This window comes from Pseudomonas mendocina, assembly GCF_900636545.1.
GTDB lineage: Bacteria > Pseudomonadota > Gammaproteobacteria > Pseudomonadales > Pseudomonadaceae > Aquipseudomonas > Aquipseudomonas mendocina.
Genome location: NZ_LR134290.1, coordinates 1,828,385 through 2,059,070, shown reverse-complemented (window position 1 = coordinate 2,059,070; position 230,686 = coordinate 1,828,385). Strand labels below are relative to the sequence as shown.

The window sequence follows — 230,686 nt, the reverse complement described above, 5'->3', positions numbered from 1 at the left end:
GGTCGACGGCGTTGCGCACCAAGTGCACCAGCGGGTCTGCCAGAGCCTCGACAAGGTTCTTGTCGAGGTCGGTTTCCTCGCCTACCAGCTCGAGGTTGATTTCCTTCTTCAGGTTGCGCGCCAGGTCACGTACCAGACGCGGGAAGCGGCCGAAGACCTTCTTGATCGGCTGCATGCGGGTCTTCATCACCGAGGTCTGCAGGTCAGCCGTTACCACGTCGAGGTTCGACACCGCCTTGGACATGGCCTCGTCGCCGCTGTTGAGCCCAAGGCGAACCAGACGGTTACGCACCAGCACCAGCTCACCGACCATGTTCATGATCTCGTCGAGCCGTGCGGTGTCGACCCGTACGGTGGTTTCCGCTTCGCTGGCAGGAGCCTTCTCAGCCGCAGCAGGGGCTGGCGCCGGCGCCGCGGCACGCGGTGCGGCAGGTTCAGCCTTGGCCGCAGCAGGCTTGGCTGCTGGTGCAGCGGCCTTGGGCGCGGCGGTCGGTTTCTCAGCAACTACAGGGGCCGGCTCGCTTGGCGGCACGAACTTGCCCTTGCCGTGCAACTGATCGAGCAAAGACTCGAACTCGTCGTCGGTAATATCGTCACTTGCCGGTGCAGGCGCTGCAGCAACAGCGGCTACAGGCGGCGCAGTTTCGGCTGCGCCGGAGAACTGGCCCTTGCCATGCAACTGATCGAGCAGCGCTTCGAATTCATCGTCGGTTATGTCGTCACCTGCCGCTGCGGCAGCCGGCGCAGAGGCCACGGCACTGGTAACAGCAGGCGTTTCGACCGTGCCGGAGAACTGCCCTTTGCCGTGCAACTGGTCGAGCAACGACTCGAATTCGTCATCGGTGATTTCGTCACTGGCAGCGCTCTCTGCACTCGGAGCGCCCGCTGGCGCATCACCCAGCGCATCGAGCAGCTGCTCGAATTCGCTGTCGGTGATGTCTCCGGAAGCAACGGACGGAGCGACCGCCTGGGGTTCTGGCTCCGGCTCGGGTTCTGGCTCCGCCTGCTGCACTGGCGCAGGGGCCGCCTCGCCACCGCCCGGCTCTGCCAGACGCGACAGGGCTGCCAGAAGCTCAGGCGACGCGGGCGTCGGCTCACGCCGCTCACGCACTTCGCCGAACATGCCATTGACTGCATCAAGAGCCTCGAGCACCACATCCATCAGCTCCGAATCGACGCGACGCTCACCCTTGCGCAGGATGTCGAAGACGTTTTCGGCGATATGGCAGCACTCCACCAGCTCGTTGAGCTGGAGGAAGCCCGCTCCGCCCTTGACGGTATGGAAACCGCGAAAGATGGCGTTGAGCAGGTTCATGTCATCCGGTCGGCTTTCCAGCTCGACTAACTGTTCGGACAACTGTTCGAGAATCTCGCCGGCCTCTACCAGGAAATCCTGGAGGATCTCTTCATCGGCGCCGAAGCTCATATTGTGTGCTCCTTAGAACCCTAGACTGGACAGCAGGTCGTCGACATCGTCCTGGCTGGAGGCAACGTCATCACGCTTATCGGCATGAATCTGCGGACCTTCACCCCGCGATGGTTCTTTTAATTTTTCCTGTTCGGCGCGCAGCACGTCGTGGTCGTGCTGAATGCCGGCAAAACGGTCGACCTGGCTGGCCATGAGCATCAGCTTGAGCAGGTTGCTTTCCACTTCGGTCACCAGTTGGGTGACACGCTTGATCACCTGGCCGGTGAGGTCCTGGTAGTCCTGCGCCAGCAGAATGTCGTTGAGATGACCGGAGAGCTTGGCGCCATCTCGCTCGCTACGGGCGAGGAACAGCTCGACACGCTTGGCCAGCTCACGAAAGCCATCGGCACCTATTTCGCGGCGCATGAAACGACCCCACTCGACGCTCAGGCTTTGCGCTTCATCGCTCAGGTCGTTGACCAGCGGCGCGCTCTGCTCGACCAGATCCATGGTCCGGTTGGCAGCCTTTTCGGTCATGGTTACGACGTAGTTCAGGCGTTCGGTAGCGTCGGCGATCTGCGACAGTTCCTGCGCATGGGGCATGCGCGGATCGAGCTGAAAGTTGACGATAGCGTTATGCAACTCACGGGTCAGCTTGCCGACTTCGTGATATAGCCCGCGGTCGCGGACCTTGTTGAGCTCGTTGATCAGTTGCACCGCGGCGCCGAAGTTACCTCGTTCGAGGCTATCGACCAGATCGCGGGCATTGTTTTTCAGGGTCGACTCAAGGTCACCCAGCGTGGAGTCATCGTGTTCCATAGCACCCTCGCGGCTGGCATCAGCCGTTGACCCGCTCGAAGATCTTCTCGATCTTTTCCTTCAGCACCTGGGCGGTGAAGGGTTTGACCACGTAGCCATTAACGCCGGCCTGGGCCGCCTCGATGATCTGATCGCGCTTGGCTTCGGCGGTCACCATCAGCACGGGCAGGTGCTTGAGACGCTCATCGGCGCGCACGGCACGCAGCAGGTCGATGCCGGTCATGCCGGGCATGTTCCAGTCGGTCACCAGAAAATCGAAGCTGCCGCTTTGCAGCATCGGCAGAGCCGAGGTGCCATCGTCGGCTTCTGCGGTGTTGGTGAAACCCAAGTCCCGCAAGAGGTTCTTGATGATCCGTCGCATCGTCGAAAAATCGTCAACGATGAGGATTTTCATGTTCTTGTCCAAGTCGACCTCCGTACAGTCCCAAACGTATTGCGCTTGCAACTACGTCCTTTAATCGTGAAACCGTTTCTGCCTGCGAGTACGCCGTCTTCAGCCAGCGCGCCATTCACTCAGCCGCGAGCGCAAACGCGCCGCGCACTGGCTGTGCAACTGGCTCACGCGCGACTCGCTAACCCCCAGCACTTCACCGATTTCCTTCAAGTTCAGTTCTTCATCGTAATACAGCGCCAGCACTAGACGTTCACGCTCCGGCAAGCCGGCGATGGCATCGGCCAAAGCCGCCTGGAAGCGTTCGTCTTCGAGGTCCCGCGAAGGTTCGAGGTGGGTGTGCCCGGCGTCTTCGTGCAGCCCGCCGTGCTCGCCGTCCTGCAAGAGGTCGTCGAAACTGAACAACCGGCTACCCAAAGTGTCGCCAAGAATGCCGTAGTAATCTTCCAGACTCAATTGGAGTTCGGCCGCAACCTCATGATCTTTAGCGTCGCGCCCGGTTCTCGCTTCAACGGTGCGAATCGCATCGCTCACCATGCGGCTGTTGCGATGCACCGAACGCGGCGCCCAATCGCCCTTGCGCACCTCATCGAGCATGGAGCCGCGAATGCGGATACCTGCGAATGTTTCGAAACTGGCACCTTTGCCGGAGTCGTATTTGCGTGAGGCTTCGAGCAGGCCGATCATGCCGGCCTGGATGAGATCATCGACCTGCACACTGGCTGGCAGACGCGCCAGCAGGTGGTAGGCGATACGCTTGACCAGCGGTGCATAACGCTCGATCAGCTGGTGCTGGGAGTCCTGCGCCTGAGCCTTGTTGTACATACGAAGTCCAGAGGCTGCTGTCATACGGCCGAGTCTGCAGTCGGTTGCTGCACCAGACGCTCGACGAAAAACTCCAGATGGCCACGGGGATTGGCCGGCAGCGGCCAGGTGTCAACCTTCTGAGCTATCGCCTTGAACGCCAGGGCGCACTTGGAGCGAGGGAAGGCTTCATAGACTGCGCGCTGTTTCTGCACGGCTTTACGCACACACTCATCGTAGGGCACGGCGCCGACGTACTGCAGGGCGACATCGAGGAAGCGATCCGTCACCTTGGTCAGCTTAGCAAAGAGATTGCGCCCTTCCTGCGGGCTGTGCGCCATGTTGGCCAGAACGCGGAAGCGGCTGATGCCGTGATCACGATTGAGCAGCTTGATCAGCGCGTAGGCGTCGGTGATCGACGTGGGCTCGTCGCAGACCACCACGAGGATCTCCTGCGCCGCGCGCACGAAACTGACCACTGCATCACCGATCCCCGCGGCCGTATCGATCACCAGCACATCAAGGTTCTCACTGATATCGCTGAACGCCTGGATCAGGCCTGCATGCTGCATCGGCGTAAGGCTAACCATGCTCTGCGTACCGGACGCTGCTGGCACGATACGAACGCCACCTGGCCCCTGCAGCAGCACATCGCGCAGGTCGCATTCGCCCGCAATGACATCGGCCAGCGTGCGCTTGGGCGTCAAACCCAGCAGCACGTCGACATTGGCCAGGCCTAGGTCGGCATCCATCAGCATTACCCGACGACCGAGATCGGCCAGGGCCATGGACAGATTCACCGACACATTGGTCTTGCCGACGCCACCTTTGCCGCCGGTCACCGCGATCACCTGTACGGGATGCATACCCATGTTCTCTTTACACCTTGTCTAACTTCGACTTGGCCCTCAGGCCGTTCACTCTCGCGCCACCTGCGCGAGAGGGTGCAACATTCTCGCCGTTTCAGCCGGCTCGCTGCGCCGGCTTGTGGTAAAGGCCGGCGAACATCTGCGCCATGGCATCTTCACTCGGTTCCTCGGCGGCCTGCAGCCCTACTGCACGACTGACCAGTTGATGGCTGCGCGGCACTTGCAGATCATCAGGGATCCGCGGCCCGTCTGTGACATAGGCTACCGGCAGTTGCTGGCCTATAGCCAGACCTAAAACCTCGCCCAGGCTCGCCGCCTCATCCAGTTTCGTCAGTATGCAGCCTGCGAGGCCACAACGCTTATAACTATGGTAGGCCGCCTTGAGCACTTGGCTCTGACTTGTTGCCGCCAGTACCAGATAATTCTTCGCCTTGATGCGTGCCGAGGCCAGGCTTTCCAGCTGCAGGCGCAGCGCCGGATCGTTACCCGGCAAGCCGGCAGTATCGACCAGCACCACGCGCTTCTTGGCCAGTGGGGCCAAAGCCTGCAGCAGAGACTGACCGGGGTCGATCTGGGTCACCGAAACGCCAAGGATACGCCCGAGCGTCTTGAGCTGCTCCTGCGCACCGATACGAAAGCTGTCCATGCTCACCAGAGCGACCTGTTGCGCGCCGTACTTAAGCACGTAGCGGGCGGCCAGCTTGGCCAGAGTAGTAGTCTTGCCCATGCCGGCAGGACCGACCAGCGCGATCACTCCGCCCTCTTCCAGCGGCTCGACCTTGGGCGTTTTGATCGCATGAGCCAGGTGCGCCAGCAGCATGCGCCAGGCCTGACGAGGCTCGGCCACGCCCGCGACCTTGCCCAGCAGCGCTTGGGTCAATTCGGCGGACAGCCCCATGCGCTGTAGGCGACGCCACAGATTGGCTTGTTGCGGGCGGCGGTTCTGCAGTTGCCCCCAGGCGATGGAGCCCAGTTGCACTTCGATCAGCTCACGCAGGCCGTTGAGCTCGAAGCGCATGGCATCCAGCGCACGTGGATCGACCGCCGGCGTAGCAGGCGCTGCGGCCTCGACCGGGCGCTGCGGCTTGACCGGAGTCGCCGGCAGCTCCGGTGCCAACAAGGATTCATTGGCGAACAGTTGACGGTCCTTACCGGCATCCTGCTCGGCACGGGTGGTCAGCTCGGCCTGGGCGCTGGCGATGCGCGCCTGGGTCTTGCGCAATTCGGCTTCCAGTGCCGGGTTCGGGCGTACCGGCGTCGGCGCCTGGTAATCCAGCGCAGCAGTCAGCTCGACGCCACCGGCAACGCGGCGATTGCCGATGATCGAGGCATCAGCGCCCAATTCGTCACGCACCAGTTTCATGGCGGTCCGCATATCGGCGGCGAAGAAGCGTTTGACCTGCATGACCCTTTACCTCAGTTCTGGCCAACCGTAGCGACTATGGTGACCTGCTTGTTGTCCGGAATTTCCTGGTACGCCAGCACGTGCATGCTAGGTACCGCCAGCCGCGCGAAGCGCGACAGCATCGCCCGGACCGGTCCGGCTACCAGCAGAATCACCGGCTTGCCGAGCATTTCCTGGCGCTGCGCCGCTTCCACCAGGGAACGCTGCAGCTTCTCGGCCATGCCAGGTTCGAGGAGGATGCCATCCTCGCTACCCTGACCGGCCTTCTGCAGACTGTTCAGCAATATCTGTTCCAACCTTGGTTCAAGGGTGATCACAGGCAGCTCCGGCTCTAGTCCCACAATGCTTTGCACGATGGCGCGGGCCAGCGACACGCGAACGGCCGCCACCATGGCGGCGGGATCTTGACTCTTTGGTGCGACATTGGCGATCGCCTCGGCGATGGTACGGATGTCGCGTACCGGCACCTGTTCCTGCAACAGCGCCTGCAACACCTTGAGCAGCGTCGACAGCGACACCAGTCCGGGCACCAGTTCTTCGGCCAGCTTGGGCGAACTCTTGGCCAGCAGTTGCATCAGCTGCTGCACCTCCTCATGTCCGAGCAGCTCGTGAGCGTGCTTGTGCAGGATCTGATTCAGGTGAGTAGCGACCACGGTGCTGGCATCGACCACGGTGTAACCGAGCGATTGCGCCTGGTCACGCTGACTGGGATCGATCCACACCGCCTCCAGACCGAACGCCGGATCTTTGGCGGCGATGCCATTGAGCGGGCCGAACACCTGGCCGGGATTGATCGCCAGCTCGCGATCCGGGTAGACCTCGGCCTCGGCCACACTGACGCCCATCAGCGTCAGGCGATAGGCATTGGGCGCAAGATCAAGGTTGTCGCGGATATGCACCGACGGCATGAGAAAGCCCATCTCCTGCGACAGCTTCTTGCGTACACCCTTGATCCGCGCCAGCAACTGGCCACCCTGGTTACGATCGACCAACGGGATCAGCCGATAGCCCACCTCCAAACCGACCATATCCACCGGTGTCACATCATCCCAACCCAGCTCCTTGACCTCCTGCGCCTTCTGCGCCGGGATCAGCTCCTGTTGGCGCTGGACCTCCTTGACCTCCTCTTCCTTGATCTTGCGTTGACGGTGGGCGATCCAATAGGCGCCGCCAGCAGCGATCAGGCCCAGGCTGATGAAGGAGAAATGCGGCATGCCCGGCACCAGGCCCATGGCGATCATGATCGCCGCAGCCACGGCCAATGCCCGCGGCGAGGCGAACATCTGCCGATTGACCTGGGCGCCCATGTCTTCGGAGATGGAAACCCGGGTAACCATCACCGCAGCGGCGGTCGACAGCAGCAGGGAAGGAATCTGCGCCACCAGGCCGTCACCGATGGTCAGCAGGGTATAGACCTTACCGGCGTCAGCGAAAGCCAGGCTGTGCTGCAGCACGCCAATGGCGATACCGCCGATGAGGTTGATGAACAGAATCAGCAGGCCGGCGATGGCATCGCCACGGACGAACTTGCTGGCACCGTCCATCGAGCCATAGAAATCCGCCTCCTGCGCCACTTCCGAACGACGCTTCTTGGCTTCGACCTGATCGATCAGACCGGCGTTGAGGTCGGCGTCGATGGCCATCTGCTTGCCAGGCATGGCATCAAGGGTGAAGCGCGCGCTCACCTCGGAGATACGCCCGGCGCCCTTGGTGACCACGACGAAGTTGATGATCATCAAAATGGCGAACACCACGATACCGACCACGTAGTTGCCGCCGATCACCACTTCACCGAAGGCCTGGATCACTTGGCCGGCCGCACCGTGCCCCTCGTGACCGTTGAGCAGCACAACACGGGTCGAGGCCACGTTCAGCGCCAGACGCAATAGCGTCGCAGCCAGCAGGATGGTGGGGAATACCGCAAAGTCCAATGGACGCAGCGCATAGATACTGACCAGCAGCACGACGATCGACAGGGCGATGCTGAAGGTGAACAGCACATCGAGCAGGAACGCCGGGATCGGCAGCATGACCATGCCGAGCATGACCAGCAGCAGCAAGGGAATACCCAGATTGCCGTGGCGCAGGCCCGCCAGATTGCTGCGGACATCACCGATTAACTGTGCGCGATCTACTGCCACGTCCCTACCCCAAGCCGTTCAATCTTTTGACGCGAAAGTGCGTCCTGAAGGGGTAATGGCAAGAAGCGTTCCAGAAATGACGGAGCAGCGCTTAGAACGCTCAAGAGTCGCGGCGCAGATCCGCAGGAATGGGCAAATCCGGTAGAGGTCCCGGTCGCTTGCCCTTGCCGGCCTTGTACTGGCGCAGCTGATAGACGTAGGCCAGGACCTGGGCCACCGCCAGGTAAAGGCCCGCGGGAATTTCCTGATCGAGCTCGGTGGAGTAATACACGGCCCGCGCCAGCGCCGGAGACTCAAGCACCATCACCTGATGCTCCTGGGCGATCTCGCGGATCTTCAACGCCAGGAAGTCACCGCCCTTGGCCAGCAGCATCGGCGCGCCTCCCTTCTCCGGGTCATACTTGAGCGCCACAGCGAAGTGCGTCGGGTTGGTGATCACCACGTCGGCCTGTGGCACCGCCTGCATCATCCGGCGCTCGGCCATTTCGCGCTGCAGCTGACGAATACGCCCCTTGACCTCGGGCTTGCCCTCGGTGTCCTTGTACTCGTCGCGCACTTCCTGCTTGGTCATCATCAGCTTCTGCTTGTGACTCCACAGCTGGAACGGTACATCCACGGCGGCGATCAGGATCAGGCCGCAGGACAACCAAAACGCGCTCCAGCCAACCACCTTGAGACTGTGCAGGATGGCCGGCTCGATAGGCTCGTTGGCAATCGCCAGCAGATCATCCTGATCCACCGAAAGTACCACCAGCGCCACGGCGAGGATGACCAGGAACTTGGCCAGCGCCTTGATCAGCTCGACCAGAGCCTGAACCGAAAACATCCGTTTGAGACCCGCCAACGGATTCATCCGGCTGGCCTTCGGTTGCAACGCCTCGGCAGAAAACAGCCAGCCGCCCAATGCAATCGGCCCAGCAACGGAAGCGATCAGCAAGGCAAGCAAAAATGGCTGCACCGCCAATAACGCCTCCTTGCCAGAGGCAAGCAGGTACAGCGCCATGCTGCGCTCACTCATCAACACCTCACGCGGCAGGCTGAAGTTGCCGCGCATGATGTCCATCAGCACATTGCCCATGTAGGCGCCGAAGATGATCAGGGCCACGGTGCCGGTGAGGGTCACCGCCAGGGTGTTGAGTTCCTTGGAGCGAGCGATCTGACCTTTCTTGCGCGACTCTTCAAGTCGCTTGCCTGTGGGTTCCTCGCTCTTGTCAGCGCCGCTCTCGCTCTCAGCCATGCTCGCCCCTCATCGCGTCAACGCGAACTCGCCCAACTGCTGCAGGGCTTCGCTGGCCAGCGCCTGAAACAGGCTGCCGAAATCGGAGAGCCCCACCCAGAAGATCACCAGGCCCATGGCCAGGGTCAGGGGGAAGCCGATGGAAAAGATGTTCAGTTGCGGCGCGGCGCGGGTCATCACACCGAACGCCAGGTTGATCACCAGCAGCGCCGTGACCATGGGCAATGTGAGCAACAGTCCGGCGCCGATCACCCAGCTCAACTTGCCAGCCAATGTCCAGTAGTGGTTGACCATCATCCCCTGCCCCGGCGGCAGACTGATGAAGCTTTCGGCGAGGATTTCCAGCACCACCAGATGGCCGTTGATCGCCAGGAACAGCAGCGTCACCAGCATCAGCATGAACTGGCCGAGTACCGGTACCGACACGCCATTGGTCGGGTCGACCATGGAGGCGAACCCCAGGCCCATCTGCATGGCGATGATCTGCCCCGCTACGGCAAACAGGTGAAAGAACAACTGCAGGATAAAACCGAACATGGCGCCGATCAGCACTTGCTCGAGAATCATCAGCAGGCTGCGCAGACTCAACGCATCGACCTGCGGCATCGGCGGCAGCGTCGGTACCAGCACGACACTGATGGCCAGCGCCAGGTAGAGGCGCACGCGGGTTGGCACCAGCTGGGTGCCGATGATCGGCATCACCATCAGCATCGCGGCGATACGAAACAACGGCAGCAGGAACTGGCCGACCCAGCCGCTGATCTGCTCGTTGCTCAACTCCAACATCGCGCCCTGCCCCTCAACCTATGAGGTACGGAATGTTCTGCATCAGCGTCTGGGTGTACTCCATCAACTGACTCACCAGCCAGGGGCCGGCCCAGATCAGGGTGATCAACATCACCATCAGACGCGGCAGAAAGCTCAAGGTCTGTTCGTTGATCTGCGTAGCCGCCTGGAACATGGCCACGATCAGACCGACCACCAGGCTTGGCACGACTGCCAGACCGACGATCAGCACGATCAGCCAGAGCGCTTCGCGAAACAGGTCAACCGCCACCTCGGGAGTCATCAAAAGCCTCGCTATAACGTGCCGAAACTGGCGGCCAGGGTGCCCATGATCAGCGCCCAGCCATCAACCAGGACGAACAGCATGATCTTGAACGGCAGGGAGATGATCAGTGGCGACAGCATCATCATGCCCATCGCCATGAGGATACTGGCGACCACCATATCGATGATCAAAAACGGTATGAAGATCATGAAGCCGATCTGGAAGGCAGTCTTCAACTCGGAGGTAACGAAAGCCGGCACCAGAATGGTCAGCGGCACGTCCTCGACCCCTGCAAGGTCGGTGCGCTTGGACAGGCGCACGAACAGGGCGAGGTCGCTCTCACGGGTCTGCGCCAACATGAAGTCGCGGATCGGCCCCTCTGCCCGGGTGAGCGCCTCCTGAGCGATGATTTCCTCGTTGAGGTAGGGCTGCAGGGCATCGGTGTTAATCCGATCGAAAACCGGCGCCATGATGAACATCGTCAAAAACAGCGCCAGACCGACGAGGATCTGGTTGGAGGGCGTCTGCTGCAGGCCCAGGGCCTGACGCAGGATGGAAAAGACAATGATGATCCGGGTGAAGCTGGTCATCAGCATGACGAACGCCGGAATGAAACTCAGCGCGGTCATGATCAGCAGAATCTGCAAACTGACCGAGTATTCCTGCTGGCCTTCTGCGTCCGTCGACAGGGTGATGGCCGGAATCGACAGCGGGCTGTTGCCCTGCTGAATCAGCGAGCTGGCGCCGGGCGGATCTTCGGCAAACGCCAGTGAAGCGGCCAGGCTCAGCACCAGCACCAGCAACAAGCGCAGCATCAGGATTTGTCCTTCTGATCCTTGCCCAGCAACTCCATCAGGCGCTGGGCGAATTCCGGTGTAGCCGGCTCGGCATCGGCCAGATGCACGGGCTCCTTGAGTACATGCAGAGGCGCGATACGCCCGGCGGACAGGCCCAGCAAAATCTGCTCGTTGCCTACCTGCACCAGCACCAAGCGATCACGCGGCCCCAGTGGCTGGGTGGCCAGCAGCTTGATCACTTGCCCGCCACGAGGTGCCAACTGCTGCACGCGGCGCAGCAGCCAGGCCAGGACGAAGATCAGGCCGATGACCAGCAACAACCCAAGCAGCAACTGGCCCAGCTGGCCGGCGACATCACTACCGGCCATGGGCGTGGCAGCCTTGCCCGCAGGCTCGGCGGCCAACGCGAGCGCCGGCAGAGCAAGCAACAACGCTAAGAGTCGGGCCATGATCAGCGCAGCTTCTTGATACGTTCGCTGGGGCTGATCACGTCCGTCAGGCGGATGCCGAACTTCTCGTTGACCACCACCACTTCGCCATGAGCGATCAGCGTACCGTTGACCAGCACATCGAGAGGCTCACCAGCCAGGCGATCCAACTCGATCACCGACCCCTGATTGAGCTGCAGCAGGTTACGGATGGTGATGTCGGTATTGCCCACCTCCATCGAGATGGACACCGGAATATCCAGAATCACGTCCAGATTCGGCCCATCCAGGTTGGCCGGCAGGTTGATGGGTGGCGGCGCGCTACCGAACTCCTCCATCGGCGCACGCGGGGCTGCCGGTTGTGCAGCGGCCTGCCCGGCCAGCATCGCATCGATATCGTCCTGCCCCGCATCACCGGCTTCTGCCAGCGCGGCAGCCCACTCATCGGCCAGCGCCTGTTCCTCTGGGGAGGTATTTTCTTCGTCTGCCATCGTCTTTCCTCGCCTGGCTTCAGCTATTCGTTTGCATCGGGTCTGCCGACCCTAGGGGGTTAGTTCCAGCGCCTCAGCGCTGACGTTCGATTGGTTCCAGCACCTGCAGGGCCAGGTTGCCCTTGTGGGCACCCAGCTTGACCTTGAAGGTGGGCACGCCATTGGCTCGCATGACTACGTTCTCCGGCAGCTCCACCGGAATCACGTCGCCCGGCTGCATGTGCAGGATGTCGCGCAGTTTCAACTGACGGCGCGCCACCGTGGCGGCCAGCGGCACGCTGACATCGAGGATGTCTTCGCGCAGGGCCTTGATCCAGCGCTCATCCTGATCGTCGACATCGGATTGGAAGCCGGCATCGAGCATCTCGCGGATCGGCTCGATCATCGAATACGGCATGGTGATGTGCAGGTCGCCGCCACCGCCGTCCAGCTCGATATGGAAGGTGGACACGACCACCACCTCGCTCGGGCTGACGATATTGGCCAGCGCCGGGTTGACCTCGGAGTTGACGTACTCGAAGTTGATGTCCATCACCGCGTGCCAGGCTTCGCGCAGGTCGACGAAGGCCTGGTCGAGCACCATGCGCACCACGCGCAGCTCGGTGGGAGTGAACTCGCGGCCCTCGATCTTGGCGTGACGGCCGTCACCGCCAAAGAAATTGTCGACCAGCTTGAATACCAGCTTGGCATCAAGGATGAACAGGCCAGTGCCGCGCAACGGCTTCATCTTCACCAGATTGAGGCTGGTCGGCACGTACAACGAATGCACGTATTCGCCGAATTTCATCACCTGCACGCCACCGACGGCAACATCGGCCGAGCGGCGCAGCAGGTTGAACATGCTGATGCGCGTGTAACGAGCGAAACGCTCGTTGATCATCTCCAGGGTGGGCATGCGCCCACGGACGATACGATCCTGACTGGTCAGGTCATATTGTTTGACGCTACCCGGTTCCGCGGCGTCCTCGGTTTCTACCAGGCCGTCATCGACACCATGCAGCAGCGCATCGATCTCGTCCTGGGAAAGCAGGTCTTGCACGGCCATCTTCGGCTCCCGCTACTGCAACACGAAATTGGTGAACAGCACCTGCTCGACCACAGTGCTGCCGGTTTCCTTCTGCGCCAGTTCCTGCACGCTGGCCAGCGCCTGCTGCAGGAGCATCTCCTTGCCCAGCGGCGTTTGCAGCGCGGCGAAATCCTGACCGGAAAGCAACATCACCAGACGATTGCGCAGCACCGGCATATGCACCTTGAGCTTCTCCATCCCCGCGGCATCGCGGCTCATCAGGGCCATGCTCACCTGCAGGTAGCGGGTACGGTTCTGGTAATTGAAGTTGACCACGAAGGCCGGCATCAAATCCTGGTAAATGGCCGGCTGACGAACAGGAGCGGCAGCGGCAGCCTCTTCTGGCTTGGCCTCCTCGTGCTTGTCGCCCTTGCTCAGAATGAACCAGGTACCTCCAATGGAAAGGCCGACGGCCAGGAGCAGACCCACCACGATCAGCATGATGAGTTTGAGTTTGCTCTTGCCGGCGGGTTGTCCATCGGCAGCCGGTGCCGCTTCTTTCTTAGCCATGCCAATAATCCGTCAGTGCCTAGGTTCTTTCCGCATTCAAGGGGTTAAGAGCAAGTGTTATGCCAGCATATGAGCAAGCTTGTCTAACTCTGGGCTGCGGATTTAACAGCGCCAGCTGCTTGCTGTCACCCAAAATGCATTCGCCCGAGCACCTTTCGGCAACTCGGGCGAATGCAAGTCTAGCGGAGGAATACCGATCACCGGGCATTACCTAGTACGATGCAACGCTGTCCGTTACTTCAGCGCACCTCCAGGTAAACTCGGCAAGGCATCTTTCAGGCGTAGTAGTCGACCAGTCCACGACCGGAAGTCAAGCGCTCGCTACGCACCTCCTGATGAACGCCTGGTTGCAGCTCCTCCCCTGCGAGCAGGCCATCACGCGAACCTGAACCGCCGCGACTACCCTCGCCTTGCCCCTGCCCCTGCCAACCGCGGCTGAGGGACTGATCGGAAACGTTGGCATCGGCCAGGTTCATGCCTTGCTGGGCAAACAGTTCACGAAGCCGGTGCATCTGCCCCTCCAGCGCCTCACGCACGCCCGCGTTGGGGCTGGCGAAAGTCACCTGGGCCTGATCCTGAGACAGGTTCACACGCACCTCGAGGCGCCCCAGCTCAGCCGGATCGAGCTGAATTTCCGCCGACTTGAGGTTCTGACTGGACAGCCACATGACGCGGTCGACCACCGCCTCGCTCCAGCCGCCCTGCTGCATCGTTACCGGTTGTCCCGGTACCAATGGCGGGCGTTGAGCGGCACCGGCCTGATGATTGAGTGCCTGGGTCAGCGCGCTGAGCTTGCTGACAAATTGATCCGGCCGATTGGGTTGAACACTGTCCTTGAGGCTCTCCAGAGCATCCTTGGCCAGGTTTTCCAGTGGCAGGTCGAGCGTCGACTCTTCGCTGCTTTCGAGGGACTCCTCGCCCTTGCCCATCGCTGCCATGGCGGCGGCGAAATCGGTACTGGTGGCGACCTTGGTACTTTTGGTCGCAGCATCCTGCGGGGCCTGGCCCTTGCCTGCCTCTTCCGCTGGCTGCTTCAGCAACGCCAGCGAGTCGAGTGCGTCGTCCTCCAGCACCGGCTCGGCCTGCTCAGTGGCACCAGTGGTAGCACCGGTAATCACCAGGGCCGGCACATCCGAAGACTCCTCGACGACCGGAGCCTCCGCCACCTGGGCCTGAATACCGCCCAACGCCATCGCCAGGAGCGGATCGAGCTCTTCTTCGGTGCCCTCCTGGGTCGGCAAGGAATTGCCGGAGGCGGCAACCGCAGACTGCTCGGCGGCAGTCGAAGCGGTACCGGGCTCCCCAGCGGTAGGCGCAGAACCCTGCTCCTGGCTGGATTTATCGGCACTGCCTGCGCGCTCACCAGGCTTAGCCTGGCGCTCCTTGGCATACACCTCGGCAAAGCTGGAAGCACCGTTTTTGCTGGGCTCCGGCGCTTTGGCCGGCTGCTTCGCTTTGCTCTTCACCTCAGGCGTAGCCTGCAGGCGAATATCGGGCAACGCGGACATGGACGCTCTCCGTCTGATGGGTCGTGACGAGATCAGAGCAAAGGGCGGGCCAACTTCTGAAAAGCGGTCAGACGCGATAGCGTTGACGCTCGGACTTGAACAGGATGCGTACGATGGCGAACTCGCGCTCGATCTGCTCGATCAACGCCGGAGCCAGCCCCAGCGCCTCACGCCGACCGGCATCCTCGAGTTCCTTGCACAGGCTGGCCAACAGTACCGCGCCCATGTTGCTGCAACTGCCCTTGAAGCTATGCGCTGCCAATCGCAGCCCCTGCGCATCGCCCTCGGCCTGCGCCTGATGCAACAGACGCAAACGTTCCTCGGAATCGGCAACGAAGGTATCGAGCAGAATCGGGTACTCGTCTTCCATGACGTCCTGCAGCGCCGCCAGAACGGCATCGTCGAGATGGATATCGGACACCGGGTCACTCCCTGAACATCAAGGCCCGGATTATGCCTCAGCAGACCAACAAAACTCCACGCTGACGCCCCGTCCGTCGGGGCCGCAGCCAAAGCCGTCACTCAGCTCACGGACCAGCGCCAGGCCGCGCCCGCAGAGCGCATCATCCCGCATCGCCATGAGCCTGGCTGGATCGAAACCAGGCCCGCTGTCCTCTATCCCGACGATAAGGCGGCCGCCATTTCCCTCCGGGAGCATCTGCAGGTGAAAGCGCACATAGCCATCACGCAATGACGCAAGACGCAGACGCCGCTCCCGGTAGTACTCGGCAAAACCACTGGCATCCTGCTTGAGCGAGGAATCGAGGCCCATCACGCCATGTTCCAGCGCATTGGAATAAAGCTCGGCTAGTACCGTATACAGCTCACCGCCACGCGGACGCAGCGCCTGCACGTCCAGCAGCAACTGCAACAGGAATGGCAGCGGATTGAAATGACGCAGGCTCTGCGCACGAAACTCGAAACTGGCCGACCAGTCCATCACGCTGCTCTGGCCACTGTCGGCAAAAGCCAGCGGCCGGGGGCGCTCATCGTCTTCGGCGAGTCCGACCTGGACCATGCTGACATCGTCCTGTTGCTCACCACGGAACGCCACCAGTGCCTGCTGGATTTCCTCGAACAAGGCCTGAGGCTGTCGATTGGCCTCCAGCAACCGGAGCAGACGTTCCTCGCCAAACAGCTGACCATGCTGGTCGCTGGCCTCGAGCACCCCGTCGCTAAGCAGAAAGATGCGATCCCCCGGAGCCAGCGGATAGACCTCGCAACGATCACTGAACGCTGCAGGCTCCAGAATCCCCAGCGGCAGATGGCGGGATACCAGAGGCTGACGTGGGCGGCCATCGGCATGCAGCAGGTAACCATCCGGCAGCCCGCCATTCCACACCTCGAGCAACCCTCGCTTGCTGCTGATGTTGAGCAAGGTGGCGCAGCAGAAAACGCCAACCGGCAGGATGCGCTTTAGCTTGGCGTTGATCTCACGAAGGATCTCGGACAGCGCGTGCCCCTTGGCTGTCATGCCGTAGAACACTTCGGCCAGCGGCATGGCGCCAATCGCCGCAGGCAAGCCATGGCCGGTGAAGTCGCCAAGCATCACGTGCATGCCGCCAGAGGGCTTGTAGGCTGCCAGCAGCAGGTCGCCGTTGAACAGCGCATAGGGGGACTGCATGTAGCGGATATTCGGGGCGTCCAGGCACCCCGAATGCGCCACCTTGTCGAACACCGCCTTGGCCACGCGTTGCTCACGCAGCAGGTGCTCATTGTGGCGGGCGATCAGGTCACGCTGTTGCAATACCGTGTCATGCAGACGACGCAGTCGATCCATCGCGCCGATCTTGGCTTCGAGTATCACTCGGTTATAGGGCTTGGCGAGAAAGTCGTCGCCACCAGCCTCCAGACACTGCACCAGCGCCTCGCCCTCGGTCAGCGAGGTGAGGAAGATGATCGGCACCAGCGCTTCGCCGGCCTGCTCCTTGATCCGGCGCGCCGCTTCGAAGCCATCCATCACTGGCATCAGCGCATCCATCAGCACCAGGTGCGGGCGCTCCTGCTCGAATAGCGCGACCGCCTCCAGGCCGTTGCTGGCCGTGAGCACACGATGTCCCTGGCGACTGACGATAGTGGACAACAGCATGCGATCAGCAGCGTTGTCCTCGGCAATCAGGATCGCGAGACGATCAGGCATCAGCTGATCTGAAACAGCTGCTCGAAGTTGGAAATGGCGAGGATCTTACGCACGTCACTGCTGCAGTTGAGCAGACGAATCTGCGCCGAATCGCCGCCTGCGTGATCACGCAAAAGCAGCAGCATGCCCAGCGCCGAACTATCGAGGTAACTGGTGTCACGCAGGTCGACCTGATAGCGCTTGGGCGTCACGTTGACGCGCTCGTAGGCGTCACGAAATTCCTGGTGGGAGGCGAAGTCGAAGCGTCCTCTAATCACGATGGTCAGCTCTTGCCCGTCCGCCGACGGCTGCGAGGTGATGGCCATGTCTACTCCTTTGTCGAGACTTTGCCGGATAGGGCGTTCACGATTGAAGGTGTAGCATCTGCCAGGCAACGAAACAACTTCTATTCAGGGTTCGCCCCGGTCGACCAGCCGCTGCGCCAGCTCATCGAGCAGTTTCTGCTCGCGCTTGTCTTCAGCCAGACGGGCTTCGTCGATGTAACGCTGCACCAGCTTGCGCAGCCCTTCGAGACGGGCATAGCGTTGCTGCCATACTGCACGCACCTTTTCCAGGTTGGCGCGGTGCCACTCCAGACTTTGCTGCTGCTGGCCAACCGCAGTTTCTAGCTGCGACAGAAAGCGCTGGTAATTCATTAGCCACTGGCCGGAAACGCCCTTGCTGCCCTCGCTGATCCACTGCTGTTGGTAGTCGCCACGAAAACGCTCCAGCTCGCCCAGCTTGGCCTCGGCCTGGCCGACCAGCCCCTGGCAATGCCCAAGCTGGCGAGCTGCCTCGCGCTCGGCTTTTTCTGCCATCTCGACAACCGGCTGCAGGCGCTTGGCACGACTGAGGCTCATTGCGTCACAGCCTCGATTGCCGCGAAAAGATAACTAACCAGCCTCATCATTGCCCCAGAACGGCAGCGAGTTGCTCCCGGCTCTGCGGCATGCCGACGCTTTCGTCCAAACCCTGACGCAGGTACTGAGCCATGATCGGCTGACGTGCGATGGCCAGGTCGGTGTCCGCATCGCCGCCTGGAACATAGGCGCCGACGCTGATCAGATCGCGACTCTGCTGGTAGCGCGACCAAAGCTGCTTGAAACGCTGCGCCTGCTTGAGTTGCTCCGGCGGCACCACCTGCGGCATGACCCGACTGATCGAGGACTCGATATCGACCGCCGGATAGTGCCCCTCCTCAGCCAGACGGCGGGACAGGACGAAGTGGCCATCGAGCACGCCGCGCGCGGCGTCGGCAATGGGGTCTTGCTGATCATCGCCCTCGCTCAGTACGGTATAGAACGCGGTGATCGAACCACCGCCGGCCTCGGCATTACCGGCACGTTCGACCAACTTGGGCAATTTGGCGAACACCGAGGGAGGATAGCCCTTGGTGGCTGGTGGTTCACCGATGGCCAGGGCGATTTCACGCTGTGCCTGGGCGTAACGCGTCAGCGAATCCATCAGCAACAGAACATTCTTGCCCTTGTCGCGGAAATATTCGGCGATGCGCGTGCAGTACTGCGCAGCGCGCAGTCGCATCAAAGGTGCGTCGTCGGCCGGCGAGGCCACAACGACGGAGCGCTTGAGTCCCTCTTCACCGAGGATCTCGTCAATGAACTCCTTGACCTCCCGCCCACGCTCACCGATCAGGCCGACGACGATGATCTCGGCCTCGGTAAAACGCGTCATCATGCCCAGCAACACCGACTTGCCGACACCGGTACCGGCGAACAGGCCCAGGCGCTGGCCACGCCCAACGGTGAGCAGACCGTTGATCGAGCGAATGCCGACGTCCAGTGGCTGGCTGATGGGATCGCGATTGAGGGGGTTGATGCTCGGGCCATCCATCGGCACCCAATCCTCGGCTTTCATCCCGCCCTTGCCATCCAGCGCGCGGCCGGCACCATCGAGCACACGGCCAAGCATGGTCATGCCCATGGGCAGACGACCGGCATCAGGCAGCGGTACCACGCGCGCGCCGGGTGCAATGCCGGCGAGACTGCCCACCGGCATGAGATAGATCTTGCCCGCGGAAAACCCCATCACCTCGGCCTCGACCTGGACCGGGTGGTAGCTGTCGTCGTTGATCACCAGACAGCGACTGCCAACAGCAGCACGCAGACCTTCGGCCTCCAGGGTAAGGCCGACCATGCGCAGCAGACGCCCTTCGAGTATGGGCTGGCTGGGCAGGCTGATCGCATCGCTGTAGCCCTCCAGACGCCGGGCGAAGCTCACGCGGTCAAGACGCATCGTCGCTATCCAGATCCAGGTTGATATCCGCATCCGGCGGCTGGGTGCTCTGCGCGCGCTGTTGCTCGAACAGTTGCTTGAGGGCCTGCGCCATGCGCGTCTCGACGCTGGCGTCGATCTGACTGTGCTCCGACTCGATGCGGCAACCGCCAGGCAACAGGCTGTCGTCTTCAAGAATGCGCCAGCTCTCTTCATGGCGCTCGCGCAGCGCCTTGATCGTCTCGAAGTCCTGCGGATTGACCTGGATGCGTACGTTGTCCGCACCCATCGGCAACAGCTTGAGTGCCTCGCGCAGAACCTGGCGTATCTGGTTGGAGTCGGTGCTCAGCTCGCGCTGAATCACTTCGCGCACCATATGGCTGACCAGGCGCACCATGGCCACTTCCATCTGCTGGTCCTGCTCGGCAATCGGCTCGAGCAGTTGGCTCATGAGTTTTTCCAGGCTACCAATCTTCAGCGCCAAGGCGGCATCAGCTTCCTGCTTGGCCTTGATCTGGCCGGCATGAAAACCATCCTTCTCGCCGGTGGCGAAGCCTTCGTTGTAGGCATCCTGGCGGATGGCTTCGAGCTCATCGAGCGTCAGCGGTTTGACATCCTCGATAGCGACCTCTTCTACCTGCCCGGTATCCTGAGCTTCGGCTTCAACGGGAGAAGGTGCAAGTTCGTCAGCGGTGACGCCTGTGTCGGCCGATTCTTCACCCGGCGCGTCGAAGCTGGGCAACGCCCAGCGGTCGACGGCCCCCAGATCCTTGGCACGAATCAGCTCGCTCTCAGGCTCCTTGGCTGCCATGGTTTAAACCATCTCCTCGCCACCCTTGCCGCCAAGTACGATCTCTCCGGCCTCGGCCATGCGGCGGGCAATGGTGAGAATTTCCTTCTGCGCGGTTTCGACGTCGCTGACGCGCACCGGCCCCTTGGCTTCCAGATCATCGCGCAACAGCTCGGCAGCGCGTTTGGACATGTTCTTGAACACCTTGTCCTTGATCGCATCGTCGGCGCCCTTGAGCGCCAGCACCAGCACTTCGGACGAGACTTCGCGCATCAGCGCCTGGATACCGCGGTCGTCGACATCGGCCAGGTTGTCGAAGACGAACATGAGGTCCTCGATCTGCGTCGACAGGTCTTCGTCCACCTCGCGGATCGAGTCCATCAGCTGACCTTCCACCGAACTGTCGAGGAAGTTCATGATGTCCGCCGCACGCTTGACGCCGCCCATGGTGGCACGTGTGGTGTTGGCGCTGCCGGAGAACTGCTTCTCGAGAATCTGATTGAGTTCCTTGAGCGCGGACGGCTGCACGGTGTTGAGCGAAGACACGCGCAGAATGATGTCCAGACGCACCTTGTGGTCAAAATGGCTGAGCACCTCACCGGCCTGATCGGGGTCGAGGTAAGCGACGACGATGGCCTGGATCTGCGGGTGCTCGTAGCGAATCACGTCGGCAACGGCGCGCGGCTCCATCCACTTCAGGCTATCCAGGCCGCTGGTACTGCCGCCCAGGAGAATGCGATCGATAAGGTTGCCGGCCTTGTCCTCACCCAGTGCTGCGGTGAGCATCTTGCGGATGTAGCCATCGGAACCGACGCCCAGGCTGGTTTGGTCGCCGACGATCTCGACGAACTCGCTCATCACCTGCTCGACCTGCTCGCGATGGATGTTGCGCATCCCGGCCATGGCGACACCAACGCGCTGCACTTCCTTGGGCCCGAGATGGCGCAGCACCTGCGCGGCATCGGTCTCGCCCAGCGAAAGTAGCAGGATCGCGGCCTTGTCGACCTTGGTCAGCTTGGTAGCGGTACGATTATCACTCATCGGAGTTGATCCACTCTTTGACGACCTGGGCTACACGGCCAGGATCTTCCGCCACCAGACTCTTGATGGCGTTCAGTTGCGCATCATACCCCTCACTGGGGCTAGGCAGCATTATGCTCTGCGGCCCACCAAGGCTGACGCGATCATCGGACAGCTCACCATCCAGGCCGGCCATCTCACCAAGTTCGACATCGCCGGAACCAGCCAGGTCCTTGCCCCTGCCGCCACCAGTGATGTTGTTGAGCACCGGACGCAGCACACCGAACACCAACACCAGAATGAACAATACGCCGAGCACCTGTTTGACGATGTCCCAGAACCAGGGCTGGGTGTAGAACGGAATATCGGGAATCTCCTCGCCCAGCGATGCTGTGAAGGCAGTGTTGATCACGCTGACGCTGTCACCGCGACTGGCATCGAAGCCCACCGAGTCCTGAACCAGGCGAGTGAAACGTGCCAGGTCATCGGCCGTCCACGGCACTCGGCTGGTCTCACCGGTAGCCGGGTCGACCCGGACTTGATCGTCCACCACCACGGCGACCGACAAACGACGCAAGCGCCCTTGCTGCTGGCGGGTGTAACTGATGGAGCGATCCAGCTCGAAGTTGCGGGTTGACTGCTCACGCTTGTCCGCCGGATACGGCGCCAGCATCGGCTGGCCGGTAGCCGGGTCCATGATCTGCTGGCCGTTGGCATCGACCAGCGGTTGACCTGCTGCCACCGGGCCTGCCGGAGCAGCAGCGCCTGCAGCCTGTTGCGGAGCGGCAGCCGGGCCAGGCGGTTGGTTGGACAGAGCCCCCGGCACACCCTGCGGCGGTAGGCTGCTCTGGCGCTGCTCGTTGACCTGCTGTTCGCTACGCAGTGCCGGCTGGTCCGGGTTGAACATTTCGGAGGTGGACTCTACCGAGCTGAAATCCACGTCAGCCGAAACTTCGGCCTTGTAGCGCCCGGTACCCAGCACTGGCTGCAGGATATTGTGTACACGCTGGGTGAACAGCCCCTCCATGCGCCGGGTGTAGTCGAACTGCTTGCCAGCCATGGTCAGCTCGGAAAGCTCCTGCTGATCGGAGAGCAAATTGCCCTTCTGATCGACGACGGTGACCTGCCCCTTGTCCAACTCGGGCACGCTGGTCGCCACCAGATTGACGATTGCCATCACCTGGCTCGGCTCCAACGCACGTCCCGGATAGAGCTCCACCAGGACCGAAGCGGACGGCTTACGCTCGTCACGCACGAAGACTGATGCCTTTGGCATGGCTAGGTGGACACGCGCAGCCTTGACGTTATTGAGGCTGGCGACCGTGCGCGCCAATTCACCTTCGAGGCCACGGCGATAACGGGTCGCCTCCATGAACTGGCTGGTGCCAAGCCCCTGTTCGCGATCGAGGATTTCGAAGCCGACACTGGTGTCGGTCGGCGCCACACCAGCGGCGGCAAGACGCATGCGTGCACGCGCCAGATCGTCTGCCTTGACCAGCAGCGCACCGGAGTTGGGTTCGATGGTGTAGTCGATACCGGAAGCTGTCAGGGTCTCGACCACCTGGGTAGCATCCATACCGTTGAGGCTGCCGTAGAGCGGACGGTAATCCGGCTGCTGCGACCAGAGCACCACGGCAAAACCGATGGCCACGCTGGCAGCCAGACCGACCAGCAGGCCGAGCTGACGCAGCACCGACATTTCGGCGAGATTCTCCAGGAAGCTAAGGCCCAGCAGGGGCTTCTTCGGCTCACCTGCTTCGGCCTTGGCCGGTACGTTTGCTACTGCTGCTTCAGCCATGAATCAACCCTCAGACCGGCATCTGCATGATGTCTTGATAAGCCTGGACCAGCTTGTTGCGCACCTGGGTCATGGCTTGAAAGGATACGCTGGCTTTCTGCGAGGCGATCATCACGTCGGTCAGATCGACCCCGCTCTGGCCCATCTCGAAGGCAGTGGCGAGCTTGTTGGAGGCCTGCTGGGTCTCGTTGACCTTGTTCACCGCCTGGCCGAGCATTTCCGAGAAGCTCGGCGCACCCTGCACTGGCTCGCTCGCAGCAGGCTTCTGACGCGCCATGGCCTCAGCCTGCATGGAACGCATTTCCAGCATCAAGCGATTGAATTCGACACCCTGGCTCATCACATCCTCCACTGCCCGCTTTTTGACACTAGCGGCGCTATATGGGGGTATTAGCAACAAGGGTGCCAAAAGAGCGGCCAGCGATGGCAAGGCTAAGACGGCAGAGGGAAGCACCCTGGAATCGGGCCAATGAAGGGTAAAAGCGAAGAGGCAAACCAGACGCTAAAGAAAACGCCTGGTTCCCCCTTGAAGACAGGATTTGGACGAGGCCAGTTTAACTGGCGTACAGATAAGCCTCGACATCCATACCGGCATCGCGCATCTGAGCCAGCTTGTAGCGCAGCGTACGGGGGCTGATGCCCAGTCTCTCGGCCGCCTCCTTGCGACGGCCGCGCTCAGCGCGCAAGGTATCGATGATCACTTGGAACTCGCGACGGCGAAGATCCTCACCCAGGGCGCTGGAATCCGCCGCACCGGTCGCTTCCCCCGGCTGCGGCAAAAGTGGCGCGACGCTCGGCACGACCGCCAGACGCGGCGCGGCAATCTGTACCGTTTGGCCGATCGGCGCGTGCAGGCAGAGATCCTGCGCCTGGATCACCCCGCCCTGCTGCAGGATCAATGCGCGCTGGATGGCATTATCCAACTCGCGCACGTTACCCGGCCACTGATGCTGCACCAGGCTTTGCGCAGCAGACTCGGACAGACGCACCGGTGCCTGATTCATTTTTTTGACGTGTTTGGCCAGCAGCCGCTCAGCTAGCGGCAGGATATCGGCAGGTCGTTCACGCAGCGGTCGCCAGGCCAGCGGGAAAACCGACAGGCGATAGTAGAGATCTTCACGAAACCGTCCCGCTGCGACTTCGCTGGCAAGGTCACGGTTGCTGGTGGCCAGCACGCGAATATCCAGATTGATCGGCTTGCGCGCTCCGACCCGCTCCACCTCACGCTCCTGCAGCACACGCAGCAACTTGGCCTGCAAACCCAGCGGCATTTCGGAAATTTCGTCGAGTAAAATGGTGCCGCCATCGGCTAACTCGAACTTGCCCGGCTGTGCGTTGACCGCCCCCGTAAACGCCCCCTTCTCATGACCGAACAACGTGGCCTCGAGCATGTTGTCGGGAATTGCCGCGCAGTTGATGGCGATGAATGGCCCAGCTGCACGTGGCGACTGCTGATGGATATAGCGTGCCAATACCTCCTTGCCGGTACCGGACTCACCGGTAATCATCACCGTCGAATCACTCTGCGCCACGCGGGATGCCAGCTCCAGCAGCTGCACGCTGGCGGGCTCGAGCGCGACCGGCCCATCACGATCACCCGCCGTCAATTTTCCGAGCGCATGCATGGCAACGAGTTCCAGCAGCGTGCGTGGTTCGAACGGCTTGACGAGATAATCGGCCGCCCCCTGGCGAATGGCATCCACCGCGCGCTCCACGGCACCGAAGGCCGTCATCAGCAACACCGGCAATTGCGGATAGCGACCGCGAATCTGCGCCAGCAGTTGGTGCCCATCCATACCCGGCATATTGACATCGCTGACCACCAGCCCGAACGGCTCCTCGGTCAAGGCGACCAGAGCCGCCTCGGCACAATCGACCGCACGATAATCATGCCCGCCCAGGCACAGGGTATCGGCCAGGGCTTCGCGCAGGGCGCGATCGTCTTCAACCAACAGGACTTTGGCAGCCATGGATTACTCCCGATTCGAGTGAGGCGCTGCATCAAGCAGCGGCAAAGAAACAATGGCGCAGGTGCCACGACCTGCACGTGATTGCAGCAGCAACTGGCCCTGATGAGCACGCGCCACCGCCTTGACCACCGCGAGGCCGAGGCCGGTGCCAGTGGTCTTGGTGGTAAAGAAGGGTTCGCCCAGACGCGCCAGGGTTTCCTGGCTCATACCCGGTCCGTTATCGCTGACGCATAGGCGTAACTGGCCATCGCGGCGATACAGATGAATCTTCAGACGGGCATCGCGACCAGCAGCCTGGATCGCATTATCGATCAGGTTGAGCACGGTGCCGACCAGCGTGTCGCGATTGCACAGCAGTTCGCCATCGCGGACATCGCACTGCCAGCGCACGGCCATATCGCCCACATGCGCGTCAGCGGCCGCGCGCAGCGCATCGAACAAGATCGATGGCGACAGGCGATCCGGCAGCGGCAGTTCGCCACGAGCGAAGATCAGCATGTCCCGAACCTGGTTCTCCAATTCGTGCAGGCGCTCCTTCAAGCGCCCGGCGAAGCGTTGCTGCTGTTCGGCGGGTAGCACCTGCTCATTCAGATGACTGGCATAAAGCAGCGCGGCGGAGAGCGGCGTGCGGATCTGATGCGCAAGCGAAGCCACCATACGCCCCAGTGCCGAAAGACGCTCATGCCGCGATAGCTGATCCTGCAGGCGACGGGTTTCCGTCAGGTCAGTCAGGAGCACAAGCTGCCCGGGCTCCCCATGCAGGGAACGGGTGGCAATGGATAGGCGACGACCGTCACGCATGGAGATCTCGTGGCCATCGTCTTCGCGCGGAGCGAAGTTGCGGGCAATCACCTGGCGCCAGAGCATGCCCACCAGCGGCTGGCCAAGCAATGCGCGCGCCACGGGATTCGCTTCACGCACGACACCCTGTCCGTCGATGACGATCACCCCACCAGGCAGCAGGTCGAGCAGGCTCTGCAGACGATGCGCCAGGCGTTCCTTCTCTGCCAGCTCCTGCATACGCTGAGCGCTGACGAGAGCCAGTTGCCCCTTCAGCTCGTTGACTCGTGCTTCGAGCAGGCTGTAGGACTCGCTGAGCTGGTTGGACATCTGGTTGAACAGGGCAAAGGCCTGCTCCAGTCCCGCACGACTGGCTTGCTCAAGTGGCGCTGGGACGCTTGGCTCGGCTGACTCGGTAGGACGACGATTGGCTTCCATCTGCTTCTCTCGTACGGCGCACCGTCAGAAGACGGTCGGATACAAGAGCCTTAGCAATCCCCGTGCCTACTTTTTTGTTCTTATTTTTCAATAGCTTGAAAAAACGAAGCCGGAGCTTGCGTCAAAGCTCCGTTCTTTACGACATTAGCCTGTGAGGCTGACGAATCAATCCTCGTCCTGGCCATCCTCTTCGCGGCGACTCATCCCGTATTTGCGCATCTTCTCCACCAACGTGGTTCGACGAATACGAAGACGCTCGGCAGCACGAGCCACCACGCCGCCGGCATCATCCAGCGCCTGCTGAATAAGGCCCTGCTCCAGATTACCAAGGTAGTCCTTCAGATCCAGACCTTCGGGCGGCAGCATGGCCGGCGTATCGAGGCCCGGAAGGCCGGCCATGATCGCCGCGCGTTCTTCCATCTCGTCACGCAGGCTGGCGGCGAGCTGCTCGTCTTCGTCATCGACATGGCGGAATTTCTTTGGCAGCTCGCCGACACCGATCACGCCGTAGGGATGCATGATCGCCATGCGCTCTACCAGGTTAGCCAGCTCACGTACGTTGCCCGCCCAGTCATGACGGCACAGTGACATGATCGCTGCGGAGTTGAAACGGATGGAACCTCGCTTCTCATGCTCCATGCGCGAAATCAGCTCATTCATCAGCAACGGGATATCTTCGATACGCTCGCGCAGCGGCGCCATCTCGATGGGGAAGACATTGAGGCGATAGTACAGATCCTCGCGGAAACTGCCGTCCTCGATCATCCGCTCCAGGTTCTTGTGCGTCGCAGCGATGATGCGTACATCAGCGGTCTGCGTCTTGTTGCTACCGACGCGCTCGAAGGTGCGCTCCTGCAACACACGCAGCAGCTTGACCTGCATCGGCAATGGCATGTCGCCAATCTCGTCGAGGAACAGCGTGCCGCCATTGGCAAGCTCGAAGCGCCCCGCCCGGCTGGTGATGGCACCGGTGAAAGCACCTTTTTCATGCCCAAACAGCTCGCTTTCCAACAGCTCGGCCGGGATGGCACCACAGTTGACCGGCACGAACGGCGCCTCACGACGCTTGGAGTGATAGTGCAGGTTACGCGCCACCACTTCCTTGCCGGTTCCGGACTCACCGAGGATCAACACGCTGGCCTCAGTATCGGCGACCTGCTGCATCATCTGCCGCACCTGTTGAATGGCACGACTGGTACCCACCAGACTGCGGAACAGATTGGGCTCGCGCTGTCGCCCACGATCACGGGCCTGATCGTACATTTCACGATAGACCTGGGCGCGATGAAGAGAGTCGAGCAGCTTGTTGTAGCTGAGCGGGGTCTCCAGACTGGCCAGTACGCGCCGGCGCAAATCCTCCGGCCACTCGGCGAAGCTGAATTCGCCGACCGTCAACAGCGGCAGAAACTCATCCCAGCCAGCGATCTGCTTGGTCAACTCAAGCGCACCACCCTTGGCCTCGACATCGCCAAGCAAAACGCTGAGGACCTCCCGACTGGAACCTAGATTGGCCACGGCACTACGCCAGTTCTGGCTGGTGCAGGCCAAATGCTCCTCCCCGAGAAAACTCAGAATGATCGCCAACTCGTGGCGGCGCGTAGCATTGTCATCGATCAACAGGATTTTGGTTTCACGCCACATCTTGTGCTTGTCTGACCAGAGAAGTGAGGGGGATTGCACGCCAGATCTTCGGCGCACACCGGCAACTTGCCACTAGTAAAGTCAAAAAATTGAAGCCAGTCAATTTTATGGCGTAATTTTTTAGCCAATCGGCGCCAGCATCCAAGCAGTCGCTCGCATAGCTGGGGAATTGCCACAGATAAAAAAGGATAAAAGGAGAAAGCACAGCGAGAGGAAACCGAGGCTAACTAGCTGGTTAGCCTCGGTAGATACAGAGAACTAGCCGAAAAGCTGATAGACCTTAGCGCCCTGGTGGGACTGGTTGAGCTGCACCAGCTCACTGGCCAGACGCTGCTGCTCAGCCTGACAAACGGTGACTAACTCACGGTAGAGTGAGAGGAGGTTTTCCAGGCCGCTGCGCAGGTCTTCTTCGTCACCGCTATCGACCATTGCCGCTTCGACTGCCATGCGGCACTGCAGGTCGAGTTCGCCAATCGCGGTCCAGTCCTGCTTTGCCAAAGCATCACGCAGGGCAGAACCGGTCGCTTGCAAACGCTGGACAGATGAACTCATTTGCTTCTCCTCCGATGCTCGCTCACTACTGAGCGATGGCATCCCAACCCTGCTTGACGTTGCGCAGCAAAACCGACACCTCTTCCAGAAGCTCCGGCTCGTTGCTGACATTGGCTTCAGTCAAACGGGCAATCATGTATTCGTACAAGCTATCGAGATTGCCGGCCAGTTCGCCACCTTGCTGGTGATCGAGACTCTCGCGCAGTCCCGCGACGATGGCAATACTCTTGCCGATCAGCTCGCCTTTCAACGCAGTCTGTCCACGCTCCATCGCACCACGTGCCTGGGCGATGCGAGACAGTCCACCCTCCATCAACATCTGAATCAGACGATGAGGGCTGGCCTCTGCAGCCTGCGCTTGGTTGTTGACGGTCTGATACTGCTTGAGGGCCGCCATTGCGTTCATAGTCGCTCTCGCTCTACAGGTGGGCTGATACTCTGGGTATCGGCTCCAGCGCTTAAAGCTTTAGCGTTTTTTGTGGCTCAAGACGGCCTAGGAATCCGGCTTCGTAAGATCAATCAGACAGCAGGCGCTGGCTCAACCTCAGGACCTATAGCATCCCAGGCGCTCTTGATATCGCCCAGCAGCGCCTGGACCTCTTCCAGAGTGCGCGGTGTATCGTCCAGGGCCACGCCCGCCAGGCGACGGGTCATATAGTCGTAGAGCGCATCAAGGTTCTCGGCGATTTCGCCACCCAGCTCCTTGTCCAGAGCGGCCTGCAATACGCCCAGGATGGTGATCGTACTGCCCACTGCCATACCACGAATCTCGGTGTCGCCCTCAGCCTGCGCGTGCTTGGCAAGCATTACACGCTGAAGTGCCCCTTCAAGCAGCAACTGCACGGTGCGATAGGGAGAAACCTCTTGGCTGGTCTTGACCTGCTTGTAGGCATCGATAGGGTTCTTGCCCATTGCTTAATCCTTTTTCACGAAACCGGGGAGGTTGGCCAGCATACCGCTCAAGCTATCGCTGGTACGGGAGAGCTGCGCCACCAGGGAGTCCATTGCGTTGTACTGGGCATAAAGACGTGTTTGCAGACTTTCGACGCGCTTGTCCAAGCTCTCCCGCTGCTTGTCAATGTTCTTCAGTGTGCCTCGCAAGGCACTATCGCGCTGTTTCAGCACACCGTCGGTAGCCACATAATCGGAAACGAAACCCGAAAGACGCCCCATCAAGCCATCGCTGCCGGTGAGGTAGGCACCGACCTGCTCAAAATTGCTATCCAGCGCCTTGGTCAGCGTGGCGTCATCGAGAGCCAGCTTGCCATCTTTACCAGTAGTGATACCTAGATCAGCCAACGCACGTACGCCAGTCTCACCACCTCCGGTCATCTTAACGATTTCATTGCGCAGCCCCGCCAGTACGCTGCGTACCGTAGAGTCGCCAACCAGCGGGCCAGCCACGGGCTTGGAGCCTTCCACTTCCACGACGGCCGTCAGTTGGGCCGAGGACGTGATCAGGGCGTTATAGGCATCGACGAATTTCTGCAGGTTGCTCTTCACACTAGACCTGTCGACGCCGACAGTCAGGTTGACGGTCTTGCCATCCGTCAGATCAGCGGCGCTCTGTACGGCGACCAAATCGAGCGTAACGCCCTCGAGCGCATCCTCGATCTTGTTACTGCTACGCACCAGCTGCAAACCATCGATGGTCAGTTTCGCAGACTTGGCCTGGCTAATTACTCCCCCCGCGCCACTGTCCGAGCTTGGCTTGAGGAAAGCGCCAGCATTGTCAGGATCAGCCTCTGGCGTGAACGCCTGAGTCGTCAGGGCATTGCCGCCGGTCGTTTCACCATCTTCGGTAACCGCTACCTTGATGTCATTGCCTTCGCCAGTCTTGGTCGAACTCAATACTAGGCGGGAACCAGAATCATCGGTAATGATGGTTGCGCTTATACCACTGCTTTTGCCGGCTTCGTTTATCGCGTCACGCATACCGGCAAGCGTGTTGTTGGCCGCGGTGACATCGACACTGATGCTGGTGTTGCCAGCGGAAATTTCCAGCGTACCGCTGTTGAAAGTAGCCGGAGCATCACCTACACGCGAGACGGACTGCAGGGCTACCTTACTGCTGGCTGCCAGCTGCTGGACCTGAATGCTGTAGGTGCCGGCAGGGGCCGTGGTGGCCGCGGTAGCCTTGAGCACGCTGCTGTTGGAAGTACTGGCAGTGCGAGACTCGAAAAGCGCAGGTTTGTTGAGCGCATCGAGAGCGGTCTTGAACGAGTTCATCGCCCCGGTGAGCGTACCGATCGCCGAAATACGAGTGGTAGTCTGCTTTTCCAGGCGATCGAGCTGATTGGTCTTGGGCGCTCGCTCAGCATTGACCAACGCTGTAACGATCTCGTCGATCTTGATGCCCGAACCGATTCCCGTGATACCCGCCATGATCTCGTACCTCGTCAAAAATTCGACTGCGCCCTGTAGATAGTGGGTTTACAGTCAAAACTCGTGCCAAGACAGTAGAACTATGCCTCGGCCTTGAACAGCAGGCTGCGCACCTCCGACAGATTCTCTGCCAGCTTGAGCGCCTCCTCCGATGGAATCTGTCGGATCACGTCGCCCGACCCAGCATCCGTCACCTTGACCACAACGCGCCCAGAGCCGTCATCCACCGCAAAGTTGATACTGCGACGCACAGACTGGACGAATTCCTGGATGGTGGCTACTGCATCCTCGACCTGTTCCCGACTCACATCCTGAGTCGGAGCGACTGGGCGAGCAGTGGACTGCTCATCGGCCGACTGGGCCGAGGCGATCTGCGTCAGGCTCTGCTTCTGACGCGAATCCACAGCTGTGGAGACACCGCCATCACGAACCAGTGGGGGGTTAACAGGGGACTTTATCGAACCGACGTCCATAAATTACTCCTCAGAATGAGGTAACGGGGAGAAGAGCCAGGCCCTTCCCCCCGTAGTCTAGCGCCTTCGAGCTTAGCCCAGCAGACTGAGGACAGCCTGCGGCAGCTGGTTGGCCTGGGCCAGGATCGCGGTACCGGCCTGCTGCAGGATCTGATTCTTGGTCAGTTCCGAGGTTTCGGCAGCGAAGTCAGTGTCACGAATCCGGCTACGAGCAGCAGAAGAGTTCTCAGCGATGTTCTGCAGGTTCGAGATGGTGTTCTCGAAACGGTTCTGCACGGCACCGAGCTGAGCACGCTGGCTGTCGATGTTGGAGATCGCGCCGTTGATGATACCCAGTGCATCCTGAGCCCCCGTCGCCGTGCTGATGTCGATGGTGTTCACCGCATCCAGCTCACTGAAGCCATCGGAACCCAGACCGCCAGTCATCCCGGTAACCTGGAAGGCATCGGCTGCTTCGAGTTGTACCTGACCGTCAGCGCGAGCACCACCGCCTTCGGCAATAGTGGCGGCAGTACCGACATCATCTGCACCGTCAAAGCTCTTAGCCTGCAAAGACGCGCCACCCGAACCAGCGTAGTTAGTGATCTGGATCGCATCACCGCGCGAGCTGACCAGCTCGATGGTGTCACCCTTGGAGACTGCCGAGATACCGGTTTTGCCGGTTTCACGGTTGATCGCATCCGCCAGCGACTTCAGATCGGTAGTGTCGGTGACAACAGCCGAGACGGTTGCAGCATCAGAGTCCTTGGACTTGCTGGTAACACCGGACAGGTTGAACGACACCGTACCCGAGGCAGTGATGCCACCGAGCGTCGCCACAGTACGGGAGTTGGCTGTTACACCAGTCTCGTCGCTCTTGGCGTTTACTGCACGAGCCACTTCACTGGCAGATCCACTAGCCGCACCGGAGATGGCAACATCGCCGTCGGACAGCTTGGAGTTGATGTTGAAGGAAGTGCTGCTGTAAGCACTGCCCGAGGTGGCGCTGAAAGCTGCACCGGAAGCGATGGCCTGAGCGGCCCCACCGGAAGTGGTGACGCGGTTGATACCGATACGATCAGTGGCAGCGGAGCCGATGGAAACGCTGATGGTTTCGTAGGCGTTGGAGCCGACCTGGAAGCTCTGCGAACCGAAGCTGCCGTCAAGAATCTTGCGACCGCCAAAGCTGGTGGTATCAGAGATACGGTTCAGTTCTTGTTGCAGCTGAGCGACTTCCCCCTGAAGGGCGGAACGCTCGATGGCACCGTTGGAACCGTTGGCCGATTGCAGGGCCAGGTCACGCATACGCTGCAGAATGCCGGTGGACTGCTGCAGGGCACCTTCAGCGGTTTGCGCCAAGGAGATACCGTCGTTGGCGTTACGGGTCGCTACGCCCAGGCCAGTGATCTGGCTGGTCAGGCGGTTGGCGATCTGCAGGCCTGCAGCGTCGTCTTTGGCGCTGTTGATACGGTAGCCAGTGGACAGGCGCTGGAGGGAAGTATCCAGGCCTTTGGACGAGGTGTTCAGGTTACGCTGAGTGTTGAGGGACGCAACGTTAGTGTTGACTGTAAGGGCCATGGTATTGCCTCCAGATGACCTTAGAACCGTTTGTCTGAGCTTGCGAGCTCGGGCCTGCATGCTCAGACGCCCAGAGAGTTCGCATTCGATCTCTTTATCGGCGCTTGCCTAAGGAGCTTTAGAGACAATTTTCAGCTTTTTTTTATTCTTTACAGTCAACCACTTAACCAGTCACTCACGCTTTATGGACGCCTTTGACTGAAATCCGTCGAGCACTATTGCAGCACTCGACGGTTTTTGCGGCACATTCAGTCAGGCATCCAGGCCTTGCGCCAGCGTTCCAGGTTCTCACCGTCCAGCATCCAGTCGCGATAAACCGCTTCGCGCAGGCGATCACCCGCCTGAGCAGTGGCATCCAGATCGCTGATATGCATGCGGATGGCGTCGACCCAATCGCGGAAGCGATTTTTCACCCGCGTCACAGGAAGATCTCCGCGATAACACACCAAGTCACTGCAGATCACCGGAAAGCCGCAGGCGCCATACTCCAGCAGGCGCAAGTTGCTCTTGCACTCGTTGAACAGATTGGCCTCCACCGGCGCCAGCGCCAGATCGAGATCCAGATTCGCGAGCGCAACCGGGTAAGACTCGATATCGACACCGCCGTGAAATTCATTAATGAAGGGCCGGATAGCATCCGGACACATGCCCATAAATACCCACTCGACCTCTCCCGCCAACTCGCGGACGACATCGACGATCAGATCCAGATCGCCGGTATGGCTGACCCCACCAGCCCAGCCGACCCGAGGCTTACGCCCTCGCCGACGCTGGCTTTGCAGCCCCTTCCACCATTTCACTGGCAGACGGTTCTCGATTACACGGATATCACCATGCAAACCGGCGAACGCCTCTGCCAATGGCTGAGTGGAGACTACGAAGCGGTCGACAAACTCCAGACCGCGACGCAGAGACTTGAGGATATCGCGGGGCATCTGATCCCGATGCACGCTTTTCAGCGGCAGATTGGGTAAATAGTCGTCCAGCTCGTAGACCTTGAACGCCCGCGAGAAACGCTTGATACGGCGCATGGCCTCCAGGCGATCATCGCCAATCTGGCGCTGCAACACGACCACGTCCGGGTCGTAGCGCTCCAGGTCTGTTACCTGCAACAACCCCATGGACAGAGTGCCATCGGCCAACCCCTGAGACTTCAGCGCCGTTAGCGGCTGGATGACGCGGTAATGACCACATCCCCAGGGGTCGGCCGGGTGGGCCAATACCACCGGTAAAGGACGCCAACTCAGAGGACGCCAGGTCAGGGACACATCGCTTTCCAGATCGAAGCCCCGCCCGCTCAATGCCAGATTACGGTTGTATGCACGATCGTTTGCCAGCTGCGGCAGGTAACGCTCGTAGAGCTGATCTTCTGCCGCGGTACTGGCCCGTACCTGCTCCGCCTCATGCAGGATGATCGCGTTTGCCGCCCAGACCGTCAGATACCCGGCATCGCGCACGCGCAAGCAGAGATCCACATCGCGGAAGGCATTCAGCCCGGCATCCATCCCACCAACCTGGCGGAACACTTCGGCACGCACCATCAGGCATTGCTCACCGACGGCGCTGTAGTTCTGATCCACCTGCAGACGTTGCATATAGCCCGCCGCATCCAACGCCTCACCGGCGAAGGCGGCCGTCGCCGGGCCGTTGACACCCAGCAGCAGCCCAGCCTGGGCGATACGTCCGTCCGGCGTCAGCAGCTTGCCGCCGACCACACCGACCTCCGGCCTCTGAGCGTGGTTGAGCAACTCATCCAGCCAGTCAGCATTGACGATGGCCGCTTCGCCAGAAAGCAGCAGCAGGTATTCGCCACGTGCCTGCTCGGCAGCGCGATTCTGCGCGAGCCCAGCTTCTGAGGGAAACACGCGAACCTTGTCGTCACCGAGTAACGCCACCTCACGCAACCAAGCGCTGACGTCAGCCCGCGTGCCGCTATCGGCCAGCAACAGCTCGTAATGACCGTAGGCCGTCTTTTCCAGCAAGCTGTCGGTACAGCGCTGCAAAGCGGCCAACGGCACATCCGTGGCGAGAATGATCGACACCAGGGGAGCAGCGCCATGGCCGTAGTGCACCCGATAACGTCCCGGCAAGCCGGGCAGCACCTGAGCCTGATAGCCTCGATTACCCAGGTGACGCTCGATCACCCGGCGCTCGTCAGGATTGTCACGCAGCGTAGGCGCTTCGGTGATCAACAGCGGCTCATCGATATGACCCAGGCCAGCCAGACCTTCCTGTTCGATGAAGCGGGTCAGCAGTTCGAACTCAAAAGCATCGGGGAACGCCGAGTCGAAGCCACCGACAGCGAGGAACAGATCGCGGCGATACAACCAATGACGCGCCATCACCATCGGGAAGCTGAGCAGCAGATCCAGGTTGAAGCCCGGCAGGAAGGCCCCGCCCAAGCTGCCGTCCGGCAGGCGTTGAAGTTGATCGCCATACACCGCGCGGCATTCGGGGTTACCAGCCAGTTCGAGCCCGGCGACCATCAGACCGCTCTGGGTAAACTCATCGCCGGCACGCGCCAACATGAACCACTGGCAATCGCAGGCCTCGACCGCGCGGTTGATCTGCGCAACCAGAGGCTCGTCGGCCATTTTCAGGAAATGCAGCTTGTCCGCCGCCGAGGTGGCGGGCGCGTCGGCCGGGGTGATCACCAGAATACGCAGCGTCGCATAGAGGCAGCGCTCGCCGAGCAGGCTCTTGAGCGTGGCCATCAGCGCCTCGGACTGCCCCTCGGTATCGACTACCACCACACCAATCAGCGGCCCGCCCTGGTGCCCCTGCAGATAGTCGAAGATCAGGCGGTTTTCAGCTGCGGTCGGCAAGCGTTTGGCCAGCCACTGCGCAAGCCCATCCTTGGGTCGTTCCCCCAGGCTTTCGAGCATCTGCTGACGACCACGCTGCAGCCCCTCGCTGGCGGAACCGCCGTAGCGCTCGTAGAGCTCGCGGTACAGCGCCGGGAAGTTCTTGCGCTCACGACCGAGCATGTGGTCGCCGCCGGCGCCCGGGGCACGGGTGTGGACTTCGCTGGTCACCGTCGGTACGTGCACGAACGGGTAGCGCGTGGCCATACGCAGGAGCATGTCCCAGTCTTCGAAGGCCGCCAGCCCGGTGTCGAACTCACCGACAGTGGCCAGCATCTGGCGCGGATGTGCCCAGGTGTTGACCGGGATGTAGTTCTGCACGAACAGGCGATCGCGGTCGAACACCTCGTGCTTGAACGGCTGGTCACGACCAAGCTCGATACGCTGGCCATCCTCCAGCTTTTCATTGACGTACTCGACGCCGGTATAAATGACGCTATCTGGATGCTGCTCGAAGGCCTCGGCCAGCACGGCAAGGTGGTTGGGCAGATAGATGTCGTCATCGTCGAGGTAGACGATGTAGCGCCCACGCGCCAGCTTGAGGCCGGCGTTACGCGCGGCTGACAAGCCCTGGTTGCGGCCCTGGCGGATATAGGTGATGGGAAACGCGTAATCGGCCAGCAGGTGTTCAACCGGCTCGCCGTTATCGTTGATCAGAATGACTTCGAAATCGCGCAAGGTCTGGTTGCCGACGCTGGCCAGAGCATCCTTCAACAAATCGGCGCGGTTGTAGGTGGTGAGGATGATGGAGAACAGGCACGTCGCAACCTCATCATGGCTGTTCTGCTCCAGCAGCGCACGACGGACGGCATCGATGCGCACCTGCAACGGCGCCCGAACCTCGGCCGGATAGGCCTCGAAACGCTGGCGGTAGAGCTGCCAGATCGGTTGCGCAGCGCCTCGCATGCGCACACGGGTCGGCGCGTCATCCAGGCACATCTCGAGAATCTCGGTGTGCTCGCGCAGCGGACGGTCACTGCCATAGAAACTCTTGGAGATCTGTCCGCCGTGCACCCGATAGCCGACGCTGGGTTGGCGCAGGAATACGAAATCGGGCGCCACACGGGCCAGGCGAATCCATAGTTCCCAATCGCCAGCGAGCATGTCGTGGCGGTGGATGCCGCCTTCCGGCAGTGCGACGAGATGCAGTGCACTACGGCGCAACATGGCGGCGGAAGGCGTGATGTAGTTGTCGAAACACAGCAGGTCGATTACTTCGTCGCGCCCACCGCAATACGATGCGCGCCGGTGCCCTGGGTGATCCGCGTACTGCTGGCGTACCCCCTGCTCGTCGATCCAGTAGCACTGGGTATAGCCCAGCGCAGCCTGCGGACTGGCATCCATGGCCTCGACCAACGAGGCCAGGTGGCCCGGGTAGAGCACGTCATCGGAACCCAGTACCACCACGTAACGACCGCGCCCGGCCGCCACGCACTTGTTGTAGTTGCCGGTCATGCCCAGGTTCTGGGGGTTGACCTCGAAATGCAGGCGCGGCTCGCCGGCATAGCGTTTCAGAACCTCCAGGCTGTCGTCTTTCGAGCAGTCGTCGTAGACCACCACCTCGAGCCGTACACCCTCCTGAGCCAGGATCGAATCGAGGGTCTGAGCCAGGAATGCGGCATTGTTGTAGGACATCACCGCAACGGTGACATCTACGCCCTCCTCCTGTGGCTCGACAGAAAGCGGCTCGGGCAGCGTTCTGCGGCGCCGCCCGGCGAGCTCGCTCTGCAAAGTCGCGACGCCCAGCGGCTGCTCAGGCAGCGCCTGGCTGGCGCGCTGTGCATCCTGGGCCAGCCATTGGAGCAGGGCCTCGATGGGAATTTCTACGTTCCAGTGGTAGACAACGCTGTGGGTGCCAGGCAAGCCCTTGACCGGGTGATAGACCAAACGCACGCCCACCGCAGCAGCCAGGGCATGGAAGAACCAGTACCACATCTGCGGATTATCCTGGATCAGCATCACCAGGGTGCCGCCACGGGGCATCCACAGAAGATTGGCGGCAGCCGCGCCAGAACCGAGGATCGCCAGTTCGCAACCGGCTAGCGCACGCACCTGCGAGGCAAAGTCGCGCACCTCCGGCTGAAAGGCCTGAAAGCCATCGCGACTGAGCTCGCGGATCAGCTCCTGCTGGTTGACGATAGTACGGCCATTGCCGCCCGGCGGCCGAATCAGGTAGGCCTTGTCCTGGCCCTCGACCGCAGCGCAGCGGGCCTTGACCTGGCTGGCCATCCAGGCAATGGCCGGCGGATAGAGATGGTATTCGTCACCGCGATAGACGTAGCCGGCACGCGGCTCCCAGATATCGGCGGTGTCGGAGAAATGGTGCAGCACAGCCACCTGGCAAGCACTTCCCGGCGGCACGCAAAGCGTACGCTCACGCGGCCAGAACAAAGCCAGGGCATCCATGATAGAAGCCGGCAAGCCAGCCTCGACCAGCACCACGGTATCGTGTGGCAGGTCGGCCTGCTCGATCCAGTAGAAGCGCCCGAGCTTCTCGCTCAACCAGTGCGCATAGTTGCCGTTTTCCCAGCCGAAGAAGCTGATGGCATTGGCCACCTGCAACGACTCGCCCTTGCCGGCGAAAAACGCGCACGTGCCGTTGTCATCGACGCGCAACCCGTGTTTTTCATACCAGGCGTTATTCACTCGCCCAAGGTTGTCGTAAACGCCGTCGCAGACATACTCACCATTGGCGATATCGCCAATACCGGCCATGCCGGCGACCAGGCGCACATCGTGAAAGCGTCCGCGGTACTGAACCAACATGCGCTGCCGGGCCTGCCGCACGCTTTCCGGCAGAGAGAATCCCACCATCTCCAGCGGTGCCGGCGACCAGCTCTCGGCGGCAGCCAGCTCGGTCAGATCGACACAGCCCTTGGCGCTTCGGGCGGAAACGACCCTGGCGCTGACCACTGCGTCTGGCAGATGACTTCCCTGGGGCATGCAGAAAACTCCGATTGAAAAAAGTGAAAACAGCCAGCCGGGTTATGGCGGCCACAGGCCGCAATGGCGGATTACTTGCCGTTGGCAGCCAGGGAGAACTGGTCGTAGTCGCGGTAGTAATCGTCTTCGCTGTAGTGCTCGGACGCCAGCACCATGCACACCGAGCCGCTGGAGAAGTTGTCGATCTCGCGCCAGATCATCGGCGGAATATAAAGACCGTAATAGGAACGGTTGAGGTGGTACTTGAACTTGGTTCGCCCATCATCCAGCAGGATGTCGAAACTGCCCGACATGGCGATCAACAGCTGGTGCAGCCCCTTGTGAGCATGGCCGCCGCGGTGAGAGCCGCCGGGAACGTCATAGAGGTAGTAGACACGCTGGATATCGAAGGGAATGTGTCGCCCTCCCTCGATGAAAGTGAGGTTGCCACGCCGATCCTCGACGATTGGCAGATCGATGATCTTGCAGTGCTGAAGAGACATAGAACGCTCCAAATACGCTGGTGTAACCCATTCCCGTCTGCCTCCCGATCACCTTCCAGGTGACCGAGCCCATGCAGTCGCTGCGTCAAGAAAACATGATAGACAGGGTCGTTATGCTCCAAAGCAAAACTCGAACCACCTTCCCTATCAGACGCGGAAAGCGTTGCACGCTTCAATGGTCTGCTCGACCCATTCATTTGCCATTCCCGGGTATAGCGGCAAGCTGAGCACCTCGCCAGCCAGGCGTTGCGAGAGCGGCAGGTGCCGGTCGGCAAACTCGGGGTAAGCGGCCTGGCGATGGATGGGAATCGGGTAGTGGATCAGGCTCGGTACGCCGTGACGCTCGAGATGCGCCTGCAAGGCCTCTCGTGCCTCGCAGCGTATGACGAACTGGTGCCAGACGTGGCTTCCGGACACGTGCGGAGCCTGGGGCAGTTGCAGATGCGGGTTGTCTATGCCGGCCAGATAACGCGCCGCCAGGTCGCGTCGGGCCAGGGCATCATCAACCAGACGCGCCAGCTTTACCCGCAAAAGCGCAGCCTGCAACTCGTCAAGGCGCGAATTGATGCCCTGCAACTCGTGCACGTACTTGCGGCTGGAGCCGTAGTTACGCAGCTTGCGCACCTGCTCGGCCAGATCATCGTCGTTGGTGGTCAGAGCACCGGCATCGCCAAGTGCGCCAAGGTTCTTTACCGGAAAAAAGCTGAAGCCTGCCGCATCGCCGAGGGCACCCGCAGCGTGCCCGCGGGCATCCACTGCGCCATGTGCCTGAGCCGCATCCTCGATCAGCAACAGCCCGTGCTGATCGGCGAGTGTGCGCAGACGCCGCATGTCAGCCAGACGCCCGTACAGGTGCACGGCGATGATTGCCCGTGTGCGCGGGCTGATTGCGGTCTCGACGGCAGCCGGATCGATGTTGAACGTGTCCGCCTCGGGCTCGACCAAGACCGGCGTCAGCCCAGCCTCACTGACGGCCAGCGCGGTGGCGACAAAGCTGTTGTCGGGCAGGATCACCTCGTCACCCTCGGCCAGACGCCCCAACTGCCGATAGCCACGCAAAATCAGGGTCAGTGCATCCAGGCCGTTGCCCACGCCGATGGCATGCGCCACTCCACAGGCAGCCGCGTACTCGGCCTCGAACGCGGCGACTTCGGTACCCAGTACATACCAGCCGGAACGCAGCACCCGCTGAAACGCCTCGGTCAGTGCTGCTTCATCGCGCCGGTTGATCCCGGCCAGATCGAGAAAAGGAAACATGTCACTCATCCAGGTAACGCACGATACGTGCAGGGTTGCCAACGACCAGCGCGCGGGCAGGAACATCGCGGGTCACCACCGCGCCGGCGCCGACCATGGCACCGGCGCCGATGGTCAGGCCTGGCAGGATGACCGCCGCGGCACCAATGGAGGCGCCACGTTCGATCACGGTCTGCGGGAAGCTGTCGGGATATCGCTTGGAACGCGGCAATCGATCATTGGTGAAGGTGGCGTTGGGACCGATGAAAACATCGTCGGCGATACGCAGGCCGTCCCACAGGTATACGCCGCATTTCACCGTAACCCGATCACCGAGCACCACGTCGTTCTCGATGAAGCAGTGGGCGTTGATGTTGCAGTCGCGACCGATGCGCGCCTGCGCGAGGATCACCACGAACTGCCAGACCGAGGTGCCCTCACCAATCGAGTGGCTTTTGACGTCCGCGGACGGATGGATCGATGCCATGTATGGACTGCCCTTGAGAGAAGTTTCGAGCGTAGCAAGCCTAGCCTGAAGCGTCACGGAAGAAGCGCCTCAACCGCCGGTTAATTTCCAGTAACATGGCGCATCGGTAATCGCCAGGACGGGACGGCATGGCCAGCGAACTCGAACGCTTCGGTTTTCTGATTCACAACCCTGAGATGTTCAATCACTACCACGCGGTCTGGCAGCACCTGCCGACAGGCAGCGTGGAGATCGCCGTTACCGGCAAGACGCAGCAGGACATCGACGCCGTGGTCGCCGGCTGCCAGCGGCATCAGTTGCCATGGCGCGACGCACGCGAAATGCTCGCCCGCAAGGAGCGCTACACCACCCTGGTGTCGAACTTCCCCCAGCATTACCTGCGTGGCGCAGACTCGCCCTACCTGCCCAAGTCCATCGGCCGCTACAACCTGCGGTTCATGTACGCCAACGGCAAGGCTGGCTGGAACTTCCAGTCCTGGAACCAGGTGTACGACAGCATCCTCTGCTTCGGCCCTTATCAGGCTGAGCACCTGGAATTCTGCCAGGACACGCTGAAGATCCAGATGGGCTACCCCCGCTTCGACCGTTTCTTCAACCAGCCGCTGGATCGCACAGCGCGCCTGACCGAGCTGAAACTCGCCCCCAATCGGCAGACCGTGGTGTGGCTGCCGACCTGGAGCACGCTCAGCTCGATCGACCTGTTCGCTGCCGCCGTCGCACGTTTGCAGGCGCGCTACAACGTCATCGTCAAACCCCACCCGATCACCATCACCGACGAGCCGGCGCGCATGCGCGAGCTGGAGCGTTTCACCTGCGTGATCCGCGAACATATCGACAACGTCGTGCTGTTCCAGCTCGCCGACTTCCTGCTGTGCGACTACGGTGGCTCCGCCTTCGGCGGCATCTACACCGATCGCAATGTGCTGCTGCTCGACCTGCCCAAGGCCGAAGCCGATCCGCTGATGGGCGAGGACTCCTCGGACATCTGGCTGCGCAAGTACCTGCCTCACCTTGGTAACCAGCACAGCGGTCGCCTCGAAGAGTTGTTGGAGGATGCCAGCCTGTGGGAGGCCCAGCGACCGATCCGCAAGACCCTCAGCCATTACTACTTCGCGCCGTTCTACGGTTACGCTGGTCAGGTAGCCGCCGTGGCGATCGCCAACAGTGCCCGCTCCCTGGCAGGGAGAGGCTGATGGTCATCTGGTTGATCGGCCTGTCCGGCTCGGGCAAGACAACACTCGGTCGCGAAATCACCCGCCAGTGGAAGCAGCAGGCAGCCAATACCCTGCTGGTGGATGGCGACGAGGTTCGGCGCATCTTCCGCCAGGATACCCAGGCCGCGGACTACAGCCTGGCAGGGCGGCGTCTCAACGCCGAGCGCATCTTCGAGCTGTGCGCCTGGCTCGATGCGCAGGAGATCAACGTGGTATGCAGCATCCTGTCGATCTTCCCCGATCTGCGCGCGCTCAACCGCACACGCTTTCGCCACTACTACGAGGTCTACCTCAACCCGCCGATGCAGACGCTGGTCGAGCGCGACACCAAGGGGCTCTACCGCCAGGCGCTGGCCGGCGAGATGAGCGACATGGTGGGCGTGGACATACCCTTCCCGCCACCCAGCGCAGCGGATCTGGAAATCGACACCAGCCAACCGACCGACATAGCCGAATTGGCCCGTGACATCCTGCAACGAGCACAGGGGTCGATGGCATGAGCGACATCGACTACCCCTACAGCCAGGGTGATCGGCTCGAGGAGCGCAACACCTACTTCTACAGTCAGTACCACGGCACGGCCTTCTTCCCGGCGTGGCGTGCGAGCCGTCAGACGGCGCTGGCGCAACTGCCTCCAGCGCAGGCCGTGCCGTTACCCGTAGCCGCCGAACACCACGAACACCCTGCGAATACAGCTGCACTGCTGGCCGACCTGTTGCACGCGGCCGCGGATGCACCGGGCAAGCGGCGCCTGGCCGAACGTTTGCTGCAACGCTTCGAGGTCAGCAAGCGCCTGCACCGCCGCTATGACGTGAACTTCAAGGCGGTCGCCGATAACGGCTACGATGACCTGAATATCTACCTGCAATTCGCCGTGCTGTGCCTACATCAAGCCGAGCAGCCTGGCGCCCTGCCCTTTCTCAATGGCCTGCTCAAGGTCATCGACAGCCTGATCTCGATTCTCCCGCGCCTGAGCCCGCCCCAGGGCGCTCAGCTCGCCTGGCTGATCGCGGCCGAACAGGATTGGGTCGCTCGCATTGCATCACAGGCCAACGTGGAGCTCGCCCCATGACCCACCTCGACGACGTTCTGCTGATCGCAGCGCACAGTGCGCGCAGCCAGGCTTACGTGCAGACCCTGGCTGCCCATGGCCTGATGCCCTCCCACGCCTTGCTGCTCGGCGAGGCGCCGCAATCCCCCACGACGCCGAGCGAGCCGGCCCGAGAGCTGATGGGGGTTCTGCTGCCGGATCTGGGCATCCCCCTCAGCCGCACCCTGGCCGACTGCGATGTACCCATCACCTGCCTGGCGACACGCGACATAAACGATCAGCAGGTCATCAATGCCGTGCGTGAGCGGGCACCGCGTCTGGTGATCTTCTCCGGGTATGGCGGGCAGATCGTCAAGCCGCCCCTGATCGAACTGGGCATCCCGCTGCTGCATGTACACAGCGGCTGGCTGCCCGACTACCGTGGCAGTACGACCGTCTACTACAGCTTGCTGGAAGAAGGCGTCTGCGCCGCCAGCGCCATTCTGCTCGACACTCAAATCGACACCGGCCCGGTACTGGCCCGCAAACGCTACCCGGCACCTCCACTGGGCACCGACATCGACCGCCGCTACGACACGGCGATCCGCGCCGACCTGCTGCTGGAGGTGCTGCGCCGCTATCAGGCCAGCGGCGAACTGGACGTGGTGTTGCAACAGGACGCCGAACAGGGCAACACCTACTACGTCATTCACCCGGTGCTCAAGCACCTGGCGCTACTCAGCCTGCCCGGCGCGACAGACTGAACACGCAGTCGTTCAGGCGTGTAGCGCCTCTGGGGTGAACAGCCGGTGATAGAGCGCCAGGTCATCGGCAGCGTCCACCTCTCCCCAAGGGCCTTGTACCGGCGACACGGCGATTGGCAGACCGGCCTGCAGCAGCAAGCGCAGCAGGCTGGTCATGTCCAGACGGTCTATCGCCTCGTCGCCTCGCTGCAGCAACAACTCGCGCACCTGCCCCCAGCCGGACGGGGTGAACTTGAGCAGGCCCATGTACTGCCCCTCGATCTCGGCGACGCTCTGACAACGCTCGCCAATGGTGGCCAGATTGCCGCTGGCATCTAGGCGGAAGCTCTCGGCATCGGCCAGCGGGTCGGCAAAACGTTGTGACCACAGCGCATGCCAGTGCGGATCGTAGGCAATCGCCAGGTCGGCCTTGACCCGGCTCAGGGTCGCCACGGTGGCGGCACTGTAGAAGATATCGCTGTAGCTGACGATGCAAGCCTCCGCCGCCAGCCAGGCATCTGCGGCCAGCAGGGTGCGCACCATGTTGCTCTGTTGCCAGCGGGGGTTTTCGAAGTAGGTCAGCGGCTCGTCAAAGCACTCGCCGCGATACCCCCGCACCAGGGCCAGGCGCTCGATACCGGCGCCCCGTAGCGCCTGCAGTTGCCAGTCCAGCAGGCGACGCCCGTGCAGACGAGCGAAGCACTTGGGCTGCTCGGCGGTCAGCTCGCCCATGCGGCTGCCGCGCCCGGCAGCGAGGATGATGGCACGTGTCATGGAAGCTCATTCCTTGTTCAAACAGCGATTCAGGAGCAGGCCGTCCAACTCGGCGAAAGGCGCTTCCCGCTCGGGGTGCCACATCACGCCCAGCAGCGGCAGCTGCGGGTGAAAGAAGGCCTCGATCACGCCATCTTCACTGCGTGCCAGGACTTCCAGGGGCGCAGCCAGCGAACGGCAACCCCATTGGTGGTAGCTGTTGACCTCGGTCTCACGCCCGTCGATCAGCAGACGGTGGCGTGTACCAACATGCCCGGCCACCCGCTCCAGGCGATTGCCGAAGGCATCGAGCAGCAGTTGCGCGCCACGGCACAGGGCAAACAGCGGCACCTGCTCGGCCATGGCCCGCGCCAGCAGCGCGCGTTCGACAGCGTCACGCTCCGGGGCATCGCCACCGTACTCAGCCAGGTCATTGCCGCCGCTGAGCACCACAGCGGTGGGGTTTACTTGCGCCCACAGGGCGTCCAGGCGCTCGGCCCGATTGGGCACCGGCACCGGCAAAAGCCCGTGGCTCGCCAGCCAGTCCGCCAGGCGCTGATCCAGCGCATCGCGGCGCTCGCCGCGGTCAGCCAGCACATCAACGCGCTGGCTGACCAGCACCACCCTCACCGCAACACCTCGACGCGTCGGTTGGCGCAGTCGATGTTGAGCATCTGTGCGGCAGCCCACTTGCGATAAAGCACCTCTCCTGCACCGATCACGGCAGGCAGGCCGAGTTCGTTGGCGCGGATCGCCATGTGCGAGTTGGTACCGCCATAGGCGGTGATGAAGCCAGCGATGCGGTGCGAGAAGATCCAGTCGAACCCGGGGTCGGCGCTGGGAATCATGACGATGGCCCCGTGCAACTGGTCGCGCTGGTGGTAGTCCATCACCGAACCCGTCACCTGGCGCTGGGTGATGAAGTTCGGCTCGGCCTGCGGCAGGTGAAAACAGAAGGCGTCTTCGGCACGAGTGATCAGCGGCGGCAAGACGATCTGACAGGTTTCGCCGTAGCGCCGGCGCCCTTCCTCGATGCTGGCAGCGATCAGCTCCCTGGGGTCGGCGCTGGCGGCATGCAGCTCCTTGATCACCTGAATGTTGGCGTAGGACATGTCCTCGGCGCTGAAGCCCAGGTCATGGCCCAGTTCACGGAACAGCGACAGCGCATCGGACAGGTTGCGCGTGAACACGAACTTGGCGTATTCGCGCAATTCGATGCCGGCCTGGAGGAAATCGAACAACCCCACCACGTCATGGGACAACCCGTGCTCACTGAGCAGGCGGCTGATCTCGCGCATCTGCGCCAGCGACAGGGCGAAACGGCCACTGTCGTGGCGAGCCTCGACCGCCAGGTTGTGCCAGTCGAAATACAGATCGGGCGCCTCGTCGTAGCGCGGCGAAAGGATGTCGTAAGTGCCCGGCCGCAGGTGGCCGTAGCGCGCCAGGAAGGTGGTGCGATCCAGTTGCGCAAGATCCTGAGTCATCTGCCCACTGACTGTGGATAGACCGTTGAGAAACGCGTCGTACTCGCTCTGGTCGAGCACGCCCACGGTGACCAACGAACGCAGCAGTTGTACGGCGATGAAGCCAGCCCGCGCCAGCCCGGCAAACGGCAGCGTACCGTAGCGACGGCAGTCTTCCAGCAGCCAGTAGATGCGCGTCACCGGATCGGTATCGGCACCGAGGATCTCGTCGCGTCTGGCCAGCAGCACGTCGAGCTTCTGCCGATCGGTGCGCCACAGGCCGGTTTCGTTGTGGACGATACGGTTGGTCAGCTCGCGCAGGCTGTCGGCCAGGCGTCGGCACTCGGCCTCAGTGAACCCCGCATCCTGCAGGGCCTGCAGGCGTTGCGGCAGATCCAGCGTGTAGCAGGAGAAAACGATCTCGAACTCGACTTTGTCATGCAGATTGGGCGCGGACAACAGGCGCTCGATGTAGTAGTTGACCAGCTTGTCAGCCAGGGCTCCGTCGATGTCGCGCGGGATGAAGGAGTTGAAGCTGACGCGCACGTCGATGTAGGGCAGCCCGTGAAAATGCAGCATCAGCGGGAAGCTGCGCAGGTTGCGGTAGCCGTAGTTGTTGCGTTGGTAGGCCCAGATCATGTCGGTCACCAACTCACGGTACAGCGACAGAGCCAGTGGCCGTGGTCGCACACCGATGATCTCGGCCGGATTCCAGTCCGGCATCACCCCGAACACGGTGCGCTCGCCATGCAGGAAGGGCTGCGGGCGAATGCCCTGGGCGATGCGGTCGTGAATCAGGCGAACCAGCTTGCCATGCGCCTGGGCATCGACCGGTTCGGCGCCGAGCACCAGCGGTCGCACCTGCAGCAGGTACAGTCGCGCCTGCGCGTCCATGGCGAATTCGATATCGATGGCCTGGCGCCCGAACAACGCCTGCAACTCGCGCAGCAGCGCTACCACGGGAGCCAGCGAGGGTGGCAGCTCACAGGCGGCATGATGGGCATAGAAAGTACGCAGTTCGTTGGAGCGCCCGGAGGTCACGGCATCGGTGCGCCCACTGCTCTCGTCGTAGTTGATCACGAAGTACGGCGCCAGCGTGGCCGGATCGAGGCCAAAACCGACCCCGGCCATGCGCACATCACCGACCATGGGCTGGACGAAGACCTGATCGTGCGCACTGGCGCCCTGCCCGCCCATAGACTCGAGCACCTGCCCGATAGCGGCCGACAAGCCGTCGGGGGCGACGTTGAGGCAGGAATCGAACGCCCCGGCAGCCGACGACTGTTCGCCATCCTCACGGCTACTGCTGCTGCGCACGGCCATGCTGGCCCAGCCCTTGGCGCGTACCTCGACCAGACAGGCTTCAGCGCTCTCGCGCCACTGCGCGACGCTGAAGATCACTTGCGGCAATACGCAGGCACTGTGCAGACGACCGTCGAGCAGCGCGAGCGAACCCGCCTTGGTGGAAAAAGCCAGAATCTGTTCGATCATGCCGCTGCCATATCCCTGATGAGTAGAACGTACCTTGCCGCCACTGCGAGCAGCCAGGCGACTGCGGCTCAACGCAACTGATTGAACAGATTCAACCCTGCGATCTTCACGTAGCTCTGCTGCGCCGCTTCGAGAATGATGGTCTGGAACGACAGGCGCGACAATGCCTCGGCGTAATCCAGCTCGCGCAACTCGGCCTGCACGGACTTGTTAACCAGGGTGACATCCTCATTATCAATCTGAGTGGTATCGATCAGATTGCGCCGAGCTCCGATCTCGGTGCGGACCTCATCGACGTTAGCCACCCCGTTGTCGAAATTCTTCAGGGCGATGGCCACCTCATCGCGAATAGCCAGGTTACCGGCTGGTGAGGTAGGCGAGGATTCCAGCGTTTGGCGCAGGCGAGCGATGCTGTCGAGAATACTGCGCTGTTCTTGGAACTGCGGTTGCACGCCGAACTCGTCGCCCCCGGCAGCAGCGGCCGGGCCGGACATAGTGAACTGCGCGCCATAGACGTCGAAGGTTGCAGGATAGGGGGCCGTCACCGTGCCCGTCGTGAGCACGGTACTGTTCGGCCCCATAGGCTGAGCGTAAACCTCATAGTCGTTAGCGTTGGTGAAACGCACCACGACGCCTGACGTGGGGAACTGGCCATCGAAAACGCCCTGATTGACGATGGCTCCCCCCGATATAACGGCGGCCGAGGTGTTGGTGGACGAGCGAGTCACGGCAAATTCCGTGGGCGCCGATTGCAAGGTGAAACTGTGGGTGCCGACACCAGGCGTGCCGGCCGTAGCCGGTGGCTGGATATCTGCCAGGAGGTTATCCAGGTCCTGCGGGTTATCCCCTTCCTTGAGCACCACGTCGAGCTGGAAGCGCAAACCGCGGAAGTTGATGGTATTGCCGCTACTGGTCAGCGGGTCGATCTTGCCGCCCCCCGGAATCTCCGAGGTCACGTCGGCACCGGAAGCATCATAGATACGAAATTCGCTGCCACTGACAAAGGCGAGCGAGTATGGCTCGCCATTGCGGAAGTCGGCGCTGAACGCACGGCCATCTTCAACCACGCCAGGGGACATGAACACCCGCTGCTCATCGGCAGGCACTGGTGCGATGGTAGTACTCGGCAGCGGCGGCGAAGGCAGCGCCGGATTGTTGACACCGCTGTCGCTGACCGTGCGGTTGGCGTTGGTCACGTTCTCGAACAGACGCTTGCCGTTGTCGTTGATCGCCACATTGGTGGAACTGGCGACCTGCAGGCTGCGTTGACCTTCGTCGCCCATGTAGGAGTAGGTGCCATCGGGGTTGCGTACGAAGGGTGCAGTCTTGCCCAGGTTACCGCTGAACAGGTACTCGCCACGGGCGTTCTGGCTGTTCATAAGGTTGAGCAGTTCGGCCTCACGCTCCTCCAGTTCCTTGGCGATTGATTTCCGGTCGTCGGCCGACAATGCCCCGCCACCCGCACGCACAGCCAGCTCGCGAACGCGCTGCATAACGGTATTGATCGAGTTGAGGGTGGTCTCTTCCTGGACCAGGCTGTTGTCTGCAGCGACCAGGTTGTTCTTGTACTGGGTGAGCATGGCCTGCTGCTGTTCTAGCTGCAGCAGACGAACCGAAGCGACCGGGTCGTCAGCGGGTGTGAGGATGCGGTTGCCGCTGCTGATCTGCTCCTGGGTGCGGATCAGGTTGGAATAGTTGCGCCCCAGGCCGGAGACGCCGTTATTGAAGGCCTGGATGGAGGAAATGCGCATGACCATGTGGCGTGCCTCTTGCCGAGCCTGCTTTCACAGGCTACCTCTTCCCGGGGGAAGGGCAACTATCAGAATGAATTGATCAGAGTATCGAACAGGTTGCGCGCAACTTGAATGATCTGTGCCGATGCCTGGTAGTACTGCTCGAACTGAATCAGCTTGGCAGCCTCTTCATCGAGGTTTACCCCGGAAACAGAATCACGGTTGTCGGTGGCCTGCTTGAGAATCGCGCCAGTCGCCTCACCATCGACCCTTGCCTGGCTGGTCAGGGTGCCAACTCGCTCGACCAAATCTCCATAGGCATCGGAGAAGCTCGCTCCGGTAGTATCGGGCGCTGCCGGGTTAATGCCGATCACCGATTTCTTCTGCAAATCGACCAGATTCAGCGCATTGCGGTTATCCGAAACGCCGTTGGTGTTGAACGACACCGAAAAATTGTCGCCCTGCGAGGGGCGCCCGCCGATACTTACTTCGTAGGCAAATGCGCTGGGTACGTTCGGCGGATTAGCCGGCACGTTGATGGTGATCTTGTTGCTCTGCCCCGGCGTAATGCTGCCGCTGTTGATCACGTTGCCGTTGATGTCCAGTACTTCATAAGACTGGGTAGCACCACCGGCAGCGCCCATGACAATGCGCATCGGTGGGGCATTGCGCAGGCTGGTCTCCATGTCGGCCTGGGCTGCCGGATCGTAGATGTCGATCTCGGTACTGAGCCTGGGCTGGCTCACGGTACCGGTGCCGGTATTGCCCGGGCTCGACTCGGTCTTCAGCGGAGCAGCGAAGGCCAGTTCTTCCGGATTTTTCATATCGGCACGGGTGTCGCGCGCCGCATTGCGGGTCGGCATCACGGTGAAGCGGTCGCCGGCAGCGAAGGTGCCCTGCGCCACGCTCAGGGAAAATCCGTCGACTTCCGGCGCGGGCACCGTGTTGATATCGAAGGTCGCCGGGCTGGCCGGGAACATCGCGCCATCGGAAGAGCGGCGCACCACATATTCAGTAGCGCTGGTGAACTCGACTTCATAATCGCTGGTGGTCAGACGCGTGGTGTCGGTGATGCTGACGTTGAGGTTTGCCATCGGATCGCTGTTGCCGATGCGCGCGAGGCTACGCTGAGCCAGCAACAAGGGGTCGTTGATCGGACGGAACAGCTCCTTGCCGAACTCACCATTGAGATCGAGCCCTTGCCCCAGCTGGCGATTCATCTGGTCGGCGATGGACAAGGACAGTCGACCGATGGAATTCATCGATGTATCCAGCACGTCCTGCCGATAGCGCAACAGGCCGCCCATTTCTCCGCCAGTGATCAGCGAACTGACATTCTGCTTCGAGTTGCCGCTTACAAACTGGATCTCGCTGCGCAGCGGGTCAGACAGCCCCGGTGTCACCTCCAGACGCGCCGCATTCTTTCCCACCACCAGGGGCTGGCCAGAACCGATAAAGAGGTTATAGGAGTTGTCGTCCTGCGGCACCACGGTGACGCCGACGAACTCGGAGAGCTTACGCACCGCCTCTTCACGAGCATCGAGCAGGTCGTTGGGGGCCTGGCCATTGGAGGACGCTACGGCGATCGCATCGTTGTAGCCAGCAATGGACGTAGCCAGTTGGTTCACCTGATCGGTCACCGCCGAGAGCTGCTTGTTGATGAACGCGTTTTGCTCGTACAGGCGGTCGTAGATGTTGTTGAAACGCTTGGCCAGGCCTTCCGCTTCGGACAGCACCAGTTGCCGGGCTGGCACGTTGGCTGGGTCTTCCGCTGCGGTCTGCAGCGCTGCGAACAGCTTCTGCATAGCAGGAGTAACCCCCGTATTACTACCGGCCAGCAACGAATCGAGCTGGTTGATCTGACTCAGGTACGCCTTGGTATCGCTGTTGAGTGCAGTGCTGCTGCGCACCTGGGTATTGAGGAAGTCGTTATAGATGCGCCTTACGTCGGTCAGGGTGGTACCCGAACCGATGTAACCGGCCCCGCTGAACTGCGGCGTGCGAGTGGCCTGGATCGTCTCCTGACGGGAGAAGCCAGGTGTATTGACGTTGACGATATTGTGACCGGTAACGGCCAGCGAGGTCTTATTCGCCGCCAGGCCCGAGAGGCCTATGTTCAATAGGTCAGCCATGGTTCAACCTCAAGTCCTTGTGGTGGCGCTATCGGCAGCGGCGATGGCCTGATAGGTCTGCATCTTGCGGGCGATCTGCGAAATCTTGCGTGCATAGTTCGGGTCGGTGGCGTAGCCGGCCTGCTGCAGTTCCTTGACGAATCGCTCCGGGTTCTCGGTGACGTTCAGCGCCTTCTCATAGCGGCCGTTGTTCTGCAGGAAGCTGACGTAATCGTCGAAGCTCTGCGCATAAGAGTCGTAGGCACGGAAGTTGGCCGCTTCCCTTACGGCCTTGCCACCCTTGTATTCAGTCGTGAGCACGCGGGCAGACTCGCCGTCCCAGCTGTTGTGGGATTTGATACCGAACAGGTTGTGACTGCTCTGGCCATCGCCAGTACGAATGATCGACTTGCCCCAGCCAGTTTCCAGCGCGGCCTGGGCCACCAGATAACGCGGATCGACACCGATCTTCTCGGCAGCCGCTTCCGCCATAGGCAACATGGTGGCAACGAACTCCTGCGGCGAACTGAAGGCGGCCTTGCCAGGTGCCAGTGGCGGCTGGGCGATACGACGCCCGGTCAATGCATCGCTGTTGCCAAGACTAAGCCCCTGGCCCTTGGAGGCAGTACTTGCGATCTGTGCAGGAATCCAGTCATTGCCCGCCAAAGCCTTGCCCTCGCCCTCTCCGGTCGACGGCACGATGCCCGCCAGCAGACGATCAGCCAGCTTGCCAGGCACAGCCAGGCGGCGGCGGTTGAGCAGCGCCACGTCGTCACGGAAGCCTTCGCTGCTGGCCACCTTATCGGCTTTGGTTTCGCTCGACGCAGCAACCGGTTTCTCGATTTGCGCAAAGGGATTGGGCCGGCTCGACGGCTGCTTGATCTTCGACATCTGCCGCACCAGTACGTCAGCCAGACCGATACCGCGCCCTTCCTTGGAGAGCGTCACTGCCAACTGCTGGTCATGCATGTCCTGATAGGTCTTGCTCTCGTTGCTGTTCATGAAGTTGCCCTCGCCGAACGCAGCGTTGGCCGAACGCATGGCCTTGAGCATCTCGTTCATGAACAGCGACTCGAACTCCTGAGCGACCTTGCGGATGTTCTGCTCGGTGTCGCCGCCGACCTTGAACTGGTTGAGGCGGTTCAAGTCGGTAAAAGCACCACTGTCGATCGGGCTTTTGCCGTTGCCGAGCAGACCGGCTGAGAGTCGAGAATCCATGCTGGCGATCCTCCTCAGATCACGATCAGGTCAGCCTGTAAGGCGCCGGCTTGCTTGAGCGCCTCCAGGATGGCCATCAGGTCGGAAGGTGCCGCACCCACCTGGTTAACTGCACGGACGATCTCGTCGAGGCTGGTGCCAGGGCCAAACTTGAACATTGGCTTGGCCTCTTGCTCGGCGCCCACTCGAGAACGTGGCACCACGGCAGTCTGCCCACCGGACAATGCTTCGGGCTGGCTCACGATAGGGTCTTCGGTGATCGTCACGGTCAGGCTGCCGTGGGTAACGGCGGCCGGTTGCACCTTGACGTCCTGGCCGATGACGATGGTGCCAGTGCGCGAATTGATGATCACCTTGGCCACTGCCTTGCCGGCCTCGACCTGCAGGTTCTCCAGAATCGACAGGTAGTCGACTCGTTGGTTGGGATCGAGCGGTGCGCTGACGCGGATCGACCCTCCATCGATGGCCTGAGCCACACCGGGGCCAAGCAGATCGTTGATCTGGTCGACGATGTTCTTCGCCGTGGTGAAGTCGGGACGATTGAGATTCAGGGTCAGGTAGTTGCCCTGATCGAAACCGCTCGGCACCGGACGTTCCACAGTGGCACCACCGGGGATACGGCCGGCAGACGGTACGTTGACGGTGATGCGCGAGCCGTCGGCGCCACTGGCATCGAAGCCACCCACCACCAGGTTGCCCTGGGCGATGGCGTAAACGTTGCCATCGATGCCCTTCAGCGGGGTCATCAACAGGCTGCCACCGCGAAGGCTCTTGGCGTTACCGATGGACGAAATCGTGATATCGATGGTCTGCCCCGGCTTGGCGAAAGCCGGCAGGTCGGCATGCACCGAAACCGCAGCGACGTTCTTCAACTGCACGTTGCCGCCTGGCGGGACCTTGATGCCGAACTGCGCCAACATATTGTTGAAGGTTTGCACGGTGAAAGGCGTCTGGGTGGTCTGGTCACCACTGCCATTGAGGCCGACCACCAGACCGTAACCGATCAACTGGTTGCTGCGCACGCCCTGGATCGAGGCCAGATCCTTAAGGCGCTCGGCCTGCGTCGGCAAGCTCAACAGCATGCAGGCGAGCATAGTGGCCAACAGCAGCCAATCGTTGGCGCCGCGATGACGATAGCCGCGATGGGCGACAGCGAACTGACGGCGGCACGCACCGGCACGCGCGGACTCGAGACCCTGAGCTCGAGTTCCGGCGGAAGCCGACGTCACTGCGAACGCCTTGCGTGCAGCCCCGTTTGCCGTGGCTCGCGCGCACCATTGAGAGAGACGACCGTGCAGCGCGGACGAAGAATGAGTCAGCCAGGATTTCATCTCTAACACCCCGATCAGAACGGCCACAGCGGGCTGACGAAGAAGCGACTCAACCAACCGGGCTGACTCGCATCAGCGAAGGCGCCGGTCCCCGAATACGTGATGCGCGCATCGGCAATACGAGTGGAGGCCACGGTATTGTCGGTAGCGATATCGTCAGCACGTACCAAGCCCGAGATACGAACAAGTTCATCGCCGGTATTGAGCGTCATCCACTTCTCACCGCGAACAGCGAGAATACCGTTGGGCAGCACCTCAGCGACGGTGACGGTGATCGAACCCGAAAGACTGTTGCTTTGCCCGGTCTGGCCGGAACCACTGGCCTCACGCTGGCCATCAAACTGCGCACCTAGGCTCATGTTGCCACCCGTAAGCGGGTTGGTAGCCGAAGGCGTGGAGCCGAACAAAGAGGTCACTCCCAGATTGGCACTGCTGTCTTTCTTAATATTGCTGTTGGCGTTCTTGCTGGCTTGAGTACGCTCGTTGAGGGTGATGGTGATGACGTCACCGATGCGGAATGCCTTGCGATCGTCATACAGGCCATTTTCAAACCCTGCCTGATAGATAGAGCCGTTGTTCTGCGCCGCCGGCAGCGGTGTGCGCGGCAATACGGGGGCGTAATAGGGATCATCCGGCTTGGCTGTCGGCGCCACACAGCCGCTGCTGAGCAGCACGCCAGCCAACAGGGGGGAAAAGATCATATGCCGGTTCATAACCACTACCTCGCGGCGTTCACAACAAAGTCAAAAGGATCAGAGGTTCTGCGTCACGAAGGAAAGCATCTGATCGGCGGTGGAAATCACCTTGGAGTTCATTTCATAGGCGCGCTGGGTGGTGATCATGTTGACCAGCTCTTCCACCACGCTGACGTTAGAGTTCTCCAGGGTGTTCTGCAGCGTGGTGCCCAAACCATTGAGGCCCGGGTTGCCGACCTGTGGAGCACCGCTTGAGCCGGTCTCGAGGAACAGGTTGTTGCCGATCGCCTCAAGGCCTGCCGGGTTGACGAAGTCAGCCAGCTGGATGTTGCCAATCACCTGCGCCTGCGCGTTACCTGCGGTTGTCACCGATACGGTCCCGTCTTCACCAACGGTGAAGGTGCGTACTTCTGCCGGGAGAACGATGGCCGGCTCCAGAGCGAACCCCTGGGAGGTGACGATCTGGCCGTCGGAATTCAGATGGAAGCTACCGTCACGGGTATAGGAAACGGTGCCATCGGGCTGGAGGATCTGGAAGAAACCACGGCCATTGACGGCAAGGTCGAGCGGCTGCTCAGTAGTCTGCAAACTGCCGGCGGTGAAGATTTTCTGCGTTCCCACAACACGGACACCGGTCCCCAACTGCAGGCCGGAAGGCAGCTCACTGTCCTGGCTAGTCTGACCACCCGGCTGACGGCGGATTTGGTAAAGCAAATCCTCGAACTCGGCGCGATCACGCTTGAAGCCCGTGGTCGCGACGTTGGCCAGGTTGTTGGAAATGGTGGTCAGGTTCATGTCCTGGGCGGACAAACCGGTCTTGCTGACCCACAGTGCCGGAAGCATATCGTTTCTCCTCGAGCGCCGTTTTTACGACGCTGCGTGCTGGTAATTAGCTAATCTGCAAAACCCGCGCCATCGCTGACGAGTTGTCTTCGGCGGTACGCATCATCTTTACCGACAGCTCGAACTGACGGGACAGGGAAAGGATTGCGGTCATCTCCTCGACGGCATTGACGTTGCTCGCCTCGAGAAAGCCGGAAGTCACCTGAACCGTAGCGTCGGCCTCGACCTCGGGCTGCCCCTTGACCCGGATCAGGCCATCGGTACCCTTCTCCATGCTTTTCGGATCAGGGTTGACCAGTTTGATGCGGTCTACTTCGGCCAGCACATTGGGATTTTCACCAAGGGCACGAATACTGATGGTGCCGTCCTGGCCGATTTCCACCTTCTGCTCTGGCGGCACGGCAATTGGCCCGGCATTGCCCATCACCGGCAAACCGTTGCCGGTGCGCAACATACCCAGCGCGTCGATATTCAGGCTGGCAGTACGCACATAGGCTTCGCTGCCATCAGGCGCCTGCACCGCAATCCAGCCCTTACCACCAACGGCGACATCAAGGTCGCGGCCGGTTTCCTGCAGTGAACCGGGGCGAAAGTCTGTGGCTGGCCGCTCGCTCATGGCGAACACTCGCGCCGGATAGCTTTCACCGAACAGAGGCATGGAGCGCGCCTGCTCGAAATCGCGACGAAACCCCGAGGTGGAAACGTTCGCCAGGTTGTTGGCGTGGGCGCGCAGACCCATTGTGTTGTTCTGCGCTCCGGTCATGGAGACGTACAGCATCTTGTCCATGGTAACTCTCCGAGTGGGCGACGTGCCCTTGGCTCTTTGCAAGCAAAAAAGCAAGCGCTGTGCCAACTTCGAAAAATAACCTCAAAACACTGATTTAAAAGGAATTTAAAAGAGAAAGATGCAAATGGAGACAGGCCGGCGGCGAGGTTTTGCCGGCCCTGGAACGGCAAAGCGGCAAGCCTGGCTTGCCGCTTTATCTCACCTTGGAATCATCAACGAAGGTTGATGATGGTCTGAGTGATTGCACTCTCGGTTTCGATGGTCTTGGCGTTGGCCTGGTAGTTACGCTGAGCCACGATCAGATTAACCAGTTGATCGGACAGCTCAACGTTTGAGTCTTCCAGCGCGCCGGCCTGCAGAGCACCCAAGGTGCTGCTGCGCGGCGTACCGATCACCGGCTCGCCTGATTCGAACGACTGCACCCAAGCGGTCTTGCCCACGGGGCTCAAACCCTGCACATTGGCGAAGTTGGCCAGTAGAACCTGCCCCTGTACCTTGGACTGACCATTGGTGTAACGGGCGAAGATAATGCCGGTATCGTCGACCTCGATCCCGGCAAGCTGACCTGTGGTGTAACCGTCCTGACTGACCGCATTGACACCGAAGGACGCGGCGTACTGCGTCGAGCCACGCATGTCGAAGGTGAAAGCCTCGCTATCGGCCCCATTGGCCACCATGGTTCCCGGGTTGACCGGGTCCTTCTCGGCCGGCACCCAGTCGGCCTCAGCCAGGGCAAAAATGCCATTGGGCGTACCGGTTGGAATGGCAGGAGCATCCAGAGCCGGGTTGGGCGGCGTACTGGCTAGAGGGGTCAGCGCCGGATCTGCCAGCTGGCCAGCTGCATCGTAGTTCACTGCATAGCTGAAGGGCTGAGTGCTGCTCGGGTCCCGCGGATTGACGCCGTCGATCAGTACATGCATGACCCAGCCATTGTTGGCCGGCGCTTCATTCTTGACGAAGTACTGGCTCATAACGTGGGCATTGCCTTGCGAGTCATAGATATTGGTCGATGTGGACCAGTTGAAAGACTTCGAATCGCTCGGATCGAAGGTTGGCGCCGCCATGGTTCCGGCATTGGCTGGACGCACAGCATTTGAGTTCAGGTTGATCCGCTGAGTGACAGTAGTGGTGGCCTTGGGCTCCTGCTGACCAGCACTGACGCGCAGATCGGACTGCACCGGCAAGATGTTGCCGCTATCGTCAGCGGCGTAACCCTGAAGGCGATAGCCGAAGTTATTGACGATGTAGCCATCACGGTCAGTACCGAAGTAACCGGAACGTGTATAGCTCATCTCACCATTGTTGCTGGTCATGAAGAAGCCGTTTCCGTTGATCGCCATGTCCAGCGCATTCTGCGTGTAATTGATATTGCCCTGATTGAACAACTGGGCGACATCAGCCAGCAGCACACCACTGCCCTGCGGGTTCTTGCCGGTTCCGAGCATCGATGAAGCGTAAAGATCGGCGAATTCGGCGCGCGACTGCTTGAAGCCCGCTGTGCCGGCATTGGCGATGTTGTTGCCAGTGACATTGAGGTCGCTGGTCGCAGCACGCAGACCACTGAGACCGATATTGAACGACATGGAAGACTCCTTTGCCGGAACGACCGGCGTCAATAATTACTGGCCGATGACCTGCACTTGTGAAAGCGGAACACTGCCCAGACCGGCAAGGTTGAGCATCAGCTCATTGCCGCCCAGGGTAACGCTGTCGACGTTGGCCGGAAGCAAGGTGTAGAGCCCCTTGGTTTCGCTGCCGTAGGTCGCCTGCGCTTCGAATTTGTAGGTACCTGGCGGTGCAACGTTTCCACTGGAGTCCTTGCCATCCCAAATGAAGCTGACATTGCCGGCAGCTTGCTCCCCCAGGTTGATACGATTAACCAGCGACCCAGAGTTGTCGTAGACATTGACGTAAACGTTGCTACTGCTCACAGGCAGTACAGTGCTGGCCTTGAGGCTTTCGCTGGTATCAACCACCGCTTTTTCGCTCGGGACGATCACCTTGCGCCCGACCAGTGACGACGCCTGCAAGGCCTGCGACGATTGGAAGCTGGACAGCATGGAGCCCATGCTGGTGTTTAGCTTCTCGATACCTTCGACCTGGCTGAACTGGGCCAACTGGGCGATGAACTCACCGTTGCCCTGCGGCTCCAGCGGATTCTGGTTGTTCAACTGTGCCACCAGCAGGTTAAGGAACTCGTTCTTGCCAAGATCCTTGTTCTGCTTAGTGTCTTGCTTGATCTGGTATTGATCCAATACCGAACTAGTGCCGCTTACTGTGCTCATCCCTAGTCTCCTCGATACCTTACTGACCCAGGGTCAGCACACGCTGCAGCATCTGTTTGGCGGTGTTCATCATTTCCACGTTGGTCTGGAAGGCACGACTGGCAGAGATCATGTCGGCCATTTCCTCGACCACGTTGACATTCGGGTAGTAGACGTAACCGTCGGCGTTGGCCATCGGATGATCCGGCTCGTAACGCGGCATCAGGCTGCTCTGATCCTCGATCACGCCCAGCACCTGAACGCCACGACCGGCCTCGTCCTGCTCGGCGAACAGCGAACCACGATCACCGCCCTGCGCCTGCTGGAACACGGTGGCAAAGACCGGGTGGCGCGCACGGTAAGTCTGATCCAGGCTCGAGGACACAGTCTCGGCGTTGGCGATGTTGCTGGAGATGGTGTTCAGGCGAGTGCTCTGGGCACTCATCCCGGTTCCGGCGATATTGAAGACACTGGCAAGGGACATGGTCGCGCTCCTTATTCGCCGCGCAGGGCGCTAGTCAGCCCTTTGAATTTGCTATTGAGGAAGGTGAAGCTGGCCTGAAACTGCACAGCGTTCTCGGCGTAGCTCGCCTGTTCGATCTGCAGGTCGACGGTGTTCTGATCGAGCGAGGCATGAAACGGCGTGCGATAAGGCAGCTCGGCTTCACCGCTATTCAGGCCCTCTGCTGGGATATGCCGACTGTCGGTACGGTTCAGGGCGACACCGCCGCGCTGCATGCGACTATTCTGCTCGGCCAGCACGCTGGCGAAGTCCAGGTCGCGCGCCTTGTAGTTCGGCGTATCGGCGTTGGCGATGTTATTGGACAGCACCTCTGCGCGCTGGGCGCGGAAACCTAGGGCCTGTTCATGGATGCCGAGTGCTTTGCCGAAGTTGATGCTCATATTCTGAACCTTTGCCGCTGAGGCGATGTGGTCACTGTTGCGAGCTATTCAGCAAAGGCTGTGCCAATTTATTTATCCCAATAAAATCAAAGCATTAAGAGCATGCAAAGCGATAAAAAGCGGCAAAGCGGCAAGGCCTTTCCGCCTACGGGCAAGTAAACGGCAAAGCCAATCGGACAGATTGCCGCCCCGCCGAACCGCAGGGTGCCGGCCTGTAAGCAACACGCCAAACGGCTGGTGTACACGCGCGCCTACCGTTTTCAGACCTCAGAAACGCAAACGGGAGGCCATATGGCCTCCCGTTGCTGATTGCGAACGCGCCTAGCACTACTTCGCCTTGTAGATGATCCCAGGGCTGCACTGCACCATCTGGTATTTGTCCGGCAGGCCGTTGAGGGCCTCAGAGGCGCCAAGGAACAGGTAGCCGCCCGGTTTCAGGGTGGCATGGATACGCGTAAGAATGTCCTTCTTCACCTCAGCCGAAAAATAGATGAGGACATTTCGGCAGAACACGATGTCGAACTTGCCCAACGCAGCATAGCTGTCCAGCAAATTGAGCGGGCGAAACTCAACACGACTCTTGACCGGCGCCTTGACCTGCCAGCGTCCCGGCCCCTTGGGGTCGAAATAACGCTGCAGGCGCTCCTGAGAAAGGCCGCGCCCCATGGCAAGGCTGTCGTACTCGCCGGACTTGCAGTTGGCCAGCATCGAAGGCGAAAGATCGGTGGCAACGATCTGCACGCCAGCCTTGAGCTGACCGAGATTACTGCGCTCGAACTCATCGATGGACATCGACAGCGAGTACGGCTCCTGGCCGGAAGAGCAGGCCGCGGACCATATACGCAGGCGCTGGGCCGGATAGGCCTTGATCAGCTCAGGCAGCACACGATTCTTGAGCACCTCGAAGGGGTAGGTGTCGCGAAACCACAAGGTCTCGTTGGTGGTCATGGCATCTACCACCTGCTCGCGCAGCCCCCCACGCGGCTGGCTTTGCATGCGCTGCACCAGCTCGCCCAGGGTTTTGATGCCGTTCTGTTCCATCAGCTTGTTCAGACGGCTGGAAACCAGGTACTGCTTGTTGCTGCCAAGCAGAATACCGCAGGCCTTTTCCAGGAAAGTCCGGAACTGCTCAAAATCCAAATTACCTGAAGACACTAGTGCCGCCTCACCTACCATTACATTCGCTGAAGGTTGCCCCTTCAGCCCCCATCCGATACACGAATGCGATCGACAACACGCGCCGCCAGATCATCCGGCTTGAATTTGGCCAGGAAGTCGTCAGCCCCGACCTTCTTCACCATCGCCTGGTTGAATACACCAGAAAGTGAAGTATGCAGGAGGATATGCAGCTTCTGCATGCGCGGATCGCTACGAATCTCAGTCGTCAGTGTATATCCGTCCATCTCGGGCATCTCGATATCGGAAATCAGCATCAACAGTTCCTTGTCGGGGAAGCGCCCCTCGTCTGCCATTTTCTTCAGATAATTGAGTGCCTCACGGCCATCATTCAGCGCGGTCACCTCGACTCCTACGGTTTGCAGGCAGCGCGAAACCTGCTTACGCGCCACCGAAGAGTCATCGACGATCAACACATGCTTGGTCACCGCCTGACTCTGCACCTGATCATCGATGACGCCGGCAGAGATCACTTCGGAGGTCGGCGCAACCTCGGCAAGAATCTTCTCGACATCGATGATCTCGACCAGTTGCTGATCGAGCCGCGTAACAGCGGTCAGGTAGTGATCGCGCCCGGTGCCCTTGGGTGGCGGATGGATCTCTTCCCAGTTCATGTTGACGATACGTTCCACCGAGCGCACCAGAAACCCCTGAACCTTGGTGTTGTACTCGGTAATGATGACGAAGCTGGTCTTGAGGTCTTCCAGCGGTGCCCGTCCGGTGGCGATGGAAAGGTCAAGAATGGGGATGGTGCCGCCACGAATGTTGGCCACCCCCCGCACCACCCGGCTGGATTTGGGCATGATGGTGAGATTGGGGCACTGCAGCACCTCCTTCACCTTGAATACGTTGATGCCGTAAAGCTGTGGGCCTTCCAGGCGGAACAACAACAACTCCAAACGGTTCTGCCCTACCAGCTGCGTGCGCTGGTTAACCGAATCCATCAACCCGGCCATGCCCGGACTCCTTATCGTATTGGTAACGCCTGCCTCTAGCAGCCTAGCAGCCTAGCAGGCGGCACGGGGCTTGCTTTACATCATTCATGAAGCCTAGAACGTCATCATTCCGTCAGCTACTGGCAAAGTGCCTCGCCCCTTTGTCCGTTTTACTCGCTTTGCCGACACTCGGCTACAGCGCTACTGCGGCTGCGACTTTCACCAGTACCGATCAACTTATCGGCGCTACCGAGTCCTTTCTTGAGCAGGCCACCACTGAATATCTACAGCGTAGCGAAATTCAGGGCCGCCATGAGGTTCGCGTCAATCGTCTCGACCCACGGTTACGTCTGCCCCTGTGTGACCAACCGCTGACCACCACCCTGGAAAGCCCGGCGCAGCCACTGGGACGTGTGACCACGCGCGTGCGCTGCGACGGCAGCGCACCTTGGACGGTCTTCGTGCCGGCTGAAATACGCTTGTATCGCCCAGTCGTCGTATTGACCCGCCCTCTCAAGCGTATGAGCGTCGTCAAGGCTTCGGATCTGAGCATGATGGAACGGGACGTCGGGCCACTGGGTCAAAACTTCCTGACAGACACGACGCAAGCAATCGGCAAAAAATTGACGCGACAGCTAGGTGGAGATCAGGTTCTGGCTCCCAGCCATCTGCAGATCGCGGAAGTTATACGCCGTGGCGATCAGGTCGTCATCAGCGCGCGGGGCACCACAGTGAACGTACGAATGCCGGGCGAAGCCCTGACGGATGGCGCTCCGGGTGAACAGATCAATGTTCGCAACTTGCGTTCGCAACGAGTGGTCAGGGCCCGCGTTGTCGGTCCTGGCCAAGTGGAAGTAGCCATGTAGGCATGTTTCTTGTAGCGCAAAGGCCTGGCGATTTTCTACACTGTTGAGCGACGCAGTGAAATTAGTCCTAAAGTTTTCCGGGCAGCGGCCGAAAAGCATGGCAAGCGTCCACCATATCGTCCGAGGTTCTGCATCATGGTCATCGACTTCAACCGGCTGAACAATGCCAACACGCCCGCCAATGCGGGGCGTACCGGCGCGACTCAGGCTGGCAATCGCAGTGAGTCGGCACAGCCGAACAAGGCGCCTGTCACCGGTACCGATGAACAAAGCAACGCCAAAAGCGGCGAATCCGTGCAACTGAGCCGCGAGGCACAACAGTTGCAAACAATCGGCGAGAAGCTGCGTGATCAGCCTATCGTCAACAAGGAGCGTGTGGCCCAGCTGAAACAGGCCATCGCCGACGGTAGCTATCAGGTCGACAGCAAACGCGTCGCCCAGAAACTGCTCGACTTCGAATCCCAGCGCTAGTCCCAGGGCTGCGCTGGGGGTGTTGGACGCCCGACCCCCAAGAGCCCGCCATGCACGACACAGCCCTGCTTGACCTGTTCACCTCCGATATCGGCACCGCCGAGCAACTGCTTGAGCTGATCGATAACGAATTCCAGGCACTTACCGAACGCGATCTACCTCGCCTCGATAGTCTGCTCAACGAAAAGCAACCTCTGCTTGCCCTGCTCCAACAGCATGGCACCGAGCGCAGCCGCCTACTGCTAGATGCCGGGCTGAACGCTGACCGTGAGGGCCTGACAGCATTGGCAGGCAAGTCTTCCGTAGGCGATCAGTTGCTCGCTCGCAGCGAGCAACTGTCCACTTTGCTACAGCGCTGCCAGGAAGCCAATCTGCGCAATGGCCGTTTGATCCGCGCCAACCAGGCCTCGGTTGGTAGCGTCCTCGGCATCCTCCGTGGCGGTGAGACGCCAGGGCTCTATGACAGCCGCGGCAGTGCCGCTAGAATCGCGCAGCAAAGGCCGCTCAGCCAGGCCTGAGCCCCTCATCATAAAAAGCACAGGGACATGCAGGCACTTCGCCAGTATGCTGGTGCCGTTGTAGTCCATAACTCGGAGAGTTCCGAACTGTGTCCAGCGCGTTCAACGACGAGAGCGGTCCTCAACCGCCCAAGGTGCTCAAGACATCCGTCGAGATCATTGCCACCCTGCGTCAATTGCAACAAAACCACGATCCTCTGCTTATCCAGTTCAAGGGCCGTGCTCAGCGTTTTCAGAGTTACCTTGTCGAAATTGACAAGGACCGTGCACGCATCGCCCTGGATGAGATCATCCCCACCGACGGTGAGCGTTTTCTCAAGCAGGGCGAGACGTTCAACGTCGAGGCCTTTCGCGATGGCGTGCGCGTGGCGTGGACCTGTGATCATGATGTGCAACTTGGCGAGCTCGATGGCGCCCCCTGCTATTGGACCCCTCTCCCCACCGAAGCGATCTATCACCAGCGCCGCAGTGCCTTTCGCGCACAGTTAAAGTTGAGTGATCTGGTCAAGGTGGTTCTCAATGGCGACAAGCTGCGTGAACCGCTACCCGGCCACTTGCTGGATATCTCGGCCGGCGGCTGCAAGCTGCGTTTTGCCGGCGACGTCACCCAACAGTTGAGTGGGGGCCAGGTACATGAGCGTCTCACGGCTTATCTACCCTTCGGCAACCTGACCTGCGCAGTGGAAATACGCCATGTGCAATACGAGGACAAGGTCGACATGACTTTCGTCGGCGCTCGTTTCCATCGCATCAGTGGTCTGGAGCAACGCCAGGTTGAGCGCTTCGTCTATCAGCTCCAGCGCGAGGCGCGCCGCACCGAGAACGACGCCCCCTTCTAGACCTAGCTTGCAGGCTGGCCTTACTGGGCTGCCTGCACCTTCTCCTGGCCCTCAGCTGCCGCGGCCGCAGCGGGCTCCTGCATCTGCTCCTGTACGGTCTGCTCGTCCACTCGCGGATCAAGCGCAGCGACCAATGGCGAACTGGTGACGTTGCCGGGCATGGCCATATGCTGCAGCGGCGCATCATCGACCTGATGCAGATGCGTCACCACTTCAGGGCGGATGCGCCAGATCAGGATGAGCGCGCAGACGCAGACGAACACGTACAGCATATTGGCCCCGTAGAAACGCATCAGCACGCCCGTCAGCAAGGGGCCGATACAGGCGCCAACGCCGAAGGTGACCAGCAGCATGGCCGTGAGCGACACGCGCCGCTCCGGCTCCACATGGTCGTTGGCCAGGGCCACCGCCAGCGGATAGAGGCTGAACTGCATAAGGCTGACCAGAAAACCGATGCAGATCAGCAGGCCGAGAAAGCTCTCCTGCAGCACCGCAAGAGGCAGGGCCGCCAGCAGCAACAGCACCGCGCAACCGCGAATCAGACGCACGCGATCATGGCGATCCGACAACCAGCCCAGAGGCCACTGCACCAGCAAGCCGGCCAGAATACAGCTACCCATGAACAGGCCCACCTCCTCCGTGGAAAGGCCCATGCGCGTGGCATACAGGGGTGCCAGACCATAGAACGAGCCGATGAGCAGACCGGCAACCGAAATAGTAGTCAGCGATAGCGGCACCCGACTGAGGAAGAAACGCAACTCCAATGGCGCGGGATGTAAAGGAGCAGGGTGCAGGCGGCGAGTCAGCGCCACTGGCACCAGGCACAGAGCGAAACATAAGGCGACCATCATCAGCAGCTCCAACCCCAGCGTGGGATGAACCACCAAGGCCAACTGCCCGAGAATCAGCCCCAGATAGGAGGCTGCCATGTAGCCACTGAATACCAGGCCGCGCTGCCTGGCCTCAGCCTGCTCGTTTAGCCAGCTCTCGATCACCATGTACTGGCACATCATGCCCAGGCCCACCAGCATGCGCAGGAACAACCAGAACGGCAGCCACTCCACCAGGCCGTGGCCCAGCACTGCCGCGGTAACCACCCCGGCGCAAGCCACATAGGCACGGATATGGCCCACTCGACCGATCAGGCGATGACCCAACTTGCCACCCAGCACCAGGCCAAAATAGTTGGCCGCCATCAGTGCACCGACCCACAGACCGTCCACTGTATCGGCCAGGCGCAGCGCCAGGTAGGTACTGAGCAGACCGGAGCCGAGCAACATCAGCAGGGTGGCGAAGTACAGCGAGCGGAATGACTTCCAGATCAATCGCATTGGCGGGTAAAGCTCCTCGTACGCAGTGTCGATAAACGGCGTCAGGCCTGGCCAGCCAGAATAGGACGCTCCTGGACGTTATGTCATCGCAGCGCGGTTAAATTCCATGCTCGTGCCTACGATGTAACTTTCGATGAATTCTGCAGCGAACAGTTCGACAGCATATCGCCGTGGTTTCGTCGCTCGCGGGCGGCATATAGGTTATGCGCTCATCGCTCGAGCACTTCGCCCTATACCCCACCCTACCTACCGCTACGCAGAGCTCTGCAGGGGCCGGACTCGAACTCTGAGGCTTGCAAGCAGGCAAAGCTTATCGAGATGCGACACCGGATTGCACCCTGTCGCCCTGATGCCCATCCATATCACGACGCCTGGCGAGCCTGTGCTAGAGTCGCGCGCTATTTTTCGGCGGGCCTTCTGCAGGCCTTGCTGAGAAGCCTCTCGAACCAGGCACGACGCCATTCGCAACGCGCCCAGCAACCAGAGAACCACGCGATGTCCCAAGCCATGCACCCTGCCCTGCAGTTCCTCAACCGTATCAGTCTGGTGACGCAGATCATCATCGGTCTGCTCGCAGGTATCGCCCTCGCCGTCGTCGCCCCGCAGGCAGCCCTGTCCGTAGGCTTCATCGGTGACGTGTTCGTCTCTGCGCTCAAGGCGGTCGCTCCGGTCCTGGTGTTCATTCTGGTGATGTCATCCATCGCCAATCATCAGCACGGCCAGCAGACCCACATCCGACCGATTCTGCTGATGTACCTGATCGGCACTTTCAGCGCCGCACTGGTAGCAGTCGTTGCCAGCTTCGCTTTTCCATCATCGCTGGTACTGAGCAGCCAGGTTGCCGAGCTCACGCCGCCCGGGGGTATCGGTGAGGTCCTGAAGACGCTGCTGATGAACGTGGTCGACAACCCGGTCAACGCGCTGCTGCGCGGCAACTTCATTGGCATCCTGGCGTGGGCCATCGGCCTCGGTTTCGCCTTCCGCCATGCCAGCGCCGGCAGCAAGCAGTTGCTGGGCGACCTGTCCAACGGGGTCACCGCCATCGTCAAGTTGGTGATTCGCCTGGCGCCGCTGGGTATCTTCGGCCTGGTCGCCGCGACCCTGGCCGAATCCGGTTTCGACGCATTGCTCGGTTACCTGCATCTGCTGGTAGTGCTGGTCGGCTGCATGCTGCTGGTGGCACTGATCATCAACCCCGCACTGGTCTACTGGAAGATCCGCCGCAACCCTTACCCCCTGGTGTTCACCTGCCTGCGTGAAAGCGGCATCACCGCCTTCTTCACTCGTAGCTCGGCCGCCAACATCCCAGTCAACCTGCAACTGTGCCAGCGCCTGGGCCTGCACGAGGAAACCTACTCGGTGTCGATCCCGCTCGGCGCCACCATCAACATGGCTGGTGCGGCGATCACCATCACCGTCCTGACCATGGCCGCAGTGCACACCCTGGGCATCGCTGTCGATCTGCCCACCGCCCTGCTACTGAGCGTCCTGGCCTCGATAAGTGCCTGCGGCGCCTCGGGAGTGGCCGGTGGCTCGCTGCTGCTGATTCCCTTGGCTTGCAGCCTGTTCGGCATTCCCAACGAAGTGGCCATGCAGATCGTCGCTATCGGTTTCATCATCGGCATCGTTCAGGACTCGGCGGAGACCGCGCTGAACTCCTCCACCGACGCCCTGTTCACTGCAGCTGCCTGCATGGCAGAAGAACAGCGCAAGGCCTGATGCCAACGACAGAGGGCTTGCACGTGCAAGCCTTCTGTCCTCCAAGCGATGCCATCCAACATCAACGGAAAATTGATAACGATTAGCGTTTGAATTAGATTGACGCCCCTCGCACCCCACAGCGGACGGCTTCATGTTCGAATTGCAAAGCGTCAGTTTCAGCATTCCTGAACGCACCCTGCTGCATCCCCTGGACCTGCGCATCGATGCCGGCCGTATGGTCGGCCTGATCGGCCACAACGGCTCCGGCAAGTCCACTCTGATCAAATTGCTCGCCCGCCAGCAGTCGCCCAGCGGTGGCCAGATCCTGCTCGACGGCAAACCGTTGCCGGCGTGGGGTCAGCGCGATTTCGCCCGTCAGGTAGCCTATCTGCCGCAGCAGTTGCCCCAGACCGAGGGTCTTACCGTACGCGAGCTGGTGGGCTTTGGCCGCTATCCCTGGCATGGCGCCCTTGGCCGTCTGGGCAGTGAAGACCGCGCGCGCATCGAGCGCGCCTTGGACCTGACCGACACTGGCATGTTTGCCGATCGTCTGGTCGATCATCTGTCCGGTGGCGAGCGCCAGCGTGTCTGGCTGGCCATGCTGCTGGCACAGAACACCCGCTACCTGCTGCTCGACGAACCCACCTCTGCGCTGGATATCGCCCACCAGGTGGAAGTCCTGTCGCGTGTCAGCGATCTCAGCCGTGAGCTGGGCCTGGGCGTACTGGTAGTGCTGCACGATATCAACATGGCTGCGCGCTATTGTGATCACCTGCTGGCCCTGCACAGCGGGCGCCTGCTGGCGCAAGGCAGCCCGACCGAGCTGATGCACGGCGAGACCCTGGAGCGTATCTACGGCGTGCCCATGGGGGTGATGGCCAATCCGGCGGACGGCTCGCCGATCAGCTACCTGTACTGAACGGGTCGCCTCAGGAGGCCGAACCGGCTGCCTGCGCCGGGGGCTCGTCGAGTAGCGGGCAGTTCTCGCACAGTTCCAGTTCGGGCAGCAAATAGCGAATGCAGCACACCCGCCGCTGCCGCCACGGCAACGCAGCGCCCTGCAGCTCGACATAACGCACCGGCTGATACAGCGGATTGCGCCGCCCATCAGGCTGCTGGGCGGCCTGCAAGAGGCTGAATCCGTCAGCTAGCAGCGGCGCCGGCAGGACCTTGCCCAGCGCCGTCAGAATCCACTCGAAATAATTGCCGGCGTTGCTCCACAGCACTTTCGGAGCGATCTTCACCTGCGCGGTGAACGCCTGGATCAGGGGGGCCAAGTGATCATGCTGGAGATGAGTGAAACGCTCGAAGGGATTGCCAGGGGCGAACGGCTCCCCCGCATCGCGCAGCTTGAAAGCCTGTGGCAAGTGCTCCCTATCAAGTACCACCTCGATGTCATCGAGGCCTAGCGGCAGGCGCCGGTTCAGCACCAACGCGGCGGCTACCACCGGCGGAATCAGGCGTACGAAATAATGCTTCGACCACTGCGACAGCAGCGCGCGTCGATCACCGCCTGCGTGCGCCTCGCCGAAGCGCACCAGCAGCGCCGGCAGCCCCTCGGCGCTGAGCAGCTCGCGCAGCGGCACCGAAGGCCTTGGGTCATCGTGCAGCACCAGAGTGTCCCGATAAGAGGAGAAGTCGCCGATGAACAGGGGCGCCAGTGCCTCAATCACCCTGCGCGATTCCCGATGCGTTCAACACAACACCCCGCTATCAAAAAAGCGCTCGCGGCCGATTGCCATTAGCGCCGCACGCTTGTGAGGGAAATCGAACTCCTTTTCCCGGTAGTAGCCCAGCGTTTGCATATAGCCAATCATCTTCGCGTTGTCGGCACGCGGCTCGGCTACCACCAGGTTTGTACGCGGGTCGTCGAGAAGGGCGTAATGGGTCAGCGCCGCCAGCCAGCTGGCGACCTTGTGCGGCCCGCGATGGGCCTGCTCCCCCACCAGCATGTGGATGCCGCGATCATAGTCGTCCGCGACATAAAAAGGCGCAATGCGGTCTTCCTTGGCCCAATAAAGCTCGAAGTAGGCGAAGGGCTGGTCGTCGAAACAACCGATCAGGCTGTAGACATGCGGATCGGCAGCGATGGTCTCCAGGTACTTGCGGTGCTGTTCCAGATCGCCGCCCTCCTGCCAGAAATGCAGGACGCGTGGCGTGTTCTGCCAGCGATTGAAGCGCTGCAGATCCTGATCGATGTCCAACGTGCGCAGGGATATCCAGGCGCCCAGACGCGCATCGAAGCGCCGGTATACTTCGCCCTCGGGCTGGGCTCTACGCCGTGGGTGACGCTTGCCTTCACTCATCACCATCTGCTGCGGATAAGGCGGCAGGGCCTGGCGCAGCCATGGCTGCGGCAACTGCCAGAACACGCTGCGCTCGACCTGCGCACTGGCACCACCCGCATCGCCACGCAGCCAGTCGTCACAGAGCTGCAGCGCCTGCTGATCCAGCCCCCGCCACACTATGCGCGGCGCTTGTGGATGAGCGGCAAACCACCAGTAACTGGCGCACCACAACACATCGGCCAGATCGTCCGTGGCCACTTCCAGCAGTTGCACAGTATTGGCGTCGAGCGTGCGTAGCTGCATCAGCGGCTGGCCGTCGCAGGTCAGCCAGATCGTCGAATCACGCAACTCGCCTTGCAGCACGCGGCCGTCAGGCAGCGGCAATGCATTCATTGGAAGCCCTCCTGGCCATAGGCCTCGGCCATCGCCACCACTACCTTGCGCGGCCCCTTGAAGGGATCGCGCGCGTGGGCCGTGAGCATGTTGTCGAGCATCAGAATGTCGCCATCGCGCCAGGGGAAACGAATGATGCAGGCGTCCAGCACGCCGCGCACCTCATCCAGCAGGCTGGCCTCGATGGGCGTGCCGTCGCCGAAGTAGACGTTACGCGGCAGCCCCTCGAGACCGACCGCATCGATCAGCACCTCCTGGGTATCGGCATCCAGGGCCGACAGGTGAAACAGGTGCGCCTGGTTGAACCAGACCCAGTCACCGGTACGCGGATGCTGGGCGACACCCTGGCAAAGCTGGCGCGTACGCAGTTCGTCATCGCCGAGCCATTCGAAGTCGATACGACGGGCGCGGCAGTATTGCTCGACCACCTGCCGATCTTCGGTATTGAAGACCTGCTGCCAGGGCAGATCCAGACCATTGCCGTAATTGCGCACGTAAAGCAGGCCGCGCTCGGCGAAGCGCTGGCGAATGGCCGGATCGATACGCCGGAACACCTCACGGCTGTCGGCAATCGGTGTCTCGCCGCCCTGCTCCGCCGCCTGGGCGCAATAGAACCAGATGCGCAGCGGCCATTCGGTGGTGTAGGCCTGCTCGTTGTGCAGCGGAATCGGGCGATGAGCGGGAAATTCGGTGGAGGTGTACACCCCGCCTGCACTGACCCGACTACGCGGCGTGGAGCCGAATTCGTAACTCAACAGCGGATGGCCAAAGGCGCCGGCAAACTGCTGGAAGCTGGCCACATCGACATCGGCGAAACCGCTGAACAGCAGGCCACCGCTCACCTCCAGATGCTCGGCCACCAGTTGCTGCAGGGCCGGCAGATGTTGGTGCAAGCCCTGCCCGGCCTGCAGCGGGCTGACGCGCATGGGCAGGCCGGCTTCGATGCTCAGGGCGGCCTGCGCCAGATCGGTCACTTGATTCATCGTCGCGCTCCCCGCGGGCCTCTGTTCACGCCATAGCCTGGCGCAGGCTCAGAGGGCGCATGTCGGTCCAGACCTCTTCGATGTGGGCCAGGCAGGTGGCCTTGTCGCCGGACACGCCCACGGCCGACCAACCTTCGGGAATGGCCTTGTATTCGGGCCAGATGGAATACTGCTGCTCATGATTGATCACGACCAGAAAGCGCGCGTTCTCGTTGTCGAAGCTCATCGATGACCTCTATGAATATGGCTTGCACCTGTTGCCCATGCAGCACGCCTGGCGTTCTGCGGGATTCTCTTAAAGGACGAATGGCCGGGGACAAAATTCAACGATTCATCGCCTCGATCGCCTCGCGCACCTGGGTCGCGATAGCCGCTGTCGAACGCGGCCCACCAAAGGTCCAGTACGGCGTAGGAAGAAAGGCGTAACGCTGCTGCTGAGCGACTGGCAGCGCCTTCCACAAGGGGCTGGAGAAGAATGGCGCCTGCCCCTGCCCACCGATGAACAGCACGCGCAACCCCGGCTCGCTGGCGAAACGGCGCATGTCGATACGCCTGTGCAAGGTGTGTGCGGAATGCAAGGTCCAGGGCGAGCGCACTCCCAGTCGCGCCATCAGACTGCCGATCAGCGTCTGCTGGTTGAGGGCGATGAAACTGCCCTGCTGCACCAGCGGATAGAGCACGGCTACAGGCTCGCCCTGCAAGCCCTTCGCATCGATCAAATGACGTGCTGCAGCCAACGCCTGCTGCCCTTCACGGATCACCGCCTGGGCCTGCTCTTGCCGACCTGTCAGACGCCCGAGGTGATCGAGCATCGCCTCACCGATCGCCACGCCGTCGTAGCCGTCATGCGCCAGAGACACCTGATATATCAGGGTCGGCGCCAGGCCATCGAGCCGCTCGAACAGCGGCAGATGCAGGTAGGCCACGCCGACGATCAGATCCGGCTTGAGCCGGGCGATGGCCTCCAGATTAGGTTGCTGCGCACTGCCCAGCGGCACACTGCGCTCGAGCAGATCATTGCCGATACCGATGTAACGACGATAGCTGGCCAGGTTGGCCACCCCTACCGGCTCGATCCCCAGTGACACCAGCAGCTCGGTACTCAGCTCATCGAGGCTGACGATCCGCTGCGGTGTGCCTCCAACGCCGGCCGACTGCCGGGCCACCAGTTGCGCATCGGCCGCCCACGCACCCTGCGCCAGACAGAGCAGCAATGCCCCACAAAAAAGACGCAGCATCGCCACCGTACTAGCTCCTTTTGTCACTGAAATAGACACGGCTGAGCAGCAGCAGGAACAAAGGCGCACCGATGGCGGCTGTAGCGATTCCCAATGGGATGTCCAGCGGCGCCAGCAGCACGCGTCCGAGCAAGTCGGCCGAGGCCAGCAGGGTCGCGCCCAGCAGCGGAGCCGCCAGCAAGCGTTGGCGAGCACGATGAAAGCCCAGCAAACGCACGCCATGCGGCACCAGCAAACCGATGAATGCCACCGGGCCGACCACCGCAACCGCCGATGCAATCAATGCACTGGCCAGCACGATCAGCAATACCCGCCTGCTCGGCACCGACAGCCCGAGGCTGCCGGCCACGCCGTCGCCCAGCTGCAGCAGATCCATCCAGCGCGTAGTCGCCGCGCACAGCCCCAGGCCGATCACCAGCCAGGGCAGCATGGCCTGCAGATCGCCCCAGGTACGCCCGTAGCTGCTGCCCACCATCCATATCAGCGCCTGGGCGATATTGCTGGTGAACTGCGCCATCAGCAGGCTCACCACCGCCAGCACCACACCGCTGATGGCAAAGCCGGTGAGCGTCACGCGTAGCGGCTCCAGGCCATGACGCAGGTTGAGGCCGATGACGATCAGCAGCGCCAGGCCTGCGCCCAGCCAGGCCAGCGGGAACCGCCAGGCAACGGCCAGCTCGGGCATGAAGATTAGGGCCAGCAGCACCACCAGCGCTGCCATCTGGCTCACCCCGAGAATTTCCGGGCCGGCCAGCGGGTTGCGCGTCACCGCCTGCAACAGCATCCCAGCAGTCGCCAGCAGCGCCCCGGCGGCCATGTCCACCAGCAGGCGCGGCAGGCGTAGATCGAGCAATGTCATCGCCATGGGCTCGCCGCTCCAGACCCGTTGCCAGAACGCCCAGACACCCGACTCACCCTCCGCCGTGCCCGCTACCAGCAGGGCTAGGCAGATCAGCACCGCGAGCGCGACGAACGACCACAACGGCAGGCGCATGGCCCGGTTCTCGCCCGGCATACTCGCCGTGACCGCCGCCACCGGCGCGCTGCGCCCGTAACGCAGCAGCAGGAGGATCGCCAGCGAACCGAGAACAGCCGACAGCACCCCCAGCGGCAGTTGGAACCAGGGCTCTACCGCCGCCACCAGCGCATCGGCGAGTAACGTAAGCAGTGCGCCCCAGATCGCGCACAAGGGGATCAACCGGGAAGGTCGCACCACGGCGAAGGCAAAACGCAACAGGTTCGGCGTGATCAGCCCGATGAAGCCCAGCGGCCCGGCCAGATGAATGGCCAACGCCGCCAGCAGGCTGCCGAGGACGATGCTCAGCCCTTTCAGCCAGGCCGGCGAGAGCCCTAGCGAGCGCATCTGCCCGTCGCCCAGCATGGCCAGGTTCATCGGCTGCATCAGCACCAGCAGAGCCAGTGCAATCAGCGGCAACAGATACAGCGCCGGATGCATCGCGCCCCAGCCCAACTGCTGCAGCGACCCGGTGTTCCACAGCGACACCACCATCGCGGCCTGGTCGTTGAGGCTGAGAAACAACGCGATCAGCGCGGCGAAGGTCTGCGCCACCGCCACCCCGGCCAGCGTCAGGCGCAGCGGTGAGGTGTTCCAGCCGCCGGCCATAAGGAAGGTGAACAAGGCCGCCAGCAGGCCGCCCACAAAGATCAGCGGCAAACCCAGCGCGCCGGGCAGAAGCATGCCGAGGATCACGCCCAGTTGCGCCCCGGCGGTAATGCCGAGCAGATCCGGCGACACCAGCGGGTTGCGCGTGATCAGCTGCATGATCGCCCCGGATACACCCAGGCAGGCGCCCACCAGTACCCCGGCAAAGGCACGTGGCAGTTGCGTCCACCAGAGCAGCAGGCCTTCGAGCGAAGGTGTCGACGACAGTGGCGCCAACCAGGCTTCGGCAGTTGGCCAGGGATGGCGCAATACACCCTGCCACAGCAGCATGGCCAGCAGCAGCGCGAGCCCCAGCAGCGCCAATCCCGCGTGACCGAACCCACGTACAGCGGCAGGCTGGCCGGGGCGGCTCAAACTCGTCATCCGTTGTTGTCCTTACCTATGCAAAAAGGCGAAGGGTTGCCCCCTCGCCTTGGTTTGCCCACTCGGTTGCCGCTTACCAGCGCAGCGACACGGTACCGAGGAAGGTGCGTTCATCGCCCCAGTAGCAGCGACCGGCATTGTTGCAGCCTGCCACGTACTCCTGATCGAAGACATTCTTGGCATTGAGATCGACCGACCAGTTCTCGTCGATGTCATAGCCGATGGCGGCATCGACCAAGGTCACGTCGCCAGTGTCCAACTTGCCGTAGAGAGTTTCGGCGGTATAAGCAAAGGTACTGTCGAAGTGACGCAAGCCACCGCCCAGACGCAGGCCGCGCAGCGCACCATCGAGGAAGCGGTAGTTGGCCCAGATCGATGCCTGGTTACGGGGCACACCGGTCATCTGATGGCCCTCAAGCAAAGATCCCGGTGCGTCCTTGGTAATGCGTGCATCGGTGTAGGTGTAGGCGGCGGTGATATTCAGATTGGCACTGACATCACTGCTGACTTCCAGCTCTACGCCCTTGGAACGGCTCTCACCGACCTGGCGGTAGTCATTGATGCCCGCCTCGAAATAGACGTCATTTTCCTTACGCAGATCGAATACAGCTGCAGTGAGCATGGTGTTCCAGCCCTTGGGCTCGTACTTCAGACCCACTTCGTACTGCTCGGCGGTGATCGGGTCCAGAGGGCCACTGGCGCTGCTGGTCTGCTGCACCGGCACAAACGAGGTGGAATAGCTGACGTAAGGCGACAGACCATTCTCGAACTGGTACATCACGCCGGTCTGCCAGGTGAAGTCGCGGTCGGTGTAGTCAAGGTCGGAGGCAGCGTTGCTGACCGGGCTGGTAGCATCGAACTTGTTGCGATACTGACTATCCACAGTATCGAAACGACCACCGAGCAGGAAGATCCAGTTCTCGTACTTGCTTTGGAGCTGGCTGTAGAGACCGGTCATCTGTTGGTCGAGCTGCGAGTTCTGGATGGTGAACGGCGTGGTCGGCTCGCTGGTCCAGACCGGATCGAATACGTTGATCGACGGACCGAAACCGGCACTCCAATCCTGGTTGAAGGAAGTGCGGTCGAAACTGGCGCCTACCAACAGCGTGTGCTGCAGGGCACCTGTATCGAACTTGCCTTCGAGCTGGTTATCCAGCGAATAGGTGATGGACTTGTTGTAACGATCGTACGCCTGCGAGCTGACGTTGGTGCCGAAGCCCGCATTATTCAATGCCCCCGGCCAGATTTCGTTACGCTGGATGCGTGACTGCATGTAACGCGAGTTCTGGCGGAACTGCCAGTCATTGTTGAAGCGATGGGTAAACTCATAGCCCAGCGTCCACACCTCGCGTTCGAAGGTGTTCCAATCCTTGTTACCGAGGAAGGTATCCTTGTCGATCTTGCCATTGGGGTTTTTCAGCAGCGTACCGGCCGCTGGCAAGCCCAGCTCGAGCTTGGTGCGATCCTTCTGGTAGGTCGACAGCAGGGTCAGACTGTTGAAGTCATCGAAGTTCAGGGTCAATGACGGGGCGATATAGATGCGGTTGTCCTGCACGTGATCGACCTGGGTGTCGGCCTCACGACCGACCATCACCACTCTGCCCAACACGTTGCCGCTGTCATTCAATGGCCCGGACACGTCCAGGTTGAGCTGGCGACGATCGTTGGAACCGTAGCTGAGCTGCACTTCGCCCTGCGGAGCAGCGGTCGGGCGCTTGCTGACCAGGTTGACCAGACCACCCGGTGCGTTCTCGCCATAGAGAATCGAGGTCGGTCCACGGAATACCTCTACCCGCTCCAGACCATAAGGCTCGCTGGTGGTGTCGTAGCGGTTGCCCTGTACGCGCAAACCATCTCGCAGCAGACCGTAGCCGAAATCAGTGGCATTGAAACCGCGAATGAAGAACAGGTCACCCGCGAGGCCATCCCCGGCAGCGAATGGCGGAGCGAAGATACCCGGCACATAGCCCAGCACCTCAGTGAGGCTCTGCGACTTTTGGTCCTCGATGCGCTTGCGCGTCACCACCGACACCGAACGCGGAGTCTCCGACAGTGGCGTGCTGGTCTTGCTGGCGGTCAGACTTTTCTCGGCCTTGTAGCCGAAGTCCGGGCCTTGTGGGCGGTCCAGTTCACCGGTGACCGTTTGCGCAGGAAGCGTCACCTGGTCATCTTGCGCATGAACCATCCCGTGGCACGTGGCAGCAATTACCACAGCCAGGCATTTCAGCTGAAAACGTCCAGCACTCTGCACTGCTCTCGACATCGTGTTCTCCCCCCTGATTCCGCCAGCCAATCCGCTGGCCTGTCAAAAAACGCTGGCTAGCCTAACCAATATGAAACTAAAACTGAATAGTAATTTTTATCATTTAGATGGTGGTTTGAAATAATCCTGTCCGACACACGGTGAATGGGCAGGTCGAGGCTACGGGTCTTCAGGGACTGAGCGCAGCGGCAAGTGCGGCGGTGAAGATTTCCGCAACTTGGTCGACCTGCGCTGCAGTGATGATCAACGGCGGCAGCAAACGCAACACACTGGAATGGCGCCCACCCACCTCCAGAATCAGGCCGCGACGCAGGCATTGCTGCTGCACAGCCGAGGCCAGCGCACGGTTGTGCGGCGGGTGCCCCATGGCGTTCGCCTTGCCCTGGGGATCGACCATCTCCACTCCCAGCATCAGCCCCCTTCCCCGTACTTCGCCAATCTGCGGGTAGCGCTCCTGCAGTGCCTGCAGGTGAGCGAAGAGGCGTTCTCCCATGACAGCGGCATGCTGATCCAGGCGTTCTTCACGGATCAGGCGCAAGGTGGCTGCACCTGCCGCCATGGCCATCTGATTGCCACGGAAGGTGCCGGCATGCGCGCCCGGCTGCCAGCGGTCGAGATCCTTGTGGTAGACCACCACTGCCAGCGGCAGGCTGCCGCCGATGGCTTTGGACAACACCAGCACATCCGGCGTGATGCCGGCATGCTCGAAGGCGAACAGCTTGCCGGTACGACCGATGCCGCACTGCACCTCATCGAGAATCAGCGGTACACCGGCCTCACGGGTGATGCGGCGAATGCCGCGCAACCAGTCGGCTGAAGGAGCGATCACCCCACCCTCGCCCTGCACGGTTTCCAGAATCATGCCGGCTGCCGGCAGCACGCCACTTTCCGGATCACCCAGCTGATTCTCGATGTAATGCAGGCCGACTCGCTCGCCCTCCGCACCGCCCAAACCGAACGGGCAGCGGTACGCGTAGGGATACGGCAGCATCTGCACGCCACTGATCATGCCGTCGAGATACTGCTTGGGCCCCAGGCTACCCATCAGGCTCAGGGCGCCCTGGGTCATGCCGTGGTAGGCACCATGGAAGGCCAGCATCTGGCTGCGCCCGGTAGCGGTACGCACCAGTTTCAACGCCGCCTCTACCGCATCGGTACCGGCCGGCCCGCAGAACTGGATGCGTGCATCGCGCGCGAACTCGGCGGGCAGGCAGGCGAACAGCTCGTTGATGAAATCGTCCTTGGCTTCGGTCATCAGATCCAGCGTATGCAGCGGCCGCTTGCCATCGAGCAGTCCGCGCACGGCCTCCAGCACGACCGGGTGGTTATGCCCCAGCGCCAACGTGCCGGCACCGGCCAGGCAGTCGATGAACCAGCGCCCTTCACTATCCTGAACGTGGATACCCTCGGCCAGCCGCAGTTCCAGCGGTATACGCCGTGAATAGCTGCGTGCGTTGGATTCCACCGCACTCTGATGCTGCAGTCGGCTCGTGGCAGCGAAGCGATAATCGGCATCGCGCAGGGAAACCTCCGGCCCCAGGTCAAGGGATACCGGCAGCGGCTGCGCAACGTAGTTCGGTTCAATTTGCATAATCGTGACTCTCCAGGCCCAGAGGCCGTGACGATTGTTCGAGCGCAGCCAATTGCCGGCTCAGGTGTTCGATAAAGGACTGATCACGGACGATGCCCAGGTGGTCGGCCTGCACCCAGCTGGACAGGTGCAATTCACGCCCCAGGGCGGTTTCCAACAACGTCTCGCCGTTGCGGTTGTTCTCCGGCGAATGCGCCGCCCACCAGGCCTGCACCGGGCAGCGCAGCGGCTGGATATGCTGGTGCTGCGCGGCCAGGGTGTGCATGTGCCGCTCCAGGGCGAGCAGCTGCTGCCAGTCGTCATCACCTGGTGCCGCTTCGTCTGCCACGGCGGCACGCGGCGCACGGGCCAGGCCGGCGCCTGGTACATAGCCATCGACCAGGCCAACGAACGCCACTGCCTTGCCCAGGCGCTCCAACAGGCGTGCCATGGCCAGTACCAGCGCTCCGCCCATCGACCAGCCGAGCAGGTGGTAAGCCCCCTGCGGCTGGGTTTCGAGCATGACCTTGACGTAATCGCGCGCCATCTGTTCGAGGCTCTGGTCACGCCAGGACGGCTGCAGCAATTGCCGGTTCTGCAGGCCGAATACCTGCCAGTGCGGCGCCAGAGCACGAGCCAGCGGGTAGTAACCGACCAGCGTGCCGCTGACCGGGTGCACGCAGAACAGCGTGGGGCGGCCGACCTCGGCCTGGTTCAGGCGCAGCAGCGGGCTGGGCGTGGCAGCGGTTGAAACGCTTTGGCGCGGTGCGGACTCGACCGCTGCAGCATCGATCAGGCTCTGCAGTGCATCGCCCATCGCCGCCAGCAACGCTTCAATGCGTTGCACGCGATGGCGTTGTCCACTGAACCGGCAACTGAGGCTCAGACAGCCGGCAAATACCTGACCATTGATTTCCAGTTCCCGCGTCAAGGCTGTGGCCGGATCGACCAACGTACCCGGTGACTCGCTGGCGGGGGCGAAGTGGCCATCGCCCAGTTGCGCGTCGAACTGCCCCAGATAGTTGAAGGCAATATCGGCCTCACCCAGCTCGGCCAGGCTGCGCCGCTGCTCGGCGTTCCCCAGGTAGCGCAGCAGGCCATAGCCCAGCCCCTTGTTGGGCACGCTACGCAGGCGCTGGCGTACAGCGGCCAGGGTCTGCGGCAGCGTTTCCTGCGCCTGCAGATGCAGCGGGTAGAGGCTGGTGAACCAGCCCAGCGTGCGCGCGAGATCCTGCTCGGCCTGTTCGTCGAGCCATTCGCGCCCATGCCCTTCCAGGGCGATCAGGCTGTCGCTGAGGCCAGCCCAACGACGCAAGCCTTCGGCCAGCGCAGCGAGCAGCACTTCGTCCATACGCGCGTCCTGCTGCTGCAAGGTTTCGCGCAGCAGACGGCGGGTCTGAGCCTCGCTCAACTGCCAGGTACAGGTCTGCACCTGAGCATGAGTCGCTGTACCGCTCGGATCATCCACCGGCAGACGCTGGCTGCCACGCTGTGCCAGCCAATAGTCCATTTCGCCAGCCACCGGTGCCGCCTGTGCATGACGCCACAGATGCTCGGCCCAGGCCTGGTAGCTGCCCGGCCTGTCACCGAGATCGACCGGTTGGCCGGCCACAGCCTGCTGGTAGGCGCGGGCCAGATCATCCAGCAGCACACGCCAGGAAACGCCATCGATGATCAGGTGATGAGCGGCGAGCAGCAGGCGCTGGCTGCCATCCGCCATGTCCGCGAGCAGCACTCGCAGCAGCGGGCCGTGCTGCAGATCCAGGCTACGCTGAGCGGCCTCGCATTGCGCCTGCAGGGCTGCGTCCGAGTCGATGCGGCGCTGCCAGAACAGCCGCTCGGCCTGCTCCTCGTCCCGGTAGAAGGCCTGCCAGTTGCCCCTTTCATCCTGACGGAAGGCCAGGCGCAGCGCGTCGTGATGCTCAATCAGCCCCTGCAGCGCGCTCAGCAAATGGGCAGCGCGCAGTGGTCGGCGCACATCCAGCAGCAAGGCCTGGTTCCAGTGCGCACGGTTGGCCATGGGCAAGGAGAAGAAATGCGCCTGAATCGGCGTCAGCGGCAGCTCACCACTGGCCCGCTGCACCGCCACGGCTTGAGTGCCGAGCGGCGTCATCACAGCAGCCAGATCGGCCAGACGCGGATGCTGGAACACCGCCTTGGGCGTCAGCTCCCAACCGGCCTTGCGCAGCCGCGTGACCAGGCTCAGGGACTGGATCGAATCGCCACCCAGGGCGAAGAACTGGGCATCGCGGCTGATCTGGCCGATACCGAGCAACTCGCTCCACAACTCGGCCAGCAACTGTTCCTGCTCAGTGCGCGGCGCCTGGTACTCGCCCGCCTCCACCTGCGGCTCCGGCAGACTCTGCCGATCCAGCTTGCCGTTGGGCAGCAGCGGCAGTCGCTCCAGCGCCAGGATATGACTCGGCACCATATGCGAAGGCAGGCGCTGCTTGAGTTGCGCTTTCAGCTCACTCTCGCTCAGCCCCTGGCCGGCGACGTAGCCCACCAGGCGCTTGCCTGCGGCACTGTCCTTGACCACCACCAGCGCTTCACCCACACCGGCGCAGGCTTTCAGCGCCGCCTCGACTTCGCCGATTTCGATGCGGAAGCCGCGCAGTTTGATCTGCTGATCCAGCCGGCCCAGGTATTCCAGCTGGCCGTCAGCACCGAGGCGCACGCGGTCGCCAGTGCGGTACAGACGCTCACCGGGGCGATACGGGTTAGGCACGAAGCGCTCGGCGGTAGCACCAGGGCGATCCAGATAACCACGGGCCAACAATCCGCCCAGGTACAGCTCGCCGGCCACGCCCACTGGCAACAGGTTAAGGTCGGCATCCAGTACGTAGCCCTGGCGCGCACCAACGCGGTCGCCAACGGGCGCATAGGCTGTGGTGAAGTCCGCCGTGGCCGCCGGTACACGCCAGATGGTCGGAGTGACCACGGTTTCGGTCGGGCCGTAGCCGTTGATGATCCACTGCGGTTGCAGGCTGCGAATCACCTGCTGCAACAGCTCGCGGCTGAAGGCTTCACCGGCGAAGCAATAGGTCTTCACTCCGGGCGCTTTGCCGCATTGCTCGGCCCATTCGGCCAGCTGGCGCAGGTAGCTGGGCGGCAAGGCCACCACGCTGATGCCTTCTGCGATCAGGCAGTCGTAGGTCTGCTGCACGCTCCACAGTTGCTGGTCACGGATCACCACCCGCGCGCCATGGCTCAGTGGCGTCAGCCAACGCTCGTGGGCACCGTCGAAACTGACCGAGAGGAAATGCAGTTCGCGATCCTCGGCCGTCAGTTCGTAACGCTCGCCAATGGCCTGGCAATGCAGGGCAATCGCGCCGTGGGCCACGGCCACGCCCTTGGGTTTGCCGGTGGAGCCGGAGGTGTAGATCAGATAGGCCAGTTGCACGGGGTGAATCGCTACCTCGGGCGCTTCTGACGATTCGCCGCTGAGTTCCAGCTGATCGAGGTCGAGCACCTCGATACCGGCCACGTCAGGCAGGCGTGGCAGGGCCGCCTGGTGGCTCAGCAGCAGCTTCACCCCGGCGTCTTCGAGCATGTAGCGCAGACGCTCTTCGGGGTAATCCGGGTCCAGCGGCACATAGGCGCCGCCAGCCTTGAACACCGCCAACAGGGCGACGAACAGCTCGATACCGCGCTCCAGCGCCACACCAACACGCACTTCGGCACCGACACCACGGGCGATCAGTTGATGGGCCAGGCGATTGGCGCGGGCTTCAAGCTCGGCGAAGCTCAGGCGCTGCTGGCCATGCACCAGGGCGATGGCTGTCGGGCGCAGGTGTGCCTGCTCGGCAATGCGCTCTGGCAAGAGCTGAATGCTGTTGGGAACGGGTGTTGGGTCGTTCCAGGCCTCGACCTCGGCTACCTCCGATTCACTCAACAATGGCAGATCGGCCAGCGACGCCTGTGGCATACGGCACGCTCCATCGAGCAGGCGCAGGAACTGGCTGGCCAGGCGCTCGACGCTGGAGGCCTCGAACAGATCGGTGGCGTAATCCAGGTAGGCCTCGATGCGGCCATCGGCCTGTTCGAGGGTGCCCAGCACCAAGTCGAAGTGAGCGCTCTGCCCCTGGCAGTCGAGGTTTTCGCACTGTAGGCCGGGCAACGTCTGCAGGGCGCTCTGGTCCTGCCGTTGATGGTTGTAAGCCACCTGGAACAGCGGGTTGTGGCTAAGGCTGCGCTCCGGCTGCAGGGCATCGACCAGTTGCTCGAAAGGCACATCCTGATGGGCCTGGGCGCCGACCACCCGCGCCTTGACCTGACGCAGCAGGTCGACGAACGAGTGCTGCGCATCCACTTCGCTGCGAATCACCAGGGTGTTGACGAACAGGCCGATCAGTCCCTCGCTCTCGCCCTGAGTACGCCCGGCCACCGGCACGCCAATGCGCAGGTCGTGCTGGCCGGTCAGGCGATACAGCAGGCTCTGGTAGACCGCCAGGATCACCATGAACGGCGTCACTTCATGCAGTTGCGCCTGCTCACGCAGTCGTTCGGTCAGGCTGGCAGGCAGGCTGAAGGCATGCCGCGCCCCCTGCCCCAGACGCACGGCCGGACGCGGCCGGTCTGCCGGCAGCTCCAGTAGCGGCTGTTCATCGCCGAGCTGTTCCCGCCACCACTGCACCTGTTCGGCCAGGCGACTGCCAGCAAGATGATCACGCTGCCACAGGGCATAGTCGGCGTACTGGATCGGCAGTGCCGCCAGCTCAACCGGCTGCCCTTCGGCATGGCCTCGATAGAGCGCAGCGAACTCGTCGAGCAGCACCTGGATCGACCAACCGTCGGCGATGATGTGATGCAGGCAGAGCACCAGTACATGCTGCTTCGGGTTCAGTTCGATCAGCGCCACACGCCAGGGCGGGCTCTGTTCCAGATCGAAGGGGCGCCGATTGACGCCATCGATCTGCTGCTGCAGCTGCGCCTCGTCCTGCGCCTGCAGGCGCTCGATGCCAACCGTAATCGGCTGCTGCACACATTGCAGGGGCTCACCCGCGTCGCCGCTGGTGAAAGTGGTGCGCAGGCTTTCATGACGCTGCGCCAGGCTGTCGAAGCTGCGTTGCAGCGCCTGGATATCCAATGCCCCCGTCAGGCGCACGGCGCACGGCAGGTGGTAGGCCAGGCTGTCGGGCTCCAGCTGGGCGAGGAACCACAGGCGCTGCTGAGCGAAGGACTGCGGGCTACGGGCTGCACGCTGGCGAGCCTGCAGACCGAAGCCAGGCGCGGCGGCGGCGGCCGCCAGCTGCAAGGCCTGGGCACTGAGGGTGCTGGCTTCGAAGGCGGCGCGCAGCGGCAGCTCACGCTGCAACTGGCGACGAATCTGTGACACCAGTTGCGTCGCCAGCAGCGAATGACCGCCGAGGGCGAAGAAGTCATCCTCACGCCCTACCCGCTCTACACCCAACAGCTCCTGCCAGATGCTTGCGAGCTGGCTTTCCAGCCCGGAGCGCGGCGCCTGGTAGTCACGCTGAACGCGCTGCGGTTCCGGCAGCGCCTTGCGCTCCAGCTTGCCGTTGGGCGATAGCGGCAGGCGGTCGAGCGCCACGAAGTAGCTCGGCACCATGAACTCCGGCAGGCGCTGTTTGAGCTGCGCGCGCAATGCTTCTTCGTCGAACGCCTCACCGACCACGTAGGCCACCAGTTGTGGGCTACCGGCGACATCGCGCACCAGCACCACGGCTTCACGCAGCGCTGGATACTCCAGTAATGCGGCCTCGATCTCACCCAGCTCGATACGCAGACCGCGCAGTTTCACCTGATGGTCGATACGGCCCAGGTATTCCAGCACGCCGTCTTCAGTCCAACGCGCCAGATCGCCGCTGCGGTACAGACGCTGGCCATCGCCGAAGGGGCTGGCGACGAAGCGCTCGGCGGTCAGTCCCGGACGACGGTGATAACCGCGCGCCAGGCCGATGCCACCGATATACAGCTCGCCAGCCACGCCAATCGGTTGCGGATTGAGGCGCTCGTCGAGGATATGGATCTGCAAATTGGCGATCGGCCGGCCAATCGGCACGCTGCGCCGCTCCTGGCCCGTGCACTGCCAATGGGTCACATCGATGGCCGCTTCGGTCGGGCCGTACAGGTTGTACAGCTCGGCCTGCGGCAGCAGGTGCCGCGTGCTGCTGGCCAGCTCCGCCGGCAGCGCTTCACCGCTGCAGACGATGCGGCGCAGGCTTGCGCAGCCATGCAGTTCGCCGTGGGCGACAAAGGCCGCCAGCATCGAGGGCACGAAGTGCAAAGTGCTGATCTGCTCGCGTGCGATCAGCTCGACCAGCTTGGCCGGGTCGCGGTGGTCGCTCGGCTGCGCCATGACCAAGCGCGCCCCGGTGATCAGCGGCCAGAAGAACTCCCACACCGACACGTCGAAGCTGAACGGAGTCTTTTGCAGCACCCGGTCGTCAGCCGTCAGTCGGTAGGCGTCCTGCATCCAGGCCAGGCGGTTGTACAGCGCCGCATGGCTATTGCCGGCCCCCTTGGGCTTACCGGTGGAACCGGAGGTGTAGATCAGATACGCCAGTTGTTCGGGGTGAATGGCCACATCGGGCGCGGTCTTGGGCGCTTGAGACAGGTCGAGGTGATCAAGGTTGAGTAGCTGCACGCCGCTCACCTGCGGCAGGCTGTCGATCACCGCGTCATGGCTCAGCAGCAAGCTCACGCCGGCGTCTTCGAGCATGTAGCGCAGGCGCTCGACCGGATACTCCGGATCCATCGGCACGTAGGCGCCGCCAGCCTTGAGGATGGCGTACAGCGCCACCACCATCTCCACCGAACGCAGCGCTGCCACGCCCACCAGGCTGTCGCGGGTGACGCCCAGTGCTTGCAGATGATGCGCCAACTGGTTGGCGCGCTGATCCAGCTCGGCGTAGCTCAAACTCTGCTCGCCGCAGACCAGGGCGATGGCCTGCGGATGCGCCTGTACGCGTTTTTCGAACTGGCGCTGCACCGGCTCGACCACGCCGTAATCCACGGCCGTGGCGTTGAAATGGGCCAACGCCTGCCGATCGATCTCATCATCCAGACGATGCTCGCCGATGGCCAGGTGCGGCTGCGCCAGCAACTGCTTCAGCAAGCCGATAAAGCGCTGGTGCAGGCGCTCGATGCTCGCGGGCTCGAACAGGTCCAGGGCGTAATTCCAGTTGCCGCTGAACTGCCCCTGGCGATCTTCCTGGGTATTGAGCGCCAGGTCGAACTGGGCACTGCCGTCGGCCAGGCTCATCACCTCGGCCTGCAGCCCCTGCAACTGGCTCAGTGCCGCATGGCTGATCTGCTGGTGGTCATAAGCCACCTGGAACAACGGGTTGTGGCTCAGGCTACGCTCGGGCTGCAGCGCTTCGACCAATTGCTCGAAGGGCAGATCCTGATGGGCCTGCGCCTCGACGCTGGCGTGCTTGAGCTGATCGAGCAACGCCGTAAAGCTCAGCTCTGGCGTCACCTGGCTGCGCAGCACCTGGGTGTTGACGAACAGGCCGATCAGGCCTTCGACCTCGCGGCGTGTGCGCCCGGCGATGGGCACGCCGACACGCAGATCGCGCTGCCCGCTGATGCGCAGCAGCAAGACCTTGTAAGCAGCCAGCAACAGCATGAAGGGCGTGGCGTTGTGCGCCTTGGCCTGCTCACGCAGACGCTCGCCAAGTACAGCATCGAGTTTGAAGTGCACCCGAGCACCGCGGAAACTCTGCTGCGCCGGGCGTGGGTGATCCGTTGGCAACTCCAGCAATGGCTGCTCGTCGCCCAATTGTTCACGCCAATAGGCCAATTGCCGCTCACCCTCACCGCCGGCCAACCACTGGCGCTGCCACTCGGCGTAATCGGCGTACTGCACCGCCAGTGCCGGCAATTCGGCAGGCACGCCACTGCGCGCGGCGTTGTACAAGGCGGTGAACTCGGCCAACAGAATCTGTACCGACCAACCATCGGTAAGCAGATGATGCAGGCACAACAGCAAGCACTGCTCGCCCTGCGCCAAGGTGACCAAGGCCAGGCGCCACGGCGGCGACTGCTGCAGATCGAAAGGTTTGTCCATAAAGGCGCGGGCCACGACTTCGAAATCGTGCTCGTCCTGCGCCTGCAAACGCTGAAGATTCACCCGAGCCTGGGCCTGGATGCATTGCAGCGGCTGGCCTTGCTCATCCTGGGCGAAGGTGCTGCGCAGCACCCAGTGGCGCTCGGCCAAAGCTTCGAAGGCGTGTTGCAAGGCGCCTTCATCCACCTCACCGCGCAGGCGCAGCACGCCCGGCAGGTGATAGGCGCTGCTTGTCGGCGCCAGTTGCTGCAAGAACCACAGGCGCTGCTGAGCAAAGGATTGCGCCGCCTGCGCGCGCACGCCCCGTGCCCGCAGCGGCAGATCCGCCGCCTGCCCGGCCTGCTGCAGTTGCACAGCCAGGTCGCACAGACGCGGGGCTTCGAAGATCGCGCGCAGCGGCACATCCAATCCATGGGAGTGACGCAGACGGGAGATCAGTTGCGTGGCCAGCAGCGAGTGCCCGCCCAGCTCGAAGAAATGATTGTCACGGCTGATCTTTTCGATACCCAGCAGCTCGCTCCACAGCTCCGCCAGCAATTGCTCCTGAGCCGTACGCGGCGCCTGGTACTCGCCCGCCTCCACCTGTGGCTCCGGCAGACTCTGCCGATCCAGCTTGCCGTTGGGCAGCAACGGCATGCGCTCCAGCGCCAGGATATGGCTCGGCACCATGTGCGCCGGCAAACGCTGCTTGAGCTGGGCTTTCAGTTCACTCTCGCTCAAGCCCTCGCCGCTGACATAGCCCACCAGGCGTTTGCCCGCCGCGCTGTCCTTGACCACCACCAGCGCTTCGCCGACGCCCGCGCAGGCTTTCAGCGCCGCCTCGACTTCGCCGATTTCGATGCGGAAGCCGCGCAGTTTGATCTGCTGATCCAGCCGGCCGAGGTATTCCAGTTGACCATCAGCGCCGAGGCGTACGCGGTCGCCGGTGCGGTACAGACGCTCACCGGCACGGTATGGGTTAGGCACGAAGCGCTCGGCGGTGGCGCCAGGGCGATCCAGATAACCACGGGCCAACAATCCACCCAGGTACAGCTCACCAGCCACCCCCACTGGCAGCAGGTTGAGGTCGGCATCCAGTACGTAGCCCTGGCGCGCGCCAACGCGGTCGCCAACGGGCGCATAGGCTGTGGTGAAGTCCGCCGTGGCCGCGGGTACACGCCAGATGGTCGGAGTGACCACGGTTTCGGTCGGGCCGTAGCCGTTGATGATCCACTGCGGTTGCAGGCTGCGAATCACCTGTTGCAGCAGCTCGCGGCTGAAGGCTTCGCCGGCGAAGCAGTAGGTCTTCACTCCGGGCGCTTTGCCGCATTGCTCGGCCCATTCGGCCAGCTGGCGCAGGTAGCTGGGCGGCAAGGCCACCACGCTGATGCCTTCTGCGATCAGGCAGTCGTAGGTCTGCTGCACGCTCCACAGTTGCTGGTCACGGATCACCACCCGCGCGCCATGGCTCAGTGGCGTCAGCCAGCGCTCGTGGGCGCCGTCGAAGCTGACCGAGAGGAAATGCAGCTCGCGATCCTCGGCCGTCAGTTCGTAACGCTCGCCAATGGCCTGGCAATGCAAAGCAATCGCGCCATGGGCCACGGCCACGCCCTTGGGCTTGCCGGTGGAGCCGGAGGTGTAGATCAGATACGCCAGTTGCTCGGGGTGAAGCTCGACCTCGGGCGATGCAACCGGCGCATTGCTTAGTTGCAGATGATCGAGGTCGAGCACTTCGATACCGACCACTTCAGGCAGGCGCGACAAGGCCGCCTGGTGGCTCAGCAGCAGCTTCACCCCGGCGTCTTCGAGCATGTAGCGCAGGCGCTCTTCGGGGTAATCCGGGTCCAGCGGCACGTAGGCGCCGCCGGCCTTGAGCACCGCCAGCAGGGCGACGAACAGTTCGATGCCGCGCTCCAGCGCCACCCCGACGCGCACCTCGGCGCCGACGCCACGAGCGATCAACTGCTGGGCCAGGCCATTGGCCCGCGCTTCCAGCTCGGCGAAGCTCAGGCGCTGCTGGCCGTGTACCAAGGCAATGGCCGTCGGGCGCAGGCGCGCCTGCTCGGCGATACGCTGCGGCAGCAATTGCACGGCCTGAGTGCTTGGTGCGGGGTCGTTCCAGGCCTCGACTGCGGCCACTTCGGTGGCGTCCAGCATGGGCAACTCGCCCAGGCAACGCTGCGCATCGGCGCACAGCGCCTGCAGCATCTGCTGGAAATGACCGCTCATCGCGGCAATCTGCCGGTCACTGAAGCAGGCGCGCTGATAGTGCCAATGCACCTCGAGTTCGCCACCGGCCATCACGGCCAGGCTCAGTGGGTAATGGGTTTGCTCGTGCGCCTGCACGTCAGAGAAGCGCATGCCGCTGCCCTGCCCCTGCAACACCTGATCCACCGGGTAGTTCTCGAACACCAGCAAGGTGTCGAACAGTTCGCGGCCCGCGTGCCCGGCCAACTGCTGCAGACGGAACAGCGGCACCTGCTCGTGCTCACGCAACGCCAGGTTGTGCGTTTGCAGCGCGTCGAGCCAATCGCCGACGCGCTCATGCGCGTGCGGCGCCTGCACCACCGGCAAGGTGTTGATAAACAGCCCCAGCATGCGCTCGATGCCCGCCACCGCCGCCGGACGCCCCGACACGGTTGCGCCGAAGGCCACCTGGCGCCGCCCGCTGTAACGCTGCAACAGCAGTGTCCAGGCGCCCTGGATCAAGGTGTTGAGGGTGATCCGCCGGGCCTTGGCGAAGGCCTCCAGCTCGACGCGCGGCAGCGTCAGCCTGTGCACGCCGACCGCCTGGCTTGGCGACTCGCTGCGCAGGTTGCCCGCGAGCAAGGTCGGCTCGTCGAAGCCCTGCAACTGCTCACGCCAAAACGCCTCACTGGCCGTTTGATCCTGGCGTTGCAGCCAGCGCAGGTAATCGCGATAAAGCCCTGGCGACTGCAATTGAGTCTGGCTGCCGGTCTCTTGCAGCATCTGCGCCAACAGGGCGGCGCTGCTCCAGCCGTCGAGCAGGATGTGGTGCAGCGTCCAGATCAGTTGATAGCGCCCCTCACCCAAACGGACCAGCACCAGACGCATCAACGGTGGCTGAGTGAGATCGAAAGGCGTTTCGCGCTCCTGACGCAGTAGCGCCTGCAGGTCGACATCAGCCGCCTCCACCTCGCGGATCGTCAACAGTGCATCGCGCTGCACCAATTGCATGGCCTGTTGCTCGGCGCCAATGCGCAAGAATGCCCCGCGCAACAAGGGGTGGCGTTGCAAGGCTGCCGCCCAGGCGGCTTTGAAGCGCGCCACCGGCAAGCCCTCGACCTCCAGGCTGAGCTGATTGACGTAGGCACCATCGGCCATCTGCAGCTCGCTGTGGAACAGCAAGCCTTGCTGCATCGGTGTCAGCGGGTAGATGTCCTCGATGCCGCTGGCGGGCAGCGGCAGAGCGTCGAGATCAGCCTGGCTCACGTCCACGAAAGGGAAATCGCTAGGGGTGACCGCCGTGTGCGTGCGGCAGTGCTGCACCAGCTCGACCAGCGCACGGTGGTAGGCATCGAGCAGCCCGGCAATGCGCTCGCGAGCGAAACGCTCGTGGCTGAAGGTGCAGGTGAATTGCAGGCAACCGTCGCTGATGCGACCGTCGAGCGCCAAGGCGCAGGCCAGCGGTGCGCTGGCGTCACGTTGTGCGCCGGAAGGTTCTGCTGCCAGCGCAAAGAGCTGGCCGCCTGTCTCCACACGGCCCAGGTAGTTGAACAGCAGCGCGTCATCCAGCGCGGGTACGTCATCGCCTTGCAGGTATTTCAGCAGGCCATAGCCGATGCCACCGTGCGGCACCTGGCGCAGGTTTTCCTTGGTGCCCTTGAGGGTCGCGTCCCAGTCGTCGCCGGCCTGCAGCAAGAGCGGATAGAGACTGGTGAACCAACCCAGAGTCTGGCTCGTATCCAGGTCATCGAACAGCGCCTCACGACCATGGCCTTCCAGGGCAATCAGGCTTTGCGCCTGCCCGTTCCAGTCGCGCAGGGCATGCGCCAGCGCGGCGAGCAGCAGATCGTTGATCTGCGTGCGGTACGCCGCCGGCGCCTGACTCAGCAGCGCCTCGGTGGTGACCGGGTCGAGCTGCATATCGACGCGCTCGGCACAGGCCGTGAGATTACGCCCCTGCGCGTTGTCTGCAGGCAGCCCGCAGTCGCGCGGCAACGCCTGCCAGTAGGCACGCTCGGCCGCCACTTCAGCACTCGCCGCATAGGCGACGAGACGCTCACTCCAGCGCTGCCAGGTACTGCTCTTGGGCCCCAGATCGGCCACAGCGCCTACGCTCAACTGAGCGTAAGCGCGTTGCAGATCATCGAGCAGGATGCGCCAGGAAACGCCATCGATCAGCAGGTGGTGCACCACCAGCAACAGCCGCTCGCCGCCCTCGTGCAACTGCACCAGCACGGCGCGCAGCAGCGGCCCACGGCTCAGATCGAGGCTGGCCTGCACGCTGTCGCACAGCTTGCTCAGCTCGGCCAGGCTGCAATGCTCGATTTGCAGGTGCAGGCGTTCAGGCTCTGCCTCGTAGCGCTGGCGCCAGATGCCGCCCTGCTGCGAAAAGCGCAGACACAGGGCGTCATGCTGCGCCACCACGGCCTGCAGGGCCGCGCTCAGGCGCTGCGGCTGTAGCGGTTCGTGGGCGCTGAGCAGCACGGACTGATTCCAGTGCTGACGATTGCTCATCGCCTGTTCGAAGAACCCGTGCTGAATCGGCGTCAGCGGGATGTCACGCGTCGTATCGATGGCGCATTCGTTGACCACGCGGCGCTGCCCGGCGACCTCGGCCAACTCAGCGATGCTCTGGCGTTCGAACAGTTGCCGAGGGGTCAGCTCGATGCCCTGACGGCGGGCACGGGCAATGATCTGCAGGCTGAGAATGGAGTCGCCACCCAGCTCGAAGAAATTGTCATCGCGCCCTACCCGTTCTACACCCAGCAGCTCCTGCCAGATGCTTGCGAGCTGGCTTTCCAGGCCGGGGCGCGGCGCCTGGTAATCGCGCTGGATGCGCTGCGGTTCCGGCAGCGCCTTACGCTCCAGCTTGCCGTTGGGCGACAGCGGCAGGCGTTCGAGTTGCATCACATGGCTCGGCAACATGAACTCGGGCAGTCGCTGTTTCAGCCGCGCCCGCAGCTCGACCTCGTCGTAATCGCCACCGACCACATAGGCCACCAGTTGCTGGTCGCGCACCAGCACCACCGCTTCGCGAAGCGCCGGATGTTCCAGCAGTGCAGCCTCGATCTCGCCGAGCTCGATGCGCAGACCGCGTAGCTTTACCTGATGGTCGATGCGGCCGAGGTATTCCAGCACGCCTTCTTCGGTCCAGCGCGCCAGGTCGCCACTGCGATACAGGCGCTGGCCATCGCCAAAGGGGCTGGCGATGAAGCGTTCGGCGGTCAGCCCCGGACGACGGTGGTAACCGCGCGCCAGGCCGATGCCACCGATATACAGCTCCCCCGCCACGCCAATCGGTTGTGGGTTGAGGCGTTCGTCGAGGATATGGATCTGCAGATTGGCGATCGGCCGACCAATTGGCACGCTGCGCCGTTCCTGGCCGCTGCAGCGCCAGTGGGTCACGTCGATGGCCGCTTCGGTCGGGCCATACAGGTTGTACAGCTCGGCCTGCGGCAGCAGTTGCCGAGTGTTGCTGGCCAGCTCCGCCGGCAGCGCTTCACCGCTGCAGACGATGCGTCGCAGGCTTTCGCAGCCCCTCAGCTCGCCATGGCCGACAAAGGCCGCCAGCATCGAGGGCACGAAGTGCAAGGTGCTGATCTGCTCACGCTCGATCAGCTCGACCAGCTTGGTGGGATCGCGATGATCGCCCGGCTGCGCCATCACCAGGCGCGCGCCGCTGATCAGCGGCCAGAAGAACTCCCAGACCGAGACGTCGAAGCTGAACGGGGTCTTCTGCAGCACCCGATCTTCAGCCGTCAGGTTGTAGGCCTGCTGCATCCAGGCCAGGCGGTTGTACAGCGCCGCATGGCTGTTGCCGGCCCCCTTGGGCTTGCCGGTGGAGCCGGAGGTGTAGATCAGGTAGGCCAGTTGCTCGGGGTGAATGTCCACCTCGGGCGCGGTCTGCGGCTCTTGAGAAAGATCCAGATAATCGAGGTTGAGCACCTGCACACCTGCCACATGAGGCAGGCTATCGATAACCGCGTCATGGCTCAGCAGCAGGCTGACGCCAGAGTCTTCGAGCATGTAGCGCAGACGTTCGGCCGGATACTCCGGGTCCATCGGCACGTAGGCGCCGCCGGCCTTGAGGATGGCGTACAGCGCCACCACCATCTCCACCGAACGCAGCGCCGCCACGCCCACCAGGCTGTCGTGGCTTACGCCAAGCTTTTGCAGATGGTGGGCCAGCTGGTTGGCGCGCAGGTCCAGCTCGGCGTAGCTCAAACACTGCTCGCCGAACACCAGGGCGACGGCCCGCGGCTGTGCCTGCACGCGCTTCTCGAACTGACGATGCACCGGTTCGACCGCGCCGTAATCGACGCGGGTGGCGTTGAAACTCGTCAATGCCAGGCGATCCTGATCATCGTCCAGGCGGTGCTCGCCGATGGCCAGTTGCGGCTGTTCCAGCAACTGCTCCAGCAGGCGGATAAAGCGCTGGTGCAGACGCTCGACCGTGGCGGCTTCGAACAGATCCAGGGCGTAGTTCCAGTTGCCGGCCAGTTCCTCACCCGGGCCTTCCCAGGTGTGCAGCGCCAGGTCGAACTGGGCGCTGCCGCTGTCCAGCGCGATCAGCTCGGCACGCAGATCGGCCGTCAGCTGCAGGCTGTCCTGCGGGCGCTGCTGGTGGTTGTACAGCACCTGGAACAGCGGGTTGTGACTCAAGCTGCGCTCGGGCGCCAGCGCCTCGACCAGATGCTCGAACGGCAGCGCCTGATGCGCCTGAGCGCCCTGCGCGGTACTCAGCACCTGCGCCAGTAATTCGTTGAAACTCTGCGCGCCACTGAGCTCGCTGCGCAGCACCTGAGTGTTGACGAAGAAGCCGATCAGCCCCTGGGTTTCGCTTTGCGTACGCCCGGCAATCGGCACGCCGACACGCAGGTCGCACTGCCCACTGAGGCGCTGCAACAGCACCTTGTACGCGGCCAAGAGCACGGTGAACGGGGTGCAACCTTGCTGCCGGGCCAGCTCACGCACGCGCGCGGCCAGCGCAGGGGCAATGGCAAAGGCCAGGCGCGCACCACGAAAACTCTGCTGCGCCGGGCGCGAATGGTCGCAGGGCAACTCCAGCAGCGGATGCTCGTCACCCAGTTGCTCACGCCAGTAAGCCAGTTGCCGGTCACTTTCACCGGCATCCAGACAGGCGCGTTGCCACAGGGCAACGTCGGCATAACTCAGCGCCAGCTCGACAAGCGCGGCCGGCTCACCCTGCACACGTGCCCGGTAGAACTGCGCCAACTCGGTCAGCAACACCTGAATCGACCAACCATCGGCGATGATGTGATGCAGGCAGATCAGCACAGCATGACTCTGCCCATCCTGGCGCCACAGCCCCATGCGCCATAACGGGGCCTGCTCAAGGTCGAACGGACGCTGTGCAAACTCGCGGGCCAGCGCGGCAAAGTCATCGCCCTGCAGCGCCTGCAACGTCAGCGGCGGCGCCGCCTCGACACGCTGGCGCGGGTTGCCATCGGCGTCGGCGAAAAAGCACGTGCGCAGGCTCGGGTGGCGCTGTGCCAGATCCTCGAAAGCGCCCAGCAGCGAGGCCTCATCCAGCGGCCCGGTTAGCTGCAAGGCGCCGGGCAGGTGATAAGCGCTGTTGCCCGGCTGCAGGTGCTCAAGGAACCACAAGCGTTGCTGCGAGTAGGACAGCACGCTGCCTTGGGCATCAGCCACGCCAGCAGGAATGGGCAGGCTCGATGCATCCAAGCCCTGCTCACGCAGCTTGTCGAGGAAGGCGCGGCGCTGCTGCGGCCCGAGGCCGAGAAAACGACGCGAGAGCAGCAGGGCTTTGTCATGCAACAGATTCACTGAATTTCCTCCAGAGCGCTCATCAGATCGTCGAGCGCGTCCAGGCGTTCATCATTAAGGGCTTGGCTTTCCAGGCGGCTGATCAAGCTGGCCATGCTGGCCACGGTGGTCGCTTCGAAGGCCTGCGCCAGCGGCACCGTGACACCACGGCTCTCGCGGATCAGTGCCAACAAGCGGGTGGCCAGCAAGGAGTGGCCGCCGAGTTCGAAGAAATGGTCATGGCGACCGACCTGCTCGACCTTGAGCAAATCGCGCCAGAGCTGCGCCAGGTGCTGCTCCAACTCGCCCTGCGGCGCCTCGACGCTACGCGCCTGCACCTGCGGTGCGGGCAGCGCGCGGCGGTCGAGCTTGCCGTTGCCATTGAGCGGCAAGCGCGGCAAGACGATGACCTGCGCCGGCACCATGAAGGCCGGCAACTGCGCCGCGACTTCGCTGCGTAGCGCCTGCTGATCGATACGCTGGCCAGCCTCGGCCACGACGTAGGCGATCAGTTGCGTACCGGCGCCGCCCTCATGGGCCACCACCACGGCCTGGCGCAGTGCGGCGCTGGCCAGCAGGCAGGCCTCGATCTCGCCCAGCTCGATGCGCTGGCCACGGATCTTCACCTGGAAGTCCACACGGCCGACGTATTCGAGCTGGCCCTCGGCATTCCAGCGCGCCAGGTCGCCACTGCGATAGAGACGCTCGCCCGCAGCGCCGAATGGATCGGGTACGAAGCGCTCGGCCGTCAATCCTGGCCGCGCCGCATAACCACGGCCCACGCCGGTGCCGCCGATATACAGCTCCCCGACCACGCCATGCGGCAACGGCTCAAGGTCGCCGCCCAACACATACAAGCGGTTGTTATCGGTCGGCTGGCCGATGGCGATGGGCTGACGCTGCGCCGGCACCTCGTTCAGGCGATACAGCGCCACGTCGTCGGCGCATTCGGCCGGGCCGTAGGCATTGATCATCGGCACCTGCGGGTAGCGGGCGAACCAGCGCGCCGCCAGCTCATGGCTCAGCGCCTCGCCGGTGGGCAGCAGCCAACGCAGCGCCGGCAGCGTTACAGGCGCGGCTTCGAGCATGCCGTCGATCACCGCCGGCACCGCTTCCAGCACAGTCACTCCGCTGGCGGCCACGCACTCGAGCAGCGCCTGCGGGTCCTGAGCGATGGCATCGGGGATGATCTCCAGCGCGCCACCGAACAGCGGCGCGGTCAGCAGTTGCCAGACGGAGACATCGAAGCCGGTGGCAGCGGTCTGGGCGATCACATCCGCCTCGCCCAGTTGCAGGTACGGCACCTTGGCCAACTGGTTGTTGAGCATGCCGCGCTGGTTGACCATCACCCCCTTGGGCTCGCCGGTGGAGCCGGAGGTGTAGATCAGATACGCCAGGTGCTCGGGGCCAGCGTAGCGCCCCGGGTTGGCTGCGCCGTTGTGCAGCAGCAAGTCCTCATAGATCAACACCTGCGGCGCCTGCGCCAGCTCGGCGAGCATCGCCTCGACCTGCGCGAGATGCGCGCGCAAGGTGATCAGCACCGGGCGCCGCGCTGCTGGCCAGCATGCGTGCACTGCGCGCCGGCGGATGACGCTCATCGAGCGCCAGATAAGCCGCGCCAGCCTTGAACGCCCCGATAATCAGGCTCAGCAGCGGCAAGCCACGCGGCGCATACAGCGCCACCACGTCATCGAATTGCACGCCGCGCTCGATCAGACCATGCCCAATGCGGTTGGCCTGCTCGTTCAGCGCCGCGTAGGAAAGCGTCTGCCCCTGGCAACGCGCCACGTCGCGCGCGCCCTGCTGCGCCACCTGCGCCTCGAAGCGCGCCAGGTAGCTCTGCGCATACCACTGCGCCTGCTGTTCACCCTGCCCCAGCTTGCACAGGGCATCACGCTCGCCCTCATCGAGCAGGTTCAGCTCGGCCAAGGGGCGCTGCGGCGCCTGGCTCAGTTGCAGCAGCACACGGCGGAAATGCTCGACCAGCACCTGCATATCGGCCACGGCGAACTGCTGGGTGTCGAAGCTCAGTTGCAGCGTCAGGCTGCTGCCGGGCAGCAGCACCACGGTCAGCGGGTAGTTGGTGTGCGTGCGGTTAGCCAGCGGCGTGATGCGATAAGCCTCGACCGCCTCCTGCACCTCGCCGCCGAGCGGTACGTTCTCGAACACGAACAGGCTGTCGAACAGCGGCTGGCCGCGAGGGGTGTCGGCCAGGTTCTGCACCTCGGCCAGCGACAGTTGCTCATGCTGACGCATGCCGGCGTTCTGCGCCTGCAAGGCCTGCAACAGGTGCAAACCACTGGCCCCCTCACCCGGCAACTGCACGCGCAGCGGCAAGGTGTTGATGAACAGCCCCAACGCCTCCTCGATGCCCTCAAGCTCCGTCGGGCGCCCGGCCACGGTGACGCCGAACAGCACGTCATCACGACCGCTGTAGCGCATCAACAGCAGCGCCCAAGCCGCCTGCACGAAGGTGTTGACGGTCAATTGATGGCGCCGCGCCTGCTCGGCGAGCGCACGGGTTTGCGCCTCATCCAGGGCCAGGCTGACATCCTGGATGCCCGCCTCGCCTTGCTGGCGGCGATACGGCAGCGGCGTCACCGTGTCGAAACCGGCCAGCGCCTCGCGCCAGTAACCGCGGCTGGCGGCTTCATCCTGCTGTGCGAGCCAGGCGATGAAGTCGCGGTAAGGCCGCGCTGGCGGCAAGTACAGGCTGCGCCCTTGCAAGCGGGCACGATACTGGGCGAAGAACTCAGCGAGCATCAGCCCACGGCACCAGGCATCGATCAAGGCATGGTGGTGGCTCTGCACGATGCGCCAGTCGCCCTCGGCGAACTTCACCAGACGCAGACGCAGCAGCGGCGCCTGAGCGAAGTCGAAACCGCTCTGACGCTCCTCGCGCAGCATCTCCTGCAACCTGGCCTCGGCCTGCTCACGCGCCAGCGTGGTGAAGTCGAAGAACTGCACGGGCGACGGCACCTGACGCAACACCACCTGATGCGGCTCACCGCCCTCGAGGTTGCAGAACGCCGTGCGCAGCGCCGGGTGACGTTGCACCACCTGCTGCCAGGCGTAGGTGAAGGCCTCCACATCCAGCGCGCTGGCCACCGCGTACTGATCCTGCATCAGGTAGATGCCGCTGCCCTGCTCCAGTTGGCTGTGCAGCAAAATGCCCTGCTGCATCGGCGCCAGCGGGAACAGATCCTCGATCTGCTGCGGCGCATACGGCAGCCCATCGAGCTGCGCCTGAGTCAGGCTGGCCAGGGGGAAATCCGAAGGGGTCAGCCCGCCCACATCAGGCGCGCAGCAGTGTTCGATCAGTTGCCGCAGCGCCTGCTCGTAAGCGCTGAGCAAGCGCTCGACGTTACCTTGAGCAAAACGCGCGCGGCTGTAGGTCAGGCTCAGCGTCAGGCAGCCCTCGCGCACCTGGCCGTCGATGGCCAGGGCATTGGCCAACGGCCCACTGGCATCACGCGGCGCGCCACCGTCTTGCTCGGCCAGGCGCCAACGGGCACTGGCGGCATCGTCGAAACGCCCCAGGTAATTGAAGGTCAGGCCGTGGCCTTGCAGGTCGTCCAACGGGGCGTTGCTCAGGTACTTGAGCACGCCGTAACCCAGGCCTTTGTCCTGCACCTGACGCAGGTGCTCCTTGACCTGCTTGAGGGTCGTGCTGAGGTCATCGTCTGCCTGCAACGCCACCGGATACAAGCTGGTGAACCAGCCGAGCGTGCGGCTCAAATCGAGCGCTTCGCTCTCACGGCCATGCCCCTCCAGGCTGATCACCGTGCGCCGGCGCCCGCTCCACTGCCACAGCGCGTGCGCCAGTGCGGCCAGCAAGACGTCATTGATCTGCGTGCGATACGCAGCCGGCACCTCATTGAGCAGGCGCGCGGTGCTCGCCGCATCGAGCCTCAGGTGCAGTTGAGCACTGTCGGCCACGGTTGCGCTGCCTTCGGGCCAATCGCAAGGCAAGCACGCCTGCGCGGCGCTAAAGTCCTGCCAATAGGCCTGCTGCGCAGCCAGTTGCGCACTGCCGGCCCACGCCTGCAGGTGCGCCGACCACTGCGCAAAACTGGCGCCGACAGCGGCTAGGCTGACCGTCTGCCCGGCCAAACGCTGGTCGTAGGCCTGCTGCAGATCATCGAGCAGCACGCGCCAGGACACGCCATCGACCGCCAGGTGATGGATCACCAACAGCAGTCGACTGCGCCCACCGGGCAACTGCGCCAATACCGCACGCAGCAGCGGGCCATGCTCGATATCCAGGCTGCGCTGGGCTTCGTCACACAGCGCCGGAAACTCTGCATCGGCCGCAACTTGGCAGACCCACAACAACTCCTGCGCCGGCTGCGCGTCACGGTAGCGCTGCTGCCAGTGACCTTGCGCGTTCTGCGTAAAGCTCAGGCGCAAGCTGCCGTGATGCGCCACCAGCGCTTGCAGTGCCTCGCCCAAGGCGCGGGCCTCAAGCGGTTCATCCAGGGTCAGCAGCAGCGACTGATTCCAATGGCTGGCACACGCCGGCGCCTGGGCGAAAAAGCGCGCCTGGATGGGCGTCAGGGCAAAATGCTGCGGCGATTCGGCCGTCGTCGCACTCGGCGCCGGCGCCTCAGCCAGCACGGCGACCTGCGCCAGCTCGGCGATGCTCTGCTTTTCGAACAATTGCTTGGGCGTCAGGCGAATGCCTTGGCGCCGCGCACGGGCAATGATCTGCAAGCTGAGAATCGAATCGCCGCCCAGGGCGAAGAAGTTGTCATGCCGGCCCACGTTTTCGACATTCAGCACCTGCTGCCATAGCGCTGCCAACTGCGCCTCGACGCCCTCATGCGGGGCCTCGAAGTCCTGTACGGTGGCCTGTGGCTGCGGCAGGGCTTGACGGTCGAGCTTGCCGTTGGCCGTCAGCGGAAATTGCTCCAGCAGCAACAGATGGCTCGGCTGCATATACTGCGGCAAACGCTCAGCCAATTGCGCCTGCAACTCAGGCGCCGAGGAGCCATGGGCCACGACATAAGCCAGCAGTTGCCCCTGCTCATCTAGCTGCACGTGGGCATCAGCGACACCGGCCAAACTGCGCAATTGCGCCACGATCTCGCCAAGCGCCACGCGATAGCCACGCACCTTGACCTGATCATCATCGCGGCCCAAAAACTCGATACGCCCATCTGCCAACAGGCGTGCGCGGTCGCCGGTGCGGTACAGGCGCTGCCCTTGGCTGAACGGGTCAGGCAGGAAGCTCGCCGCGGTCAACCCCGGCTGGCCAAGGTAACCTTGCGCCAAGCCTGGCCCCGCCAGGTACAGCTCACCGACCGCGCCCTGCGGCAACGGCGTCAAAGCCGCATCCAGCACCAACGCAAGGACGTTGGGCAATGGCCGACCAATCGGTACCACACCCTTGAGATCAGCCAGCTCGGCGTCCGTGACTTCGTGAGTCAGCACACCGACCGTGGTTTCACTCGGGCCATAGTGGTTGATCACCCGGCACTGCGGACGCAGGCGCTTGACCTCCTTCACCAGCTCAGCCGGCAGGGCTTCGCCACCGAAGATCAGCGCATGCGCGGGTATCGCCCGTGCCCCAGCGCCCGCCTGCAACAGGCCGGCCAGATGGGTCGGCACGATCTTGAGAATGCCGACCTGCTGCGTGCTCAGGTAGTCCGCCAGGCTGTCGGCATCGGCTACGGTTTCCGCGCTCAACAGGTGCAGGGTGCGCCCGGACAAAAGCGCGCCGAACAGCACGGTGTGGCCCAAATCCGCCGCCACGGTGGAAACCATGGCCATGCTCGCCTCAGGCGCCAGCGCCAGTTGCTCGAGCATGCCTTGCACGTAATCGGCCAGCGCTGCATGGCTGATCACCGCGCCCTTGGGCTGGCCGGTGGTGCCGGAGGTGTAGATCAGATAAGCCGCCTGCTGCGGATGCACCGGCACCTTGGGCGCATCGCTGGCCTGTTGGCGCCACGGCGCATCGGCACTGAAGTCCAACTGTGGGCCGGAGAACGATGGCGCCGACGCCGACTCACCGAGCAAGACCGCACAGGCGCTATCGGCCAGGACGAACACCTGACGCTGCGCCGGCCAGGCCGGATCGAGCGGCACGAACGCAGCGCCCGCCTTGAGCACAGCCAGCAAGCCGATGACAAACGCCGGCGAACGCTGCAGGCACAGTCCGACGCGCTGCTGCGGCCCGACGCCCAGGGCGATGAGCTGATGGGCCAACTGGTTAGCCTGCGCCTCCAGTTCGGCAAAGCTATAAGCAACGCCCTCATGCATCAGGGCGCAGGCCTCGCCATGCGCCTGCTGCTGCCAGAGTTCGAGCACCTGCGCTGCGGCAAAGGCGCGCTCGGAACCGGCAATCATCGAGGGCTGAGCCGCCAGTTCCAGATTGGCCAGCGGCGCCTGCGGCTGCGCCAGCAGTTGCTCCAGCAGGCGTTCGAAATCAGCGGCAAAGGCAGCGACACGCGGCGCTTCGAACAGATCCTGCGCATAGGTGAAGGCCGCCTCGATGCCTTCGGGCAGGTCGGTGATGTCCAGGCCCAGATCGAAGTGCGCGGCCTGTTCATCCAACTGCCGCGCGCTGAGGGTCACGCCGGGCAGTGCCAGATCCTGCGCCAGCACGAACTGCTGGGTGAACTTCACCTGGAATAACGGGTTGTGGCTCAGGCTGCGCTCTGGCGCCAAGGCCTCGACCAATTGCTCGAAAGGCAGCAACTGATGATCTTGCGCGCCCAGAGCTGCCGAGCGCACCTGCGCCAGCACATCGGCAAAGCTGTGCTCGCCGCCGAACTCGCTGCGCAGCACTTGGGTGTTGACGAAAAAGCCGATCAAGGCCTCGGTTTCCCGGCACACACGTCCGGCACTCGGCACCCCGACGCGGATATCGCGCTGGCCGCTGTAGCGCTGCAGCTGCACCTTGAAGGCGGCCAGCAGGAGCATGAACAGAGTGACGCCCTGATCCGAGGCATGGGTGCGCAGACGCTGGCTCAGCGCTTCATCGAGACGGATGTCGTGGCGCGCGCCGCGGTGGCTCTGCCGCGCCGGGCGCGGGTGGTCGGCAGGCAGTTGCAGCAACGGCTGCTCATCACCCAGCCGCTGCTTCCAGTAATCCAGCTGACGCGCACCCTCGCCCGCCTGCAGCCAGCGCCGCTGCCAGATGGCGTAGTCGGCGTACTGCACCGGCAGTGCCGGCAGGTTCGGCACCTGGCCGAGGACATGGGCGGCATAGAGCTCGGCGAACTCGCGGATCAGTACCTGAATCGACCAGCCGTCGCAGATGATGTGGTGCATCACCAGCAGCAAACGCTGATCGTCCTCGCTCACCCGCACCAGAGCGAGATGCCACAAGGGCCCTTGCTGCAAATCCAGCGGCAGGTTCATCCGTTCCTCGCGCAGGCGCGCCAGTGCCGCCTCGCCATCTGCCTCGCCACGCAGATCGAAACGCGCCAGGTCGACGCTAAAGGGTGGATCGATGCGCTGCAGCGGCACGCCGTCCTCTTCGCCAGCGGCGAAGCGCGTGCGCAGGCTCTCGTGGCGACTGACCAGGTCATCGAAGCTGCGCTGCAGCGCCGCCTCGTCGAGCTGGCCCTGAAAACGCAGCTCACCGCCCAGCCGATAGGCGCTGGCATCACCCTGCAAGCGCTCGAGAAACCACAGGCGTTGCTGCGCATAGGATTGCGCGCACTGCGCGTCACGCACTTCGGCCTGCAGAGGCGGCACCTGCCGGGTCGTACGCGGCTGCGCCGCGACCCAGGCACTGAAATCCCCCAGACGCGGCCGTTCGAACAGGCTGTCGGCCTGCAGCTCCAGCCCCAGCTCGGCGTTGAGGCGCGCCAGCACCTGCATCACGCCCACCGAGTCGCCGCCACGCGCGAAGAAGTGGTCGCCCTCCTCCAGGTCCGTGCAGCCCAATACTTCCTGCCAGGCCCGCAGCACCTGCGGCAGCATGGTGCTGGCTTGCGGCGCGTGGCTCGCCACATCGGCTCCCAGCAGGCGCCCCTTGTACCACTGGGCGAAGGTAGCCAGGCTGCCGTTCTGCCAGCCGCTGCGGCAGGCCGAACGCTGCAGCTTGCCGCTGGTGGTGCGTGGCAAGGTGCCCGGTTCGAGCAGCAGGATCAGCTGCGGCGCCAGCTGGAAGCGCTCGCCCATGCCGTCGGCGATGCGCTGGCAGATCATCTCGGCGCTGATCAGCTTGCGCACGTTGCGACTGATCTCCAGCGCCAGGCCAACGCCCTCGATTCCCTGTTCGTCGGTGACGGCGAATGCGGCGATACGCCCCTGGCGCAGCAGCTCGATATCCTGCTCCAGCGCCTGCTCGATGTCCTGCGGGTAATGGTTCTGGCCATTGAGGATGATCAGATCCTTCAGGCGCCCGGCGATGAACAGCTGACGCTCGCGCACCACACCCAGGTCGCCGGTGCGCAGCCAGCGCTGGCCATCACGCTCGACGAAGGCCTCGGCAGTCGCTTCGGGGTTGCGCCAGTAGCCTTGGGCGATGCTCGGCCCGGCGATCCAGATCTCACCGACCTGATCGTCCCCCAGCACCTGAAGCGTCTGCGGCTCGACGATGCGCAGCGGGTGCTCGGCATCGCTCCAGCCACAGGCTGGCAAACGGCTGTCCGCCTGGCCCGCTGTGCTGCTGGCGAACGTCTCCACCTGCGGCTCGCGCTCGGCGGCATCGACGCACACATACAGTGTCGCTTCGGCCAGGCCATAGCTCGGCGCCAGCGCCCGGGCACTGAAGCCCGCCGCCGCGAAGCGCTGACTGAACGCCTGCAGGGTGTCCAGGCGGATCGGCTCGGAGCCGGAAAACGCCAGGCGCCAGCTGCTCAGATCGAGCGCCTCCAGGCTGCTCTGCGGGACACGTTCGGCGCACAGGCGATAGGCGAAGTCAGGCCCGCCGGAAAAAGTGCCACCGTATTGGCTGATGGCCTGCAACCAGCGCGCTGGCCTGGCGAGGAAGAAGTTCGGCGCCATCAGCGTCAGGGTGCCGCCATGCAGGATCGGCAGCAGCAGCCCTGCCATCAGCCCCATGTCGTGATACAGCGGCAACCAGCTGACCCAGGACTCCTCGCGACTGGCATTGAAACCACGGCTCATGCTGCGCTCGTTGGCCAGCAGGTTGGCGTGGCTGACCATCACGCCCTTGGGCGCACGGGTGGAACCCGAGGTGTATTGCAGGAAGGCCAGCGCATCGCTGGTGATCAGCCGTGGCCGGTAGCCGGCACGCTCGCGGGCATCGACATCCTCGATAGCGATCAGTGCCGCCCCGGGCGCGAGCAGCGGCTGCAGGTCGGCCTGGCAACGCCGGATCACCTCGCGCGGCGCCAGCACCACCGCTGGCTGGGCATCGAGCAGAATGCCGGTGAGGCGCTCGATGTGCATCTGCCGGTTGTTCTCCGGCGGAAAGGCCGGTACCGCGATCACGCCGGCATACAGGCACCCGAAGAAAGCGGCGGCATAATCGGCGCCGCTGGGCAGCATCAGCACGCAACGCTCGCCAGCCTCACAGCCCAGACGCTGCAGCAGGCCAGCCACGGCCAGCGCCTGCTCGCGCAGCTCGGCATAGGTCGTCAGCAGCGGCTCGCCCTGGTCCGCCACGATATGTCGGATGGCCACCCGGCCCGGCACGCGCTCGGCGTGATAATCCAGAATGTCGGCAAAGTGCTGCGCCTGATCCACCATCGATCTCATCTCGTCACCCGTGAAAACTCGTGCCTGCACAGCAGCTCGGCAGGACTGCCGAACCGCTCGCGGAAGAAGGAAAAACCTGCGTCGGTCGATTAGCTGAGCGAGCCTGCGGCCAGACGCAGCGAATCGCGTACCTGGGTGCCGGCGGGCTCGACGAACATCGAGGTGACCAACTCCTCGGAACGCATGGCCAACACCGACAGCAGGGTGTCACTGAGGCCATGACTGCCCTCGCAGCCACCCTGCAGGAAAATCTGCGCCTGGCAGTCCGCCCGCAGCGGCAGGCGGTACTGGCGGTCGACGGCATCGCCTTCGATGTAGCCGGCGAAGCCCGCCAGCAGAGTGCGGTGATAGTCGCGGCGATAGCCGGTGGCGAGGATCACCGCATCGAATCGCTCGCGATGCTGGTCGCCACCCAGGGTGTTGCGCAGGCTCAGCTCCACCCCCTTGTCGTCGGCGGCAACGGCCATGACCTCACGATGAGTGAGCAAGCGGTGAGGATGCTGACCGCGCACCTTCTGCTGGTAGAACAGGTGGTAGATCTTCTCGATCAGCTCCAGATCGACCACCGAATAGTTGGTGTTGCGGTACTCGCTGAGCATCTGTGCGCGCTGCGCGGGATCCTGGGCGAAGATACGATCGGTGAAGTCGGCGTTGAAAATCTCGTTGACGAATGGGCTATCGTCCGACGGCTTGAGACTGCCACCGCGCACCAGCAGGCTGGCCTCGACCTGCGGGAAGCGGCCTGCCAGGTCATGGAAGATTTCCGCGGCACTCTGCCCACCACCGATGACGGCGACGCGACGCGGGCGACTGCCGTCACCCAGCATGGCATCGAGTGCCCCAAGATAACGCGAGGAATGCACGATGCGCGGGTCCTTCACGTCAGCGAAAGCCGCTGGAATCTGTGCCACGCCACCGACGCCCAGCACCAGGTTGCGCGCCCGGCGACAGGTGTCCTGCCCGTCCGCACCGCGCGACATAACCTCGACGCCGGCACAGACACCAGCGCTGTAGAACGGCTCGATGCTGGTCACTTCCTCGCCGTAATGCACCTGCCCGGCAAACGCATCGGCAGCCCAGCCGAGGTAGTCGTTGAACTCCTCACGGCTCGGATAGAAGGTCTTCAGATTGATGAAGTCCTCCAGACGCCCACAGGCCTTGAGGTAGCTGATGAAAGTGAAACGGCTCGCCGGGTTGCGTAGCGTGGCGAGGTCCTTGAGGAAGGAGATCTGCATGCTCGAGCCGTCGATCAGCATGCCCTCATGCCAGCTGAAGGCGGGCTTGCGCTCGATGAAACAGACATTGGGCTCTCGCCCGCTGCGCTGGGCGAACTCTTCGGTGGCGATGGCCAGTGCCAGGTTAGAGGGCCCGAAGCCAACCCCGATATAGTCGTAAACGAGCCCCATAAATCCTCCCGATATCTGCGTGCTGAATGGGCGGTTCGCCAGCCGGAATGAACTGGAAAACATTCTCATTAACACTGACGAACGAAGGAGAGGAATGTTTAGGGCAATTGCCAGGGGAATGGGAAATCACTTAGACAAAAACGACTGCGCCCGCATGATGCGGGCGCAACGATGCCAATCAATGCTCAGGAATGGGCGGCGCCACCGATCTCCAACAGCGCGTTGCGACTGGCCCTGGCGCGATGCTCACCCTGCAATTCATGCAGTTGCCCGCCATCCATCTTCAGCAGACGGTCGGCTTGGTCGAAGTAGTGATCGTCGTGACTGATGGCGAATACGGTCTTGCCGGCGGCTTTCAACTGCGGCAACAGCTCGCGGTAGAAAACCTGGCGGAACAGCGGATCCTGGTCGGCGGCCCATTCGTCGAGGAGCAGGATGTCGCGCGCTTCGAGCAGTGCCAGCAGCAGGGCCAGGCGCTTGCGCTGACCGGCGGACAGACGTGTGTCACGCAGGCGCCCCGCCGCCACCTGCACCTTGTGGCGGATGTGCAAACTGCCCAACCAGTGATCGAGTTCTTCATCCGATGCCGCCACGCCGTGCGGGCCAAGCAGCTGCGAGAACAGGTGGTAGTCGGTGAACACAGATGCGAATAGCTGACGGTAGGCCGGCCACTCCTGCGGCCCGAGCCCCCGACCATCGATACGGATCTCACCGCGCTGCGGGATGTACAGGCCCGTCAGCAGACGCGCCAGAGTCGACTTGCCGCTGCCGTTGCCGCCGACCAGAAACACCGTTTCGCCGCGCTCAAGGCGCAGGCTGACCGGGCCCACGTCGAAGCCGGGCTCACCGTCCTGTGCCGGGTAGCGATACTCCACCTCATGCAGTTCCAGCACCCGCCACTGGCCACTCAAGGGGTCGGCCGGATGCTCGAACGCCTCCACATGCGGTGCCAGCGCCAGCGACTCGACCTTGTCCAACGCCACGCGCCCGGCTATCTGCGTCGGGATCGCCGCCACCGCCGAAACCAATGGAGTGCGCATGAACAGAATGGTCAGCGCATAGGTCGACGCCACCGCCGTGGACGCCCAACCCAGGCCGTTGGCCAGGTAGAACACCAGGCCGATGGTGCCCAGCACCATGATGTTGGCCCAGTTGCTGGCAAGGCCGTGGTAACGGTCGGCCAGGGTCACGTGATCGCGATAGGCGCGCGCGCTGAGGTCGAACTCGTCCTCGTAAAGGCGCTGTGCACGGTCGCGGTTGAGGGTCAGTTCCTTGCGTCCATCGATCACTGCCTGGTAGTCACCGTAGAGACGATCCTCGGACTCACGCAGCATGCGCAGGTGATGATTGAGCCGCCCGACCAGCAACCAGCCAACGCCGAGGGTGAAGCTCATCCACAAAAGCGTGGTAACGAACAGCCCCGGCGACAGCCAGGCCAGATAGGCAAATGCCGCCAGCGTCAGCACGCTTCCGTAGATCAGTTCGGGCAGATGCACGAAGGCCAGGGTGATGTTGCGGATGTCGCTGGACAGACTGGCGATGATATTGGAGCCACCGATGATCTCCAGGCGCTCGATACTCGTATCCAGCACCCGTTTCACCAGCGCCCTGCGCATGCGATAGACGAAACGATGTCCCAGCGCCGTCAGCGACAGCTGCGCGGCCGAGGCCAGCACCAACAGCAAGGCCAGCAAGGCGACGAACTGCCCCAGCGCTACTCCCGGACTGCTCGCCGGTGTGAGCATGCGCTGATTGATGAAGGCAATCACCGCCACGCTGAGCAATGCGCTGCCCAGGCTGAGCCCCAGCACCAGCGCGATGGACCAGCGATATTCGTGGAAAACCAAACGCAGCAGCTTCATTCAGAACCTCTTGGCCAAGGGGCAGTTGCGTGAACACTGCCCGTCGAGTCGAACACGGCAATGCCCTAGGGTATCGCGCAGTATCAGATTGATGAGCGCCGGCGACGCCCCCAGTTGAGTCGCCACCTCGCGCTGGGTAAAGCCATCGAGCTGACTGAGCTTGAACACCCGGCGCATGCGCGGGCTCAGCTCGGCCAGCGCATCGAGCAGCTGGCGCACGGCCTGCTGCCCGCCTACGGTCTGCTCTGGGGAAATTTCCGAAGGCTGAAGATCGGCCAGCTCGGCGGCGGCACCGTAGCGCTGCTCCAGTTGCAGGCGGCGCAGATGATCGATGGCCAGGTTGCGCACCAGTCGACTCAGATAACGCTCGGGAGCCTCCACGCGTGAGAGGTTGAGGCTGCCCTCCCACAATTTGAGAAAGGCATCCTGCAGGACATCCTCGGCTCGACTACGACACCCCAGTACCCGTGTCGCCAAATTGAGCAGCGAATGGCGCTGGGCCTGATAGGCAGCCAGTAGAGCCGTGCGATCAATGACCGTAGCAGCACGGTCATAGGCAGGGGCATTAGCAAAAGACGGTCGAAAACCTCTCCGGCCTGAGGCCGGCAATGACTGTTGAGAACATTCCATGTGGAGGTCACGCTCTTGGCAAGGAGCGCCAATCCTGAATGCAAACACTTCTCATTGCAATAATAGCGAGAGGCCATGGACTGATTGCATGAGACACCAGCCAGATATGTGCTCAATGCCTCCACACCAGTCGAAACAAACGCATCGACCAGTCCGTTTCGGGCGGCAGCATCGCCACCGCCCGGCAACATCTAGAAGTCGTAACGAGCCGCCACACCCAGGGTCATAGGCGCACCGACGTCGAGCAGGTCGTCACCCTGATTGTTGGTGATGTATTGCTCATCGAACAGATTTCGCACATAGCCACTGAGCGTCAGGTTACCCATGGGATATTCAGCATTCAGATTCACCAGTGCGACGCTGTCGTTGCGACGTACATTCGTAACCTCTCGCGCACCATTGATATCGAAATTCGAGATGCTGCGCCCTTGGTAAACGATGTCGCCGCCAATCATCAGCCCGCTATCGAAGGTGTAGTTGGCTCCCAGATTGGCCATTTTCTTCGGTGCATAGATGAACTCATACCCGCTTAGATCTACACCGTCGCGGATGAACGACTTGTACTTGGTATCGTTGTATGCAAAGCCGGCATTGACCAACAGTTGCGGTGTCAGCAGGTACTCGGCAGAAAACTCCATGCCGATCATGCGGCTGTCAGCCGCGTTGGTGACCTGGGTAGTCCCATCCGCAATGTTCAGGAACGATACCTGCTGATCCTTCCAGCTTGTGTGATAGAGGTTGAGGCTGGTGCGCAAACGGCGATCCAGCCAGTTACCGCGCCAGGCAAGCTCGTAAGTGCTGGTGAATTCAGGATCGTAAGCCTCGTGCCGAGCTCTGGCACGCACGTTGACACCACCACTGCGGTAACCGCGCTGCCAGGTCAAACCGACGACTTGGTTCTCGGTGAGATCATGGCTGATACCGATCTTCGGCAGTAACACACTGGAACTGATGCTTTCATCCGCAACGGGATCAGGCGCAGCGACTATGCGAACTGGATAGTCGATCTTGGTGTCGTTCTTCTCATGATCCCAGCGCAGGCCCGTAATCAACTGCCAGTCGTCGACGAACTCCCAATTGAGCTCGCCAAAAAGAGCATGGCTATTGATCTTGGTTTCACCCTTCTGGTTAAGCAAAACCGTGCCGTTGTTGACCAACTGATCGTCGATTTCGCCTTTCAAGCGCCCCAGGTAAGCCCCCATGACTCCACTGACTTTTTCAGAGCTGTAACCCAGCCGTAGCTCCTGGCTACCCAAGGTCTGCTCATGATGGCGAGGGGCGGTTTGAGTGAGCGTGGTAATGCGATCGAAGTCGAGAATGGAGTCGTACTTCGACCAGGTTCCCGACGTCACGCTGGTCAGAGTCCAGAAATCATCCAGACGGTAGTCCAGCTTGGCCGTTGCGGTGTTCTGAGCAAGCGTGTTGTAGGTTTCGGTGTTCTCGTAAACGCTGTAATAGTCTGGTTTGCCATTAACCGCGGCCACGGCATTGAGGCCACTGCGCTGCTTGGTGCGGGCAAAGGTCAACAGCAGATCCATGTCATCGGACGGCAGGATAAGGAACTTGCCGCGGATGTTGGACGAGCGCAGCTGGTTGGCGTCCATGTCCAGGAATTCATTTTCGATGTAGCCATCGGAGGTCTGATAGTCGACTGCCAGACGGCCAGCGACGAGGCCGTCGATCAGTGTGCCGTTGGCCATGGCAGAGGTACCACGCTCTCCGTACTTGCCAGCATTGCTGCTCACCGAAAACTCGGGATCGAAGGTCGGATCCTTGCTTTTCATGATGATGGCACCAGCCAGCGAGTTACGCCCCTGGGTGGTCGACTGGGCGCCACGGTAAACCTCCACCTGCTCCATATCCCAAAGCAGCATCGGATTGTGAGTAAGCAGGCGATTGACTTGCAGGGCGTCGTCGACATAGACCGAGACCGCGCCATTCATGGCAGCCGGGCCTTGATCATCGAAACCGCTAACCGGAATCCCGCGAATTCCCCAGTTCTCATTACCCGACTGAGCGTAGATACCTGGAGTGCGGTCCAAGACATTCTGGAGATCCTGATCGCCATGAGCTCGAATGTCTTCGCTGGTCACCACGGCAACACTGGACAGCGTCTTGTCCTGGCTGCGCTCGATCTTTTCTCCAGTAACCACCACTTCCTTCAACTCCAGCGCCTTCTTTGCACCGGGTTCTTCAGCTGCCATCGCGGCAGTCACAGTCATCAGACTGGACGCGACAGCCAATGCCAACGTGTTCTTCTTGAATATGATCATCGAGCCCTGGTTCTCATGGGTCTTATTTGGTTCCTGAAGGCCGCAACGACATGCTCCAACCTCCCCCAATCCCGACAAAGCGCCGGAATACAAATCGCTATCATTTCAACACAATTTGCATTCTTTACAAGAATGATTTGCTTTTATAGCCAAGCACAGCATTCTGCCCAGCCTCGCTCAACGATCTGGATGATCAACGGAATGGATTTGTTACTGCTACTGGCACGACGCTCCTGGCGCAGCCTGCTGATCGCGACTCTCACCGGCCTGGCCTGTGGCCTCGCGGCGGCCGGCCTGATCGCTAACATCAACCATTCCCTGGCCGACTTCAGCCACTTGCGCCCGTCCGATGGACTGCTGTTCGCCGGCCTGGTCGTTTTGGTGGTGGTTGCACGTATTCTCTCCGACATCAGCCTGCTACGCCTGGGGCAGACTGCGGTCAGCGACATGCGTCTGCATCTGAGCAGCAAGCTGATCGACACGCACTATCCACGCCTGCAACACCTGGGTAAGCATCGTCTGCTGGCGATGCTCACCGACGACACGCAGACCATCAGCCAGGCCGTCGAGCTGATGCCCACCCTGCTGGTCAACAGCGGCATCGTTCTAGCCTGCCTGGGCTACCTGGGCTGGCTCAGCTTGCCACTGCTGGGACTCACTGCAGTGCTGATCGTGCTCGGCGCGGCCAGCTTCCATTGGCCACAGCGCAAGGCACTGAGCTCGATCGGCAAGGCACGTGAACTGAAGGATCAGTTGTTCGACCAGTACCGCTTACTCACCGACGGCAGCAAGGAACTGCAACTCAACCACGCGCGACGCCTGCAGTTCTTCGAACGCCTGCTCTACCCTATCAGCCAGCAGTACCGCCGCGACTTCGTGCGCGGAATGAGCATCTACGCCCTGGTGCTCAACTGGGGCAATGGCATTTTCTACCTGCTGATCGGCACGGTGCTGTTCGTCGCCCCGCAGTTCATCGAGCTCAGCGCGACGCTGGTGACCGGCTACATCCTCACCCTGCTATACATGATTACGCCGCTGTCGGAACTGATGAACGCCCTGCCTGGCCTGGGCAGGGCCAGCGTCTCACTGCGCAAGATCGGCGTCCTCGAAGGGCAACTGGAAGTGGCCGACACGCCAGGCGCCGGCCTGGTGCCGGCACGTCATGTGCGCTCGCTGAGCTGTCGTGAGGTGCGCCATACCTACTACCGTGAAGGCGAGGATGGCCGCTTCACCCTCGGCCCGTTCGACCTCGACCTGCGGGCGGGCGAGGTGGTCTTCATCACTGGCGGCAATGGCAGCGGCAAGACCACCCTTGCCCTGCTGCTGACTGGGTTGTACCAGCCCGAAGGCGGCGACCTGCTGCTCGACGGCCAGGTGTCTTCAAGCACCCAGAACCAGCTCTACCGCCAGCACTTCTCGGCGATATTCACCGACTTCTGTCTATTCGAGCACATGCTCGACAGCGATGACCCGCAACTCATGCAGCAGGCCCGTGACTACCTGGCGCATCTGCAACTGGCGCACAAGGTCAATATCGATGGCGGCCGTTTGTCCACACTGGATCTCTCCACCGGTCAACGCAAGCGCCTGGCCCTTCTGGCTGCCTACCTCGACGACCGCCCCTGCTACCTGTTCGATGAATGGGCAGCGGATCAGGACCCGGTGTTCAAGCGCTTCTTCTACACCAAGATCCTTCCGGATCTGCGCCAGCGTGGAAAACTGGTGATCGTCATTTCGCACGACGATGCCTACTTCCAGCTCGCCGACCGGCTGATCAAGGTGGATCACGGAACTGTCTTAGAGGCGGACTCGGATAAAGCTGTTGAGACCAGTTAAATTCACTGCTGATAAATCAACCGCAAGTAACCTGCCTGCTCCGCCTCGGGCAGGCGATGCAGCTTCGGGCAGGACTCGCACAGCACCTGCGGCTGATCGGGTACCGGGGCATGCAACTGGTAATGCAGGCAGCAATGACGGCGCAGGGGAATACGCGCGCAGATCTCGGGCGCCGGTGAGTCGACCATCCATTGCAGACTTCTCGGTTTTATACGACCGTCGGCTACCACCGCCCGCTCCAGCCAGCGGTGGGCCTCGGCGAAACCTTCACGCTCCAGCTTGGCGTCAATGCGGGCGAAGGCGCCATCCCAGATGGCGGCAAAGTTGCCCCAGAGTACCTTCGGTGCCAATCCACCCCAGGCTGCAATGCTGGCGAACAATGGCTCCAAATGCTCATGCAGCAGGCGCGCCCAATAGTCATCGTGCTGCTCGGCAGCAAGCGAGAGTGGTAGCGTCGGCAACCACAACGCGCGTGGCTGGCCGGCGTCATGCAGCAACGCGACCTCATGCTCCCAGAAGGCAATGCCTCGCTCGCGCGTCAATACAGCTGCCAGCATGGCCGGCAACATCAAGCTGAGGTAATTCATCGACCATTGAGAGGCGACTGGAGGGCGCTTGATACCAGGATAGAGTTCGGCAAAGCGTTCGAGCATGGGATGCAACACGCTCGTTTCAGCCAAATCAGGCAACGCGACCGACGCCAGCCCCTGGCGCTCTACCTGTATCACACGCTGGATGGGTGGCCATGCTAGGCACAGCCAGTCCGGAAATTCGATGGCTGGCCTCCACCGCTGCGGGTCAAAAATGATGAGAACGATTAGCGTTGATGGTATAGGCGCCCCTCTATAAACTCAACGCGTTTCACGCCGGGCAACTCGAGGCCACATGCAGACATTACGTGATTTCTGGTTGCTCGCCCGGCCGTTCTGGTCATCTGCGGAAAAACGCCCTGCCTTCCTGCTGCTGTTCGGCACGATCCTGATGAACCTGTGCCTGGTCGGGGTCAACCTGCTGTACAACTTCTGGAACCTGCACTTCTACAACGCCCTGCAGGCACTCGACTACGACGCCTTCCTGATCGGCGGCGTACAGTTCCTCTTCCTGCAACTGGGCCTGGCCACGTTCACGGTGGCTGCCTTCCACTTCCAGCAGAAGCTAACCCTGCGTTGGCGCCGCTGGGCCACCGAGAACACCTTGCAGCAGTGGCTGCAGCGCCATCGCTACCTCAAGCTGCAGCTCGGGGTGCCGGAGACCGACAACCCCGACCAGCGCATCGCCGATGACATCAACCTGCTCATTACCCTGTCGCTGAAGCTCAGCCTGGGCCTGATGACAGCTCTGGTTTCGTTGTTCTCCTTCTTGCACATCCTCTGGCAGGCCTCGAGCCTGGTGAAAATCCCCTTCGCCGGCGAGATATTGATAATTCCCGGCCTGTTGGTATGGGCCGCCCTGCTCTACTCAATCCTCGGCACCGGCGGCGCCTTCTGGCTAGGGCGCACGTTGCCGCGCCTGAACTTCATCCAGCAACGCCGCGAAGCGGACTTTCGCTTCGCCATGATGCGCCTGCGCGAAAATGCCGAGGCCGTGGCCCAGTATCGGGGCGAAAGCGAAGAGCATGCCCGTTTCAGCCAGCGCCTGAGCGCAGCGCTGGAGAACTTCTGGGCCCTGGTGAAGCAACAAAAAATCGTGCTCGGTTACTCCACCTTCTACATGCGCAGCGCCATGATCATCCCCATGTTCATCATGGCCCCGCAATTCTTCGCTGGCGCCTTTCCTCTTGGCCGCCTGACGCAGCTCAGCGCGGCGTTTGGCGAGGTGCATGAAGCCATGGCCTATCTGGTCAAGGTGTTCCCCGAGGTGGCCGAGTGGAAAGCGGTAGTCGATCGCCTGATCGGTTTCCAGCGACGCCTGGATCAGGTTGCTGACGAACGCGGCGTCCGCCTTGAGCACGACAGCGAAGGCTTCGAAGCTACCGGGCTGTCGCTCTGGCTGCCGGATGGCCAGACGCTGCTCACTGACTTCGACCTGCGCCTGCAGCCCGGAGATAGCCTGCTGATCCGAGCACCGTCTGGCTTCGGCAAGTCGACTCTGATCCGAGCGCTAACCGGTATATGGAGCCATGCCAGCGGCGTGGCACGCTACGACCTGGGCAACACCCTTACCTTGGCGCAGAAACCCTATCTGCCCCTTGGCACCCTGCGCGATATGCTCTGGTATCCCTCAGCGCCACACCCGCAAGACGATCCGCGACTGCTGGAGGTGATGCAACAATGCGAACTCGATCACCTGAGCGCACGGTTGGATGACGAGCTCGACTGGTCACAGACGCTGAGCATCGGTGAACAACAGCGCTGCGCCTTCGTACGCGCACTGCTGTTACGCCCTCGGATACTGTTCCTCGATGAAAGCAGTTCGGCACTGGATGAAAAAAGCGAAAGGCGCTGCTACACACAACTGCGCCATGCCTTACCGGACGCCATCGTCATCAGCGTCGGCCATCGTGCCTCGCTGGAAGCCCTGCACACTCGCACTCTGGATCTGCTACCCGCGCAACGCTCGGACCAGGAATTGGAATACGCCTGAACCGGCCAAACGCATCCGGCTAACAGACAGGAGGCCATCAACACAAAACCGGCTGCAAGAGCCGGCTTTGTGGTTACTGAGTCGATGGCGTCCCCTGCTGGAATCGAACCAGCATCTAGCCCTTAGGAGGGGCTTATTCTATCCGTTGAACTAAGGGGACACGGCCGTATTGGCAACGGCCGGGCCGCATCTTAGCGGCGGCGCACGCATTTGTCATGTCGCCACCGCTCACTTCCTAGCGCTGCCAACCCTGAGAGACGACCTTGCTGGCCGTTGTCGCACGCACCGACTGCAGACCACCGCGCAAGCGCTCCAGGGCCATACGGTCGGCAATCGCGGTGGTGGTCTCACCCTCGCGCTCGGCACGCTGGAAGATCTCCGTCAGAGTCGGGCCAATGCCTTCGATATGCGCCTTGAGTTCAGCCGCACTGCCGCCGGTGCGCTCGTAGCAGACATCGATGATGCCGCCGGCATTGATCGCGTAGTCTGGTGCATACAGGCACTCACGGCGACGCAGCAGCTCGGCCAGGCTGGCGTCGGCCAACTGGTTGTTGGCCGCACCGGCGATGATCGGCGCACGCAGGGCTTCCAGCGTTTGCAGGTTGATGATCGCGCCTAGCGCGCAGGGGGCGAACACGTCCACATCGAGGCGATAGATCTCGTGCTGGCCAACCGCGGTAGCGCCCAGCTGGCTGACTGCGCGCTGCACGTTGGCCTCGACGATATCCGTCACCCACAGTTGCGCACCGGCCTCCTTGAGCAGTTTGGCCAGACCGAAGCCGACCTGACCGACACCCTGGATGGCCACACGCACGCCGGACAGGTTCTGACGTCCCAGGCGATGCGCCACCGCTGCCTGAATGCCGATAAATACGCCGTAGGCGGTCGAGGGCGACGGATCTCCGTCACGGTTGCCACCACCGAAAGCTTCGCGCTGCCCGGCGCCGGACACGTGGCGGGTGCGCTCGGCCATGATGCGCATCTCGGCCACGCCGGTACCGGAGTCCGCCGCCGTGATGTATCGGCCGCCCAGGCTGTCGACGAAATCGCCCATGGCCTGGAACAGCGCCTCGCTCTTGCCGGTGTGCGGGTCGCCGATGATCACCGCCTTGCCGCCACCGAGCGGCAAGCGGGCCAGCGCCGATTTGTAGGTCATACCGCGCGACAGGCGCAGCACATCGCGCAGCGCCTCCTCGTCCGTCGCGTAGTTCCACATGCGGCAGCCACCCAGTGCAGGGCCGAGGGTGCTGTCGTGAATGGCGATGATGGCTTTCAGGCCGCTGGCATTGTCGTGGCCGTAGACCACCTGTTCGTGGTGGTCGAAGTCGACGTGAGTGAAGACGGACATCGGGTTACCTCGGATGTAAAAGGCTGCCCCTCTCCCGCGTGGGAGAGGGTGGCAAAGGGGATGGGTTTGCAGCTCAGGCTGCCGGTTCGAACAACTGCACCGCGGCGATTTCGCTGACGGTCAGGCGCGCCTTGAGCTGCGTCGCCTGTTCGCGCGCCTTGGCCAGCGCCGCTTCCTTGACGTGACCGTAGCCGCGGATCTGCTCGGGAATCTCGGCCAGCGCCACCGCGGTGCGGTAGTTGCCGGCATTGAGCTCGGCGAGCAGGTAGGCCACGTTGGCCTCGTACTCCTCGATCAGCTCGCGCTCCAGACGACGCTCGGCGCTGTGGCCGAACGGATCGAACAGGCTGCCACGCAGGAACTTGAAGCGTGCCAGTACGGCGAACGCCTTGAGCATCCAGGGGCCGAAACTGCGCTTGCGCGGTTCGCCGGTAACGGCATCCGGCTTGCTCAGCCAGCTCGGCGCCAGATGGAACTGCAAGCGGTAATCGCCTTCGAACTGGGCTTCGAGCTGCTTGCGGAAGGTTGCATCGCTGTAAAGCCGCGCCACTTCGTACTCGTCCTTGTAGGCCAGCAGCTTGAAGTAATAACGCGCGACGGCCTTGCTCAGGCGCTGCTCGGCATCGGTGTCGGCCTTGCGCACGCGCTCGACCAGTTCGCGGTAGCGCTCGGCATAGGCGGCGTTTTGGTAGGCGGTCAGGCGCTGCACGCGATCGGCGACGATTTCCTCCAGCGTGCTGCAATGTGGCGCCTCGACCACCTTGGGTGCAGCGACTTTCTCCACCGCAGCCAGATCATGCGCAGCACGACGCCCCCAGAGGAACGCCTGCTGGTTTAGCTCGATGGCCACGCCATTGAGTTCGATGGCCTTGTTGATCGCCTCCGCCGATACCGGCACCAGTCCCTTTTGGTATGCATAGCCGAGCATGAACAGGTTGGTGGCGATGCTGTCGCCGAGCAGGCGAGTGGCCAGGCGGGTAGCGTCGACGAAGCGGGTCTTGCCATCGCCCACTGCCTCGCTGATCGCTTCGCGCATGGCCGCGCCAGGCACCTGGGCGTCCGGGTTGCGGGTGAACTCGGCGGTGGCCGCCTCATGACTGTTGATCACCGCATGGGCGATCTTGTCGTTGAGCTTGGCCAGAGCCTCTTCACTGGACGACACCACCAGGTCGCAGCCCAGCAGCAGATCGGTTTCCCCGGCGGCGATACGCACCGCGTAGATGTCGCTCTGCCGCGCGGCGATGCGGATGTGGGTGATCACCGGGCCGAACTTCTGCGCCAGCCCAGCCTGGTCGAGCACGGTGCAGCCCTTGCCTTCGATGTGCGCGGCCATGCCCAGCAGCGCACCGACGGTGGTCACGCCACTGCCGCCGACGCCGGGCAGGAGGATGTTCCAGGGCCGGCTCAGAGCCGGTTGTTTGGGCTCCGGCAGGGCGATGAACAGCGCACCGAGGCCAACGGCCTCGGGCTTGCGCAGGCTGCCGCCGTGCACGGTGACGAAACTCGGGCAGAAGCCCTCCAGGCAGCTGAAGTCCTTGTTGCAGGCGCTCTGGTCGATCTCGCGCTTGCGCCCCAGTTCGGTCTCCAGCGGCAGCACCGACAGACAGTTGGATTTCACGCTGCAATCACCGCAGCCTTCGCACACCGCCGGGTTGATGAAGGCGCGCTTGGCCGGATCGACCATCTTGCCGCGCTTGCGCCGACGGCGTTTCTCGGTGGCGCAGGTCTGGTCGTAGAGAATCACCGAAACGCCCTTGAACTCGCGCAACTCGCGCTGCACGGCATCCAGTTCGCGGCGGTGATGGAAGGTCACGCCGGGTGCGAAGGTTGCGCGGGTCGGGTACTTGTCCGGCTCGTCACTGACCAGGGCGATGCGCTTGACACCCTCGGCATGCACCTGCTGGCTGAGCTGGTCGATACGCAGCTCGCCGTCGATGGGCTGGCCACCAGTCATGGCCACCGCGTCGTTGTAGAGAATCTTGTAGGTGATGTTGACCCCGGAGGCCACGGCGGCACGCAGGGCCAGGTGGCCGGAGTGGAAGTAGGTGCCGTCGCCCAGGTTCTGGAACACGTGCGGCGTATCGGTGAATGGCGCCTGGCCGATCCAGGTAGCGCCCTCGCCACCCATCTGGGTGAAGGTGTCGGTGCTGCGATCCATCCACTGGGTCATGTAATGGCAGCCGATGCCACCAAGAGCGCGGCTGCCTTCGGGCACCTTGGTCGAACTGTTGTGCGGGCAGCCGGAGCAGAAATGCGGGGTGCGCGCCGTCTTGTGCTTGGGCGCGGCCAGTGCCTTTTCCTTGGCATCGAGGAAGGCCAGTCGCTCTTCGATGGTAGGGCTGCTGTAGATCGGCGCCAGGCGCTTGGCGATCACCCGGGCGATCATCGCTGGGGTCAACTCGCCGAGGTTGGGCAGCAACGAATTACCCTCTTCGTCGAACTCGCCGACCACCCGCGGGCGTTTGCCGACCGGCCAGTTGTAGAGCTGGCCGGTCAACTGGTCTTCGATGATGCTGCGCTTCTCTTCCACCACCAGGATTTCGTCCAGGCCTTCGGCGAACTGGTGCACCGAAACCGGTTCCAGCGGCCAGCTCATGCCGACCTTGAGCACGCGCAAGCCGACCTGGGCGCACAACGCCTCGTCCAGACCGAGGTCATCCAATGCCTGACGCACATCCAGGTAGGACTTGCCGGTGGTGATGATGCCCAGACGCGGGTTGGGCGAATCGAGCTTGACCTGGTTGAGGTTGTTGGCCAGGGCGAAGGCGCGTGCGGCGTAGATCTTGTAGACGTTGAGGCGTTTCTCCTGGGCCAGGGGCGGATCGGGCCAGCGGATGTGCACACCGTCTTCCGGCAGCTGGAAATCCTCGGGAATCTTCACCTGGATACGCAGCGGGTCGACGTCCACCACGGCCGAGGAATCGACGTTCTCAGCAATGGTCTTCAGTGCCACCCAGCAGCCGCTGTAGCGCGACAGCTCCCAGCCGATGATGCCGTAGTCCAGCACTTCCTGGACGTTGGCCGGGTTGAGTACCGGAATCGACGCGGCGATAAACGCGTGCTCGCTCTGATGGGCAATGGTCGAGGACTTGCAGCCGTGGTCGTCGCCGGCCAGCAGCAGCACACCACCATGCTTGGAGACACCGGCCGAGTTGCCGTGCTTGAACACATCGCCGCTGCGGTCAACACCTGGCCCCTTGCCGTACCACATGGCGAACACGCCGTCGTAGCGGGCGCCGGGGAACAGGTTGGCCTGCTGGCTACCCCACACCGCTGTGGCGCCCAGCTCTTCGTTGACGCCGGGCTGGAAGTGGATGTGATTTTCCTTGAGGTACTCGCGCGCATCCCACAGGCTCTTGTCCAGACCGCCCAGGGGCGAGCCGCGATAGCCGGAGATGAAGCAGGCGGTATTGAGTCCGAAGGCGGCATCACGCTGCTTCTGCAGCATGGGCAGGCGAGTGAGCGCCTGGGTGCCGGTCAGGTAGAGGTGACCCGTGGCGAGGCGGTATTTGTCATCCAGGCGGATTTCGGCCAGTGACATGGAGCGCTCCTTTTATTTTTATGGCGAGCACAGGGAGCGCGACGGTAGACACGCTCCGTTGAGTCCTGCCGCAGGATCACTGCGACGGATTTGCCTAAAGCATGACTGGAGGGTTCCGCTTTTTTCTTTCTATTTTCGAGTAGCGAAGGCGATACTTCGCATGATCCTTCCAACAATCAAAATAAATTGGAAACAATCATGCAGGACAAGCTCAGCCCTATCGACCGACGGATTCTCCGCCTGCTACAACACAATGCCGACCTCTCGGCCGCCGAGGTGGCGGAAAAGGTCGAGCTGTCGCAGTCACCCTGCTGGCGGCGGATCAACCGCATGCAGGAAGAGGGGCTGATCGAACGCAAGGTCGCCCTGCTCAATCACAAGCGCCTGGGCTTCGGCATCACGGTGTTCGTCGACATCAAGCTGTCGGCCCATGGTCGCGGCAATCTGGACGAGTTCGAGCAGGCCGTGGTCGGCTACCCGCAGGTGCTGGAGTGCTACAGCATGGCCGGCGGCTCTGACTACCTGCTCAAGGTGGTAGCCAAGGACATTGCCGATTACGAGCGTTTCCTGCGCGACCACCTGCTGCAGCGCCCGCACGTGCACGAGGCGCACTCACATATCGCCATGAGCGAGGTCAAGCGCACCACCGAGTTGCCGCTGGACTGAGCGGGCTCAACGCTCGCTCGGCGCCACCTCAGCACGCCCGGCCCAATACAACGCCAATGGGCCCAACGTCAGTAGCAAACCCATCAACGCGAACGCTGCCCACCAGCCGAGCAATCGCTGGTTCCCCAGAGCATCGAGGGTCATGCCGAACAACAGCGGGCCGAGGAACGCGCCGGTAAAGCCGGTACAGGAATACAGTGCCATCGCCGCACCACGGTGACTGGCCGGAGCGACGCTGACCAATCCGGAGGTCAACGAAGCCGAGTCGGCGGTGACGGTCACCGCGTAGATCAGAGTCAGCACCAGCATCACCCAGAACGGCAGCGCCGCGCCCAGGCCAACCACGGGGGCAAGCAGCGCGGAGCTGAGCATCACGCCGATCAGCCAGCGCTGACGCCCGAAACGCAGCGCCAGTTCATTGCCGAGGATACTCGACGGCATGCCGATCAAGGTCGCCAGCATCGCCACCCAGGTGCCCGATAGCCAGGGATCGACGCTCTGCAGATGCCCGGAGAACACCACGAAGGCCACCAACCAGGCGCGCAGGGCGAACAGCTCCAGGTTGTGCATCGCATAGGCTAGGCAGTAAGCCAGCACCGCGCGATTTCCCAACGGCGCCAGATCCAGCAGATTACGCGGCGCATGTGCCTCGACCGCTTTCGGCGCCAGCCCCCAATACACCAACGCCCAGGCCAGCAACGCACAGGCACCGCTGAGCAACGCCGGCAGTTGCCAGCCGCCGAGCTTGGCCAATTCACCGGACAGGGTGAAGGACAGCGCCGTACCCAGGCCGAAACTAGCGGTGTAGAAGGCGATGGCACGCGACTGCGAGGCACCGTCGATACGTTCCGACAACGCCTTGAGTCCCGGCATGTAGGTGCCGGCCAGGCCAATACCGGCAAGTACGCGCCAGAGCAATGCGGACCAGAAACCATCGGCGAAAACGAAACCCGCGCTGGCCACGGCCGTCAGCAACATGGCCCACAGGTAGATCAGCCGGGCGTCATAACGGTCGGTCAGGCCGGTGAGCACCGGCACGGCCAGCATATAGCCGAGAAAGAAGCCGCCGCCGATCCAGCCCGCCTCGGTATTGTTCAAGCCCCAGAGCGCCTGGAATTGCGGCAACAGTGCGGCAAACAGAGCAAACCCGGCCATACCCAGGGTTTCGGCAGTGCAAAGCAACAGGGTGATACGACGCGCGTTCATGCGTTCTCTTGGCTGTCGGCAAACGAATCGGAAGGTCTGACACTGTAACGGCAGGCCAGGCTAGCCTGAAATTCAGGGTTACGGACGATACGGACTCACAGCACCAGACCGTCGCGCGCCAGCGTCACGCCAGGCGGCAAGGCGTCGGGGTGGTCCAGCAACCAGGCGTCGAAACTGTGACCGATATGGGTCAGCACCGCATGCGTCGGCTGCAACCGTTCGATGACCTCCAGCGCGCGGGTCAGATCGTTGTGGTTGCGCGGCGCCACCGGCTGCGGCGCGGTGGAGCAATCGAGCACCAGCAGATCCAGCGGCACACGCCCAAGCTCCGCGCAGCTGGCCTCCGGCACGCCAACCGTGTCGGTGAGATAGGCGATACGCCTGCCCTGCCCCTCGCCCCCCTTCCCCTCGAACAAATAGCCAAAGGTTGGCTTGGAGTGGGTCAGCGGTAGCGCAGTGACCTGCAGTTGGCCCAGTTGGCGGCGCTCGAAGGCAGCGAACGGCTGGCTGAAGTCGAGAATGCCGGGGTGCTTGTACAGGTCGGCCAGGCCTTCCGGATCATCCGGGCCATGCACCGGGATCACCAGGCCCTGGCCCCAGCGCAGGTGCAACAGACCCTGGGCATGGTCGGCATGGTAGTGGGTCTGCAGGATGCCGCTGAGGCTGTGCGGTGCGAAACGCTCGGTGAGATCGGTCAGGCCGCTGTCGATCAGCCAGCGCTGCGCGCCGCATTCGATCAGGGCGCAGCAAGGGCCACGGCGCCGCGCCGGCTGCACGCGCGCCGCTGTGCAGGCCGGGCACTGGCAGTTGTACACGGGCACCTGGCGGGCATCGCCGGTGCCGAGCAGGGTCAGGCGCATCGACGGTGCTCGTCGAGCAGTTGCAGCAGGCGGCCGACGGTTTGCTGCAGAGGCCCGGAGTTGTTCAGCACGCAGACGCCATCCTCTGCGACGGTCGCCACTGAAGCGCCTGCCACGGCAGCGAAGCTCCGGCTGCGCGCCAGGCGCTGCTCGATCTGCTCCGCGGTTTCCCGACCGCGGGCCAGCAGGCGCTGGCGCAGCACCGCCTCATCGACCTGCAGAACGATCGCCAGCAGTTGCGGATAACGCTGCCGGGCCGCTTCGAGATGACCGCGCGAACCATTGATCAGCACGTCCTGCCCGGCGCTCAGCCAGTCGTCGATCTCACGGGGAATGCCATAGGCCAGGCCGTTGGCGCGCCAGCTCAGGGCGAAGGCGCCCTCAAGCTCCAGGCGCTCGAACGCGGCCGGGGTCACCCCCAGCGCGTCCTCGCCCACAGCCTCGGCGCTGCGGGTGATCACCCGCCGGGCGAAACGGCAGCCGCGTGCCTCCAGCGGCGCACGCGCCGCCTGCAACAGGCTGTCCTTGCCCGAGCCCGAGGGCCCCATCAGATAGATCAACCTGCCCTGCATCAGAACACCCTTCGTGCTTGGCGCCACACCTGCTGGATCACCGGCTGCTGACCATGGGCCCTGGCCTGGACCAGGTCGGCGCGCAGGCCGACGCGAATCTCGCCGCGGTCATCCATCCCAGCCGCCCTGGCCGGTGCGCGGCTCACGGTGGCGATGGCCGCAGGCAAATCATAGTCGTTGTCCTGCCTGGTCAGCAGCCAGGCCGCATGCAACAGGCTGGCCGGGTAGTAGTCGCTGGAAAGGATATCCAACACGCCGTGGCGCGCCAGCTCGGCGGCGGCGATATTGCCCGAATGCGAGCCGCCACGCACCACGTTCGGAGCGCCCATCAGCACCTTCAGCCCCCGTTCGTGGCTGGCCCTGGCGGCCTCCAGTGTGGTGGGAAACTCGGCAATGGCCATGCCGAAATCGGCCGACTCCTGCACGTGGGCCAGAGTCGCGTCGTCATGGCTGGCCACCGAGATGCCCCGGCTGTGGCAGTCCTCGACGATGGCATGGCGCTGGCGGTCGCTGTATTGGCGCGAGTTGGCAATCTGCTCCTGAAGGAATTCCTCCATCTCTGCCGGGCTCAGGTGGTACTTGCCCATGTAGTACTCGCGATACTTCTCCACCTTGGCGAACTGGCGCTGACCGGGCGAGTGGTCCATCACCGACACCAGGGCCACCAGCGGGTGCTCCACCAGGTCGCGATAGATGGTCAGGGCATCGGGATGGCACAGCTCGCAGCGCAGGTGCAGACGGTGCTCGGCGCGGGTCTGCCCGGCTGCCTCGCTGGCGGCGATGGCTTCGATCATCGCCGGCAATTGCTGCATGCGCCGGCCACGCGGGTTGATGTCGCCGATGGACAGCGCATCGAATACGGTGGTGATGCCAGCGGCGACGATCTGCGCATCGTGGGTCAGCACCGCCGAGGTCGACGGCCAGTCAACCCCGGGGCGCGGGCTCATGTGTTTTTCCAGGTTGTCGGTGTGCAGCTCCACCAGCCCCGGTAGCAGGTAATCGCCGCCCAGATCCTGGGCTTGCGGCAGGCGGCTGGCGCCCTCATCCACTGCAGCGATCAGCCCGTCACGCAGCAACAGCGTGCCGAGGAACTCGCGTTCAGCAGTGACGACGCGCGCGTTGCTAAGAATCTGTTCAGACGACATAGACGTACTCCGGTTGCGCCGCGGCGGCGCTCATGTCGAGGTAACGGTCGGCCACCGCCTCGCGGGCGATGCGGTCATGGAAGATGCCGATCAGCGCGCTGCCGGCCGCCTTGGCTTCGAGGATCAGCTCCAGCACCACCTGGCGGTTGGCGTCGTCCAGCGAGGCGGTGGGTTCGTCGAGCAGCAGCACCGGCCACTCGACCATGAAGCCGCGGGCGATATTGACGCGCTGCTGCTCGCCACCGGAGAAGGTGCCCGGCGCCAGTTGCCAGAGCGCCTCAGGAACATTCAGCCGGCCTAGCAATGCCTTGGCCCGCGCCTCGGCATCGCTACGCGTCCAGCCACGCGACAGCGCCGGTTCCATCACCACGTCCAGGGTCGACACGCGCGGGATCACCCGTAGGAACTGGCTGACGTAGCCCAGACTCTGCCGGCGCACCGCCAGCACCTGGCGCGGCTCGGCGCCGACCAGCTCCACCGACTCGCCCTGGTGGAGAATGCGGATGCTGCCGCCGGCCGCCAGGTAGTTGCCGTACAGCGTGCGCAGCAGGGTCGATTTACCGGCGCCGGACTGGCCGTGCAGCACCAGGCACTCGCCGCCGCGCACGGCGAAATTCAGGTCACGCAGCACCTGCAGGACGACGCCGTTCTGCTGATGCAGGGTGAAGGTCTTGCTGAGGCCGCTGACCTCGATCAGGTTGTTCATGATCAATACTCTCTGCGTTCGTGGGAGGGGCTTTAGCCGCGACAAAGAGGGGTCGAGGCTAAGCCCCCTCCCACAGGACGAAATCAGGGCTGCAACACCGACGACACCAACAGCTGCGAATACGGATGCTGCGGATCGTCGAGAATCTGATCGGTCAACCCCGCCTCCACCACGTGCGAACGGCGCATCACCATCAGGCGGTCGGCCAGCAGGCGCGCCACCGCCAGGTCGTGGGTGACGATCACCACCGCCAGGTCCAACTCGCGTACCAGGCCGCGCAGCAGGTCGAGCAGGCGCGCCTGCACAGACACGTCCAGCCCTCCAGTCGGCTCGTCCATGAACACCAGACGCGGCGCCGAGACCAGGTTGCGGGCGATCTGCAGGCGCTGCTGCATGCCGCCGGAGAAGGTGCGCGGCAGGTCGTCGATACGCACCGGGTCGATCTCCACCTGGCTCAACCAGTCGAGCCCGGCGGCGCGTAGCTCGCCGTAGTGGCGCACGCCCTGCGCCATCAGCCGCTCGCCGATGTTGGCGCCAGCCGACACCGCCATACGCAGGCCGTCACGCGGGTTCTGCTCGACGAAGCCCCATTCGGTGCGCAGCAGCGTGCGCCGCTCGGCCTCGCTGGCGCTGTACAGGTCGAGCCACTGGCCATCGCGGCCGCGATAACTGACCGCGCCGCGATCCGGCGGGCAACGCCCGGAGAGCAGACTGAGCAAGGTGGACTTGCCCGAGCCGGACTCGCCGACGATGCCCAGCACTTCACCGGGATAGAGGTCGAAACTCACGCCCTGGCAGCCCTTGTCCGGGCCGTACAGGCGGGTCAGATCACGCACCGAGAACAGTGGCTCAGCCGCTGCCACGGCAGGTTGCAGACGTTCGGCGGCGCTCATTGCAGGTTCTCCTCGGTGCGCTGACGGCAGTAGTCGGTGTCGGAGCAGACGAAGCGCTTGCTGCCGGCGTCATCGACGATCAGCTCATCAAGGAAGGAATCGCTGCTGCCACAGAAGGCGCAGCACTCGTCCCAGCGCTGCACGGCGAAGGGGTGATCCTCGAAGTCCAGGCTGACCACCCGGGTAAAGGGCGGCACCGCATACAGGCGCTTCTCACGGCCGGCACCGAACAGCATCAGCGCCGGGCTCATGTCCAGTTTGGGGTTGTCGAATTTGGGAATCGGCGACGGGTCCATCACGTAGCGCTCATCCACCGTCACCGGGTAGGCGTAGGCGGTGGCGATATGGCCGAAGGTGGCGATGTCCTCGTACAGCTTCACGTGCATCACGCCGTAGTCTTCCAGCGCATGCATGGTCCGCGTCTCCTGCTCGCTGGGCTCGATAAAACGCAGCGGCTCGGGAATCGGCACCTGATAGACCATGATCTGCCCGGCCGACAGCGGTGTTTCCGGAATACGGTGGCGGGTCTGGATCACGCTGGCCTCAAGCGTGCGCTCGGTGGTGGCGACACCTGCGGTACGGGCGAAGAAGCGGCGAATCGACACCGCATTGGTGGTGTCGTCGGCACCCTGGTCGATCACCTTGAGCACATCGTCTGCACCGAGAATGGCGGCAGTCAGCTGCATGCCGCCGGTGCCCCAGCCATAGGGAAGTGGCATTTCTCGACCGCCGAAGGGCACCTGGTAGCCAGGGATCGCTACCGCCTTGAGCAAGCCACGGCGGATCATGCGTTTGGTCTGCTCATCCAGATAGGCGAAGTTGTAGGCCGACGCCTCGCGGGCGCCGCTTGCGGTGAAAGCGTTCATCAGCGGTTCTCCTCTGCCGGCGCCTGGCGGCGCAGCTTGCGGATCAGTTCCAGTTCGGCCTGGAAGTCGACGTAGTGCGGCAACTTGAGGTGCGAGACGAAGCCGGCAGCTTCGACGTTGTCGCAGTGCATCAGCACGAACTCCTCTTCCTGCGCCGGGCCCTGCACCTCTTCGCCGTACTCGGCGGCTCGCAGCGCGCGATCGACCAGCGCCATGCCCATGGCCTTGCGCTCGGCGTAACCGAAGGCCAGGCCATAGCCGCGGGTAAACTGCGCCTGCTCGGCGCTGTCACCGACGAACTGGTTGACCATCTCGCACTCGGTGATCTCGATGTCGCCCAGCGGTACGGCGAAGCCCAGTTCGGCAGGCGTCATCCACACCTCGACATCACCGATGCGGATCTCCCCGGCGAAGGGATGGTTGCGACCGTAGCCGCGCTGAGTCGAGTAGCCGAGCGCCAGGAGGAAGCCTTCGTCGCCACGGGCCAGCGCCTGCAGGCGCTCGGCGCGGCTGGCGGGAAAGGCCAGCGGCTCGCGGGTGATGTCCGGCACCGGTGCGCCGTCGTCCTGCTCGCGGGCCATCAGCCCTTCCTCGGCGAGAAAATCCAGCACCCGAGGACAGGGCTTGGGCTCATCGGTAACGGCCGTTTCTGGCGCCGGATACTCGCCCTCGGCCAGCAATGTGAAATCCAGCAGACGGTGGGTGTAGTCGAAGGTCGGGCCGAGCAGTTGCCCGCCAGGCAGATCCTTGAAGGTGGCAGAGATGCGCCGCTCCAGCTGCATCTTCATGGTATCCAGCGGCTCGCTGGCGCCGAAGCGCGGCAGCGTGGTGCGGTAGGCGCGCAAGAGGAAGATGGCCTCCATCAGGTCACCGGCCGCCTGTTTGATCGCCAGCGCGGCCAGCTCCTCGTCGTACAGCGAGCCTTCGCTCATCACCCGGGCCACGGCCAGCGGCAGTTGCTGGCGGATCTGTTCAACGCCCAGCTCGGCAACGGCGGTATCGCCACGGCGACGGCTGGCCAACAGTTGATGGGCATTGTCGATGGCGCGTTCGCCACCCTTGACGGCGACATACATCAGGCAGCCTCCTCGGTTTCGATCAGCACGCGGGTGCTGCGGGGCAGGCCGATGACTTCGCCGGCAGCGGCAAAAAAGCAATCCAGACCACGGGGAAAGGCGCTGCGCGCCTGGCGCTGTTGCCAGAACGAGGCCGGCAGCGGCAAGTTGACGCCGCGCACGTCCTTGATCCCCGGCCCGCGCCAGCGCAGAGGGACACCGGCGTGCAGATCGTCGAGCTGGATCAGCAACGTGCAGGACTGGTCCGGATAGCGCTCGCTGCCGTTGTCGAAGTCCGACAGATCGCTCAACTCGCTCTCATCAAGCAGAGCGAACAGAGCGATCTCACGCTCGGCGACAATCGGGCAGCCGCAGTGGAACGCCAGGTTGGCGCGAATCAGCGGCGTGTCGAAACGCGGCGCCAGCCAAAGAGGCGTATCACTGTCGAGGAAGGCCAGACACAAGCCATAAGTAGCTGGGGCCAGATCGCCCAAGGCATGGGCACGATCCATGGCGCGTGGCAGCCCCGGCTCGGCCAGGGCGCCGAGGGCCGCGCGGAAGCTGACCTGGGCATCGAGCACCGGGTCGTCGAAAGCCGGTTGCAGCCAGTGCGAGCTGTGCGGCGTAGTCATCAGTCCTCTCCTCTGACCAGGGTGAAGAATTCCACCTGGGTGGTGGCAGTACGGGCGGCCCGGTTCAGGCGCTGTTCGCGCTGCTGACGGGCCAGGGGCTCGATCAGGTCATCCAGCCAGCGCGCCTGGTCGCTGCCCTGCAGGTGTGCATCGGCCAGCGCCGCCAACTCGGCGCGGCGCTTGTCACGACCGGCTAGGTAGCTGTAACCGGTTCGGCCGTCGGCCAGACGCACCACACAGCGGGTCACGGTCATCTCCCCGAGGTTGAAGGCACTACCGGTGCCGCCCATGCGCCCGCGCACCAGGGTCATACCCACCTCGGGGGAGCGGATCAGTTGGTAGGCGCTGTCTTTCAGCGCCGCCTCATGGGCATCGAGAGCGCTGCCGGCGCGGGCCAGGACGCCCATCCAGCGCTGACGCGCGGCGATGTTCGGATCAAGATCGTTCATGCGGGTCTCCATCAGGTCGCAACCCGGTACTGGAAGCGGTCGGCGCGGCTGCTGGACTGCGCCAGCTCCACCGCCCGGCCAGCGGGATCGCGGGACAAAGTGAGTACGCTGAGCAGCGGCGCATGGCGCGGCATCAGCAGATGCGCAGCCTCCTCGCGACTGGGTAGGCGCGCGCCGATCAGGCTGAAGGTGCGTGTCAGCGGCAGATCGCGCTCGGCCAGGTACTGGCGCAGCGAGCCGCCCTGATAGTCGGCCAGCAGCGGCACCAGGCTGATACAGAAGCGATGACGGATCAGGCTCAGCGGCTGGCCGTCGAGCAGGCGCAGGGTGACCAGCTCGAGCAGTTCGCTGCCATCGGGCAGTTGCAGGTGGCGGCACTCCTCGCTGCTGCCAACACGACGCAGACGTTCGATCAGCTGCGCCTCGACGCGGTGACCAAGCGCTGACAGCGACTGGCTGAAGGCACTGCCCGCCTCTACCGGATACACCAGCGGCTTGGCCAGCACCTGTGTGCCCTTGCCTTGGCGGCGCAGCAGGCGGCCTTCGAGCACCAGCTCGTCGACAGCGCGGCGCAGGGTGTGACGGTTGACGGAAAAGCGCGCGGCCAGTTGCATCTCGCCCGGCAGGTAATCGCCCGGGCTCATGTGCTGCACGTCTTCGCGCAACACGGCGGCCAGCTCGCGGTACAGCGGTTCGCTTTGTCTAGACAAGTTCATCGTTTGCAAAGGGCGCACGCAGGCGCCCTCCCTCTCCTTCAGATAAAGAGCTTGCGCAGGCGTTGGGACAGGATGTCGATGGCGCTCACCACCAGGATGATCACGATCAGCAGGGCGCAGGTCTGGGCGAACTGGAAGCTGCGAATGGCCTCCCAGAGGATCACGCCGATACCACCGGCGCCGACCATGCCGACCACGGTGGCCGAACGCACGTTGGACTCGAAGCGGTACAGCGAGTAGGAAATCCACAGCGGCAGCACTTGCGGGATGACGCCGAAGATCACCTCCTGCAGGGCACTGGCGCCGGTGGCACGCACGCCTTCGACCGGACCTGGATCGATGGCCTCGACCGCCTCGGCGAACAATTTGGCCAGCACCCCGGTGGTGCTGATGAACAACGCCAGCACGCCGGCGAAGGGGCCGAGACCGACCGCGACGACGAAGAGCATGGCGAAGACCATCTCATTGATCGAACGGCAGGCATCCATCACCCGGCGTACCGGCTGGTACACCCACCAGGGCACGATGTTCTCGGAACAGAGAATGCCCAGCGGAATGGCGCAGACGATGGCCAGCACCGTGCCCCAAAGAGCGATCTGTACGGTGACGACCATCTCCTTGAGGTAGTGCTGCCAGTTGCTGAAATCCGGCGGGAAGAAGTCGGCGGCGAAGGTGGCCATGTTGCCGGCATCGCGCACCAGCGCCAGCGGGTTCATTTCCGCACCCTGCCAGGACCAGGCGAGTACGGCGAAGAACAGGCCCCAGCCAATCAGTTGCAGCCAGCTACGCTTGGCTTCGGTTGCTGGGGTGGCGGTGGTCAGTGTGGTCATGGGTAACTCTCGTTCCTGTGGGAGGCGCTTCAGCGGCGAGCTTTTCAAGAACCGCCCCACTTTCGCGGGGCGGCTCCGAGGTTCAACCGGCGCTGGCGCTGTTCTGCTTCTCACGCTCGGCCATACGCTGCTCCAGCTTGGCCAGTTCGGCATCAAGCTCCTTGAGCTGGGCCTGCTTGTCGGCGTCCTTGAGCGTGGCGTTGCTGGCCACTTCGCTGCGCTTCTTGAACAGCTCGAGCTGACGAATCGGCAGCAACTGGTCGTTGTCGGAAGCCTTGAACTGGCCCCACTGCAGGCCTTCGAGCACCTTCTTCTCCTCCGGCTTGGCGCCGTAGGTCATGAAGAAGTTGCGCAGCTTGTCGCGGGTTTCCTGCGGCAGGTTCTTGCGCCAGACGATGGGGTCGGACGGGATCAGCGGCGAAGTCCAGATCACCTTGAGCTGCGCCGCCTTGTCCGGCGCGGTCACTTCCAGGCGTTCCATGCCTTCGCTGTTGAAGGTGCCGACATCGACCTGCTTGTTGGCCACCGACAGCGCGTTGACCTCATGGCTGCCATTGAGCGAGCGCTTGAAGACCTTGCCGGCGTCGACGTTGTTCTGGGCGAACACGTAATAGCCCGGTACCAGGTAGCCGGAGGTGGAGTTGGGGTCGCCGTTGGCGAAGGTCAGGCTCTTGGCGTTCTTGAGCATGTCCTCGACCGAGTTGATCGAGCTGTCCTTGTGCGCCACCAGCAGGCTGTAGTAACCCTGCGCGCCGTTGGCCGCCACGGTCTGGGCGAAGATCTCGCCACCGGCGCGATCAACCGCCTCCATCGCCGACTTGTTGCCATACCAGGCCACATCGACCTTGTCGAAGCGCATGCCCTGTATGATCCCGGCGTAATCAGGCGCGAAGAAGGCGTTGATCTTTACCCCGGTCTGCTTGCTCATGTCGGCGAGGAAGGGATCCCACATCGCCTTGAGGTTCTGCGAAGACTCGGTGGAAATGATGCCGAAGTTGAGTTCCTCGGCGGCCTGGGCCGAGCCCAGCAGGGAACCCGTGACGAGCGCAGAGGCAGCCAGCACCTGGCCGATGCGTTTGAACATGGAGCACACTCCTGTTGCTAGTTGGCGTTGGTTTTTCGAATGAGGTGCTGAGCTCAGGCCTTGGCCAGTGTCAGCGGACGCTCCACGGTCCGTGGGCGCTGCCCTTGCGGCAGCAGCAGGCTGATGTCTAGATCGCCGCCGTAGAGGTCATTGAGGAAATCGGGGTTGAAGCCCGCGGTCGGGCCGTCGAAATGAATGCGCCCGCCCTTGAGCGCCACAGCGCGCTGGCAATAGCGCACCGCGTAGTCAACCTGATGCAGGGTCACCACCACCGTCTTGCCGTCACGACGGTTGATGTCGGCGATAATTTCCATCACCTTGCGCGCCGACTCGGGGTCGAGCGAGGCAATCGGCTCGTCGGCGAGAATCACCTCGGCCTGCTGGCATAGCGCACGGGCGATGGCCACGCGCTGCTGCTGGCCACCGGACAGGGTCGAGGCACGCTGCGCGGCGAACTCGGCCAGCCCTACCCGCTCCAGTGCCTGCATCGCACGCTGCTTCTCTTCGGGATTGAACAGACTGAGGCTGCCGCGCCAACGCGGCATGCGCCCCAGGCCGCCGAGCAGCACGTTCTGCAGCACGCTGAGGCGCCCGACCAAATTGAACTGCTGGAAGATGTAGCCGATATCGGCGCGCTGACGGCGTACATCGCCATTGAGCCGTCCATCGGCCTGCACCGGACGGCCGAGCACTTCGATACTGCCGGCATCCCCGCGTGCCAGCCCGGCGAGATGACGCAACAATGTCGACTTGCCCGAGCCAGAAGCGCCGATCAGTGCCACCATCTCGCCCGGCTGCACCGATAGCGCCAGTTCGAACAGCGCCTGTTTACGGCCGAAGCTCTTGTTCAGACGGTCGACTCGAATCGCTGCGCTCATATGCTGGCCCTCTACTATCATTAACGATAAGAAGGCTGCTAGCTGGCGCCTTCTGGTGTAGACCAAGGTAGGCGCAAGCTGTGTCAGCCCCGTGAACCGGGGATGACGATTGAGTGACCGAAACTTGAAACTTTGATGTTTGAGCGAGGCACCAACATGAGTTCTGCCGAATACCACGCATTTCAGACAATCGGTGCTGGCATAAAGCCGCCACCTGGATCACAATGCGACACGTATTTGGCGTCAAGGAACTGTTCAGATGACCTTCGGGTCGTAATGACGCAGAACGCGATACCGGTTGAACGGCTAGTGCGAAACACGGTCAAACCGGTGACAATCTCGACACTGATTACCAGTATCGCTCCCTGAACTAACCGGTAATGTATGCGCCCTATGAAACAGGCTATTTATTCCAGCCGCACGGCTGACAAATTTGTCGTTCGCTTGCCAGATGGCATGCGTGAGCGTATCGCTGACGTAGCACGCAACCATCACCGCAGCATGAACTCGGAAATCATCGCCCGTCTGGAGCAGAGCATGCTTCAGGAAGGTGCTCTGGATGACGATCTCAGCCTGCGACTCGACAGCCCCGAACTGAGCCTCCATGAGCGTGAATTGCTGCAGCGTTTTCGTCAGTTGTCGCGCCGTCAGCAGAACGCACTGGTCGCTCTGATTGCCCACGACGTAGAAATGGCCGCCGAAGAAGCCTGAAGCGAGCCCATTAAAAAACCGGCCTTGAGCCGGTTTTTTAATGCCCGCCATTCCCCTTCGGGATTTAGGCAAGGCAAGACGCGGAGCGAACTTCGCGCCTGTCAGCCCACGAAGCTGAGCAGTACCCCCGCGGCCACGGCCGAGCCGATCACACCGGCCACGTTAGGCCCCATGGCATGCATCAGCAGGAAGTTCTGTGGGTTGGCTTCCAGGCCGACCTTGTTCGATACCCTTGCCGCCATCGGCACCGCCGACACACCCGCCGAGCCGATCAGCGGGTTGACCTTGTTGCTGCTGAACAGGTTCATCAGCTTGGCCATCAGTACGCCGGCCGCGGTGCCGGCGCAGAACGCCAGCATGCCGAGCATCAGAATGCCCAGGGTCTTGAGCTGCAGGAAGGCGTCTGCCGACAGCTTCGAGCCCACGGTCAATCCGAGGAAGATGGTGACGATATTGATCAGCGCGTTGCGCGAGGTATCGGCCAGACGCTCAACCACGCCAGCCTCACGCAGCAGGTTGCCAAGGGCGAACATGCCGATCAGCGGCGCGGCATCGGGCAGCAGCAGGCCGATGAGGATGCACAGCACGATGGGGAAGACGATCTTCTCGGTCTGCCCCACCGGACGCAGTTGCTGCATGACGATGGCGCGCTCCTCCTTGGTGGTCAGCGCACGCATGATCGGCGGCTGCAACAGCGGCACCAATGCCATGTAGGCGTAGGCGGCAACGGCGATCGGACCGAGCAGATGAGGCGCCAGCTTGGAGGTAACGAAGATCGAGGTCGGCCCGTCCGCCCCGCCAATGATGGCGATGGACGCTGCCTCCTTGAGCGTGAACTCCATACCGGGAATGCCCAGCGCTGTGATCGCCAGGGCGCCGAGCAGCGTACCGAAGATACCGAACTGCGCAGCGGCGCCGAGCAGCAAGGTCTTGGGGTTGGCCAGCATCGGACCGAAGTCGGTCATGGCCCCAACGCCAAGGAAGATCAGTAGCGGGAAGATGCTGGTCGGCAACCCCACTTCATAGATCAGATGCAGGAAGCCCGCGCCTTCGGCCATGTTGGCCACCGGGATGTTCGACAGCAGGCCGCCGAAACCAATGGGTACCAGCAACAGGGGCTCGAAGCCCTTCTTGATGGCCAGGTAGATCAACAGCAGGCACACTGCGATCATGAAGGCCTGGCCAGGCTCCAGGTGATACAGGCCAGTGCTCTGCCAGAGCTTGAGCAGCTTTTCCATGATGCGCTCCTCAGCCGATGGTCAGCAGGCTGTCGCCTACTGCCACTGCGTCACCCACCTTGACGTTGACGGCACCGACGGTGCCGGCCTTGAAGGCGCGGATTTCGGTTTCCATCTTCATCGCCTCGAGGATGATCACCAGTTGCCCTTCCTCGACGGCCTGGCCTGGTTGCACCAGCACCTTGAAGATATTGCCGGCCAGCGGTGCCGCCTGCGGCTCGCCGCCACCCGCTGCGACCGGATCTGGCGCAGCAGCGGCGTTCACGGCGCCACCGACGGGCTTGATACCCTCGATATCGCCACCTTCGCCCACCTTCACGACGAAGGATTTGCCATTGACCTCGACGGTATAGACCTCGGGCTTGCCAGCCTCACGGGTGGGAGCTTCCTTACCGGTAGGCGCCGGCTCGAAGGCCGCCGGGTTGCCGCGGTTTTCCAGAAACTTCAGACCGATCTGCGGGAACAGCGCGTAGGTCAGTACGTCGTCGATCTCGTCAGCGGCAAGCTGGATACCCTTCTCCTGGGCGATGCCCTTGAGTTCGGCGGTCAGCTTGCCCATCTCGGCATCCAGCAGGTCGGCCGGGCGGCAGGTGATAGCCTCGGCGCCATCGAGCACGCGCGCCTGCAACTCGGCATTGAAGGGAGCAGGAGCTGCGCCGTACTCGCCCTTGAGCACGCCGGCGGTCTCCTTGGTAATCGATTTGTAGCGTTCGCCGGTGAGCACGTTGATCACCGCCTGGGTGCCAACGATCTGCGAGGTGGGCGTCACCAGCGGGATGAAACCCAGGTCTTCGCGCACACGCGGAATCTCGGCCAGCACCTGGTCGAACTTGTCCTGGGCGCCCTGCTCTTTCAACTGGCTTTCCATATTGGTGAGCATCCCGCCCGGTACCTGGGCGACCAGGATGCGCGAGTCGACCCCCTTGAGGTTGCCCTCGAACTTCGCGTATTTCTTGCGCACCTCGCGGAAGTACGCGGCGATCTCCTCCAACAGCTCCAGGTTCAGCCCGGTGTCGCGCTCGGTGCCCTGGAACATAGCCACCACCGATTCGGTCGGCGAGTGGCCGTAAGTCATCGACAACGACGAGATGGCGGTGTCGACGTTGTCGATGCCAGCCTCCACTGCCTTGAGAATGGCCACCGACGAAAGTCCCGCAGTCGCGTGGCATTGCATATGGATCGGAATGGCCAGGCTGGCCTTCAGACGCGAGACCAGCTCGAATGCGGTGTAAGGCGTGAGAATCCCTGCCATGTCCTTGATCGCCACCGAATCGGCACCCATGTCTTCGATCTGCTTGGCCAGATCGACCCACATTTCGAGGGTGTGCACCGGACTGGTGGTGTAGGAGATGGTGCCCTGGGCGTGCTTGCCCTGCTGCTTGACGGCCTTGAGTGCGGTTTGCAGATTGCGCGGGTCGTTCATCGCGTCGAACACGCGGAACACGTCGACTCCATTGATGGCGGCACGCTCGACGAATTTCTCCACCACGTCATCGGCGTAGTGGCGGTAGCCCAGCAGGTTCTGCCCGCGCAGAAGCATCTGCTGGCGGGTGTTGGGCATGGCCTTCTTCAGTTCACGGATGCGCTCCCAGGGGTCTTCGCCGAGGTAGCGAATACAGGCATCGAAGGTCGCCCCACCCCAGGACTCCACCGACCAGAAGCCGACCTGATCCAGCTTGGGCGCGATCGGCAGCATGTCTTCCAGGCGCACGCGCGTGGCCAGGATGGATTGGTGGGCGTCACGCAGCACCACATCGGTGATCCCGAGTGCTTGTTTAACGGCAGTCATACAGGTACTCCCTCTGAACCTGATCAACCGCGGCGAGCGCGGTGCTGGGCAATAGCGGATTGAATGGCGGCCAGCGTTTCTGCATCCGGCTCATGGCTGGCCGACTTGGCACTGGATAGTGGAGAGGAAGCGGCAGGAGCCGCAGCAGGTGGAGCAAAGGTCGCGATCAGACGCGACATCAGGCTGACCACACCCACCAGCAACACCAGAAAGACAAACACGAAGCCCATGCCGAACAGCATGAGTTCGACACCCTCAAGCAGTAGTTCACTGGCGGTCATCTTGGCTCCTTTGGCCAGCAGCTCGCGGGCTGCATTCATTATTGATCAGGAGCGCCCAGGGTCAGCGCCCGGGCAAAGCTGCCGAACCTTAGCCTGAAACAAGCGTTTGAAGCAAACGCCAAAAGGGCGGGATTGACCGTTTATGTAGTGGTTTTTGCGCACCCACTACCAAAGAAGGAGAAAAGCGTTGCGAGTAGTCTCAGGAGGCAGAACGCACGCGGGTATCAACGGCAGGCGCCAGCGCCAGAAGCTGCTTGAAGTGGCGCGTCTCGTCTCCAGGCGTGCGCCCGAAGAGCCGCTTGAACTCGCGACTGAACTGCGAAGGGCTCTCATACCCGACGCGCTGCGCCGCGCTGATCGCACTCATATCGCTGCGTATCATCAGCAACCGAGCCTGATGCAGACGCATGGCCTTGAGGTATTGCAACGGCGAGCGACTGGTCATGGCCTTGAAATGCACGTGGAAGGCCGGCACGCTCATGTTGGCGGTCTCAGCCAGTGAAGGCACATCGAGCGCTGACTGATAGTCGCGATGTATGCGCTGCAGGACGCGAGCGATGCGGCCGAAATGGCTGTTCTGCGCCAGGGTCGCGCGCAGGCCACTACCCTGCTCGCCCTGCAGCACACGGAAGACGATCTCACGCATGATCGACGGACCTAGCAGGCGCACCTCATCGGGATCGGCCAAGGCTTCCAGCAGGCGCAACGTCGCGTCACTCAAGCGTGCGTCCATCGGACTGGAATAGAGCGTCGCCGGTGCACTGGTCGAGGGCTCGTCCAGCTCCATCACCAGTTCGGCCACCAACAGCGGATCGACTCGCAGTGCTACACCTAGCATGGGCTCCTCGGCCGTCGCCTCGGTTTCGATGGCAAACGGCAGAGGTAGCGCCAGCACCAGATAGTGCTGCGCATCGTAGACGTACAGATTGCCGTCATGCAGCCCACTCTTGCGCCCCTGGATCACGATCACGATGCTCGGCTCGTACAACGCTGGCGTCACTGGAAGTGGCCGATTGGAGCGCATGAAGGTGATGCCATCCAGTTGCGCCGCGGTATAGCCCTCCTCGGGAGCCAGACGCAGCATCAGCTCAACCATGCGCCGCTTCACGCTCTCTGACTTCGCACTCATGCCTCTTACACCCACTCTTGAGGAAGACCGGCACATTGTAGGAAGCAGTCAATAGAAACAGGCAATATCGAAAGAGTAACGAGACTTAGCAGGCGGTCGGCTCGTGCCTAGCATGGAATCTCCACAACCCAGATGGAGACCGACATGAGCAAAGTCATCCTCATCACCGGTGCCAGCAGCGGCATCGGCGAAGCAATCGCCAGACACCTCGCCAGCCAGGGCCACCAGGTGGTCCTCGGCGCCCGACGCCTCGAACGCCTGCAGACGCTGGTCAACGAGCTGCACGCACAGGGGCGAAGCGCCTCCTGCCGCGCCCTGGACGTAAGCCAGCTACATGACATGCAAGCCTTCGTCGAGCATGCAGAGGCACACTACGGCCCCGTCGACGTCATCATCAACAATGCCGGGGTAATGCCCTTGTCACCGCTAAACGCGCTGAAGGTGGACGAATGGAACCGCATGATCGACGTCAACGTACGCGGCGTACTGCATGGCATCGCGGCAGTGCTGCCAGGCATGGAGCAGCGCGGGCGCGGCCAGATAATCAACATCGCCTCTATCGGCGCCCATGCCGTATCACCGACCGCCGCGGTCTACTGCGCTACCAAGTACGCGGTCTGGGCCATTTCCGAAGGCTTGCGCCAGGAAAACGAGCGCATCCGCGTCACCACCATCTGTCCGGGTGTGGTCGAGTCAGAGTTGGCCGACAACATCACCGATGCCAGCGCCCGAAATGCGATGAAGTCGTTCCGCCGCATCGCCATCACACCGGACGCCATCGCCCGTGCCGTGGCCTATGCAGTCGAGCAGCCCGACGACGTCGATGTCAGCGAAGTCATCGTACGCCCTACCGCCAGCCCCTACTGAACAGGAACGCCCCGATGAAAGCACGCCACCCCCTGATCGCCCTTCTGCTTGGCAGCCTGCTCAGCCTCTCAGCCGTAGCGGACGATGCCACCCAGGAAAACGTCGCGCTGATCCAGAAAGCCTTCGATGACTGGCGCGCCGGCCAGGGCGGTATCTTCAATCTGCTGGCCGAAGATGCGATCTGGGTCGTAGCCGGCAACAGCCCTGTATCGGGCACCTACCGCACGCGCAAAGCCTTCATGGAGGATGCAGTCAAGCCCATTACCGACAAACTGGCGACCCCCATCGTGCCCACCGTTCGCCAGATCGTGGCGCAAGGGTCTCATGTGGTCGCGCATTGGGATGGCGAAGCGACCGCCAAGGACGGCAGTCGCTACGAGAACAGCTATTCCTGGCACATGCAGGTGGAGAATGGCCGGATCACTCGGGTCACGGCCTTTCTCGACACCTGGCGGCTGGTCGAGCTGATGAACTGATTACAGCAGGAAGATCGACGCCAGTCCCAGGAAGATGAAGAAGCCGCCGCTGTCGGTCATGGCGGTGATCATCACGCTGGCCCCCATGGCCGGATCGCGTCCCAGACGTGCCAGGGTCATGGGGATCAGCACCCCCATCAGCGCTGCCAGCAACAGGTTAAGGGTCATCGCCGCAGTCATCACCACGCCCAGCGACCAGCTGTCATACAGATAATAGGCGACACCGCCAATCACCCCGCCCCAGAGAATGCCGTTGATCAGGGAAACGCCCAGCTCCTTGCGCACCAGGCGCGCGGTATTGCCGGTACTGACCTGATCCAGCGCCATGGCGCGCACAATCATGGTGATGGTCTGGTTACCGGAATTGCCACCGATACCGGCGACGATGGGCATCAGTGCTGCCAGCGCCACCAGTTTCTCGATCGAGCCTTCGAACAGGCCGATCACCCTCGAGGCGAGAAACGCAGTGACCAGGTTGATCGCCAGCCAGGCCCAGCGGTTGCGCACCGACTTCCACACCGAGGCGAAGATATCTTCCTCCTCGCGCAAACCGGCCATGTTCAGCACTTCGCTTTCGCTTTCCTCACGGATCAGGTCGACCATTTCGTCGATGGTCAGACGGCCGATCAGCTTGCCGTTCTTGTCCACCACGGGGGCGGAAATCAGGTCGTAACGCTCGAACGCCTGCGCGGCGTCGTAGCCGTCCTCGTCAGGATGGAAGCTCACCGGATCGTCGGCCATGACCTCGCCGACCTGCTTCTCCGGATCGTTGACCAGCAGGCGCTTGATCGGCAGCACGCCCTTGAGTACGCCGTCGTAATCGACCACGAACAGCTTGTCGGTATGGCCCGGCAGCTCCTTGAGGCGGCGCAGATAACGCAGCACCACTTCCAGGCTGACGTCCTCACGGATGGTGACCATCTCGAAGTCCATCAGCGCGCCGACCTGATCTTCCTCATAGGACAGGGCCGAACGCACACGCTCGCGCTGCTGCGCGTCGAGCGACTCCATCAACTCATGAACGACGTCGCGCGGCAGCTCAGGTGCCAGGTCGGCGAGTTCGTCGGCGTCCAGATCCTTGGCTGCAGCGAGAATCTCGTGATCGTCCATGTCGGCGATCAGGGTTTCCCGGACTGCGTCGGAGACTTCCAGCAGGATGTCGCCATCACGCTCGGCCTTGACCAGTTGCCAGACGGTCAGACGCTCATCGAGCGGCAAGGCTTCGAGGATGTGGGCGATGTCAGCGGGGTGCAGATCCTCGAGCTTGCGCTGCAGCTCGGCGAGATTCTGCCGGTGAACCAGATTCTCGACCCGGTCGTGGTGCTGGCCTTCCTGACGATGGGTCAGGTCTTCGACCAGCTTGTGCCGATGCAGCAGTTCGATCACCTGGGCCAGGCGATCCTGCAAGCTCTCTTGCGGCTTCTTGGCTTCTACTTCAGTCATAGCGCGCTCCACCCCCAGTTGGCGGGCACGCCAAAGGGGATCAATCAGGTCTTACACGATTGTGCGAGGGGAGTATTGAGTAACTACTGGGTAAGTCCATGGTGGTATTCCACAAGCCCCGGCGGGGCTGACGCGGCGAATGATAACACCGCAAAACAGCTTTGTACGTGACAAAAGCGCGGCAAGAACAACTGCTTGCATCGCAAACTTCAATCCCGCATGAAAACCTGGCTATGCGACGCCAGTCGTGCACGCCAAGACACCCTGGCACACGAGAAAAAACGGTCTAACCTGAAACGTGTAACGTCATGGAGGACGATTCATGCGAGGACGGCACCTGGCAGCGCTATTCGCCGCTGCGCTTCTCTCCCCTATTGAAGACAGCTCGGCCGCCAGCGTGTTCCGCTGCGTGGGCACTGACGGCCATGTCACCTTCACCCGACACGGCTGCTCCAGCGACCAGGAGCAGCATCTGCAGGACGCGCGCAACCATACGCCAAGCAGCGGCAAGCCCATCCCGCTAGCCACCCCGGACAGACGAAAGGCAACGACGACCGCCAACTCCGGCGAAGTGGTGATAGTCGGCCAGCAGGACGATGGTTGCGGCAACCTGCTGAGCAGCAGCGAGAGGCGCCAGGCGATCATCCGTAAGGAAATTCGCCGCGGCATGAGCCGTGCCGATGTGGAAAACAGCCTGGGCAAACCGGACAGAGTCACGGCCAGCAATGGGCAGCAGCGCTACTACTATCGTGAAAAACGCAAAGGCGGCAACAGCCGACAGGTCAGCTTCGACGAAGCCGGCTGCGTGAAGAAATAACGCACAAAGAAAAAGGGCCTGCATTGCTGCAGGCCCTTTGGGTATGGCGGACTCAGGAGGATTCGAACCTCCGACCGCTCGGTTCGTAGCCGAGTACTCTATCCAGCTGAGCTATGAGTCCACACGTTGGCGCTTTTAGACCAGATCACCGCTGGTTGAAACATGACCTTGCATCGCTGCAGAGCCATTGAATATGGCGGACTCAGGAGGATTCGAACCTCCGACCGCTCGGTTCGTAGCCGAGTACTCTATCCAGCTGAGCTATGAGTCCACACGTTGGCGCTTTTAGACCAGATCACCACTGGTTGAAACAAAATGGCTTGCAGCGATGCAAGCCATTTGAATATGGCGGACTCAGGAGGATTCGAACCTCCGACCGCTCGGTTCGTAGCCGAGTACTCTATCCAGCTGAGCTATGAGTCCGTCTGGTGCTTTTATACCAGATCACCTCTGGTTGATTCGCCAGCCCGGCTTACGCCCGACTCGCTGAATAATGGCGGAGAAGGGGGGATTCGAACCCCCGACACCCTTTTGAGGTGTACTCCCTTAGCAGGGGAGCGCCTTCGGCCACTCGGCCACCTCTCCGCAACACGGGGCGCATGATAAACATGTTTTCCCCGTTTGCAAACAAAAATTTGTAGAAAAATTAGTGGCTTGGTTCGTCACCCTTCTCTTTCTGGATGCGCTGGTAGATTTCTTCACGGTGTACGGCAACCTCTTTAGGCGCATTGACGCCAATACGCACCTGGTTACCTTTCACGCCCAACACGGTGACAGTCACATCATCACCGACCATCAGGGTCTCTCCGACCCGGCGAGTCAGAATCAGCATTCCTTTCTCCTTCACGGATTACATTTTTCAGGACAACAGTCTGCAAAAAGAAAATGGTGCCGGCTCCCTGCTAAAACAAGCCTGAAAGCCTCCACCCAAGTATTGACCAGCCCGCGCAGAAAGAAAGTTCCCGCAAGTCGGTCAAAAAAACGAAAGGCGCGGAACCAGCCGCGCCTTTCGGATCAGATCAATCACTCACCCTGTCGGGCCGGGGCATCCAGCTCGAAGGCAGTATGCAGAGCGCGCACCGCCAGCTCCAGATACTTCTCCTCGATGACCACGGACACCTTGATCTCGGAGGTGGAGATCATCTGGATGTTGATGGTTTCCTTGGCCAGCGCTTCGAACATGCGGCTGGCGACACCGGCGTGGGAACGCATGCCGACACCGACGATCGAAACCTTGGCAATGTTGGTATCCCCCACCACTTCACGGGCACCCAGCTCGTCAGCGGTCTTCTGCAACACGCCCAGGGCGTTGTTGTAGTCGTTACGGTGCACGGTAAAGGTGAAATCAGTGGTGTTATCGTGCGAGACGTTCTGCACGATCATGTCCACTTCGATGTTGGCGGCGCTGATCGGGCCGAGAATCTTGAAGGCGATGCCAGGGATATCCGGCACCCCACGGATGGTCAGCTTGGCTTCGTCGCGATTGAAAGCGATGCCGGAAATGATCGGCTGTTCCATGGATTCCTCTTCATCAAGGGTAATGAGGGTGCCCGGCCCCTCCTGGAAGCTGTGCAGGACGCGCAGCGGGACGTTGTACTTGCCGGCGAACTCCACCGAGCGGATCTGCAGAACCTTGGAACCGAGGCTGGCCATCTCCAGCATCTCTTCGAAGGTAATCTTCTCCAGACGCTGGGCCTTGGGCACCACGCGCGGGTCGGTGGTGTAGACACCATCGACATCGGTATAGATCTGGCACTCGTCGGCCTTCAGCGCCGCCGCCAGAGCCACGCCGGTGGTATCGGAACCGCCACGACCGAGGGTGGTGATGCTGCCATGCTCGTCGACGCCCTGGAAGCCGGCGACGACGACGACACGACCAGCCTTGAGGTCGGCACGAATCTTCTGGTCATCGATGTGCAGAATGCGCGCCTTGTTGTGCGCACTGTCGGTGAGGATGCGCACCTGGTTGCCGGTGTAGGACACCGCCGGCACACCACGCTTGATCAGTGCCATGGCCAACAGGGCGATGGTCACCTGCTCACCAGTGGACACCATCACATCCAGCTCGCGCGGTACCGGCTCGCCGTCGGTGATCTGTTTGGCCAGATCGATCAGGCGGTTGGTTTCGCCACTCATGGCGGATACCACGACGACGATGTCGTCACCCTTCTCGCGGAACTTCTTAACCTTCTCGGCCACCTGCTGGATACGCTCGACGGTGCCGACGGAGGTGCCCCCAAACTTCTGTACGATCAAAGCCATTTCAAAAAGCCGCCTGATTCCTCAAGGGCGCCCATTAAACCCGCATCGGGTCACACTGCCAAGGCCCGCTGGACGCACTGCGGGCCCCGCTTTCACACTATTTACGAAGCCTGCTCGACCAGGGTCGCCGCCAGGGCCAGGGCCTCATCCAGTTTGCCGGCATCGACGCCGCCACCCTGAGCCATGTCAGGGCGACCACCGCCCTTGCCGCCCACGGCCGCAGCGGCCTGACGCATCAGGTCACCGGCCTTGAGCTTGGACGTCAGGTCCTGAGTTACACCAGCGACCAGCACTACCTTTTCCTCGAACACGCCACCGAGCAGGATCACCGCACTGCCCAGCTTGTTCTTCAACTGATCGACCAGCGCCAGCAGCGCCTTGCCATCCAGACCATCGAGACGCGCAGCCAGCACCTTGGTGCCCTTCACGTCCACCGCCGAGCCGGCCAGGTCGTTACCCGCGGCGCTGGCAGCCTTGGCCTTGAGCTGCTCCAGCTCTTTTTCCAGTTGGCGGTTACGCTCGATCAGCGCAGACAGTTTGTCGAGTACGTTGTCACGGCTGCCCTTGACCAGAGAGGCGGCTTCCTTGAGCTGCTCTTCTGCGCCATTGAGGTAAGCCAGCGCGGCTGCACCGGTGACGGCCTCGATACGACGCACACCTGCCGCAACGCCGCCCTCGCTGACGATCTTGAACAGACCGATGTCGCCAGTGCGGGCCACGTGGGTACCGCCGCACAGCTCGACGGAGAAGTCCCCGCCCATACTCAGCACGCGCACCTGATCGCCATACTTCTCACCGAACAGCGCCATGGCGCCCTTGGCCTTGGCGGTTTCGATATCGGTAACCTCGGTCTCTACTACCGAGTTCTCGCGCACCACGCGATTGACGATGTCCTCGAGCTGCTTGATCTGCTCGGGCTTGATCGCCTCGAAGTGGCTGAAGTCGAAACGTAGGCGCTGGCTGTTGACCAGCGAGCCCTTCTGCTGCACGTGGCCACCGAGCACGATGCGCAGGGCTTCGTGCAGCAGGTGAGTCGCCGAGTGGTTAAGCGCAGTGGCCTGGCGCACCTCTGCATCGACCTCGGCCTTGACGCTGGCGCCAACGTTCAGGCCGCCCTTGGCGACCACGCCATGGTGCAGGAAGGCGCCGCCAGCCTTGGTGGTGTCACGCACGTCGAAGCGCACACCGGCACCTTCGAGGAAACCGCAGTCACCGATCTGGCCACCGGACTCGGCATAGAACGGGGTCTGATCCAGCACCACCACGCCCTCCTCGCCTTCGGCGAGGCTGTCGACCGCGGCACCGGCCTTGAACAGGGCGATGATCTTGCCGCTGCCGCTGGTGCCCTCGTAACCGAGGAAGCGGGTGTCGGCGTCGACCTTGACCAGGGCGTTGTAATCCATGCCGAAGGCGCTGGCGGAACGGGCGCGCTCACGCTGCGCCTCCATCTCACGCTCGAAGCCCTCCTCGTCCACCGACAACTCGCGCTCACGGGCGATATCGGCGGTCAGGTCGACCGGGAAGCCGTAGGTGTCGTACAGCTTGAACACCACATCGCCAGGAATGACCGAGCCCTGCAGGCTGGCCAGATCTTGCTCGAGGATCTTCAGGCCCTGTTCCAGGGTCTTGGCGAACTGCTCTTCCTCGGTTTTCAGCACGCGCTCGATATGCGCCTGCTGCTGCTTGAGCTCAGGGAAGGCTTCGCCCATCTCGGCCACCAGCGCGGCGACGATCTGGTAGAAGAAGCTGCCCTTGGCACCCAGCTTGTTACCGTGACGGCAGGCGCGACGCACGATGCGGCGCAGCACGTAGCCACGGCCTTCGTTGGACGGGGTCACGCCGTCGGCGATCAGGAAGCTGCAGGAACGGATATGGTCAGCCACCACCTTCAGCGAGGCCTGACCTTCATTGGCGCAACCGATGGCCTTGGCCGAAGCGGCCAGCAGGTTCTGGAACAGGTCGATCTCGTAGTTCGAGTTGACGTGCTGCAGCACGGCGCTGATGCGCTCAAGGCCCATACCGGTGTCCACGCTCGGCGCCGGTAGCGGGTGCAATACGCCGTCCGCAGTGCGGTTGAACTGCATGAAGACGTTGTTCCAGATTTCGATATAGCGGTCGCCGTCCTCTTCCGGGCTGCCGGGTGGGCCGCCCCAGATGTGCTCGCCGTGGTCGAAGAAGATCTCGGTGCAGGGACCGCACGGGCCGGTATCGCCCATTGCCCAGAAGTTGTCCGAAGCGTACGGCGCGCCCTTGTTGTCGCCGATGCGGATCATGCGCTCGGTGGGGATGCCGACTTCCTTGGTCCAGATGTCGTAGGCCTCGTCATCGGTGGCGTAGACGGTGACCCAGAGCTTTTCCTTGGGCAGGTTCAGCCACTTGTCGGAGGTCAGAAACTCCCAGGCGTAATGAATGGCATCACGCTTGAAATAGTCGCCGAAGCTGAAGTTACCCAGCATCTCGAAGAAGGTGTGGTGGCGCGCGGTGTAGCCGACGTTTTCCAGATCGTTGTGCTTGCCGCCAGCACGCACGCACTTCTGGCTGGTGGTGGCGCGGGTATAGGCGCGCTTTTCCAGGCCCAGGAAGCAGTCCTTGAACTGGTTCATGCCTGCGTTGGTGAACAGCAGGGTCGGGTCGTTCGCCGGGATCAGCGAGCTGGAAGCGACACGGGTGTGCCCTTTTTCTTCGAAGAAGCTCAGGAAGGCTTCACGGATTTCTGCGCTTTTCATAGGGATATCCACGGAATCAGGCGGCCACGGCAAAGCCGGCGAAGCAGACCAAAGCGAGAACGTCGCGAGCGAAGGTCAGGCAAGGCAAAAGCCGGCGAAGAAGCGCAGTTTACAGGTTGTAAATGAGCATTCTGATCGAACTCGCGCACGAGCCGGTTTTTAACACTGCATGACCGAGCGCAGCAGTTATCGCTGCAGTCTGCAAAGGGACGCATTATATCGGCCCTGTCGCCCGCGGCTAGTGCCTTGTTGATAGCCGACAGCTATGAACTGCCGGCATTTCGCTCAATGGGAACGGAAGGTAGCGAACGCCTCGATCACACGCTCGACGCCCGCGCTTCCAACATCCAGATGAGTCACCAGGCGCAGACGCGGCGCAGCACTCACAGCGATGCCTCGTTCGGCCATAAAGCCCTTGATCTGCCCCGCACGCTCGCCAAGTTGCACATAGACCATGTTGGTCTGCACCGGCTCGACGCTATAACCCAGCTCGGTCAACGCCTCGCCCAAGTGTGCGGCCTTGGCGTGATCTTCGGCCAGGCGCTGAACCTGATGTTGCAGAGCATAGAGCCCGGCTGCCGCCAGCACACCTGCCTGACGCATGCCGCCGCCAACCATCTTGCGCAGACGACGCGCCTTGGCGATCAGTGCACTGCTGCCACAGAGCACCGAGCCAACCGGCGCGCCGAGCCCCTTGGACAGGCACACCGACACCGAATCGAAATACTGGGTAATCTCGCGCGCAGGCACCTGCAGCTTGACCGATGCGTTGTACAAACGTGCGCCATCCAGATGCAGGCTCAGGCCCCGACGCAGGGTAAATTCCCGCGCAGCCGCCAGATACTCGAGCGGCAGCACCTTGCCCTGCATGGTGTTTTCCAGTGCCAGCAGACGGGTGCGAGCGAAGTGGAAGTCGTCCTGTTTGATCGCCGCTTCGACCTTGGCCAGGTCCAGCGAGCCATCGGCCTCGCCTTCGATCGGCTGCGGCTGGATGGAACCAAGCACAGCGGCTCCACCGCCCTCGTATTTATAGGTATGCGCCTGCTGGCCGACGATGTATTCGTCACCGCGTTCGCAATGCGCCATCAGGGCCAGCAGGTTACTCATGGTGCCGGTGGGCACGAACAATGCTGCCTCGAAGCCTAGCTCCGCCGCCAACCAGGCCTCCAGGCGATTGACCGTGGGGTCCTCGCCATACACATCGTCACCCAGCTCGGCAGCCATCATGGCTTCGCGCATGGCGGCGGTGGGTTGGGTGACGGTGTCACTACGCAAGTCGATCAGAGGCATGACAGGCTTCCTGGCTTGTTTGGCGAAAAGCCCATGCTAAAGCGCTCACTCGAGCGGAGACAGATACAGTTACGCGATAAAGCAGCTTGCCAACGAGATAACTCGGATGAATCCGGGCTACGCCAAACTGGCACCATTGGCAGGTACGATCAGGATGGCGGCGCGCAGGCCGTTCTTGACCTTGGGATTGGGGAAGATGATGCGCGCGCCCTGCTCTTCCACGATCCAGCGGGTATCGGCGATATCCTCGGCCAGCAGGTAGCCAGGCTCCAGCTCGGTGAAGTTCTCGATATCCGCAGGCACATGCAGCTGGAAGCTATCACTGTGCTTGATGACTTCGCGCGAGACCGAGAACAGTTGCAGGCCATCGAGCGTCGGCTCGCCGTCGATCACCTCACGCCCTTCGATCAGCGCGTGCAGGGCGTTCTCCAGCAGATCGAGGTTGACCAGCTCGTTCTGCCCGAAGGCGCGGGCCTTGCCTAGCTCCAGAGTGAAGGCTTCGGCACCGAGCTGTGCGTAGGTGTAGGCGCTGAAGGTGGTCGATGCCTTGTTCTGCAGCAGCACCGCCTCGATACCGGCAGCGCGCAGACGCTCCAGCTCACGACGGGAATGCGCGCGCCCCTCTTCCCAGGGGTAAAGAGCAAACTGCTCGATCCTGGACGCACGTATCGCGGTATGCAGGTCGTAGTGCAGGCGTGTACGGCCGGTGTCCTTGCCGAAGAAATTGACGACCAGGTGTTCGAGGTCGCAGGCCCTGATCGCCTCGAAGCCGCTGGACTGCTCGTGACGACCGCTGAACAGGCGATTGAGGTCCTGCTCGATGTAACGATCGCCACGGCGCATGGCCTCGGGGTTGCCGAACAGAAAGAGAATGCGCGCGGCCGGATGCAACTCATTGCGAGCGATGCCACGTAACAGGCGGTCGAGCAATTCGATTGGTGCGGTTTCGTTGCCGTGAATGCCGGCCGACAGCAGCAAATCGAGGCCATTGTCGCGCGCTGCAGGCGGAGTCACCTCCAGCGCGCCCTCATCCAGCCAGCGCAGACGCGTGCCATCGGGCGTCAGTTGAATCTTCGCCGACGGCTCATGGCCGGCCAGGGTCAGTTCAAGCAGTTTGCCGAGGGCAAGCATCGAACACTCCTCAAGACTTAGTGATTGCAGTCCGGGCCATGCACATGATCGTCATCATCAGCCAGGGCCGGCTCCATCTCCAGTTGCAGGCTGACCAGGTTGGTCGCCTGCGGACGCAGCAGCAGATTGGCGTACTCGGTATCGCCCTCCTCCACGTCGACACCGATCAGCAACTGATCGCCAACGGCCTGGACCCACAACTCCTTGCCCTGCCACACCACGGCAAAGCGGCTGCAGGAGGTTTCCAGTTGGGTGCCGTCGTTATCTTCGAGAATCAGTTGCAGCGCGTCGCTCATAAAATCTCCGGGAGAGTTGGGTAAGGTGGATGTAACAAGCGACATCCACCCTGCGGGTCAGTTCAGTTGGAAAGGATAGACCGAGCCCAGTTTAAGGATCTGCGTCAGTTCATCCAATGCCGTGCGGCATTCGGTCAGCAATTGCGGGTCGGCCAGATCGGCTTCGCTCAGGCGATCACGGTAGTGCTTGTCGACCCAGGCCACCAGTGTGTCGTGCAACGCATCGCTCATCACCACGCCCGGATTGACCGCCGCCAGCTCATGCTCGTTGAGCGCCACACGCAGGCGCAGGCAGGCCGGGCCGCCGCCGTTCTGCATGCTCTGCTTGAGGTCGAATACACGGACTTCGCGGATCGGCCCGTTACCAGCGGTCAGCTGCTGCAGATAGCGCCAGACGCTGGCATTGTTGCGGCACTCTTCCGGCACGATCAGCAGCATGCTGCCATCGGTTCGACTCAGTAGCTGGCTGTTGAACAGGTAGGAACGCACCGCATCCTGCACGCTGACGGCAGAGCCCGGCACGCACACGGGCTGGAAGCTGCCGCCACGCCGCGCCAGCTTGGCGCCCAGTTCGGCCAGGACCTTGTCGGTATCGAGGAAGGCGTCCTGGTGATAGAACAGCACCTCACCGTTGCCCACGGCGATCACGTCGTTGTGGAACACACCCTGATCGATCACCGCCGGGTTCTGCTGGGCATAGACCACACCCTCCTCGCTCAGCCCGTGCAGGCGCGCCACGGCCTGGCTGGCCTCCAAAGTCTGTCGCGCGGGATAGCGTGCCGGCGCCGGATAACGGGTATCGAAGGCGCTGCGCCCATAGACGAAGAACTCGACCCCGGCATCGCCATAGCCCTTGCAGAAACGCGTGTGGTTGGCCGCGCCCTCGTCACCGAACTGCGCCACGGCAGGCAGTGCCGGGTGATGGGCAAAATGTGCCTGGTTGGCGAACATCGCCTGCAATACGCGGCTGGTGGTCGGGTGCTCGATGCTGCGGTGGAACTTGCAGTTGAGGTTGGCGGCAGTGAAGTGCACACGCCCGTCCGCCGTATCGGCGCTGGGGCTGACGGTGCAGGAGTTGGCCGTCCACATGCTCGATGCCGAGCAGCTTGCCACCAACAGCGGCATGGCCTCACGCGCTGCGCGCTGGATCACCTCGACATCGCTGCCGGTGAAGCCCAAACGGCGCAACGCAGCGACGTCCGGGCGCTCCTGCGGGGCCAATACGCCCTGCTTGAAGCCCATGTCCATCAGCGCCTTCATCTTCGCCAGGCCCTGCTTGGCTGCTTCCCGAGGGCTCGACACGACCTGGCTGTTGCTTTGCGAGGCGACGTTGCCGTAGGACAATCCACCGTAGTTGTGCGTCGGCCCGACCAGGCCGTCAAAGTTCATCTCATAGGCGGCCATCACAGGGTCACTCCCGGGGTCAGGGTCGCGGGCAGGGCCAGGCTTTCGCTCTCCAACCCGGCCACCGGGTAGGCGCAATAATCGGCGGCGTAGTAGGCGCTGGCGCGGTGGTTGCCCGAGGCGCCGATACCGCCGAAGGGTGCCGTGCTGGCGGCCCCGGTGAGCTGCTTGTTCCAGTTGACGATGCCGGCGCGGCTATGCAGCCAGAATTGCTCGAAGCGCGCGCGCGAGTCGGACAACAGCCCCGCAGCCAGGCCGTAAACGGTAGCGTTGGCTTCGGCGATGGCGGACTCGAAGCTGTCGTAGCGGATCACCTGCAGCAGCGGGCCGAAGAACTCCTCGTCAGGACGGTCGCTCACCGCCGTGACATCGAGGATGCCGGGCGTAAGCAGTGCGGCGCCCGCCTGGGGTTGCGTCATCGCCAGCAGCGCCGTGGCGCCACCGGCGAGCAGGTCCTGCTGCGCCTGCATCAGTTGAGCGGCAGCCTGCAGGGAAATCACCGCCCCCATGAACGGTGCTGGCTGCTCGTCGAAGCGCCCCACCTTGATCTGCCCGGCAACCTGCACCAGGCGCGCCAGCAGGGCGTCGCCCCACTCCCCCTGCGGCACCAGCAGGCGGCGGGCACAGGTGCAGCGTTGGCCCGCAGAGATGAATGCGGACTGGACGATGGTGTAGACCGCCGCGTCGACATCGGCCACCTCATCGACGAGCAGTGGGTTGTTACCGCCCATCTCCAGCGCCAGTATCTTGTCCGGGCGCCCGGCGAACTGAGCGTGCAGCAGGTTGCCGGTGCGGCTGGAGCCGGTGAAGAACAGCCCGTCGATGCCGGGGTGACCAGCCAGGGCAATACCGGTTTCACGGCCACCCTGCAGCAGGCTGAGCACGCCTTCAGGCAGCCCGGCCTCGATCCAGCATTGCACGGTCAGCTCGGCCACCCTGGGCGTCAGCTCGCTAGGCTTGAACAGCACGCAGTTACCGGCCAGCAGGGCCGGCACGATATGCCCGTTGGGCAGGTGGCCGGGGAAGTTGTAGGGACCGAACACCGCCACCACGCCATGTGGCTTATGCCGCAACACGGCTGTGGCGTCGCCCAGTGGGCCGCTCTTCTCGCCGGTACGCTCGCGATAGCTCTGGATGGAAATGGCGACCTTGCCCACCATGCTGTTCACTTCGGTGGCAGCTTCCCACAGCGGCTTGCCGGTCTCTTCGCCGATCGCCCGCGCCACTTCGTCGGCACGCGTTTTCAGGCGGGCGGCGAACCGCTCCAGCACCGCGATGCGGCCATCCAGCGAATGCGCTGCCCATAGCGAGAACGCGCCGCGCGCCGCCGCAACGGCAGCATCGACCTGCGCAGCGGTGGCGCCCAGGCCCTGCCAGAGCACGGTCTGGCTGACCGGATCGAGCGATTGCAGCGGCTCGCCCTGACCGGACTGCCACTGACCTGCGATGTAATGAGTGTTCATCTTGTTCTACCACTCCCAGCATTTTCCAGCGGCCGGCCTGCGCCGCTGCACAAACCCATAACTCAGCCGTGTGCCGCCAGCGCCACCGCCCGCACCTGATCGCCAGCCGATAGGCGCAGGCGCTTGGCGGTCAGCGGATCGACCACCAGCGTGCCTGCCGCCATACGCGCCGGCGCAGCGGTAATGCGGCAGTCATGACGCTTGCGGTTGTGCACCAGGAACGGCTCGGCGTCGTCGCCTGGCGTGCCGATGGCCAGCACCAGGTTCTGACTGTCGCGCACAGCGCGGATCTTCGCGGTTTCCGCCTCGATGGCCGGGCCTGCATCGAATATGTCGACGTAGCCCTGATAGCTGAACCCCTCGGCCTTGAGCATGGCCAGCGCAGGCTCGGTGTCCGGGTGCACACGGCCGATCACGGCACGCGCATCTTCGGAGAGAAAGCAGGTGTAAAGCGGAAACTTGGGCATCAGCTCGGCAATGAAGGCCTTGTTACCCACGCCGGTGAGGTAGTCGGCCTGGGAGAATTCCATCTTGAAGAAATGCCGGCCGAGGCTTTCCCAGAACGGTGAACGCCCGCGGTCGTCCGACATGCCGCGCATCTCGGCGATGACCTTGTCGCCGAACAGCTCGCGAAACTCGGCGATGAACAGAAGGCGCGCCTTCGACAGCAAGCGACCATTGAGGCCGCTGCGGTGATCGGCGTGCAGGAACAGCGAGCACAACTCGGAATTGCCGGTCAGGTCGTTGGCCATGAACAGCGTCGGCACCTGGCGATGGATGTTCAGCTCCTGCGAAGCACTGACGGTCAGGCCGACGCGGTAGTTGTACCAGGGCTCACGCAGGCCGACAGCGCCGGCCACCGCAGAAATGCCCACTACCTTGCCGGTATCGTCTTCGAGTACGAACAGGTAGTCGGCATCGGCACGTTCGGCCTCGCCGCGAAAGGCCTTCTCCGCCCAGCCGACCCGATGCGCCAGGCGCTCCTCGTTGGCCGGCAGCGTGGTCAGGCCGGCGCCGGTACTGCGAGCCAGGTCGATCAGGGCCGGCAAGTCGGCGCTGCGCACGGGACGAACGATCATAAATCCTCCAGATTCCTCAAGAGTACCGTCGGCACTCTCATCCGCCCTCGAAGGGGCGCCCTCTCCAGCCGGAGCAGAGCCTGTTAAACCGCTACCAACCTGACGCTGGCACCTTCCCCCACTCCCAGCGCCTCGGCCGCCTGCACACTGAGCACCACGGGCTTGCCCGGCACCCAGTCGAGGTCGGCGACGATGGCGCGGAAGTCCTGCAGCTGGCCATTGCTGACCAGGTACTGGCGCCCACCCGCCTCGGCCTCACCGATCTTCACCGGCACCAGGCGGCTTTGCGCAATGCTGCGAATGCCCGAGGTGCGCGCATGTAGGGTCGGGCCACCGTCGAAGATGTCGATGTAGTGATCGGTCTCGAAGCCTTCGCGCATGAGGATGTCAAAGGTGATCTGCGCACGCGGGTGCACCTGCCCCATGGCCTCCTGGGCCTCGTCGGAGAGCAGCGGCACGTAGATCGGGTAATGCGGCATCAGCTCGGCAAGGAAGGTGCGGCTCTTGAGGCCGCATAGGCGCTCGGCCTCGGCGTAGGTCATGTCGAAGAAGTTGCGCCCCACCGCATCCCAGAACGGCGAATCACCGTTCTCGTCGCTATGGCCGACGATCTCCACCACGACCGCGTCGGCGAAGCGCTCCGGGTGCCCGGCCATGAACAACAGGCGCCCACGCGAATTGAGCTCGGCGAACGCGCTGCTGACCAGCGGGCGCTCGACATAGAAGCTTGTGAGCAGGCTATTGCCGGTCAGGTCGTGACACAGCGACAGCACATGAATCTTGTTGTGGATCTTCAGCTCTCGCGAGTTGTGTACGAAGGTTTCGTTGCGAAAGCTGTAGAAAGGCTCGGAATAGCCAGCCGAGGCGACGATCCCGGAGCAGCCGACCAGTCGACCGCTGTCGGTGTCCTCGAGGACGAAGAAGTAACTTTCCTCTCCATTGAAACTGACTTCGGCGGCGAAGGATGCCTCCGATGCGGCGATCTTGTCGCCCAGCCGGCCTGCATCGTCCGGCAATGAAGTGACGCCCACCGGGCTGTCAGCAGCCAGTCGCTGCACATCGGCCAGGTCCGCCATTTGCGCAGGGCGCATCACCAGCATGGGTCACTCCTTCTAAACACGGAATCTATAGGACTCGCAGCCAGGGTCAGGCGGACAACCGTGGGAGGCGCTTCAGCCGCGATTGTCGCGGCTAAAGCCCCTCCCACAGTCAGTCAGCAAGAGCTCAGGCCGCAGTCAGTTTGCTCAGCGCACGCTCGAAACGGGCCAGGCCTTCTTCGATATCGGCATCTTCGACCACCAGGCTCGGGGCGAAGCGCACCACGTCCGGACCGGCCTGCAGAATCATCAGGCCTTCGGCTGTGGCGGCATCGAGCACCTGCTTGGCCTTGCCCTGCCACGCGTCATTCAACACGCAACCAAGGAGAAGCCCCATGCCGCGCACCTGCTCGAACAGGCCGTACTGTTTGCCCAGCGCCAGCAGACGGGTCTTGAACTGTTCGCTCTTGGCCTTGACGCCGTCCAGCGTCTGACGGGTGTTGACGATGTCCAGCACTGCCTCACCAACGGCACAGGCCAGCGGGTTACCACCGTAGGTGGTGCCGTGGGTGCCGGGCGAGAAATGCTTGGCCAGATCGGTGGTGGTGAGCATCGCCGCGATGGGGAAGCCACCGCCCAGGCTCTTGGCGCTGGAGAGAATGTCCGGCACCACGCCGTAATTCATATAGGCAAACAGCTCGCCGGTACGGCCCATGCCACTCTGCACCTCATCGAACACCAGCAGCGCATTGTGCGCGTTGCACAGCTCGCGGGCGCCTTCCAGATAGGCCTTGTCCGCCGGCAGCACACCGCCTTCGCCCTGCACGGGCTCCAGCACCACGGCGCAGGTCTTGTCCGAGATGGCGGCTTTCAGCGCCTCCAGATCGTTATAGGGCACATGGGTGATGCCCTGGATCTTCGGCCCGAAACCGTCGGAGTACTTCGGCTGGCCACCGACACTGACGGTGAACAGGGTGCGGCCGTGAAAGCTGTTGGTCGCCGCGATGATCTCGTGCTTTTCCGGACCGAAACGGTCATGAGCGACGCGACGCGCCAGCTTGAACGCGGCCTCGTTGGCCTCGGCACCGGAGTTGCAGAAGAACACGCGCTCGGCGAAGGTCGCCTCGACCAGCTTCTTGCCCAGGCGCAGGGTCGGCTCGTTGGTGAATACGTTGGAGATGTGCCACAGGGTATTGGCCTGCTCGGTCAGCGCCGCGACCAGCGCCGGGTGGCAGTGGCCCAGCACGTTGACGGCGATGCCGCCAGCGAAGTCGATCAGCTCTCGACCGCTCTGATCCCAGACTCGCGAACCCAGGCCGCGCACGGGAACGAAGGCAGCAGGGGCGTAGTTGGGGACCATGAACTGGTCGAAGTCGGCGCGTTGCACCGCATCGTGCTGAACGGACATCAAAGCTCTCCTGATGAGAAATACCGGTCGCAGGCAGGCGACAAAGCGCCCGAAACGACAGGGAATGCAAGGATTGTAGGGACTGAATTGGGGCCGGCATTGTCGCCATGCGACAACTTCTTACAGCGCTACCCCAGGTTTTCCGCGGGTTTTCGTCCAAGCGACAGAAAGCGTCGGAAAGGCGCAGTTTAATCGCAGATCGCCGCTGGGAGCACGCTGCTAGAAAAAATCTCCGCAGGCTGACTGGTCGGTATCGAAAGTCCTGCTTGCGTAACCATGCACGACCTACTCCCTCTCCCATTTATGGGAGAGGGCTGGGGAGAGGGTGGCTCAGGCAACTCGGAGTGTCGGACAGCCCCTCTCCCCCGCCCCTCTCCCGCAAGCGGGAGAGGGGAGACAAGCTTGTAGAAGACGCCGCCTCAGCCCCGCTCGACTGGCGTCGAGGTCAACTCGAAGGGGCTGTTGCTGCGGCGCTGGTTGCGATCATCGCGCGGGGTGGCGCCGAAGAAGTTGCGATAGGCGCTGGAGAAGTGCGGCCCCGAGGAGAAGCCGCAGGACAGGCCAATCTGGATGATCGACTTGCTGGTCTGCATCAGCAATTGGCGCGCCTTGTTCAGGCGCAGCTCCAGGTAGTACTGACTGGGTACACGATTGAGATACTGCTTGAAGATGCGTTCCAACTGCCGGCGCGACACGCATACGTGCTGGGCGATCTCGTCGGTGGTCAGCGGCTCCTCGATATTGGCCTCCATCAGCAGCACGGCCTGGGTCAGCTTCGGGTGGCTGGAGCCCAGGCGATTTTGCAACGGAATACGCTGACGCTCACCGCCCTCACGAATGCGCTCGACCACCAGCTCCTCGCTCACCGCACCAGCCAGTTCGGCACCATGGTCACGCGCCAGCACCGCCAGCAGCAGATCGAGCACGGCCATGCCGCCGCAGGCTGTCAGACGATCACGATCCCAGTCGAACAAGTGGCTGGTGGCGATGACCTTGGGGAAGCGCTCGGAGAAATCATCCTGCCAACGCCAGTGCACCGCGGCGCGATAGCCATCGAGCAAACCAAGCTGGGCCAGCGGATAGACCCCGGCAGACAGCCCGCCAATCACGCAACCGCTACGCACCTGCTGCTTGAGCGCAGCCGCCAGGCCGGCGGACACCTGCGCTGGCGGCGCATCGGCAAGCAGGAACAGCTTGTCCAGCCCCTCCAGATGCCCGGCCCAGGGCTCGCCCGGTAGACGCCAGTCACCGGCCGCCAGCGGCTCGGCCTGAAGGAACACCAGCTCGTACACCACTTCCGGATGCACCCGCTGGGCGACGCGCAGGGCCTCCTCCGCCAGAGACAGAGTCAAAGCCTTGGTGCCAGGCCAGTACAAAAAGCCAATTCGATGGGGGGTCATTAGTGTCTGTTCAAGGTCCGCTGTGCACCGGTTCAGTGCGCAGTCTAGCTTCTTATTATTTGAGACTACCGGAAAGGAACTGCTTGAGCCGCTCGGATTGCGGATTGGCCAGCACTTCCTTCGGGCAACCGTGCTCTTCCACCAGCCCCTTGTGCAGGAACACCAGCTGATTCGACACCTCGCGGGCAAACCCCATCTCGTGGGTCACTACCACCATGGTGCGGCCTTCCGTGGCCAGATCCTGCATCACCTTGAGCACTTCGCCGACCAACTCCGGGTCGAGTGCCGAAGTCGGTTCGTCGAACAACATCACCTCCGGCTCCATCGCCAGGGCACGGGCAATGGCTACGCGCTGCTGCTCGCCACCGCTCATGTGCGCCGGGTAGGCATCCTTGCGGTGCGCAACGCCAACCTTGGCCAGGTAGTGCTCGGCCTTGTCGCGAGCCTCGGCCTTGCTGACGCCAAGCACATGCACCGGCGCCTCCATCACGTTCTCCAGGGCGCTCATGTGCGACCACAGGTTGAAGTGCTGGAACACCATGGCCAGGCGCGAGCGCATACGCTGCAACTGCTTGGCATCGGCGGCGCGCAACGAACCGTCCTTGGCCGGCACCAGCTTCAGCTCTTCGCCGTTGAGCAGAATCTTGCCCGCATGCGGCTGCTCCAGCAGGTTCAGGCAGCGCAGGAAGGTGCTCTTGCCCGAGCCGCTAGAGCCGATGATGCTGATCACGTCGCCGGCCTTGGCCGCCATCGACACGCCCTTGATCACCTCATGGCTGCCGTAGCGCTTGTGCAGGTCCTGAACTTCGAGTTTGTACATGTTCGGGGTCTCTTGAATCGTGATGGCATCAGGCCTTGCGCGGCGCCAGGTAGGCCAGCCAGCGGCGTTCGGCCAGCTTGAACAAGCGCACCAGGATGAAGGTCAGCGCCAGATAGAACAGGCCGGCAGTGACGTAGGCTTCGAACGGCATGTAGTACTGCGAGCTGAGAGTCTTGGCCGCACCGGTGATGTCGACAAGGGTAACCGCCGAAGCCAGGCTGGTGGTGTGCAGCATCATGATCACCTCGTTGCTGTACTGCGGCAGCGCCCGGCGCAACGCCGACGGCAGCAGGATGCGCTGGTACAGCTTGCGGCGCGACATGCCCATGGCCTTGGCCGCCTCGATTTCGCCCGGCGGCGTGGCCTTGAGACTGCCCGCGAGGATTTCCGCGGTGTAGGCACTGGTATTGATGGCGAAGGCCAGGCAGGCACAGAAGGTGGCGCTGGACAGGTAGGGCCACATGAAGGTCTCGCGCACCGCCTCGAACTGGGCCAGGCCGTAGTACAGCAAGTACAGCTGTACCAGCATCGGCGTGCCGCGGATCACGTAGGTATAGAGCCAGGCAGGGAAGTTGATCAGTTTTTGCCTGGATACCCGCATGATCGCCAGCGGCACCGCCAGCAGCAGACCCACAGCCAGGGCGATGAGCAGCAGCTTGAGGGTCACCAGCACACCGCCGAAGTACAGCGGCAGGCTGTCGAGTACCACGTTGTAATCGAAAAGCATGGTCACTCCCTCAGAGCTCGGCGGCTTTCACGCCGACCGAATAGCGACGCTCGATATAGCGCAACACCAGCAGCGACACGCTGGTGATCGCCAGGTACACGGCGGCTACCAGGAGGATGTAGATGAACGGCTCGCGGGTCGCATCACCGGCGCTCTTGGCCCGGGCCATCATGTCCTGCAGCCCCACCAGGGAGATCAGCGCAGTGGCCTTGACCAGTACCAGCCAGTTATTGGTGATGCCAGGAATCGCCATGCGGATCATCTGCGGCACGAGGATGCGCAAGAACACCCGCAGCGGGCTCATGCCATACGCCATTCCCGCCTCGCCCTGCCCTTTCGGGATCGCCATGAAGGCACCGCGGAAGGTTTCCGACAGATAGGCGCCGTAGATGAAGCCCAACGTGCCGACACCTGCAACGAATGGATTGATATCGATGTAATCCTCATGCCCCAGCAGCGGAGCGATGCGGTTCACCAGGTCCTGACCGCCGAAGAAGATCAGCAGGATCAGCACCAGCTCGGGAATACCGCGAATCACCGTGGCGTAGGTCTCGCCCATCAGGGCCAGCCATTTCACTGGTGACAGACGAAAAGCCGCACCGAGCAGGCCAAGCGCGACGGCGACCGCCATCGACAGCAGCGCCAACTGCACGGTAAGCCAGGCACCATCGAGAATGGTCAAGCCGTAGCCTTGAAGCATGCGCCAATACCTCTCAGGCACCGCGATGGCGCCGTATAGCACAAAGGAAAATGATGTCGCCCAAGCGGCGTACAACACCTGAACGCCTGTACAGGCGTTCAGGCAGCTGCTCTACAGGATTAACCAAGAAAAAAGTGGCACAACCTCGGCAAAGGTTAGTGCCACTTCAATCTGCCCCGGAGCGTTTACTCGCCGTAAACGTCGAAGTCGAAGTACTTGTCCTGCACTTCCTTGTACTTGCCGTTGGCGCGAATGGCCAGGATGGCCGCGCTGATCTTGTCGGCCAGCGCCTTGTCACCCTTGCGCACGGCAATGCCCTGGCCTTCGCCGAAGTACTTCACGTCGGTAAAGTCCGGTCCTACGAAGGCGAAGCCCTTGCCACCGTCGGTCTTGAGGAAACCGTCATCGATGTTCACCGAATCGGCCAGGGTGGCGTCGAGGCGGCCGGACTGCATGTCCAGGAACACCTCGTTCTGCGAGCTGTAACGCACGATTTCGGCGCCGGCCGGAGCGAAGATGTCGGTGGCGTAACGGTCATACACGGACGAGCGCTGCACGCCGATTTTCTTGCCTTTCAGGTCAACCAGCGGGTCCTTGATCTCGGTACCGGCTTTCATCGCCAGCTTGGCCGGGGTGGCGTAGTACTTGCCAGTGAAATCCACGGATTTCTTGCGATCTTCGGTGATCGACATGGACGACAGCACGGCGTCGAACTTGCGCACCTTCAGCGCCGGGATCAGACCGTCGAACTCCTGCTCGATCCACTTGCACTCGACCTTCATCTCTTCGCACAGGGCGTTGCCGATGTCGTAGTCGAAGCCGGCGATCTGACCATCGGGAGTCTTGAATGCGAAGGGCGGATAGGCCGCCTCGATGCCAATGCGCAGCGGCTTCTCGGCCAGCGCCAGGGGCGACATCAGGGACAGCGCCAGGGCGCCGAGCAGTGCGATCTTCTTCATTCTTTGCTCCTTCGAATTGGGTATGGCATCGATGGCAGTGAGGGGCCCGGGCCTTTTATGGATTGTAGAAGGCGGTGCTGCGCTGTCGTGGTGGACAAGCGACAAAGGGCCTTGGCTGGGTGAGCGGCATTCTAGCGGCAGGCAATGAGGCGATATTTCCTCAATGCGACAACTAATTACAGAAGCACTGGATGCGCCGGGCGTAGATATTGACAGCTTGAAAAAGGAGTGATCAAGCAGAAAAGGTAAACGGATAATTAAGGCAATACTCAGGCCAGATTTCTGTAAAGCCCGATGGCATGGGCGCTAACGACTCCCACACCCGCCATCTACCGCTGAAACTGGCACCCTATCGGCGCAACAACGTTCCCTAACCGCCCAATCGGGTGCGCACTGTTACCGATACCCCGCCTAAAACCGTAGGAGCACCATGCGCACAGACATAACCGATCTGGTAGCGAAACGCGTGGGAAGCCGGTGCGCGTGGCGCGCCCTACCCATCTACACGCAGGCTGAGGCGCGAAATCACGCGATTCTCCTCGGCGCGATCCAGCCCGGCTTCCTCAACGCGGATGCCCTGTCCTTCCAGCACCTCGATCCAGCGCAGCAACTGGGCGAACGCCACCGGCTGCAGGTTGACCTGTACCGCAGCAAAACCTTCGGTATCCAGGCGCTCGATCACCAGCCCCTGCTCGGCCGCAGTGGCCGTTACCACGCCCTGCAGGCGTGCCGGGTCGATGCTGGTGCGTGGCTGCAGGTCACGACCCTGTACCTGCGGCGCACGGCTTTGCAGGTAGGCATACAGCGCGCGCTGCTCCTCGAACGCGGCGCGAGCGTCCTGTGCGTGGCGCTGCGCCGGTTGCCACAACGCCAGGTAGAACAGCACCAGCAACAGGAACACGCCCAGCGCCACGAGCGCCAGACGATCACGCGCCGGCAGTGCCTGCCAGCGCAGCGCCAACGGCGAACGCTGCCAATGCTGTTGCAGGCTTTCACTCAGGCCCATCTTCGACATGCCGGTCATCCTCCTATCACCACGCGCGCGCTGACACCCTCGGCCTCTCGGCTTGCCGAGCCCATCTGCACGGACAACCCCGAATCCTCCAGGCGCTCACGCAAGCGTTCCAGCTCGGCGAAACCGGGCGCCTGCAACTGCAGCGACAAATCGGCTCGAATCGCGCTGTAGTCGAGCTGGTTGACCTGCACCTGTGCAGCGCCATCGGCATTCAAAGCGGCAGCCACTTCGGCAAGCAATCCGAGTAGCGGGCTGTCGCTGCCGGCAGACTGCGCCAGGTGCTGATCGAACTGCGCACGCAGGTTGATCAGCTTGTTGTCCTGCGGAAACAGCTCGCGATACAGCGCCTCACTGGAGGCAGCGTAGGCATCGGCTTCGCGCTGCAGATACCAGCCCTGCGCCAGATTGAAGCCCCACTGCAAGACCAGACACAGCGCCAGCACCCCGCCCAGCGGGCGCCAGCGCAGCCAACCCTCGCCGCTCTGGCGCAGGGCGAACGCGCCCTGTGCCAGGTCGACGCCACCGCCCTGTTGCACCAGCCATTGATGCGCATCCGCCACTTGTAGCCGTTCATCGACCGGCTCGGGCAGCGCCTGGCTGGCCGGCGCTCGCGCGACGCAGGGTGGCGTGCAACGTCCTGCCAGCGCCGGCCAGTCCTCACCTTGCAGGGCCAGACGCCAGGGCGCCTCGCCCCCCAGCAACCAACGCGAGTGCAGCCAGAGCAGTTGGCTGCCGTGGCGCGGCAGCAGGTCAGCGTCGACGCGGATGGCCTGAGGTGGCTGCGCGGCGAACAGCGCCAGGCATTCACGTAGCCAGGCGACGCGCATGGCATAGACCCGATGCCGGCCATCGCCCAGGCGCTCGCCCAGGGCCAAATGCATCAGTTCGACATCCTCGGCCAGCAGTTCCTCCACCGCGAACGGCAGCGCCTGGCGCATCCAGCGCGCCTTCTGCGTCGGCAAGTGCACGGCGCATGCAGTCACGGCCTCCACCGGTAGCACCAGTTCCCAGTGCGCGGGCAAATCCGCCAGGGCATCGGACAGGCTCAAGGAGCGGCTGCCGTCTGCCGTGACCCACTGCACGGGAAGATCCGCGGACAGTTCGTGGCACGCCTCGGGCGGCAGGAAAATCCATAGGGGTGTCATTCTTGTTCTTCCTCAATCGGCGCTGGCGGCAGCCCGCCCTGCCCCAGGTCACGCGCCAGGACACTGACCCGGCCATCATTGCTGCGCTGCAACAGGCTGCGCAATACCACCCGGCGTTCACCCAGGCTCACTTCGCTGAACACCTCGAAATACTGGCTGCCAACCGCCAGCCCCTGCACCGCCTGTTCGCCCAGGCCGGCAAGCGCAGGCTGCGCGGCAAAGGCTGCCGGGCTGGCGTAGCCATCGGCGCCACGCGCGGCGATCAGCGCCAGCGCCGCATCCGGCGTCAAACCATCGGACAAGCTGGAGAGCACCATGGCGCAGGCCGTATTGACGTTGAGCAACGCCTCGCCGGGCAACGCACTGACGAAGGGCAGCAAACGTCGATAGTCGGCCTCCTCCATCTCCAGCAACAGGCGCAACTCGGAAACATCGGTGATCTCACGGCTAGCCGTACGATAAGGCGGCGTCGCCAGCAGGTACTGGCTGTCCTCGGCGCCCCTGCCACCCTGCGGCTCGCTGTCGTTGTCCAGCCAGTCCAGCAGACGCTCGGCGTAGGGTTTATCCATGCCCAGGCGCTGCAACAGACGGCGCAGACGCAATACCGCCAACTCGTTAGGCCGGCCCTGGCGCACCAGGCTGTTGAGATTGAAGCGCCCGCTGGGGTCGACGATACGCACGCGCAGCTCGCCGCCCTCATCCAGCGGGAACTTCAACGGCCTGGCCCAGGCTTCCAGTGGATGGTCCACGGGCTGGCGCGGATCGCCCTGGCGCAGATCACGTTGTAGAACCGCCTTGGCCAGGGTCTCGCCACCCAGCGCGTATTGCCAGGCCTGAGTCACGTGCAACTGGTTGGCACTGCTGCGTATCGACAGCTGCTGCCGGGCGATCAGCCCGGCGCAGACCACCGTTACCACGGCAACCACCAGCAGTACGGTGATCAGCGCTACGCCGTTCTGGCGCTTCATGCCTGCGGCACCTCATTCGGCTCTTCCGGTGCCTCACCGGCACGGTTTTCTGCCGGCAAGTCCGGCAAGCGCAGCAGGCGACGTAAATCGCCATAACGGCGATGCTGCAGGCGCAGCTCGATGGCTCGCGGCAAGTCGGTGAGCAGGCCATCGCCCGAGGCATTGGCCGGCGGCCAGTCGGGCTGCCACTGCCCGTCCTTGTCTAGGTAGCGCAGGCTCAGCGACTCGACACCATCGAGCGCCTGTTGGATTTGCGGTGCACTGTCCTGCGCGCGGTCCAGCACACGCCAATAACGCCGCTGCCATTGTTCGCCACTGAGCTGCCAGCGCACGCGCTGTATCTCCGCGCGCGGCTGGCCGAGCGGGTTGCGCCAGCCGGCGCGGGTCAGCTCCAGCGCTGTGGCATCGGCCAGATCGCCGTGCAGTGCCGGCTGGGCATCACCAAAAGCGTCGCGAATAGGCCGCACCGTCACCTGGCGCAGATCGCGCTCGAAAGCGGACAAAGCACGAGTCAGCTCACGCAACTGACGCTCGTGCTCACGGGTGACGGCATCGGCGCTAAGCACGCTGTCGAGCATGCGGTAGGTGGCCAACCCCAGCAGGGCGAAGATGGCGATGGCGATCAGCAGCTCCAGCAGGGTAAAGCCGCGCTGAGCGCTCCCACACATCATGGTGCCCCCAGAAAACCGCTGAGGCTCACCAGTTGGTAGGGTGGGCTTTAGCCCACCAGAGCTGGCCGCTATTGGTAGGCTGAAGCGGAGCGCCGCCCGGCCCATCCTACGGGCTGGAGCAAGCGTCGCGAGCGAAATGGCGTCGCCACGGATTCGCGAGCAGAGCTCGCTCCTACGCATCATGGCGCCCCCAGGAAACCACTGAGGGTCACCAGCGCCCGCTCACGTAGATCACCGCTAGCGCCGCGCTCTTCAGCAGCGACCCAAAGCGTCACGCGACGCATGGCCGGCTCGCTGGTCGCCTGGATCTCGCTCTGCCAAAGCCAACGACGCCCGGCGAATTCCACCTGCCCTTGGTCGCGGCCATCGGCTGGCGGCGTGTCCGCCAGTTGCAACTCGGTCAGGCGATTGTCGGCCACCCACATGGCCAGGGTCTTGTCCTCCAGCTGACTGGCGGTACGCACGCTACGCGCGCTGGCGGTCAGCACGCTGGCGGCGACCAGGGCGAAGATGGCCAGCGCCACCAGCACTTCGAGCAGCGTAAAACCGCGAGCGCCCTTCATTCGGCACGCCCCGCACCCAGTTCCTCGACACGCGGCAGGCCGAAGCCGTCGCTGGACAGTTGCAGGCGCAAGCCATCGCGCCGGCGCTCGGCCAGGCGCAGGCGAAAAGGCGTCAGTTCGCCACTGGAAAGGATCAGCAGCTGCGGCGCACCCGTGCTGCTCGTTGCCGGCAGGGAGAGCGCCTCGCCCTCGATCTCGAACGCCAACTCTGCCCACTCCGGCAAGCGGTGTGTCTGCCGATCCAGCGCCTGCCACTCGGCACGCTGCGGGTCATAGCGCAACACCCGATAGCCTTCACGGGTGAAGCTCAGGCCGTATTCGTGGTTATCCAGCACTGCTTCGTCGACCAGTACGCCGATCAGCCCGCTGAGCCGCTCGGCCTCGCTACGCAACTCGCGAGCCGGTCCGGCGATGCCGGTGCTGAACACGGCCAGGCCGATCAGACTGCCGAGAATCACCAGCACCACCAGCAGCTCGATCAGGGTGAAACCGCGCGTCTGTGCCGGCATGCCGATCATGATCCGGTCAGAGATCCCAGTTGCCGATGTCGGCGTTCAGGTCGCTGCCGCCCTGCTTGCCGTCGGCGCCGAGCGAATAGAGATCGAAGGCACCCTTGGTGCCGGGCGCCAGGTACTGATAAGGATTACCCCAGGGGTCGATCGGTAGGCGCTTGAGGTAGCCGTCCTTGTTCCAGTTCTTCGCCGGCGGGTTACCGCTCGGCTTGTTCACCAGTGCCTCCAGCCCCTGCTGGGTGCTGGGGTAGTTGTGGTTGTCGAGCTTGTACATATCCAGTGCAGCACCGATGGCACGGATGTCGTTCTGGGCGGCAGTGACCTTGGCCTGATCCGGCCGGCTCATCACCTGTGGCACCACCAGCGCCGCCAGAATGCCCAGAATCACCACCACCACCATGATTTCAATGAGCGTGAAGCCCGCCTGAGATTTTCTCACCTGCTATCCCACCATTTGGTTCAAAGAAAGAATCGGCAACAGGATGGCCAGCACGATCACCAGCACCACTGCGCCCATGAAAACCAGCATGAACGGCTCGAACAATCCGACCAGCAAGGCAATCTGCGCGCTGAGGTCGTTTTCCTGGTTCTTCGCCGTGCGCGCCAACATCTGATCCAGCTCGCCGGAGCGTTCACCGCTGGCGATCATGTGCAGCATCATCGGCGGAAACTGCCCGGTGGCCTCCAGCGAACGGGTCAGACTACCGCCCTCGCGCACCTTCTGCGCCGCCACCACGACCTCGCCACGGATCACCCGATTGCCGATCACTTCGCCGGCAATCGCCAGCGCCTCGACCAGTGGTACACCGCTACGGGTGAGGATCGCCAGGGTCGAGGCGAAGCGCGCGCAATCGGTGGCGCGGCCCAGCCGGCCAATCAGCGGTATACGCAACAGAAAGCGATGCCAACGTAGCTTGAATGCCTCGTCACGCAGGGCTGCGCGCAAGGCGAAGATCGCCAGCGCCAGTGCCACCACCGCGACCAGCCCCCACGCCTTTACCCAATCACTGAGGGCGATCAGCCCGCGCGTCAGTGCCGGCAGGGTCTGCCCGGAATCGACGAACACCTTGACCACATCCGGCACCACATAACCGAGCAGGAAGCCGACGATCAGCAACGAGGCGCACATCAGGATCACTGGATAAAGCAGTGCAAGCTGGACCTTCTGCCGCGACTGCTGGCGCTGCTCGGTGTAATCGGCCAACTGCTCCAGCACCGGGCCCAGGTGCCCGGCGTGCTCGCCGGCTGCCACCGTGGCGCGATACAGCTCGGGGAAGGCGGCCGGAAACTCCTTGAGGCTGCCGGCCAGGCTGTGGCCTTCCAGCACGCGGGCACGTACCGCCAGCAGCATGCCCTGGATACGCGAACTGGTTGATTGCGCGGCAGCGGCGCGCAGTGCCTCTTCGATGGGTAGCGCCGCCTGGATCAGCGTTGCCAACTGGCGGGTGACCAGTGCCAGGTCACGTGCCGACAGACCACGGGCAAAGCCCAGGCGCGCCTGACCACTGCCCTGCTCGCGGCTGCGCGTGGCCTTGACCTCCAGCGGCGCCAACTGCCGCTCACGCAACAGCTGGCGCACCTGGCGCGCGCTGTCGGCCTCCAGCACGCCCTTCTGCTGGCGACCACGTCCATCCAGAGCGATGTATTCAAAGGCGGCCATCGACAGATCGCTTCGACTGTAAATGTAGGAGCGGCTTCAGCCGCGATTCACAATGACTCGCGGCTGAAGCGAAATGCCGCCCAGCCGCTCCGACAAGAGCCATTGCCAAGATACCTCTAACCATCACTCTTCTCGCGTCACGCGCAGCACTTCCTCGACCGTGGTCACCCCTTCCAACACCTTGCGTCGGCCATCGTCGCGGATGCTCGGGCCCAGGGTGCGGGCGTGGCGGGTCATGTCCTGCTCGGAAGCGCGACTGTGCACCAGGGTGCGCATGGTCTCGTCGAACACCACCAGCTCGTAGATACCGGTACGCCCACGATAGCCCTGCTGATGGCAATGGGCGCAGCCGCGGGCGTGATAAAGGGTCGGCGACGAGCTGGTCGGCACACCGAGCAACGCGCATTCGGCCGCATCGGCCGGGTAAGGTTCCTTGCACGCCGGACACAGCACACGCACCAGACGCTGGGCCAGGACGCCGAGCAGCGATGACGACAGCAGGAAAGGCTCCACGCCCATGTCCACCAGGCGGGTAATGGCGCCGATGGCGCTATTGGTATGCAACGTCGACAGCACCAGATGACCAGTGAGCGAAGCCTGCACAGCGATCTCGGCGGTCTCCCGGTCACGGATCTCGCCGACCATCACCACGTCCGGATCCTGGCGCAGGATGGCGCGCAGGCCACGGGCGAAGGTCATGTCCACCTTGGTGTTGACCTGGGTCTGGCCGATGCCTTCGAGGTGATATTCGATGGGGTCTTCGACGGTAAGAATGTTACGTGTGTGATCGTTGAGGCTGACCAGGCTGGCGTACAGCGTGGTGGTCTTACCCGAACCGGTGGGCCCGGTGACCAGCAGGATGCCATGCGGCTTGCGCACGGTCTGCTCCATCAGCGCGCGATCCTCACCACGCATGCCCAGATGCTGCAGCGACAACCGTCCGGCCTGCTTGTCGAGCAGACGCAACACCACCCGCTCGCCATTGGCCGACGGCAGCGTCGACACGCGAATGTCCACCTCGCGCCCGCCGACCTTGAGCGAGATGCGCCCATCCTGCGGGACGCGCTTCTCGGCGATATCCAGCCGCGCCATGACCTTGACCCGCGACACCAGCAGCGCCGCCAGCTCGCGCTTGGGTTCGAGCACCTCGCGCAGGATGCCGTCGACGCGAAAGCGCACGACCAAGCGTTTCTCGAAGGTTTCCAGATGGATATCGGAGGCATTTTCCTTGATCGCTTCGCCAAGGATGGCGTTGATCAGGCGGATGATCGGGGCGTCGTCTTCCTGCTCCAGCAGGTCTTCGGTTTCCGGCACCTGATCGGCCAGCGAAGCCAGGTCGAAGCTGCCGCCGATGTCCTCGGCCAGTTGCATGGAAGCGGAGTCGTGCTGATAGGCCGCGCCCAGCGCCTGGGCGAACGCCTGGGCATCGAGCACCTGCAGCGGCAGGCTGCGCCCGGCGAAACGCTGCGCCTCGGCCAATGCGACCAGGTCACAATCGGCGCGATGAGCCAGGCTGGCGTGCCCGTCATGCATGACGAACACCACGCCATGACGCTTGGCGAAGCTGAAGGGCAGGCGGCGCAGTGGGGTTTCGGGCAACGAAGCGTTCATGCGTGACCTTAGAGCAGAACCTTATCCGGGTAGTACAGCCTAACCTGACTGTTTGACCCAATGACTACACCTAGGACGGTCTTTTTGTAATGGTTATCCCATTATCTTTAACACATTGACCCTTAGTGCACACCCACCCTATTTGGGGGATGCCAAGTGCGCGCAGGCTGCTATGATCAGCGCGCGACGCCCAGGCCATAAGAAGAATTAGAACGTCGTTTGCGGAGTAACGCCTTTGCCCACCCCGGCCCTTTTCCAACGGCTCAAGGACAATGCCCCGAGCCTGATCGGCATGCTCGTGCTGATCGCCCTGAGCGTCAGCCTGGCCTGGCAGAGCGCCGAATTGCTGCGCCTGGTGCGCGGCCCGGTTCAGCCACCCACCCCGCAGACCGCCGCCACCCCCGAACAACGCGCCCAGGCTCCCATCGCCCAGTTGTTCGGCACCCCACGCCAGGCCAACAGCGGCCCGCCACCGGCCACCAACCTGCAGCTAACCCTGCTCGGCAGCTTCGTCCACAATGACCCGCAGCGCTCCAGCGCGCTGATCCAGCGCCAGGGCCAGAGCGCGCAGCGCTATAGCGTCGGCATGGATGTAGACAACGGCGTGCGCCTGGACGCCGTGTATGCCGACCGCGTTGAGTTGCTGCGCAACGGCCGCCGTGAAAGCCTCACCTTCCCGCGCCAGCAAAGCGGCCAGTACAGCTATACACCACCGGCCGAAAACAGCCCCGACGACTCGCTGCAGCAGCTCGATCAACTCGACCAGGGCAACCTCGAACAATTGCGCCAGCGCATGCAAGAGTTGCGCGAACAGATGGAAGCCTCTGGCACCCCGCCGGAGGAAACGCCCGCCGAACAGCCCATGGAAAGCGACTGAACCGATGCATGTTCTCCGAAGCCGACTGACCCTTGCCCTCCTCGCCGCAGGCCTGACCACTGCTCCCCTGCCCCTGTTCGCGCAGATCGAACAGGTTCCGGCCAGTGCCAATCAACAGGAGGAAAGCTGGACCATCAACCTCAAAGGCGCCGACATCCGCGAATTCATCGACCAGATCGCCAGCATCACCGGGCAGACCTTCGTCGTCGACCCGCGCGTGAAGGGCCAGGTCAACGTGGTATCGAGCACACCACTGGGCTTGTCCGAGGTCTATCAGTTGTTCCTCTCGGTGATGGCCACTCACGGGTTCAGCGTGCTGACTCAGGGTGACCAGGCGCGCATCGTGCCCAATGCCGAAGCCAAGGCCGAAGCCGATGCCGGCCGCCCGGCACCGGATCGCCTGGAAACCCGGCTGATCCAGGTGCAGCACGCGCCAGTGGCCGAACTGATTCCGCTGATCCGTCCGTTGGTGCCGCAGTATGGCCACCTGGCGGCTGTCACCTCGTCCAACGCGCTGATCATCAGTGACCGTAGCGCCAACATCGCCCGCATCGAAGATCTGATGCACCAGCTCGACCAAAGCGGCGCACAGGATTTCAGCGTGGTCACCCTGCAGCATGCCTGGGTGATGGATGCTGCCGAGGTGCTCAACACCTCCATCGCCCGCGGCCAGGCCAAGGGCACCAGCGCCACTCAGGTGGTGGCCGATGCCCGTACCAATCGTCTGATTCTGCTCGGCCCACCGGAAGCCCGCGCCAAGCTCGCCGACCTCGCCCGCTCGCTGGACAGCCCCAGCAGCCGCTCGGCCAATACCCGGGTGATCCGCCTGCGCCACAACAATGCCAAGTCGCTGGCCGAAACCCTCGGCGATATCTCCGAGGGTCTGAAGAACAAGGAGGGCAGCGAAACCACAGGCCGGCAGTCCAACATCCTCATCCGCGCCGACGAGAGCCTCAACGCCCTGGTGCTGCTGGCCGAGCCCGATCTGGTGGCCACCCTCGAGGACATCGTGCGTCAGCTCGACGTGCCGCGTGCCCAGGTGATGGTCGAAGCCGCCATCGTCGAGGTCTCCGGCGACATTACCGACGCCCTTGGCGTGCAGTGGGCGGTGGATGCCCGCGGCAGGACTGGCGGCCTGGGCGGGGTGAATTTCGCCGGTACCGGCCTGTCGGTCGGTACCGTGCTGCAGATCCTGCAAAGCGGTGAGATACCGGAAAACACCACCCTGCCCGACGGCGCGATCATCGGTGTCGGCAGCGACCGTTTCGGCGCGCTGATCACGGCATTGTCCGCCAACAGCAAGAGCAATCTGCTGTCCACTCCGAGTCTGCTGACCCTGGACAACCAGAAGGCAGAAATTCTCGTGGGGCAGAACGTACCCTTCCAGACCGGCTCCTACACCACCGACGCCTCCGGTGCCGGCAACCCCTTCACCACCATCGAGCGCAAGGACATCGGCGTAACCCTCAAGGTCACGCCAAGCATCAACGAAGGCGCCACCCTGCGCCTGGAGATCGAGCAGGAAATCTCCTCCATCGCCCCCAGCACCGGACTCAATGCCCAGGCGGTCGATCTGGTGACCAACAAGCGCTCGATCAAGAGCACCATCCTCGCCGACGACGGCCAGGTGATCGTGCTCGGCGGCCTGATTCAGGACGACGTGACCCAGGCAACCTCCAAGGTGCCGCTGCTGGGCGATATTCCCCTGCTTGGCGGGCTATTTCGCTCAACGCGCGACTCGCACATCAAGCGCAACCTGATGGTCTTCCTGCGGCCCACGGTGGTACGTGATGGCGCCGGCCTGGCAGCGCTTTCCGGCAAGAAGTACAGCGATATCCGCATCATCGGCAATGGTGGCAGGAACGATGGCCGGCCCAGCATCCTGCCCAGCCAGCCGAGTCAGCTGTTCGATGGCCAGGGCGTCCCGGCGGTGGATTTGCGACAGTAACGGTAGGGCGCTGGATGCAACACGCTGAATCGTGGAGTACCACAAACCGTGGGAGGCGCTTTAGCGGCGACGATCTCTGCAGCCGTCGCGGCTAAAGCCCCTCCTACAGGGCCGCATGTTCACCTCACAATGCTGGCGTACGTGGCGGCACCAAGCGTTTGCTGCCGGTGGACTCATAGGCCGCCGCCAGTTGCAGCAGCGCCGAGTCGTCATAGGCTCGACCGGCGAAGGTCAGGCCCACCGGCATGCCGATATCGGCCATCACCCCCATCGGCACGGTGACGGTCGGCACCCCCTGATGACGGATGGCCAGGTTGCCATTGGCGACCCACACGCCATTGCTCCAGGCGATATCGGCAGAAACCGGGTTGACGTCGGCATCGGCAGGGCCCACGTCGGCCACGGTGGGAAACAGCACCGCATCCAGCCCCAGCCGATCCATCCAATCTTCCAGGTCGATCTTGCGAATCTGCTCCAGGCCGCGCAGGCCATCGGGCAGCGTGGCGATCTCGTCCCAGGGCTTGATGCCGCGCTTGGCCATGTTGACGTACTCGTCCATACCCGCCGCCAGGTCCCCTTCGCGGTTTGGCAGCGTGCCGGGGTCGTGCGGAAAGATCTGCGGGCCATCCACATCGGCCAGGCGGTTGAGTTTCGGATCACCATTGGCACGCAGGAAGTCGTCGAAGGCCCAGCCGCTCAGCTCCCACAGCTCGTCATGCAGAAACTCTGGAGTGACGATGCCGCGATTGAACACGGTCGGCGCACCGGGGCGGTCGCCCTCGCAGTTGGATACCAGCGGGAAATCCACCTCCACCACCTCGGCACCCGCCTCTTCCAGTGTCTGACGCGCGGCTTCCCACAGGGCGATCACCGTCGGCCGGGTGTGGATACGCTGGCCAGTCGGCCCGCCGATACCGGGCGACTCGCTGGTGCCGGCCAACTCGTCCTTGTTGATGAACATCTTCGGCACGCCCAGGCGTTTGCCCTTGAGCGCGTCGGCCTTGGCGGCAAACGCCAGGTAGGACTCGGGGCGCACATCGGAAGCCTTGGGGATCGGCACCCAGGGCTGCAGACGCCAGAGATCGCCGCGCGTATCCGGGTCATCGGCCACCACCACGTCGAGCACTTCCAGCAGATCAGCCATGGTGCGGGCATAAGGCACCACCACGTCCATGGTCGGCGTCAGCGGCCAGTTGCCACGCACCGAGATCACCCCGCGCGACGGCGTGTAGGCACACAGGCCGTTGTTCGAGGCTGGGCCGCGCCCGCTGGACCAGGTTTCCTCGGCCAGGCCGAAGGCGGAGAAACTGGCAGCGGTGGCTGTGCCGGCGCCGTTGGACGAACCGGAAGCGAAGGGCGCGGTGAGGTAATCGGCGTTGTAGGGGCTTTCGGCACGACCATAAACGCCACGCTGCATGCCGCCATTGGCCATCGGTGGCATGTTGGTCTTGCCCAGGCAGATGGCGCCAGCGGCGCGCAGGCGCTCGATGGTGAAGGCGTCGCGCTGGGCCACCAGATCCTTGAATGCGGGGCTACCGGAGGCGGCCGTCAGGCCCTTGACCAGGTAGCTGTCCTTGGCGGTGTAAGGGATGCCATCGAGCGGACCGAGGGTTTCGCCATGGGCGCGGCGCGCATCGGAAGCCTCGGCTTCCTTCAGTGCCTCGGGATTACGCACCACCACGGCATTGAGCTTGGTTGGCGTATCCGGGCCATCGTAGGCATCGATACGCGCCAGGTAGGCCTTGACCAACTCGACCGCCGTGGTGCGGCCAGACTCCAGCGCGGCACGCAGCTCGGCGATGGAAACTTCGGTTACCTCGATCATGGTGTCATCACTCGCAGAGGACGGGCCGGCCGTCACCGGCCCCAAATACGGGAAGCTACGAAAGCCAGGAAAACAGTGCGTTCACGGCCAACACCCGCAGGCAGATTCGGCCGCGCAACTCTGCGCCCGATCATACATGCCACCGCGCCTTAGCAGCAGCCCGTCGCCGATGGCCAGGCGGCGCGCGACCCTATACAGTCACTGCACGGCGCTACAGGTACAAGAAAGCTCATGATTCGCGAAGAACACATCCAGCTGTGGGCGGTGTTGTCGGAAGTATTCGTCGATAACGAAATCGACTACGCCTGGATCGCTCGTCAGTTGCAGACCTATGACCGTGCCATAGCGCAAGCGGCCTTCTACGAAGATGTCGCGCCCGCGTGCTACTCCAATCTGCTTGCGCCCATCCCACCCATCTGGACAGGCTTCGACAGTACCTGGCTCAGCGAAACCATCGACAGCGCCCGCGCCGCCCGCAATAACTCGGTGCTACGCCGTCTGCGTGATCGGCTCTTTATCGCTTACCTGCGTCTGGCACTGAAATCGGAGTGGGCGAAGATCGAGCAGGAGCTCGATCGCCTGTAAAGCACAGGCTACCTGCCCTCCTCGCGCAGCCATGCCAGCAATTCGTCCTGCAGGCTCTCGGGCGCCGGCGCAGCGGGTGATAGCAGGCAGTAGCAGGAACCGTCCTCGACGAACCCCAGTGGTGCGACCAGCAGCCCGCTCTCGATATCGTCGCGCACCAGGTGCCATGGCCCGATGGCTACGCCCAGGCCGGCCACCGCTGCCTGCAGGCTGAAATAGAAATGTTCGAACGTCTGCGCGGGCCCATCTACAGCGATGGCGCCTACGGCATTCGCCCACTCCTCCCAGGCATTCGCTCGGGTGCGCGTGTGCAACAGAGGCGTATCCGCGCGCAGGCCATTGGTATCGAACCATTGCTCGACCTTGTCAGCGCGGCAGACCGGCCCAACCCGCTCGGCAAACAGCATTTCGGCGTGATAACCGGCAGGCCAGGGGAAGTCATCGCGGCGGATGGCCAGGTCGATCCCGGCGTCGAAGCTGAACGGCCCACCGCCCGCCAGCAGGTGAATTTCCCGCTCTGGCTGACACGCCCGAAACGCACTCCAGCGCGGGATCAGCCAACGCATCAACAACGTCGGCTCACAGGACAGCGCCAGCGGTCGCGTCTGCCGGGCACTGATACGCAGCTCGCGAGTGGCCTGGCGCATCAGCCCCAGCCCATCGCTCACCGCGCGTGCCAGCTTGCGTCCCGCCTCGTTGAGAAACACACGACGATTGCGCCGCTCGAACAACTCGACGCCCAGGTCGTCCTCCAGCAAACGCACCGCCCGGCTGACCGCGCCATGGGTCAGATGCAGCTCCTGGGCAGCACGACTGAAGTTCTCGCAGCGCGCCGCCGCTTCGAAACAGCGCAGCGCCAACAACGAAGGCAGACGCGCATCGCCAATCTGTGCGCCCAGCTCACCATCGATGTCAGAACTCATCGTTATTCACCGCTATCGATCACCGGAATAATTGGCCAAACCTCAACAACAGCCAGAATACGCCATGACCGAATGGATAGCTGTAATCACCATTACCCTGCTTGCCGTGATCAGCCCGGGAGCGGATTTCGCCCTGGTCACCCGTAACAGCCTGCTGCTGTCGCGCCGCGCCGGTGTGCTCACCGCGTTGGGCATCGGCTTGGGTGTATTGATCCACGTCGGCTACACCCTGCTCGGTGTCGGCCTACTGCTGCAGCAATCGACCTTGCTGTTCAATACGTTCAAGCTGGCCGGAGCGGCGTACCTGATTCACCTCGGCGTGAAGATGCTGCTGAGCAAACCCGACAGCACGGCCCCCGCAACCCTAGAGGCGCCGCCAGCCGACAGCGCGACGCTGCGTACCGGCCTGCTGACCAACGCACTTAACCCGAAGACAGCGGTATTCATCGTCAGCCTGTTCATGCAGGTGGTGCAGCCGGACACCGGCCTGGCCACGCAACTGGGCTACGGAGTCTTTATCGCCCTGGCGCATGTCGGCTGGTTCGCACTGGTCGCCCTGTGCTTTTCCGCCGGCGCCGTGCGCGAGCGGCTGTTGGCCGCCAGACTGTGGATCGACCGCCTGTTCGGCGGGCTGCTGATCGGCTTCGGCACCCTGCTGGCACTTGCCAGTCAGCACCAGTAGCGCGACAGTCTTTTGCCAGGCTGGCTGGAGCCCAACACCAGAGGACAAGGAGATGGAACGACACACCGGCGGCTGCCTCTGCGGCCAGGTACGCTTCGAAACCAGCGGCCAGCCTTATCGGGTCGGCGTCTGCCACTGCCTGGATTGCCGCAAGCACCATGGCGCACTCTTCCATGCGTCGGCGATATTCCCGCAGGACGCGGTGAAGATAGAGGGCGAAACCGGCCAGTATGCGGGCCGTCACTTCTGTCCTCGCTGCGGCTCATCGGTGTTCGGGCGCTCGGCGGATGAAATCGAAGTGAACCTCGGCTCGCTGGATGAACCGGACCGCTTCCCCCCAACCTACGAACTCTGGACCATCCGCCGTGAAGCCTGGCTACCGCCCTTCCCCTTCAGCCGGCACTACCCGCGCGACCGTGACACCGGCACTCGCCACGAGTGACCGCACCGACTAATTACGCAAGCGCCTCACGCTGGCACACCCAGCCGTGCATCAGCCCAGCCTGGAAGAACTGCGTCGGCGCCGTGAAACCGCCCGCCTGAATGATGTCAGCCACCTGCGGCGCCGACAGCACAGCCACATCGCGTGCATAGGCCGCTCGTGCCCGCTCCAGCATCTGCGCGTCGACGCCGGCCGATGACATCAGTGTCATCCAGCCGGGCAGCAGCACCTCGTAGGCAGGCGAGTGGATGTCCGATGCCAGGTCGGCATTGGCCAACAGCCCGCCCGGCTTCAGGCGCTGGCCGATCTGTCGGAAGAAGCCGGTACGCGCCTGTACGTCGGTGAGGAACTGCGACACCAGAAAACAGGTGGCACCGTCATAGGCCTGGCCTGCTGCCAGCGTTTCCAGATAGCCCTCGTGGTAGTCGCAACGATGCGCAAAGCCACCACGCTCCGCGCGCTGGCGACAGACCTCCAGCATTGCCCCGGATGGGTCGAGCGCAGTGAAGCGCCAACCCGGAAAGCGCTCAGCCAGATGGGCGATCTCTGCCCCCGTACCAGCACCTACACAGAGAATCCGCGCATCGTCAGGCAGGCCGACGAACAAGGCATCGAGCAGTAGATACAGCGCCTCACGAATCGGCGCCATCCCCTCCCATTGCTTGTCGTAACCGGCCGCCTGCTGGTCGAACAGCGCCTTGAGTTCCTCGTCACGCATGGCAAACCTCCGTCGAATGATCGTGCCCACGCCATCCAGTATCCCAGAGCTGTCAAGCCCTCTCCATTCCGCTCCCGAACGTCGGCCCCAGTTCGCGCAAGCAAGTGATTGGCCGATGATGAATTCATGGGCACTTTGCCAGAGCTTCGGGGGACTAACGGGCATGCCCACTCCCAGCGGACCCGACATGCAGAGCCCGACCTTCGAACAGAAAGCCTTCATCCTGCTGCTGGTCCTGGTGACCATCGCCTTCTTCTGGATTCTGCTGCCGTTCTACGGTGCCGTGTTCTGGGCCATGGTCCTGGCCGTGGTGTTCGCCCCGTTGCAGGAGCGCCTGATTCGCCGCACGGGTGGCCGAAGCAACCTCGCTGCCCTGCTGACATCGATCATCTGCCTGTTGGTGGCGATCCTGCCAGTGATCTTCATCACCTCCTCCGTGGTGGCCGAAGGCGCCTCTCTCTATCAGAAGCTGGAGTCCGGCGAGCTGGACATCGGCACCTACGTCACCAGCTTCATCCAGATGCTGCCCCCGTCCATCCAGGAACAGCTCGACCGCCTCGGCATGAGCGATCTCGATGGCTTGCGCGAACAGATTTCCAAGGGTGCCATGGCCGGCAGTCAGTACCTGGCCACCAAGGTATTCGCAATCGGCCAGGGCACCTTCGAGTTCTTCATCGGCTTCTTCGTCATGCTGTACCTGCTGTTCTTCCTGCTGCGCGATGGCAAGGAGCTGGTGCACAAGATCCGCACCACCATCCCGCTGGCAGATACCACCAAGCGTCGCCTGCAGATCAAGTTCACACGCGTGGTACGCGCCACCGTCAAGGGCAACGTGGTGGTCGCGGCGGTACAGGGCGCACTCGGTGGTTTCATCTTCTGGGCGCTGGGCATCTACAGCCCATTGCTGTGGGGTGTGCTGATGGCCTTTCTGTCGCTGCTACCGGCGGCTGGCGCCGGTATCGTCTGGGCACCAGTAGCGGTGTACCTGATGCTCAGCGGCAGCTTGGTGCAAGGCATCATCCTCAGCGCCTTCGGCGTGCTGGTGATCGGCCTGGTGGACAACATCCTGCGCCCTATCCTGGTCGGCAAGGACACCCGCATGCCCGACTACCTGATCCTCATCTCCACCCTCGGCGGTCTTTCTTTGCTAGGCCTCAACGGCTTCGTGATCGGACCGCTGGTGGCGGCGCTGTTCGTGGCCAGCTGGAACCTGTTCGGGGCGAAGAAGAAGGTCAGATTGCCGGATTGACACCCACCTAAAATCACCACGCGCTGCGCCTGCCAGGGCGCAGCGCTTCAGCGATTGCTGGTCAGCCAGCCGTCACCGTCATGCCGCCATCGGCCATGACTACGGCGCCGACCATGAAACTCGCCCGCTCGGATGCAAGAAAGGCGACCACCTCGGCAATCTCCTGCGGCTGAGCCGCACGCCCGATCGGTGCGCTCTCGCCGTGCTGAGCCAGAAACGCCGGCCCGTCCTCCACCACATCATTGAGAATGTTGGTGACTACATCCCCCGAGCCAACGGCATTCACGCGAATACCATGCTCGATCGCTTCCAATGCCAGAGTACGGGTCAACTGGGCCAGAGCCCCCTTGGAAGCTGCGTAGGCAGCGATGGTGGGAAAGGCGAAGTAAGACGCATAGGAGGCGATATTGACGATGGCGCCGGACTTGTTCGGCATCATCGCCTTCATCGCTTCGCGGCAATGCATGAAGGCTGCCGTGGCGTTGACGGCCTGGATGCGCTCCCAATCCTCGCGGCTCATGTCCACCACCGCCTTGTTGATGATGATGCCTGCATTGTTCACCAGGATATCGAGCCGACCGAAGCGCTCGACTGCCAACGCCACAGCGCGCTCGGCAGCGCCGTCCTGGGTGATGTCAGCCAACAGCGGTACCAGCTCCGGCTGGGCCAGTTGCTCCACTGCCGGATCGATGTCCTCGGCAATGACCTTGGCCCCGCGGGCATGCAGTAACAACGCGGTGGCCTTGCCGATGCCGCTGGCAGCGCCAGTGATCAGAGCCACCTTGCCCGCCACTTCCTGGGTAATGATGCTGTCGATGTCAGCCATGATGATTCCTCCTCAATCGGGGCGAAGTGACACCTTCGCCAATGCACCACAAGCGGGTGCGTTAGAAGACGGCTTCATCCTCTCTCAGATAGTCATGGCGGGCTTTCGCGGCCTTGCGCGGACTGTCGCGATATTGCGCCCGATCCACACCGGACATGCGCATGGATAGGCATACGCCCGTGCGCTAACCTGTGGGACAGCTAGCTGCAACGGATCATCCTCGAGAGACGCTTTACTGGTGAGCCAATCCGAACCTGCCGCCTCTTCTGACGCCCTGCGGATTCCGGCAGAGGCCATGCGGCACCATCTGCCGGGCGGCCAGCCCGCCCAGCCGCTGCCGCCTGTCACGCAGGACGTGGTTCTGCAGCTCTATACGCATCGCAGCATCGCCGAGCCGATACTCGTGCCTGCGGTGGCAGAACCGCTGCTGGTGATGGTCCTGGCGGGATCGGCCATCGTCGAAGAGCGCACAGCGGGCAGCGATTGGGAACAAAGCGAGGTACGCGTCGGCGACTTCTTCCTGACCACCACCGCGCAGCCCTACGAAATGCGCTGGCAGACCACGGGTGGCGATAGCTTCGAAGTGATGCACCTCTATCTCGCTCCCGCGCTGATCGACCATGCAGCACGCGATCTCGGGCTGGCCGGGGCGGTAAATCTGCGCGACGTATCCGGCGGCCGTGACGACTGGGTGCGCGCGCTGCTCGAACAGCTGCGTACGGAGCTCACCGGCAACCACGCACCGAGCCAACTGCTGGTGCACAACCTGGCCCAGGCGCTGGCGATACACCTCGTGCGAAGCTATCGCGCCCCGCTGCCAGCAGGTAGGCGCAGCAACGCGCTGCAGGCTTACAAGCTGAGGCGCGCCATCGACCTGATGAACCAGCACCTGGCGCACGACTTCTCCCTGGCCAGGCTGGCTGAGGCCGCGCAACTGAGCGAATACCACTTCAGCCGACTGTTCAAACGCGCCACCGGCTTGCCGCCATCGCACTACTTCATTCGCCTGCGCATCGCTCGCGCCCGACAACTGCTACTGGAAACCGAGCGGAGCGTGATCGATATCGGGCTGGAAGTGGGTTACTCGAGCCCCAGCCATTTCTCGCAAGTCTTTCGCCGTGAAGTGGGCGTGACGCCGAGCGCCTATCGCGATCCGGGGCAGGATTAGCGGCGGTCAGACCGAGGTATTCGTTGCAGCGCAGGCTGCTCAGCCAGGCAATCTGAATACGCCTGCATCGGTAAGCAGTTGCACGAGGTTTTCAGGCCATACCGTTTCTTTTGTGGCTATCAGTTCCTGAGCAGACCACCAGTGATGATCCGTCATGACCTTTTTCTCATGGCTCGTCCAGTGAGAACGGAAAAGGGCCTTGTCCTCGACGTGCAAGACAAAATATTGCTCCACGGCCAACACCGCCTCGCCGCTGGGCAGGGTCAATGAAACGCGTCGGTGAGCCACTGGTTCGGCAACTGCCCCTACCCGAATACCCGTCTCTTCGTACAGCTCACGTAGGGCCGCCTCATGGAATGTCTCCCCGGGCTCCAAACCACCACCCGGCGTGGCCCAATGGCCTGTGCCAGCCAAAGCGTCATCGGTGTGATGAAACCTGAAAAGCAGAACTTCCTCGGCAGGACTGATGAGTAATAGTCGTGCTGCTTCGCGTTCACGCATGTCCGCCTCCCGGAAAAAAGGGCGCAGATTAGGAATGATTAAGCGCACCGGCAAGCTCAAGCCAATCCGCAACAAGCCTCGCGTGATAGCTCTGGATATTGGGCCGCTTCGCCCCTAGGATATTGCGAACTCGTACTACCGCGGCTGCTGAACCCGGTATTCACGAGGGCATGATGATGGCAAGACCCCGTGCCTGGAGACGCTCACAGGCTCACAAAGATGCACCTCTTACGCTGCTGCGCTTGCCGTACCAGCGACCAGAGAAGAACTGGAAGCTGATGTACACCCGAGCGGAGAAATTGCTCAGGGCACGCCAGCTCGGCCTCAGCTATCCCATTCGCACCACCCGCCAACTGCTGGACCAAGAGTGACCAACCTCCTTTTCATCTGCAGTCGCAACCAGTGGCGTAGCCCTACTGCGGAAGCGATCTGGCGCCGCCGCCCCGGTTATGAAGCTCGCTCGGCAGGCACCAGCCCGAACGCCCGCAAACCCATAGGCCCAGCGGATATCCGCTGGGCCGACATCATCTTCGTCATGGAGCACAAGCACGCCAATCGACTGCGTGCAGAATACGCACGTCTGCTCGAACACAAGCGGCTGCACATTCTGGATATCCCTGATGACTACCGTTTCATGGACCCGGAACTGATGGAGATGCTTGAAGATATGGTGAGCGCATATCTCACCGAGCAGGATTGAAGCATTCACCTCATCTGCGAATCCGCATTGCGGCAGTTAGTCCTAGCGCACATTCATCGCGGCGGTGATAAAAGACCGAGACATCAGGCTAGGCGCAATCAGAGATGGAATTCACCGAGTACGGAAACCCCGCAGGCAAACCGGTCGTTTACTTTCACGGGGTACCGGGCTCGTCTCATGAGAGCCTTTTATTCGACGCACCAGCCCGAGAGCATGGCCTGCGTATTCTCTGCTTCGACCGCTTCGCCATCGACCGATCCATTACCGGTGCCGACTACTACCGGCATATTGCGCAATTGATCGACGAGAGGGTGCAAGGCTCTCCGGTCGACCTCATCGGTTTTTCCCTGGGGACTCATGCCGCGCTGGAAGTCAGCGCAGTCATACCGGGCCAGGTTCGTAGCCTGCACTTGATTTCCGCAGCCGCCCCGCTCGATGGCGGTGCCTTTCTGGATGAGATGGCCGGCAAGGCCGTGTTCTCTCTGGCCAAGCGCAATCCGTATTTGTTCCAGTGGCTGGTGAAGTGGCAAGCGCTACTGGCCAAACGGGCACCGCAGATGCTGTTTCGCATGCTGTTCGCCAACGCTCAGGGGCAGGATCGGGAGCAGGTGAAATCACCGGAGTGCAAAGCGCTTATCTGCCAGGTACTGCAGCAGTGCTTTGCCCAAGGAACGTCCGGCTATACGCGGGATATACAGCAGTATCTCCAGCCCTGGTCAACCGGCGTCTTCGCCATCAAGGTAGATGTATGCCTGTGGCATGGCACGCAGGACAACTGGTCGCCTTTCGGCATGTCGACAAGCCTGGCCGAATGCTTGCCAAGTACGACAGGTGTCGAGCCGATGGAGGGGCTGTCTCACTACTCCTGCCTGTATGCCGCAGCCTCCAGGATCTGCGCGTTGCTCGCCAGCGCTTGAGCTGGGCTCCGAGCGCTACTGGCCAAGCCATTCCGGAGATTCTGTCCTATCGCGCCACGGCCCCACGGGACAGCACATCGCTCAGGGCCACCGAGGGGCATACCACACGCAGCAGCTTGCGAAACCGCGGACATTCCATATGGGACGACGCAGGGCATTCGGCAACATGCCTGAGTAGACGACTCATGGTGGTCATGCGCAGCACCTGGCGATCGAGCTCATCGGCTCGTTGAAGTAGGGTCGGTCGCGCCAGATCCGGGTTGCGATCCTTGTCGAACATTGCGCCGATATCTTCCAGCGAAAAACCGGCGGCCTTTCCCAGTCCGATCAGAGCAAGCTGGACGATGGTTTCCTCGCTGTACTGTCGACGCAAACCGTTGCGGCAAACGGGCCGGATCAGCCCCACCTGCTCGTAATAGCGAAGCGTGGAGGTAGGCACCCCGCTGGTTTTCGAGAGCACTCCGATATCGACGAGTTTCATGCTTGACCTCAAGTTGACTTGAACTTGCATAGTAGGCCATCGCCACTCCGATAGGCAGACAATGCACATGAAATCCACCCTCTCCCCTGCGGCCAGCAAACGAATGCTCATGGCATTGGCCGGCGCCATCCTGCTCGCGTCGCTGGGCATCAGCATCGCCACCGTCGCCCTACCCAGCCTGGCTACCGTGTTTTCTGCCGGCGTGCAGCAAGTGCAATGGGTCGTACTGGCCTACCTGCTCGCCCTGACGTGCGTCATAGTCGTTACAGGACGAATGGGCGATCTCTACGGGAATCGCCGCGTGCTGGTCGGCGGCATCCTATTGTTCACTCTGGCCTCTGCCGGCTGCGCAGTGGCACCGACCCTGGGTTGGCTCATCGCAGGCCGAACGGTGCAGGGCGTGGGTGCGGCGACGCTGATGGCGCTGCCACTTTCCATCGCCAAGACCCTGATTGCGAAAGAACGCCTGGGCGCATCGATGGGCCTGCTCGGAACGATGTCAGCCATTGGAACCGCGCTGGGCCCCTCGGTCGGCGGCATGCTCATCACAGAGTTTGGCTGGCGCTCCGTTTTCGTTCTGTTGATGCTCTGCGGTAGTGGCCTGCTGGCGCTGGCCGTCACCGGCATTGGAAAAACGGCACCCACTGGAAACTCCGCCCGCATCGATTGGGTCGGTAGCGCTTGGCAATCTACAGCGTTGCTCTGCTTTGCACTCGCGGCCAGCGGAGGCCGGGTCGGCGTGGCCATTGCCCCCTGGATGTTGCTGGTGCTGGCCGCCGCTGCGTTTCTGGTATTCATCCGTACCGAGTTGGTCGTGCCCAACCCCCTGATCCCGGTAGCGCTTGCACGCGGACGTGGTATCGCCTCGTCACTGTCGATGAACCTCGTGGTCGCGACCATCATGATGTCCACACTGGTGGTCGGCCCATTGTTTCTCACGTTTGGCCTGGGCCTCAGCGAGGCCGGCACAGGCTTGGTAATGGCCGTCGGGCCTGGCGCCGCCGCGCTGTCGGGAGCGCCGGCGGGCAGGCTGGCAGATCGGTTCGGAACCCACCAGACATTGCTCGCTGGCCTGCTGCTCGCCAGCGTTGGGCTGTGTGGCTTCGCTGTGCTGCCGGTACTCATCGGAATTCCGGGCTACATCATGGCGATGGTGCTGATGACACCGGGCTTCCAGCTGTTCCTGGCGGCCAACAACACGGCCGCGATGAACCTGGCGGCCGAAAAGCACCGAGGGGTGCTCTCAGGACTGCTCGGTCTTTCACGCAACCTGGGCCTGATGACGGGCGCCTCCCTGCTGCCGCTACTGTTTGCCTCGCTACTGGACAGTAAGACATTGGCGACAAACTCCACACCTGCGATCAGCAACGCCTTCTCCGTGACCTTCCTGAGCCTGGCCGGCCTGTGTTTTCTCACTTTCCTGTTCGCGGCGCGGGGATGGCGTCGCGCGGTTAGAAAAGTTGACGGATAACACCCATGAATAGACCAACTAACAGCCTGACTCAGCCAGCATACGAAGTCTTCACTGGCAGCTCGTGATCAACCTATCCAGGGTCCGACCAATGACGCTGAAAAGCCTCTCCACGCATCTAAAACTTTTTCTAGCAGCGCCGATAGCTTTGGCAGGCCATCCGCCTCCACCATTTCTGGAAACGTCCTATGAGCTTTAGAAATCTCAACCTGGCTCCACGAGCAGCCCTCTTCTTCGCACTGATTGTCGGGCTCGTTTTCGTGCTCGGCGTGGTCGCCGTGCTAGAGATGGGAAAGCTGCGCGATATTGAAATCGACGTTGAGCAGAACTGGATGGCCAGCGTTCGCCAGACCGGGGTCATGAACGCCGCTACGCTGCGGCTAAGGCTCGAAACCCAACGAGGCCTGGCGGACCCTCAAAGCATCCAGCGCACCATCGACAGCTTCCCCGGGTACCGCAAAGCTTTGATGGATGCGGTCGCAGACTACGAACCGATGGTCGTCAGCGATACGGAGCGCACGCTGTTTACCGCAGTAAAAGACAGCGCCGACGCCTATGCCAGGCAGCTGGACCTACTCGAACCCATGATGAGGGCCGGTGATGTTTCTTCTGCAGTGAATCTTGTCAGCACAGGCATTCGCCCGCTGACGAACAAGATGGAAGAACAGATCAAGGAACTCACTGAGTTCAACAATAAGGGCGCTCAGCAAGCAGGTCAGACTGCGGCTGAAATCTACTCGTCAGGTCTGGCACTGGTTATCGGGATAGTCATCGTGGTGTTGGTGATGACCATCGTTCTCGCCACCCTACTGACCAAGAGCATTACGGCTCCCATAGGTGATGCATTGTCCGTAGCAGAGCGAATTGCGAGTAGCGATCTGTCGAAAGCAGTGCACGCAAGCGGCACCGACGAGGCAGGTAGGTTGCTCAAGGCACTCGCGCAAATGCAGCAGAACCTGCGCGATACGATTGTGCAAATATCGGACTCATCCACGCAGTTGGCTTCAGCGGCCGAAGAGATGACGGCAGTTACAGAAGCCTCCAGCCGGGGCCTCGTGTCTCAAAATGACGAAGTCAATCAGGCCGCGACGGCTGTTACGGAGATGAGTGCCGCCGTGGATGAAGTGGCCCGCAATGCTGAGTCTGCCTCTGAAGAGTCGAAGCGTACGCAGGGTTTCACGGTGGCCGGTTTGGAGCGAGTGGCGCAGACCCTGAAGTCGATCCAGCGACTGAGTGGCAACGTCGAAGAAACGAGCGTGCAGATACAGGGGTTATCGGATCGCGCACAGAATATCTCCAAGGTCGTGGAAGTTATCCGCGGGATCGCAGAACAGACCAACCTCCTGGCCTTGAATGCTGCAATCGAAGCCGCCCGAGCTGGCGAACAAGGGCGTGGCTTCGCAGTGGTCGCTGACGAAGTCAGGGCGTTGGCTCATCGCACTCAGATGTCGACTCAAGAAATCGAGCAAATGATTGCCGCCATTCAGACTGATTCCGAGCAAGCGGTTCAGGCAATGGGCACCAGCCGCGATTTGGCTAACCAATCCCTCGATATCGCTCAGGAAGCCAGTAGCTCTCTGGATCAAATCGCAACGGCGATCTCTCATATCAATGAACGCAACCTTCAGATCGCGACAGCGTCCGAAGAGCAGTCTCATGTCGCACGCGAGGTGGATCAGAACCTTTTGCGTATCCGTGACCTTGCTTCGCAGAGCGCCGCAGGCGCCAGCCAAACAGCGAGCGCTTGCGGCGAGATGTCCCAGTTGGCAATCAACCTGAATCAGTTGGTGACTCGATTCGTAGTCTGACGCGCGCCGCAAATGGGAACCTCTAGTTGGCCCTGGCACCCCGAGACAGCGCGGAGGGTATTCACTAGTCCCTCTACGCCAGCCGCAAGGCCAGCGCCAACGAGATGGAAAACAGCGCAATCAGATTGCCCAGGATCACGATCGACGCGACCTTCTCTGGCTCCTGGGCATAGCGCTCGGCGAACATGAAATTGAGCACCGCTGGCGGCAGCGCGCCGAAGATCAGTAGGATGTCCGTTTCGCGATCCGACAGGCCAAACGCCAGGCAGAACAGGTAGGCGATCAGCATGCCGGTCAGCGGTGTCGCCACGGCACCGACCGTGCCGATGCGCCACTGCGCGAAGGGCGCGGTGTTCAGGCGTACGCCAAGGGAAAACAGCATCAAGCCCGTGGATACGTCGGCGATGATCTTGATGGCGGAGAGAAAAGGCGGCCACATGGCGATGCCCGACATGCTTACCAGCACGCCGGCCACTCCGGCGATGATTACCGGCTCGCGAAGCAGCCCCCACACCCTGGCGTTGCGCCCCAGCCACCAGGTGGCGATGGCGAAATGCAGGACGTTTTCCACCAGAAACAGCACCACCGCTGCCGGTAGAACCTGCTCGCCGAAGGCGAACAGCAGCAGTGGCAACCCCATGTTGCCGGCGTTCTTGAACATCATCGGCGGCAGCAGGGTTTTCGGTGCATAGCCCAGCCGACGGGCGATAGGCCAGCCAAGCAGGCCGGAGCCGAGCACGATGACCAGGCCACCGAGCGCGGTCATCTGCACCTCGGCCAAGTCGACACTCTTGCCCGCCAGCGCAGAAAAGATCAGCGCGGGCAAGAAGATGCCCATGTTGACCTGGTTGGTGGCGATCATGTCCGGGCGATGCTTGCGACCATACAGGTAGCCCACCGCTATGACCGTGAACACAGGGAAAACGATGCTCACGATCTGCACGAGCATGGGACAACCTTAGCCGCTGGCGATTAGAGGGGCTGGGCGACTCAGCCTTACGTCGGTGTACCGTTGAGGGCGTAATAGCTGCGGATCACCTGGCTGTCGTCCACCCGCCCCTCACCGCGCCCGGAGGTAGCGAGGAACAGTTGGTGCGCCACGGCGGCAATCGGCAACGCAGCCTGCGCGTCGCGCCCGGCTTCGAGGACGATGCCCAGGTCCTTGACGAAGATGTCCACCGCGCTGCTGACCTCAGGCTCGGCCTGCAACATGCGCGGGCCGCGATCCTTGAGCATCCAGCTCGAGGCCGCCGAGCCGCCCATGATTTCCAGCAGTACCGGCAGCTCGACCCCGACCTTGGCCGCCAGCGCGAAGGCTTCGGCTACCACGGCGATATGCACGCCGCACAGCAACTGGTTGACGGCCTTGACCGTGGCGCCCTGCCCGGCTCGCTCACCGACATGGAAGATGCGCTGGCCAATGCCCTCGAACACCGGCTGCACCACCTCGAAGGTGTCGCGTTCACAGGCCGCCATGATGGTCAGCGAGCCGGCGATGGCGCCTGCGGTGCCGCCCGAGACCGGGGCATCGACGAAGCGGCGTCTCGCTGCCCTCACCCGCGCGGCGATGCGCTCGACGGCAGCCGGTGGACAGGTCGCCATCAGGCAGACGATGCCATGCTCGGCCAGTGCCTCCAGTGCGCCGTTGTCGAACAACACCTGCTCGGCCTGGGCAGCATTGACCACCATCAGGATCAGCACATCGGCACCGCTGGCAGCAGAGACGGCGTCGGCTGGCTGCCCGCCAGCCTCGGCAAGCGTGGCGAGTGCCACAGGGTTAAGGTCGATACCGCGCACAACGTGGCCGGCGGCGAGCAGGTTCTTGGCCATGGGCAGCCCCATCGAGCCAAGCCCGGCAAATGCAATCGTAGTCATGGAAACTCCTTGCAGAGCGCGCCCCGGGCATGAACCGTGGCGCATCGATCAATAGAGGGTCAAAGCCGGCACGAACGAGACCAGGCCGAGCACGATGATCGCCACCAGGTAGAACGGCCACAGCTCGCGCACCACGGCCCCAACCTTCTCGCGGGAAATCGCCGAGGCGATGAACAGCGTGGTGCCCACCGGCGGGGTAAACAGGCCGATGCTCAGGTTGACCACCATCATGATGCCGAGCTGGGTCAGGTCGAGACCGATGGCGTTGCCGATGGCGACGAAGGTCGGCCCCAGCAGCAGGATCGCCGCCGGCAGGTCGAGGAACATGCCTACCACCACCATGATCAGGTTGAGCATGAGGATGACCATCCACGGCGAACTCAGGGTTCGTGCGGTCCACTCGGCCACGGCGGTTGGCACCGACTCGACAGTCAGCACATAACCCACTAGGTTCGAGGCGGCGATCACCAGCATCACCACACCGGTGGTGATCGCGGTGTGTACCAAAGCGTCGTAGAGCCGGCGCAGAGTCAGGTCGCGATAGACCAGCATGCTCACCATCAAGCCGTAGAACACCGCCAGCACGCTGACCTCGGTCGGCGTGGCGATACCAGCACGCAGCAACACCACGATGAAGGCCGGCATCGCCAGCGCCGGTGCAGCAGCGATCGTCACGCGCAGCACACCCTTGAAGGTGATCTCACTGGCCAGGCGCTTGAAGCCACGCAGACGGCCTGACAGGTAGCAGGTCAGCATGAAGCCGACGCACAGCAACAGCCCCGGTACCAGGCCGGCGAGAAACAGCGCAGCAATCGACTGGTTGGATACGGCGGCGTAGAGAATCAACGGAATCGACGGCGGAATCAGCCCGGCGATGGTCGCCGACGACGCGGTTGCGGCAGCGGCGAAGGCGCCCGGATAGCCCTCGCGCTTCTGCCAGGGAATCAGCATCGAGCCAAGCGCCGAGGCCTCCGCCACGGCCGAACCGGATACCCCGCCGAACACGGTCGAGCCGACCACCGTGACCTGGCCAAGCCCACCATGGAAGCGGCCGACCAGCATGGTGGCGAAGTCGATCAGGCGCTTGCCCAGCGTGCCGCCCATCATCAGGCTGCCGGATAGCATGAAGAACGGGATGGCCAGCAGCGGGAAGCTCTGCGTGGGCTGAAAGATCTTCACGATCGCCGCCACGCTGGGGATGCCGCCAACGGCGACAGCCGCCAGCCCCGAGCTGATCAGCAGTGCATAACCGACCGGTACTGCCAGTGCCAGCAACACGGCGAAGACCAGAAGCATCATGAGGGTCATAGGTCGTCCTCGATGTTATGAGCACGGACGGCGAGCGGATCGCCGGCTTGCAGCAGATGAACCAGCGTGGTCAACGCGGTCAGGCCAAGGCCGACGAACCCGGTGATCATGGCCAGATAAGCCCATCTCGCCGAAATTCCGGTGACGGGGTAGATCTCGCCGCCGGTGATCTCGATCACGTCGAGACCGACCCAGGCCAGGTAGAAGAAGGTGGCGGTGATCAGCAGTTGATGGCCGATCAGCAACAGCCGGTTGCCACCGCGCCCCAACCAGCCCTGGATGGCAGTGACGGCGATGTGCTGACCACGCTGGGCAGCCAGCACGATGCCGCCCATGACCAGCCAGGGAAACAGGATATTGGGTATCTCGGTAGGCCAGCCCATGCCCTGATTGGTTAGGTAGCGCACGACTACCTCGGCCATCAGCGCTACGAACATGGCCACCAGTGCCGCAATCACGACCGCCACGCTGGCGGCCACGATTGCGCTGTCCACCCACTTCACCACCTGCGTCAGAGCACCGGCCTGCGCCGTTTCCTTGCCGGGGTTTTGAGCGGCCATCATTGCTTGCCCGCCTCCGTGACGATCAGCTCGACCAGTTCGGGGTACTGCTTCGACCACTTGTCATAGACCGGCTTGGTCTTGGCGGCGAACTCGGCCTGGTCGATTTCGTTGATCTCGACGCCGGCTTCGGTGAGCTTGGTGCGCAACTCGATATCGGCAGCCAGGGACATCTCGCGGTTGAGCTTGCCGGCCTCTGCAGCGGCCTCCTTGATCGCCTGCTGGTCGGCCTTGGACAGCGAGGCCCAGATCATCTTGCTGGCCAGCAACGGCGTGGTCTCGTATTTATGCCCGGTCAAGGAGATGTACTTCTGCACCTCGTAGAGTTTCGAGGAATAGACGTTCATCAGCGGGTTTTCCTGGCCGTCGAACACCCCTTGTTGCAAGGCGATGTACAACTCGGAGAACGCCAGCGGACCGGGGTTGGCGCCAAGCGCCTTGAAGATGTCCAGGGTCATGGCATCCGGCGGCGTACGCACCTTGATTCCCTGCAGGTCTTCAGTCTTCAAGATCGGACGTTTATTGTTGCTGGTGTGGCGAATGCCGTTGTCCCACAGCGCCAGCACCACCAGCCCCTTCTTGTTGGCTGCCTCGTCGAGCTTGGCGCCGACCGGGCCATCGACCACCTTGTAGGCGTGTTCGAGATCACGGAACAGGAACGGCAGGCCGACCAGGTTGAATTCCGGTACCACGCCGGCGGTGCTGCCCTGGGAGTTGGTGCTGAACGCCAGCGTGCCCAGGCGCATGTTGGTCAGCGATTCGACGTCGTCGCCGAACTGGGCGCTGCCACCCACCTCGACCTTCACCCGACCTTCGGTCTTTTGCTCGACCAGTTCCGCGAACTTCAGGGACGCCACCGCCTTCGGGTTACCCGGCGCGGCGTTGTGGGAGAGGCGCAGTACCTGTTGCGCCCAACTGGTGGAGGCAGTAGCCAGTGCCAAGGTCGCGGTGAGTGCGATCAGTGTCTTTTTCATGAGCTTCACCTTGCTTTTTTTATTGATGTTGTCTGCATGTCTTGCTTGCTGCAGGTTGCAGGTGCGAGCGGCAGAGCCCTCACCTGCACCGGGTATTACTCAACCGTGGATGAGCATGCCACCGTTGACGTCGATCACCGCACCGGTGATGTAGGCCGACAGATTCGAAGCCAGGAACAGATAGGCACCAGCGACTTCCTCGGCGTTGCCCAGGCGATTGAGCGGGATGCTGGCGGCAATCTCGGCCTTCTGTTGATCGCTGAGCTTGCCGGCGCTGATGTCGGTCTGGATCAGGCCGGGGGTGACGCAATTGACGCGGATGTTGCTCGGCCCGAATTCGCGCGCCATGGCCTTGGCCAGCCCCAGCACACCGGCCTTCGCTGCCGAGTAGTGCGGGCCGCCGAGGATGCCGCCGCCACGCTGGGCCGACACCGACGACATGCAGGCGATGGAACCGCTGCCCTGGGCCTGCATGTGTGGAATGACGGCCTGGGACAGGTACAACACGCCGCGCAGGTTGACGTCGAGGATGCGATCCCAGCTTGCCGGGTCGATTTCCAGGGTCTTCACCGGCTGGGTAATGCCGGCATTGTTGATCAGCACGTCGATGCGACCGAAGTCGGCGATGGCACGCTCGGTGGCCTGCAGGCAGGCGTCCTTGTCGGCCACGTTGCAGGCATAGCCGCGATGCTGCGGGCCGATGGCAGCCGCCGCTTCGATGGCAGCCCCCTCATCGAGATCGAGAATGGCCACCGTGGCGCCATGGCTGGCGAACAGGCGAGCAGTAGCCAGGCCGATGCCGCGCGCCGAGGCCGCGCCCGAAATCATGGCTACCTTGCCGTCGAGCAGAAGAGCGTTGTTCATGTATGGATTCCTTGCAGTTGCGCCGTCGGGCGGCGCGTGGATACAGGGTCGAGGTCGCGCCAAGTTCAGCCGAGCCAACCCTTGATGGTGGCCGACATCGCCTCGGTGGAAATACCGTAACGGTCATGCAGCGTTGGCAGCGCACCGGCGTCCAGGAAGGCATCGGGCAGCGCGATCTGGCGAAATTGCGGAGTCACCCCGGCAGTCAGCAGCGCGGTGGCCACGGCTTCGCCAAGCCCGCCGACCGAGCTGTGGTTCTCCGCCACGACCACGAGGCGCCCGGCCTTTCCGGCTTCACGCAGGATGGTCGCCACGTCGAGCGGCTTGATGGTGGGCACGTGCAACACGCCGACGTCGATCCGGTCCGCCTCCAGCGCCTTGGCCACTTCCAGCGCGCGCATGGTCAGGATGCCGGACGAGATCACCAGCACGTCGCGGCCATCACGCAGCATCTTGGCCTTGCCCAGTTCGAAGCTGTAGCCGTACTCGTCGAGTACCAGCGGCACGTTGCCGCGCAGCAGGCGCATATAAACCGGGCCGTTGTGCGCAGCGATCTGCGGCACGGCCTGCTCGGTATCGAGCGCATCACAGGGGTCGACGATGGTCATGCCGGGGATGCCACGCATCAGCGCGATGTCCTCGGTGGCCTGGTGGCTGGGGCCGTAGCCGGTGGTAAGGCCGGGCAAGGCGCAGCACAGCTTCACATTGAGATTTTCCTCGGCGATCACCTGATGCACGAAGTCGAAGGCTCGCCGCGTAGCGAACACCGCGTAGGTGGTGGCGAACGGCACGAAGCCTTCCTTGGCCATGCCGCCGGCAGCAGCCATCAGCAGTTGCTCGGCCATGCCCATTTGAAAGAAGCGATCCGGGTAGGCCTGCGCGAACAGGTGCAGATCGGTGTACTTGGCCAGGTCGGCGGTCAGGCCGACGATCTCCGGGCGGTTGGCGGCCAGTTCGACCAGGGCCTTGCCGAATGGGGCCGACTGTACGCGCTGCCCTTCGGAGGCAATCGAGGCGATCATCGCCGAGGTGGTCAGGCGTGGTTTCTTGGCGGTGCTGCTCATCGGGCGGCTCCCTGGGCTTGGTCGAGAATATCGAGGGCTTGCTGCCACTCGGCCTGGTCGACGCGAATGAAGTGGTTCTTCTCGCGGGTTTCGAGGAATGGCACGCCCTTGCCCATCAGGGTGTCGCAGAGGATCACGCGCGGCTTGGCTTCGGTGAGGTTGCGCGCAGTGTCGAAGGCCTCGATGACCGCGGCGAGGTCATTGCCATCAACACGCTGAACATGCCAGCCGAACGCGGCCCACTTGTCGGCGAGCGGCTCGAAGCCCAGCACCTTGGTCGAAGGGCCATCGGCTTGCTGGTTGTTGATGTCCACCAGGCAAATCAGGTTGCCCAGGCCGTGGTGAGCCGCGCTCATGGCGGCTTCCCAGGTCGAGCCTTCGTCGAGTTCGCCATCGGACATCGAGTTGTAGACGAAAGCCGGGTTGCCCTTAAGACGCAGACCGAGCGCCATGCCCACGGCAATCGGCAGGCCCTGGCCGAGCGAGCCACCCGACATTTCCATGCCCGGGGTATAGGTCGCCATGCCGGACATGGGCAGGCGGCTGTCATCGCTGCCGTAGGTTTCCAGTTCGTCCTCGGGAATGATCTTCGCCTCGATCAGCGCCGCGTAGAACGCGATGGCGTAATGGCCGTGGGACAGCAGAAAGCGGTCGCGGCCCTCCCAGCTTGGGTCTTCTGGACGCAGATTCAGCGCATGGCAATAGGCGGTCGCCAGCACGTCGGCGTAACCCAGCGCCTGACCGACATAGCCTTGGCCTTGGACCTCGCCCATCTGCAGCGCGAAGCGGCGGATGCGGTAGGCGCCTTCGGCAACCTTGGCGTGGACGGAAGAATTATTGTTCTGCACGCGGTTCTCCTTGCTATGGCCCGACACTGGATGCTGCCGGAGCCTCATATGTCTCGGTTGGAGAGAGCCTCTCCAGGCTTGCCAGGGGGCGCTGAATCAGCACGCTTGGCGAGTGAGATAAAGCGTATTCCCTTGATTTTTTGAGCTCAAACGAATAGTTAAGGCAGATAGGTGAACTGAGCTCATGTGAAAACGCCATGCAAAACCGGGTTTCCCTCAAAGCCATTCAGGCATTCGAAGCAGCCGCGAGACTGTCGTCATTCGCACTCGCGGCGGAGGAGCTGTTCGTTACCCCCTCGGCTGTCAGCCACCAGATCAAGCTGCTCGAAGAGCAATTTGGTGTGCGCCTGTTCCACCGCGTTCACCGCGCGGTGGTATTGACCGATGCCGGCCGTGTGTATGCGGAAGAGGTCTCGGCGGCCTTTGCCAGGATCGACATCGCCACCCGTGAGCTGGGGCGCACCGCAAAAAGCGACATCCTCACCGTGCACTCCACACCCAGTTTCGCCACGCAGTGGCTGATGCCGCGCCTGGCCCGTTTCAGCGCGTTGGAACCGGACATCGACGTGCGGCTGAATGCTTCGTATCCCGCACCTGCAGACCTGCTGACCCAGGGCGTGGACATCGATATCCGCTATGGCATGAAACGGCTGCAACCCGCCGGCACCATGGTGCTGCCCTTCCCTGCAGAAACCATCGTGCCGCTCTGTGCGCCATCACTTGCGAACGGCGCACACGCAATCCGCGCGCCGGAAGATCTGCGTCATCACACTTTGATTCACAGCGAAGTGTGCCTGATCAGCTGGCGCGACTGGATGCGCCAACACCGCAAGGTCCCTCTGGACATCTCTCGTGGGCCACGTTTCGATCGCTCGTTCATGGCGATCAGTGCTGCGGTGGATGGTCAGGGAATTTGCCTGGAAAGCCTGCTGCTGGTGCAGCGAGAACTCGATAGCGGGCGCCTGGTCGCCCCTCTCGGCATGACGGGCCCCAAGGTCCAGGGTTATACGTTCAACCTTCTGAGATCGCGAGCGGAGCTTCCCAAGATCCGCAGTTTCCAGGACTGGCTCTTCAGCGAACTGGAAGGTCGTCCCCAGCCAAATCGTCACGCCTGAGCAAGCGGATAAACGCTACTCGCCTTGGCTCCGGCCGCCTGTGCCTGGCTCAGCCGGCGGCCGGCATCGTCTGGACAAAAAACTCTGAATAACTGAGACGCACGCAGTCTAAATCCTCATTCCCCGCCTGCATCTCTCCAGACCGTTAGCCGAGCGACACCGATGAAGACCTCGCGAATCATTACCACCGAAACGCATGACACCCAGCGAGAGAAGCAGGCGGAGTTGATGATTTTCGGCACGCCGAAGGAGCGCCTCGATTTCTATCGGCGGGAAATTCAGTACGAAACCAGCCTGCTGGCGGGGCGCACCAATTCCTATCTGACGGCGCAGTCGTTTCTGGTGATCGCCTATGCATCGTCCATGGCCAACCTGAACGAAAACTGGGGAGCGGTATTCACCTTGGTGGTTCCGGCGCTGTTCACGCTGCTGGGTATCATCAGCTCACTGCACGCCTGGCCGGGAATCAGGGCCTCCGCGACGATCATCGAGCACTGGCACTACAAGCAGGAACAGTTGCTGCGCAGCGATCCCGAATTCGGCCATGCCTACGACGACTCACCGTTGTTCAGCGAGAAGGAGGCCAGCCGGGAGAGCACCTACAAGTCGCTGCTGTTCTTCCTGCGCTCGCCCTGGCTGTTCATCGTTTTCTGGAGCGTGCTGGGCGTGTTTTCGATCTGGTTGCAGTTGCCATCGGCGAATCTGTGAACCGCCGCAAACGAGCCTGATGGCAGCCACCACCCGCCAATCAAGTCGAACTTCTGCTTCTTGCACCTTTCAATCCTGATACATGCCGCGTTCACCAACGCGACCACTCACCGCGCCGTGCGGCGCATCAGCGGAGGTATCGATCATGAGTTCGAATCTGCAAGGCAAGAAGGTGCTGTTCATCACCGCCAACACGGGCATCGAGCGCGACGAGTTGCTCAAGCCGATGCAGGCACTGAAGGATCAGGGCGCGAGCGTCACCCATGCCAGCGTCAAGGGCGGCGAGGCCGAGACGTGGCTGAAGGACAGCGAGAAGGACGTCAGCGTGCAGTCCGACACTCAGCTCAAGGGGCTGAGCGCTGCGGACTACGAGCTGCTGGTGATTCCTGGCGGCACGGTGAATGCCGATACCCTGCGCCAGGACGAAGACGCGCAGCGCCTGGTGCAGGAGTTTCGTGATGCCGGCAAGACGGTCGCGGCGATCTGCCACGGCCCCTGGCTGCTGATCGATGCAGGCGTGGTGCCGGGCAAGGTGATGACGTCCTACTCCAGCGTGCGCCTGGATCTGGCCAACGCCGGTGCGAGCTGGGTAGACGCCGAGGTGCAAGTGTGTCCGGGGCAGAACTGGACGTTGATCACCTCACGCAACCCGGACGACATTCCCGCCTTCAATGATGCGATCAGCCAGGCGTTGCGGGCTGCTTGAGCGAGATTTCCATCAGTGCTGCTCGATGCGATTTCGCCCACCGCGCTTGGCGCAGTAAAGGGCGATATCGCTGCGTGACAGGGCCGCCTCGACGCTGGCATCGCCAGCATTGAGCGAGGAGATGCCAACGCTGACGGCCAGGTAGATCTGCTCTCCCGCGTGTTGGATGGGCGTACTTGCCAGCTCATTCTGGATGCGCGCGGCGAAGTGCATGGCCTTGTCCAGGCTCGCCTCGCTGAGTACCACGGCGAACTCCTCGCCGCCCAGGCGCCCGGCGGTGTCGGTCCTGCGCAGCTGGCTGCTGAGGATTGCGGCGAAGTGGCGCAGAGCCTGATCGCCAACGTTATGGCCCCAGCGGTCATTGATGGCCTTGAAGTAATCGAGGTCGAACATCAGGATCGCCGCGCTCTGCTCCGGGCTGCGCTGCAGACGTGCCAGCTCGGCTTCGAGCCGATGCATGAAGTGCCGGCGGTTGGCGAGCTGAGTGAGGAAGTCGGTGGTGGCGAATGCCTGCAGCTCGGCCTCGATCTGTTTGCGCTCGGTCACGTCGGTCATGAAACCGTGCCAGATCACGCTGCCGTCTTCTTCGCGGCGCGGGCGGGCTTCCCCCTGGCACCAGGCAATCTCGCGCCCCGGTACCTGAACACGAAACGCCAGATGCCAGGGCGTCAGTTCCTCGGCAGAGAGCTCGAACGAGTCGATGAAGGCCATGCGGTCGTCCGGGTGAACGATGGCTGCCAGCGCCTGTGCATCCTGCATCAGGTGCGCCGCACTCAGGCCACAGATGGCTTGCGCGCCAGCACTGACATAGGTGAAGGCCAACTCGCCATCGGCTCGCCGACGGAACTGGAAGACCATGCCGGGAATTTCGTTGGTCAGGTCGGTCATCAGGGCCGCCGCCTGCTGCACCTGTTCCGATAGTCGGCGCATGGCGGTGATGTCGGTGGTGGTGCCAACCATGCGCAGCGGCTTGCCGTGTATGTCGCGCTCGACCACCTTGCCACGGCTACACACCCATTTGTACTGGCCATCGCGGCAGCGCAGGCGATGCTCGACTTCATAGGCCGCGGTGCGCTGGTCCAGATGCGCCTGAATGGTGGCGCGCACATAATCGAGATCGGCCGGATGCACGCGGGTGTAGCTCTCTTCAATGCGATTGCCGATTTCGTGCTCGGCGTAACCGAGCAGCGCCTTCCAGCTGCTTGAGTAATGAATCTCACCGGTGACCACGTTACGGTCCCAGATACCGGTGCCACTGCCGGCGATGGCCAGCGCCATGCGCCGTTCGCTACCCTGCAGGGCGGCAATTTCATGACGTTGCCGGGCATCATCCGCCTCACGCGCCAACAGGTCGTGAGCGAGGTTGGCAAAATCCTGTAGCGCTTCGTGTGCTTCGGCATCGAGCTCACGCGGCTGCTCGCACAGCAAATACAAGGTACCGAGCGCCTCACCCTCGTACGTCGGCAGCGGCCAGGCCAGCGTAGTGGCGCAGGCATCGTCGATCTTCGTCAATTGTACATCGCTCAGCTCGTGGCTGGCCCAGATGTGCCGTGAACCTGCACTGCCAGAAATCAGTACGGCGACCGCACCGAAGTGCCGGCCAAGCAGGCGTACCAACCCATCGAGCCGCTCATCATTGGCGCTGCCAGGCGCGGTGACCGAACACAGGGACTGCATAGTGATTCTGCCTGGATGGAAACGCGAAAGACGCCTGATATTGATACGCCATTAGCAGGCTGTCGTCTAATCGTTCATGCCGCTGCAACCCACGTTGATAGGCCATTGCGCCGGCTGTTGCACAGCCAACCGCTCTAGCTAGAACTTCTCGCCGTCATCAAGCAACCATCAACGGCTGGTCGAGCACAAGAAAATTGTTATGATATAACATCTTTACCAGCACCTTTCCGCGATGCCCCGATACAACACAGCAACTCGCGCGCTCTGGAGCACCAGCTGCGAGACAACGCAACGACCTCCCAACACTTAGAAAACGCAACGCTAGGACCCCTCATGAAAGCCACTTCGGCCTCCCTCGCCGTCATGACCGCACTGGTCACATCTCAGATCCATGCAGCCTCGCCCGGCAACTCCACCGTCTCGCTCGGCTCGCTCTACGTCACCCCAGACGCCACGGGCACACTGCGCACCGACAGCATCCTGACGTCGGTCGACATCATGGGCAGCGACAAGATCGAGGACAAAACCGTGATGAACAGTTGGGAACTGGTGGGCCAAATGCCCGGCATTCAGCTGACCGAGACGCGCATGGGCGCCGAATCGGGCAAGGTGACCTTCCGCGCCTTCAATGGCGAGGGTTACATCAATGGCATCAAGACGCTGATCGACGGCGTGCCGAGCAACGTCAACAGCGGCAACCAACGCTTCATCGACATGGTCTTCCCGCTGGATCTGGACTACATCGAAGTGGTGCGCGGCACCAACGATCCGCGCTACGGCCTGCACAACATCGGCGGCAACATCAACTTCGTCACCCGCCAGGGCGGCAACTACACCGATGGCCGCCTGACCTACGGCAGCTTCAACACCCGCGAATTCCAGCTGGCGGTGGGCCACGAGGAAGGCAATTTCGCGCAGAACTACTTCCTGGCCAAGCAGGACTCCGACGGCTTCCGTGACCACAGCGACTCCAACAAATACTCACTGGGCGGCAAGTGGTTCGTCACCGATGACGAGCAGACCATGAAGCTCGGCGTGGTCGCCCGCCTCTATCATCACGAAGCCGAGGAACCGGGCTTTCTCACCGCACGGCAACTGGCCGCCAGCCGCACGCAGTCGCCGGCGAAGAACGCCAACGACGGCGACGACCGCGACATGAAGCACCTCAGCGGGCATGCCGATTTCCAGCTCAGCGACGACCTGAGCCTGAGCAACAAGCTGTACTACAACAGCTACGACGATGACCGCACCGTGACCTTCACCGACTACCCGGTCGGCAACGCCCCACGCCAGCGCCGCCAGTGGCAGGAACGGCAGACCGGCGTGCTGAGCAACCTGACCTGGCGCGCCCACGAGATGCTCACCCTCGATGGTGGCGTCAACTACGAGCAGCAGAACAACGAATACCGCCGCTATCGCTACAACTTCGGCATCCCCACCGACTTCGACGCGCCGCCGGCACGTACGCAGAACGACGACAGCTACACGCTGTACAACACCGGCGCCTACGCTCAGGCGATCATTCAGCCCATCGAAAAACTGAAGATCATCCCGGCCTACCGGGTGGACAAGTTTTCCGGCAACACCGAGTTGATGAGCGGTGAGAAAGCCAAGCTGCAGGACTACGGCTGGATCGAGCAACCCAAGCTCAGCGTGGTGTACAGCATCACCCCGGACACGAACGTATATGCCAACTGGGGCCGTACCTTCCAGATTCTCACCGGTTCGGAAGGCCCGGCATACGTGACCACCGGCCAGGCTGCGTACAAGCCCTCGATCAACACCGGCAAGGAAGTGGGCGTGAAGTTCAAGCCCTTCGCCGGCTCCGAGGCGCGTATCGCCGTATGGCAGCAGGACGCCACCGACGAGGTGTCCAACATGCCCGCGACCGGTACCACGGTCGGCCTCGGCGAAACCCGCCGCCGCGGTGTCGACATGCAGATTACCGCGCAACTCAACCCGCAATGGACGGTATGGGGCTCGCACGCCATCCAGCAAGCCAAGGTACGCAGCGCCTTCACCGACGGTGGTCGCTCCCTGGCAGGTAACGAAGTGATCTCCACCCCGCGCTACATCAGCAATGCCGGCGTCGATTACCAGTTAAACGACGCCTGGCGATTCGGCCTGCAAGCCCGCGCCCAGGGCGACTACTACATCGACACGCTCAACGAACAGGGCAAGTACGGCGGCTTCGCGGTGCTTGATGCCAACGTACGCTATCAGGTCTCCGCAACGACCAGCCTCGACCTGCAGCTGAAGAACCTGACCGATCGCGAGTATGAGTACGTGTGGTTCGACAACTTCTTCTGGGGCGGTGACGACCAGCCGATGTTCTCCCCAGCACCGGGCCGCTCGGCCTATCTGTCGGTGAACATGAAGCTATAGCAACACGCACCAGCAGCTCGAATGAAAAGGCCAGGGAACCCTGGCCTTTTCTATTTGCTGATCAGAAGTACTTCAGCCAGCGAATGTCGCGACGCTGCGCCTTGAGCCTCGCGAACCATTGCGTTGGCGGGAACAGCAACACGGCCAGCACCACTGTCGCGGCCCAGACCCAGACCATCGAGGCGAAGCCGAAATAATGCCCCTGGTTTGCGCCCCAGATGGCGAACGCGGCGATGTAGAGCAGCTTCAGCACATACAGGTGCAACAGATAGAAGAACATCGGCGCACTGCCGAACACCGCCAGCGTGCACACCATTCGCCCCTCATTGCGGCGCTCGAAAGCAGCCAGCAATAGCAGGCCGACGCCCAGCGTCAGCGCCAGGAACAACAGCGACGGCGGATATTTGGTGATGTTGAGCAGGCTCATCAGTGTCTGCAGCCCGCTCGCCCCGACCGTCCAGGGTTTCTCGCCATAGCCGTTGACCAGGCGCAGTACCACGAACAACGCCAGCGCGCCGAGCCCGGACAGCTGCAGCCATTGCAGACGCTGCCGAGGGTCGCGCGAGCTGCGGAACCAGGGGCCGATCACGTAGCCCAGCGCAATCACACCGATCCACGGCAGCACCGGGTAGGAAGTACGCAGGCGCAGCGAGTCGGAAAATTCGAGCCAGCCACGATCATGCAGCACCGCCCAGGGTATGTGCATGGCCGACTCCACACCGAAGTGCAGCCCGTCGAGCAGGTTGTGCCCAGCCACCAGCGTCAGGCCCAGCACGGCCAGCCAGGCACGCGGCAGCCATAGCAGCAGCGACAGCGCCAGCATGCTCAGGCCAATGGCCCAGATCACCTGCAGGTAGATCACCGTGGGCGGGAACTGGAAGGTCCAGGCGAAGTTGACCAGGGTGAATTCCAGCAGCACGAGAAACAGCCCGCGCTTGAACAGAAAGGCGCTGGTGGCCGCGCGGCTCATCTGCTTTTCCCCGTAGAGAAAGGCCGAAAGCCCGGTGAGCAGGATGAACACCGGCGCGCACAGATGCGCCAGGGTGCGGCTGAAGAACAGCGCCGGCTCCGTGGCCGTCACGTCCATGGGGTCGCCGACCTGCTGATGCAGGTAGAAGGTTTCGCGAACGTGATCGAGCAGCATGAAGAGAATGACCAAGCCGCGCAGGGCATCGATCGAAAGCAGACGATTGGAGGGCATGTAAGGCTTCGAGAGGGAGGTTATTGAAACGTAATACTATAACCAAAAACACACATGACCGTGCGCCTGCCACATGGATTCATAGCGACCGCCAGCGCAAAACCGAGCTGAACGAAGCCAGCCAAACAAAGTCGGAAAAGCACAACACTCGCCACGAAGGCCCCACTCATGCTGCCCAACCGCGTTGTTCTGTCCGCTCTCGTCATGGCTGTGCTCTGCCCGCTTGCCAATGCGCAGGACGCCTTGCGCATCCAGAGCCTGCAGCGCTGTGGCGATCTGCTTGCCGGCGAGAAGCAGGAATGGTGCCTGCAGGTACGCGGCCTTGGCGAAGCGCTACCCAAACTGCGGCTCGGCGAGGACACCCTGCTCGCCGCGGCGGTGCAACGCAGCGGCGACACCCTGCGCCTGCAGCTCAACAGCAACGAACACCGGAGCGCGCCACTGTGGCTGGAAGACGGCGCGCGCGCGAGCAACCCGGTATGGCTGTCCCTGCATCGCAGCCATGTGCTCGCGGCCGGCCCGGATGAAGTGGCGAAGAACATGGACGGCCTGACCACCTACGTCGATCTGGTCAGCCTGCTGATCGAGGAAAGCCACGACGGCCTCGATGAGGCCAGGCGCTTGGCGAAGAAATACGACGCCAAAGTGGTCGGTGCCATCCCGCCCTTGAACGTCTATCAACTGCGCCTGCCGGTGAAAGATCTTACCGAGCGCGATGCGCTGGTACTGCGCATCGGCAACGAAACCAGCGTCGACGCGGTGGTCGTGGAGGAAAGCGCGCCCGAACGTGGCGAAGAGAGCGAAGCCGCACGCAAGCCGGCGCGCAAACCGGAGAAGAACTCCGAGGAATGGGCAGCCAATCGCTTCATGGATGCGGTGAACTACTACCAACGGCGCATTCCCGCGGGAGACTCGCCGATCGAGGCCGAGCGGATCCGTGTGGGCGTGATCGAACGCAACGTCGACTTCGACGCACCTGATTTTGCCGACTATCTGGGCGCCTGCCCGGATGGCAAGCCGCGTACCTGCGTGTATGCGCGCGATGCCGACAAGCCGGACAATCACGGCAGCACCGTGGCCGGCATTCTGGCAGCGCACTGGGACAAGGGTGGCAACACCGGTTTCCTGCGCGGGATGGACAAGGCCAGTAACGGCTTCGACGTCATCGTCGAGCGCAATTCGGATGCTGGCATCACGGCCAATATCGCCGCGTCGGTCAATCTGGTGGAAGACGGCGTGCGCGTCCTCAACTGGAGTTGGGGTATTCACCGCGTCGGTACGCGCAACGTCGAAGGTGACGAGATCGACTCGCTGGTGCGTTCGGGCATCGCCATGAGTGGCTACGAAGAGTTGCTGGAGGAATTCTTCCTGTGGCTGCGCGAAGAACACCCGGACGTGCTGGTGATCAACTCCGCCGGCAACGGTTCCTCCTACTCAGGCAGAGACGAGTACCGTCTGCCCTCCTCCTTCATCACCGAACAACTGCTGGTAGTCGGTGGGCACCAGCGCAGCAAGAAGGACGAAGTTGAAATCGATGACCCGAGCTACGTGGTCAAACGTAACTCGTCGAACGTCGACATGCGCGTCGACATCACCGCGGCCGCCTGTGCCCAGGCCTCGACCCATGAAGTCGACGTCACCGGCGACGTGCATTGCGGCACCTCCTACGCCACGCCGCTGGTGACCGGCGTGGTCGCGGCGATGCTATCGATCAACCCGGATCTGCAACCGGAACAGGTGCGCATGCTGCTAAGGCGTAGCGCCATGACCATCGGCGGCGAGTACGATTTCGAACCGATGGACGCCGAAGACCTGACCGCGCCCATCCTGCCATCCGAGCGCAACTACGAACTGAGCGACAAGGACGTTGGCCGCTCGGCACGACTGGATATGCAGAAGGCGCTGGACCTGGCGGTGCAGAGCCGTGACCGGGTGCGTTGACGCGCCCGATGATCACTCGCCGGAAACGCGCTCGTACAACTCGACCGGCTCGACCTTGCCCTGGGCGCCACACGCGCTGCGCCCCAGGCCGAGGTGGCGAAAACCGGCCTTGAACAGCACGCGCCCGGACTGCGGATTGCGAGCCAGATGGCTGGCGTGCAGACGGCGCAAGCGTAGCTGGCGGAAGGCGAAATCAACCAGCGCATTGCAGGCCTCGCTGGCGTAGCCACGACTCCAGTAAGGTACGCCGATCCAGTAGCCCACCTCGGCCTCGCCACGGCCGATATCCTTCAGCGCAATGCTGCCGACCAACAGGCCGCTGCCGGACTCGGTGATGATGAAGTTGGCCGCAGCGCCACTGGCCCACTCCTGCACGCAGCGCTCGATCCACCGCTGCGCCAGTTCGGGCGGATAGGGGTGGGGAATGCTGCTGGTGACATCGGCGATACGAAAATCGCCGGCCAGGCGCTGCACTTCGTCGGCATCCTGCGGCTGCGGCGGGCGTAGCGTCAGGCGTTCGGTTTCGATGCGATGCTCATCCATTTGCGTCTCCTGTCAAAGCCGTGGCGTGCACTGCGCACTGGTGTTTCTCCTGAGTCAGGTTGGAGAAGGCCCGATGGGATAGAACTCCCCGCAGCTCCATACCCCTAGCCAGGGTTCTCCGTCGATCTCACGTTCCACCGCCAGCTCTACCAACTGGTAGAACACGTTGCGATGGATCAGCGCCTCGAGGTTACGCCGCACCAGAATGTAGGGCGAGGGTTCGAATGTCACAGGGTCGATCTCCACGCGAATCGGGTGCTCACTGCCAGCCACCACTTCGTCTTCGACGTTGGTAGTGAAACGCAGCACCTGCGCCTCCCCCTCGCCTTCGACCTGCAGGGTCACGGCAACGAAGGGCGCATCCTCGACCTGAATACCGACTTTCTCCACCGGCGTGATCAGGAAGTAGTCGTCGCCATCGCGGCGAATGATGGTGGAAAACAGCCGCACCATGGGTTTGCGGCCGATGGGCGTGCCCTGGTAATACCAGGTGCCATCACGGGCGATACGCATGTCGATATCGCCGCAGAAGTCAGGGTTCCACAGGTGCACGGGTGGCAAGCCCTTGCCTTCGCCCTTGGGGATCTGCGCCAGCAGGTCGCCGGCCTTGCCTGGATCGCTCATGGTCTTTCCTCGTCCAGTTCGATTCGAACGGACGAGGATACACCCGATCCAGGCGCGGCGATCGCGCTTACGGCATCTTCAGATGCTGACGGAAGTCAGGCCAAGCGACTATCACTGGGGAATCGGCAGCTCCATGGCCTGCATGTCCAGGCGCAGGCCGTCATCGGCTTCCTTCAGCGCCAACGGCAAGGTGAAGTTGGGGAAGGCAAGCGCCAGCACCGCACCTTCATTCAGACTCGCCCGAACGACTTCCGGCAAAGGTTCGGAGAGCGTGACGCAACCGTCCTGGCCGACCACTCCTTCGATGGCAAGACGTTCAGGCTCCTCCAGCGAACGGTAGACCTGCAACTGCCATGAGGTATTGATACCGAGATTGTAGAAACTGCCATACGGCTGGTTCAGATCCAGGCCACAGGCCTGCAGGTACAACGGCTTGTCCGGCAAGGTTCTGGCCTGCTCACGCTGCTTCTGCAGAAAACGTCCCCACTCCAGGCGGGCCATGACCGAGCGCGAGCGAGAACCATCGCCGCCCTGCAACGCAATCAGCCGACTTACGCCTTCTTCGAGCACGGCCAGATCCGTCTCGGCTCGAAGCAGTTCCGCCAGGCGTTCCATGGCCGGCCGGTTAGCCGCCTGCAGCCCCAGCAAAGCCGCTTGCTCGTAGTGATACGCCTCTGCCTTCCGATCTGCAGCTGGCAGTCCTGAACCGTTGCCGGCCATACGCGCCAGGTGATAGTGCGCCGCCGCGACCTGCCGCTGCGCGCCCTGCTGCAGAGCCTGGCGTGCGCCGTTGAAATCCTGTTCCTCCAGCAGCAGCACACCGTAGTTGGTCCATGCCTGCTCGCTATCGCGGGCCATGCCCTTCTCCAGCCATTGCACGGCCTTGGCCCGTAAGCGGGCGCTGTCGTCTTCTGTCGAAGATCCAAGAAAATTGTTACGCAGCGCCAGGTAGGCCTGCAGATAATTGCGCGCAGCCTCCTTCAGCGAATCGATGTGCGAGTCCTGTTCATAAGCCTGAGCAAAGTAGTCCCCCGCCTGCTCCGCTGTTTTGATCGCGCCATAACCCTGGATCTGATAATCGAGATCGGACGGGCTGTAAGCCCTGCCGAGATTGATCAGCGTCGGCATCTGCAGGCCGCGTTGCAGGGCCTCCTCGAACAGGGGGATCGCATCGCGGGGCCGTTCCTCGCTCATCAGTATGGAGCCGAGATTGTGGCTGGCTCGCGCCGAACCGGCGGCGCGGGCCTTCTCGTAATAGCTCCTGGCACGCGAGTCGTCTTCCTCCACTCCCTGCCCAAGGTGATAGGCCTTGCCGAGCAAGAACAAGGCCTGCGCATCACCTGTGGCTGCAGCGCTCTCGGCCTTCGGCAGGAACTCGCCATAGCGCTGCTCATTGAACAGTGCTTCCAGATCGTCGGCATGGGCCGCCTGCGTCAGGCACAGGCCCAGGGTCAAGGCAAAAAACAGTCGTGACATGGCATCGGTCTCGATGAAATGAGGGAATACGCGAACCGAATGTCAGACATGACGCACCGACCACATAGGGTCAGGCGGGGATTGCAGCAAAGGAAAAGTCAGCCAGCTACAGGCATACCTTCCATGCCAATTGCGAGTCGTCCCTGACATTGATGCCGGGCATGATACCCGTATTTTTCACGGCGAAAGCCACGAAGAGGAAGGTCTCTCCAGAGAGCCTCATTGATGACCAGGGCTCGAGCGAGCTCAGGCGCATCAGGCACGCATGCCCTGCCACCCGCTTGGCCTGCTCAGCGCCCCACGCCCATCAGGCTACGCGCATAGTCATGCAGCGGCGGGCCGATCAGGTCCTGCGGTTGCGCGTCGTAGAACGTCAGGAATCCGCCACGGCTGCGAATGCGCGCCGTGTCCACCAGATAACGGGTGTTGGTCTCGATCAGCATCAGCTGGATCGAGGCGCGATCGGTGCCAAGGCGGTCCACGGCTTCCTGATCTTCCCACTCCTCCACGGTGCCGATGCGGTCGTCGCTATAGGCGAAGCGGGCGTACAACAGATAGTGCGCACCTGCCGCACGCGCTTCGGTCATTGCCTCGTCCAGGCCGGCCGGCTGCCGCGCACGACGCACCAACGGGAAGTATTCGACGAAGCCCTTGAAGGCTTCCTCGGCCACCACATTGGGCCGCGGATAGCCGTGCCCCGGCGGCACGAAGTGCCCTTGAGCGATATAGATGAAGGAGTCCTGCTGCAGGCGCCGCGAAGCCATGCGCTCAGTGCGGCCATGATCGAGAAACCCGGCATCGCGCAGGTGGTATTCGGCGCCACTGGCCATGTCGCTGACCTTCATGCAGCCAGCCAGCCCCAGCAGCGCCACCAATAGAAGCAGGTTACGCATGAATGAATCCTCCTCGTGCCGGTGACGGAAAACCGGCGAATGAGGCATAGATGCAGATTTTGCGCCAGATAGGCTCTCACGCCCCAACAACCGACGCGCTACAACGATCGCGGTCTTTGACGTTTTTTTGATGCGCTTTTGACGGAGCCTCGACACACGCCGATCTAGGCTGCCAACACCTGCCAACCCCCTTGGCACAGCATGAGGCGCGCCCATGAACAAGCTTCCCCAGATAACCCTGGCCTTCTGGGTCATGAAAATTTGTGCCACTACGCTCGGCGAAACCGCCGGTGACCTGCTCTCGATGACTCTGGATATCGGCTATGCACTCAGCTCGCTGCTACTGATCAGCCTGTTCTTCGTCTCACTGCTCGGTCAACTGCGTGCACGCAGCTATCAGCCAGCGCTGTACTGGACGGTGATTCTCACTACCAGCACCGCAGGCACGACGATATCGGACTTCATGGATCGAACGCTGGGGCTGGGTTATGCCGCAGGCGCGTTGGTGCTGGTAACGCTGCTAGTCAGCGTACTGACGGCCTGGCGACTGAGCGAGAAGTCGCTCTCGGTAGATCACATCAGCAGCCGGCGCGGCGAGTTGTTCTACTGGGGGGCCATCCTCGTTTCCAACACACTGGGCACCGCGCTGGGCGACTACCTGGCCGATGACTCGGGACTCGGCTTCGCTGGCGGCGCTCTGATGATCGGCAGCCTGCTGGCTGTGGTGGCGATCGCCTACTACCGCACGAAGCTGTCGCGCGTGGCCTTGTTCTGGATCGCGTTCGTTCTCACCCGCCCCTTCGGCGCAACACTTGGCGACGTACTGACCAAGAGCACGGAAAAAGGCGGTCTGGATCTGGGCACCATCGGCTCATCGGCCGTACTGGCGAGCGTGCTGGCGGTCATGGTGTGCATGGCCATCTGGGCACAGCGGATGGCGCCGGTCGCAGTCCGCAACGACTGACGCCTACGCCAGTGCCGCGAATGGCGACGCTGGCAGCGTTAGCCGCCGATGATCTTCATCACCGTGACGCCGCCGGAGAAGGCCAGATCCTGTTTGTCCCCCAGCGCCTTGACCAGCAGCCGCTGCAGCGCCGGCAAGGCCTGGTGGCGCGGCTTGTCCAGCAGGTCACCGACGAAGTGGCGGTTGCTCGACGACAGGCAGCCATGCAGCCAGCCGGTGGAGGACAGGCGCAGGCGCGAGCAGGTACGGCAGAACGGCACGCTTTCGTTGGCAATCACGCCAAAATGACCAACACCGGGGATGGCGTAGCGCAGCGCGGTAGCGTCCACTGGAGCGCTGGCCTGGACGTACTGGTGGCGGTCACCGATCAGCCCCAGCAGCTCGGGCATGCCGACGAACTGCTGGTTGAAGGTGTTGGGATCACGGGCAAGATGGCCCATGCGCATTAGCTCGATGAAGCGCAACTCGAAACCGCGCTCCAGGCAATAGTCCAGCAGCGGCAGCACCTGATCGAGGTTCTGCCCGCGCAGCGGCACCATGTTGACCTTGACCTTCATCCCCGCTTCACGTGCAGCCTCCAGGCCGGCCAGCACGGTAGCCAGGTCGCCGCCACGGGCGATGACGCGAAATGCTTCGGCATCGAGGGTGTCGAGAGAGACGTTGAGGCGGCGAATACCGCACTCGGCCAGCAGTGGCAGCTTGCGTTCGAGCAACTGGCCGTTGGTGGTCAGACTGATGTCGTCGAGACCGAGCTGGCTGACCTGGCGCAGAAAAGGCTCTAGGCGCGTACTGACCAGAGGCTCACCGCCGGTGATGCGCAGGCGCTCGATGCCCGCCGCCTCGATCAGATAGGCCACGCCACGTGCCATGGCGTCGGCCGAGAGCTCGTCCTGAGCGGCGACCAGGCGCTTGCCGTTCGGCACACAGTAGGTGCAGGCGTAATTGCAGGCGGCGGTCAGGCTGACGCGAAGGTTACGAAAGCGTCTGCCCTGGCGATCAACGATCATGGCGTACTCCGTGAAGGATGACTGGAGTATATCGCCGTCACTGGCCGCGGCACATGGACCATCGGCCAGCTGAATGAGCGGGGTCGCATTTGCCGCAGTTCGGCGTCGCCCCGGCAACGAACCCGCGGAGTCTCAGTCGCGCTTGCGCTTGTTACCCATGCGCACGCCGATGTCCATGAGGAACTGGAAGAAACCTTCCTGATCTTCGAGCACATTGCTCCAGAACGGCGAGTGATACAGCGCCACGGCACCATGCACCAGAGCCCAGGCGGCGCAATAATGGAAGTATGGCGGCACGTCCTCCAGCTTGCCTTCGGCGATGCGCCCCTTGATCAGCTGGGTCAGGCGCTCGAAGTTGGAGGCGCGAATCTTGTGCAGTTGCTCGACCATCTCCGGCACCTGATTGCCCTTGACCACCTTTTCTTCCAGGCGGTCGAACAGGCGATAACGCTGCGGATCGCGCATGCGGAATTCGAAGTAGGCACGCGACAGCGCTTCCTTGTCCCGATCCACGTCGGCCGAATGCAGCAGCTCGTTCAGATCGCGCTCATAGTCGAGCATCAGGCGCAGGTAAATCTCTGCCTTGGACTTGAAGTGTTTGTAGATAGTGCCTTTGCCGATACCGACCGCATCAGCGATCATCTCGACGGTGACGCTGTCTTCTCCCTGCTCGAGGAAGAGTTTCAATGCGGTGTCGAGAATTTCTTGTTCGCGGCGACGGAATTCGCGGACCTTACGGGGTTCTTTCTGCATAAAGGGACTACGGGGTCAAAAATCGAAGCCGCTTATTATGCCCAAATGCGGCCAAATTGCACGGATCATCCGACCATGTACGTGTTTCATGATGAGTTCCCCCTGGAAAATGGACTGCGCTATCTGAACCATGCTGCGGTCGCTCCCTGGCCGAAACGCAGTGCTGAAGCGGTGCGGCGGTTCTCGGAAGCGAACATGACCAGCGGCGCACGTGACTATCCCGACTGGCTGAAACTTGAGCGTAGCCTACGCGAACGACTTGTGCGCCTGATGAACGCACCAAGCACCGGCGATATCGCACTGGTCAAGAACACTTCCGAGGCGCTTTCCTTCGTGGCCTTCGGCCTGGACTGGCGAGCCGGCGATCAGGTGGTCATCAGCGACGAGGAATTCCCTTCCAACCGTGTCGTCTGGTTGGCGCTGGCAGCCCAGGGCGTGGAGGTGATCGAAGTCAGCCTCAAGGGCGAGGATCCGGAAGCAGCGCTGGTCGCCGCCTTCACACCACGCACACGCTTGCTGTCGGTCAGCGCCGTGCAGTTCGCCAGCGGCCTGCGCCTGGACCTGCCGCGCCTCGGTCGCGGCTGCCGCCAGCATGGCGTGCTGTTCTGCATCGATGCCATTCAGCAGCTTGGTGCCCTGCCCTTCGACGTCCAGGCTTACGATTGCGACTTCGCCATGGCCGACGGCCACAAATGGATGCTCGGCCCGGAGGGCTTGGGGGTGTTTTATTGCCGCACGGCGGTGCGTGACCAATTGAAGCTACACGAGTACGGCTGGCACATGCTCGAACATGCGGGCGACTACACCCGCACGGACTGGCAGCCGGCACGCAGCGCCCGACGCTTTGAATGTGGCAGCCCGAACATGCTCGGCGCCTTTGCCCTGGAGGCGAGCCTGTCGCTGCTCCAAGATGTCGGCATGCAGACCGTCAGTACATTGCTCGCAGAACGGGTGCAGCGCCTGGACGATGGCATTCGGGGATTGCCAGGTTCAGCGGTGCACAGCCCGCTCGCTGCTGAGCGCCGCGCCGGCATTCTCAACTTCAGCCTGGCGGGGTGGGACAATGCCGCGCTGTATCAGCGTCTGCGCGAGGAACAAGTGGTTTGCGTGCAGCGCGGCCCGGGTGTCCGCCTGTCGCCTCATTTCTACACTCAAGAGCGAGTAATCGAGGAAACGCTGGAGCTTCTAACCCAGCTGGCAAAAGGGTGAGGACTCAACAGCGGCCGCGGTATTCCAAATCTGTTTAAAAAACACCCAATTTTGCCTGGACGCTCGCTCATCATGACCAATACTGAAACGTACTGGTGTGCGGCATCTCCCCCCCAAGTGCCCCGCCAGCCAAGGTACCGTGGACCGCGTACCTTGATTTACTCCTAATGGTCTTGACCCGGATTCATCCCCCAGAATCCGGGTTTTTTTTGCTCAGCGGATCGCCGTTCCCGTAGTGTAGGCTAGCCGCCTGTCATGGTCGCTGACTGCTCCGCTGGATCTGGGTTCGGCGTAACCCACCATGGCTGCAACGCCTCACATCGCCTGGTGCGCGGCGCCCCTAAAGGCGGTTATGCGTCAGCCACACCAGCCAGCGGGAACAGTCGCTTGAAGTTGTTCGAGGTTTGCTCGGCCAGGGTTTCGTAACTGACGCCGCGCAAGACAGCCAAGTACTCGGCCACCTCACGCACATACTGCGGCAGGTTGGGCTTGCCTCGGTGCGGCACGGGGGCCAGGTAAGGCGAGTCGGTCTCCACCAACAGGCGGTCGGCCGGTACCTGGCGAGCAACCTCGCGCAGCGCCTCGGCGTTGCGGAAGGTGACGATGCCGGACAGTGAGATATAGAAGCCGATATCCAGAGCGGCCTTGGCCATCTCCCAGTCCTCGGTGAAGCAGTGCAGTACACCAGCCTGCGGCAATGCCGCTTCGCGCAGCAGCGCAAGGGTATCGGCGCGAGCTTCGCGGGTATGCACGATCACCGGTTTGCCGATAATGCGCGCCGCCTCCAGATGCAAACGGAAGGACGCTTGCTGCAGCGCAGCAGACTCCGGCTCGTAGTGATAATCCAGACCGGTTTCACCAATGGCGACCACCTTCGGATGCTCCAGCTCGCCTAGCAGCCAGTCCAGCGCCGGTTCAGCGCCCGGCTCGAGATCCAGCGGATGCACGCCCACCGAGCAGTCGACATCCGCGTAGCGCTCAGCCAGGCCCTTGACCGTAGCAGCGTTGTCGGCGCTTACGCCGATACACAGGAAGTGGCCGACACCGGCTGCGCGCGCAGCATCAAGAGCAGCATCCAGCGAGCCGCCATGGGCAGCGAGGTCGAGACGATCAAGGTGGCAGTGGGAGTCAATCAGCACAGCGGGAAAACTCGGGCAAAGGGAAAGCCCGAATTGTAATCGAAAGCGGCAGGTGCCTGGACGTTCAGAGGGAGATGCTTTGACCGCGAGGAAAGTTCGCTCGCGGCCAGCGGATTACATGGTGTGCGTGGGGCGGTCAGATTTCAGCGCGCCGGCCAGATAGGTCTCAATCTTGTTACGCGCGGTGTTGTCACCGTCGTTGAATTGCACGCCGACACCGGCAGCGCGATTGCCCTGAGCACCTTTCGGCGTAATCCACACCACCTTGCCAGCGACCGGAATCTTCTCCGGCTCGTCCATCAGGTTCAGCAGCATGAACACTTCGTCGCCGAGCTTGTAGCTCTTGTTGGTAGGAATGAAGAGTCCGCCGTTCTTGATGAAAGGCATGTAGGCCGCGTACAGCACGGACTTGTCCTTGATGGTCAGAGACAGAATTCCGTTACGGGGCCCCAGATTGGGTGGCAGACTCATCAGCACATTCCTGGCGTTTATTGCTTAATGGCTGATTCTAGGGCCTGTTCATGCTCCGGTGCAAACCACTGGGTGGCACCCAGCCAGCAGAATGTGACGCCCTGCCGATACGGCGCCACGCAGGGTCAGCCGCGTTCCTGCACGGGCAAAGCAGCCCACTGCACCAGCAAGGCTTCCAACAGCAGCACACGGTTGAGGTTGGCCTTGCCGATCACTTTCTGCCGCTGCGTGAGCAGCCACTCCTGAATCGCCAATACCTTGGCCTGCGGCGTCTTGTCTGCCAGATATTGCACGACCTTGCGCATATCAGCCTGACCGAGGCCCTCCTCGTCCCTGGTCAGTTGGTAGCGCAGCATCAGTTGCGCCCAATCGCAGAACCAGTCGAACAGCAGATTCAGCGGCAGTGCGTTCCAGCTTTCCGCCAACTGGCTGGGGGATATTTGCTGCTTGAGCAGCTTCTTCACACCCTCCACGGCCTGTGCGCGCTGCTCGCGCACGCCCTGCGCCTGCAAGCGCACGGCGGCCAGTGGCGAGCCCGCCGCCAGGATCAACAGATCGCTTCGCTCATCGTCACCCAGCTCGGGCAGTGCCTGGGCCAGCCAGGCCAGGCTCGTCGCCTCGCTCGGCAGCGGACACGCCTGCTGCACGCAGCGACTCTTGATGGTCGGCAACAGACGGCTGGGCTGATGGCTGATAAGCAGCAGCACGGTATTGCCGGAGGGCTCTTCCAGGCTCTTGAGCAGCGCGTTGGCGGCATTGAGGTTCATCGCCTCGGCCGGCTCCAGCAACACCACCTTGCGCCCGCCGAGCTGGGCGGTCTGCACCACGAAATCGACCAGCTCGCGCACCTGATCGACCTTGATCGGCTTGTCCGCCTCCTCGGGCTCGAGCACGAAGTTGTCCGGATGGGTACCGGCGGCCAGCAGATGACACGACTTGCAGCTACCGCAAGCATCCAGGCCGTTGGGCGCCAGGCACAGCAAGCGCGCCATCAGGCGCTCGGCCAGCGCGCGCTTGCCGATGCCGGTGGGACCATGCAGCAGGTAGGCATGGGCATGCTGGCTGCGGCCAGCCAGTTGCTGCCAGAGCGATTGCTGCCAGGGATAGACCTCAGCCACGGCAGGCCTCCAGCAAGCTCGGCAGCAAGGCGTCGATATCGGCTTGCACCTGCGCCAGGGTCTGCCCGGCATCGAGCACGCGGTAACGTTGCGGGGCCTGTGCGGCGCGCTGCAGGTAGGCCTGGCGTACGGCCTCGAAGAAGCCACGGCCTTCCTGCTCGAAGCGATCCAGGCGCCCGCGAGCCGCGGCGCGCGCCAGACCAATCTCAACCGGCAGATCGAAAATCAACGTCAGGTCGGGACGTAGCTCGCCCTGCACGAATTGCTCCAGCTGCGCGATGCGCTCGATGGACAGTCCTCGCCCACCGCCCTGATAGGCGTAGGTGGCATCGGTGAAGCGGTCGCACAGCACCACGCAGCCGTTGGCCAAGGCCGGACGAATAACCTGCTGCAGATGCTGGGCACGAGCCGCAAATACCAGCAGCAGTTCGGTATCGGCTGCCATCGACTCGTCGCTAGGCTCGAGTAGCAGTTCACGAATACGTTCGGCCAGCGGCGTGCCGCCAGGTTCACGGGTCAAAAGCACGTCGATACCGCGCTCGCGCAAGCGCTCGGCCAGGTACTCGCGGTTGGTGCTCTTGCCAGCGCCTTCCGGGCCTTCCAGGGTAATAAACAGACCGGTCACGGATTGCCCTTATTCAGTTTCGGCCGCTGCGCGTGGCGCAGGGCTGGAGCGGTAGTCGGCGCGACGCTTGAGCTGATATTCGCGCACGGCGCGATTGTGCTCGGCCAGAGTCTTGGAGAACACGTGGCTACCGTCGCCTCGCGCGACGAAATACAGAGTCGTACCGTCGAGCGGGTTGAGTGCAGCATTGATCGCCTCACGGCCGACCATGGCGATCGGCGTCGGCGGCATGCCGTCGATGGTGTAGGTGTTGTAGGGCGTCGGCGTGCGTAGGTCGGCACGAGTGATACGACCGTTGTAACGCTCGCCCATGCCGTAGATCACCGTGGGGTCGGTCTGCAGGCGCATGCCCATGCGCAGCCGGCGGACGAACACACCGGCGATCTCGCCGCGCTCCTCGGGCACTCCGGTTTCCTTCTCGATCATCGACGCCATGATCAAGGCATCGTAGGGCTCACGATAGGGCAAGCCCTCGGCACGCTTTTGCCATTCCTCAGCCAATACGGCTTCGAGACGCGCATTGGCCTGCTTGAGCAGATCCTCATCGCTCATGCCACGCACATAGCGATAGGTATCGGGAAAGAAGCGTCCTTCCGGGTTCTGCCCTGCCAGGCCCAGACGCTCCATCAACTGGGCGTCGGTGAGATCGGCCAGGCGCTGTTCAAGCCGCTCCTGACGCCCCAGGGCGGCACGCACCTGGCGGAAGTTCCAACCCTCGACCAGGGTCAGGCTGTACTGCACCACTTCGCCACGTTGCCACAGACCGAGCATGTCGCGCGCGCTGTGCTCGGGCAGTAGGCGATATTCGCCGCTGTGCATGGCCGGAGCACGCAGATTGAAACGCCAGTAAAGACGCAGCCAGAAGGCGTTGTCGATCACGCCCTCGGCTTCCAGGCGATTGAGCAGGCCGCTCGGTGTGGCGCCGGATGGCACCTCCAGGAGCATTTCTTCAGTCAGATGCAGAGGCTGTTCCAGCGCTCTGTGCTGCTGCCAGGCGGCCCCGACCACCAATAGCGCAGCCAGCAGCACGCCGCACTCAAGCAGCACCAAGATCTTGCGTAGCACCAGTTATTTACTCAGTAGGTCGCAGACGATGGCCTGCAGTTTACGGGTGAGCGGCCCGACCGACCAGTGTCGCTCTTGCAGCGCCCGTACAGGCCAGATGCCGTAAAGGCTGTTGCAGAGAAAGACTTCATCGGCACTCAGCAGTTCTTCGAATGAAATATCGCGTAACTCGATGGCCAGCCCGAGCAGCTGCGCCTGCTGCAGGATCTCCGCACGCATCACCCCAGCCACGCCGCAGCGCGACAGTTCGGCCGTCACCAGCCCGCCTTCGATGACCAGAAACAGGTTGCTGTACACGCCTTCGATGATCCGGCCGCTGCTGTCACGCATCAGACCCTCGGCATACTCGACGCCCTGCCACTCGGCACGCGCCAACACCTGCTCCAGACGATTGAGATGTTTGAGCCCGGCCAGCAAGGGCTGCTCGGCCAGACGCGTCACACAGGGAAACAGACTCACGCCCTGCTCGGCATGCGCAGCCGGATACTGCGGCAGCGGCGCCGCCTGCAGGATGCGCAGCGGCTGACAGGGCTGCGGCGGTGCGTAGCCGCGCAGCCCTTCACCACGGGTGACGACGAGCTTGGCCACGCCCTCGCCCAGTTGCCCCGCAAAGGCCTGCAACTCGCTTTCCATCAGCAGCAGGTCGAGAGGAATGGACAAACGCCGACAGCCTTCGGCCAGGCGCGCCATATGCCGCGCCAGCAGCGGAATGCGCCCACCACGCACGGCGATGGTCTCGAACAGACCATCGCCGTAAGCCAGGCCACGGTCGCGAACCGACAACTGCTCGCCGGGCGCGCCGTTGACCCAGCCCTGCATCAGCCGTGGTACCGGCGGAACAGCAGCGAGCCGTTGGTGCCGCCGAAGCCGAAGGAGTTCGACAGGGCGATTTCGATCGGCCTGGCCTTGGCCTGGTGCGCGACGAAATCCAGGTCGCAACCTTCGTCCGGCTCGTCCAGGTTGATGGTCGGCGGCGCGACCTGGTCGCGGATCGCCAGGACGCTGAAGATCGCCTCCACCGCACCAGCAGCACCGAGCAGGTGACCAGTCATGGACTTGGTCGAGCTGACCGACAGCTTGTAGGCGTGCTCACCGAACACACTCTTAACTGCCGCGACTTCAGCCTTGTCACCCGCAGGCGTCGAAGTACCATGCGCATTGATGTACTGCACCTGATCGGCATTGATACCGGCATCACGCAGCGCTGCAGCCATGCAGCGCGCCGCCCCCGCACCATCTTCAGGTGGCGAGGTCATGTGGAAGGCGTCGCCACTCATGCCGAAGCCGATCAGCTCAGCGTAGATGGTGGCGCCACGCGCCTTGGCGTGCTCCAGCTCTTCCAGCACCAGGGCGCCGGAACCATCGGACAGCACGAAGCCGTCTCGGCCTTTGTCCCACGGACGGCTGGCCTTGGTCGGCTCGTCGTTGCGCGTGGACAGCGCACGCGCGGCACCGAAGCCGCCCATGCCCAGACCACAGGCCGCCATCTCGGCGCCGCCGGCCACCATCACGTCAGCCTCGCCGTAGGCGATGTTGCGCGCAGCCATGCCAATGCAGTGAGTGCCGGTGGTGCACGCCGTGGCGATGGCGTAGTTAGGCCCCTGCAGACCCAGGTGGATCGACAGGAAGCCGGAAATCATGTTGATGATCGAGCCCGGCACGAAGAACGGCGAAATACGCCGCGGTCCCTGATCAAACAGCGATTTGCAGTTGTTCTCGATATTGGTCAGGCCGCCGATACCGGAGCCCATGGCCACACCGATACGCTCGCGATTGGCGTCGGTGATTTCCAGCCCGGAATCACGCACGGCCTGGAAGCAGGCAGCGAGACCGTACTGGATGAACAGGTCGAGCTTGCGCGCCTCCTTGGCAGAGAGGTACTCCTCGACGTTGAAGCCCTTGAGCGACCCGCCAAAACGGGTGGAGTAGGCCGACAGGTCCATGTGCTCGATCAGACCGATGCCACTGCGCCCGGCCAAAATGCCCTGCCAGCTGCTCGGCACATCGTTACCCAGCGGCGATAGCATGCCCATACCGGTAACCACGACGCGTCTACGCGACACAGCAATCTCCTCTTGTTCTACTCAGGCGCTACATGCGCCTTGCACGTAAAGAAAAGCCGCACGCCTGATGAGGGCAGTGCGGCTTTTCTCGGTCAGAAAGCTGACTGTGACTTATTGCGCGTGGGCAGTCACGTAGTCGATGGCTTCCTGAACGGTGGTGATCTTCTCAGCTTGCTCGTCCGGGATCTCGGTCTCGAATTCTTCCTCGAGAGCCATCACCAGCTCAACGGTGTCAAGAGAGTCGGCACCCAGGTCTTCAACGAAGGAAGCGCTGTTGGTTACTTCCTCTTCCTTGACGCCAAGTTGCTCAGCAACGATTTTCTTGACGCGTTCTTCGATGGTGCTCATACCTTGTTTTCACTCCTATTGGACAAATCCAGGCAGCTGGTAGCGGCCAAGTGTATAGAAAGGGTTTTTAGCATTTCAAGCTGAATGCCGGGGAGCCCCCAGGAACACTTCAACGATCTGTCTATAAACCTGTTGCAGCTTTATAACGGATTTTAGACAGCCACTATGACAGTTTTCTGATGGCTCGCGTCACATTCGAGAACCTCCGGACAGTCGGAGGCGCCCTTTTTAGCTCATGTACATGCCGCCGTTCACCGGAATAGTAGCCCCAGTGACGTAGCCTGCGCCATCGGAAGCCAGGAAACCGACGACCTTGGCGATCTCTTCGGCCTGGCCCAGACGGCCCAGCGGAATCTGCGTCAGCAGCGCGTCGCGCTGCGCTTCCGGCAACTCGCGGGTCATGTCGGTATCGATGAAACCAGGGGCCACCGAGTTGACGGTAATGCCGCGCGAACCGACTTCACGCGCCAGAGCGCGGCTGAAACCTTCCAGACCGGCCTTGGCGGCAGCGTAGTTGGCCTGTCCGGCATTGCCCATGGCACCAACCACAGAACCGATGTTGATGATTCGGCCGAAGCGTGCCTTGGTCATGCCACGCAGTACACCCTTGGACAGGCGATAGAGACTGTTGAGGTTGGTGTCGATGACGTCGAACCACTCGTCGTCTTTCATGCGCAGCATCAGGTTGTCGCGGGTGATACCGGCGTTGTTGACCAGAATCGCCGGCGCACCGAACTGCTCGGCGATAGCACCCAGCACGGCCTCGACGGACTCGGCACTGGTCACGTTCAGTTCCATGCCGGTACCGCTGATGCCGTGTTCTTTCAGCGTGGCAGCGATGCGCTCGGCGCCGGATGCCGAAGTGGCAGTGCCGATGACGATGGCGCCCTGACGGCCCAGCTCCAGAGCAATTGCCTGGCCGATACCACGGCTGGCGCCAGTGACCAGCGCGGCCTTACCTTGCAGACTCATGTTCGTTCTCCTTTCTCAAGCCAACGCAGCACGAGCAGCGGCGAAAGCGTCGGGGGTATCCAGATTGTGGGTGTTGATGCCTTTGACGCAGCGCTTGTTCAGGCCGCTGAGCACCTTGCCGGGGCCGCACTCGACCAGATCGGTTACGCCCTGCTCGGACAGACGCACCATGGATTCGACCCAGCGAACCGGGCTGTACAGCTGCGCCAGCAGGTCGCCCTTCAGGGTGACCAGGTCGGACACCACGGCGGCGCTGACGTTCTGCACCAGCGGGATCTGCGGCGCCTGCCAGTTCAATGCCTCGACCGACTCGGCGAAACGCTCGGCAGCAGGCTTCATCAGCGCGCAGTGCGACGGCACGCTGACCGGCAGCGCCATGGCGCGCTTGGCGCCGCGCGCCTTGCACGCCTCGATGGCACGCTCGACGGCAGCGGCGCTACCCGCGATCACCACCTGGCCGGGGGCATTGAAGTTCACCGCGCTAACCACATCACCTTGCGCCGCTTCGGCGCAGGCGGCCAGCACGTCGGCATCTTCCAGACCGAGGATGGCGGCCATGCCGCCCTGCCCGGCCGGTACGGCCTGCTGCATCAATTGACCACGGCGCTCCACCAGCTTCACGGCATCGGCGAAAGCGATGCTGCCAGCGGCGACCAGCGCGGAATATTCACCCAGGCTGTGACCGGCGACGAACGCCGGATTGGCGCCGCCCTCGGCCTGCCACAATCGCCACAGGGCGATGGAAGCGGTGAGGATGGCAGGCTGGGTCTTGTCGGTCTGGTTCAGTTGCTCTTCCGGGCCTTGCTGGGTCAGCGCCCAGAGGTCGTAACCGAGCGCTTCGGAGGCTTCGCCGAAGGTATCGAGCACCAGCTTCTGCTGGGCGCCATGCTCGGCGAGCATGGTCAGGGCTTGCGAACCCTGACCGGGAAAGACGAATGCGAGGGATGCAGACATGAATAAGTCCCTTGAGTCGAAAAACCAGCGCCAGGCGAGCCTGGCGCAGCAAACTGACAGTTGGATGACAGGCGGTGTGCCGCGGTCACATTCCACCGCCGGTCACCCCCTGAAAACGCGACGAGTCTACAGCAACAAGTCCTCAAGTCGACCATGCAGTCGCTGCGGCAAATTTTCCTGCACCTCACGCAGCGCACAGCGAATCGCACTCTGAAAGCTCTCCTGCCCCGCCGCGCCATGGCTCTTGACCACGATGCCCTGCAGCCCGAGAAAGCTCGCGCCATTGTGCCGAGCGGGAGCCAGGTCGGCCTTGAGGCGGCGCAGCAGCGGCATCGCCAAAGCACCGACCGCCTGAGCGAACAGCCCCTCATTGAACAGCGTCTCGACCCGGCCAGTGATCATCTTCGCCAGGCCTTCGCTGGACTTGAGCAGGATGTTGCCGACAAAGCCGTCGCACACCACGACATCGGCTTCGCCACGGTACACCCCGTCGCCTTCGATGTAGCCGACGAAGTTCAGCCCATGGGCCTGCTGCAGCAGGCTGGCGGCCAGCTTGACCTGCTGATTACCCTTGATGTCCTCGGTGCCGACATTGAGCAAGGCGATCCGAGGCCGACTGATGCCCAGCGTTTCCGCGGCGACGGCGCCCATGATCGCGAACTGATAGAGGTGCTCGGCACTGCAGTCGACATTGGCGCCCAGATCCAGCAGGTAACAATGACCACGCTCGGTCGGAATCGGGCTGACCATGGCCGGCCGGTCGATACCTGGCAGTGTCTTGAGCACATAACGCGAAAGCGCCATCAGCGCACCGGTATTACCGGCACTGACGCAGGCATGCGCCTGACGCCGACGCACCAGCTCCAGCGCGACGCGCATCGAGGCATCGGGCTTGCCGCGCAGAGCCTGAGCCGGACGTTCGTCCATGGCGATCACTTCACTGGCGTGATGAACCTGCAGGCGCGAGCGATCGACACCGGACTGGCGAGCGAGCTGTTCTTCGATAAGGGGAGCTTGGCCGACGAGGGCCAGGTGCAGCGAGGGGAATTCGGCCAGTGCAGAAATGCAGGCCGGAACAATGCAGTGGGGACCGAAGTCCCCACCCATTGCATCAATCGCGATGATCGAGGCGGACAAGGATTACTCGTCAGCGCCCTTGTCGATCACTTTGCGACCGCGGTACACGCCTTCCGGAGAAACGTGGTGGCGCAGGTGAACTTCACCGGTGCTCTTCTCTACGGACAGGGTGCTGGCCTCGAGCGCGTCGTGCGAACGACGCATGTCGCGGGCGGAACGGGATTTTTTGTTCTGCTGAACAGCCATAACTCATTAACTCCTAAACGTTTGGGTCACGCTTTAACTGCGCCAATACACTGAACGGGTTGGACCGCGATACCTCGTCCTCGCCCGGCTCGGGCTCATCGAGACCGTCCGGCTGCTGGCAATCACCTGAGGCATGAGCAGGAACGATCGGTAGGGCGAGGAGTAATTCATCCTCGACCAGACCAAGCAGCTCCAGCGGCTCCTCACCCACTTCCAGCACGTCGTAGCCCTTCGGCAAGGACTGAGTGTTCGCTCCAACCCGAACCACCGCGTATTCACATTCGCTGCGGATGGGTAGCGCGACCAGCTCCAGACAACGCTGGCAGACCATTTTGACCTCAACCTCGAGCTCACTGCGGATAACCACAGTTTTCTGCTCGTCACGCGCGAAATGAAATTTCGCCTGCACCGTGCCAGCCGTATCGGCAAGCGGGTCGCAGAGACGCGGCAAGCTGGCCAGTTCGAGCTGCCCTTCGAGGGTAGCTTCGCGGTCGGCGAGCTTGCGCGGATCAACGTGAGGTGGAATCGGCCCATTCAACATAGGCGCAGCATTCTAGGGATGCACCCTGCCCATGTCAAAGGAAATTCAGCCTGTCGCCGAATAGCAACGATCAGTAGAATTTCCCGCCCGCCTGTAGACGTATATAAAAGGAAGAGAACATGCCAGCGCTGCTGCTCGCCTCCAGCTCCCCCTACCGCCGCGAGCTGCTCGAACGCCTGCGACTGCCCTTCACCTCGCAGTCGCCCAGCATCGACGAAAGCCGACGAGAGGGTGAGGCAGCCATCGACCTGGTCAAGCGCCTGGCCGAAGAAAAGGCCCGCACCCTCGCCACCGACCACCCCGACCACCTGATCATCGGCTCTGACCAGGTCGCCGTGCTCGGCAGCGGCGAAATACTCGGTAAACCCCACGACCTACCCAGAGCCCAGCAACAACTGCGCGCCGCCAGCGGCAGCAGTGTCACCTTTCTGACCGGCCTGGCATTGCTCAATACCTGTACCGGCAGATGCCAGGTGGACTGCGTGCCCTTCACCGTACATTTCCGCCCGCTCAGCGACGAGCAGATTCTGCGCTACCTGCAACGCGAGCAGCCATTCGACTGCGCCGGCAGCTTCAAGTCCGAAGGACTGGGTATCAGCCTGTTCCGCAGCACCGAGGGCGAGGACGCCACCAGTCTGATCGGCCTGCCACTGATTCGCCTGGTGGACATGCTGCTGAGCGAGGGAATCGAAGTCCCTTGAGTCACCCACAAAAAGAAGAAGGCCCGCCAAGCGGGCCTTCCTTTTAACTGTCAGCGCAGCGTCGGCCCCTGGAAGCCCATCCACAACGCGATGCGATCGGCCACACTGGTACCCAGACGCTTGGCGAAACGATCGAACGGTGTATCACGCTGGGTGAAATCGACCATCTCCTTCTCGCCGATCACCTCTCGCGCCACGTAGCTGGCGCTACCCAGCGCATCGACCAACCCAAGCTGCAGCGCCTGCTCGCCGGACCAGACCAGCCCGGAGAACAGCTCGGGATGCTCGTCAGCCTTGAGACGATCACCACGCCCCTTCTTCACACTGTCGATGAACTGACGATGAGTGGTATCGAGCACGGTTTTCCAGAAGCGGGTTTCCTCTTCCTTCTGCGGCTGGAACGGATCGAGGAATGCCTTGTGCTCACCCGAGGTGTAGACGCGACGCTCGACCCCCAGCTTCTCCATGGTCTCGACGAAACCAAAACTGGCCGCAGTGACTCCGATGGAACCGACCAGACTGGCCTTGTCGGCATAAATCTCATCGGCCGCACTGGCGATGTAGTAGGCACCAGAAGCGCCCAGGTCACTGATGACGGCATAAACCTTGGTCTGCGGATACTCGCCGCGCAGACGACGAATTTCGTCATAGATATAACCGGACTGCACCGGACTGCCACCCGGGCTGTTGATGCGCAGGATCACACCCTTGGTATTGGTATCCTCGAAAGCCGCACGCAGGCTACCCACGACCTTGTCGGCACTGGCCTCCTCGCGATCGGCGATCATGCCGCGAATTTCGATCAGTGCCGTATGAGCAGTAGTGGTCGAGGCCGATTTCAGATCGAGCGCCGGCAACACCAGCGCTAACGCACCGAACAGGTAGATAAAGGTCAGCAGCTTGAAGAAGATGCCCCAGCGGCGCGAGCGACGCTGCTCCTGAACACTGGACAGCAGCGCCTTTTCCAGCAGCTTCCAGCTTTTGGCATCCTCGCCCGACGAAGACGATGACTTCCACTCATCCGACATATTCACTCACCTCTGCAGGACGCTGCGTGTGATCGCCTTCCAGCCAGCGGCGCAGCTCATTGAATTCGTTGATCGCCAGACGCGGCGAACACTCGCGTAAAACCGACAGCGGCTGCGCACCGAAACCCACCGCCACCGCATCCATCCCGGCGTTGCGCGCCATCAGCAGGTCAAAGGTCGAATCGCCCACCATCAGCGCTCGCTCGGGCTGCACCCGGCAATGTGCAAGAATTTCGTGCAACATCAGCGGATCAGGCTTGCTTGCCGTCTCGTCGGCGCAACGGGTGATATCGAAATAATCCAGCCAGCCCTTGTCCGCCAATACCCGATGCAACCCCTTGCGCCCCTTGCCGGTCGCCACGGCCAGTTGATAGCCCTGCTCGCGGAAAACCTCGAGCGACTCGCTCACACCCCCGAACAACGGCGACGGCTCGGTTTCCAGCGCCAGATACTGCTCACTGTAGGCACTGCGGATGGCTTCGATACGCAACGGCTCGTCGAGTTCCGGATAAAGGGTGCGAATCGCCACCCCCAACTCCAAACCAATGATGCCGCGCACCGCGACATCGGAGCAGCGCGGCACACCCACCACATCGGCAGCGCGGCGCATGGCCTCGACGATACGACCAATGGAATCGACCAGCGTGCCATCCCAATCGAAGATCAGCAGTTGATAGTCAGGCACTCAACCGCTCCAGGGTCTTGGCCCACATTTCATCCACTGGCGCCTCAAGCTTCAGCACCCCTCCTTCAGGCAGCGGCACATGCAGCTCGTAGGCATGCAGGAACAGGCGCTTGCCGCCCAGTTCGCGAATCTCGCGGGTGAAGTCGTCATCACCGTACTTGGAGTCGCCAGCGATGGAGTGCCCGGCATGCTTGGCATGCACACGAATCTGGTGGGTGCGACCGGTCACCGGCTTGGCTTCAACGAGAGTGGCGAAATCGCCGAAACGGCGCAACACGCGGAACAGCGTCAGCGCCTCCTTGCCCTCGCCATCGACCTCGACCATGCGCTCACCAGAGCGCAGGTTGCTCTTCTGCAGCGGCGCATTGACCTGCTTCTTGGCCGTCGCCCAGTGACCGCGCACCAGCGCCATGTAGCGCTTGTCAACGCCATCGCCACGCAGTTGCTCATGCAGGTGACGCAACATACTGCGCTTCTTGGCGATCATCAGAAGACCGGAAGTGTCGCGATCCAGACGATGCACCAACTCCAGATCCTTGGCATCGGGGCGCAGTTGACGGAAGGCTTCGATCACCCCGTAGTTCAGGCCACTGCCACCGTGTACGGCGATACCTGCCGGCTTGTTCAGCACGATCAGCGCCTTGTCCTCGTAGACGATGGCCGCCTCGAGGCGCTCGAGCAGCCCCTGCGCCAGCGGCTCGGGCTCATCGCGCTCGGCGAGACGCAGCGGCGGCACACGCACCACGTCACCAGCCTGGAGCTTGTATTCGGGCTTGATCCGTCCCTTGTTCACGCGCACTTCGCCCTTGCGCAGGATGCGATAGATCAGCGTCTTGGGCACGCCCTTGAGCTGAGCCCGGAGGAAGTTGTCGATGCGTTGGCCGGCAAGTTCCGGTGCAACCTCGATCAGCTGGACGCCGGAGGTTGGAGAGGCAGGAGTAGTCATCGCGCAATCATAACAATTTTTTATGGAATTGAAGCACTTAATCATTGCTGCTATAGTCGCGAACGCCGCCAAAAGCGGCCTGGCTTGCGGATGATCGCCAAACTTGCCATCCCCTGCCCGCGCAAACCTTACTTGGACGTGAGGCCGTCCCACGGATTCTTCAGGTTAGAAAGGCCGCAAAAGGCCACGAAGACTTCGGAAATAAAGCCTTGAGTATGATGCGCGATTCGCCCGCAGGGCGGTCGCGGTAAATGACAACCGCTGCGGAATCCGCGCGCGGCACCCGATTTTCAGCGATACGTGTAGGGTGGAGATGTACAACTGTCGGACTGCGTAGCACATCGCTTGATCAAAGACGCCTCATCTCGTCCGCTACCGCCAGTTGATTCCTCTTCCTGACTGAGTGCTTCTGTCACCACAGCAAGCAGGAGACGTCCGTCGCGACCGCGGCCTGATATGGCTGGCCGTCGCTAGACAGTGGAACGATTTACGACCGTTTCTGACGCGCCTGACACCGACCCTGAGAGTCGTGTGTGCCTAACGTGGCTTCCGCTAGCCCGGAACCCATTGGTACCACATGAAAAGAATGCTAATTAACGCAACTCAGCCCGAAGAGTTGCGTGTTGCCCTGGTAGATGGCCAAAAACTCTACGATCTGGACATCGAGTCCGGCGCCCGCGAACAGAAGAAGGCCAATATCTACAAAGGCCGTATCACCCGCGTTGAACCCAGCCTTGAAGCCGCCTTCGTCGATTTCGGTTCCGAACGCCACGGCTTCCTCCCCCTCAAAGAAATCTCCCGCGAATACTTCTCCAAAGCCCCTGAAGGCGGCCGCGTCAATATCAAGGACGTGCTCAAGGAAGGCCAGGAAGTCATCGTCCAGGTCGAGAAGGAAGAACGCGGCAACAAGGGCGCAGCCCTGACCACCTTCATCAGCCTGGCTGGTCGTTACCTGGTGCTGATGCCGAACAACCCGCGCGCCGGTGGCATCAGCCGCCGCATCGAAGGCGAAGAGCGCAACGAACTGCGCGAAGCGCTGAACGGCCTCAACGCTCCGGCCGATATGGGCCTGATCGTCCGCACCGCCGGCCTCGGTCGCTCCAGCGAAGAAATGCAGTGGGACCTCGACTACCTGCTGCAACTGTGGAGCGCGATCAAGGAAGCCTCCACCAGCCGCCCTGCCCCGTTCCTGATCTACCAGGAATCCAATGTCATCATCCGCGCCATCCGCGACTACCTGCGCCAGGACATCGGCGAAGTGCTGGTCGACAGCGTCGAAGCCCAGGAAGAAGCCCTGAGCTTCATCCAGCAGGTGATGCCGCAGTACGCCAGCAAGATCAAGCTGTACGAAGACAGCGTGCCGCTGTTCAACCGCTTCCAGATCGAAAGCCAGATCGAAACCGCCTTCCAGCGCGAAGTGAAACTGCCGTCCGGCGGCTCCATCGTCATCGACCCGACCGAAGCCCTGGTTTCCATCGACATCAACTCGGCGCGCGCCACCAAGGGCAGCGACATTGAGGAAACCGCCCTGCAGACCAACCTGGAGGCGGCCGAGGAAATCGCTCGCCAACTGCGTCTGCGTGACATCGGCGGCCTGATCGTCATCGACTTCATCGACATGACCCCGGCCAAGAACCAGCGCGCCGTTGAAGAGAAGGTTCGTGAAGCCCTGGAAGCCGACCGCGCCCGCGTGCAGGTTGGTCGCATCTCGCGCTTCGGCCTGCTGGAAATGTCCCGTCAGCGTCTGCGTCCGTCGCTAGGCGAGACCAGCGGCATCGTCTGCCCGCGCTGCAACGGTCAAGGCATCATCCGCGACGTGGAATCCCTGTCGCTGGCCATCCTGCGCCTGATCGAAGAAGAAGCGCTGAAGGATCGCACCGCCGAAGTTCGTGCCCAGGTGCCGATCCCGGTCGCCGCGTTCCTGCTCAACGAGAAGCGCAACTCGATCACCAAGATCGAACTGCGCACCCGTGCGCGCATCGTGATCCTGCCGAACGATCACCTGGAAACCCCGCATTTCGAAGTCCAGCGCCTGCGTGACGACAGCCCGGAAGCGCTGAGCGGCCAGACCAGCTACGAAATCGCCGCCACCGCGGAAAACGAAGAAGCCGCCGCTCACCCAACCGCAGCGACGCGCACCCTGGTTCGCCAGGAAGCCGCGATCAAGGCCGCCCCGCGCAGCAGCGCTCCGGTCGCCGCCGAGCCGCAACCGGCTCCGCTGGCACCGACCAAGGCGCCCGAGCCGAGCCTGTTCAAGGGCCTGGTGAAGTCCCTGGTCAGCCTCTTTGCCGGCAAGGAAGAAGAAGCCCAGCCAGCAGTGACCGAGAAGAAGAGCAGCGAGCGCCCGCCGCGCGAAGAACGCCGCAACGGTCGTCAGCAGAGCCGTAACCGTGGCGGTCGCCGCGATGACGAGCGCAAATCCCGTGAAGAACGTGCCCCACGTGAAGAACGCCAGGCTCGTGAACCACGCGAGGAACGCCAGCCGCGTGAAGAGCGTCAGCAGCGCGAAGAACGCGCCCCACGCGAGCCGCGCGAAGGCCAGGAAAACCGTCGCGAGCGCAAGCCGCGCGAAGAGCGTGCCCCGCGTGAAGAGCGCGTGCGCGAGCTGCGCGAGCCGCTGGACGCTGCCGGCAGCGAGCAACGCGAAGAGCGCGCCGAGCGTCAGCCCCGTGGCGAGCGCCAGGAGCGCCAACGCCCGCCGCGTGAAGAGCGTCAACCGCGTGCCGAGCAGGCCGAGGCCCTGCAGGATGAAGCGCTGCCGAACGAAGAGCAGTTGCAGGATGACGAGCAGGACAACAACGACGGCGAACGTCCGCGTCGCCGCTCCCGTGGCCAGCGTCGCCGCAGCAACCGTCGCGAGCGTCAACGTGATGCCGACGGCAACCTGATCGAAAGCGCCGAGAACAGCGAAGCCGCAGGCAACGAAGCGCAAGCCGCCGCTCCCGCTGCCGTAGCCACTGCTGCCGCCGTGGTTGCAGAAAGCGTCGACAGCAGCGAAGCCTTTGCCAGCGAAGCTCCGGTCAGCGAAGCACTGGCCGCCGAAGTGCCGGTAGCCCAGGCTGAAGAAGCCCCTGCCGCTCAAGTGGTCGAGGCGCAAGCCGAGGCTAGCGTGCGTGAAGTGGTCGAAACCGCTCCGGTCGCAGAGAAGGAAGCAGAAGCGGCCGCAGTTGCAACCCCTGCTGCCGTCGAAGTGCCACTCGCCGAGCCGGTCGTTCAAGCTGAGCCGGCTGTCGCAGTCGCCCAGGAGAAGCCTGTTCCGGCGCCAGTCGAGCAAGCACCTGCTGCTGCACCGGTTCCGGCAAATGCCACCGGCCGCGCGCCGAACGACCCACGTGAAGTGCGTCGTCGTCAACGTGAAGCCGAGCGTCTGGCCCGCGAAGCTGCTCAAGCCGCTGCTGCAGCCCCGGCTGTAGAAGCTGCCCCAGTAGTCGACGCCGCTCCGGTCGCTGAAGCAAGCGCCCCGGCAGAAGCCGAAGCCGCTGCAGTCGAAACCGCTCCTGCGGTGGAGCCGGTCGCTGAAGCCGAAACCACCGCTGTCGTCAGCGAACAAAGCGTGAGCGAAGCGGTAGAGCAAGCGCAGCCGGAAGAAGAAACGCCAGCCGACAAGGAGGAGGTCAAGCCTCAGGCTTGATCCTCCTGCGGTCACTAAAAAGGGGATGCCTAGGCATCCCCTTTTTCATGTCCTGCAGATTTAACCCGGATGCAATCCGGGAACAGCAGCCACCGGAACACGCCCGGCCCACAGCTCAAAGCACGTTCGGTTCGATTTCCAGCGTTACGCCAAAACGCTGCAGGATATCGCTCTGGATGCGCTGCGCCAGCAGCAGCAGTTGCGCACCTGTGGCGCTGCCGTAGTTGACCAGCACCAGCGCCTGCAGGCGGTGCACGCCGGCATCCCCCTCACGCGCGCCCTTCCACCCTGCTCGCTCGATCAGCCAGCCGGCTGCCAGCTTCACCAGACCATCGCCCGCCGGATAGCTGACCAGATCGGCGTGCTCGGCACGGATGCGCTCGGCCAGTTCGAAGGACACTACCGGGTTCTTGAAGAAACTGCCGGCATTGCCCAGTTCGACGGGATTGGGCAGCTTTTCGCTGCGAATGGCGCAGATGGCCTGGCTGACATCGCTGGCAGTCGGCGCCTCCACACCCATCTCGGCAAGACGCTGGCGCACCGGACCGTAGTCCAGGCGCAGCGAAGCCAGCCGACTCAAGCGAAAGCGCACGCGCAGGATCAGCCAGCGTCCGGCTTCGCGCTTGAACAGGCTGTCGCGATAGGCGAAGGCGCATTCCTCCAGCGCGAAATCGCGCAGTTCGCCGGTATGCCGGTCCAGGGCGGTGAGGCCGGCGAACAGGTCCTTGATCTCCACGCCATAAGCACCGATGTTCTGCATCGGCGCCGCGCCGACGGTGCCGGGGATCAGGCTGAGGTTTTCCAGGCCGTTCAGGCCCTGCGCCAGGCTCCACTGCACGAAGGGATGCCAGGGCTCGCCGGCTTCGGCCTCAACGAGCGCCTGATCGCCATCGTCCTCAAGGAGGCGAATGCCGCGGCTGGCCATGCGCAGCACCAGCGCCTCGACATCTCGGGTCAGCAACAGGTTGCTGCCACCACCGATCACCAGCAGCGGCAAGCTCTGCTGCTCAGCCAGACGCAGCGCCTCGCGCACCTCGTCGTCGTTGTGGGCTTCGACGAATAGCCGGGCGCGCACGTCGACGCCAAAGCTGTTGAAGGCCTTGAGCGACACGTCGCTCTGCAGATTCAGGCTCACAGGCGCCCCTTGATTTCAGCCAGCAGCGCATCGCTGGCCTGCTCGATCAGGTCCAGCACCTGCTCGAAGCCCTCTTCGCCGCCATAGTAAGGATCAGGCACTTCATCCAGCGCCAGTTCATAGCGACGCAAGTAAAGATCGAGATCGGCCTGGGCGTCCGCCGGGCGCAAAGCCTTGAGGTTGCGCAGGTTGCTCTGATCCATGGCCAGAATCAGGTCGAAGCGCTGGAAGTCGGCAGCCTCGACCTGACGCGCACGCTGCGCGGACAGATCATAGCCACGGCGCAGCGCGGCTTGGCGCGTACGGCTGTCCGGCGCCTTGCCCACGTGCCAGTCGCCGGTGCCGGCAGAATCCACCTGCACCCGATCTTCCAGGCCAGCTGCGCGCAACTTGTGGCGAAACACGCCTTCGGCCGTGGGCGAACGACAGATATTGCCCAGACAAACGAACAGAACCTTCATCAGGCCCCCAGCAGGCGGCGCACCCGCTCCAGGTCTTCAGCGGTATCGACACCTGCGGCCGGCGCTTCCAGGGCATCGGCAACATGGATGCGCACGCCGTTGTAAAGCGCACGCAGTTGCTCCAGGCATTCGGTATCTTCCAGCCAGCATGGCCCCCAGGCCACGAAATCATGCAGGAAGCCTGCGCGGTAGGCGTATATACCAATGTGGCGACGGTATGGCACACCTTGCGGCAGCGCATCGCGGCTCTTCGCGAAGGCATCGCGCGCCCAGGCCAGCGGCGCACGGCTGAAGGTCAGGGCCAGGCCGTTCTTGTCGGCGACCACCTTGACCACGTTGGGGTTGAACAGCGCGGTGACGTCCTCGATGGGCTCGGCCAGCGTGGCGATGCCCGCCTGCGGATTGGCCGCCAGATTAGCCGCCACCTGATCGATGATCGCAGGCGGGATCAGCGGTTCGTCGCCCTGTACGTTGACCACGATGGCTTCGGCCGGCAAACCGAGCTGGCTGGCCACTTCCGCCAGGCGGTCGGTGCCGGAGTTGTGATCCTCGCGGGTCAGCAGTACCTCGGCGCCGAACGCCTGACAGGCGTCAACGATGCGCGCATCGTCGGTGGCGATCACGACGCGACTAGCCGAACTCTTCTTCGCCTGCTCCCAGACGTGCTGCACCATCGGCTTGCCGGCAATATCCTGCAGCGGCTTGCCGGGCAGACGGGTGGAGGCGTAACGGGCGGGAATGACAACGGTGAAGGCTGCACTCATTTACTTGTCCAGGCGCTCGTCGGTATTGAGGGTGCGTGCTTCGCTTTCCAGCATCACCGGGATACCGTCGCGGATCGGGTAGGCAACGCCGGCGCCCTTGCTGATCAGTTCGGTCTTGTCTTCGGAAAGCTGCAGCGGGCCCTTGCAGATCGGGCAGGCGAGAATGTCGAGCAGTTTAAGGTCCATGGCGCAGTCCTTGATGGAGTCATCACGACCCCGGTATGAGGCGAGCCAGCTCCTTGTCCAGCCAATCGACGAAAGCCGGCGTAGGCACGGCGTCGACGGCCAGGTACCACCAATCGGCGGCGGCGAAGGCCCGGCATTTCACCGCATCCTTTTCCGTCATCAGCAGCGGCAGCGCCGGCTCGAAACTGAGCTGCGCGGCATCGTACTGGGCATGATCGGCAAAGGGGTGCGGAACCGGCCGCCAGTTTAGCGCTTCGAGGGTATTGAAGAAACGTTGCGGGTTGCCGATGCCAGCGACCGCATGCATGGGTTGGCCTGAGGGGAAATGATCCAGCCCTACCCGCTCGCCAGTGACCAGGTTGACCAGTGCAGTCGGCTGCAGGCCAAAGGCGTAGCCATCGCTGCGATCGACTTCGGCGCCGTTAAATAGCACCGCATCCACCTCACATAGACGCTCGGCCGGCTCACGCAGCGGCCCCGCGGGCAGACAGCGGCGATTGCCCAGACCGCGCGCGGCATCGATCAGCACCAGCTCCAGGTCGCGCGCCAGACGGTAGTGCTGCAGGCCGTCGTCGCAGAGGACCAGGTCCAGTGGTTGTTCGGCCAGCAGCGCGCGTACCGCGCGGCTGCGGTCCGGATCGATCATCAGCGGCACGCCCGTGCGCTGGACGATCAGCAGCGGCTCGTCACCAGCATGGGTCGCCGGCTGCTCGGCACGCACGCGCCACGGCAGGCTCGGCGGCGTGGCGCCATAGCCGCGGCTGACCACGCCGACCTTAAGGCCACGGGCGCGACAGTGCTCGATGAGAAACAGGATCAGCGGCGTCTTGCCGGTACCACCGACGGTGATGTTGCCCACCACCAGCACCGGCACCGGCGCGCGGTAGATTTCGCCCTCGCCTGCGAGGAAACGCGCACGCTTGCCCTGTACCACGCGGCGATACAACCACTCCAGCGGGCGCAACAGAACCAGCGCTGGATGGCCACGGTACCAGGCCTCGAGCAAGCGATCGGCAGCGCTCACTTAGGGATTTTCCTGTGCTTCCACCGTGGTGATGCGCAGATGCGAGAAGCCCAGCTTGCCGGCAGCGTCCATGGCAGTGATCACTGCCTGGTGCGGGGTCTTGCCGTCGGCACTGATGATCAGCGGCAGGCTGTTGTCGCCATCGGACTCCTTCTGCAGCGCAGCCATGAGGTTGCTCAGGTTGCTCTCCAGCAGCGCCTTGCCATTGACCGAGTAGGCGCCATCGGCACCGATCAGCACCTCGACCTGCTTGAGCTCGGTCTGCTCCGGCGGCGTACCGCTGGCCGCCTCTGGCAGGTCGACCTTGAGCTGGGTCTCACGGGTGAAGGTGGTGGTGACCACGAAGAACAGCAGCAGGATGAATACCACGTCGATCAACGAGGCCAGGTTGATCTCGACGTTCTCCCGCGGTTTACGCCGGAATTTCACGCCTTGCCCTCGCCCAGGTCGACGTCGCGATCACCCTGGACCATTTCCACCAGCTTGATCGCTTCCTGCT

At 62.7% G+C, this 230,686-nt stretch carries 198 protein-coding genes, 5 tRNA genes and 1 pseudogene (2 of these 204 cut by a window edge); 38 read left to right on the top strand and 166 right to left on the bottom strand.

The window, feature by feature from the left end:
* From EL191_RS09455 to EL191_RS09270, 38 genes are all read right to left on the bottom strand, one after another.
* Nucleotides 1-1,426: the 5' portion of a chemotaxis protein CheA gene (locus EL191_RS09455; RefSeq protein WP_041978358.1), read on the bottom strand. It extends 803 nt beyond the left edge of the window; 1,426 of the gene's 2,229 nt are visible here — the first part of the coding sequence; it begins with the start codon at nucleotides 1,424-1,426; its stop codon lies beyond the left edge, outside the window.
* Nucleotides 1,427-1,438: 12 nt separating this feature from the next.
* Nucleotides 1,439-2,227: a protein phosphatase CheZ gene (locus EL191_RS09450; RefSeq protein WP_013715000.1), complete on the bottom strand. Its 789-nt coding sequence runs from the start codon at nucleotides 2,225-2,227 to the stop codon at nucleotides 1,439-1,441.
* A 19-nt stretch (nucleotides 2,228-2,246) separates the two neighbouring features.
* Nucleotides 2,247-2,621, bottom strand: coding sequence for a chemotaxis response regulator CheY (locus EL191_RS09445; RefSeq protein ID WP_169968482.1), 375 nt, complete (start codon nucleotides 2,619-2,621; stop codon nucleotides 2,247-2,249).
* Between the two features lie 99 nt (nucleotides 2,622-2,720).
* Complete coding sequence (gene fliA, locus EL191_RS09440; protein WP_003460772.1) at nucleotides 2,721-3,467, bottom strand: RNA polymerase sigma factor FliA; 747 nt, start codon at nucleotides 3,465-3,467, stop codon at nucleotides 2,721-2,723.
* Nucleotides 3,464-4,294 (bottom strand): flagellar synthesis regulator FleN, encoded by an 831-nt coding sequence (gene fleN, locus EL191_RS09435; RefSeq protein WP_162843938.1) that lies wholly within the window; start codon nucleotides 4,292-4,294, stop codon nucleotides 3,464-3,466. The genes fliA and fleN overlap by 4 nt, the downstream gene beginning before the upstream one ends.
* Nucleotides 4,295-4,385: 91 nt before the next feature.
* Nucleotides 4,386-5,696, bottom strand: a complete 1,311-nt coding sequence (gene flhF / locus EL191_RS09430; RefSeq protein ID WP_041978354.1) for a flagellar biosynthesis protein FlhF — start codon at nucleotides 5,694-5,696, stop codon at nucleotides 4,386-4,388.
* A gap of 11 nt (nucleotides 5,697-5,707) precedes the next feature.
* Nucleotides 5,708-7,837 (bottom strand): flagellar biosynthesis protein FlhA, encoded by a 2,130-nt coding sequence (gene flhA, locus EL191_RS09425; protein WP_041978352.1) that lies wholly within the window; start codon nucleotides 7,835-7,837, stop codon nucleotides 5,708-5,710.
* 100 nt (nucleotides 7,838-7,937) lie between these two features.
* A complete protein-coding gene (gene flhB / locus EL191_RS09420) occupies nucleotides 7,938-9,074 on the bottom strand; it encodes a flagellar biosynthesis protein FlhB (RefSeq protein ID WP_017361948.1) in 1,137 nt (378 codons plus the stop codon).
* A 9-nt stretch (nucleotides 9,075-9,083) separates the two neighbouring features.
* Nucleotides 9,084-9,860, bottom strand: coding sequence for a flagellar biosynthetic protein FliR (gene fliR / locus EL191_RS09415; protein WP_013714994.1), 777 nt, complete (start codon nucleotides 9,858-9,860; stop codon nucleotides 9,084-9,086).
* A gap of 13 nt (nucleotides 9,861-9,873) precedes the next feature.
* The gene (gene fliQ / locus EL191_RS09410) at nucleotides 9,874-10,143 is read right to left on the bottom strand and encodes a flagellar biosynthesis protein FliQ (RefSeq protein WP_041978350.1); all 270 of its coding nucleotides are present in this window, start codon (nucleotides 10,141-10,143) and stop codon (nucleotides 9,874-9,876) included.
* An 11-nt stretch (nucleotides 10,144-10,154) separates the two neighbouring features.
* Nucleotides 10,155-10,940 carry a flagellar type III secretion system pore protein FliP gene (fliP, locus tag EL191_RS09405; RefSeq protein WP_013714992.1) on the bottom strand — a complete coding sequence of 262 codons (786 nt, stop codon included), beginning with the start codon at nucleotides 10,938-10,940 and terminating at the stop codon, nucleotides 10,155-10,157.
* Nucleotides 10,940-11,371 (bottom strand): flagellar biosynthetic protein FliO, encoded by a 432-nt coding sequence (gene fliO, locus EL191_RS09400; protein ID WP_026042022.1) that lies wholly within the window; start codon nucleotides 11,369-11,371, stop codon nucleotides 10,940-10,942. The genes fliP and fliO overlap by 1 nt, the downstream gene beginning before the upstream one ends.
* A 2-nt stretch (nucleotides 11,372-11,373) precedes the next feature.
* Nucleotides 11,374-11,841: a flagellar motor switch protein FliN gene (gene fliN / locus EL191_RS09395; RefSeq protein ID WP_013714990.1), complete on the bottom strand. Its 468-nt coding sequence runs from the start codon at nucleotides 11,839-11,841 to the stop codon at nucleotides 11,374-11,376.
* 73 nt (nucleotides 11,842-11,914) lie between these two features.
* Nucleotides 11,915-12,886, bottom strand: coding sequence for a flagellar motor switch protein FliM (fliM, locus tag EL191_RS09390; protein ID WP_013714989.1), 972 nt, complete (start codon nucleotides 12,884-12,886; stop codon nucleotides 11,915-11,917).
* 12 nt (nucleotides 12,887-12,898) lie between these two features.
* Nucleotides 12,899-13,417, bottom strand: a complete 519-nt coding sequence (fliL, locus tag EL191_RS09385; RefSeq protein WP_013714988.1) for a flagellar basal body-associated protein FliL — start codon at nucleotides 13,415-13,417, stop codon at nucleotides 12,899-12,901.
* Between the two features lie 275 nt (nucleotides 13,418-13,692).
* Complete coding sequence (locus tag EL191_RS09380; protein ID WP_041978347.1) at nucleotides 13,693-14,925, bottom strand: flagellar hook-length control protein FliK; 1,233 nt, start codon at nucleotides 14,923-14,925, stop codon at nucleotides 13,693-13,695.
* 67 nt (nucleotides 14,926-14,992) lie between these two features.
* A complete protein-coding gene (locus EL191_RS09375) occupies nucleotides 14,993-15,346 on the bottom strand; it encodes an Hpt domain-containing protein (protein ID WP_013714986.1) in 354 nt (117 codons plus the stop codon).
* Nucleotides 15,347-15,376: 30 nt separating this feature from the next.
* Nucleotides 15,377-17,065 carry a fused response regulator/phosphatase gene (locus EL191_RS09370; RefSeq protein ID WP_017361945.1) on the bottom strand — a complete coding sequence of 563 codons (1,689 nt, stop codon included), beginning with the start codon at nucleotides 17,063-17,065 and terminating at the stop codon, nucleotides 15,377-15,379.
* A complete protein-coding gene (locus EL191_RS09365; protein WP_013714984.1) occupies nucleotides 17,065-17,370 on the bottom strand; it encodes an STAS domain-containing protein in 306 nt (101 codons plus the stop codon). Before EL191_RS09365 ends, EL191_RS09370 begins: the two co-directional genes overlap by 1 nt.
* Before the next feature lie 84 nt (nucleotides 17,371-17,454).
* A complete protein-coding gene (fliJ, locus tag EL191_RS09360; protein ID WP_013714983.1) occupies nucleotides 17,455-17,904 on the bottom strand; it encodes a flagellar export protein FliJ in 450 nt (149 codons plus the stop codon).
* A 46-nt stretch (nucleotides 17,905-17,950) separates the two neighbouring features.
* Nucleotides 17,951-19,297, bottom strand: coding sequence for a flagellar protein export ATPase FliI (gene fliI / locus EL191_RS09355; protein ID WP_013714982.1), 1,347 nt, complete (start codon nucleotides 19,295-19,297; stop codon nucleotides 17,951-17,953).
* A complete protein-coding gene (fliH, locus tag EL191_RS09350) occupies nucleotides 19,287-20,087 on the bottom strand; it encodes a flagellar assembly protein FliH (protein ID WP_013714981.1) in 801 nt (266 codons plus the stop codon). Before fliH ends, fliI begins: the two co-directional genes overlap by 11 nt.
* Before the next feature lie 3 nt (nucleotides 20,088-20,090).
* Nucleotides 20,091-21,107: a flagellar motor switch protein FliG gene (gene fliG, locus EL191_RS09345; RefSeq protein ID WP_013714980.1), complete on the bottom strand. Its 1,017-nt coding sequence runs from the start codon at nucleotides 21,105-21,107 to the stop codon at nucleotides 20,091-20,093.
* Nucleotides 21,100-22,884 (bottom strand): flagellar basal-body MS-ring/collar protein FliF, encoded by a 1,785-nt coding sequence (fliF, locus tag EL191_RS09340; RefSeq protein WP_041978344.1) that lies wholly within the window; start codon nucleotides 22,882-22,884, stop codon nucleotides 21,100-21,102. The genes fliG and fliF overlap by 8 nt, the downstream gene beginning before the upstream one ends.
* A gap of 10 nt (nucleotides 22,885-22,894) precedes the next feature.
* Complete coding sequence (fliE, locus tag EL191_RS09335) at nucleotides 22,895-23,224, bottom strand: flagellar hook-basal body complex protein FliE (protein WP_013714978.1); 330 nt, start codon at nucleotides 23,222-23,224, stop codon at nucleotides 22,895-22,897.
* Between the two features lie 214 nt (nucleotides 23,225-23,438).
* Nucleotides 23,439-24,854: a sigma-54-dependent response regulator transcription factor FleR gene (gene fleR / locus EL191_RS09330; RefSeq protein WP_041978341.1), complete on the bottom strand. Its 1,416-nt coding sequence runs from the start codon at nucleotides 24,852-24,854 to the stop codon at nucleotides 23,439-23,441.
* Between the two features lie 3 nt (nucleotides 24,855-24,857).
* Nucleotides 24,858-26,072: a sensor histidine kinase gene (locus tag EL191_RS09325; RefSeq protein ID WP_041978339.1), complete on the bottom strand. Its 1,215-nt coding sequence runs from the start codon at nucleotides 26,070-26,072 to the stop codon at nucleotides 24,858-24,860.
* 165 nt (nucleotides 26,073-26,237) lie between these two features.
* Nucleotides 26,238-27,713 carry a sigma-54 dependent transcriptional regulator gene (locus tag EL191_RS09320; protein WP_041978336.1) on the bottom strand — a complete coding sequence of 492 codons (1,476 nt, stop codon included), beginning with the start codon at nucleotides 27,711-27,713 and terminating at the stop codon, nucleotides 26,238-26,240.
* A 258-nt stretch (nucleotides 27,714-27,971) separates the two neighbouring features.
* The gene (fliT, locus tag EL191_RS09315; RefSeq protein WP_041978334.1) at nucleotides 27,972-28,265 is read right to left on the bottom strand and encodes a flagellar protein FliT; all 294 of its coding nucleotides are present in this window, start codon (nucleotides 28,263-28,265) and stop codon (nucleotides 27,972-27,974) included.
* A gap of 25 nt (nucleotides 28,266-28,290) precedes the next feature.
* Nucleotides 28,291-28,671 carry a flagellar export chaperone FliS gene (gene fliS, locus EL191_RS09310; protein ID WP_017361938.1) on the bottom strand — a complete coding sequence of 127 codons (381 nt, stop codon included), beginning with the start codon at nucleotides 28,669-28,671 and terminating at the stop codon, nucleotides 28,291-28,293.
* 113 nt (nucleotides 28,672-28,784) lie between these two features.
* Nucleotides 28,785-29,177 (bottom strand): flagellar export chaperone FliS, encoded by a 393-nt coding sequence (gene fliS, locus EL191_RS09305; RefSeq protein WP_013714972.1) that lies wholly within the window; start codon nucleotides 29,175-29,177, stop codon nucleotides 28,785-28,787.
* Between the two features lie 3 nt (nucleotides 29,178-29,180).
* Complete coding sequence (gene fliD, locus EL191_RS09300; protein WP_013714971.1) at nucleotides 29,181-30,650, bottom strand: flagellar filament capping protein FliD; 1,470 nt, start codon at nucleotides 30,648-30,650, stop codon at nucleotides 29,181-29,183.
* Between the two features lie 80 nt (nucleotides 30,651-30,730).
* Nucleotides 30,731-31,123 carry a flagellar protein FlaG gene (locus EL191_RS09295; RefSeq protein WP_041769400.1) on the bottom strand — a complete coding sequence of 131 codons (393 nt, stop codon included), beginning with the start codon at nucleotides 31,121-31,123 and terminating at the stop codon, nucleotides 30,731-30,733.
* A 72-nt stretch (nucleotides 31,124-31,195) separates the two neighbouring features.
* Entirely contained in the window at nucleotides 31,196-32,680 is a 1,485-nt protein-coding gene (locus EL191_RS09290) for a flagellin (protein WP_041978331.1), read from the bottom strand.
* A 248-nt stretch (nucleotides 32,681-32,928) separates the two neighbouring features.
* Nucleotides 32,929-38,487 (bottom strand): glycosyltransferase, encoded by a 5,559-nt coding sequence (locus tag EL191_RS09285; protein WP_080764262.1) that lies wholly within the window; start codon nucleotides 38,485-38,487, stop codon nucleotides 32,929-32,931.
* A gap of 71 nt (nucleotides 38,488-38,558) precedes the next feature.
* Complete coding sequence (locus EL191_RS09280) at nucleotides 38,559-38,969, bottom strand: sugar 3,4-ketoisomerase (protein ID WP_013714967.1); 411 nt, start codon at nucleotides 38,967-38,969, stop codon at nucleotides 38,559-38,561.
* 147 nt (nucleotides 38,970-39,116) lie between these two features.
* Nucleotides 39,117-40,226, bottom strand: a complete 1,110-nt coding sequence (locus EL191_RS09275) for a DegT/DnrJ/EryC1/StrS family aminotransferase (RefSeq protein WP_080764261.1) — start codon at nucleotides 40,224-40,226, stop codon at nucleotides 39,117-39,119.
* Between the two features lies 1 nt (nucleotide 40,227).
* Nucleotides 40,228-40,692, bottom strand: a complete 465-nt coding sequence (locus tag EL191_RS09270) for an acyltransferase (RefSeq protein WP_041978327.1) — start codon at nucleotides 40,690-40,692, stop codon at nucleotides 40,228-40,230.
* Nucleotides 40,693-40,820: 128 nt separating this feature from the next.
* On the opposite strand from EL191_RS09270, the gene EL191_RS09265 reads away from it, so the two are divergent.
* From EL191_RS09265 to EL191_RS09250, 4 genes are read left to right on the top strand one after another with little or no spacing between them, the layout of a single operon-like run.
* Nucleotides 40,821-41,885 carry a CDP-glycerol glycerophosphotransferase family protein gene (locus EL191_RS09265; protein WP_041978325.1) on the top strand — a complete coding sequence of 355 codons (1,065 nt, stop codon included), beginning with the start codon at nucleotides 40,821-40,823 and terminating at the stop codon, nucleotides 41,883-41,885.
* The gene (locus EL191_RS09260) at nucleotides 41,885-42,406 is read left to right on the top strand and encodes an adenylyl-sulfate kinase (RefSeq protein WP_041978323.1); all 522 of its coding nucleotides are present in this window, start codon (nucleotides 41,885-41,887) and stop codon (nucleotides 42,404-42,406) included. Before EL191_RS09265 ends, EL191_RS09260 begins: the two co-directional genes overlap by 1 nt.
* Nucleotides 42,403-42,978: a hypothetical protein gene (locus EL191_RS09255; RefSeq protein ID WP_041978321.1), complete on the top strand. Its 576-nt coding sequence runs from the start codon at nucleotides 42,403-42,405 to the stop codon at nucleotides 42,976-42,978. The genes EL191_RS09260 and EL191_RS09255 overlap by 4 nt, the downstream gene beginning before the upstream one ends.
* Nucleotides 42,975-43,700: a formyltransferase family protein gene (locus EL191_RS09250; RefSeq protein ID WP_041978319.1), complete on the top strand. Its 726-nt coding sequence runs from the start codon at nucleotides 42,975-42,977 to the stop codon at nucleotides 43,698-43,700. The genes EL191_RS09255 and EL191_RS09250 overlap by 4 nt, the downstream gene beginning before the upstream one ends.
* Nucleotides 43,701-43,712: 12 nt before the next feature.
* Here the strand turns inward: EL191_RS09250 and EL191_RS09245 are convergent, their stop codons facing one another.
* From EL191_RS09245 to EL191_RS09170, 16 genes are all read right to left on the bottom strand, one after another.
* Complete coding sequence (locus tag EL191_RS09245) at nucleotides 43,713-44,453, bottom strand: phosphocholine cytidylyltransferase family protein (RefSeq protein WP_041978317.1); 741 nt, start codon at nucleotides 44,451-44,453, stop codon at nucleotides 43,713-43,715.
* A 6-nt stretch (nucleotides 44,454-44,459) separates the two neighbouring features.
* Complete coding sequence (locus EL191_RS09240; RefSeq protein WP_041769398.1) at nucleotides 44,460-45,062, bottom strand: gamma-glutamyl-gamma-aminobutyrate hydrolase family protein; 603 nt, start codon at nucleotides 45,060-45,062, stop codon at nucleotides 44,460-44,462.
* On the bottom strand, nucleotides 45,059-47,386 hold the full coding sequence (locus EL191_RS09235) for a PEP-utilizing enzyme (protein WP_041978314.1): 2,328 nt from the start codon (nucleotides 47,384-47,386) through the stop codon (nucleotides 45,059-45,061). Before EL191_RS09235 ends, EL191_RS09240 begins: the two co-directional genes overlap by 4 nt.
* A gap of 68 nt (nucleotides 47,387-47,454) precedes the next feature.
* Nucleotides 47,455-49,143, bottom strand: coding sequence for a flagellar hook-associated protein 3 (locus EL191_RS09230; RefSeq protein WP_013714957.1), 1,689 nt, complete (start codon nucleotides 49,141-49,143; stop codon nucleotides 47,455-47,457).
* A gap of 62 nt (nucleotides 49,144-49,205) precedes the next feature.
* On the bottom strand, nucleotides 49,206-51,251 hold the full coding sequence (gene flgK / locus EL191_RS09225) for a flagellar hook-associated protein FlgK (RefSeq protein WP_017361913.1): 2,046 nt from the start codon (nucleotides 51,249-51,251) through the stop codon (nucleotides 49,206-49,208).
* 9 nt (nucleotides 51,252-51,260) lie between these two features.
* A complete protein-coding gene (gene flgJ / locus EL191_RS09220) occupies nucleotides 51,261-52,448 on the bottom strand; it encodes a flagellar assembly peptidoglycan hydrolase FlgJ (RefSeq protein WP_041978310.1) in 1,188 nt (395 codons plus the stop codon).
* A gap of 14 nt (nucleotides 52,449-52,462) precedes the next feature.
* Nucleotides 52,463-53,542, bottom strand: a complete 1,080-nt coding sequence (locus tag EL191_RS09215) for a flagellar basal body P-ring protein FlgI (RefSeq protein ID WP_026042016.1) — start codon at nucleotides 53,540-53,542, stop codon at nucleotides 52,463-52,465.
* 251 nt (nucleotides 53,543-53,793) lie between these two features.
* Entirely contained in the window at nucleotides 53,794-54,492 is a 699-nt protein-coding gene (gene flgH / locus EL191_RS09210; protein WP_026042015.1) for a flagellar basal body L-ring protein FlgH, read from the bottom strand.
* A 39-nt stretch (nucleotides 54,493-54,531) separates the two neighbouring features.
* Nucleotides 54,532-55,317, bottom strand: coding sequence for a flagellar basal-body rod protein FlgG (gene flgG / locus EL191_RS09205; RefSeq protein ID WP_013714952.1), 786 nt, complete (start codon nucleotides 55,315-55,317; stop codon nucleotides 54,532-54,534).
* A gap of 46 nt (nucleotides 55,318-55,363) precedes the next feature.
* Nucleotides 55,364-56,104 (bottom strand): flagellar basal body rod protein FlgF, encoded by a 741-nt coding sequence (locus tag EL191_RS09200; protein WP_013714951.1) that lies wholly within the window; start codon nucleotides 56,102-56,104, stop codon nucleotides 55,364-55,366.
* 212 nt (nucleotides 56,105-56,316) lie between these two features.
* A complete protein-coding gene (gene flgE / locus EL191_RS09195; RefSeq protein ID WP_013714950.1) occupies nucleotides 56,317-57,687 on the bottom strand; it encodes a flagellar hook protein FlgE in 1,371 nt (456 codons plus the stop codon).
* Between the two features lie 36 nt (nucleotides 57,688-57,723).
* Complete coding sequence (gene flgD, locus EL191_RS09190; RefSeq protein WP_017361910.1) at nucleotides 57,724-58,389, bottom strand: flagellar hook assembly protein FlgD; 666 nt, start codon at nucleotides 58,387-58,389, stop codon at nucleotides 57,724-57,726.
* Nucleotides 58,390-58,408: 19 nt separating this feature from the next.
* A complete protein-coding gene (gene flgC / locus EL191_RS09185) occupies nucleotides 58,409-58,852 on the bottom strand; it encodes a flagellar basal body rod protein FlgC (protein ID WP_013714948.1) in 444 nt (147 codons plus the stop codon).
* Nucleotides 58,853-58,863: 11 nt separating this feature from the next.
* Nucleotides 58,864-59,271: a flagellar basal body rod protein FlgB gene (gene flgB / locus EL191_RS09180; RefSeq protein ID WP_041978307.1), complete on the bottom strand. Its 408-nt coding sequence runs from the start codon at nucleotides 59,269-59,271 to the stop codon at nucleotides 58,864-58,866.
* 327 nt (nucleotides 59,272-59,598) lie between these two features.
* Entirely contained in the window at nucleotides 59,599-60,426 is an 828-nt protein-coding gene (cheR, locus tag EL191_RS09175) for a protein-glutamate O-methyltransferase CheR (protein ID WP_013714946.1), read from the bottom strand.
* Between the two features lie 44 nt (nucleotides 60,427-60,470).
* Nucleotides 60,471-61,403, bottom strand: a complete 933-nt coding sequence (locus tag EL191_RS09170; RefSeq protein ID WP_013714945.1) for a chemotaxis protein CheV — start codon at nucleotides 61,401-61,403, stop codon at nucleotides 60,471-60,473.
* A gap of 86 nt (nucleotides 61,404-61,489) precedes the next feature.
* Here EL191_RS09170 and flgA point away from each other — a divergent pair, with 86 nt between their 5' ends.
* From flgA to EL191_RS09150, 4 genes are all read left to right on the top strand, one after another.
* Nucleotides 61,490-62,248 carry a flagellar basal body P-ring formation chaperone FlgA gene (gene flgA / locus EL191_RS09165; protein ID WP_017361908.1) on the top strand — a complete coding sequence of 253 codons (759 nt, stop codon included), beginning with the start codon at nucleotides 61,490-61,492 and terminating at the stop codon, nucleotides 62,246-62,248.
* 135 nt (nucleotides 62,249-62,383) lie between these two features.
* Nucleotides 62,384-62,719 (top strand): flagellar biosynthesis anti-sigma factor FlgM, encoded by a 336-nt coding sequence (gene flgM / locus EL191_RS09160; protein WP_013714943.1) that lies wholly within the window; start codon nucleotides 62,384-62,386, stop codon nucleotides 62,717-62,719.
* 50 nt (nucleotides 62,720-62,769) lie between these two features.
* Nucleotides 62,770-63,237, top strand: coding sequence for a flagella synthesis protein FlgN (locus tag EL191_RS09155; protein WP_041978302.1), 468 nt, complete (start codon nucleotides 62,770-62,772; stop codon nucleotides 63,235-63,237).
* 89 nt (nucleotides 63,238-63,326) lie between these two features.
* Nucleotides 63,327-64,076: a flagellar brake protein gene (locus EL191_RS09150; protein ID WP_041978300.1), complete on the top strand. Its 750-nt coding sequence runs from the start codon at nucleotides 63,327-63,329 to the stop codon at nucleotides 64,074-64,076.
* A gap of 20 nt (nucleotides 64,077-64,096) precedes the next feature.
* Here the strand turns inward: EL191_RS09150 and EL191_RS09145 are convergent, their stop codons facing one another.
* Nucleotides 64,097-65,407 carry an MFS transporter gene (locus EL191_RS09145; protein WP_041978297.1) on the bottom strand — a complete coding sequence of 437 codons (1,311 nt, stop codon included), beginning with the start codon at nucleotides 65,405-65,407 and terminating at the stop codon, nucleotides 64,097-64,099.
* Nucleotides 65,408-65,902: 495 nt separating this feature from the next.
* Here EL191_RS09145 and sstT point away from each other — a divergent pair, with 495 nt between their 5' ends.
* Both sstT and EL191_RS09135 read left to right on the top strand, forming a co-directional pair.
* Complete coding sequence (gene sstT / locus EL191_RS09140; RefSeq protein ID WP_017361904.1) at nucleotides 65,903-67,126, top strand: serine/threonine transporter SstT; 1,224 nt, start codon at nucleotides 65,903-65,905, stop codon at nucleotides 67,124-67,126.
* Nucleotides 67,127-67,259: 133 nt separating this feature from the next.
* Entirely contained in the window at nucleotides 67,260-68,027 is a 768-nt protein-coding gene (locus EL191_RS09135; RefSeq protein WP_041978294.1) for an ATP-binding cassette domain-containing protein, read from the top strand.
* Between the two features lie 10 nt (nucleotides 68,028-68,037).
* Here the strand turns inward: EL191_RS09135 and fhuF (EL191_RS09130) are convergent, their stop codons facing one another.
* From fhuF (EL191_RS09130) to EL191_RS09065, 14 genes and pseudogenes are all read right to left on the bottom strand, one after another.
* Nucleotides 68,038-68,781: a siderophore-iron reductase FhuF gene (gene fhuF / locus EL191_RS09130; RefSeq protein ID WP_041978291.1), complete on the bottom strand. Its 744-nt coding sequence runs from the start codon at nucleotides 68,779-68,781 to the stop codon at nucleotides 68,038-68,040.
* A gap of 21 nt (nucleotides 68,782-68,802) precedes the next feature.
* Nucleotides 68,803-69,789 carry a GNAT family N-acetyltransferase gene (locus tag EL191_RS09125; protein WP_017361894.1) on the bottom strand — a complete coding sequence of 329 codons (987 nt, stop codon included), beginning with the start codon at nucleotides 69,787-69,789 and terminating at the stop codon, nucleotides 68,803-68,805.
* Entirely contained in the window at nucleotides 69,786-70,772 is a 987-nt protein-coding gene (locus EL191_RS09120; RefSeq protein ID WP_041978289.1) for a TauD/TfdA family dioxygenase, read from the bottom strand. Before EL191_RS09120 ends, EL191_RS09125 begins: the two co-directional genes overlap by 4 nt.
* Before the next feature lie 25 nt (nucleotides 70,773-70,797).
* Nucleotides 70,798-70,998 (bottom strand): MbtH family protein, encoded by a 201-nt coding sequence (locus EL191_RS09115; protein ID WP_003247048.1) that lies wholly within the window; start codon nucleotides 70,996-70,998, stop codon nucleotides 70,798-70,800.
* Nucleotides 70,999-71,095: 97 nt separating this feature from the next.
* Nucleotides 71,096-72,010: an iron-siderophore ABC transporter substrate-binding protein gene (locus EL191_RS09110; RefSeq protein WP_126403473.1), complete on the bottom strand. Its 915-nt coding sequence runs from the start codon at nucleotides 72,008-72,010 to the stop codon at nucleotides 71,096-71,098.
* 10 nt (nucleotides 72,011-72,020) lie between these two features.
* On the bottom strand, nucleotides 72,021-74,057 hold the full coding sequence (gene fhuB / locus EL191_RS09105) for a Fe(3+)-hydroxamate ABC transporter permease FhuB (RefSeq protein ID WP_041978285.1): 2,037 nt from the start codon (nucleotides 74,055-74,057) through the stop codon (nucleotides 72,021-72,023).
* Between the two features lie 73 nt (nucleotides 74,058-74,130).
* On the bottom strand, nucleotides 74,131-76,242 hold the full coding sequence (locus tag EL191_RS09100; RefSeq protein ID WP_041978283.1) for a TonB-dependent siderophore receptor: 2,112 nt from the start codon (nucleotides 76,240-76,242) through the stop codon (nucleotides 74,131-74,133).
* A gap of 247 nt (nucleotides 76,243-76,489) precedes the next feature.
* On the bottom strand, nucleotides 76,490-77,911 hold the full coding sequence (locus EL191_RS09095; RefSeq protein WP_041978281.1) for an aspartate aminotransferase family protein: 1,422 nt from the start codon (nucleotides 77,909-77,911) through the stop codon (nucleotides 76,490-76,492).
* Nucleotides 77,901-93,899 carry a non-ribosomal peptide synthase/polyketide synthase gene (locus tag EL191_RS09090; protein WP_041978279.1) on the bottom strand — a complete coding sequence of 5,333 codons (15,999 nt, stop codon included), beginning with the start codon at nucleotides 93,897-93,899 and terminating at the stop codon, nucleotides 77,901-77,903. Before EL191_RS09090 ends, EL191_RS09095 begins: the two co-directional genes overlap by 11 nt.
* Nucleotides 93,896-103,547, bottom strand: a pseudogene (locus EL191_RS09085) (non-ribosomal peptide synthetase). Before EL191_RS09085 ends, EL191_RS09090 begins: the two are co-directional and overlap by 4 nt.
* Nucleotides 103,548-103,645: 98 nt before the next feature.
* The gene (locus tag EL191_RS09080) at nucleotides 103,646-104,962 is read right to left on the bottom strand and encodes a lysine N(6)-hydroxylase/L-ornithine N(5)-oxygenase family protein (protein WP_041978274.1); all 1,317 of its coding nucleotides are present in this window, start codon (nucleotides 104,960-104,962) and stop codon (nucleotides 103,646-103,648) included.
* Between the two features lie 185 nt (nucleotides 104,963-105,147).
* Nucleotides 105,148-106,824 carry a multidrug ABC transporter permease/ATP-binding protein gene (locus EL191_RS09075; RefSeq protein ID WP_041978271.1) on the bottom strand — a complete coding sequence of 559 codons (1,677 nt, stop codon included), beginning with the start codon at nucleotides 106,822-106,824 and terminating at the stop codon, nucleotides 105,148-105,150.
* Nucleotides 106,825-107,301 (bottom strand): sigma-70 family RNA polymerase sigma factor, encoded by a 477-nt coding sequence (locus tag EL191_RS09070; RefSeq protein ID WP_232005518.1) that lies wholly within the window; start codon nucleotides 107,299-107,301, stop codon nucleotides 106,825-106,827.
* A 344-nt stretch (nucleotides 107,302-107,645) separates the two neighbouring features.
* A complete protein-coding gene (locus tag EL191_RS09065; RefSeq protein ID WP_041978266.1) occupies nucleotides 107,646-109,727 on the bottom strand; it encodes a TonB-dependent receptor in 2,082 nt (693 codons plus the stop codon).
* 201 nt (nucleotides 109,728-109,928) lie between these two features.
* Here EL191_RS09065 and EL191_RS09060 point away from each other — a divergent pair, with 201 nt between their 5' ends.
* Nucleotides 109,929-111,563: a cyclic peptide export ABC transporter gene (locus tag EL191_RS09060; RefSeq protein ID WP_041978264.1), complete on the top strand. Its 1,635-nt coding sequence runs from the start codon at nucleotides 109,929-109,931 to the stop codon at nucleotides 111,561-111,563.
* 2 nt (nucleotides 111,564-111,565) lie between these two features.
* Here EL191_RS09060 and fhuF (EL191_RS09055) read toward each other — a convergent pair whose 3' ends face one another.
* On the bottom strand, nucleotides 111,566-112,216 hold the full coding sequence (fhuF, locus tag EL191_RS09055) for a siderophore-iron reductase FhuF (protein WP_041978261.1): 651 nt from the start codon (nucleotides 112,214-112,216) through the stop codon (nucleotides 111,566-111,568).
* 232 nt (nucleotides 112,217-112,448) lie between these two features.
* On the opposite strand from fhuF (EL191_RS09055), the gene EL191_RS09050 reads away from it, so the two are divergent.
* Nucleotides 112,449-114,146 (top strand): ABC transporter ATP-binding protein/permease, encoded by a 1,698-nt coding sequence (locus EL191_RS09050; protein ID WP_041978259.1) that lies wholly within the window; start codon nucleotides 112,449-112,451, stop codon nucleotides 114,144-114,146.
* Between the two features lie 85 nt (nucleotides 114,147-114,231).
* Here the strand turns inward: EL191_RS09050 and EL191_RS09045 are convergent.
* From EL191_RS09045 to EL191_RS09035, 3 genes are all read right to left on the bottom strand, one after another.
* Nucleotides 114,232-114,306 (bottom strand) — tRNA-Arg (locus tag EL191_RS09045).
* A gap of 75 nt (nucleotides 114,307-114,381) precedes the next feature.
* The gene (locus EL191_RS09040) at nucleotides 114,382-115,494 is read right to left on the bottom strand and encodes a Leu/Phe/Val dehydrogenase (RefSeq protein WP_041978257.1); all 1,113 of its coding nucleotides are present in this window, start codon (nucleotides 115,492-115,494) and stop codon (nucleotides 114,382-114,384) included.
* A 73-nt stretch (nucleotides 115,495-115,567) separates the two neighbouring features.
* Nucleotides 115,568-119,035, bottom strand: a complete 3,468-nt coding sequence (locus EL191_RS09035) for an indolepyruvate ferredoxin oxidoreductase family protein (protein ID WP_041978254.1) — start codon at nucleotides 119,033-119,035, stop codon at nucleotides 115,568-115,570.
* Between the two features lie 198 nt (nucleotides 119,036-119,233).
* On the opposite strand from EL191_RS09035, the gene EL191_RS09030 reads away from it, so the two are divergent.
* Nucleotides 119,234-119,701 carry an Lrp/AsnC family transcriptional regulator gene (locus EL191_RS09030; RefSeq protein ID WP_013714912.1) on the top strand — a complete coding sequence of 156 codons (468 nt, stop codon included), beginning with the start codon at nucleotides 119,234-119,236 and terminating at the stop codon, nucleotides 119,699-119,701.
* Between the two features lie 6 nt (nucleotides 119,702-119,707).
* On the opposite strand, the gene EL191_RS09025 is transcribed toward EL191_RS09030, so the two are convergent.
* From EL191_RS09025 to phnC, 14 genes are all read right to left on the bottom strand, one after another.
* Nucleotides 119,708-120,907, bottom strand: coding sequence for an MFS transporter (locus EL191_RS09025; protein WP_041978252.1), 1,200 nt, complete (start codon nucleotides 120,905-120,907; stop codon nucleotides 119,708-119,710).
* 95 nt (nucleotides 120,908-121,002) lie between these two features.
* Entirely contained in the window at nucleotides 121,003-121,767 is a 765-nt protein-coding gene (gene phnP, locus EL191_RS09020; protein WP_041978249.1) for a phosphonate metabolism protein PhnP, read from the bottom strand.
* Nucleotides 121,758-122,339, bottom strand: coding sequence for a phosphonate metabolism protein/1,5-bisphosphokinase (PRPP-forming) PhnN (phnN, locus tag EL191_RS09015; protein WP_041978246.1), 582 nt, complete (start codon nucleotides 122,337-122,339; stop codon nucleotides 121,758-121,760). Before phnN ends, phnP begins: the two co-directional genes overlap by 10 nt.
* Entirely contained in the window at nucleotides 122,339-123,484 is a 1,146-nt protein-coding gene (locus tag EL191_RS09010; protein ID WP_041978244.1) for an alpha-D-ribose 1-methylphosphonate 5-triphosphate diphosphatase, read from the bottom strand. The genes phnN and EL191_RS09010 overlap by 1 nt, the downstream gene beginning before the upstream one ends.
* Complete coding sequence (gene phnL / locus EL191_RS09005; RefSeq protein WP_041978242.1) at nucleotides 123,474-124,190, bottom strand: phosphonate C-P lyase system protein PhnL; 717 nt, start codon at nucleotides 124,188-124,190, stop codon at nucleotides 123,474-123,476. Before phnL ends, EL191_RS09010 begins: the two co-directional genes overlap by 11 nt.
* Nucleotides 124,191-124,273: 83 nt before the next feature.
* Complete coding sequence (phnK, locus tag EL191_RS09000) at nucleotides 124,274-125,083, bottom strand: phosphonate C-P lyase system protein PhnK (protein ID WP_041978240.1); 810 nt, start codon at nucleotides 125,081-125,083, stop codon at nucleotides 124,274-124,276.
* Nucleotides 125,080-125,949 (bottom strand): alpha-D-ribose 1-methylphosphonate 5-phosphate C-P-lyase PhnJ, encoded by an 870-nt coding sequence (locus EL191_RS08995; RefSeq protein WP_041978238.1) that lies wholly within the window; start codon nucleotides 125,947-125,949, stop codon nucleotides 125,080-125,082. Before EL191_RS08995 ends, phnK begins: the two co-directional genes overlap by 4 nt.
* Nucleotides 125,949-127,025 carry a carbon-phosphorus lyase complex subunit PhnI gene (locus tag EL191_RS08990; protein ID WP_041978236.1) on the bottom strand — a complete coding sequence of 359 codons (1,077 nt, stop codon included), beginning with the start codon at nucleotides 127,023-127,025 and terminating at the stop codon, nucleotides 125,949-125,951. The genes EL191_RS08995 and EL191_RS08990 overlap by 1 nt, the downstream gene beginning before the upstream one ends.
* Nucleotides 127,025-127,636 carry a phosphonate C-P lyase system protein PhnH gene (gene phnH / locus EL191_RS08985; RefSeq protein WP_041978234.1) on the bottom strand — a complete coding sequence of 204 codons (612 nt, stop codon included), beginning with the start codon at nucleotides 127,634-127,636 and terminating at the stop codon, nucleotides 127,025-127,027. The genes EL191_RS08990 and phnH overlap by 1 nt, the downstream gene beginning before the upstream one ends.
* A complete protein-coding gene (gene phnG, locus EL191_RS08980) occupies nucleotides 127,636-128,085 on the bottom strand; it encodes a phosphonate C-P lyase system protein PhnG (RefSeq protein WP_041978232.1) in 450 nt (149 codons plus the stop codon). Before phnG ends, phnH begins: the two co-directional genes overlap by 1 nt.
* An 11-nt stretch (nucleotides 128,086-128,096) precedes the next feature.
* Nucleotides 128,097-128,819, bottom strand: coding sequence for a phosphonate metabolism transcriptional regulator PhnF (gene phnF, locus EL191_RS08975; protein WP_080764259.1), 723 nt, complete (start codon nucleotides 128,817-128,819; stop codon nucleotides 128,097-128,099).
* Between the two features lie 20 nt (nucleotides 128,820-128,839).
* A complete protein-coding gene (gene phnE, locus EL191_RS08970) occupies nucleotides 128,840-129,631 on the bottom strand; it encodes a phosphonate ABC transporter, permease protein PhnE (RefSeq protein WP_041978228.1) in 792 nt (263 codons plus the stop codon).
* A gap of 82 nt (nucleotides 129,632-129,713) precedes the next feature.
* On the bottom strand, nucleotides 129,714-130,715 hold the full coding sequence (gene phnD, locus EL191_RS08965) for a phosphonate ABC transporter substrate-binding protein (protein WP_041978225.1): 1,002 nt from the start codon (nucleotides 130,713-130,715) through the stop codon (nucleotides 129,714-129,716).
* A 53-nt stretch (nucleotides 130,716-130,768) separates the two neighbouring features.
* Complete coding sequence (gene phnC, locus EL191_RS08960) at nucleotides 130,769-131,593, bottom strand: phosphonate ABC transporter ATP-binding protein (RefSeq protein WP_013714899.1); 825 nt, start codon at nucleotides 131,591-131,593, stop codon at nucleotides 130,769-130,771.
* Between the two features lie 384 nt (nucleotides 131,594-131,977).
* Here phnC and EL191_RS08955 point away from each other — a divergent pair, with 384 nt between their 5' ends.
* Nucleotides 131,978-132,304: an Arc family DNA-binding protein gene (locus tag EL191_RS08955; RefSeq protein ID WP_003461866.1), complete on the top strand. Its 327-nt coding sequence runs from the start codon at nucleotides 131,978-131,980 to the stop codon at nucleotides 132,302-132,304.
* Between the two features lie 101 nt (nucleotides 132,305-132,405).
* Here EL191_RS08955 and EL191_RS08950 read toward each other — a convergent pair whose 3' ends face one another.
* The 4 genes from EL191_RS08950 to EL191_RS08935 all read right to left on the bottom strand — a co-directional run bounded on the left by EL191_RS08950 (nucleotide 132,406) and on the right by EL191_RS08935 (nucleotide 136,708).
* On the bottom strand, nucleotides 132,406-133,542 hold the full coding sequence (locus EL191_RS08950) for a sodium ion-translocating decarboxylase subunit beta (RefSeq protein WP_041978168.1): 1,137 nt from the start codon (nucleotides 133,540-133,542) through the stop codon (nucleotides 132,406-132,408).
* Between the two features lie 10 nt (nucleotides 133,543-133,552).
* Nucleotides 133,553-135,331, bottom strand: a complete 1,779-nt coding sequence (oadA, locus tag EL191_RS08945; protein ID WP_017362482.1) for a sodium-extruding oxaloacetate decarboxylase subunit alpha — start codon at nucleotides 135,329-135,331, stop codon at nucleotides 133,553-133,555.
* Nucleotides 135,332-135,354: 23 nt separating this feature from the next.
* Nucleotides 135,355-135,612, bottom strand: a complete 258-nt coding sequence (locus tag EL191_RS08940; protein WP_026042071.1) for an OadG family transporter subunit — start codon at nucleotides 135,610-135,612, stop codon at nucleotides 135,355-135,357.
* A gap of 199 nt (nucleotides 135,613-135,811) precedes the next feature.
* On the bottom strand, nucleotides 135,812-136,708 hold the full coding sequence (locus EL191_RS08935) for an AraC family transcriptional regulator (RefSeq protein ID WP_013714894.1): 897 nt from the start codon (nucleotides 136,706-136,708) through the stop codon (nucleotides 135,812-135,814).
* Between the two features lie 177 nt (nucleotides 136,709-136,885).
* Between EL191_RS08935 and EL191_RS08930 the strand changes: the two genes are divergently transcribed.
* Together EL191_RS08930 and EL191_RS08925 are read left to right on the top strand one after the other, a co-directional pair.
* Nucleotides 136,886-137,608, top strand: a complete 723-nt coding sequence (locus EL191_RS08930) for an SDR family oxidoreductase (protein WP_041978163.1) — start codon at nucleotides 136,886-136,888, stop codon at nucleotides 137,606-137,608.
* A 14-nt stretch (nucleotides 137,609-137,622) separates the two neighbouring features.
* The gene (locus EL191_RS08925) at nucleotides 137,623-138,084 is read left to right on the top strand and encodes a nuclear transport factor 2 family protein (protein ID WP_041978160.1); all 462 of its coding nucleotides are present in this window, start codon (nucleotides 137,623-137,625) and stop codon (nucleotides 138,082-138,084) included.
* Here EL191_RS08925 and mgtE read toward each other — a convergent pair whose 3' ends face one another.
* Nucleotides 138,085-139,527 carry a magnesium transporter gene (mgtE, locus tag EL191_RS08920; RefSeq protein ID WP_013714891.1) on the bottom strand — a complete coding sequence of 481 codons (1,443 nt, stop codon included), beginning with the start codon at nucleotides 139,525-139,527 and terminating at the stop codon, nucleotides 138,085-138,087.
* A 322-nt stretch (nucleotides 139,528-139,849) separates the two neighbouring features.
* Between mgtE and bamE the strand changes: the two genes are divergently transcribed.
* Entirely contained in the window at nucleotides 139,850-140,344 is a 495-nt protein-coding gene (gene bamE, locus EL191_RS24555) for an outer membrane protein assembly factor BamE domain-containing protein (protein WP_041978157.1), read from the top strand.
* A 44-nt stretch (nucleotides 140,345-140,388) separates the two neighbouring features.
* On the opposite strand, the gene EL191_RS08910 is transcribed toward bamE, so the two are convergent.
* From EL191_RS08910 to gspE, 29 genes are all read right to left on the bottom strand, one after another.
* Nucleotides 140,389-140,465 (bottom strand) — tRNA-Arg (locus tag EL191_RS08910).
* Between the two features lie 73 nt (nucleotides 140,466-140,538).
* A tRNA-Arg gene (locus EL191_RS08905) sits at nucleotides 140,539-140,615 on the bottom strand.
* 75 nt (nucleotides 140,616-140,690) lie between these two features.
* Nucleotides 140,691-140,767 (bottom strand) — tRNA-Arg (locus tag EL191_RS08900).
* A gap of 71 nt (nucleotides 140,768-140,838) precedes the next feature.
* A tRNA-Ser gene (locus tag EL191_RS08895) sits at nucleotides 140,839-140,929 on the bottom strand.
* A 61-nt stretch (nucleotides 140,930-140,990) separates the two neighbouring features.
* Nucleotides 140,991-141,176 carry a carbon storage regulator CsrA gene (gene csrA / locus EL191_RS08890; protein WP_003244478.1) on the bottom strand — a complete coding sequence of 62 codons (186 nt, stop codon included), beginning with the start codon at nucleotides 141,174-141,176 and terminating at the stop codon, nucleotides 140,991-140,993.
* A 191-nt stretch (nucleotides 141,177-141,367) separates the two neighbouring features.
* Nucleotides 141,368-142,606, bottom strand: coding sequence for an aspartate kinase (locus EL191_RS08885; protein WP_013714888.1), 1,239 nt, complete (start codon nucleotides 142,604-142,606; stop codon nucleotides 141,368-141,370).
* Between the two features lie 101 nt (nucleotides 142,607-142,707).
* Entirely contained in the window at nucleotides 142,708-145,332 is a 2,625-nt protein-coding gene (gene alaS / locus EL191_RS08880; RefSeq protein ID WP_041978150.1) for an alanine--tRNA ligase, read from the bottom strand.
* A gap of 285 nt (nucleotides 145,333-145,617) precedes the next feature.
* Nucleotides 145,618-146,622 (bottom strand): low-specificity L-threonine aldolase, encoded by a 1,005-nt coding sequence (ltaE, locus tag EL191_RS08875; protein ID WP_041978147.1) that lies wholly within the window; start codon nucleotides 146,620-146,622, stop codon nucleotides 145,618-145,620.
* A 117-nt stretch (nucleotides 146,623-146,739) separates the two neighbouring features.
* Complete coding sequence (astE, locus tag EL191_RS08870; RefSeq protein ID WP_041978144.1) at nucleotides 146,740-147,753, bottom strand: succinylglutamate desuccinylase; 1,014 nt, start codon at nucleotides 147,751-147,753, stop codon at nucleotides 146,740-146,742.
* 17 nt (nucleotides 147,754-147,770) lie between these two features.
* Nucleotides 147,771-148,049, bottom strand: a complete 279-nt coding sequence (locus EL191_RS08865; RefSeq protein ID WP_017361446.1) for a topoisomerase II — start codon at nucleotides 148,047-148,049, stop codon at nucleotides 147,771-147,773.
* Nucleotides 148,050-148,106: 57 nt separating this feature from the next.
* Nucleotides 148,107-149,453: an N-succinylarginine dihydrolase gene (astB, locus tag EL191_RS08860; RefSeq protein WP_041978142.1), complete on the bottom strand. Its 1,347-nt coding sequence runs from the start codon at nucleotides 149,451-149,453 to the stop codon at nucleotides 148,107-148,109.
* The gene (astD, locus tag EL191_RS08855; RefSeq protein ID WP_013714882.1) at nucleotides 149,453-150,916 is read right to left on the bottom strand and encodes a succinylglutamate-semialdehyde dehydrogenase; all 1,464 of its coding nucleotides are present in this window, start codon (nucleotides 150,914-150,916) and stop codon (nucleotides 149,453-149,455) included. Before astD ends, astB begins: the two co-directional genes overlap by 1 nt.
* Before the next feature lie 62 nt (nucleotides 150,917-150,978).
* Nucleotides 150,979-151,995 (bottom strand): arginine N-succinyltransferase, encoded by a 1,017-nt coding sequence (gene astA, locus EL191_RS08850; protein WP_041978139.1) that lies wholly within the window; start codon nucleotides 151,993-151,995, stop codon nucleotides 150,979-150,981.
* A gap of 83 nt (nucleotides 151,996-152,078) precedes the next feature.
* Nucleotides 152,079-153,095 (bottom strand): arginine/ornithine succinyltransferase subunit alpha, encoded by a 1,017-nt coding sequence (gene aruF, locus EL191_RS08845; protein ID WP_017361449.1) that lies wholly within the window; start codon nucleotides 153,093-153,095, stop codon nucleotides 152,079-152,081.
* Between the two features lie 124 nt (nucleotides 153,096-153,219).
* On the bottom strand, nucleotides 153,220-154,440 hold the full coding sequence (locus EL191_RS08840) for an aspartate aminotransferase family protein (RefSeq protein WP_013714879.1): 1,221 nt from the start codon (nucleotides 154,438-154,440) through the stop codon (nucleotides 153,220-153,222).
* 419 nt (nucleotides 154,441-154,859) lie between these two features.
* Nucleotides 154,860-155,840, bottom strand: a complete 981-nt coding sequence (argR, locus tag EL191_RS08835) for a transcriptional regulator ArgR (protein WP_026041958.1) — start codon at nucleotides 155,838-155,840, stop codon at nucleotides 154,860-154,862.
* Nucleotides 155,841-155,895: 55 nt separating this feature from the next.
* On the bottom strand, nucleotides 155,896-156,660 hold the full coding sequence (locus EL191_RS08830; protein ID WP_041978135.1) for an ABC transporter ATP-binding protein: 765 nt from the start codon (nucleotides 156,658-156,660) through the stop codon (nucleotides 155,896-155,898).
* Between the two features lie 28 nt (nucleotides 156,661-156,688).
* Entirely contained in the window at nucleotides 156,689-157,387 is a 699-nt protein-coding gene (locus EL191_RS08825; RefSeq protein WP_013714875.1) for an ABC transporter permease, read from the bottom strand.
* A 10-nt stretch (nucleotides 157,388-157,397) separates the two neighbouring features.
* Nucleotides 157,398-158,087, bottom strand: coding sequence for an ABC transporter permease (locus EL191_RS08820; protein ID WP_013714874.1), 690 nt, complete (start codon nucleotides 158,085-158,087; stop codon nucleotides 157,398-157,400).
* 185 nt (nucleotides 158,088-158,272) lie between these two features.
* Nucleotides 158,273-159,046 (bottom strand): ABC transporter substrate-binding protein, encoded by a 774-nt coding sequence (locus EL191_RS08815; RefSeq protein ID WP_013714873.1) that lies wholly within the window; start codon nucleotides 159,044-159,046, stop codon nucleotides 158,273-158,275.
* Nucleotides 159,047-159,539: 493 nt separating this feature from the next.
* Complete coding sequence (locus EL191_RS08810; RefSeq protein ID WP_017361450.1) at nucleotides 159,540-160,070, bottom strand: type II secretion system protein M; 531 nt, start codon at nucleotides 160,068-160,070, stop codon at nucleotides 159,540-159,542.
* On the bottom strand, nucleotides 160,067-161,206 hold the full coding sequence (gene gspL / locus EL191_RS08805) for a type II secretion system protein GspL (protein ID WP_017361451.1): 1,140 nt from the start codon (nucleotides 161,204-161,206) through the stop codon (nucleotides 160,067-160,069). The genes EL191_RS08810 and gspL overlap by 4 nt, the downstream gene beginning before the upstream one ends.
* On the bottom strand, nucleotides 161,203-162,174 hold the full coding sequence (gene gspK / locus EL191_RS08800; protein WP_041978132.1) for a type II secretion system minor pseudopilin GspK: 972 nt from the start codon (nucleotides 162,172-162,174) through the stop codon (nucleotides 161,203-161,205). The genes gspL and gspK overlap by 4 nt, the downstream gene beginning before the upstream one ends.
* Nucleotides 162,171-162,845: a type II secretion system minor pseudopilin GspJ gene (gene gspJ, locus EL191_RS08795; protein WP_041978129.1), complete on the bottom strand. Its 675-nt coding sequence runs from the start codon at nucleotides 162,843-162,845 to the stop codon at nucleotides 162,171-162,173. The genes gspK and gspJ overlap by 4 nt, the downstream gene beginning before the upstream one ends.
* Nucleotides 162,846-163,024: 179 nt before the next feature.
* Complete coding sequence (gene gspI / locus EL191_RS08790; protein ID WP_013714868.1) at nucleotides 163,025-163,408, bottom strand: type II secretion system minor pseudopilin GspI; 384 nt, start codon at nucleotides 163,406-163,408, stop codon at nucleotides 163,025-163,027.
* Nucleotides 163,405-163,926 carry a type II secretion system minor pseudopilin GspH gene (gspH, locus tag EL191_RS08785; RefSeq protein WP_041978127.1) on the bottom strand — a complete coding sequence of 174 codons (522 nt, stop codon included), beginning with the start codon at nucleotides 163,924-163,926 and terminating at the stop codon, nucleotides 163,405-163,407. The genes gspI and gspH overlap by 4 nt, the downstream gene beginning before the upstream one ends.
* Nucleotides 163,927-163,933: 7 nt before the next feature.
* A complete protein-coding gene (gene gspG / locus EL191_RS08780; RefSeq protein ID WP_013714866.1) occupies nucleotides 163,934-164,320 on the bottom strand; it encodes a type II secretion system major pseudopilin GspG in 387 nt (128 codons plus the stop codon).
* A 42-nt stretch (nucleotides 164,321-164,362) separates the two neighbouring features.
* Nucleotides 164,363-165,580, bottom strand: coding sequence for a GspF family T2SS innner membrane protein variant XcpS (gene xcpS, locus EL191_RS08775; RefSeq protein ID WP_041978123.1), 1,218 nt, complete (start codon nucleotides 165,578-165,580; stop codon nucleotides 164,363-164,365).
* A 123-nt stretch (nucleotides 165,581-165,703) separates the two neighbouring features.
* Nucleotides 165,704-167,191: a type II secretion system ATPase GspE gene (gspE, locus tag EL191_RS08770; protein ID WP_041978121.1), complete on the bottom strand. Its 1,488-nt coding sequence runs from the start codon at nucleotides 167,189-167,191 to the stop codon at nucleotides 165,704-165,706.
* Nucleotides 167,192-167,426: 235 nt separating this feature from the next.
* On the opposite strand from gspE, the gene EL191_RS08765 reads away from it, so the two are divergent.
* Both EL191_RS08765 and gspD read left to right on the top strand, forming a co-directional pair.
* Nucleotides 167,427-168,068, top strand: coding sequence for a type II secretion system protein N (locus EL191_RS08765; protein WP_017361457.1), 642 nt, complete (start codon nucleotides 167,427-167,429; stop codon nucleotides 168,066-168,068).
* A 4-nt stretch (nucleotides 168,069-168,072) separates the two neighbouring features.
* Entirely contained in the window at nucleotides 168,073-170,016 is a 1,944-nt protein-coding gene (gene gspD / locus EL191_RS08760; protein ID WP_041978118.1) for a type II secretion system secretin GspD, read from the top strand.
* A gap of 124 nt (nucleotides 170,017-170,140) precedes the next feature.
* Here gspD and EL191_RS08755 read toward each other — a convergent pair whose 3' ends face one another.
* Nucleotides 170,141-171,841 carry an amidase gene (locus tag EL191_RS08755; protein WP_041978116.1) on the bottom strand — a complete coding sequence of 567 codons (1,701 nt, stop codon included), beginning with the start codon at nucleotides 171,839-171,841 and terminating at the stop codon, nucleotides 170,141-170,143.
* Between the two features lie 231 nt (nucleotides 171,842-172,072).
* Here EL191_RS08755 and EL191_RS08750 point away from each other — a divergent pair, with 231 nt between their 5' ends.
* Nucleotides 172,073-172,426 carry a DUF7079 family protein gene (locus EL191_RS08750; RefSeq protein WP_041978112.1) on the top strand — a complete coding sequence of 118 codons (354 nt, stop codon included), beginning with the start codon at nucleotides 172,073-172,075 and terminating at the stop codon, nucleotides 172,424-172,426.
* Nucleotides 172,427-172,434: 8 nt separating this feature from the next.
* Here the strand turns inward: EL191_RS08750 and EL191_RS08745 are convergent, their stop codons facing one another.
* The gene (locus EL191_RS08745) at nucleotides 172,435-173,349 is read right to left on the bottom strand and encodes a LysR family transcriptional regulator (RefSeq protein ID WP_041978110.1); all 915 of its coding nucleotides are present in this window, start codon (nucleotides 173,347-173,349) and stop codon (nucleotides 172,435-172,437) included.
* A 64-nt stretch (nucleotides 173,350-173,413) separates the two neighbouring features.
* Here EL191_RS08745 and EL191_RS08740 point away from each other — a divergent pair, with 64 nt between their 5' ends.
* Complete coding sequence (locus EL191_RS08740) at nucleotides 173,414-174,031, top strand: LysE family translocator (RefSeq protein WP_041978108.1); 618 nt, start codon at nucleotides 173,414-173,416, stop codon at nucleotides 174,029-174,031.
* Between the two features lie 52 nt (nucleotides 174,032-174,083).
* Nucleotides 174,084-174,473, top strand: a complete 390-nt coding sequence (locus EL191_RS08735) for a GFA family protein (RefSeq protein WP_041978106.1) — start codon at nucleotides 174,084-174,086, stop codon at nucleotides 174,471-174,473.
* 13 nt (nucleotides 174,474-174,486) lie between these two features.
* Here EL191_RS08735 and EL191_RS08730 read toward each other — a convergent pair whose 3' ends face one another.
* On the bottom strand, nucleotides 174,487-175,191 hold the full coding sequence (locus EL191_RS08730) for a class I SAM-dependent methyltransferase (RefSeq protein WP_041978104.1): 705 nt from the start codon (nucleotides 175,189-175,191) through the stop codon (nucleotides 174,487-174,489).
* A 187-nt stretch (nucleotides 175,192-175,378) separates the two neighbouring features.
* Between EL191_RS08730 and EL191_RS08725 the strand changes: the two genes are divergently transcribed.
* Nucleotides 175,379-176,440: an AI-2E family transporter gene (locus EL191_RS08725; protein WP_041978102.1), complete on the top strand. Its 1,062-nt coding sequence runs from the start codon at nucleotides 175,379-175,381 to the stop codon at nucleotides 176,438-176,440.
* A 61-nt stretch (nucleotides 176,441-176,501) separates the two neighbouring features.
* Here EL191_RS08725 and EL191_RS08720 read toward each other — a convergent pair whose 3' ends face one another.
* On the bottom strand, nucleotides 176,502-177,266 hold the full coding sequence (locus EL191_RS08720; protein WP_041978100.1) for an SDR family NAD(P)-dependent oxidoreductase: 765 nt from the start codon (nucleotides 177,264-177,266) through the stop codon (nucleotides 176,502-176,504).
* 295 nt (nucleotides 177,267-177,561) lie between these two features.
* Here EL191_RS08720 and EL191_RS08715 point away from each other — a divergent pair, with 295 nt between their 5' ends.
* Nucleotides 177,562-178,434, top strand: coding sequence for a helix-turn-helix domain-containing protein (locus EL191_RS08715; RefSeq protein WP_013714853.1), 873 nt, complete (start codon nucleotides 177,562-177,564; stop codon nucleotides 178,432-178,434).
* Nucleotides 178,435-178,473: 39 nt separating this feature from the next.
* Here EL191_RS08715 and EL191_RS08710 read toward each other — a convergent pair whose 3' ends face one another.
* On the bottom strand, nucleotides 178,474-178,935 hold the full coding sequence (locus EL191_RS08710; RefSeq protein WP_041978098.1) for an NUDIX hydrolase: 462 nt from the start codon (nucleotides 178,933-178,935) through the stop codon (nucleotides 178,474-178,476).
* 176 nt (nucleotides 178,936-179,111) lie between these two features.
* Here EL191_RS08710 and EL191_RS24550 point away from each other — a divergent pair, with 176 nt between their 5' ends.
* The 3 genes from EL191_RS24550 to EL191_RS08695 all read left to right on the top strand — a co-directional run bounded on the left by EL191_RS24550 (nucleotide 179,112) and on the right by EL191_RS08695 (nucleotide 180,552).
* On the top strand, nucleotides 179,112-179,306 hold the full coding sequence (locus EL191_RS24550; protein WP_232005515.1) for a hypothetical protein: 195 nt from the start codon (nucleotides 179,112-179,114) through the stop codon (nucleotides 179,304-179,306).
* Nucleotides 179,303-179,635 (top strand): low molecular weight protein tyrosine phosphatase family protein, encoded by a 333-nt coding sequence (locus EL191_RS08700; RefSeq protein ID WP_013714851.1) that lies wholly within the window; start codon nucleotides 179,303-179,305, stop codon nucleotides 179,633-179,635. Before EL191_RS24550 ends, EL191_RS08700 begins: the two co-directional genes overlap by 4 nt.
* Nucleotides 179,636-179,739: 104 nt before the next feature.
* Nucleotides 179,740-180,552: an alpha/beta hydrolase gene (locus EL191_RS08695; RefSeq protein WP_041978092.1), complete on the top strand. Its 813-nt coding sequence runs from the start codon at nucleotides 179,740-179,742 to the stop codon at nucleotides 180,550-180,552.
* A gap of 46 nt (nucleotides 180,553-180,598) precedes the next feature.
* Here EL191_RS08695 and EL191_RS08690 read toward each other — a convergent pair whose 3' ends face one another.
* A complete protein-coding gene (locus EL191_RS08690) occupies nucleotides 180,599-181,033 on the bottom strand; it encodes a helix-turn-helix domain-containing protein (RefSeq protein ID WP_041978089.1) in 435 nt (144 codons plus the stop codon).
* A 67-nt stretch (nucleotides 181,034-181,100) separates the two neighbouring features.
* Here EL191_RS08690 and EL191_RS08685 point away from each other — a divergent pair, with 67 nt between their 5' ends.
* On the top strand, nucleotides 181,101-182,504 hold the full coding sequence (locus EL191_RS08685; protein WP_126403472.1) for an MFS transporter: 1,404 nt from the start codon (nucleotides 181,101-181,103) through the stop codon (nucleotides 182,502-182,504).
* A gap of 188 nt (nucleotides 182,505-182,692) precedes the next feature.
* Complete coding sequence (locus EL191_RS08680; RefSeq protein ID WP_041978084.1) at nucleotides 182,693-184,312, top strand: methyl-accepting chemotaxis protein; 1,620 nt, start codon at nucleotides 182,693-182,695, stop codon at nucleotides 184,310-184,312.
* A gap of 73 nt (nucleotides 184,313-184,385) precedes the next feature.
* Here EL191_RS08680 and EL191_RS08675 read toward each other — a convergent pair whose 3' ends face one another.
* From EL191_RS08675 to EL191_RS08640, 8 genes are all read right to left on the bottom strand, one after another.
* The gene (locus tag EL191_RS08675; protein ID WP_041978082.1) at nucleotides 184,386-185,261 is read right to left on the bottom strand and encodes an AEC family transporter; all 876 of its coding nucleotides are present in this window, start codon (nucleotides 185,259-185,261) and stop codon (nucleotides 184,386-184,388) included.
* 47 nt (nucleotides 185,262-185,308) lie between these two features.
* Nucleotides 185,309-186,187, bottom strand: coding sequence for an NAD(P)-dependent oxidoreductase (locus EL191_RS08670; protein ID WP_041978080.1), 879 nt, complete (start codon nucleotides 186,185-186,187; stop codon nucleotides 185,309-185,311).
* A 48-nt stretch (nucleotides 186,188-186,235) separates the two neighbouring features.
* The gene (locus EL191_RS08665; protein WP_041978078.1) at nucleotides 186,236-187,495 is read right to left on the bottom strand and encodes a TRAP transporter large permease; all 1,260 of its coding nucleotides are present in this window, start codon (nucleotides 187,493-187,495) and stop codon (nucleotides 186,236-186,238) included.
* Nucleotides 187,492-188,058 (bottom strand): TRAP transporter small permease, encoded by a 567-nt coding sequence (locus EL191_RS08660; protein ID WP_174447351.1) that lies wholly within the window; start codon nucleotides 188,056-188,058, stop codon nucleotides 187,492-187,494. The genes EL191_RS08665 and EL191_RS08660 overlap by 4 nt, the downstream gene beginning before the upstream one ends.
* Nucleotides 188,055-189,029 (bottom strand): TRAP transporter substrate-binding protein, encoded by a 975-nt coding sequence (locus EL191_RS08655; RefSeq protein WP_041978075.1) that lies wholly within the window; start codon nucleotides 189,027-189,029, stop codon nucleotides 188,055-188,057. Before EL191_RS08655 ends, EL191_RS08660 begins: the two co-directional genes overlap by 4 nt.
* Nucleotides 189,030-189,128: 99 nt before the next feature.
* The gene (locus tag EL191_RS08650) at nucleotides 189,129-189,893 is read right to left on the bottom strand and encodes an SDR family NAD(P)-dependent oxidoreductase (protein WP_013714840.1); all 765 of its coding nucleotides are present in this window, start codon (nucleotides 189,891-189,893) and stop codon (nucleotides 189,129-189,131) included.
* A 65-nt stretch (nucleotides 189,894-189,958) separates the two neighbouring features.
* Complete coding sequence (locus tag EL191_RS08645) at nucleotides 189,959-190,957, bottom strand: transketolase family protein (protein WP_041978073.1); 999 nt, start codon at nucleotides 190,955-190,957, stop codon at nucleotides 189,959-189,961.
* Nucleotides 190,954-191,805 (bottom strand): transketolase, encoded by an 852-nt coding sequence (locus tag EL191_RS08640; RefSeq protein WP_013714838.1) that lies wholly within the window; start codon nucleotides 191,803-191,805, stop codon nucleotides 190,954-190,956. Before EL191_RS08640 ends, EL191_RS08645 begins: the two co-directional genes overlap by 4 nt.
* Before the next feature lie 197 nt (nucleotides 191,806-192,002).
* On the opposite strand from EL191_RS08640, the gene gcvA reads away from it, so the two are divergent.
* The 3 genes from gcvA to EL191_RS08625 all read left to right on the top strand — a co-directional run bounded on the left by gcvA (nucleotide 192,003) and on the right by EL191_RS08625 (nucleotide 194,334).
* Complete coding sequence (gene gcvA / locus EL191_RS08635) at nucleotides 192,003-192,920, top strand: transcriptional regulator GcvA (protein WP_013714837.1); 918 nt, start codon at nucleotides 192,003-192,005, stop codon at nucleotides 192,918-192,920.
* A 162-nt stretch (nucleotides 192,921-193,082) separates the two neighbouring features.
* The gene (locus EL191_RS08630; protein ID WP_013714836.1) at nucleotides 193,083-193,628 is read left to right on the top strand and encodes a hypothetical protein; all 546 of its coding nucleotides are present in this window, start codon (nucleotides 193,083-193,085) and stop codon (nucleotides 193,626-193,628) included.
* 145 nt (nucleotides 193,629-193,773) lie between these two features.
* Complete coding sequence (locus EL191_RS08625) at nucleotides 193,774-194,334, top strand: type 1 glutamine amidotransferase domain-containing protein (protein WP_013714835.1); 561 nt, start codon at nucleotides 193,774-193,776, stop codon at nucleotides 194,332-194,334.
* A 12-nt stretch (nucleotides 194,335-194,346) separates the two neighbouring features.
* Here the strand turns inward: EL191_RS08625 and EL191_RS08620 are convergent, their stop codons facing one another.
* Entirely contained in the window at nucleotides 194,347-196,011 is a 1,665-nt protein-coding gene (locus tag EL191_RS08620) for a sensor domain-containing diguanylate cyclase (RefSeq protein WP_041978070.1), read from the bottom strand.
* A 333-nt stretch (nucleotides 196,012-196,344) separates the two neighbouring features.
* Between EL191_RS08620 and EL191_RS08615 the strand changes: the two genes are divergently transcribed.
* The gene (locus tag EL191_RS08615; protein ID WP_041978068.1) at nucleotides 196,345-198,396 is read left to right on the top strand and encodes a TonB-dependent receptor; all 2,052 of its coding nucleotides are present in this window, start codon (nucleotides 196,345-196,347) and stop codon (nucleotides 198,394-198,396) included.
* 61 nt (nucleotides 198,397-198,457) lie between these two features.
* Here EL191_RS08615 and EL191_RS08610 read toward each other — a convergent pair whose 3' ends face one another.
* Nucleotides 198,458-199,597, bottom strand: a complete 1,140-nt coding sequence (locus EL191_RS08610) for a DUF1624 domain-containing protein (protein ID WP_041978066.1) — start codon at nucleotides 199,595-199,597, stop codon at nucleotides 198,458-198,460.
* A gap of 168 nt (nucleotides 199,598-199,765) precedes the next feature.
* Here EL191_RS08610 and EL191_RS08605 point away from each other — a divergent pair, with 168 nt between their 5' ends.
* Entirely contained in the window at nucleotides 199,766-201,538 is a 1,773-nt protein-coding gene (locus EL191_RS08605; protein ID WP_041978064.1) for a S8/S53 family peptidase, read from the top strand.
* Nucleotides 201,539-201,550: 12 nt separating this feature from the next.
* On the opposite strand, the gene EL191_RS08600 is transcribed toward EL191_RS08605, so the two are convergent.
* From EL191_RS08600 to EL191_RS08585, 4 genes are all read right to left on the bottom strand, one after another.
* Nucleotides 201,551-202,081, bottom strand: a complete 531-nt coding sequence (locus EL191_RS08600) for a GNAT family N-acetyltransferase (RefSeq protein WP_041978062.1) — start codon at nucleotides 202,079-202,081, stop codon at nucleotides 201,551-201,553.
* Between the two features lie 54 nt (nucleotides 202,082-202,135).
* On the bottom strand, nucleotides 202,136-202,705 hold the full coding sequence (locus EL191_RS08595; protein WP_041978060.1) for a DUF1285 domain-containing protein: 570 nt from the start codon (nucleotides 202,703-202,705) through the stop codon (nucleotides 202,136-202,138).
* 111 nt (nucleotides 202,706-202,816) lie between these two features.
* Nucleotides 202,817-204,181 (bottom strand): tetratricopeptide repeat protein, encoded by a 1,365-nt coding sequence (locus tag EL191_RS08590; protein WP_052435030.1) that lies wholly within the window; start codon nucleotides 204,179-204,181, stop codon nucleotides 202,817-202,819.
* Between the two features lie 290 nt (nucleotides 204,182-204,471).
* On the bottom strand, nucleotides 204,472-205,074 hold the full coding sequence (locus tag EL191_RS08585) for a DUF4823 domain-containing protein (RefSeq protein ID WP_041978058.1): 603 nt from the start codon (nucleotides 205,072-205,074) through the stop codon (nucleotides 204,472-204,474).
* A 214-nt stretch (nucleotides 205,075-205,288) separates the two neighbouring features.
* On the opposite strand from EL191_RS08585, the gene EL191_RS08580 reads away from it, so the two are divergent.
* Nucleotides 205,289-206,038 carry a COG4705 family protein gene (locus tag EL191_RS08580; protein WP_041978056.1) on the top strand — a complete coding sequence of 250 codons (750 nt, stop codon included), beginning with the start codon at nucleotides 205,289-205,291 and terminating at the stop codon, nucleotides 206,036-206,038.
* 38 nt (nucleotides 206,039-206,076) lie between these two features.
* Here the strand turns inward: EL191_RS08580 and EL191_RS08575 are convergent, their stop codons facing one another.
* Both EL191_RS08575 and EL191_RS08570 read right to left on the bottom strand, forming a co-directional pair.
* Nucleotides 206,077-207,045 (bottom strand): GTP 3',8-cyclase MoaA, encoded by a 969-nt coding sequence (locus EL191_RS08575; protein ID WP_041978054.1) that lies wholly within the window; start codon nucleotides 207,043-207,045, stop codon nucleotides 206,077-206,079.
* 132 nt (nucleotides 207,046-207,177) lie between these two features.
* Nucleotides 207,178-207,798 carry a TetR/AcrR family transcriptional regulator gene (locus tag EL191_RS08570; protein ID WP_003245158.1) on the bottom strand — a complete coding sequence of 207 codons (621 nt, stop codon included), beginning with the start codon at nucleotides 207,796-207,798 and terminating at the stop codon, nucleotides 207,178-207,180.
* A 75-nt stretch (nucleotides 207,799-207,873) separates the two neighbouring features.
* On the opposite strand from EL191_RS08570, the gene EL191_RS08565 reads away from it, so the two are divergent.
* Nucleotides 207,874-209,007 (top strand): aminotransferase class V-fold PLP-dependent enzyme, encoded by a 1,134-nt coding sequence (locus tag EL191_RS08565; protein ID WP_041978052.1) that lies wholly within the window; start codon nucleotides 207,874-207,876, stop codon nucleotides 209,005-209,007.
* Nucleotides 209,008-209,357: 350 nt separating this feature from the next.
* On the opposite strand, the gene EL191_RS08560 is transcribed toward EL191_RS08565, so the two are convergent.
* The 13 genes from EL191_RS08560 to EL191_RS08500 form a co-directional block, all read right to left on the bottom strand.
* Nucleotides 209,358-210,146: a TatD family hydrolase gene (locus EL191_RS08560; protein ID WP_041978050.1), complete on the bottom strand. Its 789-nt coding sequence runs from the start codon at nucleotides 210,144-210,146 to the stop codon at nucleotides 209,358-209,360.
* Between the two features lie 114 nt (nucleotides 210,147-210,260).
* Complete coding sequence (locus tag EL191_RS08555) at nucleotides 210,261-210,617, bottom strand: PilZ domain-containing protein (protein ID WP_003245164.1); 357 nt, start codon at nucleotides 210,615-210,617, stop codon at nucleotides 210,261-210,263.
* 125 nt (nucleotides 210,618-210,742) lie between these two features.
* Nucleotides 210,743-211,735: a DNA polymerase III subunit delta' gene (locus tag EL191_RS08550; protein ID WP_041978048.1), complete on the bottom strand. Its 993-nt coding sequence runs from the start codon at nucleotides 211,733-211,735 to the stop codon at nucleotides 210,743-210,745.
* Nucleotides 211,728-212,360, bottom strand: a complete 633-nt coding sequence (gene tmk / locus EL191_RS08545; protein WP_013714821.1) for a dTMP kinase — start codon at nucleotides 212,358-212,360, stop codon at nucleotides 211,728-211,730. Before tmk ends, EL191_RS08550 begins: the two co-directional genes overlap by 8 nt.
* A 9-nt stretch (nucleotides 212,361-212,369) precedes the next feature.
* The gene (mltG, locus tag EL191_RS08540; RefSeq protein WP_013714820.1) at nucleotides 212,370-213,425 is read right to left on the bottom strand and encodes an endolytic transglycosylase MltG; all 1,056 of its coding nucleotides are present in this window, start codon (nucleotides 213,423-213,425) and stop codon (nucleotides 212,370-212,372) included.
* A 3-nt stretch (nucleotides 213,426-213,428) separates the two neighbouring features.
* Complete coding sequence (gene pabC, locus EL191_RS08535; RefSeq protein ID WP_041978045.1) at nucleotides 213,429-214,244, bottom strand: aminodeoxychorismate lyase; 816 nt, start codon at nucleotides 214,242-214,244, stop codon at nucleotides 213,429-213,431.
* Nucleotides 214,244-215,488 (bottom strand): beta-ketoacyl-ACP synthase II, encoded by a 1,245-nt coding sequence (fabF, locus tag EL191_RS08530; protein WP_013714818.1) that lies wholly within the window; start codon nucleotides 215,486-215,488, stop codon nucleotides 214,244-214,246. Before fabF ends, pabC begins: the two co-directional genes overlap by 1 nt.
* A 111-nt stretch (nucleotides 215,489-215,599) precedes the next feature.
* The gene (acpP, locus tag EL191_RS08525; RefSeq protein WP_003245177.1) at nucleotides 215,600-215,836 is read right to left on the bottom strand and encodes an acyl carrier protein; all 237 of its coding nucleotides are present in this window, start codon (nucleotides 215,834-215,836) and stop codon (nucleotides 215,600-215,602) included.
* A 228-nt stretch (nucleotides 215,837-216,064) separates the two neighbouring features.
* Nucleotides 216,065-216,808 (bottom strand): 3-oxoacyl-ACP reductase FabG, encoded by a 744-nt coding sequence (fabG, locus tag EL191_RS08520; protein ID WP_041978043.1) that lies wholly within the window; start codon nucleotides 216,806-216,808, stop codon nucleotides 216,065-216,067.
* A gap of 15 nt (nucleotides 216,809-216,823) precedes the next feature.
* A complete protein-coding gene (gene fabD / locus EL191_RS08515) occupies nucleotides 216,824-217,762 on the bottom strand; it encodes an ACP S-malonyltransferase (RefSeq protein WP_041978041.1) in 939 nt (312 codons plus the stop codon).
* Between the two features lie 126 nt (nucleotides 217,763-217,888).
* Nucleotides 217,889-218,899 (bottom strand): phosphate acyltransferase PlsX, encoded by a 1,011-nt coding sequence (gene plsX, locus EL191_RS08510; RefSeq protein WP_080764258.1) that lies wholly within the window; start codon nucleotides 218,897-218,899, stop codon nucleotides 217,889-217,891.
* 3 nt (nucleotides 218,900-218,902) lie between these two features.
* Nucleotides 218,903-219,085: a 50S ribosomal protein L32 gene (gene rpmF, locus EL191_RS08505; RefSeq protein ID WP_003245185.1), complete on the bottom strand. Its 183-nt coding sequence runs from the start codon at nucleotides 219,083-219,085 to the stop codon at nucleotides 218,903-218,905.
* A 13-nt stretch (nucleotides 219,086-219,098) separates the two neighbouring features.
* Nucleotides 219,099-219,626, bottom strand: a complete 528-nt coding sequence (locus tag EL191_RS08500) for a YceD family protein (protein WP_041978036.1) — start codon at nucleotides 219,624-219,626, stop codon at nucleotides 219,099-219,101.
* 119 nt (nucleotides 219,627-219,745) lie between these two features.
* On the opposite strand from EL191_RS08500, the gene EL191_RS08495 reads away from it, so the two are divergent.
* Nucleotides 219,746-220,327 carry a Maf family protein gene (locus tag EL191_RS08495; RefSeq protein WP_041978033.1) on the top strand — a complete coding sequence of 194 codons (582 nt, stop codon included), beginning with the start codon at nucleotides 219,746-219,748 and terminating at the stop codon, nucleotides 220,325-220,327.
* Nucleotides 220,328-220,377: 50 nt separating this feature from the next.
* On the opposite strand, the gene sppA is transcribed toward EL191_RS08495, so the two are convergent.
* Genes sppA through rluC form a run of 3 tightly spaced genes read right to left on the bottom strand, consistent with a single transcriptional unit; the run spans nucleotide 220,378 to nucleotide 222,986 of the window.
* Complete coding sequence (gene sppA / locus EL191_RS08490; protein ID WP_013714811.1) at nucleotides 220,378-221,355, bottom strand: signal peptide peptidase SppA; 978 nt, start codon at nucleotides 221,353-221,355, stop codon at nucleotides 220,378-220,380.
* Entirely contained in the window at nucleotides 221,345-222,040 is a 696-nt protein-coding gene (locus tag EL191_RS08485) for an HAD-IA family hydrolase (RefSeq protein ID WP_041978031.1), read from the bottom strand. The genes sppA and EL191_RS08485 overlap by 11 nt, the downstream gene beginning before the upstream one ends.
* Nucleotides 222,033-222,986: a 23S rRNA pseudouridine(955/2504/2580) synthase RluC gene (gene rluC, locus EL191_RS08480; protein WP_024307573.1), complete on the bottom strand. Its 954-nt coding sequence runs from the start codon at nucleotides 222,984-222,986 to the stop codon at nucleotides 222,033-222,035. Before rluC ends, EL191_RS08485 begins: the two co-directional genes overlap by 8 nt.
* A gap of 577 nt (nucleotides 222,987-223,563) precedes the next feature.
* On the opposite strand from rluC, the gene rne reads away from it, so the two are divergent.
* Nucleotides 223,564-226,617 (top strand): ribonuclease E, encoded by a 3,054-nt coding sequence (gene rne / locus EL191_RS08475; RefSeq protein WP_041978028.1) that lies wholly within the window; start codon nucleotides 223,564-223,566, stop codon nucleotides 226,615-226,617.
* Between the two features lie 115 nt (nucleotides 226,618-226,732).
* Here the strand turns inward: rne and murB are convergent, their stop codons facing one another.
* The 7 genes in view from murB to EL191_RS08440 are tightly spaced (at most 22 nt apart) and all read right to left on the bottom strand, a layout consistent with a single transcriptional unit that may run on beyond the window.
* Nucleotides 226,733-227,752 carry a UDP-N-acetylmuramate dehydrogenase gene (gene murB / locus EL191_RS08470; RefSeq protein ID WP_041978026.1) on the bottom strand — a complete coding sequence of 340 codons (1,020 nt, stop codon included), beginning with the start codon at nucleotides 227,750-227,752 and terminating at the stop codon, nucleotides 226,733-226,735.
* On the bottom strand, nucleotides 227,749-228,213 hold the full coding sequence (locus EL191_RS08465) for a low molecular weight protein-tyrosine-phosphatase (RefSeq protein WP_041978024.1): 465 nt from the start codon (nucleotides 228,211-228,213) through the stop codon (nucleotides 227,749-227,751). Before EL191_RS08465 ends, murB begins: the two co-directional genes overlap by 4 nt.
* Nucleotides 228,213-228,977, bottom strand: coding sequence for a 3-deoxy-manno-octulosonate cytidylyltransferase (gene kdsB / locus EL191_RS08460; RefSeq protein WP_041978020.1), 765 nt, complete (start codon nucleotides 228,975-228,977; stop codon nucleotides 228,213-228,215). Before kdsB ends, EL191_RS08465 begins: the two co-directional genes overlap by 1 nt.
* The gene (locus EL191_RS08455) at nucleotides 228,978-229,163 is read right to left on the bottom strand and encodes a Trm112 family protein (protein WP_013714804.1); all 186 of its coding nucleotides are present in this window, start codon (nucleotides 229,161-229,163) and stop codon (nucleotides 228,978-228,980) included. It lies immediately after the preceding gene.
* 22 nt (nucleotides 229,164-229,185) lie between these two features.
* Nucleotides 229,186-230,187 carry a tetraacyldisaccharide 4'-kinase gene (gene lpxK / locus EL191_RS08450; RefSeq protein ID WP_041978018.1) on the bottom strand — a complete coding sequence of 334 codons (1,002 nt, stop codon included), beginning with the start codon at nucleotides 230,185-230,187 and terminating at the stop codon, nucleotides 229,186-229,188.
* A complete protein-coding gene (locus EL191_RS08445) occupies nucleotides 230,188-230,616 on the bottom strand; it encodes an ExbD/TolR family protein (protein WP_013714802.1) in 429 nt (142 codons plus the stop codon). It abuts the gene before it with no gap.
* A protein-coding gene (locus EL191_RS08440; protein ID WP_013714801.1) for a MotA/TolQ/ExbB proton channel family protein crosses the window boundary here: on the bottom strand, nucleotides 230,613-230,686 show its 3' portion. It continues 559 nt past the right edge of the window; the window shows 74 of its 633 coding nt (coding positions 560-633); the start codon falls outside the window, past its right edge; the stop codon is at nucleotides 230,613-230,615. The genes EL191_RS08445 and EL191_RS08440 overlap by 4 nt, the downstream gene beginning before the upstream one ends.

Excerpts from the sequence above, each read along its gene's own strand:
- EL191_RS09445 (WP_169968482.1), bottom strand. The coding sequence starts at position 2,621 with ATGAAAATCCTCATCGTTGACGATTTTTCGACGATGCGACGGATCATC.
- EL191_RS09235 (WP_041978314.1), bottom strand. The coding sequence starts at position 47,386 with ATGATCGAACAGATTCTGGCTTTTTCCACCAAGGCGGGTTCGCTCGCG.
- astA (WP_041978139.1), bottom strand. The coding sequence starts at position 151,995 with ATGATCGTTCGTCCCGTGCGCAGCGCCGACTTGCCGGCCCTGATCGAC.
- gspE (WP_041978121.1), bottom strand. The coding sequence starts at position 167,191 with ATGAACGCTTCGTTGCCCGAAACCCCACTGCGCCGCCTGCCCTTCAGC.
- astD (WP_013714882.1), bottom strand. The coding sequence starts at position 150,916 with ATGAACACTCATTACATCGCAGGTCAGTGGCAGTCCGGTCAGGGCGAG.
- EL191_RS08595 (WP_041978060.1), bottom strand. The coding sequence starts at position 202,705 with ATGAGCGATCCAGGCAAGGCCGGCGACCTGCTGGCGCAGATCCCCAAG.
- astE (WP_041978144.1), bottom strand. The coding sequence starts at position 147,753 with ATGCTTGCCCTCGGCAAACTGCTTGAACTGACCCTGGCCGGCCATGAG.
- EL191_RS08925 (WP_041978160.1), top strand. The coding sequence starts at position 137,623 with ATGAAAGCACGCCACCCCCTGATCGCCCTTCTGCTTGGCAGCCTGCTC.
- fliS (WP_017361938.1), bottom strand. The coding sequence starts at position 28,671 with ATGAACGCAATGGCGGCCCTCAAGCAGTATCAGACCGTCAACAACCAA.
- EL191_RS08755 (WP_041978116.1), bottom strand. The coding sequence starts at position 171,841 with ATGATCGAGGTAACCGAAGTTTCCATCGCCGAGCTGCGTGCCGCGCTG.
- EL191_RS08955 (WP_003461866.1), top strand. The coding sequence starts at position 131,978 with ATGCGCCCTATGAAACAGGCTATTTATTCCAGCCGCACGGCTGACAAA.
- EL191_RS08680 (WP_041978084.1), top strand. The coding sequence starts at position 182,693 with ATGAGCTTTAGAAATCTCAACCTGGCTCCACGAGCAGCCCTCTTCTTC.
- flgB (WP_041978307.1), bottom strand. The coding sequence starts at position 59,271 with ATGAGCATCAACTTCGGCAAAGCACTCGGCATCCATGAACAGGCCCTA.
- EL191_RS09295 (WP_041769400.1), bottom strand. The coding sequence starts at position 31,123 with ATGGACGTCGGTTCGATAAAGTCCCCTGTTAACCCCCCACTGGTTCGT.
- flgH (WP_026042015.1), bottom strand. The coding sequence starts at position 54,492 with ATGAACCGGCATATGATCTTTTCCCCCCTGTTGGCTGGCGTGCTGCTC.
- EL191_RS09370 (WP_017361945.1), bottom strand. The coding sequence starts at position 17,065 with ATGCCTGATCGTCTCGCGATCCTGATTGCCGAGGACAACGCTGCTGAT.
- EL191_RS08990 (WP_041978236.1), bottom strand. The coding sequence starts at position 127,025 with ATGTATGTCGCCGTCAAGGGTGGCGAACGCGCCATCGACAATGCCCAT.
- EL191_RS08650 (WP_013714840.1), bottom strand. The coding sequence starts at position 189,893 with ATGAACAACGCTCTTCTGCTCGACGGCAAGGTAGCCATGATTTCGGGC.
- EL191_RS08715 (WP_013714853.1), top strand. The coding sequence starts at position 177,562 with ATGCGGCACCATCTGCCGGGCGGCCAGCCCGCCCAGCCGCTGCCGCCT.
- gcvA (WP_013714837.1), top strand. The coding sequence starts at position 192,003 with ATGCAAAACCGGGTTTCCCTCAAAGCCATTCAGGCATTCGAAGCAGCC.
- EL191_RS08615 (WP_041978068.1), top strand. The coding sequence starts at position 196,345 with ATGAAAGCCACTTCGGCCTCCCTCGCCGTCATGACCGCACTGGTCACA.
- flgJ (WP_041978310.1), bottom strand. The coding sequence starts at position 52,448 with ATGGATTCTCGACTCTCAGCCGGTCTGCTCGGCAACGGCAAAAGCCCG.
- EL191_RS08495 (WP_041978033.1), top strand. The coding sequence starts at position 219,746 with ATGCCAGCGCTGCTGCTCGCCTCCAGCTCCCCCTACCGCCGCGAGCTG.
- fliR (WP_013714994.1), bottom strand. The coding sequence starts at position 9,860 with ATGTTGGAGTTGAGCAACGAGCAGATCAGCGGCTGGGTCGGCCAGTTC.
- rne (WP_041978028.1), top strand. The coding sequence starts at position 223,564 with ATGAAAAGAATGCTAATTAACGCAACTCAGCCCGAAGAGTTGCGTGTT.
- EL191_RS09080 (WP_041978274.1), bottom strand. The coding sequence starts at position 104,962 with ATGGGGCTCGTTTACGACTATATCGGGGTTGGCTTCGGGCCCTCTAAC.
- EL191_RS08645 (WP_041978073.1), bottom strand. The coding sequence starts at position 190,957 with ATGAGCAGCACCGCCAAGAAACCACGCCTGACCACCTCGGCGATGATC.
- gspH (WP_041978127.1), bottom strand. The coding sequence starts at position 163,926 with ATGATCGGCATGCCGGCACAGACGCGCGGTTTCACCCTGATCGAGCTG.
- fliD (WP_013714971.1), bottom strand. The coding sequence starts at position 30,650 with ATGGCGGGTATCACGGGAATCGGTTCGGGCATCAAGATCGACGAGATC.
- flgA (WP_017361908.1), top strand. The coding sequence starts at position 61,490 with ATGAAGCCTAGAACGTCATCATTCCGTCAGCTACTGGCAAAGTGCCTC.
- EL191_RS08655 (WP_041978075.1), bottom strand. The coding sequence starts at position 189,029 with ATGAAAAAGACACTGATCGCACTCACCGCGACCTTGGCACTGGCTACT.
- flgE (WP_013714950.1), bottom strand. The coding sequence starts at position 57,687 with ATGTCGTTCAATATCGGTCTCAGTGGTCTGCGTGCTGCGACCAGCGAC.
- fhuF (WP_041978261.1), bottom strand. The coding sequence starts at position 112,216 with ATGCTCGAACGCTTTGCCGAACTCTATCCTGGTATCAAGCGCCCTCCA.
- EL191_RS09170 (WP_013714945.1), bottom strand. The coding sequence starts at position 61,403 with ATGGCCGGGTTGATGGATTCGGTTAACCAGCGCACGCAGCTGGTAGGG.
- EL191_RS09450 (WP_013715000.1), bottom strand. The coding sequence starts at position 2,227 with ATGGAACACGATGACTCCACGCTGGGTGACCTTGAGTCGACCCTGAAA.
- fabG (WP_041978043.1), bottom strand. The coding sequence starts at position 216,808 with ATGAGTCTGCAAGGTAAGGCCGCGCTGGTCACTGGCGCCAGCCGTGGT.
- argR (WP_026041958.1), bottom strand. The coding sequence starts at position 155,840 with ATGACCCCCCATCGAATTGGCTTTTTGTACTGGCCTGGCACCAAGGCT.
- EL191_RS08750 (WP_041978112.1), top strand. The coding sequence starts at position 172,073 with ATGATTCGCGAAGAACACATCCAGCTGTGGGCGGTGTTGTCGGAAGTA.
- EL191_RS08930 (WP_041978163.1), top strand. The coding sequence starts at position 136,886 with ATGAGCAAAGTCATCCTCATCACCGGTGCCAGCAGCGGCATCGGCGAA.
- EL191_RS09325 (WP_041978339.1), bottom strand. The coding sequence starts at position 26,072 with ATGGAAGCCAATCGTCGTCCTACCGAGTCAGCCGAGCCAAGCGTCCCA.
- EL191_RS09255 (WP_041978321.1), top strand. The coding sequence starts at position 42,403 with ATGAGCGACATCGACTACCCCTACAGCCAGGGTGATCGGCTCGAGGAG.
- EL191_RS08695 (WP_041978092.1), top strand. The coding sequence starts at position 179,740 with ATGGAATTCACCGAGTACGGAAACCCCGCAGGCAAACCGGTCGTTTAC.
- ltaE (WP_041978147.1), bottom strand. The coding sequence starts at position 146,622 with ATGCCTCTGATCGACTTGCGTAGTGACACCGTCACCCAACCCACCGCC.
- EL191_RS08710 (WP_041978098.1), bottom strand. The coding sequence starts at position 178,935 with ATGCGTGAACGCGAAGCAGCACGACTATTACTCATCAGTCCTGCCGAG.
- EL191_RS08730 (WP_041978104.1), bottom strand. The coding sequence starts at position 175,191 with ATGCGTGACGAGGAACTCAAGGCGCTGTTCGACCAGCAGGCGGCCGGT.
- EL191_RS09230 (WP_013714957.1), bottom strand. The coding sequence starts at position 49,143 with ATGGTCATGCGCATTTCCTCCATCCAGGCCTTCAATAACGGCGTCTCC.
- EL191_RS09270 (WP_041978327.1), bottom strand. The coding sequence starts at position 40,692 with ATGGCATCGATCCATCCGTCCGCGGACGTCAAAAGCCACTCGATTGGT.
- fliP (WP_013714992.1), bottom strand. The coding sequence starts at position 10,940 with ATGCTGCGCTTGTTGCTGGTGCTGGTGCTGAGCCTGGCCGCTTCACTG.
- sstT (WP_017361904.1), top strand. The coding sequence starts at position 65,903 with ATGTCCCAAGCCATGCACCCTGCCCTGCAGTTCCTCAACCGTATCAGT.
- fliO (WP_026042022.1), bottom strand. The coding sequence starts at position 11,371 with ATGGCCCGACTCTTAGCGTTGTTGCTTGCTCTGCCGGCGCTCGCGTTG.
- EL191_RS08565 (WP_041978052.1), top strand. The coding sequence starts at position 207,874 with ATGTACGTGTTTCATGATGAGTTCCCCCTGGAAAATGGACTGCGCTAT.
- fleR (WP_041978341.1), bottom strand. The coding sequence starts at position 24,854 with ATGGCTGCCAAAGTCCTGTTGGTTGAAGACGATCGCGCCCTGCGCGAA.
- EL191_RS09030 (WP_013714912.1), top strand. The coding sequence starts at position 119,234 with ATGCAGGACAAGCTCAGCCCTATCGACCGACGGATTCTCCGCCTGCTA.
- EL191_RS09290 (WP_041978331.1), bottom strand. The coding sequence starts at position 32,680 with ATGGCCCTTACAGTCAACACTAACGTTGCGTCCCTCAACACTCAGCGT.
- phnC (WP_013714899.1), bottom strand. The coding sequence starts at position 131,593 with ATGAGCGCAGCGATTCGAGTCGACCGTCTGAACAAGAGCTTCGGCCGT.
- flgM (WP_013714943.1), top strand. The coding sequence starts at position 62,384 with ATGGTCATCGACTTCAACCGGCTGAACAATGCCAACACGCCCGCCAAT.
- aruF (WP_017361449.1), bottom strand. The coding sequence starts at position 153,095 with ATGCTGGTGATGCGCCCTGCGCAAATGGCGGACCTGGCCGATGTGCAG.
- phnP (WP_041978249.1), bottom strand. The coding sequence starts at position 121,767 with ATGCGCCTGACCCTGCTCGGCACCGGCGATGCCCGCCAGGTGCCCGTG.
- phnD (WP_041978225.1), bottom strand. The coding sequence starts at position 130,715 with ATGTTCAAACGCATCGGCCAGGTGCTGGCTGCCTCTGCGCTCGTCACG.
- EL191_RS09050 (WP_041978259.1), top strand. The coding sequence starts at position 112,449 with ATGCAGACATTACGTGATTTCTGGTTGCTCGCCCGGCCGTTCTGGTCA.
- EL191_RS08675 (WP_041978082.1), bottom strand. The coding sequence starts at position 185,261 with ATGCTCGTGCAGATCGTGAGCATCGTTTTCCCTGTGTTCACGGTCATA.
- rpmF (WP_003245185.1), bottom strand. The coding sequence starts at position 219,085 with ATGGCTGTTCAGCAGAACAAAAAATCCCGTTCCGCCCGCGACATGCGT.
- phnN (WP_041978246.1), bottom strand. The coding sequence starts at position 122,339 with ATGCAGGGCAGGTTGATCTATCTGATGGGGCCCTCGGGCTCGGGCAAG.
- fhuB (WP_041978285.1), bottom strand. The coding sequence starts at position 74,057 with ATGACGAGTTTGAGCCGCCCCGGCCAGCCTGCCGCTGTACGTGGGTTC.
- gspG (WP_013714866.1), bottom strand. The coding sequence starts at position 164,320 with ATGGTGGTGGTGGTGATTCTGGGCATTCTGGCGGCGCTGGTGGTGCCA.
- gspJ (WP_041978129.1), bottom strand. The coding sequence starts at position 162,845 with ATGATGTGTGGGAGCGCTCAGCGCGGCTTTACCCTGCTGGAGCTGCTG.
- mgtE (WP_013714891.1), bottom strand. The coding sequence starts at position 139,527 with ATGACTGAAGTAGAAGCCAAGAAGCCGCAAGAGAGCTTGCAGGATCGC.
- EL191_RS09285 (WP_080764262.1), bottom strand. The coding sequence starts at position 38,487 with ATGCCCCAGGGAAGTCATCTGCCAGACGCAGTGGTCAGCGCCAGGGTC.
- EL191_RS08600 (WP_041978062.1), bottom strand. The coding sequence starts at position 202,081 with ATGGATGAGCATCGCATCGAAACCGAACGCCTGACGCTACGCCCGCCG.
- gspI (WP_013714868.1), bottom strand. The coding sequence starts at position 163,408 with ATGAAGGGCGCTCGCGGTTTTACGCTGCTCGAAGTGCTGGTGGCGCTG.
- fliG (WP_013714980.1), bottom strand. The coding sequence starts at position 21,107 with ATGAGTGATAATCGTACCGCTACCAAGCTGACCAAGGTCGACAAGGCC.
- sppA (WP_013714811.1), bottom strand. The coding sequence starts at position 221,355 with ATGTCGGATGAGTGGAAGTCATCGTCTTCGTCGGGCGAGGATGCCAAA.
- EL191_RS08740 (WP_041978108.1), top strand. The coding sequence starts at position 173,414 with ATGACCGAATGGATAGCTGTAATCACCATTACCCTGCTTGCCGTGATC.
- EL191_RS09100 (WP_041978283.1), bottom strand. The coding sequence starts at position 76,242 with ATGGTTCATGCGCAAGATGACCAGGTGACGCTTCCTGCGCAAACGGTC.
- EL191_RS08935 (WP_013714894.1), bottom strand. The coding sequence starts at position 136,708 with ATGGTTGAGCTGATGCTGCGTCTGGCTCCCGAGGAGGGCTATACCGCG.
- gspK (WP_041978132.1), bottom strand. The coding sequence starts at position 162,174 with ATGAAGCGCCAGAACGGCGTAGCGCTGATCACCGTACTGCTGGTGGTT.
- fliF (WP_041978344.1), bottom strand. The coding sequence starts at position 22,884 with ATGGCTGAAGCAGCAGTAGCAAACGTACCGGCCAAGGCCGAAGCAGGT.
- EL191_RS08830 (WP_041978135.1), bottom strand. The coding sequence starts at position 156,660 with ATGTACAAACTCGAAGTTCAGGACCTGCACAAGCGCTACGGCAGCCAT.
- EL191_RS08455 (WP_013714804.1), bottom strand. The coding sequence starts at position 229,163 with ATGGACCTTAAACTGCTCGACATTCTCGCCTGCCCGATCTGCAAGGGC.
- gspL (WP_017361451.1), bottom strand. The coding sequence starts at position 161,206 with ATGACACCCCTATGGATTTTCCTGCCGCCCGAGGCGTGCCACGAACTG.
- fliJ (WP_013714983.1), bottom strand. The coding sequence starts at position 17,904 with ATGAGCCTCAGTCGTGCCAAGCGCCTGCAGCCGGTTGTCGAGATGGCA.
- astB (WP_041978142.1), bottom strand. The coding sequence starts at position 149,453 with ATGGCCGCCTATGAGATGAACTTTGACGGCCTGGTCGGGCCGACGCAC.
- phnH (WP_041978234.1), bottom strand. The coding sequence starts at position 127,636 with ATGACTACGCCGCACAGCTCGCACTGGCTGCAACCGGCTTTCGACGAC.
- EL191_RS08720 (WP_041978100.1), bottom strand. The coding sequence starts at position 177,266 with ATGGCTGACATCGACAGCATCATTACCCAGGAAGTGGCGGGCAAGGTG.
- flgD (WP_017361910.1), bottom strand. The coding sequence starts at position 58,389 with ATGAGCACAGTAAGCGGCACTAGTTCGGTATTGGATCAATACCAGATC.
- fliS (WP_013714972.1), bottom strand. The coding sequence starts at position 29,177 with ATGGGCAAGAACCCTATCGATGCCTACAAGCAGGTCAAGACCAGCCAA.
- EL191_RS08610 (WP_041978066.1), bottom strand. The coding sequence starts at position 199,597 with ATGCCCTCCAATCGTCTGCTTTCGATCGATGCCCTGCGCGGCTTGGTC.
- pabC (WP_041978045.1), bottom strand. The coding sequence starts at position 214,244 with ATGCAGGGCTGGGTCAACGGCGCGCCCGGCGAGCAGTTGTCGGTTCGC.
- EL191_RS08810 (WP_017361450.1), bottom strand. The coding sequence starts at position 160,070 with ATGACCGGCATGTCGAAGATGGGCCTGAGTGAAAGCCTGCAACAGCAT.
- EL191_RS09275 (WP_080764261.1), bottom strand. The coding sequence starts at position 40,226 with ATGTTTCCTTTTCTCGATCTGGCCGGGATCAACCGGCGCGATGAAGCA.
- fleN (WP_162843938.1), bottom strand. The coding sequence starts at position 4,294 with ATGGGTATGCATCCCGTACAGGTGATCGCGGTGACCGGCGGCAAAGGT.
- EL191_RS08745 (WP_041978110.1), bottom strand. The coding sequence starts at position 173,349 with ATGAGTTCTGACATCGATGGTGAGCTGGGCGCACAGATTGGCGATGCG.
- phnG (WP_041978232.1), bottom strand. The coding sequence starts at position 128,085 with ATGAACGATCTTGATCCGAACATCGCCGCGCGTCAGCGCTGGATGGGC.
- EL191_RS08840 (WP_013714879.1), bottom strand. The coding sequence starts at position 154,440 with ATGTCCGTTCAGCACGATGCGGTGCAACGCGCCGACTTCGACCAGTTC.
- fabD (WP_041978041.1), bottom strand. The coding sequence starts at position 217,762 with ATGTCTGCATCCCTCGCATTCGTCTTTCCCGGTCAGGGTTCGCAAGCC.
- acpP (WP_003245177.1), bottom strand. The coding sequence starts at position 215,836 with ATGAGCACCATCGAAGAACGCGTCAAGAAAATCGTTGCTGAGCAACTT.
- fliN (WP_013714990.1), bottom strand. The coding sequence starts at position 11,841 with ATGGCAGACGAAGAAAATACCTCCCCAGAGGAACAGGCGCTGGCCGAT.
- bamE (WP_041978157.1), top strand. The coding sequence starts at position 139,850 with ATGCGAGGACGGCACCTGGCAGCGCTATTCGCCGCTGCGCTTCTCTCC.
- EL191_RS09025 (WP_041978252.1), bottom strand. The coding sequence starts at position 120,907 with ATGAACGCGCGTCGTATCACCCTGTTGCTTTGCACTGCCGAAACCCTG.
- EL191_RS09010 (WP_041978244.1), bottom strand. The coding sequence starts at position 123,484 with ATGTCGTCTGAACAGATTCTTAGCAACGCGCGCGTCGTCACTGCTGAA.
- EL191_RS08660 (WP_174447351.1), bottom strand. The coding sequence starts at position 188,058 with ATGATGGCCGCTCAAAACCCCGGCAAGGAAACGGCGCAGGCCGGTGCT.
- gspD (WP_041978118.1), top strand. The coding sequence starts at position 168,073 with ATGCATGTTCTCCGAAGCCGACTGACCCTTGCCCTCCTCGCCGCAGGC.
- EL191_RS09040 (WP_041978257.1), bottom strand. The coding sequence starts at position 115,494 with ATGTCCGTCTTCACTCACGTCGACTTCGACCACCACGAACAGGTGGTC.
- EL191_RS09145 (WP_041978297.1), bottom strand. The coding sequence starts at position 65,407 with ATGCGATTGATCTGGAAGTCATTCCGCTCGCTGTACTTCGCCACCCTG.
- EL191_RS08665 (WP_041978078.1), bottom strand. The coding sequence starts at position 187,495 with ATGACCCTCATGATGCTTCTGGTCTTCGCCGTGTTGCTGGCACTGGCA.
- EL191_RS08500 (WP_041978036.1), bottom strand. The coding sequence starts at position 219,626 with ATGTTGAATGGGCCGATTCCACCTCACGTTGATCCGCGCAAGCTCGCC.
- EL191_RS09215 (WP_026042016.1), bottom strand. The coding sequence starts at position 53,542 with ATGCTCGCCTGCATGCTGTTGAGCTTGCCGACGCAGGCCGAGCGCCTT.
- EL191_RS08605 (WP_041978064.1), top strand. The coding sequence starts at position 199,766 with ATGCTGCCCAACCGCGTTGTTCTGTCCGCTCTCGTCATGGCTGTGCTC.
- EL191_RS09200 (WP_013714951.1), bottom strand. The coding sequence starts at position 56,104 with ATGGACAAGATGCTGTACGTCTCCATGACCGGAGCGCAGAACAACACA.
- EL191_RS08815 (WP_013714873.1), bottom strand. The coding sequence starts at position 159,046 with ATGAAGAAGATCGCACTGCTCGGCGCCCTGGCGCTGTCCCTGATGTCG.
- EL191_RS08575 (WP_041978054.1), bottom strand. The coding sequence starts at position 207,045 with ATGATCGTTGATCGCCAGGGCAGACGCTTTCGTAACCTTCGCGTCAGC.
- phnK (WP_041978240.1), bottom strand. The coding sequence starts at position 125,083 with ATGAGCGCCGCCGAACGTCTGCAACCTGCCGTGGCAGCGGCTGAGCCA.
- EL191_RS08620 (WP_041978070.1), bottom strand. The coding sequence starts at position 196,011 with ATGCAGTCCCTGTGTTCGGTCACCGCGCCTGGCAGCGCCAATGATGAG.
- EL191_RS08685 (WP_126403472.1), top strand. The coding sequence starts at position 181,101 with ATGAAATCCACCCTCTCCCCTGCGGCCAGCAAACGAATGCTCATGGCA.
- EL191_RS09120 (WP_041978289.1), bottom strand. The coding sequence starts at position 70,772 with ATGAATCAAGTGACCGATCTGGCGCAGGCCGCCCTGAGCATCGAAGCC.
- EL191_RS09250 (WP_041978319.1), top strand. The coding sequence starts at position 42,975 with ATGACCCACCTCGACGACGTTCTGCTGATCGCAGCGCACAGTGCGCGC.
- EL191_RS08820 (WP_013714874.1), bottom strand. The coding sequence starts at position 158,087 with ATGCTTCAAGGCTACGGCTTGACCATTCTCGATGGTGCCTGGCTTACC.
- flhF (WP_041978354.1), bottom strand. The coding sequence starts at position 5,696 with ATGCAGGTCAAACGCTTCTTCGCCGCCGATATGCGGACCGCCATGAAA.
- EL191_RS08465 (WP_041978024.1), bottom strand. The coding sequence starts at position 228,213 with ATGAAGGTTCTGTTCGTTTGTCTGGGCAATATCTGTCGTTCGCCCACG.
- EL191_RS08865 (WP_017361446.1), bottom strand. The coding sequence starts at position 148,049 with ATGAGCGACGCGCTGCAACTGATTCTCGAAGATAACGACGGCACCCAA.
- EL191_RS08580 (WP_041978056.1), top strand. The coding sequence starts at position 205,289 with ATGAACAAGCTTCCCCAGATAACCCTGGCCTTCTGGGTCATGAAAATT.
- fliH (WP_013714981.1), bottom strand. The coding sequence starts at position 20,087 with ATGGCAGCCAAGGAGCCTGAGAGCGAGCTGATTCGTGCCAAGGATCTG.
- EL191_RS09125 (WP_017361894.1), bottom strand. The coding sequence starts at position 69,789 with ATGAATGCATTGCCGCTGCCTGACGGCCGCGTGCTGCAAGGCGAGTTG.
- EL191_RS09060 (WP_041978264.1), top strand. The coding sequence starts at position 109,929 with ATGGATTTGTTACTGCTACTGGCACGACGCTCCTGGCGCAGCCTGCTG.
- EL191_RS09260 (WP_041978323.1), top strand. The coding sequence starts at position 41,885 with ATGGTCATCTGGTTGATCGGCCTGTCCGGCTCGGGCAAGACAACACTC.
- csrA (WP_003244478.1), bottom strand. The coding sequence starts at position 141,176 with ATGCTGATTCTGACTCGCCGGGTCGGAGAGACCCTGATGGTCGGTGAT.
- EL191_RS09380 (WP_041978347.1), bottom strand. The coding sequence starts at position 14,925 with ATGTCCGCGTTGCCCGATATTCGCCTGCAGGCTACGCCTGAGGTGAAG.
- fliE (WP_013714978.1), bottom strand. The coding sequence starts at position 23,224 with ATGAGCCAGGGTGTCGAATTCAATCGCTTGATGCTGGAAATGCGTTCC.
- EL191_RS09110 (WP_126403473.1), bottom strand. The coding sequence starts at position 72,010 with ATGCTGCGTCTTTTTTGTGGGGCATTGCTGCTCTGTCTGGCGCAGGGT.
- flgG (WP_013714952.1), bottom strand. The coding sequence starts at position 55,317 with ATGCTTCCGGCACTGTGGGTCAGCAAGACCGGTTTGTCCGCCCAGGAC.
- EL191_RS09365 (WP_013714984.1), bottom strand. The coding sequence starts at position 17,370 with ATGGCCATCACCTCGCAGCCGTCGGCGGACGGGCAAGAGCTGACCATC.
- fliM (WP_013714989.1), bottom strand. The coding sequence starts at position 12,886 with ATGGCCGTGCAAGACCTGCTTTCCCAGGACGAGATCGATGCGCTGCTG.
- EL191_RS08995 (WP_041978238.1), bottom strand. The coding sequence starts at position 125,949 with ATGAACGCTTTCACCGCAAGCGGCGCCCGCGAGGCGTCGGCCTACAAC.
- EL191_RS09265 (WP_041978325.1), top strand. The coding sequence starts at position 40,821 with ATGGCCAGCGAACTCGAACGCTTCGGTTTTCTGATTCACAACCCTGAG.
- EL191_RS09135 (WP_041978294.1), top strand. The coding sequence starts at position 67,260 with ATGTTCGAATTGCAAAGCGTCAGTTTCAGCATTCCTGAACGCACCCTG.
- rluC (WP_024307573.1), bottom strand. The coding sequence starts at position 222,986 with ATGACTACTCCTGCCTCTCCAACCTCCGGCGTCCAGCTGATCGAGGTT.
- EL191_RS08555 (WP_003245164.1), bottom strand. The coding sequence starts at position 210,617 with ATGAGTCTGCCACCCAATCTGGGGCCCCGTAACGGAATTCTGTCTCTG.
- alaS (WP_041978150.1), bottom strand. The coding sequence starts at position 145,332 with ATGAAAAGCGCAGAAATCCGTGAAGCCTTCCTGAGCTTCTTCGAAGAA.
- EL191_RS09280 (WP_013714967.1), bottom strand. The coding sequence starts at position 38,969 with ATGTCTCTTCAGCACTGCAAGATCATCGATCTGCCAATCGTCGAGGAT.
- EL191_RS08690 (WP_041978089.1), bottom strand. The coding sequence starts at position 181,033 with ATGAAACTCGTCGATATCGGAGTGCTCTCGAAAACCAGCGGGGTGCCT.
- EL191_RS08670 (WP_041978080.1), bottom strand. The coding sequence starts at position 186,187 with ATGACTACGATTGCATTTGCCGGGCTTGGCTCGATGGGGCTGCCCATG.
- EL191_RS08725 (WP_041978102.1), top strand. The coding sequence starts at position 175,379 with ATGCAGAGCCCGACCTTCGAACAGAAAGCCTTCATCCTGCTGCTGGTC.
- EL191_RS08940 (WP_026042071.1), bottom strand. The coding sequence starts at position 135,612 with ATGACCGCCAGTGAACTACTGCTTGAGGGTGTCGAACTCATGCTGTTC.
- kdsB (WP_041978020.1), bottom strand. The coding sequence starts at position 228,977 with ATGAGTGCAGCCTTCACCGTTGTCATTCCCGCCCGTTACGCCTCCACC.
- EL191_RS24550 (WP_232005515.1), top strand. The coding sequence starts at position 179,112 with ATGGCAAGACCCCGTGCCTGGAGACGCTCACAGGCTCACAAAGATGCA.
- flhB (WP_017361948.1), bottom strand. The coding sequence starts at position 9,074 with ATGGCTGAGAGCGAGAGCGGCGCTGACAAGAGCGAGGAACCCACAGGC.
- fliT (WP_041978334.1), bottom strand. The coding sequence starts at position 28,265 with ATGAGTTCATCTGTCCAGCGTTTGCAAGCGACCGGTTCTGCCCTGCGT.
- fliQ (WP_041978350.1), bottom strand. The coding sequence starts at position 10,143 with ATGACTCCCGAGGTGGCGGTTGACCTGTTTCGCGAAGCGCTCTGGCTG.
- EL191_RS08630 (WP_013714836.1), top strand. The coding sequence starts at position 193,083 with ATGAAGACCTCGCGAATCATTACCACCGAAACGCATGACACCCAGCGA.
- EL191_RS08825 (WP_013714875.1), bottom strand. The coding sequence starts at position 157,387 with ATGCTTTTCGATTACAACGTGGTACTCGACAGCCTGCCGCTGTACTTC.
- phnL (WP_041978242.1), bottom strand. The coding sequence starts at position 124,190 with ATGAACAACCTGATCGAGGTCAGCGGCCTCAGCAAGACCTTCACCCTG.
- phnE (WP_041978228.1), bottom strand. The coding sequence starts at position 129,631 with ATGACCACACTGACCACCGCCACCCCAGCAACCGAAGCCAAGCGTAGC.
- EL191_RS09075 (WP_041978271.1), bottom strand. The coding sequence starts at position 106,824 with ATGAAGCTGCTGCGTTTGGTTTTCCACGAATATCGCTGGTCCATCGCG.
- EL191_RS08950 (WP_041978168.1), bottom strand. The coding sequence starts at position 133,542 with ATGGAAAAGCTGCTCAAGCTCTGGCAGAGCACTGGCCTGTATCACCTG.
- EL191_RS08570 (WP_003245158.1), bottom strand. The coding sequence starts at position 207,798 with ATGCAGAAAGAACCCCGTAAGGTCCGCGAATTCCGTCGCCGCGAACAA.
- oadA (WP_017362482.1), bottom strand. The coding sequence starts at position 135,331 with ATGACTGCCGTTAAACAAGCACTCGGGATCACCGATGTGGTGCTGCGT.
- xcpS (WP_041978123.1), bottom strand. The coding sequence starts at position 165,580 with ATGGCCGCCTTTGAATACATCGCTCTGGATGGACGTGGTCGCCAGCAG.
- EL191_RS08590 (WP_052435030.1), bottom strand. The coding sequence starts at position 204,181 with ATGTCACGACTGTTTTTTGCCTTGACCCTGGGCCTGTGCCTGACGCAG.
- EL191_RS09095 (WP_041978281.1), bottom strand. The coding sequence starts at position 77,911 with ATGCAAATTGAACCGAACTACGTTGCGCAGCCGCTGCCGGTATCCCTT.
- fliI (WP_013714982.1), bottom strand. The coding sequence starts at position 19,297 with ATGCGTCTTGACCGCGTGAGCTTCGCCCGGCGTCTGGAGGGCTACAGC.
- EL191_RS09115 (WP_003247048.1), bottom strand. The coding sequence starts at position 70,998 with ATGAGCTTCGACAACGAGAACGCGCGCTTTCTGGTCGTGATCAATCAT.
- fliA (WP_003460772.1), bottom strand. The coding sequence starts at position 3,467 with ATGACAGCAGCCTCTGGACTTCGTATGTACAACAAGGCTCAGGCGCAG.
- EL191_RS09065 (WP_041978266.1), bottom strand. The coding sequence starts at position 109,727 with ATGATCATATTCAAGAAGAACACGTTGGCATTGGCTGTCGCGTCCAGT.
- EL191_RS08585 (WP_041978058.1), bottom strand. The coding sequence starts at position 205,074 with ATGCGTAACCTGCTTCTATTGGTGGCGCTGCTGGGGCTGGCTGGCTGC.
- EL191_RS09245 (WP_041978317.1), bottom strand. The coding sequence starts at position 44,453 with ATGACACGTGCCATCATCCTCGCTGCCGGGCGCGGCAGCCGCATGGGC.
- EL191_RS08625 (WP_013714835.1), top strand. The coding sequence starts at position 193,774 with ATGAGTTCGAATCTGCAAGGCAAGAAGGTGCTGTTCATCACCGCCAAC.
- fliL (WP_013714988.1), bottom strand. The coding sequence starts at position 13,417 with ATGGCTAAGAAAGAAGCGGCACCGGCTGCCGATGGACAACCCGCCGGC.
- flgK (WP_017361913.1), bottom strand. The coding sequence starts at position 51,251 with ATGGCTGACCTATTGAACATAGGCCTCTCGGGCCTGGCGGCGAATAAG.
- EL191_RS08735 (WP_041978106.1), top strand. The coding sequence starts at position 174,084 with ATGGAACGACACACCGGCGGCTGCCTCTGCGGCCAGGTACGCTTCGAA.
- flgC (WP_013714948.1), bottom strand. The coding sequence starts at position 58,852 with ATGTCCCTTGCCAGTGTCTTCAATATCGCCGGAACCGGGATGAGTGCC.
- EL191_RS09155 (WP_041978302.1), top strand. The coding sequence starts at position 62,770 with ATGCACGACACAGCCCTGCTTGACCTGTTCACCTCCGATATCGGCACC.
- EL191_RS08885 (WP_013714888.1), bottom strand. The coding sequence starts at position 142,606 with ATGGCTTTGATCGTACAGAAGTTTGGGGGCACCTCCGTCGGCACCGTC.
- EL191_RS09035 (WP_041978254.1), bottom strand. The coding sequence starts at position 119,035 with ATGTCACTGGCCGAAATCCGCCTGGATGACAAATACCGCCTCGCCACG.
- EL191_RS09320 (WP_041978336.1), bottom strand. The coding sequence starts at position 27,713 with ATGTGGCGTGAAACCAAAATCCTGTTGATCGATGACAATGCTACGCGC.